Source organism: Pseudogemmobacter hezensis, from assembly GCF_013155295.1.
GTDB classification, from domain to species: domain Bacteria; phylum Pseudomonadota; class Alphaproteobacteria; order Rhodobacterales; family Rhodobacteraceae; genus Pseudogemmobacter; species Pseudogemmobacter hezensis.
Map to the genome: position 1 here is coordinate 159,228 of NZ_JABJXT010000002.1, position 230,686 is coordinate 389,913.

Consider the following 230,686-nt stretch of genomic DNA (forward strand, 5'->3'; position numbering starts at 1 on the left):
GAGATCCGGCACAGTTTCACCCATTTCGATCTGGTGCTGCGCGTCATGGTTGCCTCAGCCAGCACAAACCCGACACGCGGCGAAATCATTCCGGATGACCTGTTCCGCCCGGATGCCCTGCCGACGGTGTTCCGCAAAGCCTTCGATCTGGGCGCGGCCCATCTGATGCAGCCCTGATGCGCCCCGCCCCCTTGCGATTTCGTCGCGTTGATCCTGGTTGCGGCTGCGGTTAATCTTGCGCCCATACCGGAGGATTTTAATGGCTCAGATCTCACGCGATACCCTGGCCAGCCCCTCGCAAGCCCTGCCCTTCTGGCTTTCCCTCGGCACTTTGCCCGTCGCTTTGGCGGGTCTGGCCTGGGGCGGGTTCTGGACCCTCGCCCTGCCCGCCTATTGCTGGATCCTCTTTCCGATGCTCGACGCCGCACTCGGGCTGAACAAGGACAATGCCGACCCCCAGACCCCCGACACCGCGCTTGGGCTTTATACCCTGCTGACGCTGATCTGGTTCCCGATCCAGTTCGCCGTGCTTTGCGCCACCCTCTGGTATCTGCCGCAAAGCCAGATGAGCGGCTGGGAAAAGGCCGGCATGGTCTTTGGCATGGGGGTGATGTCGGGCACCATCGGGCTGAACTACGCGCATGAACTCTTGCACCAGAAGCCAAAGATCGAGCGCCTCGCGGGCGATCTCTTGCTGGCCTCGGTGCTGCATTCGCATTTCCGGTCCGAGCATATGCGCGTCCACCACCTTTACGTCGGCACCCCCCGCGACACCGTTACTGCCCGCTATAATGAAGGCTTTCACCGCTTTTTTCCCCGCGTGCTGATCGGCCAGCGCCGTTCGGCCTTTGCGGCGGAAAAGACCATGCTGACGCGCAAAAACCTGCCCTGGTGGCACAAAAGCAACCCCTTCTGGCGCTATTGGGCGCTGCAGAGTGCCTTCCTTGCCCTTGCGCTGCTGCTGGGCGGCTGGCAGGGGCTGGTGATCTTCCTGGCCCAGGCCCTGATCGCGCAATGGCAGCTGGAACTGGTGAATTATGTCGAGCATTACGGCCTGACCCGCCGCCACCTGGGCGAGGGCAAATACGAACACGCCCTGCCCCGCCATTCCTGGAATGCCGCGCATCGGGCGACGAACTGGCTGCTGATCAATCTGCAGCGCCATTCCGATCATCATTACAAGCCGGACCGTCGCTTCCCCCTCTTGCAGAACTACGAAGAGGATGAGGCCCCGCAGCTGCCCTATGGCTATCCGGTGATGACCAGCCTTGCGATGATCCCGCCCCTTTGGAAACGCGCGATGAACCCCCGTGTGCGGGCCTGGCGCAGGCAATTCTACCCCGACATCACCGATTGGAAGCCCTATAACAAAGCCAAAAACCCGATGCCAAAGGGCGCACCGCCACAACGGCCGTGATGGGCTTTCGCAAAGGTTGGCAAGCGGGCTGGCAAACGGTCTGGCTGCTATGCGCTTGCCAGGGCACCTGCCGGGGCGCCCCTACTGCGGGCCTGCGCCGGTAATCAGGGTGTAATCCGCGCCGCCCAGGCCTGAACTGGTGTCTGGGCCGGAGTCTGAACTGGTGTCCTGGCTGGTGATGCTGACCACCAGGGGGGCCGCTGCGGCCGCCGGGATGGCGCAATAAAGGAAGATCCCAGCCCCGGTTTCACGGCAAAGATCGATGCCGCTGGCATCGCGGACCGCAATCTCCAGCGCGGCCCCACCATGACCCAGAACCGCCACGCCCTCCCCGCTTTTTCCCGCAAGCTGCCAGTGATCAACCTGGTCCGCCGCCAGATGCGCCCCATAGGCCGCGACTGTGCCCTGAGCCGCAGCTGCGCCAGCCTGCGCCTGAGCCTGAGCCTGAGCCTGCGCGGCGACGATCAGCTCGCCGAGGTAGTCATCCTGCCCGGCAAGAGCCAAAGCCCGTGCAAACATCGCGCCCGCATCGGGGAACTGCCCGGCCTCGGCCGGGGAAAGCGGCGGAGGCATCGGATCAGGGGCCGCCAGAACTGGCATTCCGGGATCGGCCAGACTGTCCGGCCCCGTCGTCAGGGCCTCTGTTTCCTCATCGGCGGGCGCAGAGGGGGTGGCGGAAATTTTCGCCTCGCTGCGCGGCGTTAATGCCTGCCCCTGATCAACCCGCACCGATGCGGCCAGCCGCGCCGCCGCCAGCACCGTCAGCGCATCGCCATAGGCCTGCCCCTGGACGAAAAGCTGCTGGGACAGGGCCAGCCGCGCCACCGCATCACCTGCGGCGGCCTCGTTCCGGGGCGCACCACCCTGCAGATCCTGCTGCGCCTGCGCCGCGCCCGGGATCGCCAGCATCCCCGGCCAGACAGCCATCATCAGCGCCGCTTTGCCCGCGAGGGCCACAGACCGGGGCTTTGATCTGTAGCTGGTTTTGCGCATCATCCCTGCACCCGCCATGTCAGTTGACGACCAGCATATAATCACCGGCGACCGCCGAAGGATTGGCAATCACCACCCGGTAAAAGACATTTTCCGCCGGGGTAAAGCTGCAAATCACATCCGAGACCGGGCGCAGCGGGCACATGACCCCGCCTGAAAGGTCTTCAACCATCCACCACAGCTGAGACGGTGCGGCGGCATCGGCCGCTTCCCCGCTGTCCTCACCACTGTCTCCCGCGAAAACGCCGATCCCTGCGGGGCTTTGCCCGGCAAAGGGAATGGACCAGCCGTCGCGTCTTTTTGGGGGCAAGGTGCCTCTGGCCAAACTGACACTGCCGCGCAGGGCAGGCGGCGGCAGCTCTGACAGCAGATCACTGAGCGCCTCATCCTCTTCGGCCATCAAAAGCGCGCCCGATATAGCCGCGCCAGAGAACAGCAGATCGGGCGAAACCGGCGCTGATCCCGGCAGATCAGCCGGCAGATCAGCGGGCGGCGAGAAGGCGCCACTGTCTTTTTGCCACAGCGCCCCCGCCCCCTCACGCAGCCGAATGCCCTCTGCCAGCCGGGCCGCAACCGCCATGCCAAGCGCATCACCCTCTTGCGCGGCCTGGGCATATAGCCGCAGCGCCAGCGACAGCGTGCTGACAGGCCCGGGCGGGCGGGCCTCTTGCGCGGCGACAGGCACAGCCAGCACAGCAGCAATCAGCGAAAGGAAAATGGCAGGGCGCAACATCGGGAACCGGACTGTCTCAGCTGCACCAATTCTGGCCCAAAGCGCCGCCAGAGAGAAGGCGCAAAGCGGCAGGTCCGGCGAAATCGACCGGCGCCCCCTGGCACGTATCACCGGATCCATTGCGAGCCGCATTCTGCGCCCGACCATATAGCGCAGAACGACGCGAAAACCCGTTGCGTTGCAGGACGGCCCCCGGCACTTTCACCCCATGAGGACCCGCACCCGGATCACCATCGCGCAAACGCAGCGCCTGTCACTGAACCTGTCGCTTGCGACGGCGATCTCGGTGCTGAAGTCGGATGCCGAAGAGATCACCGCCTGGCTGGAAGAGCAGGCCGCCGCCAACCCACATCTGGTGGTGACGCGCCCGCAGGCGCATCCTGCCAGCTGGCTGCCGCGCTGGCAGGATGCTCTGTCACGGCAAGGCGGCGCGGCGGATGCGGTGGCGCAGACCGCCGCCCCCGGCCCCGGCCTGATCGCCCATGTCTCGGGGGCGGTGGCGGGTCTGGGGCTGGCAATCGCCGATCGTCCGCTGGCCGATGCGCTGATCGACGCGCTCGAACCCAGTGGCTGGCTGGCCCGCCCGCCCGCTGCAATCGCCCGCAGCCTGGGCGTCACCCCCGCCCGGCTGGAGCAGGTGCTGCAACGCCTGCAACAGATCGGCCCTGCGGGGCTTTTCGCCCGCGACCTGGCCGAATGCCTGCGTCTGCAGGCCATCGAGGCCGAAGAGCTGGACCCGGTCATGACGCAGGTACTGGACCATCTGGCCTTGGTCGCGCAGGGCGATCTGGCGGCGCTGGCCGCCAAAGCGGGCTGCAGCACCGAGGACATCGCCCTGCGAATCCGCCGCCTGCGCAGCTATGACCCCAAGCCCGGCAGCCAGTTCCTGCCCGGCGCCGCCCCCATAGCCGAGCCTGATCTGGTGCTGACGGTTACGCCCGAGGGGGCCAGCCTCAGCCTGAACCGCTCTTGCCTGCCCTCGGTGATGCTTTCGCCGCAGGGCGCGGGCGACGCGGCAGCGCCTGGCCGCAAAGAGGCCCGCCAGGTGATCCGCCTGCTGGAAAGCCGCAACACAACCCTTTTGCGCGTCGGCAAAGAAATTCTGCGCCGTCAGCACCAGGTGGTAAACCAGGGCGCGGGCATGCTGGCCCCGATGACAATGGCCGAGGTCGCCGCCGGGCTGGGCCTGCATCAAAGCACCGTCAGCCGGGTCGTCCAGGGCACCTCTGTCGCGGCCCCGAACGGGACGTTCTGGCTAAGGGCAATGTTTTCCCAAGCGGTGCGACCGGGCGGCCCGGCGGGCGCGGCGCTGCGCGATGCGATGGCGCAGATGATCGCCGCCGAAGATCCGGCCAGCCCCCTGGATGATGAGGCCCTGTCGCGGGCGCTGACGGGGGCCGGTGCCCCCCTTGCCCGCAGAACGGTCGCCAAATATCGCCAGGAGCTGGGCATCCCCACCGCCGCGCAGCGAAGGCGGGCGGCCAAACTGGCGAAATCCATGCGGAAAATGGCGAAAACGGTCGCTGCTGGGGATGACCCCGGCCCCGCCCTACAGTAGCACCGGATCGGCAATAAGCAGCAAAGGGCGGGTCATGGCCTATTTCCTGGGCGTCGATACCGGCGGCACCTATACCGATGCCGTCATCCTGGATGAGGCAGAGAACCGCATTCTCGGCACCGCCAAGTCTTTGACAACGCGCCATGATCTGGCCCTTGGCATCGGCGGCGCCGTTGACCGGGCGCTGGCCGCATCAGGGATCGCGGCCGATCAGATCGCGCTGGTCTCGCTTTCAACGACGCTTGCCACCAATGCGCTGGTCGAGGGCCAGGGCGGGCGCGTCGCCCTGATCTCAATGGGATTTGACGAGGATGACCTGACCCGCGCCGGCCTTGCGGACGCGCTGAAGGGCGACCCGGTGATCCGCATCGCGGGCGGCCATAACCATGCCGGGATCGAGGCCGAAAAGCCCGATCTGACGCGGCTTGAGGCCGAGGTTCGGGCGCTTGGGCCGCATGTGATGGGCTTTGCCGTCGCCGCCCGTTTCGCCACCCGCAACCCCGCGCATGAGCTGGCGGCCCGAGACCTGATCCGCAGCGTGACCGGGCGGCCCGTGACCTGCTCGCATGAGCTGTCGGCGCAGCTGAACGGGCCGAAACGGGCGCTGACGGCGGTGCTGAATGCCCGGCTGATCGGGATGATCGACCGCCTCGTCGCCGCCTGCGAGCGTCATCTGCAGCAAATCGGCATCAATGCGCCCCTGATGGTGGTGCGCGGTGACGGGGCGCTGATCTCGGCCGCTGTCGTGCGCGAACGCCCGATTGAGACGGTTCTTTCCGGCCCCGCCGCCTCGATCGTGGGGGCCCGCTGGCTGACCGGGGCTCAGGATGCGCTGGTCTCGGATATCGGCGGCACCACCACCGATGTCGCCCTGCTGCGCGGCGGCCTGCCCGAGATCGACCCCGAAGGGGCCCGCGTCGGCGGCTTTCGCACCATGGTCGAGGCGGTGGCCATGCGCACAACCGGGCTCGGCGGCGATTCAGAGGTTCATCTCTTGCAAGAGGGCATGGGCGGTCGGCTGCACCTGGGCCCGCGCCGTCTGCTGCCGATCTCGCTGCTGGCAATGACCACCCCCGCCATGGTGCATGAGGCGCTTGATCGCTGGCTGTCCGGCCCGGCCCCTGGCGAATATGACGGGCGCTTTGTCGTGCCAATGCAAGGCGTTACACAAACCGGTGGCCTTGGCCCGCGCGATCTGGCGGTGCTAGAGCGGATCAATGCGCCGATGCCGGTCGCCAAAGCCCGGACTTCCAGGCTGGAGGCAGCGGCGCTGGATCGGCTGGTTGCCAGGGGGCTGGTGATGCTGTCCGGCGTGACGCCCTCGGATGCCAGCCATGTTGCAGGCAGCCTGAGCGACTGGGACAAATCGGCCGCCGAAAAGGCGCTGCAGCTGATGGCGATGCGCAAAACCGCCGCGGGCGAGCGCTTTGCCACGGATGCCGCCGCTATGGCCCGCATGATCATCGACCAGGTGACGGCGCAGACCGTCGCCTGCCTGCTTGAGGCCGCGCTGGCCGAGGATCCGCGTTTTCAGGGAACCGACGTGACCGCGCTGGCGCGCCATCCGCTGCTGGTGGCGGGGCTGGATCAATACCAGGGCATTATGGCGTTTTCCACGCAGCTGGCGCTGCCGGTGATCGGCCTCGGCGCCTCGGCGCCCTCTTACTATGGGGCGGTCGGGCAGCGGCTGGGCTGTCAGATGATCCTGCCCGAACATGCGGGCGTCGCCAATGCGATTGGCGCGGTGGCGGGGCAGATCAGCCAGCGTGTTTCCGGGCTGGTTACCTCACCGGCCCAGGGGCGGTTTGTCGCACATTTCGCATCGGGACCAAAGGCTTATGGCGATCGTGATGCCGCCCTTGATGCGATGGAGGCCGCCCTGCGCGAAGAGGCCATCCGCCGCGCCAGCGCCAGCGGAGCAGACGACCTGCGCGTCGAGTCCAGCCGCGACATCAAAGAGGCAGGGATCGAGGGGCAGATCATTTTCGTTGAGGCCACGGTCACCGTCACAGCCTCGGGCCGTCCCCGCGTCGCCCATATCCGTTAGGTATGTGGCGACCTGGGGCTGAAAACTGCACGCCCGCCTGCGCATTCCCCCTTGACGCCCCCGCCCGGCCCGCATATCCCCCCGCCCAGTGGCTAGGTAGCTCAGCTGGTTAGAGCGTGCGACTCATAATCGCAAGGTCGAGGGTTCGAGTCCCTCCCTCGCCACCATTTAATCCAATGAGATAAATGATCTTTTGATTTCAGATAATTGCTTCGTTTCAGCTGCCCCTCTCGGCGAGCATTCTAACTAGAGCAGGCTGAAATGTGCAGGGCCTCTATCGAGAAGTGTAAGAGGCCGAGCTTTTCCTGACGTCCGCCTTGATTCCCTCACGTGCCAGAAGTGCCTTAATAACGCGCTCCGGTGTTTTGTTTGTCGGACCCAGCCTAACGCTACGTTTGGCCGCAGCGGGAAAGGGCATTTTTACAAGAGGCGAAATCACACCACCGGCTTCGCGGAAGTCCATTTTTTCCAGCTGCGACAGATAGCCCACCAAGAGCAATCGCCACTCTTTTTCTTCAACAAATGCGGGATTTTTGAACGCGAACAACTTGCGGACGGCACAGAGTTTCGCGTCCCGAGCTGACTTGGTGTTGTCGATTGACATACTGCCAAAACCGCCGAACACGCTGTAATCCAAAAAATCTGCGAAGAAGGGCTCGTGCAACGAGCGAAACAGGTCGTCCCGACGATCATGCGCTTCCCTGCCATAAATAACATTCGTGAGTTCGGGCGCTTGCTCCCCTTCCTTGGGTATCGCAGCCTCAAGCTCAGAACGATCAAAAGCAATCGCGAACCCAGCCCCATCTGCCGCGTAGCCTCGCCACTGGCTGAGTTGATCCCCGGCTTCCGAGAAACAAGCACCTAGAGCAACCGTTTCCCGCAACACCATATCGACGGCATGCCACGCGCCGCTGCGCTGGACCCGCTTTCCCTCGTTTGAAGTGTCAAAAGCATCCAGCCAACGCTGGAGTATCCACTTCCCCTCCGCCGTGTCATTGGATTGCGTGAGAGAGATCAGCCAAAGCTGCTTGTGCTTAACGATCGACAGGAAAGTGGAAGGCGAGCAATAGTGGAAAATTCGTTCAATGGAGCGGTCTTCCGACACTCTAACTCTCCGGATCAAATGATTAGCGGTATCGTAGGCCATGCGCCCGAAGCGGGGAAGCGGTGCGATGCGCCTAGAATTTGACGAAAAATCTGAGACCCTGGCATTGACCTGCGATGCTCCGAAGGTCTCCGCCAGACGGCCTGAGCAGGGCCTGTAGGACGACATCTGTCGTCCGACGGCTTTGCATCGACTAGCCGGCCACTCGCCGGGGATACAGATCGATGGCCACCGCGAGACAGGCAAAGCCCTCCTGCGTCCGGATGCAGGTGATATCGCTCACCCAGACCTTATCGGGGGCTTCGACATCGAACTGCCGGTAGAGGCCTCGCCGGTTCAATTGAACCGGTGGCGCTCACCGGCTCGATATCGACCACGATCGATGGCTTGCCGTCATAGCTGCCGGGTCGGCGTTTATAGCCAATCTGTGCCCTGAGCTGCGCGACAGCATCACGCGTGAAGGCGTCAGGGAAATTGCCCGTGCCCATCATGGCCTCCTTGCCTCAAAGTCAGCGAAGAAGGCGTCCACGAAACAGGGGGCTATTCACCTGGATCACGAATCACAAGAAAATTATGCCCATTCAGTAACTTACATACGGAAAAGATTACCCAGCCCCAGGTCATCTCGTGACGCACAAGGGGCGAGCGGAGAGCTGGTCAGGCCACGTGAAGGTGCCTGGTCTGCGCGATCAGATACCAACGATCTCATCGACAATGACGCGATCCCGGCCATTGGCCTTGGCGCGGTAGAGCAGCCTATCCGCCAACTCTAAAGCGCTTTTTGCACTTCCAGGGGTAACCTTTCTCAAGACGACACCACCGCCGCTGACGGTAAGCCATTCTGCGGTAGAAGAACTTTCATGCGGAATGCGTGCCTCGGCAATGCTATAGCATATTTTTTTCATTACCGTTTCGAGATTTTCGCACTCGGGCAGCAAGATGACAAATTCTTCGCCGCCATATCTTGCGGCGATGTCACCTGTGCGCCTGGCGAATGACTGCAGCCGGGTGGCAACGCAGCGCAACGCCTCGTCCCCGGCGCTGTGACCATAGCGGTCATTGAATTGTTTAAAATGATCGACGTCAAAGAACCCCAGCGAAAGGCCCAACCCGGCCCGGGCAGCGTGATGGATCGCGTGATCGAGTGCCTCATCAAAGCTGCGCCGATTGGCGATGCCAGTCAGGCTGTCCAGCGCTGCCAGCGCCTGCATTTCATTGCGCTGCTGTGCAAGGCGCAAATGTGTCATGACGCGCGCGCGCACAACCGCTGGCCGAATGGGTTTGCGGACGAAATCGGCGGCGCCCAGCAGCAAACCACGCTCTTCATCGGCAGCGTCGGACATTCCGGTGATGAAAATCACAGGCAGATTACGTGTCGCGTCATTTTCCCGGATTTTACGCAGAACTTCATAGCCATCCATCCCCGGCATCGAGACATCAAGCAAAACCAGTTGCACCTGTTCCCGTTCGAGTGTCGCCAGGCCCGATGCACCATCGCGCGCCAGAAGAACCCGGTGATCCGATTGCAACAGCTCTGCTAGGGCGACCCGATTCAGTCGATCATCGTCAATGACCAGAACTGTCGCGGGCCGGGGCGCGGCTATCATGTCGCGTTGTCCGACAGCATTTCGGCCAGCCTGGCAATCACGGCACGCAGCGTCTGATTTGCACGATCCAGATCCAGATCCTCAAACTGTTCCAGCGCATCGCCCAGCATCGCTTTCAGATTTTCATCGCCGATTCCGCTGGCCAGTGCGGCCAGCTGACCACGCGCAGTGAAATCCCCGGCCTGAACCAGCGGAAGTGTCGCCGTCGCGGCCTTCCATGCAGCATCCGGGGTGATGCTGACCCCGGTTGGGGCGCTTGCAGACACCGCCGTCATTTCAGCAGCAAGCTTCCTGAGCTGAGAAACGCATTCCTCCATCAGCTGATGGAACCGGGCTGAAGAGGCCTGAACCCCTCCCAGATCCCCCGCACGTGCGGCAGATTCAATACTGTCGGAGACCCGGAACAGGGCGTCAGCCTCAACGTAGCCAACGACACCTTTAACCCGATGCGCAAACTCTGCGATCCTTGCGATATCCGTTTCGGCATTCATCTCTGCAAACCGTTCAGCCATGTCACCGAAGTCACGCAGGAAACCATTGATAAATCGCAAAAGCCGCTCTTGTGAGCCGCCGAAACGACGCAGCAATTTAGGCAGATTTGCGATATATTCCTCTTGTTCTGTTGGCTCTTTCGGCTGCGTGGCTGCAGGGGAAGAAAGCGGCGTCGCGGCGAGCAGCTCGCCCAGCAGGCGATATAGCTCTTGCTCGTCGACAGGCTTTGTCAGATGCGCCGACATCCCTGCCTCCAGGCTTTCGCGCTGATCTTCGGGCCGTGCCTGGGCGGTCAGGGCAATGACCGGAAGACGGGCCCATTTTTCATGGCGGCGGATCTCGCGGATCGCCTCAAGCCCGTTCATCACGGGCATATGGACATCCATCAGAACCGCATCGAAGGCCTCGGCATGCATTCTGTCGATGGCTTCCTGCCCGTTTTCTGCAGTTGAGACGATGACGCCCGCAAGCTCGAGAAACTCTCCGGCAACCTCACGGTTGAGGGCATTGTCATCCACAACCAGCACCCTGCGATTGCCAAGCAAGCGACGAAGATCGGCGTTATCGGTGATCTTCGGCACCGGCGGCCGCTGATAGCTGTCAGCTGGCGCGACCGAAAGCACCTCCATAAAGGTGTTGAAAATCATCGAGCGGGTAACGGGCTTCAGCAAAACACCCTGCAGCCCGATACGGGTTGCCTCTGACATCACCAGCTGATGACCATATGCTGTAACCATCAGAACCGCAGGCATATTTACCAGCCGTGAATCGCCCCGGATGGTGCGGGCCAACTCCAGCCCGTCCATCCCTGGCATGCGCCAGTCGGAGAGGACGATATCGAAAGGCTCGCCGCCGAACTGGCTTTCGCGCAGCAATGACAGCGCGGCCTCACCGCCATCAACTGCGATCGAGGTCATGCCAAAGCTGTCGACGATATCCGCCAGCGCCATGCGTGCGGTTTCGTTGTCATCCACAATCAGAACCCGCCGCTCCCTCAGCCCGGCAGAGATCTGCACAAGGGTGTTTGCGGATATTTCAGAGGCCGCAGGCTCCAGTTCGACCGTAAAGCAGAAAGTGCTGCCCGCTCCGGGGCGGCTTTCGACCCAGATCGTGCCGCCCATCATCTCGACGATCTTGCGGCTGATCGCCAGCCCAAGGCCGGTGCCGCCATATTTGCGGGCGGTATCACTGTCTGCCTGGGCAAACGGGCGGAAGAGGCCATCGATTTGTTCCTGGCTAAGCCCGATGCCGGTATCCCGCACGGTGAAGAACAGCTGATGGACGCCAGGAGGCGCCTCTGGCAGGGCGCATATCGACACGACCACATCACCCGCGCCGGTGAATTTGATCGCATTGCTGACGAGGTTGGTCAGCACCTGGGACAGGCGCAGCGAGTCACCGCGCCAGTGCTGAGACATGCCCGGAGCGATGACGAAGGTCAGCTCAAGGCCCTTTTCCTCAGCCTTCAGTGCGGTGACGGTTGAGACGGAATCAAGCACATCCTCGAGGCGGAAAACAGAGTTTTCAAGCGCCATTCCCCCTGCCTCGATCTTCGAGAAGTCGAGGATATCATTTATGATTCCCAAAAGAACATTGGCAGAATCGTTGATCTTGCCCAGATAGGCACGCTGCTTTGGATCCAGCTGGGTCTGCAGCGCAAGCCGCGTCATCCCGATGACCGAGTTCATCGGGGTGCGGATCTCATGGCTCATGGTGGCGAGGAAATCGCTTTTCGCACGCTCGGCCGCCTCGGCCAGATCCTTGGCCTCACGCAGGGCAATAGCCGCTTTGTGCGCGGCGGTGACGTCCAGAATGATGCCATCCCAGACCCGGCCTCTTTCAGCCATGCGCGGCGCAGAGCGAACCTGCAGCCAGGTAATCGTGTCATCGGGGCGAACCAGTTTGAACTCACATTCAAAATTGGTGCCCGTCGCTGTTGCTTTGCGAGAGGTTTCAAGGAAACGCTCACGGTCTTCGGGATGCACGGCCAGAATAAAGAGCGAAGGATCGGCGATGATCGCCTCAGCGCTGTATCCCAACAGCTTTTCGACCCCAGCACTGATGTAAGAGAAGCGCATGTCCAGATGCGCTTTGTCTGCGCCATGCAGGCCCAGCTCGGGCGTAAGGAAATCAATCCTGTAGATGGCGCCGTTGGGCAGACTGTCAGCGATTGCGGACATCTGGGCCCGGGCCGCAACCCTTTCACTGACATCCTGCACTGTGCCGGAAAGCGCAGTGATCTTTCCGCTGGCGTCATGCAGGGCACCCCCCCGGATCTCAGCGGCAAAGCTGCTGCCATCAGCCGAAATATGTTCGACATCGACCGTATAGGGCTCGCCGGTTTCCAGGCAGCGCGCGATCGCCGCGCCCAACCTGGCATAATCGGCGTCACTCATCATTTTTTTCAGGTCATCGATTGTGACAATCGCATCGCGCGGCAGGCCGTTCATTTCAGCCATCATCGCCGAGAAGGTGAAAACCCCGCTTTCCAGGTTCAGCGTCCAGCTGCCGATCCGGGACAGATTTTCGGCCCGCTCCATCGCCTGCAGGTTGGCTGTCGCCAGGTTTTCGGCTGCACGGCTCTCGGCGAGACGGCCGCGCAAAATGATATCCGCCTGCTCAAGGCTTTGGCGCAACGTCTCAAATTCCTGAATGCGGGTTGGAGGGATGCGAACGGGCGCCCCCTCTCTTTCCGCATCATCCAGGGTTATCCTTGCGGATTGCTCTGCGAGACTGCGGATCGGCGTCAGCAAGCGGCGCGCCAGCGCAAAAGCCAGGACCAGGGCGACGGTAATCGTTCCCCCGGACGCCAGAATCATCGTGCGGATCGGGTGTTCCCAGCGGGCATCAAAGGTCGTTACCGGCTCGCCTACGACAGCAACCCAGCCGGGGGTGCTGGCGATTTTCTGATAGGAAAAGACAATCGAGCGCCCTTCAATCGTAGAGGCGCGGAAGCTGCCGCTGTCTGCGCCCTGCGCGCTCAGCCGATCCCAGTCGGGCACTTTCCTGCCCAGCGCACGCTCACTGTCGACAGAGCGGGCCAGAAGCAGCCCATTGCCATCGGTAATCGCCAGAACAGAGCTTGCGTCATCTGCCGCGTATTTGCCCAGCGAGCGGATCAGCCGGGAAGGATGATCCGCCACCGCCGCGACAAAAATCGTGTTATCGGGCCCCTCTTCAGGATAGGCATAGGCAATGCGCGGTGTGTCGCCATCAAAGCGGGGCGGCAGCAGGTTCGAGACCTGCATCTCACCCGTGCTGGCGGCCAGCATGACAAGGCTGGCAATCGCAGGCTCGCTGAAGTCCGGGCTGATGATCCCGCCCACAGCATCGCGTTTCAGAATGAACAGCTTATAGCCACGTTCATCATCGGGGTTGGCCAGGAAGGTGACGCCAGGCTGATCCGTCGTCACCTCACCATCCAGGTCGCTGCGAATGGCATGCAACAGATGGCCGGTGACATCGATCTCACTTTGGGTGGTGCTGGCCAGGATATGGGCTGTTTCCAGCAGGCGCTGCTCTGACAGGTCGCGGAACGACTGGCCCGCGTTCAGCAAGGCCATTGCGACGATGCCAAGGGTTGGCAGCAGCGCGACCATAAGAATGGCTACAATCGACATCCGCAAAGTCGGATATCTTATCCAGTGGGGCAACAACGACTTCATGACAATCCTGGTCCGGGCAGCACAGCTTCAGACTATACTGACCTTATGATACAACCCTTTCTGATATGTGAAGCCGTTAAAACAACTTCTGCGACATTCCCGGCCCCTGTCGTCGCATTTCAGGGCCGGAAATACCGGAGTCGCCACCCGAAAGAGCCCCGAAAGACCCTGGCCTGCACCTCAGGCACCGCCATCGCGCCGAGAGGTCAGCCCGGCCCTTGCCGCTTTGTCCCGGCCGCGATGACGCAGAGCAGCTCGAACAGCATGGTTGCGCCGGTCAGCGCGGTAAGCCCGCCGAGGTCAAAAGGCGGCGAGACCTCGACCACATCGGCGCCCAGGATGTTCAGACCGGCCAGGCCGCGCACCATCGCCATTGCCTCACGCGTGGTAAAGCCGCCGATCTCGGGCGTGCCGGTTCCGGGGGCCATCGAGGGGTCAATCGCGTCGATATCGAATGTAACATAGCAGGGGCTGTCGCCGATGATACGATGCACCTCGGCGATGACGCCTTGCGGGCCCAGCTCCACAGCCTCTTCGATATAGATGATGCGGATGCCCTGGTCTTTGGCCCATTGATGCTCATCGCTGGCATAGACAGAGCCGCGGATGCCGATCTGCACGATCCGCGTCGGATCCAGCACCCCCTCTTCGATGGCGCGGCGAAAGGGCGTGCCATGGGTAAAGCGATTGTCGCCGAAATAAGTGTCATTGGTGTCGGAATGGGCGTCGAATTGCACAAGACCCAGCTGTTGGGCCCTTTCCCGGCCGTGATGCGCATGGATCGCCCGCAGCACCGGCAGCGTCGTCAGGTGATCGCCGCCGACCGACAGCGGCAGCGCACCGGCGGCGCAAATCGCGGCGATCCCTGCCTCGATCTGGCGCAGCGCCTCGGGCAGGTTGATCGGCTGCACCTCAATATCGCCAAGATCCGCGACCGAGATCAGCTCATAGGGGATAACGCCCGAGACGTGATGACCGCGCCGCATCAGGCTGGACTGATTGCGCACCTCACGCGGGCCGTGGCGGGCCCCGGCGCGATTGGTGGTGCCGCCATCCCAGGGGATGCCGACCAGCGCCACATCAAGGCCTTCGGGGCTGTCGACCGCAGGCAGCCGCATAAAGGTGGTCCGCCCGGCAAAGCGCGGCACACGCGAGGCATCGACGGGTTCATGCAGAGTATTGCGCATCATGATCACCTTTGCAGACGGTCACCCGGACAGGGTGATCACCCGAAAGGCATCACAGGGCGCGGGTCATGTAAAGCGAGTTCGGGTCAAGACTATAGCTGCCAAAGGGGCCGCATTCGGTAAAGCCCGCCTTGGTGTAAAGGCCGGTCGCGGCCGCAAAGCCCTTCTCACGCCCGGTTTCCAGCGACAGCTGACGATGGCCTGCAGCCTGGGCCTCGGCGATCAGATGCGCCAGCAGGATTGTTGAAAGGCCACGGCCCCGCGCCTCACTCAGCACATGCATGGATTTGATCTCGGCAAGCTCAGGGCTGATCGCCTTCAGCGCCCCCATCGCAATCGGCTGGCCCGCCTCGCGGATCACGAAAAGCCGCACATCGGCGGCGGCCAGCGCAGAGGGGTCCATCATATAGATGCTTTCGGGCGGGGTCTCGGCATGCATCGCGGCGCTATGGCGGGCAAACAGCAGTTCGAGGTCTTTCGAAAGCGGGCTTTCTTCGGTGATGATCACGGCAGAGGACATCGGGCACCTGATTATTGACCGGATATGCCTACGCCGCCTTGCTGCGGGGTCAAGGGCTGCCCCGTTACAGGTGCCCCACAAATGGGCACCAGACGGCGGAATGCCTGTTTTTGCGGCAGACACACCAGGCCGCTGCGACCGCCGGATCGGCACCAGACAGCCCCGGCAGAAGTGGCCCATCCGCCGCCCTCACGCATAGTTTGGCGAAATCACGGCAAATCCAGGCCCATCTCGCCAAGATGTGTTGGCAATCCCCTTGTATCGCTGTTAGAATCATATCTAACGACCGGCGAACACTGACCGGCGACTTGAAACGAGCAGGCGTAATGAACACCGATACCCTCGCTATGGCGCAGCAGATCGACTTCTCGCTGCTGGCCCTCTTTGCCCGTGCGACCTTTACGGTCAAGCTGGTGATGATCCTGTTGATCGTCATGTCCTTCTGGTCATGGGCGATCATCATCCAAAAACACATCCTCTTCCGCAAATCGCGGGCCGAGGCCGCCGCTTTCGATCAGGCCTTCTGGTCGGGTGAGCCGCTGGACGAGCTCTATGAGCGTATCGGCGCAGAGCCTCAGGGCGCATCCGAGCGCGTCTTTGCCGCCGGCATGCTGGAATGGCGTCGCAGCCACAAGCAGGACGGCGCGCTGATCACCGGCGCCCAGGCCCGGATCGACCGCGTGATGGATGTAGCCATCTCCAGCGAAAGCGAAAAGCTGAACAAGGGCCTTTCCTTCCTGGCGACCACCGGCTCGACCGCGCCTTTCATCGGGCTGTTCGGCACGATCTGGGGGATCAAACACTCCTTCGAGGAAATTGCGATCTCGCAAAACACCTCGCTGGCGGTTGTGGCCCCGGGTATCGCCGAGGCGCTGCTGGCCACCGGCATCGGTCTGATCGCCGCTATTCCGGCCGTGGTGTTCTACAACAAGCTGAACGCCGACAGCGAGCATATCCAGGGCAACTGGGAAAGCTTTGCCGACGAATTCGCGACCATCCTGTCGCGCCAGCTGGATCAGTAAATCATGGGCGCGGGTGTCATTAAAAAGTCCGGGGGCGGTGGCAGGCGCGGGCGTCGTCGCGGCACGTCCGCCGCGATGAGCGAGATCAACGTCACGCCTTTCGTCGATGTCATGCTGGTGCTGCTGATCATCTTCATGGTCGCAGCCCCCCTGATGACCGTCGGCGTGCCGATCGAGCTGCCAAAGACCGCAGCCTCGGCCATGCCCGAGGAAAAAGAGGAACCGCTGGCGATCACCCTGACCGCTGATGGGCTGATCATGGTGATGAAAACCGAGATCGCCGAGAATGAGCTGATCCCCCAACTGCGGGCCATCGCCGCCGAGCGGACCTCGAAAAAGGTCTATCTGCGGGCTGACGGCAACCTGCCCTATGAGCGCGTGGCCCAGGTGATGGGCGCGCTGAATGCGGGCGGCTTCAATGATGTGGGCCTGGTCATGGACAGCCAGGGCCCGTCTTTCGGCGCTGACCGCGTCGCACCGGTCAATTAAGGCGGACCCCGGGCATGGAAGGGCGGTTCAAAACAGGCACCATCCTTTCGGGGGCAGGCCATGCTGGCCTGATCCTCTGGGTGATGATTGGCGACTGGTTCTTCTCGCCCTCGCCACCGCCTGATGAAATCACCATGACCGTCTCGACCATGACGGCGGGCGAGTTTGACGCGATGGTGGCGGCAGCCCCCCAGGCCTCGGATACGCCCTCAGACGCGCCGGACGCCATCGCCGCGCCCGACCCGGTCGAGCCAGGGCTGAATGAACCTGTCGCAGAGCCCACGCCGCAGCCCGATCCGGCGCCGCAGCCCGAGCCTGTCGCGCCGCCGCCCGAACCCGAGCCAGAGCCACAGCCGACCCCGGATCCGCAGCCTGCCCCCCAGGACACCGCCCCGCCCGAGGCTGTTTTTGCCCCGGAAGAGCAGTCGATCCCGACGATGAGCACCTCGGTGCGGCCAAAGCCGCGCCCGGCGAATATCGTCGCGCCGAACCCGACGCCTGCCAGCGAGAGTGCCGAAACAGCCGAGACGCCGCAGGAAACCGTCGCGCCCACGCCAGAGCCGACGCCCGAGCCGCCGCGCGAGGAACAGACCGCCACCGCTCCGCAGGAGACGGGCGATGTCCTGCGCACCGAAGCGACCGAGGACACCCAGGAATCGCTGGGCATGCAGACCTCGCCGCGCCCGAAACCGCGCCCCAATCGCCCTGCCCCCACGCAAACGCCGCCCGCCGAGACGCAGGATCAGCGTGACGCCCGCATCGCCGCCGAGGTCGCCGCCGAAGACCGCGCCCAGCAGGACCGCGAGAACGCCGCCCGCATCGCCCGCGAACGCGCCGAGCGTGAGGCCGAAGCCGCCGCCATCGCCGCAGCCGCAGCTGCCGCCAGCCAATCCTCGGGCCCGTCAGGCACCGGAGGCCAGGGCCAGGCCGCCAGCGGCCCGCCGCTGAATGCCAGCGAGACCGGCAATATCGCTGCAGCTATTGGCTCGAAGTGGAATGTTGGCACTATGGGCACTGGTGCCATGAGCACCCTGATCGTGGTGCGCGTCACCTTTGACCAAAGCGGCAGGCCGACCGATATGAAGCTGATCGAGTCCTCAGGCCCGAGCCAGAATGACATTGACGTGGCTTTCCGCACTGCCCGCAGTGCAATTGCCCGCGCCTATCAGGAAGGCGGTATCCCTCTGCCCGCTGACAAATATCAGACCTGGAAAGTGTTGGACTTCGTCTTCGATGCCAATGGTATGAGGCTGCGCTGATGGGCCTTGCCGCTGCCCCCTCGCAACGCCTTGGCATGCTCGCCTTTGCGGCGCTGGTGGCCTGCCCGGCCCTGGCCGATGCGCAAATGCGCCAGAACGCGGTGGATGAAAAATTCACCTGCGCCAATCTTGCGCCGAAAAATGCGGTTGATCCGGAGGCCGTCCTGCAGATTGGCCGGGCCATCGCACTTGTCCACAATACAGGCAGTCTGCCAGAGGGCTCAGAGCGGGCGCGTGTCGTGCTGCGGCTGTGCTTCAATCGTGCCCTCAGCAAGCCGGTGATTGATCTTATTGATTACTCCGGGCCAGTCGGTGAGGTCGCCGATGCGACCGAAGCCGCCGCGCGACGGGCGCTTATGCGTGCGCTGAATGCCGGAACACTGAACGGGCCGCTTGACGATCTGACACACGGACGACCGGAAAACGCCGTGATTGATCTGGTCTTCGGCCCCTCCGATGAGGCAGGGCAATGACACAGATGTCAGATGACATCGGAACCCATTTGCGTCGTGATGTGTTAACGGCGGATAGAGTAACCAGGACCCGCAAACCCGGCAACAGACCGGAAAAGACCGGAGCGAGAGGCAGATGACCTTCACCAGAAGAAGCTTTGCGACCACGATGCTGGCAGGGGCCGCGATGATCCCTGCCATGGCCCGCGCCCAGGATGGCCAGCCGCCGCGCATCAACATCACGGGTACCATCGAGGCGATGCCGATTGCCGTTCCCGCCTTTATCGATGAGGGCGGCGCGGGCGATCTGGCGCGCAATCTGGCCTCGGTGGTCTCTTCGGATCTCGACGGCACCGGGTTCTTCCGCACCATCGCCCAGAATGCCTATATCAGCCGCATCCAGGGCTTTGACGGCGCGATCAGCTATGAGGACTGGCGCACCATCAATGCCCGCGTGCTGGTGGTGGGCGCGGTCTCGGCCTCGGGTGACCGGATCACCGTCAAGTTCCGCGCCTATGACGTCTCAAACGGTCAGCAGCTTGAAGGCGCTGCGATGCAATTCGCGGGCACCCGCGCAGGCTGGCGGCGCATGGCGCATAAGGTTGCCGATGTGGTCTATTCCAAGATCACCGGCGAGGGCGGCTACTTCGACAGCCGCGTGGTCTATGTCTCTGAATCGGGGCCGAAAAATGCCCGGTTGAAGCGGCTGGCCGTGATGGATTATGACGGCGCGAATGTGCAGTATCTGACCGACAGCTCGTCCATCGTGCTGGCACCGCGCTTCTCGCCCTCAGGGGATCGGCTGCTTTACACCAGCTATGAGACCGGCTTCCCGCGCATCACCCTGATGAATATGTCGAACCTGTCGCGCCAGACGCTGGCCGAGCAGCCCGGCACCATGACCTTCGCGCCGCGGTTTTCGCCCGATGGCAGCTCGGTTGTGTTCAGCCTGGAGCGGGGCGGCAATACCGACATCTACAAGATGAACCTTTCCTCGGGGCAGACCCAGCAGCTGACCAATGCCCCCTCGATCGAGACCGCGCCCTGCTATTCGCCCGACGGCAGCCGCATCGTCTTTGAAAGCGACCGCACCGGCGGCAGCCAGATCTATATCATGGGCGCAGGCGGCGGCGAGGGACAGCGGATCTCGGGCGGTGCAGGCCGCAACAGCACCCCCGTCTGGAGCCCGCGCGGCGATCTGATCGCCTTCACCAAACAGCATCAGGGCCGGTTCCATATCGGCGTCATGCGCACCGATGGCTCGGAAGAGCGTCTGCTGACCTCCTCCTTCCTGGACGAAGGCCCGACCTGGGCCCCCAATGGCCGGGTGATCATGTTCACCCGCGAAACCGAGGGCGGCGGCGGTCAGGCCTCGCTCTGGTCGGTCGATATTACGGGCCGCAACCTGAAACAGATCCCGACCGAAGGGGCCGCCTCTGACCCGGCCTGGTCGCCACTGTTGCCATAAACCGCCACAAAGGCGCATGGGCAATCCTGCCGGATTCCCCATGCGTCTGAAACCTGCTAACCTGGGCCCTGAAACAGTGGCCCGCGCCGCGACCGATAAGGATTGTTCCCGATGAGCTTTATGCCCAAAGCCCTTCTTCTTCTGGCCTCGCTGGGCCTTGCCGCCTGTCAGAACCCCGACCGCTATGGCTCGGGTGACGGTGGTGCAGGCGGCCCGGGCGGCGCTGGCGGCTCTGGCTATATCGACACCAATGGCCTGGGCGACCCCAGCGACCCGCGCTCGATTGCCTATTTCAATCAAACGGTTGGCGACCGCGTGCTCTTCCTGGTTGACCAGTCGACCGTCTCGGATCAGGGCCGTCAGATCCTGAATGGCCAGGCCAATTGGCTGAACCAGAACCCGGGCTATGCGATCATCATCGAGGGCCATGCCGACGAGCAGGGCACCCGTGAATACAACCTCGCGCTTGGCGCACGCCGCGCGGCCTCGGTGCAGCAATACCTGCTGTCGCAGGGCGTTGCCGGCACCCGGATGCGCACCATTTCTTACGGCAAAGAGCGCCCGATTGAGGTCTGCTCGACCGAGAGCTGCTATTCCAAGAACCGCCGCGCCGTCACGGTGCTGTCGGTCGGCGCCGGGTCCTGATCATGATGCGGGCCGCGAAAGTCAGGCTGATTTTGCCGCTGCTGGCGCTTGGATTTGCCACCCCGGCAGCGGCGGAAAGCCTTGCCGATGTGCGCAATGAACTGGGCCAGCTGGCGGCAGAGTTCAACCAGCTGAAGGCAGAGCTGACCACCACCGGCGCCTCGGCGCGGGTGGGGGGTGCTGATGCGCTGGCCCGCATGGACACGCTTGAGGCCGAGCTGATGCGCCTGACCTCGCGCACCGAGGAAATCGAGCTGAAGCTGAACCGGGTCATCCAGGACGGCACCAATCGTATCGGCGATATCGAGTTCCGCCTTTGCGATGCCGATCCGGCCTGTGATCCGCTGAACATGAGCGCGACCGCCCCTCTGGGTGGCGGTGGCAGCGCAACCACCCCGCCCCCGGCCGCGCCCTCGAATACCGCGTCCAATTCCTCCGCACCCGCGCTTGCCGTCGCAGAACAGGCAGATTTTGACCGGGCCAAGGGGGTGCTCGGTCAGGGTGACTTTCATGGTGCTGCATCGCTCTTTGAGACCTATGCCCAATCCTATCCTGGCGGGCCGCTAGTCCCCGAGGCGCATTACCTGCGCGGCGAGGCCCTGCGTCAGGCGGGCCAGATCGCCCCTTCGGCGCGGGCCTATCTGACGGCCTATAACTCGGCCCCGAATGGCACGATTGCGCCGGATGCGCTTTTGAAACTGGGCGAGGCCTTTGGCCAGTTGGGCGAGCGTGATCAGGCCTGCGTCACCCTGCAGCAGGTGCCGATCAATTTTGCCACCAGCCAGGCCGCATCGCAGGCGACGATTGCGATGCAGGGGCTGGGGTGCCCCTGAGCCCGCAATATCGCTGGCTTGAAACACATGCGCAGGCCGATCGCGGCCTGCTGCAATGCTGCCTGCCGTCTGAGTTTCTCCGGCAAGCTGCCCAGCTTGCGACAGGGCCGAAAATTGGCGTGGCGGTATCGGGCGGCGGCGATTCCATCGCGCTTTTGCATCTGATCGCCCGCGCCGCCCCGCATTTCGGCCTGACCGCCGAGGCCGCCACCATCAATCACCATCTGCGCCCCGAGGCCGCTGAAGAGGCCGCTTTCGTCGCGGACGTCGCCTCTGGTCTGGGGCTGGCGCATCAGACCCTGAACTGGAACGCGCATCCCGAAACCGGGAACCTGATGCAGGCGGCGGGGCAGGCGCGTCTGGATCTGCTGGCCACCTGGGCAAAGGCGCGCGGAATTGCCACGGTCTTTCTGGGCCATACCGCCGATGACCAGGCCGAAACCTTCCTGATGGGCCTGTCGCGGGCCTCTGGCATCGACGGGCTGACCGGCATGCGCCCCAGCTTTGAGCATGCGGGCGTGCAGTTCTGGCGGCCCCTGCTGCAGACCGGGCGGGCGAGCCTGCGCGATTTTCTCACCCGGCACAGCCTGCCCTGGTGCGAGGATCCCTCAAACCAGGATGACCGCTATACCCGCGTCCGTATCCGCAAGGCCTTGCCGGATCTGGCAGCCCTGGGGATCACCCTTTCCGCATTGCGTGAGACGATCTCGAACCTCACCGATGTCCAGGACATGCTGCGCCACAGCCTTGCCGAGGGCTTTGCCCGCTTTGGCACGGAAGAGGCCGGCAGCCTTAATCTTGCGCGAGCCGATTTCGCGGCAAGCCCGGCTGAGCTGCAACGCCGCCTCTTTGTCAGCGCGGCCCGCTGGATTTCGGGCAACCGCCATCCGCCACGCGCGGAAACGGTCAGCCAATCCCTCACCGAGGCTTTGCGCGGGCGCGGCAGCACCTTTGGCGGCTGCCTGATCCGGGTCACTGCGCAAAACATTCGCATCTTCCGCGAGCCGCAGGCGGCGCAGGCGCGGCAGGCCTGGCAGCCGGGGATGATCTGGGATCACCGCTGGAAAATCAGCGGCCCCGCCCGGCCGGGGCTGGAGGTCCGCGCCCTGACCGCCGCGGGCCTTGCCCAGGTCAGGGACTGGCGCGACAGCGGGCTGCGCCGCGACGCCGTTATCGTCTCGCCAGGTCTCTGGCAGGGCGAGCGGCTGATTGCGGCGCCTCTTTTACCTCAATTTGCACATGAATGGTGCGCAGACCTTTACCCATCCTTTGGAAGTTTCATCTTATCGCATTGAACCCGGGGCTGGGATTGCTAAATTAAGCACAAACGCGGCCCCGTCTTAACAAAGGCGATGATGGGCTGCCTGTCGGGAGAAACAAGTGAACAACGCGCGCAATATTGCATTCTGGGTCGTGCTGCTCTTGCTGGTCCTCGCGCTTTTCAACGTCTTCTCGGGCGGCCAGTCGGCAATGAATTCGCGCAGCCTCAGCTGGTCGGAATTTATCCAACAGGTTGACCAGGGTCGGGTGGCCAAGGTCACGCTGGACGGCGAAAGGGTGACAATCCAGACCAAGGACAACAGCACCTTCACCACGATCAAACCCGGCAACGAAGAGGTCGCGGACCGCCTGATCGCCAAAGGGGTCGAGGTCCAGGCCACGCCGCAGCAACAGGGCTTCCTGTCGACGCTGCTTCTGTCTTTCCTGCCCTTCATCCTGCTGATCGGCGTCTGGGTGTTCTTCATGAACCGGATGCAGGGCGGCGGCAAAGGCGGCGCGATGGGCTTTGGCAAAAGCCGGGCGAAACTGCTGACCGAAAAGCAGGGCCGCGTGACCTTTGACGACGTGGCCGGCATTGATGAGGCCAAGGAAGAGCTGGAAGAGATCGTCGAATTCCTGCGCAACCCGCAGAAATTCTCGCGCCTTGGCGGCAAAATCCCGAAAGGGGCGCTGCTTGTCGGCCCGCCCGGCACCGGGAAAACCCTGCTCGCCCGCGCCATCGCAGGCGAGGCTGGCGTGCCTTTCTTCACCATCTCCGGCTCTGACTTTGTTGAGATGTTCGTAGGCGTCGGCGCAAGCCGCGTGCGCGATATGTTTGAACAAGCGAAGAAAAACGCGCCCTGCATCGTCTTCATCGACGAGATCGACGCCGTTGGCCGCGCCCGTGGCGTGGGCATGGGCGGCGGCAATGATGAGCGCGAACAGACGCTGAACCAGCTGCTGGTTGAGATGGACGGGTTTGAGGCCAATGAAGGCGTGATCATCGTCGCGGCCACCAACCGCAAGGACGTGCTGGACCCCGCGCTTTTGCGCCCGGGCCGTTTTGACCGCCAGATCACCGTCGGCAATCCTGATATCAAGGGCCGCGAAAAGATCCTTAACGTGCATGCCCGCAAGATCCCGCTGGGTGCCGATGTAGATCTGCGCACCATCGCCCGCGGCTCGCCCGGTTTCTCGGGTGCGGATCTGGCGAACCTCGTCAATGAGGCGGCGCTGACCGCTGCCCGCGTTGGCCGCCGCTTTGTCACCATGGCTGATTTCGAGCATGCCAAGGACAAGGTGATGATGGGGGCCGAGCGCCGCTCGATGGTGATGTCGCCCGAAGACAAGGAAATGACCGCCTATCATGAGGCCGGTCACGCGATCGTTGGCATCAAGCTGCCGAAATGCGACCCGGTCTATAAGGCCACGATCATGCCGCGCGGCAATGCGCTTGGCATGGTGATGAGCCTGCCGGAAATGGACCGTCATTCCTGGCACAAGGACCAGATGAAGGACCGCATCGCCATGACCATGGCGGGCAAGGCGGCCGAAATCAAGAAATGGGGCGATGAGCGCGTTTCCTCGGGGCCTTCGGGCGATATCCAGCAGGCCTCCAGCGTGGCGCGGGCTATGGTGATGCGTTGGGGCATGTCGGAAAAAATCGGCAATATCGACTATTCCGAGGCGCATGAAGGCTATCAGGGCAATACCGGCGGCTTCTCGGTCTCGGCCGAAACCAAGCGCCTGATCGAGGATGAGGTCAAATCCATCATCGACGAAGGCTATGCCCGTGCGATGCAGATCCTCAATGAAAATGAGGAAGAGTTTGAGCGTCTGGCCCAGGGCCTGATCGAATATGAGACCCTGACCGGCGAAGAAATCAACCGGGTCATCGCGGGTCGCAAACCCGATGATGAAGGCGGGGATGAGGGCAAAGATGAGGCCGCGCCCTCGGTGCTGGCGGTTCCCAAAACCACCCGCGCCCCGCGTGGCCCGCAGGCTGGCGACGCAGAGCCCAGCCCGACCTGATAACCGGACGTGCTGACAGTTACAAAACCGGGATAGGCCTTGGCGCATATCCCGGTTTTCTTTTGTGATGCCCTCACAGCTGTGCCAGGGATGATTGGAAAACAAAAGAGAGTGGTTTAAGGGTGAACCATTCTGACGGGAGGACGGGAATGTCGAACGGAATGCAGGATGAAGCAGCACAGGCCGCACGCCAGGCCGCACTGAATTACCACGAATTTCCCAAACCCGGTAAGCTTGAGATCCGGGCAACCAAGCCGCTGGCCACCGGACGCGACCTCTCGCGCGCCTATTCCCCGGGCGTGGCCGAGGCCTGCCTGGAAATCAAGGCAGACCCGGCGACTGCAGCCCGTTACACTTCTCGCGGCAATCTGGTGGCGGTGATCTCAAACGGCACCGCCGTTCTGGGGCTGGGAAATATCGGGGCGCTGGCCTCGAAACCTGTGATGGAAGGCAAGGCCGTCCTTTTCAAGAAATTCGCCAATATCGACTGTTTTGATATCGAGGTGAATGAAAACGACCCCGAAAAGCTGGCAGAGATCGTCTGCTCGCTTGAGCCGACCTTCGGCGCGATCAATCTGGAAGACATCAAAGCCCCCGATTGTTTTATCGTTGAACGAATTTGCCGCGAGCGGATGAATATCCCGGTCTTTCATGACGATCAGCACGGCACGGCCATCGTCGTCGGTGCGGCTGCGACCAATGCGATGATCGTGGCGGGCAAGAAATTCGCCGATATCAAGCTGGTCTCGACGGGTGGTGGCGCGGCTGGCATCGCCTGTCTTGAGATGCTGGTGAAGCTTGGCGTGAAGCGCGAAAATATCTGGCTTTGCGATCTGGAAGGGCTGGTCTATCAGGGCCGCGAAGCGCAGATGACGCCGCAAAAGGCGGCCTTTGCACAGGGAACCGCGCCCGCCACCCTGGCCGAGGTGATCAAAGGCGCCGATATGTTCCTCGGCCTGTCCGGCCCTGGCGTTCTGACCCCGGAAATGGTCGCCACCATGACCAAAAAGCCGATCATCTTCGCGCTGGCCAATCCAAATCCCGAGATCCTTCCCGATGCGGCCCGCGCGGTCGCCCCCGATGCGATCATTGCCACCGGGCGTTCTGATTTTCCCAATCAGGTCAATAACGTGCTGTGTTTCCCCTTCATCTTCCGGGGTGCCCTGGATGTCGGGGCAACCACCATCAATGATGAGATGGAGCTGGCCTGTATCGAGGGTATCGCCGCGCTGGCCCGCCAGACGACCTCGGCCGAAGCGGCAGCAGCCTATCAGGGCGAGCAGCTCACTTTCGGCCCCGATTACCTGATCCCGAAGCCCTTCGATCCGCGTTTGATCGGGGTTGTCGCCTCGGCTGTGGCCACGGCTGCCACCCAATCCGGCGTCGCCGCCCGCCCGCTGAGCGATCCCGAAGCCTATAAGAGCAAGCTGGACGGCTCGGTTTTCCGCTCGGCCCTGCTGATGCGCCCGGTATTTGAGGCCGCCCGCACCGCCACCCGCCGCATCGTCTTTGCCGAGGGCGAGGATGAGCGCGTGCTGCGCGCCGCCAATGCCATGCTGGAAGAAACCACCGACGTGCCGATCCTGATCGGCCGCCCCGAAGTGGTCGAGGCCCGCTGCGAACGCTACGGTCTTGGCATCCGCCCGGGCCGCGATTTCCACCTGGTGAACCCGGAAAACGACCCGCGTTACCGCGATTATTGGGGCACCTATCACGAATTGATGGCCCGCCGGGGCGTCAGCCCCGATATTGCCCGCGCGATCATGCGCACCAATACCACCGCCATCGGCGCGGTGATGGTGCATCGTGATGAGGCCGACAGCATGATCTGCGGCACCTTCGGACAATATCACTGGCATTTGAATTACATTCGCCAGATTTTGGCGCGTGACGGTCGCCATGCGGTTGCCGCGCTTTCGATGATGATCCTGGAAGATGGCCCGCTCTTCATTGCCGACACCCATGTCAACGCCGAGCCGACCCCGCAGCAGGTGATGGAAACCGCGATGGGCGCCGCCCGGCACCTGCGCCGCTTTGGTCTGACGCCGAAGGTCGCGCTCTGTTCGCAAAGCCAGTTCGGCAATATGGACAACCGTTCCGGCCGGGTGATGCGCGAGGCGCTTGAGCTGCTTGACGCGCGCGAACCCGACTTCGCCTATGAAGGCGAGATGAATGTCGACACCGCGCTTGACCAGGGGCTGCGCGACCGTCAGCTGCCGGGCGGCCGTTTTGAAGGCGCCGCCAATGTGCTGGTCTTTGCCTCGGCCGATACCGCGTCTGGCGTGCGTAACATCCTGAAAATGCGGGCTGGTGGCCTGGAAGTCGGGCCGATCCTGATGGGCATGGGCAATAAGGCGCATGTGGTGACCCCGGCAATCACCGCACGCGGGCTTTTGAATATGTCGGCCATCGCCGGCACCCCGGTCTCGCACTACAGCTAAGACTGCAAACGCGCCCGGGCGCAGAGAATCACCCCTCTGCGCCCGTGGCAGGCCTATCGCGCAGAATTTGCAAACCCGCGCGGAATTTACCGCCAGATTATCAACAGATTCATCTTTGCAAATATTTCGCAACCTGCCGCCGCGAATTCTGCAAACTATTTCACAACATGGCACAGTGTTGCCGGTAACAAAGTTGCGCCCTGCCCTGCCCTGACATAACAAATGCTTAAGTCTGGAGGAGGGCCGACGATGGGTTACCGCGAAATCTACGCGCAATGGAAAGCTGATCCCGAAGCATTCTGGATGCAGCAGGCAAAGGCCATCGACTGGGACAGGCCCCCCTCGCGCGCTTTGAATGCCGATCGCGCCCCCATTTACGAATGGTTCAGTGATGGGCTGGTAAACACCTGCTGGAATGCAGTTGACCGCCATGTCGAGGCCGGGCGCGGCGATCAGCTGGCGATCATCCACGACAGCCCCGTCACCCATCTGCGGCGCGGCATCACCTATCGTGACCTGCAAAAGCGCGTCGCCAGCCTGGCGGGCGCCTTGCGGGCCAAAGGCGTGACCAAAGGCGACCGCGTCATCATCTATATGCCGATGATCCCCGAGGCGCTGGAGGCGATGCTGGCCTGCGCCCGTCTGGGGGCGATCCATTCGGTGGTCTTTGGCGGATTTGCCGCAAATGAGCTGGCGGTCCGCATTGACGACTGTCAACCCAAGGCAATCATCGCCGCCTCCTGCGGGATCGAGCCGTCGCGCATCGTGCATTACAAACCGCTGCTGGATGCCGCCATCGACCAGGCCAGCCACAAGCCCGATTTCTGCGTGATCTTCCAGCGCGAACAAGAGGTTGCGAAGCTGACAGAGGGCCGCGATGTGGCCTGGCATGCCTTTCAGTATGGCGTTGAGCCTGCCGAATGCGTGCCCGTCGAGGGCAATCACCCCGCCTATATCCTTTACACCTCTGGCACCACCGGCGCGCCAAAGGGCGTGATCCGCGCCACCGGCGGCCATCTTGTCGCGCTGAACTGGACCATGAAAGCGATCTACGACATGGACCCGGGCGAGGTGTTCTGGGCCGCCTCGGATGTGGGCTGGGTCGTTGGCCACAGCTATATCTGCTATGCGCCGCTGATCAAAGGCTGCACCACCGTGGTCTTTGAGGGCAAGCCCGTCGGCACTCCGGATGCGGGCACTTTCTGGCGGGTGATTGCGGAAAACAAGGTAAAGACCTTCTTCACCGCCCCCACCGCACTGCGGGCCATCAAACGCGACGATCCCGGCGGCGAATTTGTTAAAGAATACAATCTGAAGCATCTGAAATACTGCTTCCTCGCCGGCGAGCGGGCCGATCCCGACACCATCGCCTGGGCCGAGCGCAATCTGAATGTGCCGGTTATCGACCACTGGTGGCAGACCGAGACCGGCTGGGCCATTGCCGCAAACCCGATGGGGATCGAGCCTCTTGCGGTCAAACATGGCTCTCCTTCGGTGCCGATGCCCGGCTATGACATTCAGGTGCTTGATGAGGGCGGCCATCCGTTGCCTGCGGGCAAGCTGGGGGCGATCACCATCAAACTGCCGCTGCCGCCCGGCAATCTGCCCGGCCTCTGGCAGGCCGAAGAGCGTTTCCGCAAAAGCTATCTGACGCAGTTCCCCGGCTATTATGAGACCGGGGATGCCGGCTATATCGACGAGGATGGCTATCTCTACATCATGGCCCGCACCGATGACGTGATCAATGTCGCGGGGCACCGCCTGTCGACCGGCGCCATGGAAGAGGTTCTGGCCTCGCATCCCGATGTCGCCGAATGCGCGGTGATCGGGGTTGCGGACGCGCTGAAGGGCCAGTCTCCGCTGGGCTTTTTGTGCCTGAATCGCGGCGCGACGCGGCCCCATGATGAGGTCGTCACCGAATGCGTCAAACTGATGCGTGAGCGGATCGGCCCGGTGGCCGACTTCAAACGCGCCCTGGTGATCGAGCGGCTGCCGAAAACACGCTCGGGCAAGATCCTGCGCGGCACAATGGTGAAGATCGCGGATGGCACAGAGTGGAAAATGCCCGCAACCATCGACGATCCGGCGATCCTCGATGAGATTGCAACGGCCCTGAAAACCATCGGCCTGGCCCGCTGATCGCACCTGCCCCCAGATCGCACCTGCTCCCAGACAGCCCCGGCGCAGTCTGGGGGCGACCTGGGGGTTACCTTCGGGGGCAACCTGGCCCCCGTTTCGATCCGTGAAATTTCCGCCCATTAAGACCAGGGCGGCAGAACAATCCCCGCCGCCCCCTCTGGACCTGGTCGCGCCGACATGCCAGCCTCAGGGCATGTGCCTCACCCCAATCGCATTTTACAAAGACCCCACCTTTGATCAGCCCCCGCTGATCCGGGCTGCACCGGGCCTTACGACATGGGGGGCAAAATGAGCCTGACCAGGCTGCCGGTTCTGCTGGTCGAGGAAACGCCCTCGCTGCTGTTCGTCTATCGCTCGGTGCTGAGTGCGGCGGGGATAGAGGCCTATCCCACCACAACCGCCGCCGAAGCGCTGCAGCTTTTGCACCAGGTGCGGCCTGGCGTGGTGGTGCTGGATCTGATGCTGCCCGACCGCGATGGCCTGGCGCTGATGTCAGAGATGCTGGCGGTCAATCCGGATCTTTGCGTGGTCGTCATGTCCGCGCAGGATTCGGTCGACCGGGCGGTGGCGGCGATGCGGGCCGGGGCGTTTGATTTCCTGCTGAAACCCTTTGAGGAGAACCGCTTCCTGGCCGCCATCCGGGCAGCCCAGGACGCGGCTCAGAACGCAGCTCAGAACACACCGGGCCCGACCGGGGCCACGCGCCCCGCCCCCCCCGGCCGTCGGGCAGCACAGCACTCAGGCAGCGCCGCCCACAGCCCACTGGCGGCCAGACGCCGCGCCGATCCCTCTGCAGGCCAGGATTCGGCAGTCAGCATCGGCTCGTCCGAGGCCATGAAAACGGTGCATCAGGTGATCGCATCCGTGGCACGATCCATCGCCACCGTGTTCATCACCGGGGAAAGCGGCACCGGAAAAGAGCTGGCCGCGATTGCGCTGCATGCCCAATCCGCGCGCGCCAGAGGCCCGTTTATCGCATTAAACTGTGGCGCGATCCCGCATGACCTGCTGGAATCAGAGGTGTTTGGCCATCTGAAGGGCAGTTTTACCGGGGCGATTGCCGACAGGCCCGGCGCGGCAGCCGCAGCCGATGGTGGCACGCTGTTTCTGGACGAGGTCTGCGAGATGGCCCCTGCCCTGCAGACCAAGCTGCTGCGTTTCCTGCAGACCTCTATGGTGCAACCGCTGGGCGCGGTTCGCCCCCATAAAGTGGATGTGCGCATCATCTGCGCCACCAACAAGGATCCGGTGCAGGCGGTTGCGCAGGGCCAGTTCCGCGAGGACCTCTATTACCGCCTGCATGTCGTGCCGCTGCATCTGCCGCCGCTGCGTGATCGCGGTCGTGATGCTGTTGAGATCGCCGAGGTCGCCCTGCGCAGGTTTGGTGCCGAAGAGGGCAAAAGCTTTGCCGGGCTCGCCCCAGAGACGCAGCGCATCCTCTCGCGCCAGCGCTGGCCCGGGAATGTGCGCCAGCTTTTGAATGTGGTGCGCAATATCGTGGTGATGAACCCGGGCGGCATGGTCACCCCCGATATGTTGCCCACTGATATTTTGCGCAGCGATCCGGGGCAGGTCTGGCCGCGCCAGGGCGGCCTGCAGGATGCGATTGCGGGTCAGGCCGATGATCCCTTTGCGGGCCAGACCCTTGCCGGGATCGAACGCCGCGCGATTGAGGCCGCGCTTGCCCGTCACCAGGGATCAGTTCCAAAGGCCGCGCATGAGCTGGCGATATCGGTCTCAACGCTCTATCGCCGGATTGAGGCCTGGCGGACGGGATCAGAGTAGGGCGGGGCCAGAGTAGGGCACCGCTGCGCGCGGATGGCGGTCAGACAAACTGCTCACGAATCAGACGTTCTTCCAGCCCGTGGCCAGGGTCGAACAGCAGCCGATAGCTGATCGCCGGGTCGGAATGGATCAGAACCGAGATCACATCGCGCACCGAATTGCGGCTGTCCGCATCGACCATAACCGGACGCTTGTCAGGGTCAAGCACATCAAACCGGACCTGCGCGCCTTTGGGCAACAGCGCCCCGCGCCAGCGCCGGGGCCGGAAGGCAGACATCGCCGTCAGCGCCAGAACCTCGGCCCCGATCGGCAGGATCGGCCCATGCGCCGAATAGTTGTAAGCGGTTGATCCGGCCGGGGTCGCCAGCAAAGCCCCGTCGCAGACCAGCTCTGCCAGCCGCTCGCGCCCGTCGACCGACACTTTCAGCCGCGCCGCCTGTGGCCCCTGGCGCAAAAGCGAGACCTCATTGACCGCAAGCGCCTGCGAGATTTTGCCGCGCACATTTTCCGCCCGCATGGAAAGCGGGTTCAGCAGCGCCTCTTCGGCCTGGGCAAGGCGCTCGGGCAGGCCATCATCGGAATAGGCATTCATCAAAAAGCCAATGGTGCCGCAATTCATCCCATAGACCGGAAGGTCGCGGCCCGACTGCGCATGCAGCGTCTGCAGCATAAAGCCATCGCCGCCAAGTGCCACGATCACCGAGGCGCGCCGCTGATCAGACTGGCCGTAACGGTTGACCAGACGGGCAAAGGCCTCCTGCGCGGCAGGGGCCTTTGAGGCGGTGAATCTGATCCTGGTCTGCATGGGTGCCCTCCGTCAGGCGGCAACCCTGACCCTGGCGGGCTGGAAACTCAAGCCCCGCCTGCAGTTCCAGGGCAACACGCAGATCAGGCCCACGCCCATCCCGGGCAAACGTCCGGCCGATCGTAGCGAATCACTGCAGCCTGACACCGCTATTTCGCAGCCATGTTTGAACCTGTCGCTTTACGGCCTTTCCCTGCACAGACACGTGATCTAAAGACCCAAATACGATCAGATGACCGCCCATGGCCCAAGGGAGATGAGTATGACCGCCCAGACCCGCGATTCCGGTTTCTTCACTGAATCACTTTCCTCGCGCGACCCCGAGCTTTTTGGCTCGGTGCGCTCTGAACTTGGCCGCCAGCGCGACGAGATCGAGCTGATTGCCTCTGAGAACATCGTCTCTCTGGCGGTGCTGGAGGCCCAGGGCTCGGTCCTGACCAACAAATATGCCGAGGGTTACCCGGGCAAGCGCTATTACGGCGGCTGCCAGTTTGTCGATATCGCCGAGACCCTGGCGATTGAACGCGCCAAGCAGCTGTTTGGCTGTAAATTCGCCAATGTGCAGCCCAATTCCGGCAGCCAGATGAACCAGGCCGTGTTCCTGGCGCTTTTGCAGCCGGGCGACACCTTCATGGGGCTTGACCTGAATTCGGGCGGCCACCTGACCCATGGCTCGCCGGTCAATATGTCCGGCAAGTGGTTCAAGGTTGTCTCTTATGGCGTGCGTCAGCAAGACCAGCGCCTCGACATGGAAGAGGTGCGGGCAAAAGCGCTGGAGCATCGGCCAAAGCTGATCCTGGCAGGTGGAACCGCCTATAGCCGTGAATGGGACTGGGCCGCCTTCCGGGCGATTGCTGATGAGATCGGTGCCTACCTCCATGTTGATATGGCGCATATCGCGGGCCTCGTGGCCGGTGGCGTGCATGCCTCGCCCCTGCCGCATGCCCATGTGGTGACCACTACGACCCACAAGAGCCTGCGTGGCCCGCGTGGGGGTATGATCCTCACAAATGATGAAGACATCGCTAAGAAAATCAATTCGGCGGTCTTCCCCGGCCTGCAGGGCGGCCCGCTGATGCATGTGATCGCGGCCAAGGCTGTCGCCTTCGGCGAAGCGCTGCGGCCAGAGTTCAAAACCTATGCAGCCCAGGTCAAGGCCAATGCGGCGGCAATGGCGGATGAGCTGATGAAGGGTGGCATCGACATCGTTTCGGGCGGCACCGATAACCATCTTTGCCTCGCCGATCTGCGCCCGAAGAAGGTGACCGGCAAGGCAGCCGAAGCCGCACTTGGCCGCGCGCATATCACCTGCAACAAAAACGGCGTGCCGTTTGATCCGGAAAAGCCGTTTGTCACCTCGGGCATCCGTCTGGGTGCGCCTGCGGGCACCACGCGCGGCTTTGGCGATGCCGAGTTCCGCCAGATCTCGCGCTGGATTGTCGAAGTCGTCGACGGGCTGGCCGCCAATGGCGAAGATGGCAATGCCGAGGTCGAAGCCAAGGTGAAAGCAGAGGTCAAAGCCCTGTGCGACCGCTTCCCGCTTTACCCCACGCTCTGAGCCAATATCTTATGTGAAATTGAAAAAGCGCCGGTGATGATCACCGGCGCTTTTTGGTTTTTCGGTCTCATTTGGCGTCGCAGATCACCTGGCGTTGCAGATCACGCGGGCCGGATGCGCCTCCTCGCGCATTTGGCCTGCGGCAGCCTCCAGACCCGACCTGCAGTTCTGACTTGCAGATTCACGCCTGCAGATTCTGGCCTGCAGCTCAGATGTGGCCGGGTGCGGTCGCCTGCAGATGGTTGGCCACAATCGGGCGGCCGGTAAAGGTGCGATCATCAACACGGACGACCACCGTTCCATCTGGGTTCTGACTGACCATGAGACCCTGAACCGAAATGCAACTGCCGATAGATATCGTGCGCAACATTATTTCCGCCTCCTCCTCAGGATATAGCCATAGTTACCCATGTATTGTCGCATTTTGAAACAGAAAAATTAACGAATTCGGAAGAAATATGGCGCAGGCTGGGCGACTGTCGCCGAATGGGCTACAGCCAGTCGCGCAGAATGGGGATCAGCGGCAAATCTGCCGGGGGCATCGGATAGTCGCGCAGCTTTGCAGGCTCTACCCAGGCGAGCGTCTGCCCCTCGCGCGGAGTGGGGATGCCCTGCCATTTGCGGCAGGCAAAAAGCGGCATCAGAAGATGGAAATCCTCATAGCTGTGGCTGGCGAAGGTCAGCGGCGCAAGGCAGCTTTGCCAGGTGTCGATGCCGATTTCCTCTTTCAGCTCGCGGATCAGGCAGGCCTCGGGGGTTTCGCCTGGCTCGACCTTGCCGCCGGGAAACTCCCACAGGCCTGCAAGGCTTTTGCCGGGGGGGCGTTGGGCAAGCAGGATGCGGCCATCGGCGTCGATCAGGGCAACAGCAGAGACAAGAAGAAGTTTCATAACGCTCTCGGTTTTGCGGGGGCCAGGGGCTTTTCCCCAGCGAACATCCTCTACCTGAACCGGCGGCGCAAAGGATGCGCACGCCGCCGGATGTTTAAGGACAGATCAGGAGCGGTAATCGGCGTTGATTGCGACATAGCGGTCGGTCAGATCGCAGGTCCAGACCGTGCGTTTGGCGCGACCCATGCCGAGGTTGACGTCGATCAACAGCTCTTGCCCCTTCATATAGGCCGCGCCCTCTTCTTCGGTGTAAGAGGGGGATTTCCAGCCTTTTTCAGCCACCAGGATGTCGCCGAAACGGATCGTCAGGCGGTCACGCTCGGCATTGGCGCCGGATTTGCCGATGGCCATGACGATACGGCCCCAGTTCGGATCCTCGCCCGCCACGGCGGTTTTCACCAGCGGCGAATTGGCGATGGCAAAGGCGGCTTTGGCGGCGTCTTGGTCGCTGGCCGCGCCTGAGACGCGCACCTCGATCAGTTTGGTCGCGCCTTCGCCGTCGCGCACCACCTGCAGGGCCAGATCCTGCATCACCTGGGCCAGCGCGGCCTCAAAGGCCTTCAGGGCCGGCCCCTTGAGGGCAAGCGCCTCGGATTGTCCGGTTGCGGCCACCAAAAGCGTGTCAGAGGTCGAGGTGTCGCTGTCGACCGTGATCGAGTTGAAGGTGCCGCCGACATGGCGCGAGACCAGCTTTTGCAAAGCGGCCTGGCTGATTTTGGCATCGGTGAAGATATAGACCAGCATGGTCGCCATATCCGGCGCGATCATGCCCGAGCCTTTGGCGATGCCCGCGATATGGATTTCGCCGCCCTCACCCTGGATGGTGGCGGTGGCACCTTTGGGGAAGGTGTCGGTGGTCATGATCGCCTGGGCCGCACCCTCGATCGCGGCCTCGGTCAGGCCAGCTGCGAGATCATCAATCACAGCAGTGATTTTCTCGAAGGGCAGCGGCTCGCCGATGACGCCGGTGGAGGATGAGAAGACGCGGCTGGCGGGGATGCCAAGCGCGGCCGCAACGCCGCCTGTGACCGCAGCCACCGCCTTATCGCCCACCTTGCCGGTGAAGGCATTGGAATTGCCCGAGTTTACGATGATTGCCGCGCCGTCACCGGGGGCAGCTTTCAGCGCCAGTTTCGCCTCGCAATCGCGCACGCAACCAGAGCGCGTGGTCGAGGTGGTGAAGGCGCCCGCAATCGCGGTACCGGGTGCAAGGCGCACCAGCATCACGTCTTTGCGGTTCTTGTATTTGATGCCTGCGCCGATGGCAGAGAACTCTGCGCCTTTGATTACCGGCAATGCGGGGAACTGCGCCGGGGCCAGCGGCGATACCGGATGCGCCACCTTATGCACCGCCGCCGCCACCCCGGTCACCGCGTCTGACACCGCATCAGAGACCCGGTCGGCCACCGGGGCCATGGCCTCACTGACCCGCTCTTTCAGTTTGCGGACCTTTTTCTTCAGGTTCTTCGCCTCGGTCTTCCAGTCAGTCTTGGCCATGTGATCCTCCGTCCGCCTGGGCAAGCTGTGCCTGCCGCATTGTTCTGTCACCCGTGTAACGCCCTGATCAGTCGATCAGAGCGCTTTTTTTCAGCAGTTCAGGATCGAGGCCCGCGCCGGGCTTTTCGACCCTGGCGCCTGCGGTAAGGGTGGCGATATGGGCCTCAACGGCCTCACGCTCGACCTCGGCTGCAAGATCCTCGCGCACCTCATCCAGGGTGGGCACGGGCAGATCGCGCGTCTCATGAACCAGGATCAGGTGCCAGCCGAACTGGCTTTGCACCGGATCAGAGACCTTGCCCGGGGTTGCGGCAACCACCGCATCCTCAAAGGGTTTCACCATCATCCCCAGCGGGAACCAGCCCAGATCGCCGCCCGCAGCACCCGAGCCGGTATCGGTCGATTCCTCTTTGGCCAGCGTTGCGAAATCAGCGCCTGCGTCCAGCTGGGCTTTGATCGCCTTGGCCTCTTCCTCGGTCTCGACCAGGATATGGGACGCGCTGTATTCCTTTTGCGGAACCGCATTCGCGTATTTGGCATCCCAGGCCTTTTGCAGCGCGGCATCGGTCACTGCGGTTTCCGCAATCTTGCGGATCACGTCACCCGACAGATAGCCGCGCGTCGAATTGGCGATCATCGCCTCATCGCGTGTCGTCAGGGTGGTGACCGACTGGGCCAGCGCCTCTTGCTGCACCAGCTGCTCAAGGATGCCGTTGAAAAGCGCGTTATCGGGCAGGGTCAGATATTGCGGCGGCAGCGTCTCGCGCATGGCAATCATCTGTCCCAGGGTGATCTCTTTGCCATTCACGGTTGCAACCACCGTGGCGGCCGTCTCGCCTTCGGCCAGGGCCGGGGCTGCAAGCGGGGCCATCAGGGCACCCGCCAACACAAATGCTGCTGCCCTCATGCGCTTTTCCAGTGCCATTCCACTTACTCCCGTAATGCCGCAGAGCCTGCGAACGTTGACTATGATCCTTCAAACCCTTACATCGCGGCAGTCCGCGTGATCCCGGGCTTTGCAGGACTTACCCCGGCTTTCTATGTAAGGCGTTAAGGCCGGGCAAGTCACAGCCTGATGACATCACGCAAGAACGTCCGCACGGAGAGATCATGCTGGGTCTGGGAACGCTCGCGAAGAAGGTCTTTGGCTCGTCCAATGACCGCAAGGTCAAGACCACCAGGTCTCTGGTCGCCAAAATTAACGCGCTTGAGCCGGAGTTTGCCGCGCTCAGCGATGAGGGCCTTGTCGCAAAGACCCGCGAATTTCAAAAGCGCGTGCAGGAAGGCGGCGAAAGCCTGGATGCCATCCTGCCCGAGGCTTTCGCAAATTGTCGTGAAGGCGCGAAACGCTCGCTGGGGCTGCGGGCCTTTGATGTGCAGCTGATGGGCGGGATCTTCCTGCACCAGGGCAATATCGCCGAGATGCGCACGGGTGAGGGCAAGACGCTTGTCGCCGCCTTCCCGGCCTATCTGAACGCGCTGACCGGAAAGGGCGTCCATGTCGTTACCGTCAACGACTATCTGGCCCGCCGCGACGCCGATACCATCGGCAAGGTGCATGCCAAGCTGGGGCTGTCGACCGGGGTCGTCTACCCCTGGCAGCCCGATGACGAGAAACGCGCTGCCTATGCCGCCGACGTCACCTATGCGACCAATAACGAGCTGGGCTTCGACTACCTTCGTGACAATATGAAGGGCTCGATCGAGGATATGATGCAGCGCGGGCATTTCTTTGCCATCGTTGACGAGGTCGACTCGATCCTGATCGACGAGGCCCGCACGCCGCTGATCATCTCTGGCCCCAGCCAGGACCGCAGCGAGCTTTACACCCAGATCAACGCGCTGATCCCGGCTCTGGTGGCCGAGGATTACACGCTGGACGAAAAGACCCGCAACATCACCTATACCGAGGCCGGCAACGACCATATCGAGGTGCTTTTGCGTGAGGCAGGCGTCCTGCCCGAGGGCCAGCATCTCTTCGCCCCGGAATCGACCACCATCGTCCACCACATCAACCAGGCGCTGCGCGCCCATAAGATGTTCCACCGCGACCAGCAGTATATCGTCCGCGATGGCGAGATCGTGCTGATCGACGAGTTCACCGGCCGGATGATGAAGGGCCGCCGCCTGTCCGAGGGTCTGCATCAGGCCATCGAGGCGAAAGAAGGCGTGCAGATCCAGCCCGAGAACGTGACGCTGGCCTCTGTCACCTTCCAGAACTACTTCCGCCTTTATGAAAAGCTGGCCGGCATGACCGGCACCGCCGCGACCGAGGCCGAGGAATTCATGCAGATCTACGGGCTTGGCGTGGTCGAAGTGCCCACCAACCGCCCCGTCGCCCGCAAGGATGACCACGATCAGGTCTACCGCACCGGGATTGAGAAGTTCAAAGGCATCGTCGCCACGATCAAAGAGGCGCATGAGCTGGGCCAGCCGATTCTGGTCGGCACCACCTCGATCGAAAAATCCGAAGAACTGTCGACGATGCTGAAGGCCGAGGGCATTGCCCATAACGTGCTGAACGCCCGCCAGCATGAGCAAGAGGCCAAGATCGTGGCCGACGCGGGTCGCCCCGGCGCGGTGACGATTGCGACCAACATGGCGGGCCGCGGCACCGATATTCAGCTTGGCGGCAATGTCGAGATGAAGGTGATCGAAGAGCTTGACGCCAATCCCGATGCCGATCCGGTGGCGCTGCGCGCCCGGATCGAGGCCGAACATGCCGAAGAAAAGGCAAAAGTGCTCGATGCGGGCGGTCTTTTTGTGCTGGGCACCGAGCGCCACGAATCGCGCCGGATCGACAACCAGCTGCGCGGTCGCTCGGGCCGTCAGGGTGACCCGGGCCGCTCGGCCTTCTTCCTGTCGCTGGAAGATGACCTGATGCGGATCTTCGGCTCGGATCGTCTGGACAAGATCCTCTCGACGCTGGGCATGAAAGAGGGCGAGGCGATTGTTCACCCCTGGGTGAATAAATCGCTGGAGAAAGCCCAGGCCAAGGTTGAGGGCCGCAACTTTGACGTCCGCAAATCGCTTTTGCGCTTTGACGACGTGATGAACGACCAGCGCAAGGCCGTGTTCAGCCAGCGTCTCGACATCCTCAAGGCCGAGCATGTCTCGGAAATCGCGCAGGATATGCGCCACCATGTCATTGACGATATGGTTGACGAATTCATGCCGCCGAAGACCTACCCGGACGCCTGGAACCTTGAAGGCCTGCGCGAGGCCGGGCGTCAGCGCCTGAACATGGACCTGCCGATCGAGGCCTGGGCCGCCGAGGAAGGCGTCGATCAGGCCGCAATGGCCGAGCGTATCATCGAACATTCCGACCGCTATATGGCGGAAAAGGCCGAAGGTTTTGGCCAGAGCACCATGATCCAGATCGAAAAGCAGGTCATGCTGCAGGCCATCGACGCCAAATGGCGCGACCACCTTCTGCGGCTGGAACATCTGCGCTCGGTGATCCATTTCCGCCAATATGCGCAGCGTGACCCGCTGAATGAGTATAAAACCGAGGCTTTCCAGCTGTTTGAAACCATGCTCGACAGCCTGCGCGTGCAGGTGACCGAACAGCTGGGCCGCGTCCGCCCGCTCTCGAAAGAAGAGCAGGAAACCATGATGGCGCAGATGCTGGCCCAGCAGGCCGCACAGGCCGGAATCGAGATGCCGCAGCCTGAAGCCTCGTCGCAGCCCGCAGAGGCGGCTCAGACCGCAGCCGCGCCGGGCTTTGACGAGAACAACCCCGAGACCTGGGGCAACCCAGGCCGCAATGACCTTTGCCCCTGCGGCTCGGGTGAAAAGTTCAAACATTGCCACGGCAAGCTGTGATCTGATCGCAAGCTGCAGACTGGTCTTTCCCGGGCCCCCTGTCCTGATACGGCAGGGGGCCCGTTCATTACCGGGACGCGGCAGCCCGCAGTTTTGCCAGGCCCCGCTTGGCAAGTCCCGCATAATCGAAACTTAAGGAATCACCCCCATCATCACTGCCAGAACAGAGGCAAAAGTGGGTGTCAGGTGCCGTGTGACGGGCTTCGATGGTTCTCTGACTGGAAACATTCCACAGTCACGCCATGCGAATGCCGCTATTCAAAGCGATACAGGCACCAGTGCAGACGATTCCTGGTTGGCGAATAATTGAAATGACGCGCAGATTATTAAGAGTTGTAGCAGTTCTGGGTGTGGCGCTTGGCGCGGGCTATCTGGTGCAAAATATGCAAAAAAACCAGACCGCCCACGGCGCATCTTCTGCCCGGCTGCAGGCCATTGGCAGCATCGAACAGGTCGCAGCCAGGACCGATCCCGGGATTCAGACCTATGGCGACAGATCGGCCGAGCTGACACTGGCCCCCTCGCCAGAGACCGCTTCAGCGCTTGCAGAGACCTCATCCACCGAACAATCCGCCCCCGACGCTTTGGCGGCTGATATACCGCTGGAAGCCGCCGGTGGCGCGTGCAGACCCGATTTGCAGGTCCGTGCCGCAGATCGCGGCATGCTTGATGTAATGCTCACCGCCAGCTGCAGCGCGGGCGCGGGTGTAACCCTCAGCCATGCCGGCCTGACATTTACTGCCAGGCTGGATGATGCCGGAAAGCTGGCCCTCTCGCTGCCCGGCTTTGACAGTGCAGGTGAGGTCCAGGCGCTGACAGCGGATGGATTTTTTGCAAATGCGGCGGCGCCCCTGGCTGACCTGAACAGCATTCGCCGCCTGGCTGTGCAATGGATCGCCGATGATGCATTCCAGCTGCGCGCCACTGAAAACACGTCGGAATTTGGCAGCGATGACGATGTCAGTGCTGCAAGCCCGCTTTCGCCCGCTGGCGGTTCGCTGTTGCATCTGGGTGATTCCAGCCTGGACGTTCCGATGCTTGCCGAGATCTACACCTGGCCACAGGACGAGGCCGTTGCCAGCCTTCCTGTCGTCGAGGCTGCCGTCACCGATACCACCTGCGGGCGGCGCATCCATGGGGAGTTGCTGCGCCTGGAAAATGGGCGCCGATCGCTGGAAAACCTGAGCTTCAACATGCCAGGATGTGATGCCACAGGCGATATTATGGTGTTGAATAATCTCGTCCCGGATAAGACACTGGTGGCAGCAAACTAAGCCGAACCAGCCCCGGTGGGAGCAGATGATAACGCGATCCGGTGCAGCGGGCTTTCTCGCTGCGCTTCTTTTCACTCTCCTGCCCATCCTGCCAGGCCCTGCCAAAGCTCAGGATATCACTCTGATCTCGCGTGAGGGCAGCATCGTGCTGCCCGGAACGCTGCAAGGGTATGATGGCGAGTTTTACCGCATCGAAACCGCCTGGGGGCTGCTGACAGTTGATGGCCAGGGGGTGATCTGCGAGGGCCCCGCCTGCCCCGATCTGACGACCCCGCGCGCCACTATCCGCGTGGTTGGCGCCCCCGATGCCGGAGAGCGGCTGCTGCCCCCCCTGTTTCGCAGCTTTGCCGCCGTGCGCGGCATGGCGTTTCGTGAGGTGACGCCGCCCGAAGGCGCCGTCTGGGCCGCACAGATTTTCAAAGAGCAGGACGATACGGTGCTGGCCGATATCGCCTTCACGCCGATGCTGCCCGATCAGGCCCGTACGGCACTGGAAAGCGGCGGGGCAGAGTTGCAGCTTTCGGCGATTCCCTCACGCACCACTGGCGCGCGGCCAATCGCGCTGGACGCCCTGGTGCCAGTGATGGCCCCGGGAAATCCGACGCCGCAGATTTCAACCGTCAACCTGGCCCGCGCCCTCTCTGGCCAGGCGAAAAACTGGCGCGATATGGGCGGGCCCGATATGCCCATCGTGCTGCATGGACTTGCGTCCGACACCGACATGTCCCGCGCCCTGTCCGAGCGGCTGGGGGCAGAGATCAAAGCAGACGTGCTGCATCCCGATATGGCCAGCCTGGCTGAGGCGGTTGCGAAAGACCCCTGGGCGCTGGCGATCACGGGCCGCGCCGAAATGGCCCCGGCCTCTGCCGCACCGCTGGTGGACAGCTGTGGCTTTCCGCTGCTGCCGCTGCCGATTGCCGTTAAGGCCGAAGATTATCCGCTGGCCCTGCCACAATTCCTGCTGCCTGCCCCACGACGCATCCCCGTTTTCGCCCGTGAGTTTCTGGAATTTACCGCCACGCCCCGCGCGGGCCATGTAGTTGCAGCCGCCGGGTTCATCGACCGCTCGGTCGAATCGGCACCGATGACCCAGGACGGGCTGCGCCTGATCAATGCCATTCTGGGGGCTGGCGACGATGTCACGCTTACCGACCTGAAACGTCTGGCAGAGGTGATGAACGGGGCAGACCGCCTTTCGCTGACGTTCCGTTTTGAGGAAAACACCTCGGTTCTGGACGCCAGCAGCCAGGAAAATCTGGCACAGTTGGCCCGGATGATCGCCTCAGAAAGCTTTCCTGCCAAGACGCTGATTTTGGCGGGTTTTTCGGATGGAAAGGGCGAGGCCAGCGCCAATAAAGCCCTTTCTGCGGAACGGGCGGGGCGTGTTGCCCAGGATCTGGCCGATCTTGCCCCCGACCTGCGCGCGGATCAGATCCCGATCACCGAGGGCTTTGGCGAAGCGCTGCCAATGGCCTGTGATGAGACGGTGATCGGCCGTCGGCTTAATCGCCGGGTCGAGTTGTGGATCGTGCCCAATTTCACGCCAGAGCCCCTCTGACCTTACAAATAGCCCAGCGAGCGAAAACTGACCTCACGCCCCTGGCCGATAACCAGGTGGTCATGCAGGGTAATCCCAAGCGCGTTGCAGGCGTCCTGGATCTGCATCGTCATCGAGATATCCGCGTCTGACGGGGTTGGGTCGCCCGACGGGTGATTGTGGACCAGGATCATCGCAGAGGCATTCAGCTCTAACCCGCGTTTGACCACCTCGCGGGGATAGACCGGCACATGGTCAACCGTGCCCTTTGCCTGTTCTTCATCGGCGATCAGCACGTTTTTGCGGTCCAGGAACAGGATGCGGAACTGCTCGGTCTCGCGATGCGCCATGACAGTGTGGCAATAGTCGAGCAGCGCATCCCATGAGGAAAGGACCGGCTGATTGATCACCCGCGCCCGCATCATCCGCTGCGCCGAGGCGCCAACGATATGCAGCTCCAGCGCGACGGCCTCCCCCACGCCTTTCACCGTCAAAAGGCGGCTAAGGGGCGCCGTCACGACCCGATTGAAATCGCCGAAGGTCTCCAGCAACAAACGGGCCAGCGGCTTTACATCCTGGCGCGGGATAGCACGAAAGAGCAGCAGTTCCAGCAGTTCATAATCCGGCATTGCGGAGGCGCCACCTTCCAGAAAACGGCTGCGCAAACGCTTGCGATGATCCTGGATGTAGCTGGGCAAACGCCCGCCCGCCCCTGTCGGAACCGTTTCAGCAAGCGCCTCATCCCCGAAAGGAAGGAAGGGCGGCAGCGGTGATTCTGCGAAGGATTGATGCTTTGCCATAAGGCCAGCATCCGGGCTGATGGTTTATAAATTCCTAACAAACGCGCCGCCTGCCAGAAATCCCCCGTAATAAAAACGGGCCGCCCCCGGCTGGAAGCGGCCCGAATTACCGATGCAAAGGCCTGATCAGCCCTTCATCCCATCCCAGAAGCCTTTGACCTTAGAGAAGAAGTTCGACCCTTCCGGGTTGTTCTCCTCTGAGAGTTTTTCGAACTCGGTCAGCAGTTCTTTCTGGCGCGATGTCAGGTTCACCGGGGTCTCGACCCGCAGCTCGATCACCATATCGCCGGTGCCGCCGCCGCGCAGAGCGGGCATGCCCTTGCCGCGCAGGCGCATTTGCTTGCCCGACTGCGCCCCTGCAGGCACTTTGACCCGGCTGCGCCCACCGTCGATCGTCGGCACCTCGACCTCGCCACCCAGCGAGGCGCGGGCCATCGAAATCGGCACCGGGAAGAACAGATGCACGCCGTCGCGCTGGAAGAGCGCGTGCTCTCTTACCTCGATAAAGATGTAGAGATCGCCCGAGGGACCGCCGCGCAGGCCCGCCTCGCCCTCACCGGCCAGCCGGATCCGGGTGCCAGTTTCGACGCCGGGCGGGATATTGACCGAGAGCTGACGATCCTTCTCGATCCGCCCCGCACCATGGCAGTTTTTGCACGGATTTTTGATGATCTGGCCAGTCCCGGAACAGGTGGGACAGGTGCGTTCAACCGTGAAAAAGCCCTGCTGCGCCCGAACCTTGCCCATGCCTGAACAGGTCGGACAGGTCTGAGGTTCAGCCCCGCCCTCGGCACCGGAACCGTGGCAGACATCACATTGCACCGAGCCCGGCACTGAGATCGTCTTATGGACGCCCTTCCAGGCCTCTTCCAGCGTCACCCGCAGGTTATAGCGCAGATCCGAGCCACGTTGCGCACGTTGCCGCCCGCCACCGCCGCCCTGACCGCGACCGCCCATGAAATCGCCAAACAGATCCTCGAACACATCCGAGAAGGCGCTGGCGAAATCGCCCTGCTGGTTAAAACCGCCGCGCTGGCCCCCGCCGCCCATGCCGCCCTCAAAGGCCGCATGGCCGAAACGGTCATAGGCTGCCTTCTTCTCGGCATCCTTCAACACGTCATAGGCCTCGTTCACCTCTTTGAACTGAGCCTCGGCATTGGGGTTGTCAGAGTTGCGGTCGGGGTGCAGCTCTTTCGCCTTCTGGCGATAGGCTTTCTTCAATTCGTCGGCACTGGCCCCACGGGATACGCCGAGAACCTCGTAGTAGTCGCGTTTTGCCATAGCAAAAGACCTCTCCTGACCGGAGAAGGGCGACCCGTCGGGCCGCCCCCATTCCCGGTCAAAACGGAATTACTTCCGCTTGTTGTCGCCCAGATCCTCGAAGTCAGCATCGACGATATTGTCATCATCGACCGGACGCGCGTCCCCCTCATCATCGCCACCGGCTTCACCAGCCTGGGCTTTGTAGATGGCTTCGCCGAGTTTCATCGCGGCTTCGGTGAGGTTCTGGATGCCCGATTTGATCTTGCCGGCATCCTCGCCTTTCAGCGCCTCTTCCAGCGGGACCATCGCAAATTCAATCGCCTCGACGGTGGAAGGATCGACCTTATCACCATGTTCTTTCAGCGATTTCTTCGTCGAATCGAGCAGGCTTTCACCCTGGTTTTTGGCCTCGACCACCTCACGCCGTGCTTTGTCGGCATCGGCATTGGCCTCGGCGTCGCGGACCATTTTCTCGATATCCTCATCCGAAAGACCGCCGGACGCCTGGATCGTGATCTTCTGCTCACGATTGGTGCCTTTGTCTTTCGCGGAAACCGAGACGATGCCGTTGGCGTCGATGTCGAACGTCACCTCGATCTGCGGCACGCCGCGCGGGGCGGGCGGGATCTGTTCCAGATTGAACATGCCGAGGATCTTGTTGTCCGCGGCCATTTCACGCTCGCCCTGGAAGACGCGGATGGTCACAGCCGACTGATTGTCCTCAGCGGTCGAGAAAACCTGCGACTTTTTGGTCGGGATCGTGGTGTTGCGGTCGATCAGACGGGTGAACACGCCGCCCAGCGTCTCGATGCCCAGCGAAAGCGGGGTCACGTCCAGCAGAACCACGTCTTTGACGTCGCCCTGCAGAACGCCAGCCTGAACAGCAGCGCCCATCGCCACGACTTCGTCGGGGTTCACGCCTTTATGCGGCTCTTTGCCGAAGAATTTGGTGACCTCTTCGATCACGCGCGGCATCCGGGTCATACCACCGACCAGAACCACCTCATCGATATCATCCTTGGACAGGCCTGCGTCTTTCAGCGCAGCCTGGCAGGGCTTCATCGACTTGACGATCAGATCGCCGACCAGGCTTTCCAGCTTGGCACGGGTCAGCTTGACCACCAGGTGGAGCGGCTGGCCAGTGTTCTTGTCCATCGAGATGAACGGCTGGTTAATGTCGGTCTGCGAGGACGAGGACAGCTCGATCTTGGCCTTTTCAGCAGCCTCTTTCAAACGCTGCAGCGCCATCTTGTCCAGCGTCAGATCAACGCCGTGCTCTTTCTTGAACTCATCGGCCAGGAACTGGACGATGCGCATGTCGAAGTCTTCACCACCCAGGAAGGTGTCACCATTGGTGGACTTCACCTCGAAGAGGCCGTCGTCGATCTCAAGGATGGTGATGTCGAAGGTACCGCCGCCGAGGTCATAAACCGCGATGGTCTTGGTCTCTTTCTTGTCGAGGCCGTAAGCCAGCGCAGCCGCGGTCGGCTCGTTGATGATGCGCAGCACTTCGAGGCCAGCGATCTTGCCGGCATCTTTGGTGGCCTGACGCTGAGCGTCGTTGAAATAGGCGGGAACAGTGATCACAGCCTGGGTGACGGTTTCACCGAGGTAGGATTCTGCGGTTTCCTTCATCTTTTGCAGGATGAACGCCGAGATTTGCGAGGGCGAATATTTCTCGCCGCGCACCTGGACCCAGGCGTCGCCATTGCCAGAATCGACAATGTCATAGGGAACCAGTTTTTTGTCTTTTTCCACTTCGACATCGCCGATACGGCGGCCGATCAGGCGCTTTACCGCGAAAACGGTGTTCGAGGCATTAGTGACAGCCTGACGCTTGGCGGCCTGGCCGACCAGGCGCTCACCCTCGGTGAAGCCGACGATCGAGGGCGTGGTGCGTGCCCCTTCCGAATTTTCGATAACGCGCGGCTGCGAGCCATCCATGATAGCAACGCAAGAGTTGGTCGTACCGAGGTCAATACCGATGACTTTGGCCATATTTGCATCCCTTTCTTCAGGCGATCTCCCCCGTGTCTTGCCCGGAAACTTCGGCACAGGAGCGGGGTTATGGAATGGATCGGATGTCCCGCCCTTCGATGGGTCACCCGTTGATGGGGCGTATATAGGCAGGGCGATTTACGCCTGCAACGGGCCTGCAACAGAGTCTGCGGCGATTTTTCACAATCCTGTGCCAGATCTGCATGCAATTTGCCGCCACAGCCCATTCACGGCCTGCCCCCGGGCAGAAAATATCCACCAGAGGCCGGCCTGTCGCGGCAGCAGGCCGGTCAGCTGCAGCAGGGATCAGCGCCGCTTGCCCCAGCTGGCCGATGCGTATTTGCGGGTGAAAAATTGCCCCATCAGCCCAATCATCAGGCAGATCAGCATCGCCCAGATCGGGTATTCGATATTGGTATAGCGCGGCTGATAGTTCAGAAAGATATGGCCCCGCCCCTGGTCAATCGTATGGTAAAGCGGGTTCCAGTCGAATTTAGAGCGCATCCAGCTGGTGGCCTGATTGGCCAGAAACATCTTGCCAGAGGCAATCATATTCGCCCGCTGATAGATTGTTGCCAGAATACCGACCAGATCCGGGTTCCATGGCTTGGCGGCATAGAAAATCAGTCCGATCGCCGCGCCAGAGGCCCAGGACAGCACGAACATGCCCAATGTTCCGACCGGGTCATAGATGGTGATCGGTCTCATCAGGGCGTGATAGGCAAAGAGGATCACCACTGCGGCGAAGGTCTGTTTGTAAAGCGCTGCAAGCGCCGCCGAAACAACCGCGATGATCGGGTTCATCGGCGCATGCATCATCATCGCCGAGGCCGGACCATCCGCGCCAGACACCGCCCCCAGGGCCTTTACATGGGTCAGGAACATGAACACCCCTGACATCACATAAAGAATAAAGTCCCCCCGAACCGCCAGCCGGCGCATGCCCAGCACGTCAAACATGACCACAAAGATCACCAGGACCAGCGCCGCCTGCACCACATTCATCACCATTGCGGTGACGGCATTGGAATGCGTGCCGCGCAACTGGCGCACCGTTGCGTGATAGATCACCTCAAGCAGCTCAAAGCCGCCCGACATACGGCTGGTTCGCTTCGCCTGCGGTCGAAACATAGAGGAAGTCCTTGCTCTTTCGTTCGATGCATCCCCGGATCGGGTATGCCCTGCGTCAACGCGCCCGCCATTCTCTGCGCTGTCTGCGCCTGTACCTGGCCCATACCCGCACCTGGCCTGTAATAGTGCCGGATCCGGGGCAGGATATAGGAATTATCGCAGCAAATCCTTGCCGATCTCTTTCGCGCCCAGGATAAAGACCCTCAACACCCATGGCAATATTCGCGGCAACCGGCCAGATCATCCCTTTTTGTCGCAGATCCGGAGTATTTTATGAATTTCGATCATCTGACATCCGTCATCCGCCGCCTTGCCCTGGAGGCCGGGGATCGGATCATGGAGATCTATAACGGCCCCGATTTCGAGGTGAAGGCCAAAGGCGATTCCAGCCCGGTGACCGAGGCTGATGAGGCCGCCGATGCGCTGATCTCGGCCGGGCTGCGCCTGGAATTTCCCGATGTGACCCTGATCACCGAGGAACAGGCCGCCAGCCATGCGCTGACCGCTTCGACCTTCCTGATCGTTGATCCGCTGGATGGCACCAAGGAATTCGTGCAGCGCCGGGGCGATTTCACCGTCAATATCGCCTATGTCGAAAACGGCGTCCCGCTGCGCGGCGTGGTCTATGCCCCGGCCAAAGGGCGGCTGTTCTACACGCTCGCCGATGGGCAAGCCGTGGAAGAGACAGGCGATTTCGACAAAGCGACGCCCGGCCCCGTCACACCGCTGCAGGTCAGCCAGACCCCCGACAATCAGGCGCTGCTGGTGGTGGCCTCAAAATCGCACCGGGATGCGGCGACGGATGCCTATATCAATCTTTACCAGGTCGCCGATTCGAAAAGCGCGGGCTCCAGCCTGAAATTCTGTCTGGTCGCCACCGGCGAGGCCGATCTCTATCCGCGCCTTGGCCGCACCATGGAATGGGACACGGCCGCAGGTGATGCCGTCCTGCGCGGTGCGGGCGGCGAGGTGCTGCATTTCGACACCCATGCCGCTTTGACCTATGGCAAGCCGGGCTGGGACAACCCCTTCTTCATCGCCCGCGCCCCGAAAGTCGTGCTGAAAAAGCCGGTCTGAGCACGCCAGGAGACCAGTCAGACCCGCCCTCTTCCATCCCGCAGGGGTCGGATGGGGCCCGTTGCACAAGGGAAACGGTCGCCGGACCTCGCGCGATCGTTTCCGGTGTCGCAACAGTATTCATCTCGACAAACGGCGCGCTTCGGGAAAGACTGGCGAAACCTGGCGCTTTTTCCCCCATCATTTCAGCAATTTTTCGCCTAAAGACATGCCAAGGCCTGAATCAGGACAAATTGTTCTGGGATGGCAGCCAATGAAGGTGCAAGAGCCGCACCGCAAAACCATACGAGTAGCGAACATGAAGCCCAAAAAGGTCACCAAGGCTGTTTTCCCCGTCGCCGGCCTCGGTACACGTTTTCTTCCGGCCACCAAGTCGATCCCGAAAGAGATCATGACGCTGGTCGACCGCCCGCTGATCCAATACGCGATTGATGAGGCGCGCTCGGCCGGGATCAAAGACTTCATCTTCGTCACCTCGCGCGGCAAATCGGCGCTGGAAGACTATTTCGACACCGCCCCCGAGCTGGAAAATGCGCTGAAAAAATCCGGCAAGGAACAGCTGCTGGAAGTGCTGAAATCCACCAATATGGATTCGGGTGCCATCGCCTATCTGCGGCAAAATCGTCCGCTGGGCCTGGGCCACGCGGTCTGGTGCGCCCGCAAGCTGATCGGCGACGAGCCTTTCGCCGTGCTTTTGCCCGATGACGTGATCGCGGCCGAACGGTCCTGCCTTGGCCAGATGGTCGAGGCCTATGAGGAAACCGGCGGCAATATGGTTGCGGCGATGGAAGTGGCCCCGGAAAAGGCCTCGTCCTATGGTGTGCTCGATATCGGTGAGGATATGGGCGCGGTCGTTCGCGCCAAGGGCATGGTTGAAAAGCCGCCTTTGGGCGAGGCGCCGTCGAACCTGGCGGTGATCGGCCGTTACATCCTGTCGCCCAAGGTGCTGCAGAACCTGAACCGCCTGAAACAGGGCGCAGGCGGAGAGATCCAGCTGACCGACGCCATTGCCGAGGAAACCGGCGCTGACGGCACCGGGGTCTATGGCTTCCGCTTCCGCGGCATGCGGTATGACTGCGGATCGAAGGCCGGCTTCCTGCAGGCCACCGTCGCCTTTGGCCTGTCGCGCCCTGATTTGCGCGATGAGTTCTCGGCCTATCTGCATGATATGATCGCGCAACTCAAAGCCGCTGAGTAAGCGGATGGGGGCGCTCTGACCATGGGGGCGGGCCGCAATTCCCGCCCTTCGGGCTATAGCATCGGCGACGCCCCGGCCAGCCGCCCCGGCCAGCGTTTTTTGCAGCCGGGCCTGCTGGGAAATCTGTGGCAGGCCTGGCGGCTGCGCAATCGGCGCCGCGCCCTGCTGGCCCGGGCGCTGCGCAAACGGCGCGAGCTGAGGCGCGTCACCAATCACACCGCCAGCATCCGCAAGGGCGCGATCCTTTGCGCCATGGTGGTTCGCAATGAGGCCAACCGCCTGCCCTGGTTCCTGGACCATCATCGTGCCCTGGGTGTTAACCATTTCCTGATCATCGACAATGACAGCACTGACAGCACGGCAGCGCTTTTGCGCGATCAGCCGGATGTCTCGCTTTGGTCCACCACTGGCTCTTACCGGAAATCGCGCTTCGGGCTGGACTGGCTGAACTGGGTGCTGATGCGGCACGGCAATGGCCATTGGTGCCTGGTGCTGGATGCCGATGAGCTGCTGGTCTACCCCTGGCATGAGACGCGGCCCCTGCCCGCGCTGACCGGATGGCTGGACAGCCAGGGCCTGGCGGCCATGCCCGCGATGATGCTGGATCTTTACCCCGAGGGCCCGCTGGGCCAGCACCCCTATACGCCCGGCTCTGATCCGCTGCAGCTTTTGCAATGGTTCGACAGCGGCAATTACAGCCTGCAGGTGCAGCCGCAGCTGCGCAATCTGTGGATCCAGGGCGGCCCCCGCGCCCGCAGCTTTTTCGCCGATGATCCGCGCCGTGCCCCCACGCTGAACAAGATCCCGCTGGTCAAATGGTCCTGGCGCTATGCCTGGCTGAACTCGACCCATTCGCTGCTGCCTGCGCGGCTGAACCACACCTATGCCCGGGATGGCGGAGAGCTGATCTCGGGCGCATTGCTGCACACCAAATTCCTGCCCGAGATCATCGAAAAATCCGCCGAGGAAAAAGAGCGCCGCCAGCATTTCGCCGATCCCACCCGCTTTGGCGATTACTATGACGGGCTGATCGCCGCGCCACAGCTGAAAACCCCAGAGTCAAAGCGCTATTCCGGCTGGCGCCAGCTTGAGGCGCTTGGCCTGCTGTCACGGGGAGGCTGGGTCTGAAATGCCGCAAAAAGCCGGTCCTCACGCCCTGTGGCAGCGGCGCCTCCTGGCAGAATGTTTACTTTCCAACGGCATTTCTCTAGGTGTTTCCAAAATTATTTCTTTGTCAGAAACAACTTCAACCCAGGCATTCAGCAGAGCCGTGCAATTTCAACCCTCAGCCCAGGATGCCGCTCAGAATTCGGCACGCCAGACAGCCCCCATCAGCAGCCAGCCCGCGCTGTCGGTCCCGGCACTGTCAGTCCCGGCACTGGCGGCCTGTGATGGCGTTTTGGGTATCCGCGGCGTCTTTGCGGCAGGGGCCACAGCATGAGCCTTGCGGGTTCCTATCGCCTGCGGTTGCGGCGCAAACGGCTGCTGGCAAAGGCGCTTTTGCATCAGCGGGATCTGCGTCCCGTCAAACTGCGGGTTGAGACGATCCGGCGCAACACTGTGCTTTTGTTCTGCACCCTCAGGAATGAGCGCGTCCGCCTGCCCTGGTTCCTGCAGTATTACCGCGATCTGGGCGTCGGGCATTTTCTGTTTGTTGACAATGACAGCGATGACGGCAGCCGCGAATATCTGGCCGGGCAGCCCGATGTCTCGCTCTGGACGACCAAGGCCAGCTACCGCTCCAGCCGGTTTGGCATGGACTGGATCACCGCGCTTTTGCGCCGCTATGGCCATGGCCACTGGTGCCTGACCGTGGATGTCGATGAGTTCCTGATCTACCCGTTTTGCGAGACGCGCCCCCTCAGGGCGCTGACCGACTGGCTGGATACCAGCGGCATTCGCGCATTTTCGGCGATGCTTCTGGATATGTATCCCAAAGGGCCGATCCAGGATCAGCCCTACCGCGAGGGGCAGAACCCCTTCGAGATCGCCGAGTGGTTCGATTCCGGCAATTACACGATCAGCCGCAACTGGGGTTATGGCAATCTGTGGATCCAGGGCGGGCCGCGCGCCCGAACCTTCTTTGCCGATGATCCGAAATCCGCCCCGGCGCTGAACAAGATCCCGCTGGTGCGCTGGCACAGATCCTATGCCTATATCAGCTCTACCCATATGCTGTTGCCGCGCGGCCTGAACCTGGCCTTTGACGAATGGGGCGGAGAAAAGGCTTCTGGCTGCCTTCTTCATGCCAAGTTCCTCGATACATTTGCGCTGAAGGCACAAGAGGAAATGGCGCGGGGCGAGCATTACGCCGACAGCCGTGAATACAAAGCCTATCTTGAGGGGCTGAAAGAGCAGCCCGATTTCTGGTGCAAATGGAGCGAGAAATACATCAACTGGCGCCAGCTGGAAATTCTGGGCCTCATGTCAAAGGGGAACTGGGCATGAGCACGGGGCAGGGCATCAGCACGGGGCAAAGCACCAATACCGGGCAAGGCACCAATGCCGGGCAGGGCAGCCTGGGGTTTGTCATGCTGTGCCACACTGCGCTGCACCGCGCAGGCCAGGTGGCGCGTTACTGGGCCGAGCGCGGCTGCCCGGTGGTGATCCATGTCGACAGCTCAACCCCGGATGCCAAATACAACCAGATGCGAGAGGCACTGGCCGATCTGGCCAATATCCGCTTTTCGCCGCGCCATATCTGCGAATGGGGCACCTGGGGGATCGTGGCCGCAACCCAGGAAGCCAGCGAGATCATGCTGCGCGACTTCCCCGGCGTGCGTCATGTCTGTCTTGCCTCAGGCTCGTGCCTGCCGCTGCGCCCGGTGGATGAGCTGCGCGAATATCTTGACGCCCGCCCGCGCACCGATTTCATCGAAAGCGTTACCACCGCCGATGTCGGCTGGACGGTGGGGGGACTGAACGCCGAACGCTTTACCCTGCGCTTCCCCTTTTCCTGGCGCACGAACCGCTGGCTTTTTGACACCTATGTCGAGCTGCAGCGCCGTCTGAAGGTAAAGCGCAAACTGCCGAAAAATCTGGTGCCGCATCTGGGCAGCCAATGGTGGTGTCTGACCCGCCAGACGCTCTCTGCGATCCTCGAAAGCCCGCAGCGAAAGGCTTTTGACGCCTATTTCCGCCGGGTCTGGATCCCGGATGAAAGCTATTTCCAGTCGCTGGCGCGGCTGTTCTCGGCCAATATCGAAAGCCGCTCGCTGACGCTGTCGAAATTCGACTATCAGGGCAAGCCGCATATCTTTTACGATGACCACCTGCAGCTTTTGCGGCGCTCGGACTGTTTTATCGCCCGCAAAATCTGGCCGCATGCGCATAAATTATACGCGACCTTCCTGCATCCCGATGCCGCCAGCCACCCGCGCGCAGAGCCCAATCCCGGCAAGATCGACCGCCTCTTCGCCAAAGCGGTTGAACGGCGTATCGCAGGCCGCGCCGGGCTTTACATGCAGTCGCGCTTTCCCAACAGCGAGCTGGCCAATGGCCGCACCGCCGCGCAATACTCGGTTTTCGAGGGTTTCGCCCAGCTGTTTGAGGATTTCGACACCTGGCTTTCCAGGGTCTCGGGCACCCGTGTCCACGGCCATATCTTCGCGCCCGAGCGGGTGGAATTTGCCGGGGGCGAGACAGTCTATAACGGCTCGCTCAGCAATTCCGCCCGGCTGCGCGACTATAATCCGCGCAGTTTCCTGACCAGCCTGATCTGGAACACCCGTGGCGAGCGGCAGTGCTTCCAGTTCGGGCCGCGCGACAATCAAACGATCATTCCCTTTATCGCCGGCGATCCGAATGCCCAGATTTCGGTTATTTCCGGCGCGTTCTCAGTGCCCCTGTTCCAGTCAAACCTGAATTTCAGCGAGATCAGGGCCGAGGCCGCCCGGCTTCAGCGCATTGAGGCCGAAATGCTGACCCTGTTGCGGGCCCCCGATGTGAAGGCCCGGGTGCGGGTGTGGAATCTCGCGGAATTCGTCGAAAATCCGATGGAGCCGCTGCAAATGATCGTTGACGAAATCAGCCCGCGCTCGCTGCGTCGCCTGACCGAGGTGCCACGGCTGACCGATCTGACCGGCTTTGGTCAGTTCCTGCAAAACCTGCGCAACCAGGGCATGAAGCCCGAGCTGATGGGCGATTTCCCCGCCGGGGGCGAGATGCCCGGCCCCGGAGGCCGCCGCCAGCGCCCCTATCTGGTCAGGTAAAGCCAGATGCCAGATGTGAAATCCGCGGCCCGGCCGCGCTTTACCTCATTCGTGATGCTGGCCGAGATGCGCACCGGCTCGAACTTCCTTGAGGCCAATCTGAACTGCTTTGACGGCATCACCTGCCATGGTGAGATGTTCAACCCGCATTTCATCGGCGGCCAGAAAAGCCATGAGATGTTCGGCTTTGATCTCGCGGCGCGAGAGAAGGATCCGCTTGGGCTGTTGCGGGCGATGCGGGCGCAAACCCCGGGCCTGTCGGGCTTTCGCTATTTCCACGATCACGACCAGCGCATCCTGCCTGTGGTCATGGATGATCCGCAATGCGCCAAGATCATCCTGACCCGCAACCCGCTGGAAAGCTATGTCAGCTGGCAGATCGCACGTGAAACCAATCAGTGGCGGCTGACCAATATCAAGAACCTGAAATCCGCCCGTATCCGCTTTGATGCAGGCGATTTCGAGACCCATCTGCAGACCAGCCAGGAGCATCAGATCCACCTGCTGCATCTGCTGCAAACCTCTGGGCAGACGGCGTTTTACCTTGATTATGAAGATATTCGGGATGTCGATGTCTTGAACGGTCTGGCCGCCTGGCTGGGCAGTGAGGCCCGTATCGAGGCGGTGGATGACCGGCTGAAAAAGCAAAATCCCGGCCCGATCGCCGCAAAGGTGACCAACCCCGAAGAGATGGAGGCGGCGCTTTCACAGCTGGACCGCTTCAACCTTGGCCGCAGCCCGAATTTTGAGCCCCGCCGCAATGCCGCCGTGCCCTCATTTCTGGCGGCAAAGACGGCGCCGCTTTTGTTCCTGCCGGTCAAAGGCGGGCCGGTTGAGGCGGTGTCGGCCTGGCTGGCCGCGCCCTGGCAAGGCACGCGTGCCGCTGACGCCGGGCTGATCGGTGATTTTGGCCGCAAATCGCTGCGGGAATGGCAAGAGGCCCATCCCGGCTATCGCAGTTTCACCGTGTTGCGCCACCCGCTTTTGCGCGCCCATCAGGCCTTTTTGACCCTGATCGTCAGCGGGCGACTGAATGAACATCGCAACGCGCTGATCCGCGCCCATGATGCGCCGCTGCCCGGCAAGGGCCGCGCCTTCGCGGACATTGATCAGCATCGCAGCGCCTTTCTGGCCTTCCTGCGCTATGCGAAGCTTTCCCTCAGCGCTCAGACCGGCCTTCGCGTCGATCCGCATTGGGCCAGCCAAAGCGCGGTCTTGCAGGGTTTTGGCAACCTTCTGTTCCCCGATCTGCTGCTGCGCGAGGATGACCTGGCCCGGGGCCTTGGCTTTCTGGCCGCAGGGTTTGGCGAGGCCCCTGCCCCTGTGTCAATCGACCCAGCCCCCGCAGCCGCCCTGGATGAAATCTGGACCCCCGAGCTGGAAGAGGCCGCCCGGGACGCCTGGGCCCGCGACTATACCGCCTTCGGCTTTGCCCCCTGGAGGGGCTGAGCCCTCAGCCCCATCCCGCCGATCCCTGCTTTGCGGCGGTTGACCGAAGGGGGCGGGGCCACTAATTCCGGGGGCAGCCCCGCAACAGCCTCTGGCCGCGCATTGCGGGCGATACTCCGCCCGAAAGCAAGCCCCCGAAAGCCCGTATAGTGACCATTCACCTGCATCAGAACGACCTGCCCGACGGGCTGACCCTTGGCCCCGTGGTCGCCATCGACACCGAGACCATGGGCCTCAATCCGCGCCGCGACCGGCTTTGCGTGGTGCAGCTTTCTGCGGGGAATGGCGATGCACATCTGGTGCAGATCGCGATTGGCCAGACGGCGGCGCCCAATCTGACGCGCCTGCTGACCGATGAGAATGTGCTGAAACTGTTCCATTTCGGGCGCTTTGACATTGCCGCGCTGAAACGCGCCTTTGGGGTGACGACGGCCCCGGTCTGGTGCACGAAAATCGCCTCGAAACTGGTGCGCACCTATACTGATCGCCATGGGCTGAAATATCTGCTGGCCGATATGGTGGGGGTTGATGTCTCAAAACAGCAGCAGACATCCGACTGGGGCGCGGCCGAACTGACAGCGGCGCAAAAGGACTATGCCGCCTCGGATGTGCTTTACCTGCACCGCCTGAAAGCCGCGCTTGAGGAAAGGCTGATCCGCGAGGATCGGCTGGCCCTGGCTGAGAAACTCTTTGCATTTCTGCCGGTTCGGGCTGAAATGGATCTGCTGGGCTGGGATGACCTGAATGACATCTTCCACCATTGATCCTGCCGCGCTGATCGCCACAGGGCGGCGCGTCATCACCCGCGAGGCCGGTGCGCTGGCGGCGCTGGCGGAAACGGTCGGCCCGCGTTTTGCCGATGCGGTGGCGCTGATCCTTCAGGCCAGCGGGCGGGTGATCGTCTCTGGCATGGGGAAATCCGGCCATATCGGCAAGAAGATCGCCGCGACCTTCGCCTCGACCGGCACGCCCGCGCAATTCGTGCATCCGGCTGAGGCCAGCCATGGCGATCTGGGCATGATCACCCAGGGCGATGTGATCGTGATGCTGTCGAATTCCGGCGAGACGCCCGAGCTGGCCGATATGCTGGCCCATGCCCGGCGCTTTGCCATTCCGCTGATCGGGATTGCCGGGCGCGAGGGATCGACCCTTTTGCGTGAGGCGACGGTCGCGCTTTTGCTGCCGACCGTACCCGAGGCCTGTGAGACCGGGATCGTGCCCAGCACCTCGACCACGATGACGCTGGCCCTGGGGGATGCGCTGGCGATTGCCCTGATGGAGCATCGCCACTTCACGCCCGAGCACTTCCGCACCTTCCATCCCGGCGGCAAGCTGGGGGCGAAACTCTTGCGGGTGCGCGATCTGATGCATGCAGATCCGCCGATGGTTGCGCCCGATACCCCGATGCCCGACGCGCTGATTGCGATGACGCGGGCGGGGTTCGGCGTGGTGGGCGTGGCCGCGCCCGATGGCCACCTGCTGGGGATCATCACCGATGGCGACCTTCGCCGCCATATGGACGGGCTTTTGTCGCATAAGGCCAGTGAGGTGATGACCGCCAATCCGCTGACCGCGACGCCGCAGATGCTGGCGGTCGAGGCGCTCGGGCTGATGAATGCCCGCAAGATCACCTCGCTGATGGTGCAGGGCGAAGGCGGGCGGGCCGAGGGGATCGTGCATATCCATGACTGTCTGCGCGCGGGTGTGGCCTGAGATGCGCCAACCCCTGCCCCATACCCGGCTCCAGATCAGGCCCCATACCCGGCCCCGCCCATATCGGAGCCACCATGCCCAGAGCTGATCGCCATTCCCGCCTTGTCGGCTGGCTGAAGGTGGCGCTGCCTCTGTCGGCGCTGGCGCTGCTTTCGACGATGTTTCTGCTGGCCGACCGGATCGATACCGATGCCGCGATCCATTACGCCCAGGTCGATGTCGAGGATCTGGCCCGCGATCCGCGCATGACCACGCCGACCTATGCCGGGACCACCTCGGACGGGGCGGCGATCACCATGACCGCCACAGCCGCCCGGCCTGCAACCGGCACCCGCAGCGCCGGGGCCAGTGATGTCACCGTGCGCCTTGATATGCCCGGCGGTGGCAGCACCGATATCCGCGCCAAAGAGGCGGTTCTGGATACTGCCGCCAGCCAGCTGCGCCTGACGGGTGGGGTCGGGATAGACACCTCCAGCGGCTATCATATCGTGACCGATGTGCTGACGGCGGCGCTGGACCGCTCTGGCGCGAAAAGCGAGGCCCCGGTCAATGCCACCGGCCCGCAGGTCACGCTGACGGCCAACAGTTTTTCCCTGCAGCGCCAGGACAAGGCCACAGGAGAACAGGACGCGCAACCCAAAGTGGAAAGCGCGGATACAAATGCCGTTACCCCCTATCTTCTGGTTTTCTCAGGCGCGGTAAAGCTGGTATATGAGCCCGGCGGCCCCCGCCGCGAAACGGATGCACCATGACCCTGAACGCGCCCATCCATAAGACACGCCCCCTGCAAAGCCGCGCCCGCGCTTTTGCATTGCTGCTGACCCTGGCAGCGGCGCCGCTGCTGGCGCCCGGCGATTTGCTGGCCCAGGGTGCGACCATTGCCTTCGGCCCGATGACCCAGGACACCTCGCTTCCGGTTGAAATCAAGGCCGATACGCTGGCGGTCAACAATGCCGATGGCTCGGCGGTGTTTTCCGGCAATGTGCTGGTGGGCCAGGGTGAGATGCGCCTTGCTGCAGCTGAGGTGCGGGTGGAATATGCCGCTGACAGCCGCGCCATCCGCAGGCTGCATGCAACAGGCGGCGTGACCATCGCCAGCGCCCGTGATGCCGCCGAAGCCTCCGAGGCGGTCTATGAGATCGACAGCGGCGTGGTGGTGATGACCGGGAATGTGCTTTTGACCCAGGGCGCCAGCGCGCTTTCCGGCCAAAAGCTGACCATCCGCATGAAATCGGGCACCGGCGTGATGGAGGGCGGCGTTTCCACCACCTTCCTGCCCGGCGCGAACTGAGCCGCGCATCATGGTCCTGGCCGATACCGTCACCCCGCCCGCAAAGCCCGCCGTTGCCACCGACGGCACCGGGCTGCAGATCCGCGGGCTGCGCAAAAGCTATAAGAAACGCCCGGTGATCCGCGATGTGACGATGGATCTGCGCCAGGGCGAGGTGGTGGCGCTTTTGGGGCCGAACGGCTCTGGCAAGACCACCTGTTTCTATTCCATCGCAGGCCTTGTCACCCCCGAGGGCGGCAAGGTTCTGATCGACGGGCGCGATGTCACGGCGCTGCCGATGTACCGCCGGGCACGGCTGGGGATCGGCTATCTGCCGCAGGAGGTCTCGATCTTTCGCGGCCTTTCGGTTGAGGACAATATCCTTGCCGTCCTGGAAATCGCCCATTCCGACCGCCGCAAGCGCCGCGAGCGTCTTGAAGAGCTGCTGTCCGAGTTTTCGATCACCCATCTGCGCCAGGCTCCGGCTCTGGCGCTGTCAGGGGGCGAGCGGCGGCGGGTTGAGATCGCCCGCTGCCTGGCGGCCGATCCGAAGTATCTGCTGCTGGACGAGCCCTTCGCCGGGGTCGATCCGATTGCCGTCAATGAGATCCGCCACCTGGTTCAGGATCTGAAGCTGCGCGGCATCGGCGTGCTGATCACCGACCACAATGTCCGTGAGACGCTCAGCATCGTTGATCGCGCCTATATCCTGCATGACGGCAAGGTTCTGATGTCGGGCACCACCGACGAAATCGTGAAGGACGAAACCGTCCGCCGCGTCTATCTGGGCGAAAATTTTCGTATGGTCTGAACCATTTGCGTAAACTCTTGCCGGTTAAGCAGTGATTCTGTTGACAGCCCGCCCGCGCTGTCACCAAATGGTCATATGAGCGCAAGCATTGCCCACCGCATGACAGGTCCGGGCGGCCATCCATGGCCCCGCCGCCTTGCGGTTTTCCCCATCCATACCCAGTTCGGAAAGATGCCCGGTTCGCAGACCCGGATGCGGTGAGCGCATGTGCACCACATCCGGCCCATGAAGCAGAGGAGACATCATGCGCTACCAGATCAGCGGAAAACAGATTGATGTGGGCGAGGCTCTGACCACCCATGTGAAATCCGAAATCGGCGAATTGATCGAGAAATACGCGCAGCGCGCCACCGACTGCGTGGTGGTATTCTCGCGCGCGGCCCACGAATCCGTCTGCGAAACCACCATCCATCTGGCCACCGGGCTGAATGTCTCGGCCAAAGGCAGTGCGACAGAGATCTACGCCGCCTTTGAAAGCTGCCGCGAGCGTCTGGACAAGCAGGTGCGCCGCTATAAACGCCGGTTGCGCAACCACAACAGCAATCGCAAGGCCCCGGTTGAATTCGGTGCCGCATCGTCCTATATCCTCGCCCCATCCGAGGATGTCGAGGATGCCGAACCAGAGACGCTTGCCCCCGTGGTGGTCGCCGAGATGGAGACGAAGATTCCTTCGATCACCGTCGGCGAGGCTGTGATGCAGATGGAACTGGCGGGGCAGAAAATGCTCGTATTCCGCAACGAAGGCCATGGGGGCGTGAATGTCGTATATCGTCGTGATGACGGCAATATCGGCTGGATCGACCCTCGCAACAGCCGCTGACGGGCAATAGCCCCGCGGCGTGACCACAGGATTTCTGCAGTCTCATGGAACTTTCCAGTCTACTTGTCCCCTCTGCTGTCCGCGTTGTCAGCCAATTCACCTCTAAGAAACGTCTCTTTCAGGAATTGGGGGAAATCGCGCAATCGGCCTGGGGCATCCCTGCCGATCCGGCAGTGGATGGGTTGCAGGAACGTGAGACTCTGGGTCCAACCGGCGTGGGGCATGGCATCGCCCTGCCCCATGCGCGGATTGAAGAACTTGACCGGATCGCCGGAATTTTTATCCGGCTGGAAAAGCCGCTGGATTATGACAGCGTCGACCGCCAGCCGGTCGATCTGATCTTTTGCCTGCTGGCCCCCAAGGATTCCGGCGTCGATCACCTGAAGGCGCTGGCCCTGGTCAGCCGCACCATGCGCGATCAAAGCGTGGTGTCGAAGCTGCGCTCGAACCCGGATCCGGCCAAGCTGCATGCGATCCTGATCGAAGCACGCAGCACGCAGGAAGTCTGAGCCCCGCCAGACGGCCGCAACGCAGGCCAAATCCCATCCAGCGCATACCGCGCGGCCCCGCCATAGGGGGCTGCGCCTGTCGGTCTGCCCCGGCCCTGTCCTGCCCCGGCCCTGTCCTGCCCCGGCCCTGTCCTGGCGCGGCCCTGTCCTGGCGCGGTGAATTTGCAGCCCCCTTCGCCTGGTGGCAGGTTTGGGCGGCGTGCTTATTGCATATAAATCGCATGCACAGTTATCGCCCGACGCAACCAGACGGCATTGTCGCCAGCTCTGGAACAATCTCTGCCCCACCCGCCTGACACGCTTTTGTGAGGAAAACACAGGAAACATCGGAAAAGGTGACGTTTTTTTACGATGTTTTGAGTGTTATGGGGTTGTAATCAGGGGCTGGTATCTTTCATTTTGGCACTCAGACACCCCTAACGCATCTGTTGCCTCAGGCGCAGACTGGCATCGCCCGCTTTGCCAGGGCTTGAAGGCCAGTGCGGCAGGGCATGATATTGACGAAAAGAGCAGGAGAGACGGGCACAGAATGATCGAGCAAAACCTCATCCTCATTCTCGTGTTGCTGCCGTTTATCGGCGCTCTTGCTGCCGCCACATTGCCCGTCAACGCCCATGGCGCGGCGGCCTGGGTCTCGGGCCTGTCACTGGCGGGCGGCCTGGTGATCCTGGTCACCCTTTATCCCCAGATATCCGAGGATGAGGTGGTCCGCAGCCTGGTGCGCTGGCTGCCGATCCTGTCGATCAACCTGAATTTCAGGATGGACGGCTTTGCCTGGATGTTCACCTTCATCGTGCTGTCAATCGGCCTGCTGGTGGTGGTTTACGCGCGGTTCTACCTGTCAAAAACCGATCCGGTGCCAAGGTTTTACAGCTTTCTGATGGCCTTCACCGGCGCGATGGTCGGGATGTTGCTGTCGGGCAATATCCTGATGCTGGTCGTGTTCTGGGAGCTGACCTCGATCATGTCCTTCCTGCTGATCGGCTACTGGCACCAGGCCCAGGCCGCACGCGATGGCGCGCGGATGTCGCTGATCGTGACGGCGGGCGGCGGGGTGGCGCTGACGGTTGGCATGCTGGTGCTGGGCCAGATCGTTGGCGGCTATGATATCGACCTCGTGCTGCGCTCGGGCGCGGTGATCCGCGAGCATCCGCTTTACCCGGTGGTGCTGGTGCTGGTGCTGATCGGCGCCTTCACCAAATCGGCGCAGTTCCCCTTCCATTTCTGGCTGCCCGGCGCGATGGCCGCGCCGACGCCCGTTTCCGCCTATCTGCACTCGGCAACCATGGTGAAGATGGGGGTGTTCCTGCTGATCCGCTTCCAGCCGGCGCTTGGCGGCACGGATCTGTGGTTCTGGCTGGTCTGCGGCATCGGCATGCTGACCTTCACCATGGGCGCGGTGATCGCGCTGTTCCGCCATGATATCAAAGGCCTGCTGGCCTATTCCACCATCAGCCATCTGGGCCTGATCACCGCCCTTGCGGGCATGGGCAGCGAGGCGGCGATCATAGCGGCGATCTTCCACATCTGCAACCACGCCGCCTTTAAGGCGTCGCTTTTCATGACCGCCGGGATCATCGACCACGAGACCGGAACCCGCGATCTGCGCAAGCTCTCGGGCCTGCGCAAGGCGCTGCCGGTTACCTTCATCCTGGCCACCATCGCCTCGGCGGCAATGGCGGGGGTGCCGCTTCTGAACGGCTTCCTCTCGAAAGAGATGTTCCTGACCGAGACCATGGCCACGCATGGCGGCGGCCTGCTGAACCGGGCGCTGCCATGGATCGCGGCTTTCGGCTCGGTCTTTTCGGTCGCCTATGCGCTGCGCTTTGTGATGGAGGTGTTTTTCGGCCCCGAGGCCCAGGATCTGCCCAGCAAACACGTGCATGAGCCAATCCACTGGATGCGGCTGCCGGTAGAGCTGCTGGTGATCCTCTGCGTCGCGGTTGGCATTATGCCCTGGCTGGCGGATCCGATCCTCAACATCGCCGGGCGGGCGGTGCTGGGGCCGGAAATGCATGATGCGCATGTGGCGCTCTGGCATGGCTTCAACATGCCTTTGATGATCAGCCTCTTTGCACTGGCGGCAGGGGCCGCGCTTTGGGTGACCTTCTCGGCCCGTATCAATGCCGGGCCAGAAGGGCCGCCGCTGCTGTACCGCATCCGCGCCCAGAAGATCTATGAATGGCTTTTGCTGCGCCTGACCTGGGTCTGGCCGCGCGGGCTGCACCGCCTCTTCGGAACCGAGCGGTTGCAGCCGCAGCTGCGCCTGGTGATCGTGCTGGGGATTATTGCGGCAGCGGTCGCCGTCTGGGGCGGGCTGAAGGCATCTGAGACCCGGCTGACCAATGATCTGAACCCCGCTTTCGCGGTGATGTGGCTGATCGGCGGCGCCTGCGCCATCGGTGCCGCTTGGCAGGCGAAATACCACCGTTTTGCGGCCATGGTGCTGCTGGGCGGCGCCGGGCTGATCACCTGCGTGACCTTTGCCTGGTTCTCGGCCCCCGACCTTGCGGTGACGCAGCTGGTGGTTGAGATCGTGACCACGGTTCTGCTGCTTCTGGGTCTGCGCTGGCTGCCAAAGCGGCGCGAGGAGATCGTGGGCGATGACCTGCTGCCCGCAAAGATCCGTCGTGGCCGTGACCTGATCATCGCCGTTATCGGCGGCGCGGGCCTTGCGGGCCTGGCATATGTTGTGATGACGCGCCCGCTGATCCCCAATATCGGCGACTGGTTCCTGCGAAACGCTTATTATGAGGGCGGCGGCACCAATACGGTCAACGTGATCCTGGTCGACTTCCGGGCCTTTGATACCTTTGGCGAGATCACCGTTCTGGCGATTGTCGGCCTGACCGTCTATGCGCTGCTGCGCCGTTTCCGCCCTGGCTCTGAAAGCATCGGCGCGCCCGAGCAGCAGCAGGGCTATGCCGCTGACCAGCTGGGTGATTTCATGCTGATCCCCTCGGTGATCATGCGCTGGATGTTCCCGGTTACCCTGGTCGTTGCCGCCTATTTCTTCTTCCGCGGCCATGATCTGCCCGGGGGGGGCTTCTCGGCCGGGGTGACGGTGGCGATTGGGCTGCTCTTGCAATATCTGGCCTCGAATGTGCGCTGGATCGAGGCAAGGATCACCATCCTGCCGATCCGCTGGATGGGGCTGGGCCTGCTGATCGCGGCCGCAACCGGCATCGGGGCCTGGCTGTTTGGCTATCCGTTCCTGACCGCGCATGCCCGCTATCTTGACCTGCCGCTGATCGGCAAAGTGCCGATGGCCACCGCCATGGCCTTTGATCTGGGGGTCTTCCTGGCCGTGGTTGGCGCGACCGTGCTCTTGCTGATCGCAATCGCCCACCAATCGCTGCGGGCGGCCCGTCTGCGGGAACTTGAAGAAGAGAAGGCTGTGGAAAAAGCCCAGAAACAGAAAGAGGCCGTGTGATGGAAATCGTCCTCTCCGCCGCAATCGGGGTTCTTGCCGCCTCGGGCATCTGGCTGGTGCTGCGTCCGCGCACCTTCCAGGTGGTAATCGGGCTTTGCCTTTTGTCCTATGCCGTCAATATCTTCATCTTCTCGATGGGACGGCTGACCATCGGGAAACCGGCGATCATGCCCAAGGGTGGCTGGGTCAATGCAGCGGAATATGCCGATCCGCTGCCGCAAGCGCTGGTGCTGACGGCGATCGTGATCAGCTTTGCGACCACGGCACTGTTTCTGGTGGTGATGATGGTCTCGAAAGGTTTGACCGGCACCGACCATGTCGACGGCTCTGAGCCCGACCGCAACAGCGAGGGCAAGTAATGCTGGCGACGGAACATCTGATTATCGCGCCGATCCTGATCCCGCTGATCGCGGGCGCATTGATGCTGCTTTACGATGAAAGCCAGCGCAAAGCGAAGCTGGGGATCTCAATCGCCTCGACCATCGCGCTTTTGTTCGTGGCGATAGAGCTTCTGAACCGCTCAAAGGGCACGCCTTTGTCGGGCGGCAATGAGATCAGCTTTTACCTTCTGGGCAATTGGGCGGTGCCTTTTGGCATCATCCTGGTGCTCGACCGCCTTTCCGCGCTGATGCTGGTGCTGGTGGCGATGCTGGCGATCCCGACCATGGTCTATGCCGGGGCGAACTGGCACAAGCAGGGTCAGCATTTCAACTCGCTGTTCCAGTTCCTGCTGATGGGGCTGAATGGCGCGTTTCTGACCGGCGACCTCTTCAACCTTTTCGTATTTTTTGAGGTGCTTCTGGCGGCCTCTTACGGGCTTTTGCTGCATGGCTCTGGCCAGGTGAAGGTGCGGGCGGGCATTCATTATATTGCGATGAACCTTGTCGGCTCGCTGTTCTTCCTGGTGGGGGTGGCGCTGATTTACGGGGTCACGGGCACGCTATCGATGGCGCAACTGTCGCAGATGGTTGGCAATATCGCCCCATCAGAGCGGCCCCTGTTCCATGCCGGGGCCGCGATTATGGGGGTGGCTTTCCTGATCAAGGCCGGGCTTTGGCCTTTGTCCTTCTGGCTGCCGATCACCTATATGGCCAGCGCCGCGCCGGTGGCCGCGATCTTTTCGGTAATGACCAAGGTCGGCGTTTACGTGATCCTAAGGCTTTCCATGCTTATCTTTGGCCTCGGCGCCGGGGAATCGGCGGGCTTTGGCGCTGATGTTCTGGTCTGGGGCGGCATGGCGACGATGCTGTTCGGCGTCTTTGGCGTGCTGGGCTCGCAGGGGCTGGGGCGGATGGCGGCGCATCTGGTCCTGATCTCTTCGGGGACCGTACTTTCGGCGATTGGCTTAGCGCTGATGGGCGGTGGCACGGTGCTGCTGTCCGGCGCGCTTTACTATATGGTTTCGTCTACCCTGGCGACGACGATGCTGTTCCTGCTGATCGAGCCGATGACACGCGAACAGGGCGGCATTGCCGCAATGCTGGCGCTGACGGCGGATGCCTATGGTCTCGATGCCGATGAGGAAGACGAAGAAGAGGGCGGCCTGGCCATTCCGGGCACGATGACCATTCTCGGCCTGTGTTTCGGGGTGTGTGTGATCGTTCTGGCCAGCCTGCCGCCGCTTTCCGGTTTCATTGGCAAAGTGGCGATGCTTTCGGGCATGCTGGGGGTTGGTGCCCTGCCCGGCTGGGTCAGCTGGCCCTTCCTGGCGGTGCTGATGCTCTCTGGCTTTGCCACGCTGCTGGGGTTGGTGCGGATCGGGATCCAGACTTTCTGGGCCTCTGATTCAAAGCCACCTAAGGTGCTGGCGATGGAATTTGCGCCGCTGATCCTGCTGGTTTCGATCATCGTCGCGATCACCCTGCGCGGCGACGCTGTGCTGCGCTATACCGATGCAACGGCACGTGCGCTGCATGATCCGCTGATCTACTCGGTCGGTGTTTCAGAGCCGCGGCGTTCGACCGTCACCCAAGAGGAGACGGGCGAATGAGCCGCATCTTCCCGCATCCGCTGCTGACCCTCGCGCTGACACTGTTGTGGCTGCTGCTGACCAGCTTCTCTCTCGGTCACCTGATCCTGGGCTTTGCGGTGGCAACCGTCGCCTCTCGTGCCCTCAGCGCGATCGAACCGGATCGGGTGCCGATCCGTGCTGTCTGGCCACTGGTCAAGCTGTTCTTCATCGTGGGCGGCGACATCATCCGCTCTAACCTTGCGGTGGCATGGCTGATCCTGACGCGCGGGCGGCATGGAAAGCGCCGTTCTGGTTTTGTCGAGATCCCGCTCAGACTGCGCGCCCCTGCGCCGCTTGCGCTGCTGGCGATCATCATCACCGCGACGCCGGGAACCGCCTGGATCGAATACGATGCGGAAACGGGCGTTCTGCTGCTGCATGTTTTCGACATGATCGAGACCGATGACTGGGTGACCCTGATCGGCACCCGTTATGAAAACCTGCTGATGGAGGCCTTTGTCGGATGAGCGCTGTCATCATGTCCTTCGCGCTGACCTACGCGCAGATCGCGCTTGCGCTGGCCGCCTGCCTGGCCGGATACCGCCTGCTTTACGGGCCGCGCGCGCAGGATCGGGTTCTGGGGCTGGATACATTTTATGCCACGGCCATGCTGCTTTTCGTGGTGACCGGGATCCGCGTCGGCTCGCCCTTCTTCTTCGAGGCCGCGATGGTGATCGGTGTCCTGGCCTTCGTCGCCACCGTGTCGCTGGCCAAGTTCCTGATCCGGGGCGAGGTGATCGAATGAGCTATCTCGACACATTGCCCCCCTGGATCGCCATTCCGGTTGCGTTTTTCCTGATCCTCGGATCGACGCTGACCCTGCTGGGCGCCTTTGGCCTCGCGCGGCTGCGTGATTTCTACGACCGCCTGCATGCGCCGACGCTGGGCACCTCCTGGGGGGCGGCGGGGATCCTGCTGGCCTCGATGATCCTGATGAGCTGGAACGAAAGCGAACCGGGCTGGAGTGGGCTGCGACCCGTGCTGCACGAGTTGGTGATCGGGATCTTCCTGATGATCACCACCCCCGTCACGCTGATGCTGCTGGGCCGCGCCGCCCTGCACCGCGACCGGATCGAGGGCACCCCCGGCATCCCCGGCGCAGTCGAGCGGGCCGATGTGCCCCACAGGCCGACGGGGGAAGAGGCGGATGGTGAAGCCGCGCCTGAGATCGATATCTCTGACGCGCCAGGCGAAAACTGATGGCAATCCCGGGATGCGGGCAGAAACCCGCGCTCCAACAGGCCCCTCATCCGGCCCCCCGAAAGACAAAAGGCAGCCAGATTGGCTGCCTTTTTGCATTCCCGATGGGGCTGTGAGGCTGGTCGGCTGGCGTAGCCTCTTATCTGGCGGCGGGGCTGGCTGCTTATGCGGCTGGCGACGGGGCGAAGAGGTTGGGCGGGCAAGACCGCATTGCTGCCTGGCTGGCGCACCCGCCGGGGCGGGTTGGCTTGCGAGGTGGCTCTGGCGTCAGGCTGTCTGGCGTCATGGCACAGGAATTCGTTTGACGAGCTGGAAGGATGGGTGCCTGGCCGTGGGTGGCAAATATGCTGCCTTTGGCCTTCGGTTCCTGTCATCTGGCTGGCTGGAATTCTGTGAGAGCTGGCTGACCTGAGAGCGTTGTCATCGGGCTGGCTTGCAGTCGTTGAGAATGGTTCTAAACCTGATTCGCGCGCCCGTCAAGAAAAAATCGAATAGATTCAAATAGTTGACTAAATCACCTGGTTTCTCACGCAAAGCAAAACACTCAGAAATGATCTGGTGCTGCCGTTGACTGTCCGTGGATACACAAAGGCCGGACACAGAGGCTGACGTGCCCCGCGCGACAATGCCGCCCGCGCTCTTAGCAAGAGCCGCCGATTCCAACGACAGCAGACTAGGCAGGATGAAAACCCCAGGCTAACCTGCCGCGGACAAAACCTGTTACACATCCGTTACATGGCGGTTATGATGCCGATACAGACGGAGACTAGGCAGGCAGCGTCTGACACCAAATCCCGGCCCTGACCGGTCAAGCGGAGATCATTACAGTGACCCTTATCAACCGCCGTTCATTCGTCCGGGGCGCCGCTGTCGCCTCGCTCGCAGCCCCCCTCGTTTCGCGCGGCGCTCTGGCGCAGGGCTCGTCGGGCACCGTCAATGTCTTTGCATGGGCCGGCTATATTTCCGACGACCTGCTGGCTGCTTTTGAAAAAGCCACCGGAATCAAGGCCGTCTACACCCCCTACGGCACCAATGACGAGCTGCTGAACCAGATGCGGGCCTCGAATGGCTCGGGCTATGACATCATCTGGCCCGCCGTCGACCGCGTTCCGAACTATGTCGAATTCGGCCTGCTGAAAGAGATCGACGATTCGAAAGTCGAGTGGGACAAGTGCCTGCCCTCGGCTGCGAAATCCTCGGAAGTGCTGGGCGCTGTGGTCAATGGCAAGCGTTACCAGGTTCCGACCGACTGGGGTACCGAGGCGCTGGCCTTCGACACCAATGACAACCCGCTGACCTATGGCACCGCGTCCTATGGTGACATCTGGAAGCCGGAATCGGCTGGCAAAGCCACCGTGCGCGGCCATTCGGGCCTGGTTGGTCTGGCGCTCTGGCTGGAATCGGAAGGCAAGCTGCCGCATCCGTTCCTCGACAGCTACAAAGACGAAGCGATCATGAAGGCCAACTTCGACGTGATCCTGGCTGAGGCGATTGCCCGCAAAGGCAATATCATCCAGTTCTGGTCGAACGAGAATGAGGCCCAGGGCGCGTTCCGCACCAATGGCGCCAAGATCGGCCAGACCTGGGACAGCTCGGCTGCGACCCTGGCCAAAGAAGGCCTGCCGGTTGGCTTCGTTGCCCCGAAAGAGGGCGCGCTGGCCTGGATGGAAGGGATCTCGATCCCGACGGGTGCTGCCAATATCGACCAGGCCTATGCTTTCCTGAACTTCATGCTGACGCCGGAAGCCGGCGGCATCTATGCCAACCACACCTCGATCAACTCGACCGCGGTCGGCGCCGAAGAGCATCTGTCGGATGCCTCGAAAGCCTTCTTCGCCGCCGCCTATCCGGGCGACGCGCTTGAAAAGCTGTGGTGGTGGCCGATCCAGGAAAACTGGTATGTCAGCCTGCGCAATGAATACCAGGACAAGTTCCTCTCGGCCTGATCGCCGGATATTCAAACCATGCTGCGGCGCGACACTCGCGCCGCAGCTTTCCTGTTGAAACAACACTGAGAGTACCCGCATGTCGCATTCGGTCGAGCTGATCGACGTTGAACAGGCTTTTGGCGATGTGAAGGCGGTTCACCACTTCTCTGCCCATATCGCAGGGGGAGAGTTCTTTTCGATCCTGGGCCCGTCCGGCTGTGGCAAGACCACGCTTTTGCGCCTGATCGCTGGCTTTACCGAGCCGACAAAGGGCCGGGTGCTGATCGGTGACAAGGATATGGCCGGGATCCCGGCTGACCGCCGCCCGACCGCGATGATCTTCCAGTCGCTGGCGCTTTTCCCGCTGATGCCGGTCTGGGAAAACATCGCCTTCGGGCTGGAGGCGCGGGGCGTGCCCAAAGCGCAGCGCCGCAAGCGGGCCGAAGAGCTGCTCGAACTGATCGCGCTGCCGGGTTACGGCGACCGCATGGTGCATGAGCTGTCCGGCGGCCAGCGCCAGCGCGTGGCGATTGCCCGCGCCCTTGCCGTGCAGCCCCAGGTGCTGCTGCTGGACGAGCCGCTCTCGGCGCTGGATCTGAAACTGCGCCAGCATATGCGGGCCGAGCTGCGGGCGCTGCAAAAGCGCACCGGCGTGACCTTTATCTATATCACGCATGACCAGTCAGAGGCGCTGGCGATGTCTGATCGCGTCGCCGTCATGAGCGCGGGCGTGTTGCAGCAGATCGCCACCCCGCAAGAGCTGTATGCGAACCCCGCCACCCCTTTCACCGCGCGTTTTGTGGGTGAAACCAATGCCATCGTCGGCACCGTGCGCGGCATCGAAGGCGGACTTGCAACCCTGACCACCGCCGAGGGTCGCTTTACCGGACGCGCGGGGCCTGGCCTGACCGACGGCGCGCGGGCCACCATTTTCATCCGGCCCGAGGCCATGGCGCTTAGCCGGATCGCGCTGCCCAACAGCCTGAATGCGATCACCACCTCGCTGGAATATGAGGGCGCCTCCGCGATGCTTTGCGCCCGGTCTGAGCATGGCCAGGAGCTGCTGGCGGCGGTGCCGAACCGTCAGCTGGCCGAGGCCCCGGGCCAGGGCGAGCAGATCTGGCTGAGCTTTGCGCCCGAAGAGGCGTTGATCCTCGCAGAAGAGGGCCAGCCCGCATGAATGAGATGATCAAACGCTTTGGCCCCGGCCTTGGCGGGTTTTTCCTGATCCTGGTTGCGGTCTGGATCATCGGCATGGTGCTGGCGCCCAATCTGATGATGCTGAATTTCTCGCTGAAGCCGATGCTCTTCCCCAATGACATCGGTGGACCGAAAGACGTCTATACCGTCGACAACTACACGGCGCTGTTTGGCGACCGCGTGCACCGGGCGATCTTTCTGAAAACCATCTGGGGCTCGGCGCTGGTGATGGTGGCGACGCTGGCGATCACCTATCCGCTGGCCTTCTGGATGGCCAAAGTGGCCAGCATGCGCGGGGCCCGCGCCATGCTGACGATCCTGATTATTCCCTTCTGGATCAATGAGGTGCTGCGTACCCTGGCCTGGTTTATCATCCTGTCGTTCAACGGCCCGCTGAATGCCTTCCTGCTGTCGACCGGCCTGATCGATCAGCCGGTGCGCTGGCAGGGTGACTTTGGCGTGCTGGCGGGGATGGTCTATGCCTATATCCTCTTCATGCTGTTCCCGATCTACAACTCGATCTCAACGCTGGAAACGGCACAGCTTGAGGCAGCGAAGAACCTGGGCGCATCGACCTGGCGCATCCATTGGCGCATCGTGATCCCGCATGCGAAGGCGGGCATCGCCACCGGCTGCGTCTTCACCTTCATGCTGGCGGCGGGGTCCTATGTGGCGCCTGCGCTTTTGGGCTCGCCCGGGTCGCGCTGGTTCACCGAGATCATCTACAACTGGTTCTTTGAGGGCGGGAACTGGAACCGGGGCGCGGCCTATGCGCTGGTGCTGCTGGTTCTTTGCATGGCCGTCGTGATGGTCACGCTGAAGATTTTCCGCGTCAATCTGGCGGATGTGGCAAAATGAGCAATATCCGCCCCATCACCCCGCTTGACCGCCTGGCCCGTGCGCTGCCGAAGGTGCTTTTCGCAGCCTATCTGGCGCTGTTCATCGCCTATCTCTTCATGCCGCTGATCATCATGTCGGCGGCGACCTTCAACGCCTCAAAATTCCCGACCGTCACCCCCTGGCTGGGCACCACGTTGGGCTGGTTCCGCGAGCTGTGGAATGACGCCGCCATGTGGAAGGCGCTTTGGCTGTCGCTGGGCATCGGTCTGGCGGTTGTGGCCTTTGCCCTGCCCGTGGGCACGGCGGCGGCGCTGTTCCTGACCAGCCTGAATGCGCGGGCGCGGGGCATTTTCTATGCCGTCATGGTCTCGCCCCTGCTGACGCCGGGCGTGGCCATCGGCATCGCCACGCTGATCCTGTGGCGGCAGGCCGGGGTTGCGGGCGGCACCTTCCTGATCGTGATGGCTCAGGCGACCTTTATCACCGCATATGTGATGCTGATGGTGGTGGCCCGGCTGCAGCGCTTTGACCGCACCCAGGAAGAGGCCGCACTTGGCCTCGGCGCATCGAAATGGATGATTTTCCGCCGCGTGCTGCTGCCGTTTCTGAAACCGGCGCTGATCGCGGCGGGCTTCATCGCCTTTTTGCAGTCGTTTGAAAACTACAACACCACGCTGTTCGTGCGCGGAACCGACACGCCGCTGACCGTCTACATCGCAACCAAGGTGCGCACCGGGCTGACGCCAGCCGTCAACGCGCTGGCGCTGATCCTGATCGCGCTGACCCTGGTGACGGCCCTGGTGTTGGAGCTGAACCGCCGCCGCAAAGAGCGGTAATCACCGCAGCGCGGCGGCTATGCGTTCAGCCAGCTGCCGCGCCACCTGATCCTTGCCCATGCGGGGCCAGGCCTCGGCCCCCTGATCCGAGATCAGCGTCACGGCGTTTTCCGCCCCCCCCATAATCCCGGTCGCGGGCGAGACATCATTGGCGACAATCCAGTCACAGCCCTTGCGCAGCCGCTTGGCACTGGCGTGTTCGACCACCTTCTCGGTCTCGGCGGCAAAGCCGACCACCAGGCGCGGGCGGCTCTCACCCTTTGAGACGCTGGCCAGAATGTCCTCATTCTCGGCAAATTCCAGCGCAGGGGCGCGGCCGGACCCGTCTTTCTTCATCTTCTGTGCGCCCTGATTGGCAACCCGCCAATCGGCCACCGCCGCCGCCATCACCGCCGCATCCGCAGGCAAAGCGGCCCGCACCGCTGCCGCCATCTCAGCCGCCGTTTCAACCTTGATCACCGTCACCCCCTGGGGCGGGGGCACCTCAGCCGGGCCGGTCACGAAGCTGACCCTTGCCCCCAGATCGCGCAAAGCCGCCGCAATCGCCGTGCCCTGCGCCCCGGACGAGCGATTGGCGATATAGCGCACCGGATCAATCGGCTCATGCGTCGGGCCAGAGGTCACCAGCACATGCCGCCCGGCAAGCGGGCCAGACACCGCGCCACCCAGGGCCGCCTCTATCGCTGCGAAAATCACTGCCGGCTCGGCCAGGCGGCCCGCGCCAAACTCGCCGCAGGCCATCTCGCCCTGATCGGGGCCCACGACCAGCACACCATCGGCCTGCAAGGTGGCAAGGTTGCGCTGCGTGGCCGGATGCGTCCACATCCGCACATTCATCGCAGGCGCGATCAGCACCCGCTTGTCCGTCGCCAAAAGCAAGGTCGAGGCCAGGTCATCCGCCCGTCCGCCCGCCATCTTCGCCAGCAGATCCGCCGTTGCCGGCACCACAACCAGGAGATCAGCCGCCCGCGACAGCTGAATATGGCCCATCTCGGCCTCATCGGTCAGGTCAAAGAGGTCCTGGTAATGCCGCTCGCCAGCCAGGGCCGACAGCGAAAGCGGCGTGACAAATTCGGCCCCCGCTTTGGTCAGAACCGGGGTCACCGCCGCGCCAGCTTTTTTCAAAAGCCGCACCAGCTCCAGCGCCTTATAGGCCGCGATCCCGCCACCGACGATCAGAAGAATACGTTTTCCGACAAGCATGCGCGGCCCTCCATTGCCGCTGAAACTTAGGGTGCGCGGCGGGGGAACTCAATTCCCCGCAGCATAAGGCCTGCACTGGTGCCCCGCGCCCCGGTTGCTATACTTGGCCCCATGCAGATGTTTCCCCCCCTGACCCTGATCACCGGCGGTGCGCGTTCCGGCAAATCCGCCTGGGCCGAGGCCCTGGCCCGCCATTCCGGCCTGCGGCGGCGCTATATCGCCACCGCCCAGGCCTTTGATGCCGAGATGGCCGAGCGGATCCGCCAGCATCAGACCGATCGCGGCCCCGATTGGGAGACGTTTGAGACCCCGTTCGACGCCGCGCCTGCGCTGGCCGCCGCGCCCGCAGACAGCGTGACGCTCTTTGACTGCGCAACGCTTTGGCTGACCAACCACCTGCTGGCCGAGAACGATCTGGCCCAGGAAACCAAGGTGCTGCTGATCGCGCTGGCCGCCGCCCAGGGGCCGGTGATTATGGTCACCAATGAGGTGGGCCAGGGCATCGTCCCCGCCGATGCCCTGTCGCGGCGCTTTCGGGACGCGCAGGGGCGGCTGAACCAGCAATTGGCAGCCCAGGCCGATCTGGTGGTGGCGGTGATGTGCGGCCTGCCGCTGGCGCTGAAGGGATCGCTGCCTCAGGGGGTCACCCGATGACCCGCTTCTGGCTGGTGCGCCACGGGCCAACCCATGCAAACAGCATGGTCGGCTGGAGCGATATTCCCGCAGATCTTTCCGATCATGCGCAGATTGCCCGGCTGAATGCGGCGCTGCCCGATGTTCCGGTGATCTCGTCTGACCTGTGCCGGGCGGTAGCGACCGCCGATTGCCTGCGCCCCCGCCCCCGCCTGCCCCATGACCCGGACCTGCGCGAGATCCATTTCGGCGAATGGGAGCTGAAAACCTGGGCCGAGGCGCAAGAAACCCACCCCGAGGCGATCCGCGCCTTTTGGGAGGCCCCCGGCCCAGCCATGGCCCCGGGCGGTGAATGCTGGGATCAGCTGACTGACAGGGTGAACGCCGCGCTTTTGCGGCTGACTGGCACGGCGGACGAGTTGATCATCGTCGCGCATTTCGGCGCGATCCTTGCGGCAGTGCAGCTGGCGGCCGGGCTAAGCGTGACCGAGGCCATGACCCATAAGATCGACAACCTCTCAGTCACCTGCATTGATTTCTCTGGCAGCCAGCCCGGAAAATTACATAAGATCAATCAGATCCCGTGACAGCCTGCCTGCGTCCGGGCTGACTTCAGGGTCACCGCAGGTTTGCACCCGGCCTGGCGCAACAGACGGGTTTGCATCGGCCCGCACCTTGCTGCATTTATAGGGCGCAACAGCCGGAGCACGTCATGGCCCTTAAAGTCGCCCTGCAGATGGACCCGATCGGTGCCGTCAATATCGACGCCGATTCCACATTTCGAATTGCCCTTGAGGCACAGCAGAGGGGGCACAGCCTTTTCTTCTACACGCCGGACCGGCTGGCCTTTGTCGAAGGGCGGGTGATTGCCCGCGGCTCTTACATCGAGCTGCGCCGCGAGAAGGGGAATCATGTCTCTTATGGCGAGGAAACCCAGGTCGATCTGGCCGATTTCGACGTGGTCTGGCTGCGTCAGGATCCGCCTTTCGACATGGGCTATATCACCACGACGCACTTGCTGGAGCTGCTTCACCCAAAAACTCTGGTGGTGAATGATCCGTTCTGGGTGCGCAATTTCCCGGAAAAGCTGCTGGTTTTGCGCTTTCCCGACCTTACGCCGCCCACTGCCATCGCCCGCGACCTGGCCACGATCCGTGAGTTCAAGGCCCGCCATGGCGATATCATTCTGAAGCCGCTTTACGGCAATGGCGGCGCCGGGGTGTTCCGCCTGGACGAAAATGACCGCAACCTCTCATCGCTTTATGAGTTGTTCACCTCGATGTCGCGCGAGCCGATGATCGTGCAGAAATTCCTGCCGGCGGTCTCAAAAGGCGACAAGCGGGTGATCCTGGTCGATGGCGAGCCGGTCGGCGCAATCAACCGCGTGCCGCAGGCGGGCGAGACCCGCTCGAATATGCATGTGGGCGGGCGGCCCGAGAAGGTCGGTCTGACCGAGCGCGATCTTGAGATTTGCCGCCGAATCGGCCCGACCCTGCGCGATCATGGGCAGATTTTCGTCGGCATCGATGTGATCGGCGACTGGCTGACCGAGATCAACGTAACCTCGCCCACCGGCATCCAGGAGCTGGAGCGGTTCGATGGCACCAATGCCGCCGCCCGCATCTGGCAGGTGATCGAGGCCAAGCGCGCGGGCTGATCCGCCTGTCGCATTAGCCCAAAGAGCCGGGGCTGACCCGATAAGAGGCAGCCTCGGCCAGATGGTTGCGATGGACCCCGTCGCAGCCCTCAAGATCGGCGATCGTGCGTGCGACCCGCAACAGGCGGTGATACCCCCGCGCCGTCAGGCCCATCCGCTCGGCCAGCAGGGCCGCAAGCGCGCGGCCCTCTTCATCGGGGGCGGCGAATTTCTCCAGCGCGTCCCCGGTCAGGTCTGCATTGGTGCGCCCCTCAATGCCCAGGCGCGCAGACTGAACCTGGCGCGCCGCACGCACCCGTGCCGCAACCCTGGCCGAGGGCTCGCTTGCCCCGGGTGTGACCAGATCGTCAAAGGGGATGGCCGAAACCTCCAGCCGCAGGTCAATCCGGTCAAGCAAAGGCCCAGAGATCCGCCCCAGATAATCGGTGCCGCATTTGGGCACCCTGGCGCAGGCCCGGGCCGGATCCGTCATATAGCCGCAGCGACAGGGGTTTGCCGCCGCGATCAGCTGAAAGCGGCAGGGATAGCGGATATGCGCATTGGCGCGAGAGACGATGATCTCTCCGCTTTCCAGCGGCTGACGCAGGGTGTCCAGCACGTCGCTGTGGAATTCGGGCATTTCATCCAGAAACAACACGCCGTTATGTGCGAGGCTCATCTCGCCGGGCTTTGCCCCTTTGCCCCCCCCGGTCATGGCCGCTTTGGATGCAGTCTGATGCGGGCTGCGAAAAGGGCGGCTGCGCGAGATGCCTCCCTGATCCAGCAGGCCCGCCACTGAATGGATCATCGAGGTTTCCAGCGCCTCGCTTGCGCTCATCGATGGCAAAAGGCCGGGCAGGCAGGCGGCCAGCAGGCTTTTCCCGGTGCCGGGCGGGCCGGTCATCAGCAGATTGTGCCGCCCGGCTGCTGCGATCTCAAGCACCCGCTTTGCCCGCTCGTGCCCGCGCACTGAACTGAGATCCGGGCCGGTGAAATTCTCAATGATCTCATTTGTTTGCGGCGGCGGCAGGATAGCCTGCCCGGTGAAATGGCGCACCACCTCGGCCAGCGATCCGGCGGCGATCACCTCGGTCGCACCGACCCATGCCGCCTCTGCCCCAGAGGCCTGGGGGCAAAGCAGCACGCAATCCTCTTCGGCGGCAGCCATAGCGGCGGGCAGCGCCCCGGCAACCGGCAAAAGGCGCCCATCAAGCGACAACTCCCCAAGCGCCAGCACCCGCGACACCTCATCCCGGGGCAGGATATTGATGGCGGCCAATAGCGCCATCGCGATCGCGAGGTCAAAATGACTGCCCTCTTTCGGCAGATCTGCGGGCGCAAGATTGATGGTGATCCGCCGATTGGGCAGCGCAATCGACATGGCATTCAGCGCCGCCCGCACCCTCTCGCGCGATTCGCTGACGGCCTTATCGGCCATTCCCACCAGGCTGAACCCGGCGGCCCCGCCCTGGATGGCGCATTGCACCTCAACCAGGCGGGCCTCAACCCCTTCAAAGGCGACGCTATAGGCAGTGGCGATCATTCCGTCTTGCCCGCCCATCATTAACCAATCCTGACCTGCAGATTGCCGCAGGATCGGTTAGCGAATGGTTAAGACGCGGGCGCAGCCGAAACGGAATTTCGTTCTGCCTTTTGGGCGTGCTTAGCCCGGGCTGCCACGATAGAGGGCCATGAATTTCGGCCAGGCCTCGGGGTCGGCTGCGGTTTTGTCGCGGCAAAACGGGTTGCAAAAGCCAAAGCGACGGCCAGCCAGTTCCAGTGCATCGGTCACCGGGCGGCCGGAATAGGGGCAGGTGCTGTTTTCAATATCGGAGGCATCCGCGATGATTTTGGCTGCCAGAGGGATGGGGCCCGGCCAGTCGCGCCGTGGCCAGTCGCGGCGGTAGAAGGGCTGATCCGGGCCATCAACCAGCCCCATCGCCCGCCACCGCCGGAAGGACGGATGCGAAAGATGCGCATTTACATAGGCCTGGGCCGCGGCGCTGACAGGCAGATTATAGCCCGCGATCCTGGCCGCGATCGGGGCAAAGAACACATCCGCCACCGAATAATCACCACAAAGCCACGGCCCATTGCCGCCACAGATCTTACGGGCATGGGCCCAGATCACCTCCAGCCGTTGCAGATCGGCCAGAACGGCGGCGGGCGGCTGGCAATCCTTATAAGAGGCGCGCAGGTTCATCGGACAGTAATCGCGCAGCGCGAAAAATCCGGCATGCATCTCTGCCGCCAGCATCCGCGCGGTAGCGCGATGGGCAGGGTTCACAGGCCAGAGGCCCGCTTCGGGGTGACGGCTTGCCAGCTCTTCGGCGATGGCCAGGCTTTCGGTAACCACGGTACCCTCAGGCGTGCGGAGCGTCGGCGCGGTGCGGGCGGGGGCATAATCGGCCAGCAGGCGCGGCAACTCTTCGGTATAGAGACGGGCGCTGTGCAGGCGGACAGGCAGGCCAAAAGCATCAAACAACAACCAGCCACGCAGCGACCAGCTGGAATAGGCGCGGTCGCCAATCACCAGATCATAAGACATTCAGACTTCCCTTTTCGTTCAGTCTGGCATGATAAAAAACATAACAGAAGCGCTGAATTGTGCGCAAAATCATCACCAAATGGAATGAATGATTCATGCGTTCTTTATCCGTTAGTGGCGGGGGAGAGGCGTCATTACAAAGACCAGGCATCCCCATGACCTGCCCCTTCCCCGCTGGGTTCATGCCAGGCATTCGATTTCGACGGTGGATGACGCATTGAAGCGGTTGATGTGAAGCAGGCAAACGCCACTGGCTTCACAGAAGCTGCGAGGCCATCTTTGCCTCGATCCCGCTTCGGGCGTGACATCCGGACCAGGGCTCCCAGGTTGAGAAGGCTCCCTTGCACCAGTGGCGCCGCCAATGCCCCAGGCGCTCTGTGGCTTTGAAAATCGCGTCGCGGTCTCTCACGGCAGGGTAATTCCCCCGTCATCGTCGTGCACTCTTGTGGACTGGTGCGCCCGCGGTGCCGCCGCTCTTAAGGATCGCGCGATGGCATCGCCTTGTGTCAAAGTCACCATCGCCGATTGCTGTCGCGATCTGCCCATCAGGTGGGATCTGGTCCAACAAGCAAGGCTGCCACCCTTGTCGCTGAAAGTGAACATCAACGCACGCGTGCCGCAGGTGGCCCTGTCCATCGCCGGTATGAGAGAGTTCCGGAAACAGTCCGGGGGACTGTTTTCCCCACAATTGGCTTTGCGATATTGACGCCTGCGCTGCCCGCGATGCTTGCACACCAACCATTCTTTGTGTCGCACATAAGCAGCTGCGCTGCCGCCACGACGTCCCCTCATGCCGAAGAACCTGATCCCGGCACTATCGCCCTATCCACCAGAGAGTTCAGCGGACACAGTCCATTCAGCGGTTCGATATCTGTACCGTGGCACGCTTTGGTCAGCGGCTCAGGGCAAAAAAGCCCGGAACGGATCCGTTAACGCAGGACATCGAGAGAATGATCGTCATCATCCCGCCGCACCAGGGCCCTCGAACCAATGGTGAAACCTGGCTCTATTGGTCGAAGTGGTAACCCGAACAGAACCTTCGTCTTCAAACAAAGCTGGACGGCGTTCCTCAGAAAACAGTCTCGAGGACTGTTTTCTGACGCTCACCGCAGCTGAACACCGGGCGGCCCGCCATTGGCCCGGAGCTTCGGCGCGACCCATACCATGCGGCTGTTCGGCCAGATCAGCAGGGAACCGTACTGCTTCAGCGCGTCATTGTAACCTTTCCAGATCTTCGCCGAACAGCGAGCAGGGTCGGGTCTGCTCATTCAAGGCCACCAATCTCATGGCTTCCCTATCTGTATCCCGTTGCAAGGTAACTTCTGCCCGACGCATGATCCAGGTCTGAGCCATGTCGCCCCCCCTGAAATATTGGCTCGCATTGCCGACCGCCGCGATCAGCTTCAAAGCTATCGAAACTGATAAGTAAGCGCCCGAACGGATGGTAACGGGCATCTTTCCCCATCGCACGAACGTATCAACGAGCGACCAACGCGAACTCGTCAGAGAAAGAACGCCGCTTCCACGATATCAATGCGCCCCATCGCGTCGACAAGTGCCAGATCAAAGCGCATATCAACCTCGATCATCGGGTCACGCCCAGCCAGATGCACATCGAACAGATAGTTTTCGGCACTTTTACCCAAACGACGCTGCTGAGCCGGGCCAAAGTACCCCGCTGCGATATCATGGCTTCTGGCGCTTTTCACCTCAACGATGACCAGATCGTCGCCCTTTGCGGCAATCAGATCAATTTCACCAGCCTGACCCCGCCAGCGCTGTTGCAAAACCCTGTAGCCGCCTGCCCGATAATGGCGGGCGACCGCCTCTTCCGCAGCCCGCCCCGACAAATGGTTTCTCAGGCCCCTCTGCTCCCTGGCGTAACGTTGAGGCGAGAAGTCTTCGTGAAGCACATCAAGAGGCATGGCAATCTTCCCATTCAATCGGGTTTGCGGCTGCGCTCCAGGGCCATCTGATAGACCTCACGTCGCGCAACATTCAGAGTTTGCGCGACAAATGCTGCTGCTTCCTTAACGCGCATCGTCAAAAGTGCCTGATCCAGCGCAAGGGCAATCGCCTCCGGTCCTGACTGCTCCGGCGGCGCGCGGTCAACGACCAGAACAATTTCTCCTTTTGGATCAGTGTCTCCAATAGCTTCCAGCAACTCATCAAAGCTGCCACGCAACACTTCTTCATGACGTTTGGTCAGCTCGCGGCAGACGGCCGCGCGGCGCGTGGGGCCGCATATCACTGCCAGCTCTGCCAGTGTCTTACGAATACGGCGTGGTGATTCGTAGAATACGGCCGTCGCGCCAACGGCAAGCAACTCAGCGAAAAACCGCTGCCTTTCGCCTGCCGCTGCAGGCGGGAAGCCAGCAAAAAGGAAGCGATCCGTCGGCAGGCCTGCCACCGCCAGCGCCGCCAGAACAGCCGAGGCCCCTGGCGCGGCCAGAACCGTCTGGCCAGCTTCGACAGCCGCCCGCGCGAGGCCGAAACCGGGGTCAGAGATCAGCGGCGTCCCGGCCTCTGACGCATAGGCGACCGAGCGCCCCTCGCGCAGCAATCCGGTGATTCTGGCCGCGACGCCTTTCTCATTGTGATCATGCACCGCAATCAGCGGCCTGCCATTCAGCGCAACGCCGTGGATCTCCATCAGGTGGCGCAGGGTGCGCGTGTCCTCAGCCGCCAGCACATCGGCACCGGCCAGGATGTCCAGCGCCCTGAGCGTAATGTCACGTGCCGCCCCGATCGGGGTGGCAACAAGATGCAAACCCGGCGCAATCCCACCGGCGGAGGCCCGCCAGCGGGAAGAATTCTCTGAATTTCCCGTCATCTCTTCGCTCTGCCTGCGTTTACTTCGACCGTAGAAACAACTAACCTGATTGCTATCACCAGGCCCGGACTTCTATTCGGTTCGGAGCGATGTCCGCGTTAAGGAGACCTGATGTTGTCCGCATTCCGTATGGCCCGCAAGTCCCTGGGTCGCTTCATTTTCGTCTTCTTTGCGCTCTTTGCTGCGGCCTGTGTGCCTTCGGGCAACGGCGGCGGTGGCACACCTGGCAAAAGCGACCGCGCAAAACCTGTGCAGGTTGCGCTGCTGGTGCCGGGCGGTTCTGGCCAGGCCAGCGATCAGATTCTGGCAGACAGCCTGACCAATGCCGCACGTCTGGCGGCGGCTGATCTTTCGGGCGTAAAGATCGATCTGCGCGTCTACCAGACCGGCGGCAGCCCCGCGCAGGCCTCAGCCATGGCGCTGCAGGCCGCAAATGAGGGCGCCGAGGTCATCCTGGGCCCGGTCTTTGCGCAAGAGGCCAATGCCGCAGGCGTCGCGCTGGCGGGCAAGGGGATCAACCTTCTCGCGTTCTCGAACAACGTCGATATCGCAGGCGGCAATGTCTTCGTCCTGGGGCCGACTTTTGACAATTCCGCCCGCCGCATGGCCTCTTACGCTGTGCGCCAGGGCAAGAACCGCATCATGATCGTGCATGAGCGCAATGCCGCGGGTGAGGCCGGGAAACGGGCGATCCAGCGCGGTATCACCGCCTCGGGTGGCACGGTTGTCGCGGTCAATTCCTATGAATTCAGCCAGCAGGGCGTGTCTTCGGCGGCCCCGGGCATCGTCTCGACCGCGCGTGAAACCGGGGCCTCGGCGCTGTTTCTGACCGCTGACACCGCAGGCGCATTGCCGCTGCTGAGCCAGCTGCTGATCGACAATGGCCTGGATCGCAACGCATCGAAATTCCTTGGCCTGACCCGCTGGGATGTACCCGCGCAGACGCTGGGTCTGCCGGGCGTGCAGGGTGGCTGGTTCACGCTGCCCGATCCGAACCTCTATGCGCAGTTCCAAAGCCGCTATCAGTCGGCCTATGGCGCGGCACCGCATCCGATTGCGGGCCTGGCCTATGACGGCGTGGCGGCAATCGGGGCGCTGGCGCGCCAGGGCAGCGATATGTCGACCGGCTCTCTGACGCAGAATGCTGGCTTTGTCGGCGTCTCGGGCATCTTCCGCCTGCGCGCCAATGGCACCAATGAGCGCGGCCTTGCCGTCGCTGAAATCCGCAACAATCAGGTGGTCGTGATTGACCCTGCTCCCCGCAGCTTCTCTGGCGCAGGGCTCTGATCCGGGGTCCCGCAAAGGGGCCGGAAAAGACCACCGCCAGGCATCAGATCAGATCGCAGATAAGGCAGCCGGTTTCGTTCCGGCTGCCATTCCGCTTTTGCTGCCCGAATCCGAGATCCTGGACGCAGGCCCGGTAATCCGGGCCATCCTCGATGAAATCGAGCGTGACGGGCTGACCGGAAAGCCTGCCCGCTCTGTCGCGGTCGCCCATCTGGCGGCGGCGAAAACCCGCGCCAATGCTGCGCTTGAGGCCGCCTTCCGCGCCCATCCCGGCGAGGCGCGGCCGCTGATCTCGGCCCAGGCCTTTCTGACCGATCAGCTGGTGACGATTGCCTTCGCCGTCGCCCAAAGGCTGCATCCGGTTTCTGTCCCGACCGAGGCCGAACGCCTCGCCATCCTGGCTGTCGGCGGCTATGGCCGCGCCGAGATGGCGCCCAGTTCCGATATCGACCTGCTGTTTCTGACCCCGGCCAGAACCACCCCATGGGCGGAATGCGTGGTCGAAAGCATGCTTTATATGCTTTGGGATCTGAAGCTGAAGGTCGGCCATGCGGTGCGCACCATCCGCGACTGTCTGCGTCTGGCACGCGAAGACATCACCATCCGCACCGCCATGCTGGAGAAGCGCTTCATCGCCGGTGACGCGGCCCTGGCCGAAGAGCTGGCCGATAAGCTCTGGAATGAGGTTTTCCGCAAAACCGGCCCCGAATTTATTGAGGCCAAACTGGCCGAACGGGCCGAGCGTCACCGCCGCCAGGGCGGGCAGCGCTATGTGCTGGAACCCAATGTCAAAGAGGGCAAGGGCGGGTTGCGCGACCTGCAGACCCTTTACTGGATCGGCAAATATCTGCACCGGGTGCCGAAAGCAGCCGGGCTGGTCAACGCGGGCCTTTTCACCCGCGAGGAATATGAGACCTTCCGCGCCGCTGAGGATTTCCTCTGGGTGGTGCGCAGCCATCTGCATTACATCACAGGCCGTGCCACCGATCAGCTGACCTTCGATCTGCAGCCCGAGGTCGCGGCCCGCATGGGCTATAAGGATGCGGGCGGGCGTCGCGCGGTTGAGATTTTCATGCAGGATTACTTCCGCCACGCCACCCGCGTCGGCGAGCTGACCCGCATCTTCCTGACCGGGCTTGAGGCGCGGCATGCGAAACGTGAGGCCTCGCTGAAGGGGCTGTTCAAGCTGACCAAACGCGTCCGCCCCGGCTACTGTCTGGTGCAGGGCCGCATTGATGTGGTCAACCCGGCCGAGTTTCTGCAAGACAAGCTGAACCTGCTTCGCGTCTTTGAGGAAGGTCTGCGCACCGGCTATCTGCTGCACCCCAATGTGATGCGGCTGGTCACCGCGAACCTCGCGCTGATCGACGATGACATGCGCGAAACGCCCGAGGCGGCGCGGATCTTCCTTGATCTGCTGCTGAAACACGGCAACCCGGAACGCAGCCTGCGGCGGATGAACGAATTGGGCGTTCTGGCGGCCTTTATCCCCGAATTTGAACCCATCGTCGCCATGATGCAGTTCAACGTTTATCACAGCTATACGGTCGATGAGCATACGATCCAGTGCATCTCGACCCTTGCGCAGATCGAGCGCGAAGAGCTGATCGAAGAGCTGCCGCTTTCCTCGGAAATCCTGAAAACCGGCGTCAACCGCCGCGTGCTTTATGTGGCGCTTTTGCTGCATGACATCGGCAAGGGGCGGCCAGAGGATCACTCGATCCTCGGTGCGCAGATTGCCCGCCGGGTCGCGCCACGGCTGGGGCTGACCGATGAGGAATGTGAGACGGTTGAATGGCTGGTGCGCTGGCATCTCTTGATGTCCGACATGGCGCAAAAACGCGACATAGGTGATCCGCGCACGGTGCGCGACTTTGCCAAGGCGGTAAAAACCCGCAAGCGGCTGGATCTGCTGACCGTGCTGACCGTCTGCGATATTCGCGGCGTCGGGCCGAACACCTGGAACAACTGGAAAGCGATGCTTCTGCGCCAGCTGCACCAGGTCACCGCCGAGGCGCTGGAGGCGGGTCTTGAAACCGTCAACCGCGAGAACCGCGCTGATGAGGCAAAGCGCGCCCTGCGCGAGGCCCTGCCCGGTTGGGACGCCAAAGACCTGCGCATCGAGACGCAGCGCCATTATCCGCAATATTGGCAGGGGCTGGAAACCTCGACCCAGGTGGTCTTTGCCGGGCTGCTGCGTGATCTTGGCGACGATGAGATCCGCATTGATCTGGAACCGGACACCTCACGCGATGCCACCCGCGCCTGTTTCGCGCTGGCCGATCATCCGGGGATCTTCTCACGCCTGGCGGGGGCGCTGGCGCTGGTGGGCGCGAATGTGGTCGATGCCCGCACCTATACCTCGAAAGACGGCTATGCCACGGCGGTGTTCTGGGTCCAGGATGCCGAGGGCCATCCCTATGAAATCTCGCGCCTGCCCCGGCTGCGGCAGATGATCGACAAGACCCTGCGCGGCCAGGTCGTCGCCCGCGACGCGCTGAAAGACCGCGACAAGGTCAAACGGCGCGAGCGTGAGTTCCGCTTCCCGACCCATATCACCATCGATAATGAAGGCTCGGATATCTACACGATCATCGAGGTTGATACCCGCGACCGCCCCGGCCTGCTGTATGACCTGACCCGGACGCTGGCGAACAACAATATCTCTATCGTCTCGGCGGTGATTGCGACCTATGGCGCCCAGGTGGTCGATACCTTCTATGTCAAAGACACTTTCGGGCTGAAACTGCACGAAAAGCGTCGCCAGGAGGCACTGGAGAAAAAGCTCCGTCAGGCGATCTCTGACGGGGCCGAGCGGGCACAGGCCCCCGGTTGAACGACTGAAGGCTGAACCAATAAGGGCTGAGGAGCAGATCCCGAAATGAAACCGATCCGGCTGGTGGCGGGGTTCCTGACCGTAGGATTCTGGACGCTGATTTCGCGCGTCGCAGGCCTTGTGCGCGATATGTTCATGTCGGCTTACCTGGGCGATGGCCCGGTGGCCCAGGCCTTTGTGGTGGCGCAGTCGCTGCCGAATATGTTCCGCCGCCTTTTCGCCGAGGGCGCGTTCAACATGGCCTTCGTGCCGATGTATTCCAAAAAGCTGGAGGGCGGCGAGGACGCGAATGGCTTCGCCCGCGACGCCTACTGGAGCCTGGCTGCCTTTCTGGCCGTTTTCTCGGCGATTGCGATTGTCATCATGCCGGCGCTGGTCTGGGCGATGGCCTCGGGCTTTCAGGGCGATCCGCGCTTTGATCTGGCGGTGACCATGGGGCGGATTGCCTTCCCCTATATCCTGTTCATCTCGCTGACGGCGCTGTTGTCGGGGGTTTTGAACTCGATGGGGCGGTTTCTGGCGACCTCGGCGGTGACGATCCTGCTGTCGGCGACGATGATCGTCGGCATGATCCTGGCGCGTCGGTTCGGCTGGGATATGGGGCGGACACTGGCATGGTCGGTCTCGGTCTCAGGCGTTTTGCAGCTGGCGTTCACCTGGTGGGCGCTGCGGCGGGTCGGGTTCACGCTGCCGTTCCAGCTGCCGAAATGGACGCCAGAGCTGAAGCGGCTGGCGATTATCGCGGCCCCGGCCGCGCTGGCGGGCGGCGTGGTGCAGGTCAATCTGATCGTGGGCCGTCAGGTGGCGAGTTACACCGATGGCGCGATCACCTGGCTTTACAACGCAGACCGGCTTTACCAGCTGCCGCTGGGTGTGGTCGGCATCGCCATCGGCGTGGTGCTGCTGCCCGAAATCTCGCGCCGTCTGCGGGCAGAGGATCCTGAGGGCGCGCAGCATTCCTTCTCGCGTGGGGCCGAGTTCGCGCTTTTGCTGACCCTTCCGGCGGCGGTGGCGCTGATCGTGATCGCACGCCCCATCATCGGCGTGATCTTTGAGCGCGGCGCCTATGACGCCCATGCCGCCCATAATACCGCGCTGGCGCTGGCGGTTTACGGGGCGGGCTTGCCTGCCTTCGTGCTGCATAAGGTGCTGCAGCCGCAGTTTTACGCCCGCCACGACACCCGCCGCCCGTTCAATTACGCGGTGATTTCCATGGTGGTGAATGCGGTGCTGGCGATTGCGCTGATGCCGCTGATCGGCTTTCTGGCGGCGGCGATTGCCACTTCGGCTGCGGGCTGGATCATGGTTGTGCAGCTGTGGCTGGGCTCGCGCCGGATGGGGGCTTCGGCGCAGATGGATGCGCGGTTCCGCCGCCGTCTGCCGCGCATCATCCTGTCATCTCTGGTGATGGGGGCGGTGCTGCTGGCGATGATGTGGGGGCTTGGCGATGCGGTCACCGAAAAGGGCAGCCGCACGCCTTTGCTGCTGGCGATGGTGCTGGTGGGGATGGGCAGCTATTTCGCCACCGCCAGCCTGACCGGCGCAATGAGCCTTGCCGATCTGAAAGCCTCGCTCCGCCGTGGCAAGCGCGGCTAAGCAAGGGCCCGGCAAATAGCGATCAGCGGGCGGCCAGCGCCCGTTGATTGAGGAAAAGCGAAAGCATCACCACCGCCACGCCCAGCAGCTGCAGCGGCGCGGGCATGATCCGCAGCAAGACCGCATCCAGCACAAGCGCGGTGACCGGGGTCAGAAGGATCAGCGGCATGACGCCGACGGCCCCCACCGCCTCGAGGCCGCGAAACCACAGAAGGAAGGGGATTCCGGTCAGAACCACCGCAAGGATGACAAAGGCCAGGATGTTCTGCCCGCTGAGAGGGCCCTGAAAATCGCCGATCAGCAGCGCGACCAGCGTCAGCTCGGCCCCGCCGATCAAAAGCTGCCAGGCGGTGAAAGAGACGACGCCAATCCCCGGGCTGCCCCAACGCCCCAAAAGCACGCCGCCCAGCGAGATCGACAGCACACAGCCCAGCATTGCCACGACGCCCAGTGCATCAATCGTCGCCCCGTCTTTCAGCACCACCATCGCCACACCCACCAGCCCCAGGCTGACGGCCAGCAGCTGCAACCCCGAGGGCCGGCGCTTCAGGATCATCCAGGCCAGAATCAGAACGAAAACCGGGCCAAGCGCCTGGAACACCGCCGCAACCCCGCCCTGCAGCCGCATCGCGCCAACGAAAAACAGCCCGAAGAACAGCCCGACATTCAGCGTGCCCAGCACGATCAGCCTGCCCCACCAGCCAGGTGCAGGCATCTGGCGCTGCAAAAGAAAAAGAAACGCCGCCCCGCCCAGTGCCCGGATCGCGCCCGCCATTTCAGGATGCGGCGGCAGCCAGTGCCCGGCCAGCAAATAGGTGAATCCCCAGAGGATGGCGCAGATGGCGGCTCCGGTCTTTGGCCCGATCATGGTTCTGTCCCAATGACTTATTTCGGTCTGAGCTATGCCAAAGGCTGCGGCATGCACAACCGGCCCGACCGCGCAGCCGAAGGGTCTTTTATGCACCGATGTGCACAGATCCGGCGTGATCCGTGACGATCCGGGGCGCGCGGCCTCAGCGGTTGCGCAGCCGCGCCATCACCCGCCCCCAGCCGCCGGGGCTGGCGATGAAAGACAGGCCAAAGCCGGTGGCGAAACCTGCGACCTCGGCGATCCATTCATAGCCGCCGCCAAACAGCACGCCAAAGACCAGCTGCACGAAAAGCAGCATCCCGATCAGCGTGAAGGCCCGGTAACCATTGCTGCCGGTGCCGATCAGCTGCACCCACAGAAGGAAGGTGAAAGCCCCGATCAGCCCATAGACCCCGGTATAGGCCCCGATCAGCGGATAATTTTCATAGGGCACCAGTTGCAGGAAGGCCAAAGCCCCCAGCCAGCTGGCCCCGAAGAACACCACCAGCACCGCCCACCAGCGGAAAACCTCGCCCACCATCTTGCCCAGTGCCAGCGTCAGCACGACGCCGAAAAGGGCGCTGGTGGTGGTGTGATGGATGAAGGGGAAGGCCACAAACCGCAGGGCCAGCTCGTCCCAGACGCGGTTGATCCAGAGGTAGTCAACCACATTGGGGGCCACCGCGTAATTCATGATCGCATGGCCGCGCCAGCCGATCGCGGTCGGGCCACCGATAAGTTCGGCCTGGGCCAGGCCCAGCACGATCTCGGCTGCGATCATCGGCAGGACCAGCGCCCAGACGATCCAGGGCAGCTGGTTGAACGGGCTGGCGTTGGGGTCGGTCTCATACATGCGGCAGGTTCCTTTACAGGCGCGGATGTTGACGCCTCTGCCGCGAAGGCTTACGCCGTGCAGGTCAGTTTTTCCAGACGGAGTGCATCATGTCCGCGCCAGTTGCCGCCAATCCGGCCTTCACGCCACGGATCTTTTCCGGCATCCAGCCCTCGGGCGGCATGACGCTGGGCAATTACCTTGGCGCGCTGAAGCGGTTCGCCGAAAAGCAGGATGAGGGGATCGAGACGATCTATTGCGTCGTCGATCTGCATGCGATCACCGTCTGGCAGGATCCCGAAAAGCTGCGTCACCAGACGCGCGAGATTACCGCCGCCTATCTGGCCTCGGGCATCGACCCGGCCCGCTCGATCATCTTCAATCAAAGCCAGGTGACTGGCCATGCCGAGCTGGCCTGGATCCTGAACTGCGTCGCCCGCATCGGCTGGATGTATCGGATGACGCAATTCAAGGACAAAACGGCGGGCAAGAACGCAGAGAACTCCAGCCTTGGCCTGCTGGCTTATCCCTCGCTGATGGCGGCCGATATCCTGCTTTACCACACCACCCAGGTTCCGGTGGGCGAGGATCAGAAGCAGCATCTCGAACTGACCCGCGACATCGCCGCCAAGTTCAACCATGACTACGGCGTCGATTTCTTCCCGATTACCGAGCCGCTGATCGAGGGCTCGGCCACCCGCGTCATGTCTTTGCGCGACGGCACGAAGAAGATGTCGAAGTCCGATCCTTCCGATGCCAGCCGCATCAACCTGACCGATGATGCCGACACGATTGCGAAGAAAATCCGCAAGGCCACCACCGACCCGAACCCGCTGCCCGAGACGCTGGAGGGCCTGAAAGACCGCCCCGAGGCGCGCAATCTGGTCAATATCTATGCCGCGCTGGAAGGCAGCACCCCCGAGGCGGTGATCCGCGAATTTGCAGGCGCGCAATTCGGCACCTTCAAGCCGCGCCTCGCCGATCTGGCGGTGGCCAAACTCTCGCCGATCACCGAGGCGATGAACCGCTATATGCAGGATCCCGCAGAGATCGACCGGATCCTGGGCGAGGGCGCGGCCCGCGCCGATGCGATTGCCAGCCCGATCCTTGCAAAGACCAAAGAGATCGTCGGGATGATCAACTCGCGCCGCTAAGCGGGGCGCAGACTGGGCGCAGGCTGGGCCGCTGCGGTTGTCATATGCCTGAATCGCTTTGCCGTTAAGCTGAGCCCAGGTTCGGGCCCAGTTCCCCAATGTGCTGAGTGAGGCCTGTCCCCCATCAGGCAGCCATTCGCGTCCCCTGCCCGTTCCGGCCCCCGTGCAGCCCCTGCGCGGGGGTCATTTTCATCGGGCGTTTCGGCTGCAACCGCCGCATCAGGCGAATCTTCCTGTGGAAAACCCGGTTTTCCACAGGTTTCCCCCCAACAAACTGCTTTACATGGCAAGAGGAACGAATCAGGATAATATCAATATCTGGTGGGGCCTGTGGATAAGTCCACATAACCTTGCCGTCCCCACAGCTTCTGGTGGTTACCCACAGACCAGAAGCGTCATGATGAGGCCGGGCATGTCACTTTCCGAAGATTATCTGCTCTCGGATGAGATCCATCCCATCGACATCGTCGAGACCCTGGCCGCCAGCAACGCATGGGAGTTTGACCGCGTCACCGATGACCAGATCGCCATGGCGGTTGAGGGGCAGTGGCGCACCTATTCGCTGACCCTGGCCTGGTCTGACCAGGATGAGACACTGCGCCTGATCTGCACCTTCGAGATGGAGCCCCCCGAGGCCCGCATGGCCCAGCTTTATGAGCTGATCAACCGCTGCAATGACATGGTCTGGACCGGCGGTTTCACCTGGTGGGATGAGCAGCGGCTGATGGTCTGGCGCTATGGGCTGTGCCTTGCGGGCGGCCAGGTGGCCGGGCCGGAACAGATCGACCGGCTGATCTCCTCGGCGGTGCTGGCGGCGGAACGCTTTTACCCGGCCTTCCAGCTGACGCTTTGGGGCGATCGCACCCCCGAGGATGCGATGAAAGTCGCCATTGCAGAGGCCTACGGTCGCGCCTAACCTCTTGCCCAGACTGGGCCTTTGACCTTTTGGCCCAAAGGGGCGGAAAGACGGGGCGCGATGTCGGCAAATCTTAAAATTGACAATGGAATTTTGCTGCTGGGCTGCGGCAAGATGGGCTCGGCTTTGCTGAAAGGCTGGCTGGACAGCGGCGTGCCCGCCAGCAACGTCTGGGTGATCGAGCCGCATCCCTCTGACTGGCTGCTGGCCAGCGGCGTGCATCTGAACCAGGGCGTGCCTGAACAGGCCGAAATCGCCATTCTCGCGGTCAAGCCGCAGATGATGGGCGCGGCGTTACCAGGGCTGAAGGCGCTTGGAAATGGCGCGACCTTGTTCATCTCAATCGCCGCTGGCACCACGATTGCGACGCTGGAACAGGTGCTTGGTGCGCAAACCCCCATCGTGCGGGTAATGCCGAACACCCCCGCGATGGTCGGGCGCGGGATCTCAGGTCTGGTTGGCAATGCCCATGCAACCGCAAAGCAGCTGGACCAGGCACGCCTTCTGATGCAGGCGGTGGGCCAGGTGGTTCAGCTGGAAAATGAGGCGCAGATCGACGCGGTCACCGCCGTTTCCGGCTCTGGCCCGGCCTATGTCTTTCACCTGATCGAGGCGCTGGCAGCGGCGGGCGAGGCCGAAGGCCTTCCCGCTGAGACCGCGATGCAACTGGCCAGGGCCACCGTCACCGGCTCGGGCGAACTTGCGCATCGCTCAGATGACAGCGCGGCGCAGTTGCGGATCAATGTCACATCGCCCGGCGGCACCACCGCTGCGGCGCTTGCGGTGCTGATGGATCCCGAAACCGGCTTTCCCGCGCTGATGCGACGGGCGGTAAAGGCGGCTGCGGATCGCGGCAGAGAACTTGGGAAATGAGCGGAAAAATGACAGACCAGATCAGCTATGACGATTTCGCAAAGGTGGATATTCGCGTCGGCCGCATCATCGAGGCCGAACCCTTCCCCGAGGCCCGCAAACCCGCGTTTAAGCTGCGCATCGACTTCGGGCCGGATATCGGCGTGAAACGCTCATCGGCGCAGATCACCAAACATTACACGATTGAGGGGCTGATCGGCCGCCAGGTGATGGCGGTGGTGAATTTCCCGCCCCGCCAGATCGGCCCGGTGAAATCCGAGGTGCTGGTGCTGGGCGTGCCCGATGCCGATGGCGAGGTCGTGCTGCTGGTCCCCGGCCAGGACGTGCCCCTGGCCGGGAGGATGTTCTGATGAAACTGCTGATCACCCGTGACCTGCCGCCCCGCGTCATCGACGCCGCCCGCGCCCGCTTTGACGTGACGCTGCGCGATCTGCCGCAGAACCCGGACGATACCGAGCTGGAGGCGATGCTGCGCGATTACGATCTGGTGCTGTGCTCAATCGGCGACCGTTTCACGGCCGAGGTTTTTGCGGCCGTGCCTGCCCCCCGCGCAAAGCTGCTGGCGAATTTCGGCGCGGGCTATAACCATATCGACGTGGCGGCGGCAAAAGCGGCTGGCATTCCGGTGACCAATACCCCCGGCGCGGTGACGGAATCGACCGCCGATCTGGGCGTCGCGCTTTTGCTGATGGCCGCGCGGCGGCTGGGCGAGGGCGAGCGGGTCGTCCGCGACGGGCGCTGGCATGGCTGGAAGCCAACGCAGATGCTGGGCACCCATGTTTCCGGCAAGCGCGTCGGCATCATCGGCATGGGCCGGATCGGCAAGGCGGTGGCGCGGCGGCTGCATTACGGCTTTGGCATGGTGGTGGTGTTCCACAACCGCTCTGCCCTGGCAGATCCTGGCCTGCCCGCAACCCAGGTCGATTTCGCCACTGCAATGGCGGCGGATTTCGTGGTGGTTTGCGTGCCCGGCAGCGCCGAAACCCATCACATGATCAACGCAGAAGCGCTGGCCCATATGGCGCCGCATGGGATCTTTGTGAATATCGCCCGCGGCGATGTGGTCGATGAGGCAGCGCTGATCGCCGCCCTGCAGGCCGGGAAGATCCGCGCCGCTGGCCTGGATGTCTATGAGTTTGAGCCTGCGGTTCCCGAGGCTCTGAAGGCGATGGAAAATGTCGTCCTGCTGCCGCATCTGGGCACCGCCTGTATCGAGGCCCGCGAAGAAATGGGCTTTCTGGCGCTGGAAAACCTGATCGCCTTTGCCGATGGCAAGCCTTTGGTGACCCCCGTCTGAGCCGCTCCGATCTGGTCGGGCAGGTCACAAAACCACTTGTCTCTATAGTGGCTAGAGGAATTAAAACCTGATTCGATGAAGAAAAGCCCCGGATGCGTGATCCGCTCCGGGGCCAGAGGATCGGATATGACAGAGCAAACCAGGCGCCATGAATGGCAGGTGACGGGCATGGATTGCGCCGCCTGCACCGTGAAAGTCACCAAGGCAGTCGAGCGCCTGCCCGGCGTCAGCGATGTGAAAGTCGCCCTGATGAGCGAGCGGCTCTCGCTTAATCTCGCGCCTGGTGCCGCGCCTGAAGAGGTTGAGGCCGTGGTGCGCCGCCTGGGCTATGACATCGGGCAGAAAAGCGGGCCCGCGCCTGAGCATGCGGCAAAGCCGGACAACGATCACCACGACCACGACCACGACCACGACCACGAAGCGCCCGGCCATGTTCATTCCCATGACAACCCGGCAGATCGCGGCAAAGCCTGGTATCTGACGGGCAAGGGGCGGCTGGTGATCCTGACCGGGATCCTGCTGGCCATGGCCTGGATATTCGAGCTGCTGACCTCGGTCGAATATGGCTATTGGGCCTTTCTTGGCGCCTGTGTGATCGGCGTCGCCCCGGTGGCAAAACGCGCTTTCGAGGCGCTGCGCATGGGCCAGCCCTTCACCATCGAAAGCCTGATGACCATCGCGGCCATCGGTGCGCTGTTCATCGGCGCGGCGGAAGAGGCGGCACTGGTGGTCTTCCTTTTCGCGGTGGGCGAGGTGCTGGAAGGCGTCGCCGCCAATAAGGCCCGCGACGGGATCAGGGCGCTGGCAAACCTGGTGCCCAAAACGGCGATCATCGAGGAAAACGGCCAAAGCCGCGAAATCCCGGCCGAGACGCTGACCATCGGCCAGACCGTCCTCGTGCGCCCGGGCGACCGGGTGCCGGCCGATGGCACCATCCTCTCAGGCACCAGCGGCATTGATGAAAGCCCGGTGACCGGCGAAAGCGTGCCCGTCACCAAAGGCCCGGGCGATGCGGTCTTCGCAGGCGCGATCAATGCCGAGGCGGTCCTGCGCGTCACCGTCACCCGCGAGGCCGCTGACAATACGATCAGCCGCATCATCCGCCTCGTCGAAGAGGCCGAGGAATCCCGCGCCCCGACAGAACGTTTCATCGACCGTTTCTCGCGCATCTACATGCCTGCAATCGTTGGGATCTCCCTGCTGGTGATCCTGATCCCGCCGCTCGCGGCGGGGGCAGACTGGGGAACCTGGATCTATCGTGGGCTTGCGCTTTTGCTGATCGGCTGCCCCTGTGCGCTGGTGATCTCGGTCCCGGCCTCTATCGCCTCGGCCCTGTCTGCGGGGGCGAAAAAGGGCCTGCTGCTGAAAGGTGGCGCGGTGATCGAGGCTACCGCGAATATCCGCAACATCGCCTTTGACAAGACCGGCACCCTGACCTGGGGGCGGCCCGAAGTGACCGATCTGGTGGCGGCAGCGGGCGTCCCCGAGGCCGATCTGCTGGCGGTTGCGGGCGCGGTCGAGACCGGGTCGTCGCACCCGCTGGCCCGTGCGGTTCTGGCGCGGGTTGCGGCAGCGGGCGTCACCGCCCATCCGGCGCGAGAGGCAAAGGCGATCATCGGCAAAGGTGTCGAGGCGCTGGTCACCACGCCCGCAGGCGAAGTCCGGGCCTGGGTCTCCTCGCCCAGCCATGCGGCAGAGGCGGGCGGCCTGCCAGCCGAGGCCCTGGCCCGCGCCAATACGCTTGAGGCCGAGGGCAAGACCGTGGTCGCGGTCTTCACCGAAGGCCAGCCGCTGGGCCTGATCGCCATGCGCGACGAGCCGCGCGAGGATGCCGCCCTGGCGATCCGCCAGCTGGGCAGCCTCGGGATCGGCGCGACCATCCTGACCGGGGACAACCCGCGCACGGCGGCGGCCATCGCAGCCGGGCTGGGGATGGAGTTCCGCGCCCAGATGATGCCCGCAGACAAGCTGAACGCGATCCGCCAGCTGCGCGAGGCCGGCGGCGTGATGATGATCGGCGACGGCATCAATGACGCGCCGGCGCTGAAACAGGCCGATGTCGGCGTGGCGATGGGCTCGGGCACCGATGTGGCGCTGGAAACGGCGGATGCGGCGATCCTGCGCGACCGGGTGGCCGATGTGCCCGCGCTGATCCGGCTGTCCAGGGCCACGATGGACAACATCCGGCAAAACATCACGCTGGCACTTGGGCTGAAGGCGGTATTCCTGGTGACCTCGGTGCTGGGGATCACCGGGCTGTGGATTGCGATCCTCGCCGATACCGGCGCGACGGTGCTGGTGACGCTGAACGCGCTCAGGCTGCTGCGCTTCGATCCGTCGCGCAACGAAGCCTGAGCCTCAGCGCCCAAAGGGTAACCGGGCGCAACGCGGGGGGTCCGGGGGGTCTTAACCCCCCGGCGCTGCCAGAGGGTCCGACGTCAGCCCAGGCGCTGGCAATCCGGTGACCGAGCCCCCCGCCAGCCAGATCCGCCCCAGCCGCGCCGTCCCTTCCGCGAAATGCGGGGCCATGGCGCGGGGCTCAGGCGCCTCGATATGGCTGCCGATCCAGGCCAAAAGCGCCATCCGCCGCAGCATGACGAAAGTGTCGATCTCGCGCTCTTCCTCATCTGACAGTGGCGCGACCCCGCGATACCCCTCGGTCCAGGCCGCCCGCAGGGCAGGCACCTGCGGGTGATCTTCCATAAAACTGATCGCGGCGGCGAAATCGTAAAGATACCAGCCAAGGCCGGAATCGTCGAAATCGATCAGCACCGTCCGCCCCTCGCTGATCAGCAGATTGGCCAGCCGCATATCACCATGGATCAGCCCATAACGCGCGCGCCCCTTGCCCCAAAGGGCCAGACGCTGGCGCAGCAGGGCCTCGACCGCCTCCAGCACCACGCAGATCTCTGGAGTCACATTGGGCGCATCCCGCCAGTCGCCCCAGGTCGCGCCCGCGCCAAAGACCGCATCTTCATCCCAGACCAGCCGCTCAAGATCCTCGCCCGCCGCCCAGCCCTGGGCATGCAGATGGGTGCGGGCCGCAATCGCGCCCAAGGTATGAAAGGGCGCGACCAGATCCTCATCCTCATCAGGCTGCCGCCCGGGCGCGAATTCAAACAGCACCATATGGCGCGGGCCCAGCCCCGGCACCGATCCCTCTTGCACCAGTTCGCCATTCACCCCGGCAATCGGCGCGGGCGTGTCGATCCCGGCCTCACGCGCCAGGGCCTGCGACCAGGCAAGCTCCTGCCCGATCCCACGGCGCGAGTGATAGCCGGGCCGATGCACCCGCAAAACGGCACGAAACGCTCCGGCGCGGATCAGCCAGGTCAGGTTCTCGGCAATGTTCAGAAGACGCGCCTCCGCCCCCGCAGGCAAAGGCCAAAGCGGCAGCGATGCCTCAACCAGCTGCCCGACCAGCCGCAGCTCTTCTTCCAGCGAGCCCGCCCTCAGGTCAGTATCCGGATTGGTCCCCAAGACTGTGCCCGCCATCCGCCTGCCCCATATGCCGCGCCCGGCCTGCAGTCAGGCGGGCAGTTTCCAGGGCTATCGGTGTCGCGCCAGTGCCGCCGTGATTCAAGCGCAAATCCGCCCTCTGACAGGCCATTCGCGTCAAAGCGCATCGCCCGCCGCCGGGCCGCAGCCAGGCAGCTGCCCCAGCCTGCACATCGCCTCATGCTGGCTGAGAAAGACCTCGCCGCTCAGCTCTGACAGGAAATCACTGCATTTCAGACGGTCCATCACCGGGCCCTTCACCTCAGAGAGGTGAAAGCGGATCCCGGCATCCATCAGGCGGCGGTTGATATCGCCCAGGCTTTCCAGCGCGCTGATGTCGATCTCATTCACCGCCGGGCACATCAGCACGATATGCTTCAGCCCCGGCGAACAGGCCGCCAGCGCCTCGATCCGGTCCTCAAGAAAGCCGGTATTGGCAAACCACAGGCTTTCATCGACCCGCAAAGACAGCACCACCGGGTTGGTGATCACCTGATGGCGGGTGACATTGCGGTAATGCTCGGTCCCGGGGACCTGGCCCACCACCGCCGAGTGCGGATGGCTGGCCCGCCATAAGACCAAAAGGATCGACAGGCCGACCCCGGCCATGATCCCCGCTTCGACACCAAAGCCCAGGGTGACCAGGATCGTCGCCGCCATTGCCGCGAAATCAGGGCGCGAATAGCGCCAGACCCGGGCCAGCGCCGGCAGATCCACCAGCGAAAGCACCGCGATGATAATGGTCGCCGCCAGCACCGCCTGGGGCAGCGCCGCCAGCATCGGGGCCAGAAACAGCGCCGCCAGCGCGATGGCCAGCGCGGTAAAAGCCCCCGCGGCAGGCGTCTGCGCCCCGGCATCGAAATTCACCACCGAGCGGGCAAAGCCCCCGGTCACCGGATAGGCCCCGCTCAGCCCCGCCGCGATATTGGCGGCGCCAAGGCCGATCAGCTCCTGGTCGGGGCCGATCCGCTCGCGTCGTTTGGCAGCCAGCGTCCGCGCAACCGAGACCGATTCCACAAAGCCCACCACCGCGATCAGAAAGGCCGCCGGGGCCAGGGCTGTAACCAGCGCCAGGCTAAGCCCCGGCAGCGCCAGCCCCGGCAGGCCCGCGGGCACCTGGCCAACCAGCGCCACACCCTTGCCGCCCAGATCCAGCGTCAGCGACAGGCCGATCGTGACGAAAATCGCCAGAACGGGCGCGGCGCGGGCGATGATCCCCGCCATCAGCCCGCCTGCCCCCGCCCGCATCAGCCAGCCCTTCAGACGGCTGCGGGCCAGCCATAAAAACACCAGCACGCCGAGGCCGATCATCATCGTTACCGCATTAAGCGGACCTGCCCCGCTCAGCCGGGTGACGACGGCAGGCAGCGTGCTGCCCCCGCCCCCGACGCCCAGGATATGCCCCAGCTGCCCGGCGGCAATCAGCAGGCCGGATGCGGTGATAAACCCCGAGATCACCGGATGGCTGAGGAAATTCGCCACGAATCCCAGCCGCAGCACCCCCATCGCGACCAGCATCGCCCCCGACATCAGCGCCAGCACCGCAGCCGCCGTCACCGCATCAGCCAGCCCCTGCGCCACCACAGGCGCCACCGCCGATGCCGTCATCAAAGAGATCACCGCCACCGACCCCACCGCCAGCACCCGGCTGCTGCCAAACAGCGCATAGGCGATCAGCGGCAGGATTGAGGCGTAAAGCCCCGCCTCGGGCGGCATCCCGGCCAGCATCGCATAGGCCAGTCCCTGCGGGATCAGCATGATCGCCACGATCAGCGCCGCCAGCAGATCCGCCCCCAGCGTCGCCCGCGTATAGCTGCGCCCCCAGTCGAAGATCGGCATCCAGCGGCGCAGGTTCCGCATTGCTCAGCGCTTTTTCAGCTGACGCGCCGCCAGCATGCCCGCCAGCAGCGTCGCCACAAACAAAAGCGGCTCGGGCCGCAGCAGCCCCAGCGCGGGGATCGCGCCGCCCGGGCAAAAACCAGCAATCCCCCAGCCGATCCCCAAAAGGGCCGAGCCGCCAACCAGCCGCCGATCAATCGCCGCCCGGGCGGGCAGGTGAAAGCCCTGGTCGAAAGCCGGGCGCAGGCGGCGCAGCACAAAACGGTAGCCGATCAGCGTCACCGCCAGTGCGCCCCCCATCACGAAGGCCAAAGACGGATCCCAGCTGCCTGCGATGTCAAAGAAATTCAGAACCTTGGCCGGGTTCGCCATGCCCGCCAGCACGATACCGCTGCCAAAGATCATCCCGATCAGCAAAGCTGCAAGCAAAGGCATCTCAGATCCCCCCAATCAGGTGGCGGATCACCCAGACCGTCAGCGTCGCCGTCGCCATAAAGGTCAGCGTGGCCACCAGCGAGCGTGGCGACAGCCGCGCATTGCCGCAGATCCCATGGCCAGAGGTGCAGCCGCCGCCCCAGGTCACCCCCATGCCGACCAGAAATCCGCTGACCGCCACCGCCGCCCATGAAACCGGGCTGTCAAAACCCACCTCAAGGCCAAAGGCCCTGGTCAAAAACAGCGGCGCCAGCACCGCGCCTGCCAGAAAGGCCAGCCGCCAGCCGCGTCCCCCGCCAGCCGCCGCGCCCGGCAACATGCCCGACAGAATCCCGGTCACACCCATGATCCTTCCATGCAGCGCCATCAGCAGAACCGCCGCCAGCCCGATCAATGCGCCTCCGGCGAGGCTGCTCCAGGGGGTGAATTCCGTCATCTTCGTTGCCTTTGCAGTTACGGCTGACCGGATGGCCAGGTTAGTCCCAGGTGGTTTTGAACAGGTTCAGAGGTATTTTCAGATAATGTGAGCCATTTGCCTCGGGCGCGGGCAGCCGTCCGGCATTGGTGTTCACCTGCAGCGCATGCAGGATCAGCCGGGGCATCGGCAGTGTGGCGTCACGGGCCTCGCGGGCAGCGACAAACCCGGCCTCGGTCAGGTATTTTGCGATATGGATGTTTTCCGCCCGCTGGCTGGCGACAGTGGATTCCCAGGCAGCCTCCCGCCCGCCCTGGCAATAATCATGGCCCGTAAAAATCCGCGTTTCATCGGGCAGCGCCAGGATCGCCTGGATCGAGGCCCAAAGCGCCGTCGCGCTGCCGCCCGGGAAATCGGCCCGCGCGGTGCCGCTGTCGGGCATGAAAAGCGTGTCATGCACAAAGGCCGCATCCCCGATCACATAGGTGACCGAGGCCAGCGTATGCCCTGGCGAATGCATCACCCGCGCCGGGATCGAGCCGACCTGAAAACCATCGCCATCGGCATAAAGCCGATCCCATTGCGAGCCATCTGCCGCCAGATCATCGCGGTTGTAAAAGCCGTTCCACAGCTTCTGCACCCCGGTGATCATCGCACCGATCGCCGTTGGTGCCCCGGTCTTTTGCCGCAGATAATCTGCCGCCGAAAAGTGATCGGCATGCGGATGGGTGTCCAGGATCTGCGTCAGGCGATAGCCCTTCTGCGCGATGAAACCCAGCAGGCGATCCGCCTCAAACGTCGCCACCGCGCCGGATTTCTCGTCGTAATCCAGCACCGGATCGATGATCACACAGTCCTTCGTCGCCGGATCAGCCACGACATATTGCACCGATCCGGTGCGTTTTTCATAAAAACCCGTTACCTCGGGATGCTTGCTCATATCTGCCCTATCTGGCCCGAACCGGGGCCGGGCAAACCGGGCCCGGGCCCCCAATTCCCGCTGAAATTCCAACACACACCAACCAGGATCGGAATAATTTTCCCCACGCACAACGACAAATGGCACATCATTCCGCCAGCATTGATCATGCCGGGACACTGTCACGCAATCACGGCTGGCGCCCAAAGGTCAAGAGCCGATCCCGGCGCCCAAAGCCCGCATAACATGCGCGGATGTCGCATGGCGCCAAATGAGAACAGGCCGCCCCTGACAGGCGGCCTGTAAATCTTACCCGAATCCGGGGAAAGCCCGGGCTTACTCGGCTGCGGGCGGCGGCGGCGCGTCATCTTTGCGGCCATCCTTGCCGGGGCCAGGCTTCTTTTTGTCGCCCTTTTTATCCCCTTTGCGGTCGTGATGATCTTTCTTGCCCTTATGCGGGCCATTGCGATCCTCACGAACCGGGGTCGCGGCCAGCTTGTCGGTCAGCGGGGAAATCGCCTGCACACAGGCCTCAATCGCGGTGTCACCGCAATTCACGCTGATCGTGCGCCCACCACCGAAGTCGAGACGGATCATCGGGCCGCGCGCGCCCCCCGGCATTGCGCCATGCATCCCCCCGTGCACCCCCCCGGGCATGCCACCGCGGGCGGGCGGGTGCCCGGCCGGGCTGTCTGGACGGGCATCCTCAGCCGCCTCGGGCGCGGCCTGCGCGAACAATGGGACCGGCATCAGCCCAAGGGCTGCTACAAACAAAGCGGGGATCAGTTTTTGCGTCACCATGGGCCTACCTCTTTACATGGATCATACCGGGTTCAACGCCGCCCCCCGGCATTTCCGTCGCCGCCCTGCCTGGCCCCGGAAAATGCGGGCAGGGGAAGATGCGGGCGGCCAGGCCACGACTCGCGGGCCTTAACCGCAGCCTGGCGCAGCATGGCTTGACGCAAAGCCGCGGATCGGGCCATTGCAGATCATGGTCGAGGAAATCACAGAGCAGCCCGAGGAAAAGACGCCAGTGGTCCGCAAACCACGGAAAAAGCCGGCTGCAAAGTCGCAGGCGAAATCTCTGGCGCGCCCCGCAGGGTTTCTGGCGCGGCTGCGGGGCTGGGTGCTGCGGCTGGTGCTGGGGGTGGTCGGGTTTTTCTTCCTGCTGATCCTGCTGTTCAGCTTTGTGCCGCCCCCGATCAATATCTATCAGATCCAGGAAAGCTGGCGGCTGGGCGGCATAAAGCGCGACTGGGTCTCCTGGGATGAGATCGCCCCGGTGATGGGGCGCTCGGCTGTGGCGGCAGAGGATGCGAATTTCTGCAACCACTGGGGCTTTGACATGGCGGCGATCCGGGCGGCGATTGATTCCGGCTCTGGGCGCGGGGCCTCGACCATCTCGCAGCAGGTGGCCAAGAACGTGTTCCTCTGGCATGACCGCTCATGGTTTCGCAAAGCCGCCGAGGCCGCGCTGACCCCCGCAATCGAGCTGGTCTGGTCGAAAGAGCGCATCCTTGAGGTCTATCTGAACGTCGCCGAATTTGATGAGGGCGTCTTTGGCGTCCAGGCCGCCGCGCAGCATTATTTCGGCGTCGATGCCCGCAATCTGACGGCGCTGCAGGCGGCCAGGCTGGCGGCGGTGCTGCCCGATCCAAAGGGGCGCTCGGCCTCGAAGCCAACCGATTTTGTGCGCAAGCGGACCCGGGCGATCATCTCAGGGGCCGAGACCATCCAGGCCGATGGCCGCGCCGGCTGTTTTCAGTAAAACCGGCTTTCGCTGCATGGTTTCGCCTGTTTTCCCGCCCCTTCGGTGCATCGGGATTGAACCCGAGACCCTCAGCCGCTAGGACAGTGAGAGTTTCCGGGCAGCAAAATCAGATGAACCGTCTTTATCACGTTACCCTTTCGCCCTTTTGCCGCAAGGTTCGGCTGACGCTTGCCGAGAAGAAGATCGAGGTCGAGCTGGTCGAAGAACGCTATTGGGAGCAGAGCCAGGACTTTATGCGCCGCAATCCGGCGGGCAAAGTGCCGATCCTGCGCCTGAATGGCAAATTGCTCAGCGAAAGCCAGGCGATCTGTGAATACCTGGACGAGACCGTGCCAGCCCCCTCGCTGATCCCGCGCGATCCCGAGGCACGTTATGAGACCCGCCGCCTTTGCGCATGGTTTGATGACAAGTTCCATCACGAGGTCACCTCGAAACTGCTTTATGAGCGGGTGAACAAAAAGCTGGCGAAAGAGGGCTACCCGGATTCGCGCAATGTGAAATTCGGGGCCAGCCGGATCAAATATCACCTGGATTACATGGCCTGGCTGCTGGAGCGCCGCAGCTGGCTGGCGGGCGATGTGATGACCCTGGCCGACCTGACTGCTGTGGCGCATCTCTCCAGCCTGGATTACATCTCGGATGTGGACTGGAACCGGCATGAGGTCGTAAAAGACTGGTATGCCAAGATAAAATCGCGTCCCGCCTTCCGCACCACATTGCTGCGCGACCAGGTTCCGGGCTTTCCGCCGCCGCAGCAATATACCGATCTCGACTTCTGATCGTCTGATCGGGGCCTGTCCCTCCCCCGCCCGCCCTGCTCTGCCGGGCTGGCTGTTCCGCCCCGCTCGGGGTATCTTTGCGCGATGAAACGCACCGATCCCACGCCTCTGAAAGACCGTCTGCGCCAGCGGGCGCTGGAAGAGGGTTTCTCGAAGATGGGGATCTGTGCGCCCGATGCCGTGCCCGGCACGGCGGCGCGATTGCGGGCCTTCCTTGAGGCGGGCCATCACGGCAGCATGGGCTGGATGGCCGAGCGTGAGCACTGGCGCGGCGATCCTTCGGCGCTTTGGCCAGAGGCGCGTTCGGTGATCATGCTGGCCGAGCTTTACACGCCTGAGACAGACCCCCGCCTGGTGCTGGACCAAAAAGACCGCGCGGCGATCTCTGTCTATGCCCAGGGCAAGGACTACCACGATCTGGTCAAGCGGCGGCTGAAACGGCTGGGGCGCTGGCTGCTGGATCAGGGGCCTGGCGAAGAGATCAAGGTCTTTGTCGATACCGCCCCGGTGATGGAAAAGCCGCTGGCCCAGGCGGCAGGGCTTGGCTGGCAGGGCAAACACACCAATCTGTTAAGCCGTGATCTGGGGAACTGGTTCTTTCTGGGCTCGATCTTCACCACGCTGGATCTGCCAAAGGATGCGGCAGAGGTCTCGCATTGCGGATCGTGCCGGGCCTGTCTGACCGCCTGCCCGACCGATGCCTTCCCCGCGCCCTATCAGCTGGATGCGCGGCGCTGCATCTCTTACCTGACCATCGAGCACAAAGGCCCCGTCGATGAGGCGCTGCGCCCCCGGATGGGCAATCGCATCTATGGCTGCGATGATTGCCTGGCGGCCTGCCCCTGGAACAAATTCGCCGCCGCCGCCCAGGAGATCGGCTATCAGCCGCGCATCGGGGCGCCCCAGCTGGCAGAGCTGGCAGCGCTTGACGATGCGGGCTTTCGCGCCCGTTTCGCAGGCAGCCCGATCAAGCGCATCGGCCGCGACCGATTTGTCCGTAACGTGCTTTATGCCATCGGAAATTCTGGCCAGCCTGATCTGGTGCCTGCGGCCCGCGCGCTGTGTGACGACGCCGATCCGGTCGTCGCTGACGCGGCCCGCTGGGCAATGGCGCAACTGCAGCCCCAGGCCTGAACCCGCAGGCCAATCCTGGCTGAGACTATCAATTCCCCGATTGCAGGCTTGGGCCAGCACCGATTCTGTGTCAGGCTGGCCCCATAGCACCGCAAACGTGAGGAGGGTCGACATGACCAAACATCTCGCCGACAAACGTGCAGCCGCCACCGGGGCGCGGGTTCAGGCCTTTTTGCGCATCGCCCGCAGCGGACGCGAAACCTTCCATAAACCGCGCGAGGCTGCAGGGCCCGGCAGATTGCAGCAGTTCCTGCGCATCGCACGCGGGCACCGGGTCTGAGCATAACCGGGCCTGAGCAGATCCAGGCCTCAGCATCACCAGCCGCCCCGTGCATATCCCATCGGCCGGGCCTTTCCTGTGCCGGGCACCATCCCAGGAGACACCATGAGCGTTGACGTCAAATACCGCACCACCGCCAAAGCCACCGGCGGCGGGCGCAATGGCCTGTCAGGGCTGGAAAATGGCCAGCTGACTGTCACCATGGCCAGCCCGAAAGAGCTGGGCGGCTCGGGCCTGGGGCACAACCCGGAAGAGCTGTTCGCAACCGGCTATGCCGCCTGTTATCTGGGCGCGATGCGCTTTGCCGCCTCATCCGAAAAGCTGGGACAGGTGCCAGAGGATGCCAGCGTCCGGGCCGAGGTCGGGATCGGCCCGCGCTCTGACGGGGGCTTTGGTCTGGCCGTCAAACTGATCGTCAGCCTGCCCGGCCTGGAGCGCAGCGTCGCAGAAAAGATCGCCGAGCGCGGCCATTTCATCTGCCCCTACTCGAACGCCACCCGCGGCAATATCCAGGTCGAGACCGAACTGACCACCTGAACCAGGCCAATCTTGACCCCAGGGCCACAAAGCCCTATGTGGGCGGCAGGGTTCCGGTCCCTGCCGCCTGCTGGCTTTGTGCCGTGGTGAAACCGGAAAGCGAAACTCCGCCGTTCCTTATCAGGCCGGGTTCGATGGCAATGCAGGCCCCATTGAAAAGATCCCGGCGCTCTGAAAGGACGCAAGGAAAATGGGTCATAGTCCCAGACAAATTCCCTCGACTGACCAGGCGAAAGACCAGGCCCGTATGCTGCGGGCAGAGCTGGCACGCCAGGGGCATGAGGTCAGCCATTCCGCCGCACTCGAACTGGTGGCAAAGGCGCATGGTTTTCACGACTGGAATACGCTGCATGCCCGCGCGGGCAATCGGCAGCCACCACCGGCCATGCCCGGAGACACCGTCGCCGGGCGCTATCTGGGCCAGGAATTTCTGGCAGAGGTGGTGGCAATCCGACTGCTGTCAGAGGGGCGATATGAGGTCGAGCTGCAGCTGGATCAGCCGGTCGATGTGGTGACATTCGACAGTTTCTCGAACTATCGCAGCCGGATCCGCAAAGAGATCGACGCGAAGGGGCGCTCTTTTGACAAAACCTCAGACGGGGTGCCGCATCTCTTGCTGTCGCATCCCGGCTGAGGGCGTCATAATTTCGCCAAAGCTGCGGGACAGAAGACCGAAATGTATCCTGTCCCGCTCTCTTTGCTGATCGCGCTCGCGGGTGTTGCCTGGTTCATCGCAACCAGCTTCATCGCCTGGCATCAGTTTCGCACCGACAAATGGCGCGCGCTTGAGGGGCTTCGCCGCATCCCCGAGCGCGACCTTCTGTTCATTGCGATGATCGGCGACTGGCCGGGGGCCAGGCTCGCGCAGCGCAGGTTCCGCCACAAGACCCGCAAAGAGCCATTCCGCAGCCAGCTGAACACCTGCGCCTGGCCCGCCGGCGCAATCCTGGTCACGCTGGTGCTGCTGGCAGCATCCATCGGCGACAGGCAGGTGATGGTCAGCGGCGATCTGGGCAGGGTCGTCGCCCTGTTGGCCGGGCATGACGCATCCCCGCCGCCGCCATTGCCCCGCCGCTTCGGCCCCGGCTCATAACCGGGCGATGGGCTGGCAAGGCCGTCAGGCGCGAACCAGCCTGGCATAGCCGGCCACGACCCTGCGCGTCAGCGCCCCGATCTCAAAGCGATAGGGCCCGATTTCGGAAACCGGCGTGATCTCTGCCGCCGTTCCGGTCAGGAAGCACTGCTCAAACCCCTCCATCTCGGCGGGGTCGATATGGCGCTCATGAACCCGGATCCCTTCGGCCTGCAGCATCTCAATCACCGTCTGGCGGGTGATCCCGTTCAGGATCGCATCGGGCAGCGGCGTATGCACCTCATCCCCTTTGACGAAGAAGACATTCGCGGAACTGGCCTCGGCGATATGGCCGCGCCAGTCCAGCAAAAGCGCATCGCTGTAGCCCTTCGCCTGGGCCGCCTGTTTGGACATGGTGCAGATCATGTAAAGCCCGGCAGCCTTGGCGGCGGTGGGAATGGTTTCAGGCGAGGGGCGCTTCCAGCTGGCGATATCAAGGCGCGCCCCCTGATCCTGTGCAGCGCCGTAATAGGCCCCCCATTCCCAGCCCGCCACCGCCAGACGGATCGGGTTTGACTGCGACGAGACGCCCATTTCCTCGCCCGCGCCGCGAAAGGCCACGGCACGCAGATAGGCATCGCTCCAGCCATTGGCCGCCAGAACAGCGTATTTCGCGGCCTCGATTTCCGCCACGCTAAAGGGCAGCGCCATATCCAGAAGCTGGGCCGAGCGGATCAGACGCGCAGAATGCTCGACCCCTTTGAAGATGCGGCCATTATAGGCCCGCTCGCCCTCAAACACCGAAGAGCCGTAATGCAGCGCATGGCTGAGGATATGCACATTCGCGTCACGCCAGGGGACCAGCGCCCCATCCATCCAGATGAACCCGTCCCGATCGTCAAACCTGGTCATTTTCAGCCTCATTTTTCCAATAATTGCGCATCAATGCGAATCTATTTCGTAAAGTTGCGCATATTTGGCGAATCGCTATGCTTTTGCACTTGGAAAGTCAACAATGCTGACGTAAATTCCATAAAACGACAGGAGGCCGGATATGTCGCAGACTCCAGGCTCTGGCGCAGGCCAGGCGGGGCTTTTGAACAGTGGCGCGGGCGGTGCCGGGGGCGGTGAGAACCTGCTTTTCCTGACCGATGAGCAGCTGCGCAAAGGCATCGAGGCGATGTTCTTCGCCTATCGTGGCTTTACCGCCGACCCCGACCGCATCCTTGAGACCATGGATTACGGCCGCGCCCATCACCGGGCGCTGCATTTCATCCAGCGCTCGCCCGGAACAACGGTGTCCAATCTGCTGGGGATCCTGGGCGTCACCAAGCAAAGCCTGAACCGCGTCTTGCGCAGCCTGATCGACGACGGCCATGTGCGCAGCGAAAAAGGGCGGCGTGACGGGCGCGAGCGGCATCTTTTCCTGACCCCCAGCGGCGAGGCGATGGAAAAGCAGCTGTCCGACGCGCAGCGGGCGCGGATGCGGGCGGCTTATCGGGCGGCGGGGCCTGCGGCGGTGCAAGGCTTTCGCCAGGTGCTTGAAGCAATGATGGACCCGGGCCTGCGGGACTATTACAACCGCATGAGAGATGGCGGCTGAACGGCGCCACATAAGAGGTGGTGCATGACGGCAGCAGAACAGCAGGCGGCAACTCAGGCGATCGCGCAGCCGGACATCCATCTTCTGGTCGTCGATGATGACGAGCGTATCCGCACGCTTTTGCAGAAATTTCTCGTGCGCAGCGGCTATATGGTGACGGTTGCGCGTGATGCGGCCCAGGCGCGGCGGCTGCTGGCGGGGCTGGAATTCGACATGCTCATCCTGGATGTGATGATGCCCGATGAAGACGGGATCACCCTGACCCGCGATCTGCGGCGGCGCAGCCAGGTGCCGATCCTGCTTTTGACCGCCCGTGGTGAAACGGCCAACCGGATCGAAGGGCTTGAGGCAGGCGCCGACGACTATCTCGCCAAACCTTTCGAGCCCAAAGAGCTGCTTTTGCGCGTTGCCGCGATCATGCGCCGGGTGCCTCAGATCAGCGAGGCCGATCAGCCGCCAAAGGTGCTGCATATGGGCGCGGTGCGCTATGATATGGACCGGGGCGAGCTGTGGCGCGGGCCGGAACTGGTGCGGCTGACCTCGACCGAGGCGGCGCTGATGCGGCTGTTTGCGGCCAGCGCGGGCGAGGCGATCTCGCGTGAGCGGCTGGTGCTGGATCTGGGCCGCGAGGAAGAGGCGCAGGAACGCGCCGTCGATGTGCAGATCACCCGGCTGCGCCGCAAGATCGAGGATGACCCCAAAGCGCCCCGCTACCTGCAAACGGTGCGCGGCGAAGGCTATATGCTGGCGCCCGACTAAGGCTCCTAGCTGATCCCCAAAGGGCCGGGCGATGTGCGCTGGCTCACGCGCACTTGTGCAGAACTTGCGCAGATTGGCGGGCCGGGGGTCGTATCCGGCCCTGAAGGGGGCTATAATCTGCCCGCGCCGACCGATAGGGTCCGCCCCCATATGACCGAGCTGAGCAGGATAAGCCCGATGAGCCAGAAACCCGTTGCGGAAATGAGTTTTGAAGAGGCAATGGCCGCACTGGAACAGGTGGTCAGCCAGCTGGAACGCGGCGAAGTGGCGCTGGAACAGTCGATCAGCCTTTATGAACACGGGGCCGAGCTGAAGAAGCACTGCGCCCGGAAACTGGCCGATGCCGAAGCTCGGGTCGAGTTGATCCGCGCCCAGGAGGGCAAGGCCGTTGGCACCGCTCCGGCCGAAGGGCTGTGAGTTTCCCCGACCAGCTGAAGGCCGCCGCATCCGGGGTTGAGGCCTTCATCGCCGCCACCCTGGACCGCCGGGCCGAGCTGCCTGTCGTGCAGGCGATGCGCTATGCGATGCGCGGCGGCAAGGGTCTGCGCGGCTATCTGGCGCTGGAATCGGCGCGCCTGCACGGGATCCCGACCGCCGCGGCGCTGCCTGCCGCAGCCTCGGTCGAGGCGCTGCATGCCTATAGCCTGATCCATGACGATCTGCCTGCGATGGATGATGACGATCTGCGCCGCGGCCAGCCGACCATCCATGTGAAATGGGATGAGGCGACGGCGATCCTTGCGGGCGACGCGCTGCAGACGCTGGCGTTTGAACTGCTTGCAGACCCGGCGCTTGGCGCGGCCGATCGGCGCATAGCCCTGGTCGCCAGCCTGGCAAAAGCCTCTGGGGCCGAGGGAATGGTTCTGGGTCAGGCGCTTGATATAGCAGCGGAGACCGCGCCGCAGCCGCTGGATCTGGCGGGTATCACCCGGCTGCAGGCGGGCAAGACCGGGGCGCTGATCTGCCATGCAGCAACCATCGGCCCGCATCTGGCGGGGGCCGATCCGGCCCCGCTTCTGGCCTATGCCCAGGCGCTTGGGCTGGCATTCCAGATCCATGACGACATTCTTGATGTAACGGGTGATGCCGACACCACCGGCAAGCGCACGGGCAAGGATGCCGGGCGCGGCAAGGCGACTTTCGTCTCGCTTTTGGGGCTGGAAGGCGCGCAAACCCGCGCAAAAGAGCTGATTTCCAGCGCCGAGGCCGCCCTTACTCCCTATGGCGCGGCGGCAGAAAACCTTGTCGCTGCCGCCCGTTTCACTATATCGAGACAGGCCTGAGCCCATCAGCCCAGGGCCCCTCGCAGGAGCGTTTTTCATGGTCGCCATCCCACCGGACAGCAATTCCGCCAGCCCTGTTCTGGACCGGGTGCACTTCCCGTCAGACATGAAAGCGCTGACCGACCATGAGCTGCGTCAGCTGGCCGATGAGGTGCGCGCTGAGACGGTGGCAGCGGTCTCGGTGACAGGCGGGCATCTGGGCGCAGGGCTTGGCGTGGTCGAGCTGACGGTGGCGCTGCATGCGGTCTTTGATACACCAAAGGACAAGCTGATCTGGGACGTCGGGCATCAATGCTATCCGCATAAGATCCTGACCGGGCGACGCGACCGGATCCGCACCCTTCGGATGGAGGGCGGGCTTTCCGGCTTCACCAAACGCTCAGAAAGCCCCTATGATCCCTTCGGGGCGGCGCATAGCTCTACCTCGATTTCGGCGGCGCTTGGCTTTGCGATGGCCGCCGATCTGGGTGGTGACGCGGGCGATGCGATCGCGGTGATCGGCGACGGCTCTATGTCGGCGGGCATGGCCTTTGAGGCGATGAACAATGCGGGCGCGCTGAAAAAGCGGCTCTTCGTGGTGCTTAATGACAATGAAATGTCGATTGCGCCCCCGGTCGGCGCGCTGTCGGCCTATCTCAGCAAGCTTTACGCCGAAGCCCCGATGCAGGACCTGAAAGAGGTGGCGAAGGGCTTTGTCTCGCTGCTGCCAGGCCCCCTGCAAGAGGGAGCGAAACGCGCCAAGGAAATGCTGAAGGGGATGGCCGTCGGCGGCACCCTGTTCGAGGCGCTTGGCTTCACCTATGTCGGGCCGATTGATGGTCATGACCTGGACCAGCTGCTGCCGGTGCTGCGGACGCTGAAGGCGCGGGCGCATGGCCCGGTTTTGCTGCATGTGCTGACGAAAAAGGGCAAGGGCTACGGCCCAGCCGAGAATTCTCCGGATCGCGGCCACGCGCGGGCAAAGTTCGATCTGGTGACGGGCGAGCAGAAGAAAGCACCCTCAAACGCGCCCTCCTACACAAAGGTTTTCGCCGAAAGCCTGATCCAGGAGGCCGAGCGCGACGAGAAAATCGTAGGCGTAACGGCCGCGATGCCTGATGGCACCGGGCTTGATCTCTTTGGCGCCCGCTTTCCGCGCCGCCTGTTCGATGTCGGCATCGCCGAGCAACATGCCGTGACCTTTGCGGCGGGTCTCGCCGCAGGGGGAATGAAGCCCTTCTGCGCGATCTATTCGACCTTCCTGCAGCGCGGCTATGACCAGGTGGTGCATGATGTGGCGATCCAGCGCCTGCCGGTCCGCTTTGCGATAGACCGCGCGGGCCTTGTGGGGGCCGATGGTGCGACCCATGCCGGATCTTTCGACGTGGCGTTCATGGCCAATCTGCCGGGCATGGTGGTGATGGCCGCCGCCGATGAGGCCGAACTGCGCCATATGGTGGCAACCGCTGCCGCTTTCGACGAAAGCCCCATCGCCTTCCGCTATCCGCGCGGCGAGGGCATGGGCGTTGAGATGCCACTGCGCGGTGAGGTCCTGGAAATCGGGCGCGGCAGAGTGCTGCGTGAGGGCAATAGCGTGGCGCTTTTGTCCTTTGGAACCCGGCTCTGCGAAGTGCTGAAGGCGGCTGAAAACCTGGCGGCGCGCGGCCTTGCCCCGACAGTCGTCGATGCCCGTTTTGCCAAGCCGCTGGATCATGAGCTGATCTTGCGCCTGGCCCGTGAACATGAGGCACTGATTACCGTTGAGGAAGGTGCCACGGGTGGTTTTGGCAGCCATGTGGCGCAGCTTTTGTCGGATGCGGCGGTATTTGATCGCGGGCTGAAGTTCCGCTCGATGGTGCTGCCGGATATCTTCATCGACCAGGCCAGCCCAGAAGCGATGTATCGGATTGCAGGTATGGATGCCGCGCAGATCGAGGCAAAGGTGCTGCAGGTTCTGGGTGTGGCAACGGCTGCAAACCGGGCCTGACTCCGTTTCCTTACAAGGAAACGGGAAAATTCCTTCAAAGGAATTTGTCCGAAATCTTTAAAGATTTCGGATCACAGACCCAGCCTGTCCAGCAGCCTGTCAAAGGGTGCCCAGTCAGAAATTTCAAGCCGCACCACCAATGTCAGAACCTTTGTTCTGAAGGCCGAGGGCAACCGGGCTGCGTCTTTTTCTGTTGTGACCAATTGCGCGTTCAGCAACGCAGCCTCAGCCTCAAGACGCGCAATCAAAGCGGGTGAAAGTGTCTGGTGATCATCCAGCGCTTCGCTGCGCACCAGTTCGGCCCCTTCTGCCCGCAATGTGGCGAAAAATTTTTCCGGGTTTCCTATGCCCGCAAAAGCCAGCACGCGCTGACCATGCCAGTCCATTCCCATTTGCAATGGCACCAGTCTGCCCTGCAGCGCAGGCAGCCCTGCAACTGCATCCGACCAGTTCGCCTGAAATTTCGCCTGCGCGGCCACATCGCCGATCGAGAGGATTGCATCTGCCCGTGCCAGACCCGCCGCGACCGGCTCGCGCAGGGGGCCGGCAGGCAGGCAAAGACCGTTGCCAAATCCCTGCGCGGCATCAACCACCACCAGCGACAGGTCTTTGACCACGCCCGGGTTCTGATGACCGTCATCTAGCAAAATCACGCTGGCACCGGCCTCGGCTGCAGCCCGCACCCCCGCCGCGCGATCCTTCGCCACCCAGACGGGCGCGAAGGGGGCAAGCAGCAGCGGCTCGTCGCCCACTTCATCGGCGCGATGCCGCATCTCGTCGACACGCAGCGGGCCGGGCGCCGTTCCACCATAGCCGCGCGTGACCACCTGCACCTGGTGCCCTCTTGCGCCCAGATGCGCGATCAGCGCCATCACGGTTGGCGTTTTGCCAACGCCGCCTGCGTTCAGATTGCCCACGCAGATCACTGGCACCGGGGCGCGGTATCCCCCCGTCTGCCGCACCCGCCTTGCCGTCGCCGCCGCATATAGCGCCCCCAGGGGTTGCAAAAGGCGTGCCTTCAGCCCGGGCTGTGCGGGCGGGTTGTTCCAGAAATCAGGTGCCCGCATCAGCCGCGCCTTTCCGTGCGGGCAAGGCCCGGGGCGCGGCGCAGCGTGGCCAGAATGCCCTCGGTTACCTCAGCCCCATCAGAGACCACCCCCCAGGCCGCCTGCGCCAGCCGCGCCGTGCGATCGGGCGCCAGCAAATCGCCAAGCGCCTCGCTCAGATCCCGGACCGAGGCCACCGCCCGCGCCGCCCTTGCCGCACCTAGACGGCCGATCTGCGGCGCAAAGCCGCCCGGGCGCGGCCCATGCAAAATCGCCGAGCCAAGCGCCGCAGGCTCCAGCGGGCTGGTCAAAAGCCCGATGCCCGACAGCCCTCCGCCCAGATAGCTGACCGGGGCCAGCCGATACCACAGCCCCAGCTCTGCCGGGTCGTTGACGACGAAAATACTGGTCTCGGCCTCGGGTTCTTCCTCACTGGCCCGCGAGGCAATATCCCAGCCCTCAGCGGCAAGATCTTCGGCCAGAGACACCGCTCGCGCCGGATCTTCGGGCAGGATGATCAACAGCAGGCGATGCGCCAGTTGCAGCCCGTGCTGATGCGCCGCCAGCACAGCCTTTTCCTCAGAGCGCGGGATCCGCGCCCCGAACCAGACCGGGCGCGTCACCATCAGCTTTGCGAGATACTCGCGCTCTGCCTCGAGGCAGGGCAGCGCGAGCGAGCTTTCCTCCATCCGGCCCGTGGCCTCGACGCGGGCGGCGGGCAGGCCCGCCTTGCGCCAGGCCCTTCCGGCCGCAGCATCAATCGCAAACACCATCGAAAAGGCCGAAATCGCCCGCCGCATCGCCCCCGGGATCCAGCTTTCATGGCCGCGCAGGAACCAGGGATCCCCCGCATCCGCCATGACCAACAGCAGCTGCCGCTCGCCGCATTCATGCAGCAGGGCGGGGCGGATCTCGCCCTCGGACATCACCACGGCATCCGGGCGCCAATGGTCAAGAAATTCGCGCACCGCCTGACTGTTTTCATCCGGGGTCTCGTCTTGCAGCACGCCGCGCGGCAGCACCACGCCAGGCCCGCCAGCCGTCAGGACACCCGTCATCAGAACGGATGCGCCATCTTCGGCCAGCAGGCGCTGCGCCAGCTCATTCATCCCCGAAAGCGAGGCAGGCCCCGTCACATGCAGCCAGACCAGCCCGCCCTGCGGCCGCGCCTGACGCTGGTTCTGGCTGCGGCTGCGGCGATTTGCGGCGGGCCACCAGCCCCTCGAAGGCGCCGCAGCCAAGGCGTTCAGCCCAGCTCTGCCGTGGCCGAAGCCGCCAGCTCTTCATCGCGCAGCCGGTGGATATGGGCGATAAAATAACGGGTATGCGCATCATCAACGGTGCGCTGCGCCTCGGCCTTCCAGGCGCGATAGGCGCTTTCATAATCGGGGAACATTCCGACAATATGGATGTTTTCCGCGTCGCGGAACTGCGTCGAATCCGGTGAAACCAGCTCGCCGCCGAAAACCAGGTGAAGTCGCTGCGCCATGATCATCCCCTCCGGCATTGCCGGTCTGCAATGGGCCCGGGACCAGGCCCGGAATGGCGCAATTCTACCCTGCCAGCCCGCCCGGGGAAAGAGCGGCCCGCGCCCTGATGCCGTCACTGCGCCAGAATGACGGAATAACTTACCTTGATGTCGACACATTGAATAACCACAATGCGCGCATTGCCCGCGATGGGCTCTTTTCCAGGAGTGAACTTTATGGATCTGTCACAAATCTCAGGCAGTAACGCCGTCCTGGTGGCGATTGCCGTTTTTATCATCATCTGCATCTTCCTCGGCGTGCGCATCGTGCCGCAATCGGAAAAGCATGTCGTTGAGCGCTTTGGCCGCCTGAAATCGGTGCTGGGGCCGGGCATCAACTTTGTCGTGCCCTTCCTGGACCGCGTTGCCCATCGCGTCTCGGTGCTGGAACGTCAGCTGCCCTCGGCCAGCCAGGACGCCATCACCGCCGACAACGTGCTGGTCAAGGTTGAGACCTCGGTCTTTTACCGCGTGACCGAGCCGGAAAAGACCGTCTACCGCATCCGCGACATCGACGGCGCCATCGCCACCACCGTCGCCGGGATCGTGCGTTCGGAAATCGGCAAGCTGGAACTGGATCAGGTGCAGTCGAACCGCTCTTCGCTGATCGAGCGCGTCAAAGAGCAGGTCGCGGCCATGGTCGATGACTGGGGCGTCGAAGTGACCCGCGCCGAGATCCTGGACGTGAACCTGGATGACGCGACCCGCTCGGCCATGCTGCAGCAGCTGAACGCCGAACGCGCACGCCGCGCCCAGGTCACCGAGGCCGAGGGCAAAAAGCGCGCCGTCGAACTGCAGGCCGATGCAGAGCTGTATCAGGCAGAGCAACAGGCCAAAGCCAAGCGCGTCACCGCCGAGGCAGAGGCCTTTGCAACCGCCGTCATCTCAGCCGCGATTGCCGATAATGGCCTGGCCGCCGCGCAATATCAGGTGGCGCTGAAACAGGTCGCGGCGCTGGAATCGGTGGCCAAAGGCAATGGCAAGCAAACGATCCTGGTGCCCGCCCAGGCGCTGGAGGCATTCGGCAACGCATTCAACATGCTGAAAGGGAAGTGATGGATCAGATCTGGACTGTCTGGTGGAGCTGGGTCGTCCTTGGCCTGGTGCTGGGTGTGGTTGAGGTCCTGGTGCCCGGCTATATCTTTGTCGGCTTTGCGGTGGGCGCTGTGCTGACCGGGGCGCTGACGGGTCTGGGCATCCTTTCTGGCCTGCCGCTGATGCTGGCGGTCTTTGCCGTTCTGTCGCTGATCTCCTGGCTGGTGATCCGCAAACTGCTGGGCACCCGCGAGGGCCAGGTCAAGATCTGGGACCGCGACATCAACGACAATCCGTGACGGCGAATCCGCCCGAAAAAACTGGCGGAGAGACGGGCCGCGCCCCGATCTCTGCCTTTACCGGCGCAAAAGCCGCGCTCTTTCTGTCTGACGGCAGCGGGGCGCGGCTTTTGACATTGCAGCGTGACGTGCATCCAGGCCTGCCCTGGCCCGGCCACTGGGATCTGCCCGGCGGCGGACGTGAGGGCGACGAGACAGCCGAAGCCTGCCTTTTGCGCGAATTGCATGAGGAATTTGGCCTCAGCCTGTCGCCCGCGCGGCTGGAGCACCGCTTTGTCTTTCCGGCCATGAACCCCGGGCCCGCCATGAGCGCGCTTCCGGCGGTATTCTTCGCGGGGTGGATCACCGAGGCTGAGATCGCGCAGATCCGCTTTGGCGATGAAGGCCAGGGCTGGCAGATGATGGCGCTGGCCGATTATCTGGCGCATCCGCTGGCGATCCCGGCACTTTGCACCCGGCTGCGCCATGTTGCGCCATGCCTCGGGATCAGCCTTTGATCAGGGATGAAGCCGCGCCATCAACTCTGCATGCAGCGCCGGCGGGGCCGCGACAATACCGTCAGCCCGGGCATCCTGGCGGTTGAATACCAGGGCCGCGCCGTGGCGGTCGCTGATCACACATCCGGCCGCAGCCGCAATCAGACTGCCCGCCGCCGCGTCCCATTCCCAGGTTGGCCGCAGGCTTAGCATCGCGTCGGCCCGGCCTTCTGCCGCAAGGCACAGACGATAGGCCAGCGAAGAGCGGAACACCCGTTTCACATCGGGCAGGCCGCCCGGCCATTGCGCCGGATCAAGATTGGCGCGATTGGTCATCAGGCTGGCCCCGGACAGCGAGGCACGGCTGCTGGCGGAAATCGGCAGCCCGTTGCACAGAGCAGGCCCGCCAAGGGCGGCGGTATAGGTCAGATCTCGGGCGGGCAGATGCACCACCCCCGCCACCACCCGGCCACGCCGCACCACCGCCAGCGACAGCGCGAACTCTTTCTCTCCGGCCAGATAGGCGCGGGTGCCGTCAATCGGATCGACGATGAAGACATCCTCATGCGAAAGCCGCGCCAGATCATCCGGGGTTTCCTCGGACAGCCAGCCATAGCCGGGCCGGGCCGCCATCAGCGTCTCGCGCAGCGCCCGGTCAACCGCCAGATCAGCCTCGGACACCGGGCCTGCATCGCCGGGCTTTTCCCAGGCCTCAGGCGCGCGCCGCCAATATAGAAGCGCAATCGGCCCGGCAGCGCGGGCCGCCCGTTCCAGCAGGGCCAGGTCTTCGGCATCTGCCGCAGCAGCGCCGACCGGGGCGCGATCAGGCCCCGGCAATGGTCATTCCGTCGATCAGGATCGAGGGCACCCGGATCGCCAGATGCGGCCTTGCATCATTGGCCTGCACGATCCGCCCCAGCATGTCACGCAGATTGCCCGCGATGGTGCATTCATGCACCGGATGCGAAAGCTGGCCATTCTCGACCCACCAGCCCGAGGCGCCGCGCGAATAATCCCCGGTGGTCGGATTGATGGTCGAGCCGATCAGCGAGGTAACCAGCAGCCCGGTGCCCATCTGCGCGATCAGATCGTCACGGCTGGCCGCGCCCGGCGTCAGCTGCAGATTGGTGGTGCCGGGAGAGGGCGGCGCCGAGGGGCCGCGCATCGCATTGGCGGTCGGCGTCATCTTCAGCCGCCGCGCCGTGGCCAGATCGAGAACCCAGGTGGTCAGCACCCCGTCCTCGACGAAGTTTTTCGCCCGCACCGCCAGCCCCTCGGCGTCAAAGGGGCGCGAGGACGAGGCGCGGATGCGCAAAGGATCCTCGGTCAGCGACAGGCCCTGGGGCAGCACCGCTTTGCCCAGCAGATCACGCGCCCAGGAGGCCCCGCGCGCCACCGCCTCACCATTGATCGCGCCCAGCAGGTGCCCGATCAGCGATGCAGCGATGCGCTCATCATAAAGCACCGGATAGGTGCCGGTCGGTGGTTTGACCGCGCCAAGCCGCGACAATGCCCGCTCGGATGCCAGCCGGCCGATACCTTCATCATCGGGAAGATCGGCCGCGAATACACGGGATTCGCCTGCATAATCACGCTCCATCGCGGTGCCCGCGCCGCAAAAGGACACGATGCTGCGGCTGGACCCGGTGCGGCCATACCCGCCGATAAAGCCATTTGATTGCGCCAGGGCGAGCTCGCGGCGCGAAAATGTCGCCGAGGCCTCGGCCTGGGTGATGCCGGAAACCGACAGCGCCGAAGCCTCAAGCCGCCGGGCCGCCGCCTCAAGCGCGGCGGCATCCGGATCTGCACCGGGATCTGCCAGCTCCAGCCCCGCAGCATCGCGGCTGGCGGACAGCTGATCAGGCGTCGCCAGACCGATCGAGGGATCCTCGGGGGCCTCACGCGCCATGGCGACCGCCCGCTCGGCCAGGGCCTCAATCGTCAGGCGCGAGGTGTCCGAGGCCGAAACACAGGCCTGGCGCTGGCCGATCAGCACGCGCAGGCCAATATCGGTGCCCTCGGCGCGTTCGGCCTGTTCCAGCTGCCCCTGACGGATATCAACCGACAGCGCAGTGCCACGCACCGCCAGCGCATCCGCCTGATCCGCCCCCGCCTTCAGCGCGGCACGCAACAGATCCTGGGCCAGTTCGGCAAGCTGGGGTGCAGACATCGACAATCCTCCGGTAGGGCGGAACAGAGGTAGTCGTCAGACCGCCCCAGTGCAAGCCATGGCGCAGGGCGATGGCCCCGGGAATAAGGGCGCGGCCGGGCCCTCAGTAAACCCCTCAGTAAACCTTGATCCCGTTCAGATACACGCTTTTGTCCCGGAATTCGATTTCCGAGATCAGGCTGTCGGGGGTTGTCCCCGCCTTCGCAACCGCCATCAGCATCGCCCGAACCCCGGTCAGATCCGCATCCTCGATGTCGCCCCTTTTGTGCATCAGGTCGATCAGCGCATAGATCCCATTGGCCTGGAAGCTGAGCTTACCCGAGGGCGCGGGCACGCCCTGGAACCGCGCAAGATCTGTAAAGTCAAAGCTCAGACCACCCTGCCCCTTTGCATCGGCCCCAAAGCCTGCTAGGGCCAGCTCATTGATTTTGAAGCTGAAGTTATCAAAAGGCAGCTCTGTCGCGCTTGGCTCATAGCCTTTGGCAAGCGCCTCGGGCCGCAACCCGTATTTTCCGGCCAGATCAATGGCCATGGTCAGCGGGTCACGCGGCAGATCGCGCAGTTCCTCATCAGCCTCCCAGACCTCATCGGGCAGCACGATATTGCGCAGGATATAGGCCACCGACCAATCCTGCGGGCCACGCCAGCCATTCAGCCCAAGGTTCAGCGAGAACCGATATTCATCGACGCTCATTTCCATGCTGCCATCATGATCGATGGCAACGCCCTCCAGCTGGCTGAAATCACCAGTGGTCTTCAGGGAAATGCCGGCAAGCTGAAAGCCAAGACCTGTGGCCGCCGCATCGAGGCCCGCATGTGCCCCGGCCTGTGCCACCGCAAAGCTGACCCTGGCCTCTTCGCCATCTGCATCCTCGATCCGCGCAGCCACCGTCGCCCCGTCAAAGCTGGCGCTTGCCGTCATGCGCAGCCCTGCATCCAGAACCGCCGCGATATCGCCAAGGCCGACGACGCCCCCGGCCGACCCATCCTGCAACGCCTGCACCGCCGGAGAGGTCAGCGGAATCGCGCCCGATGCCGCCAGTTTTGACGGGCCGATATTCAGCGAGACCTCACCCTGCCCATCGGGGGCGCCTGTCAGCTGCACCACGCCATTCAGCGTCGCAAATGACAAAGCGGCATCCAGCATCGGGGATTCGGCGCCTAAATCCTGCACATAGCGCAGATCGAAACCGCCCAGGGTGGCGGATATTGCAAGCTCACCCTCGGTTTTGGGCAAGGGCGGCACAATACGGTCAAGCGTCAGCGTGATATCCGGCGAGGCCGCCTGAAACTCAGCCTTCTCGCCCAGGCCCCGCACGATCAGCGTCAGCTCTGGTGCATCAACGCGGAAAAACACCACCTCAGGCAGGGCGTTATCAGCCGCGCCTGCCCTGGGCGGGGCCTCAAACATCAGCGGGAAGCTGTCGGGCAGGATCACGCCGACCGACCCATCAGCCTGGTTGATCAGCCGCACTTTCTCCAGCTGCAGCACCCCGGCTTCGCCGCCCATATCAAGCCGCAGATCCGAGAGAACCAGCTGATTCCCCTCGCGCGTTTCGGTGGCAGAAAGGGTGCCCCCCGCAACCGCGACACCATCCTGCCAGGCCGCCCATAAGTCCTGTGCCATCACGCCCTGGGCATGGCCGGTAATCGGTGACAGCACCGACGCAAGAGCCACAGAACCTGCGAAAACGGTGGAACGGAGCGAGCTGGACATATGATTTCGCCTGAACGATAGCACACCAACCCGATTTGAGACCCGCGACACTGGCCGGGCCAGTATTTCCAGACGCCGCGACTGGCAGCTTAACTGAACTCTTCGCCGTTCTCAAAGAGGTGTCAGGTAAGAAATACCCTATACTGCGGCTTTAGCTGTGCCAAATGGCCAGAGCCTGCGGTTCGGGGCGGGGGCCGGGTGCACCCCAATCTTGCACGCCGTTTTGACGCTCCCGTTTTGACGCCCCCGTCCTGACGCCACCGCCTTGACGCCCCTGTCTTGCCAGGATCGAAAGAAAGCATAGCAAAAGCTGCATAGCAGGGCCTTTCGTGCGAAATGCTGCGAAACATCATATTGGCCACGGCCCGCCTCTCTGGCCACGGTTGACATATAGGGCACCTGATTCGATTGAGATTTCCTGAACGCCGCATGAGCAAATGCAAACCAGGCCACCGCAAAACAGGAGCGACAGTATGATTGTCACTGAGGATCAGGGTGCGTTGCGCATCATCCGTCTTGCGCGGGCCGACAAAGCCAATGCCCTGACCGCTGAAATGCTTGCCGCGATTGCAACGGCGGCGGAAACAGCGGCCGCCAGCGGCATTCAGGTGCTGGTTCTGACCGGCGAGGGGCGGGTTTTTTCCGCCGGGGCCGATCTGGATGCGGTCGCCAATGGCCTGGGCCAGGACCCGGTGTGGGAGCGGGCCTCGAGCGCGATCGCAGATTTTCCCGGCCTGACAATCGCTGCGCTGAACGGCACGCTGGCGGGCGGCGCCTTTGGGATCGCGCTGGCCTGCGACATCAGGATCGCCCCGCCCAGCGCGAATTTCTTCTATCCGGTGATGCGGCTGGGGCACTTGCCGCAGCCCTCGGATCCGGGGCGGCTGTCGGCGCTGATCGGGCCGTCCCGGGCCAGAATGATCCTGATGGCGGGCGCCCGCATCAATGCCGAAGAGGCGCTGACCTGGGGGCTGATCGACCGCATCACCACCCCCGGCACCCTGGTTGAAACCGCGCTGGAACTGGCCGAACATGCGCTTGGGGCCAGGGCGGGCCATGTCGCTGCGATCAAGGCGATGACCAGGTGAGCGGCGACAAAGTGAGCCGACCGGACGCGCTGGTGATCGGGGCCGGCCCCGCCGGGCTGATGGCCGCGGAACAGCTGGCCCGCGCCGGGCGCAAAGTCCTGATATGTGAGGCAAAACCCAGCCCCGCCCGCAAATTCCTGATGGCAGGAAAATCGGGGCTGAACCTGACCAAAGACGAGCCCCTTGCCCGCTTTCAGGCGCAATACAGCCCACCCGACTGGCTGGCCCCGATGCTGGCGGCCTTTGGCCCGACCGAGGTGATGCAGTTCAGCCGTGATCTGGGCCAGGAGGTTTTCACCGGTTCTTCGGGGCGGGTGTTTCCGGTGGCCATGAAGGGCTCGCCTTTGGTGCGGGCATGGCTGCTGCGGCTGGCGGAGCTGGGGGTTGAGATCCGCACCCGCTGGCGGCTGAGCGGCCTGGGCGGCGGCGTTTTCCGCTTTGATACGCCGGATGGCCCGCAGCAGATGCAGCCTGCGGTTTGCGTGCTGGCGCTTGGCGGGGCCAGCTGGCAGCGGCTTGGCTCTGACGGGGCCTGGGTGCCGTGGCTGCAGGCCGAAAGGGTGCAGATCGCGCCCTGGCAACCTGCGAATATGGGCGTCACCCTGACCTGGTCGCGGCATATGGAAAAGCATTTCGGCCAGCCGCTGAAAGGGATCACGCTGACGGCGGCAGATCTGCAAAGCCGGGGCGAGATCGTCATATCCGCCAAAGGGTTAGAGGGCGGCGGCATCTATCCGCTGGCCCCTGCGCTGCGGAGAGGCGCCCTCCTGCAGATCGACCTGCTGCCGGGGCTGAGCGCGCCAGAGGTGACGCAGCGGCTGGCCCGGATGCGCAGCTCTGAGACGGTGGTGAACCGCCTGCGCAAGCTGGGCCTTTCGCCTGCAGCGGTGGCGCTGGTGATGGAATGGGGCCGCGCCGATCCGCTGGCCGCCCCTAAGGCGCTGAACGTGCCCTATAGCGGCCTGCGCCCGCTGGATGAGGCGATCTCGGTCGCGGGCGGGGTGATGCGGGCGGCGCTGACGGACGAGCTGGAACTGAAGGCCATGCCCGGCACCTATCTGTGCGGCGAGATGCTGGACTGGGAGGCCCCGACCGGCGGCTATCTTTTGACCGGCTGCTTTGCCAGCGGACATTGGGTGGGCCTTGCGGCGGCCAGATACCGGGGCACGCAGTAGCCGCCAAAAGAAAAGGGGGCGGAAACGCCCCCTTTGCCACCGCTTATCGGCTTAGCCCGCCGGGCAGGTTCGGCAGATCCAGCGCGCCAAATCCGTAGTGTTTCAGCCAGCGCAGGTCGCTTTCAAAGAAGGCCCGCAGGTCGGGGATGCCGTATTTCAGCATCGCAATCCGGTCGATCCCCATGCCGAAGGCAAAGCCCTGCCATTTGTCGGGATCAATCCCGCCAGCCGCCAGCACCTTGGGGTGCATCATGCCAGAGCCGAGGATCTCCATCCATTTGTCGCCCTCGCCGATGCGCAGCTGGCCGCCGACATTGGAGTAGCGGATATCGACCTCGGCCGAAGGCTCGGTGAAGGGGAAGTGGCTGGCACGGAACCGCAGCTCGACCTTATCGACCTCAAAGAAGGCGCGGCAGAACTCTTCCAGCACCCATTTCAGATTGGCCATCGAGATATTGCGGTCAATCGCCATCCCCTCGACCTGGTGGAACATCGGCGTATGGGTCTGGTCCATATCCATGCGGTAAACGCGGCCCGGCGCGATCACCCGGATCGGTGCGCCCTGATCCAGCGCCGCGCGGATCTGCACGGGGCTGGTATGGGTGCGCAGCACATGCGGCGGGCGGTTGTCCCCCTCGGCGCGGTGCATGAAGAAGGTGTCATGTTCCTGGCGGGCGGGATGTTCGGGCGGAATGTTCAGCGCGTCGAAATTGTGCCAGTCATCCTCGACCTGCGGGCCCTCGGCGACGGAAAAGCCCATATCGGCGAAGATCGCGGTCAGCTCGTCCATTACCTGGGAAATCGGATGGATCGTGCCCTGACGGCGCGGGCGGCCCGGCAGCGTCACGTCAAGCCATTCGGATTTCAGCCGCTCGTCCAGCGCGGCATCGGCCAGCGCGGTTTTGCGGGCGCGAAGGGCGGTGTCGATCTCGGTTTTCAGCTCATTGAGATGGGCGCCTGCGGCCTTGCGCTCTTCAGGGTCCATCTTGCCGAGCGTCGCCATCATGGCGGAAATCTCGCCCTTTTTGCCAAGCGCGGCGAGACGCACCTCTTCCAGCGCGGCCTCGTCAGCGGCACCGGCCACGGCTCCGATATATTTGCCACGGATTTCGGTCAGATCCATCGGAGCCCCCGGGGTAAGAAACAGCTGAATTGCCCTGCAGGGACTAGCCGGAAGACCTCTGGGATGCAAGATCAGTCCCTGGGGCCGCCACGGCTGCCCGGCGATGACATCGGGCGGCGGCCCTGCCCCGCCCCTGCCTTCCGGGTGCCTGCCTTCCGGGCGCTTGCCTTCCGGGCGCTTTCCCAGCATGTTTCCCATGATTTTCTTATGTTTTACGGATCATTCCGAATGACCAGGCCGTTTTCACCGGACGAAGCGCTTTCCGCACGAATTGAGATTGTCCCCAATGCTTTGCTGGTGCCCTATAATGATCCGACCCCCAGGCGGGGCAAAGTTCATCTCGGCGGAGTTTATCGCAGTGACCTGAGTTTTGTCGAAAACTCGCTGTGTTTTATCTCTGAGACCCGGCAGGTAAATCGGCCGCAACCCGGCATACGGGGCGATGATGCCGCGGAACTGGCCGGAACCTGGCTCTTTGGCGGCAAACACGACAGGCGGTTCGGGCATTTTCTGGTTGAAACGCTCAGCCGTCTCTGGGCGCTGGAGTATTGCCAGGGGCCGATTGCCGGGATTGCCTTTCTGCCGCCAAAGATCGTGCCGGCAAAGCGGGCCAGTCTGCAGCTGCAATCCTCGGCCCCGCTGTTTGATCTGGTTGGCGAATTGCCCCCTCGCCGGGCTTTCACCGAAAAGACCCGGTTTGAGCGTCTGATCGTGCCCCCCCAGGGATGTGGAGCCGGGATGATGGCCCCGGGCAGCCCCGAATTCCGCGCCTTCATCAACAGGCGTTTCGCGCCCGGGATCCAACCCAAAGGGGCAAAGAAGCTTTATGTCTCACGCACAAAGATGACCGGCACGCCGGGGCATCTGCTGTTTGAGCGGCTGATCGAAGACGCGGCCCGGGAAGAGGGCTATGACATCTTTCATCCGCAAGAGCATGGTCTGGCAGAGCAGATCGCCAGCTACCGGGCGGCGGATTACATTCTCGGGGTTGAGGGCTCTGCCTTTCACATGATCGCCTTTTCCGCCCGGCCTTCGGCGAATATCGCGATGATCCGCCGCAGGATGAGCGATGCCGCCGATGGGTTCATCGATCAGATCGCCCGCATCACCGGCGCGAATTGCGTTGATGTGAATTGCCTGACCGAGAATTTCTTCATCCCCGACACGCTGCCTATGGCCAATGGCACCCCTGATCTGGGCGCAATCTATGCGCTTTTGCAGCGCGAGGTGTTTTTCGCCAAACACCACAGCAGCCCTGATCTGACGCCAGAGGTGATCGAGGCTGAGAAAGCGGCGCTGGCCGCCGCTATGACCAAAGAATAGCCCCGGTATCTGCCCAGCCGGGCCGCCGAAAAGCGGATAAGGGGATTACGCCGGGGCACCCCGGCAGATCCTGCGCGGGACAAAACGCACCTGCAGAACTGAAAAACCCCGCCATTGGCGGGGCTTTTCTTTAATCCGGGCGAATGCCTCAGGCAGCCAGAGCAGCGCGGGCCTTGTCAGCGATCGCGTTGAACGCCTCCGGCTCATGCACGGCGAGATCTGCGAGGACTTTGCGGTCCACTTCGATCCCGGCTTTGGCCAGACCGTCGATCAGGCGCGAATAGGTGAAGGCCGGGTCGAACAGACGGACCGCAGCATTGATCCGCTGGATCCAGAGGGCGCGGAACTGCCGCTTGCGGACCTTACGGTCGCGGGTCGCGTATTGCTGCGCCTTGTCAACGGCTTGCGTTGCGGTGCGGAAATTGGTCGAGCGGGCGGCGTAGTAGCCCTTGGCAGCCTTGATCACCTTGCGGTGACGGGCGTGGGTCACTTTACCGGATGTAACGCGGGACATATGTCTCTCTCCTTACCGGTTATAGGGCATGTATTTTTTGACGATCTTCGCATCCGAATCGTCCAGGATCATGGTCCCGGTCGCCTGACGGATGAAGGTCGTCGAACGTTTGATCATGCCGTGGCGCTTACCGGCCACACCGGCCTTCACACGCCCCGAGGCGGTGAAGGAGAACCGCTTTTTCGCAGCGGATTTCGTCTTCATTTTGGGCATTTTACACTCCAGTGCTTTCGCGCGTGATGCGGCATGCCACCTTCGCCGATCTCGCGGTTCTTATAGAAGCCGTTCCTATAGGGGGTTCAGGCCACAGCGGCAAGGCCTAATCGGGCGGCGCCCCGGCGTTCGGGGCAGATTCAGGGCAGATAACGCCAGATCACCGCGCCCATGACGCCCGGAATCTCTGACACTTCATACCCGCCCGGCTTTTGCGTGAATGCGGTGATCACCAGGGCTGTGGCGATCACCACCATCAATGTTCCGATTCGGCCGGCCCGGCCATCGACCCAGGCCGCGAGCATCGCCGGAATGGTCAGAACGCCTATGACGACACCAGCCGTCAGCAGAATATCCGCGTCCATACCAACCCCACCGAATACCTCACTACAGGCAGAGGTTAGCCGGGGTCAGACTTTGAAATCAACCGTTCATCGCAGGGCGCAACCCTGAGGATATTGGTCGAGCCGGGCACATTGAACGGCACGCCCGCCGTGACCACGATCTGATCGGTTTCGTCGGCGAACCCAGCCGAGCGCGCCGCGCGGATCGCGGAAAGCACCGCGCCCTTGAACCGCTCTTGCTCGGGCACCAGGGCGCAATGCACGCCCCAGGTCAGCGCAAGGCGGCGCGCGGTTTCAACCAGCGGAGTCAGCGCGATAATCGGCACATGTGGACGCTCACGCGCCACAAGGCCCACCGTCTGGCCGGATTGGGTGAAGCAGGCGATCGCCTTGATGTCAGTCGCCTCGGCAATCTCACGGGCGGCGGCGACGATACCATCGGCCACCGTCTCACGCTTGACCACGCGGCTGGCGTCGATGATCGAGATATAGGTCGCGTCAGCCTCGACCGAGCGGGCGACATTGTCCATCGTGGTGACCGCCTCAACCGGGAAACGGCCGGCAGCCGATTCGGCCGACAGCATCACCGCATCCGCGCCCTCATAGATCGCGGTGGCGACATCCGAGACCTCGGCGCGGGTCGGCATCGGGTTTTCGATCATCGATTCCAGCATCTGGGTGGCGACGATCACCGGCTTCGCGGCGGCGCGGGCCTTGCGCACCAGACGTTTCTGGATCGGCGGCACCGAATGGACCGGCAGCTCAACCCCCAGATCGCCACGGGCAACCATGATACCATCCGAGACCGCGAGGATCTCTTCATAGGCCTTCACCGCGGCAGGCTTTTCGATCTTCGACAGGATCGCGGCGCGGCCTTTGGCCAGAGCGCGGGCCTCATGCACATCCTCGGCGCGTTGCACGAAGGACAGCGCCAGCCAGTCGACGCCCAGCTCGCAGACGAATTCCAGATCCTTGCGATCCTTGTCCGACAAAGCCGCCAGCGGCAGCACCACGTCAGGCACGTTCACGCCCTTGCGGTTCGAGATAACGCCGCCGATCTCAACCACGCAATCGGCAAAATCCTTGCCGCATTCCAGCACTTTCAGCCGGATCTTGCCGTCATTGACCAAAAGCGTGGCGCCAGGTTCCAGGGCTGCGAAAATCTCAGGGTGCGGCAGCTGCACGCGGGTCGCGTCACCCAGGGCCTTATCCAGATCAAGGCGGAATTTCGCGCCATCGGCCAGGTCATGCCCTCCATCTGCGGCAAAGGCGCCGACGCGCAGCTTTGGCCCCTGCAGGTCAGCCAGGATGCCGATCGGGCGGCCAAGGTCGCTTTCGACCTGGCGGATGATGGTATGACGCTCGCGGATGTCGTCATGGGTGCCATGGCTCATATTCAGGCGGAACACATCGGCCCCGGCGGTGAAGAGCTGGCAGATCATGTCATAGGTGCTGGAAGCAGGCCCCAGCGTTGCGACAACCTTGACGTTACGGTGACGGCGCATGCCATCCTCCTGTCTCGAATTTCGTGTTACAATGTGGGCCATCCGCGTTATGGCGCAGAATGTTAGCGCCCGCAACAGAACGATTTGTAACGATGCCGTCTTTCGCATTGCGGATGCTTGGCCGGGGGGCCTGAATAGGATACCCCGATGAAAGAACAGGCGATTACAGCGGGGCTGCGGCAAAAATGGCGGCAGAGACAGCACAGGACGCATATCATATTGAAGGCGAGGGCCGCCCCGGCCGCTGGCTGGTCACCTGCGATCACGCCACGAACCGGGTGCCCGACTGGGTGAATGGCGGCGATCTGGGCCTGCCGCCCGCCGATATGGCCCGCCATATCGCCTTTGACCCCGGCGCGCTTGGGCTGGCGCGGGCGCTGGCGCAAGACCTGGACAGCCCGGTGATTTCCACGGATTTCTCGCGGCTGGTGATCGACCCGAACCGGGGCGAGGATGATCCGACGCTGGTGATGCGGCTTTATGACGGCTCGGTCATTCCGGCCAACCGCCGGATTGACGCCGCCGGGATCGAGGCACGGCTGAACCGGCTTTACCGCCCCTATCACGCGGCCCTGGCGCGGCTGGCAGCGCAGCGGCAGGATGTTGCGATCCTGGCGATCCATTCCTTCACCCCATGTCTGCGCGGGCGTCCGCCCCGGCCCTGGCATGTCGGCGTCCTGCATTCGCATCTCGACAGCCGCCTGTCGCGCCCGCTGCTGGCGGGGCTGAACTGTGAGGCCGATCTTTGCATCGGCGACAATGAGCCCTATTCCGGCCATCTGCCCGGCGATTCCATCGACCGCCATGCCCTTGCGCAGGGACGGCACAATACATTGATAGAGCTGCGCAATGATCTGATCACCGATGCCGCCAGCCAGCAGGCCTGGGCCAAGCGCCTTGCGCCGATCCTGGAGGCCGCCCTTGAATCCGCCCGCTCCTGAAACCGCCCGCTCCTGACGCCACCCTTTCCTGAGGCCCGCCATGTCTGACACCCCTGCCCTGCCCGTCCTCCCCGACCAGACCCGGACCGAGCTGGAGGCCGCAACCTTTCGCGCCCTGATGCACCATCTGCTGCAGGCGCGGCCCGATGTGCAGAATATCGACCTGATGAACCTGGCCGGATTTTGCCGCAACTGCCTGAGCCGCTGGTATCAGGAGGCCGCAGGGGCCCAGGGCATCGAACTGTCGAAAGACCAGGCCCGAGAGATCGTCTATGGCATGCCCTATGCGGACTGGGTGGCCTCGAATCAGACAGAGGCCGGGGCCGACAAGCAGGCCGCCTTCCGCGAGGCCTTTGCCCGCAACGTCACCGACAAGGCCTGAGCAAGGCCTGAGGCGGCCAGCAAAGGCGCGGAAACAATCCCGGATTGCGGCCAGTATTTCGGGTAATTGCAGCAACATTTAATCAACCTTTAGCTGATTTTCTTGACTCCAATTCGCGCAAGGATCATCGCTGCTGAATATATTGGCATTATTCAGTCGGTGGGGGCTGCCGCGATGGAATTTCTGTTTCTTCTTCCTGTCTTACTGGTCGCAGGCGTCTTCGTCGCCCTTGATGATGATGACAAGGATGATGAGGGCGATTCGCCCGATAACCCCCATGTGATCCGCGGCACCGATGATGTTGACCGCCTTGAGGGCACCGGCGAAAGCGATGCGATCTATGGCGGCGGCGGCAATGATGCGCTGATCGGCCGGGGCGGCGATGACCTGCTTTATGGCGGCGAAGGTGCAGACGCGCTTTATGGCAATATGGGCAATGACACCCTGATCGGCGGCGAGGGCAACGACACCTTGCAGGGCAATCAGGGCGACGACACCCTCTATGGCGGCGCGGGTGATGATTACGGCCAGATCGTCGCAGGCGAAGGCAATGACCATTTCTACGGCGGCGATGGCAATGATGTGCTGAACGGCCGCGATGCGGATGGCGACACCTTTGCGCGGGGCGGCGCCGGGCGTGACGTCATGCATACCGGCACCGGCGATGACACGCTTTATGGCGATGCCGGCAATGACGCGCTGCGCTCGCTGGGCGGATCCGACACCTTCTATGGCGGCGTCGGCAATGACTATATCCGCTCGACCGATCTGGACCCTGACCATGTCGGCAATGACCTGCTGTTCGGCGGCGATGGCAATGACCGGCTGACCGCCGATGGCGGCGACACGCTGACCGGCGGCGAAGGTCAGGACATTTTTGAGCTGGATCACCGCGGCCTTGGCGAAGGCGTGATGACCGTCACCGATTACAGCCCCTCCCAGGACGAGCTGCATATCCATGTGCTGGAAGGCCCGGAACTTCCCGAAGTCAGCCTTCGCGCCTCGGGCACCGGAACCATCGTAACCGTGAACGGCATCGACGAGGTTTTCCTGGAAAACATCGCCCCCGATGCCGTCAACAGCGACGATTTCTTCGTGACGCGCCACGTCACCCCGGCCCCCGTCCCGGCCCCTGTTTCCGATCAGAGCCCGCTTATCCGCATCTGACGGGACAGCCAGAACAGCCAGTTAAGGCACAGCCAGTTGAAAAAGGGCCGCTCCAACACCGGAGCGGCCCTTTTGTCGTTCAGGAGTTTACTCCCAGCGCGGTTCAGACCGCCGCTTTGTTCATCTCATCAAGATAGATCTCACGCATCCGCGCTGCCACCTTGCCCGGCTTGCCGGTGCCGATAGAAGCGCCGTCCAGTTCGACCACCGGCATCACAAAGGCCGAGGCCGAGGTGATGAAAGCCTCATCCGCTGCCTGCGCCTCTTCGACGGTGAACAGGCGTTCCTCGATCTCGAACTGCGCCTCTTTGGCAAAACGCAGCACCGCCGCGCGGGTGATCCCGTGCAGGATATCCGAGGACAGCGGGCGGGTGATGATCTTATTGCCCTTCACAATATAGGCGTTGTTCGAGGTGCCCTCGGTCACATGGCCATCTTCGGTGAACCAGGCATCATCGACGCCCGCTTTCTTGGCCATCATCTTGCCCATCGACGGATAGAGAAGCTGCACCGTCTTGATGTCGCGCCGCCCCCAGCGGATGTCCGGGATAGAGATCACCCGCAGCCCGATCTTCGCCTGCGGATTGTCGGCAAGCCCCGCCTTGGCCTGGGTGAACAGCACCACGGTCGGTGCGACGCCCGGGCCCCAGGCGAAATCCCGGTCGCCCGGATTGCCGCGCGTGACCTGCAGATAGACCATGCCCTCGGTGACATTGTTCAGCGCGACCAGCTCACGATGCACGGCCAGCCATTCATCCGCGCTGAGCGGATTGTCCATCTCCAGCTCATCCAGCGAGCGCTGCAGCCGCGCGACATGGCCGCCAAAGTCGATCAGCTTGCCATTCAGAACCGAAGTTACCTCATAAACGCCATCCGCCATCAGAAAACCGCGGTCGAAAATGGAAACCGTGGCCTCGGTTTCGGGCAGATACTGGCCATTCACATAGACGGTACGGGTCATGCTGTTATCCCCAGAGTGCGCGTGTCGGCGGATGAAGCTGCGAAAGATCATAGTGCAGCGGATGAGGGCGGTCTTCTGCCAGCAAGAGCGGCCCGTCAAGATCAACATGCGCCGCACCCTGCGCCAGCATGACCGCAGGGGCCATGCCAAGGCTGGTGCCGACCATACAGCCCACCATGATGCCAAAGCCCTGCTTTACAGCCGCATCGCGCAGGGCCAGCGCCTCGGTCAGGCCGCCGGTCTTGTCCAGCTTGATATTGATCACGTCATAGCGGCCCTGCAATTCGTGCAGACCGGCGCGGTCATGGCAGCTTTCATCGGCGCAAACCGGCAGCGGCCGGGCCATATCGGCCAGCGCCTGATCCTGGCCTGCGGGCAGGGGCTGCTCGACCAGCACCACCCCCATATTGACCAGACGCGGCGCCAGATCGCGGTAGACATCCGCCGTCCAGCCCTCATTGGCGTCGATGATCAGCCGGGCGTTGGGGGCACCACGGCGCACCGCCTCAAGTCGGGGCATGTCATCGGGGGTGCCGAGTTTGATCTTCAGCACCGGGCGGTTCTGGGCGGCCCGCGCCGCCGCCTCCATCTGATCGGGCGCGGCCAGTGAAAGGGTGAAGGCGGTGGTGACGGGGGCGGGCTCTGGCAGCCCGGCCAGCGTCCAGGCGCGCGTATTGGCGGCTTTCGCCTCAAGATCCCACAGGGCGCAGTCAACGGCATTTCGCGCAGCCCCCGGCGGCAGCGCGTCCTGCAGGTCTTTGCGGGTGATCGCCTCTGGCAGGGCCCGGATCTGCGCCAGGACCGAGTCGATACTTTCCCCGTAACGCGCATAGGGCACGCATTCGCCGCTGCCGGTAACACCGCCACGGGTGATGCGAACCGTTACAACCTGCGCCTCGGTCTTTGAGCCACGGCTGATGGTGAAAACCTGTGCGAGACGAAACCGCTCGGTCGTGACTGTGATCATTTGACCCTCTGCCCGTTCTGACCTGTCGTTCTGGACCATCATTCCCGGCCCTCATTCCTGGCCCTCAGCGCCCTGTCTCGCCTGGGCGCGGTAAGGGCAAGTAAATTCCACGCTGCTTTGCGGCAGGATGATTCTGCAGGCGCAAATTCTTCTTGCAGGCCACAAGGTAACAATCTACCAATTTTTGCAATCAAATCAGAATATGATTACCAAAGGATCACGCGATGAGCTTTCGCCTTCAGCCCGCTGCGCCTGCCCGGCCCAATCGCTGCCAGCTTTTCGGCCCCGGCTCGCGCCCGGCGCTGTTTGAGAAGATGGCCGCCTCGGCGGCAGATGTGATCAATCTCGATCTGGAGGATTCCGTCGCCCCCCAGGACAAGGATCAGGCGCGGCAGAATATCATCCAGGCCGTGAACAGCATCGACTGGGGGAAAAAGACCCTGTCGGTGCGGATCAATGGCCTCGACACCCCCTGGTGGTATCGGGATGTGGTCGATTTGCTGGAACAGGCCGGGGATCGCCTTGACCAGATCATGATCCCCAAGGTCGGCTGCGCTGCCGATGTCTATGCGGTCGATGCGCTGGTGACCGCGATCGAGCGGGCAAAGGGCCGGCAAAAACCGATCAGCTTTGAAGTCATCATCGAAACGGCTGCCGGAATTGCCCATGTCGGGGAAATCGCCGCCTCCAGCCCGCGCCTGCAGGCGATGAGCCTTGGCGCGGCCGATTTCGCAGCCTCGATGGGGATGCAGACGACGGGCATCGGTGGCACGCAAGAGAATTACTACATGCACCGCCAGGGCGAGAAATACTGGTCTGACCCCTGGCACTGGGCCCAGGCCGCAATCGTCGCCGCCTGCCGCACCCATGGCGTGCTGCCGGTCGATGGGCCCTTTGGCGACTTTTCAGATGATGAGGGCTTTCGCGCCCAGGCGCTGCGCTCGGCCACGCTGGGCATGGTCGGCAAATGGGCCATTCACCCGAAACAGGTGGCGCTGGCCAATGAGGTCTTCACCCCCTCTGAGGCCGCGGTGGCTGAAGCCCGCGAAATCCTTGCCGCGATGGAGGCCGCAAAAGCCGCAGGCCAGGGCGCTGCAACCTATAAGGGCCGGCTGGTCGACATTGCATCAATGCGCCAGGCCGAAGTCATCACGCGCCAGGCTGAAATCATTTCGCAAAACTAGCGGGAATCCGTTGACACATTGCTTTTACATTGTGCAACATCTTTCCAACGGCGCTCAACCACAGGGCAATGCCAAAAGAACACCCGAGCCGCGACCACAGGGAGAGGAGGCCCTGCGCGGCAATCCGGGAGGACGCACGCCTCATAGTTCAGGACAGTGGTCCAGGGCTATGGGGCGTTGCCATTTCTGACCCTTTGCAGTCCATCCCTCACCGCCCCCGAAGCCGATGGCGCTGCCCGCGCACGCAGGGATGGTGCCCGCTCTGCGCCTGGCCTTTGTGCTGAGAGTTGCACTTCGCCGCCTTCCTCGCCATATAGGGGGTGATCAAAATAAGGGTCCTGCGCATGATCTATCTCGATTTCGAAAAGCCCCTGGCCGAGATCGAAGGCAAAGCTGAGGAATTGCGGGCACTTGCCCGCAAGGATTCCGCTATGGATGTCACGCGTGAGGCCGAGGCGCTGGACCGCAAGGCCGAAACCGCGCTGCGCGATCTTTATAAGAATCTGAGTGCCTGGCAGAAATGTCAGGTCGCGCGCCACCCGGATCGGCCGCATTGCCAGGCTTATATTGACGCGCTTTTTACAGAATATACGCCGCTGGCCGGGGATCGCGCCTTCGCCGACGACCATGCCGTCATGGGCGGGATCGCCCGCTTCAATGACCGCCCGGTGATGGTGATCGGCCATGAAAAGGGTCACGATACCAAGACCCGGATCGAGCATAACTTCGGCATGGCCCGCCCCGAAGGCTATCGCAAAGCGATTCGCCTGATGGATCTGGCAGACCGTTTTGGCCTGCCGGTGATCACCCTGGTCGACACCCCCGGCGCCTATCCCGGCAAAGGGGCAGAAGAGCGCGGCCAGTCTGAGGCGATTGCCCGCTCGACCGAGAAATGCCTGTCGCTTGGCGTGCCGCTGATCTCTGTGATCATCGGCGAGGGTGGCTCGGGCGGGGCGGTGGCATTTGCAACCGCCAACCGCGTCGCCATGCTGGAGCATTCGGTCTATTCGGTGATCTCGCCCGAAGGCTGCGCCTCGATCCTGTGGAAAGACGCCGAGAAAATGCGTGAGGCCGCCGAGGCGCTGCGCCTGACGGCACAGGACCTGCAAAAGCTGGGCATTGCTGATCGCATCATCAAAGAGCCGGTCGGCGGGGCGCAACGCGCCCCCTCGGAGGCGATTGATGCTGTGGGTAAAGCCATTGAGGCGATGCTGGCCGAGATCGGCGATAAAAAGCCCGCGGCGCTGCGCAAAGATCGCCGGCAGAAGTTTCTTGATATGGGAACGAAAGGCCTGGCTGCCTGATACCGCAGTCTGCGGCTGACAGCCCGGTTCTTAAAATTACCCGTTTTTAGCGGCAATATTGCCTCAGGCTGCTATTTAGCATGCCCGATTTTTTGCCCGCCCTCTGGATTTTGCCATAAATAGCGCAAAGAAAACGCGCAGTCGGTGGGTATTAGGGGCCCACTGATTGTAAGGATTGTATCATGGCCATTACCAATCTCATCGTGAATGGTGACTTCAACCTCGGCAGCTCCGGCTGGTCCGGGGTCGATATGGAAACCGCCTATACCGAGAATTCATATCTGGGGAACGGGTCGTCCAATCGCGTCGCTGAGATGGATGGCGGATCAGGCCAGATCACCGTGATGTACCAGGTGGTTCAGATCACCGCTCCTGGTACCTACCCGCTGGAATTCCGCACCGCGCTGCGCAATGGACAGCCGCTTTCAAATGGCGAAGGCTTTCGCATCGACATCTATGATGAGACAATCGGTCTTCCGATTTTCTCGCAGCATATCTATCCGCAGGATCAGTCCTGGGCGTCCTTCCGGATACCGATCACCTTTGAAACTGCCGGGCCCTATAAGGTCAGCTTTACCGAGCTGGGGGTGAACAACAGCTATGGCGCTATCATTGATGATATTGCGCTGCTGGTCTGCTTCACCGCCGGAACGCTGATTGCGACCCCCGAGGGTGAGCGTCCGGTCGAACAGCTGCAGGCAGGCGACCTGGTTCTGACCAGTGATGGACGCGCATTGCCGCTGAAGTGGATTGGCGCCCGCACCATCACGGCTGCGCAGCAGCTGCATGACGGCAGCCTCTGCCCGGTGGTTTTTGAGCCCGGTTCGCTGGGCGATGGCATGCCAAAGCGCCGCCTTGCGGTCTCGCCGCAGCACCGCATGCTGGTCTCGGGCTGGAAGGCCGAGCTGTGGTTCGGCGAATCCGAGATTCTGGTTCCGGCGATCTCGCTGGTGAACAATGGCTCGATCCGCCAGGCAAGCGCCGCCGAGGATGTGACCTATGTGCATTTCCTGCTGGAAGAGCACGAGATCGTGCTGGCCGAAGGCGCTCCGAGTGAAAGCTTTCACCCCGGCGACCACTCTTTGCAGGGGCTGGAAAGCGACGCCCGCAATGAGGTTCTGCGCCTCTTCCCGCAATTGCATGACGCGCCGCCGATGGCTGCACGCCCGGTGGTGCGGCGCAAACTGGCATCGCTGCTGGCCGACTGACAGGCTTACGGGCTGGCTTACGGTTCTGGCTTACTGGGCTGGGGTTTCAGCCTGACCTGACAAAAAGCAACGCCGCGGGGATCTTCCTGCGGCGTTAGTCTTTGATCGGCCTGCTATGCACTTTCGTCCCGGCTGCCCGAAAATCCGGCCTCAACCATCAGCCTGTCGGACGCAGTCTCGACCTCGGCCTCAAGCTTTTTCATAAACGCTGACAAAGACAGACCGGGGGCTATCGTGGGCAAAAACTCGACCACAGCGACACCCGGCCTGCGCAGGATACCGCGCTTTGGCCAGAACAGGCCGATATTGGTTGCGGTGGGCACGCAGGGCTGACCCAGCTGCTGATAAAGCAGGCCTGTCCCAACCTTATAGGGCATCGAAACCCCTGGCGCGACGCGGGTGCCCTGCGGGTAGATCACCAGCTGCCCCGGCTCGGCGCGGCCCTTTTCGACATCGGCCTTCATTTTGGCCAGTGCGGCGCCCCGCTTGCCCCGATCCACAGGAATGCAGCCGATCCGCAGCGCATACTGGCCCAGAAACGGGGTCCAGATCAGCTCGCGTTTCATGACGAACCTGGGGCGCGGGACAGAAGCGAAGATGACCAGAATATCAAAGAAACTCTGATGCTTGGCGGCGATGATCACTTCACCCACCGGGGCTGTGCCGCGAACCTCTGTGCGAATACCGCACAAAATCCGGGCCGTAAGGATCACCCATCTTGCGTAGAGGTGGCAGACCCAAAGCGCCGCCCGCCGTGACGCCATTGCAAAGGGAAAAAACAGCACCGCAAACACCGCCATCACCACATACATCTGGATGATGAAGATCAGCGACAGCACCCAGCGAATGGCGATCATCGGAACTCTCTCAGTTTGCGAAGGGCGGCGTAGCGGGTCGAGAAGAAGGCAACCAGCCCCACCAGCGGCGGCAGCACGAAGGGCAAAAGCCAGCCCCAGCCGGTAAAACCAAGCCCGGTCAGGAAGGCCCCGGCCGCATCGGCACGCGGCAGGATCAAAACGCCGATCAACCCGAAAACCGCACCAATACAGGCCCCGGAAAACGCCCGCAGCGTAAAGCGGCGCACGAAAGCGCGGGCGATATACTGATCACGCGCCCCCACCAGCCGCAGCACCCGCACCACCTGGGCATTGGCCTCCAGCGAGGCGCTGGCCGCCAGCGTCACCATCGCCGCCATCGCCGTTCCGATCAGGATGATCGACAACAGGCCCAGCATCCGCAGCTTGCTGGCAGCCTCGGCCAGCGGGCGCCGCCAGCGGGCATGATCATCCAGCACCGCGCCCGGCGCCTCGGCCCGCAGGCGCTGACGCAGCCCATCGGTGTCATAGCCCGGATCCGCCTCTGTCACCTCGATCAGGCCGGGCAGGGGCAGCTCTTCCACGGGAAGCTCAGGGCCGAACCAGGGCTCCAGCAAAGCGCGGTTTTCGGCATCCGTCAGGGCGCGGGCCGATTCGACGCCCGGCGTCGCCGCCAGCAGGGCCAGAATCGCGGCGGTCTGCGCCTCCATCTGGCCGGGCGGCGCGGAAAGGCGGATGGTCGAGGTCCGCGCCAGCGCATCCGACCAGCGGGTCGCCAGCCGCCCCGAGGCCAGCGACAGCGCCATGGCAAAGACGCAAAGAAAGGTCATCGCGGCGGCGGTGAAAGTGGTCAGCCATGCGGTATGCCCCGAGGGCGGCACCACCCGGTCAGAGCGCGAATCGGGCGACATCAGCGCAAGGGCGCGGGTGATCGGTTTTGGCAGCCTCACAGGTCGGCCCCCGCCAGCTGGATCCGCCGTTTCGAGATGCGCAGCACCCGGGTCGGGATCTGGTTTTTGGCCTGGCGAATCAGGTTCAGGTCATGGGTGGCGATCAGAATCGTTTTGCCCATCCGGTTCAGCTCGACCAGCAGCGTCAGCAGCCTCAGCGACATCTCCCAGTCGACATTGCCGGTGGGCTCATCGGCGATAATCACATCGGGCCCCATGATGATCGCCCGCGCCAGCGCGGCCCGCTGCCTTTCCCCGCCCGAAAGGGACGGTGGCAAAGCATCGGCCAGATGCGACAGGCCCACCCATTTCAGCAGCTCATTCAGGTCATCCGCCGAGGTTTTCTTGCCCGAAACGATCAGCGGCAGCTGCATATTGGTCGCCAGCGGCAGGTGATCAAGGAATTGCACATCCTGATGCACCACGCCGATCCGACGCCGGACCGCCGCCACATCATCGCGGCCCAGGGTTTTCACCTCACGGTCAAAGATCGTCACATGGCCGGCGGTGGGCAAAAGCTCTGCATAGGCCATTTTCAGGAATGTCGTCTTGCCCGAGCCCGAAGGCCCGGTCAGGAAATGGAACGAGCCCGGTGCCAGCCGCAGCGTCACATCTGACAAGAGCTCTCCGCCGCCATAATTATAGGCTGCACTTTCGAAGGCAATCACCGCCCGATCCCCCTGCACCCAGAACCCTGCGCCGAAGCCCCTGGCCCAACTCTTGCCCGTATTTATATACAAACCATGACCTGATTCGCACAGGTCGCGGTGATTGCACAAGACCAGGCGACATAGTCTTGGACGAATGCCGGATTATTGCTAGAAGAGAAAAGGACTTAGCTTCGGGCGGGGATTTTCATGTTACTGGCCTGTCCAAATTGTGACGCCAGATACGATGTACCGGACAACGCGATTCCTGAAAACGGACGCGATGTTCAGTGCTCGAACTGTGGTCATGCCTGGTTCCAGCTGCCCTTTGATGCAGCCCAGTCGGAGGAGGATCTGCAGCCGACCGCCCCCGACCAGGAGGCCCCGGCTGCAGCCTGGACCACGCCGGATTCTGCCCCGGAACCTGCTGATTTTGACGAAAACGAGGTTGCAGCGGCGGATCAGGCCGCACCGCCGCCAGGCGAAGCAGCTGCCTTGCCCCCCTCTGACGACGTTGAGGCAGCCGTTGAGATCGCAGAGGCTGCCGTCGTGCTGCCGCCCGTTTCACCGCCGCCCGAGACAGCACAAGACGCCCCTGGGCCCGCCCCGGAAGCCAGCGTGATCGGGCTGGTGCCACAGCCACCTTCGCGCGCAGACAGTGTCGAATCGCCCCCGCTTACCGGGGCCAGCGCCCTGAAGGCCGCGCTGAGTGCTGGCCGCAAAGAGGCCGATCCGGCCCCGATCGCAGCGCCGCCGCCGCAACCCGTCCGCCGTGAGCTGGACGACGAGGTTCTCGCAATTTTGCGCGATGAGGCCGAGCGCGAGGCCGAGGCCCGTCGCAGCGAGGCCCAACGCAATACGAATCGCCGGGCCGAGGCGGAAACCGGGTTGCAATCCCAGCCCGAGCTGTCGGTGCCCGCGCCCACCCCGGAGATGACCGCGCAGCAAAAGCGGCTGGCGATGCTGCGCGGCGAGGATCTCGATGATGATGATCCGCCGCCCGAGCAGGGGCGCCCCATGGCGCGGCGCGACCTTTTGCCCGATGTCGAGGAAATCAACTCGACCCTGCAGCCCGACGAGGCCCGTTTCGACCCTGATGCAGAAGTCGAATCGCTGCCCGATCTGACCAGGGGCAGCTTCAGAACCGGATTCTGTCTTTCTGTCCTGGCGCTTATTCTTGCGGCGCTGGCCTATGTGTTTTCGACCGAGATCACAGCCTGGTTCCCGGCGCTGGAAAGCACGCTGCAGAAATATGTCCTGTTCGTCGACAATCTGCGCAACTGGCTGAATTCCCTGATGGACAGCGCCACCCACGCCCTGAGTGACAGCGGCCAGCAGTGATCTGAGCCCGTCGTGGGCTCTGCCCGGGGCATCGTGGTTTAAGGCATCAGGATTTCAAAAGGGGCGCATCCGGCATCGGATGCGCCCCTTTTATATTGTCTTTCAGCGCGGCGCCGGCGGCCGTCTGATCGCTCAGAACAGCTCGAGCAGGCGCCGCAGATAATCCAGTTCCGCATCAGGGCGCGCCGCCTCGCCCGAGCGGCGGCGGATTTCATCCAGCAGCTCCTGGGCGCGCTGATCCGGCGTGTTTTGCACCATATTGCGGTCAGAGCCGATACGGGCCGAAGATCCAGGCTCGCGCCCCAGCGGATCGACGGCATTCGGGTCTACGCGGCGGGCCTCACGCGGGTCCTGGTTGCCGCCCTCGGCGCCGGGTTCGCGCTCGATATCGGCAAGCGCCTCGCCCAGATCGCGCATGCCCTGGCGCATCCGCTCCATCGCTTCGGCCTGCTTGTCCAGCGCCCCGGCCAGATCACCCTGACGCAGCGCCTCCTCGGCCTCGCGCATGGCCTGCTCGGCCTCGCCCAGCCGCTCGCGGCCCTCTTCGCCCTTCTCTGAACCGTCACCCGGCATTTTGCCGTTCTGCATCTCGTTCAGACGGTCGCGCAATTCGCGCTGGCGGTCGGCCAGCTCACCCGGATCGGTGCCCCCGCCCTGACCATTTCGCCCACGCTGCATGTCACGATAGGCGTCGTCGGAAAGGCCCTGCTGATCCTTCAGCGTCTCGCCCAGATCACGCATGGTGCCCTGGCCCTGCCCCTGGCCTTCGCCCTGACCACCAGGACCATTCTGGACCTCAAGGTTCTCCATCAGCTGGCGCAACTCTTCCATCAGCTGCATGGCTTCGGCAGTTTTGCCTTCTTTCATCAGCCGCTCGATCTCATCAAGCAGCTTTTGCAGCTGGTCATCGGTGATGGTGCGGCCACCACCCTGGCCCCCCTGCCCGTCCTGGCCATCCTTGCCGTCCTGATTGCCGTTGGCCTGATCCTGGGCCCGCAGCTCTTTGAGATACTCGCGCATCGCCTGCTGCATCTCTTTCATCAGATCGTTGATTTCCTCGGGCGAGGCCCCGTTGCGCATCGCCTCTTCCAGGCGATCCTGCGCCCGCTGCAGCCGTTCAAAGGCGTTGTTCAGATCGCCCTCTTCAAACATGAAGGCGATTTCCCACAGCTCTTTGGCCACCTCATCGCGCTGCGTATCGGTCAGAGGCTGTGCCATCGCATCGGCACCGCGCACCAGAACCCGCAGCCGCTTGGCCGCGTTTTGCGAGCGGGCCAGCTCTTCAGGGCGATTGCCGATTGCCTTCAGCAGTTGCAGCACACGCGGCAGGTTTTCGCGGTTCCACAGAATGTCGCGCCGCATCTCAACCACGGCATTGGCCATCGGATCGAAGAACCGCTTGCCCGGCAGCGTGACCTGCAGCGGCTGGGCCTGACCCTCATTCCCGGCCGCATCGCTGACCGAGAACACCATGCTGACCGGCATATTCGAGAAAAGATGCTCTGACAGATCATCAACCAGCGTCTGCGTGACCTCACGCCGATCCCCTTTCACGGGCATCGGCAGATCCAGCGTCACCGGATCCGACGTCTCGGGCGCGATTTCCAACCCATAGCGGCGGATCACCTTATCCGCATCAAGGCTGATCGTAACCCGCCCTGCCGTGACACCGTAATCATCGCTGGCTTTGAACTTTTGCCTGAAGCGGCCATCGGCTTCGCGGCCCATCTCGCCTGTCAGCTCGACCGAGGGGGCATTGTCGGGGGTGGCGATGACCTGCCACTCACGCCCGGTGCCGCCTGTACCCCCGATCGACAGGCGGCCAGACTGGCTGACCACCAGCTCTGTCAGACCGCGCAGCCCCTCTGGCACCGCCGCCGTCACCTCGCCTGCGGGCGCGGGGGGGGCAACCTGGGCGATGGTCTGTTCAATCGCAGGGCCATCCTGATCGCCATAGACGCGGATCTGGATCCTGGATCCGACCGGCACCTCAAATTCAGGGGCGGTGATATCGTTCAGATAAAGCACCGGCTTTCCGGTATAGGCAGGCGGGCGGGCCCAGCCTTCCCAGGTGGGGCCAGAGGGGATCGCCTGGGCCGGGCCGGGGCCGATGGCCACAACCTCTGCCGCGCGCCAGAACGATCCGAACAGCGCCGCCATCACCGCAGCCGTCAGCGCCACATAACGCAGCGACAGCCGATCCCGCGAGGCCAGTTGCAAATCAGGAGGAACCGCGCGGGCCGCACGGGCCTTTTCGGCCATCCGCGCCAGGTGCACGCGCCAGACCGCGACCGATTGCGCATCATCGGCCCCAATCGCCTGGGCATCGCGCAGCGTTGCAATCGGGCGGCCGGGCAGCGAGGCATCCAGCCGGATCAGCGCCTCGTCCGAGGTGGGCCGGCGAAATTTCCGCCAGCCCCAGACCAAAGCGATCAGCGCCGCCAGTGCCACCAGACCAAGCCCGATCTGCAGTTGCAGCAGCGATCCGAAATCATGCAGGCCAAAGGCCACCGCCGAGAAAGCCAGCAACAGGATCGACCACAGCGGCCAGAAGGCGCGGGCAAGCCGCTCGGCCCAAAGCCCGATCAGCGTCAAACGGCGCGGCCATTCGATGGATTTCAGCGCCTCTGCGCTGGTTTGATCGGACCCGCCCTGCCCTTTGGCAGATCTGTCAGCGCCTGGCGCAGCCATCCACTCTCCCTTCCCCGGCGTGCTTCCGGGGGGTTACTGATCCTTCATCCACGCAGGCACCTTATCGCGTGCGAGGATTTCGTCAAAGGTAGGGCGTTCCCGAATGACCGAGAATTGATGCTCATGCACCAGCACTTCGGGGATCAGGGGGCGGGTATTGTATTCGCTGGCCATCACCGCGCCATAAGCCCCGGCCGAACGGAAGGCGACCAGATCGCCCGCCGCCAGCAGGGGCAGATCGCGGCCCTTGGCAAAGGTGTCCCCGGTCTCACAAACCGGGCCAACCACGTCATAGGGCTGGGTCGGGTCGCCAGGGGCGCCTTCGATCACCGGGATGATGTCATGCCAGGCGTCATACATCGAGGGGCGCACAAGGTCATTCATCGCCGCATCCAGGATCAGGAAATCGCGGCCCTCGCCGTTTTTCACATAGATCACGCCAGAGACCAGAATGCCGGAATTACCGGAAATCAGGCGACCCGGCTCGATCTCGATCTCGCAGCCCAGATGGCCCAGTTTGCGCTGCACCATCTGGCCGTATTCCACCGGCAAGGGCGGCGCCTCATTCGAGCGCGTATAGGGAATGCCAAGCCCACCGCCCAGATCAAGGCGGGTGATCTCATGCCCGTCGGCACGCAGCACCTCGGTCAGCTCGGCCACCTTGTCAAAGGCGGCCTCAAAGGGGGCAAGCTCGGTCAGCTGACTGCCGATATGCACGTCGATGCCCACGACTTTCAGACCGGGCAGACGGGCGGCCTCGGCATAGACCTCACGCGCGCGGGCGATGGGGATGCCGAATTTGTTCTCAGATTTCCCGGTGGCGATTTTCGCATGGGTTTTGGCGTCAACATCGGGGTTCACCCGCACGGTGATCGGGGCAACCTTGCCAAGCGCGGTTGCGACCTCAGAGATCGCCCGCATCTCGGGTTCCGATTCAACGTTGAACTGGCGGATGCCGCCTTCCAGGGCTGTGCGGATCTCATCGCGGGTTTTACCGACGCCGGAAAAGACGATCCGCTCGCCCGGGACGCCTGCGGCTTTGGCGCGCAGATACTCGCCAACCGAGACCACATCCATCCCCGCGCCCAGGTCGCCCAGCACCTTCAGCACCGCGACATTGGACAGCGATTTGATCGCAAAGCAAACCAGATGCGGCAGGGGCGAAAACGCCTCTGAGAACAGGCGGAAATGCCGGGTCAGCGTGGCGGTCGAATAGACGTAAAAGGGCGTGCCGACCTGGGCCGCGATCTCGGGGATCGCCACGTCTTCGGCGTGAAGAATGCCACCTTTGTAAAGGAAATGATCCATGGCCCGCGCCCTTTCGCCCCGATTTCACCCCTTGCTATAGCAAAGCTGCGCCCGGCTGCAATTGCGCCCGGGCGGCAAGGGGATCAGAAGCCGGTGCTAAGACGGATCGGGCCGACCCGCGTGCCCAGAAAACCACCATTGGGCGAGGCCCCAACGGTAACCCCCGCGATATTCCCGGCAACCGAAGGCGTGACATGGCCGCCCTTGCTGACATGCAGCCCCAGCGTCGGATCATAAACGACCTGGTTTTGCGGCTGGCGCGGCGCACAGGCGGCACAAAGACCGCAGATCAGCATTGTGAAGGTCCAGCGGGCGGGGCGCATCATCATCAGAAACTGTGACTGGTGCCAATGCGAAGGCTGCCCGAGAAAGAGGTGGTTTCCTCGGGATGCTTCGGCTCGCCGCCGACACCGCAGGCGGCCAGCAAAGCGGTCAGGGTGAGGGCGGCGATAATGCGCATGGAGGCTCCTGATACGGGGCGCGGTTATGGGGCGCGGCCTTGATGGGGCAGCCTGGCTCAGGCCAGCGCAGCTTTCCAGCGGGCGATCTGCTCACGCACCCGGACAGGCGCGGTTCCGCCGTAGGAAAGGCGTGAATTGACCGAGTTTTCCACGCCAAGCACGGTGAAAACCTCATCCGTGATGCCAGGATGCACCGATTGCATCTGCGCGAGTGTCAGATCCGGCAGGTCGATCCCGGCCTTCTCGGCCATGCCGACCAGGGTGCCGGTCACGTGATGCGCCTCGCGGAAGGGCAGATTCAGGCGGCGCACCAGCCAGTCGGCCAGATCGGTCGCGGTGGAAAAGCCGCTGGCCGCCGCCGCGGTCAGGCTGTCGCGGTTCGCCGCCATGTCAGAGACCATGCCCGTCATCGCGGCCAGCCCCAGCATCAGATTGTCGGCAGCGTCAAAAACCTGCTCTTTGTCTTCCTGCATGTCCTTGGAATAGGTCAGGGCAAGGCCTTTCATGATGGTGAACAGCGCCACCGTCGCCCCCAGAATCCGGCCCAGTTTCGCGCGCAAAAGCTCTGCCGCGTCGGGGTTTTTCTTTTGCGGCATGATCGAGGATCCGGTGGTCCAGCGATCTGAAAGCCGCACAAAGCGGAACTGCGCCGAGGACCAGATCACCAGCTCTTCGGCAAAGCGCGACAGATGCATGGCGGTGATCGAAGAGGCCGACAGAAACTCCAGCGCGAAATCACGGTCAGAAACCGAATCGAGGCTGTTCGCGGTGGGGCGGTCAAAGCCAAGCGCCTCGGCCGTTGCATGGCGATCAATCGGGAAGCTGGTCCCCGCCAGCGCTGCCGCGCCCAGCGGGCATTCATTCATGCGCTTGCGCGCATCCTCAAACCGCGAGCGGTCGCGGGCGAACATCTCGACATAGGCCATCATGTGATGGCCCCAGGTCACCGGCTGCGCGGTCTGCAGATGGGTGAAGCCGGGCATCACCCAGTCAGCCCCCTGTTCCGCCTGGGCGACAAAGGCCCGCATCAAAGCGGTCAGGCCAGAGATTGCCGCATCACACTGGTCGCGCACCCAAAGACGGAAATCGACCGCCACCTGATCATTGCGCGAACGCCCGGTGTGCAGACGCTTGCCGGCCTCGCCGACGATCTCGGTCAGGCGCGATTCGACATTGAGGTGGATATCCTCCAGCTCGACCCGGAAGGGGAAATTCCCGGCCTCGATTTCTGACAAGACGGTGAGCAGGCCTTCCCGGATCACCTTTGCATCGTTATCGGTAAGGATGCCCTGCGCCGCCAGCATCGCGGCATGGGCACGCGAGCCAGCAATGTCCTGGGCGTAAAGCCGTTTGTCGAAACCGATCGAGGCGTTGATCGCCTGCATGATCGCATCCGGCCCTTCGGCGAAACGCCCGCCCCACATCTGGTTTGCGGCTTTGGACTGGTCAGATGCGCTCATTTGGCTCGGGCCCCGGGTCAGAGAAGGAAGATCGAAATGCGGATGTTTGTGGCTGCTCTTTATACCGCGCTGGCGCTTGGTGCAAATGCGGCCATGGCCGAAGATGTGGCCAGCCTGCGCACGGGCGATATGAAAAAGCTCGCATTGCATGAGGCGCCGGTCGGGATCGCCCCGGTCGAACTGCTGACCATGGAGGACGCCCCCGCATCGCTGACGGATTATCGCGGCAAATGGGTGGTCCTGAATTTCTGGGCCACCTGGTGCGCGCCGTGCCGGGCCGAGATGCCGTCACTTGCGCGGCTGCAGGCGGATATGCCCGGGCTGGTGGTGCTGCCGGTTGCGACAGGCCGCAATGAGCCCGCCGCGATCCGCCGCTTTTATGATGAGGCCGGCCTGAGCAATCTGCCGACCTTGCGCGACCCCAAATCAGCGCTGTCGCGGCAAATGGGGGTGATGGGCCTGCCGGTCACCGTGATCCTGAACCCCGAGGGGGAAGAGGTTGCCCGGTTGATCGGTGATGCCGAATGGGACAGCGACAGCGCGAAAGCGGTGCTTTCGGCGCTGACGGCCAACCACTAGCGCAATCCGTTTTGTTGCAACAAAACGGGCCGATTTCCTCCAGGAAATCGATTGCGCTACAGATCGAATGTCGCAAATACAGGAACGTGATCAGAGGGTTGCGTCCATCCGCGCGCGTCACGCAAAATCCGCGAGCCTTGGGCCGCGCCTGAGATGTCAGGCGTCGCCCAGATATGGTCAAGCCTCCGACCCTTATCGGCACCATCCCAGTCTGCGGCGCGATAGCTCCACCAGGAATAGAGTTTGCCCTCGGGAATATCCTGGCGCGTCACATCGACCCATTTTCCGGCGTCCTGCGCTGCCGCCAGATGCTCGACCTCAATCGGCGTATGGCTGACGATTTTCAGCAGCTTTTTGTGATCCCAGACATCATCTTCGCGCGGGGCGATATTCAGATCCCCGACCAGGATCGCACGCTCTGGGCGATCCGCATGGAACACATCGCGCATCTCGGTCAGGAAATCCAGCTTCTGACCGAATTTCACATTCTGCTCACGGTCGGGGATGTCACCTCCTGCCGGAACATAGAAATTGTGGATCGTCACACCGTTTTCCAGTCTGGCCGCCACGTGCCGCGCATGGCCCAGCGTCGCATAGTCGCGGTCGCCAGCATCCTCCAGCGGCAGTTTCGACAGGATCGCCACACCGTTATAGCCCTTCTGGCCACGCGCCACGAGATGCCGATAGCCAAGCGCATCAAAGACCTCTCTCGGGAACTTGTCGATCGGGGTTTTGATTTCCTGCAGGCACAGGACATCCGGCGCGTCATCAGACAGCAGCTTTGCCACCAGCCCCTCGCGCAGACGCACAGAGTTGATGTTCCAGGTGGCAAGGGTAAAGCTCATAACTCTCTCCTGTCGGCTGACTTGCGGCGCGACACTATGCGCAGCCAGGCACAAAAGATAGCCCAGAGCCGGACAAAGGCAGTTCCCGCAAATCCTGATCCGAAAGACAGATCCGTGCGATAAAAAAAGGCCGGGCAAAAGCCCGGCCAGTCCAACAGGGAGGATGCCGTGCCATAACCCCGACACGGCAAGGGGAACTCATGCGCCTGAAACTGCGACAACTGCGCCAGGCCCTGATCGCCAGTATTCATCGCAAAACATTAATCCACGATGAATCAAGCGACATTATGACAGGAAATTGCGTCATTTGCAGGTCTGGTTTGCTGACCACAGTTCAGGAGGCCAGCCGATAGCCGCCGCTTTCGGTGATCAAAAGCCGCGCATTTGAGGGATCTGGCTCAATTTTCTGGCGCAGGCGATAGATATGGGTTTCCAGCGTATGGGTGGTAACCCCCGCATTATATCCCCAGACCTCATGCAAAAGCACATCCCGCGCCACAACCCCGGATTGCGCCCGATAGAGGAACTTCAGGATATTGGTTTCTTTCTCGGTCAGGCGAATCTTTTTATCCTTTTCATCGACCAGCAATTTCTGGGCCGGACGGAACGAATAAGGGCCAAGCTGGAATACCGCGTCCTCTGATTGCTCATGCGTGCGCAATTGCGCCCGGATGCGGGCCAAAAGAACCGGGAATTTAAACGGCTTTGTCACATAATCATTGGCACCGGAATCAAGGCCAAGGATGGTGTCTGCATCGGTATCATGCCCGGTCAGCATCATGATCGGGCATTTCACGCCCGCTTTGCGCATCCGGCGGCACAGCTCACGGCCATCGGTATCGGGCAGGCCGACATCCAGGATCACCAGGTCATAGATTGCCGCTTTGGCCTTCTCCATCCCCTCGGCGCCATTGCGGGCCTCAAAGACGTCGAAATCCTCGGTCATCACCAATTGCTCTGACAATGCCTCACGCAGATCATCATCGTCGTCCACCAAAAGAATTTTGCGAAGCTGGGCCATGATACGGTCCTTCCATTGCTCTTGCGTCAAGAGATGCGGCGCCATCACATCTGCCGCAAGATTTGCGACACATCCCTCACGGCCTCGTGTCGCAGGCGCGGGAAATGTTTCAATCCTGCAATCCTTTCGCTATCTCATAAGGCAGGAGATCTGCCATGACCGCATCAGACAAGACGCCATCCCCGCGCCCTGGCGCCGCCCTAGGCCCCGATATCACCGAGCGCCTTTCGCGCGCACGCGGCGATTTGCGGATGGGGGTGCCGGTGCTGCTGGCAGGCGAGGGCGAGGCCGCGCTTGCCATCGCCATTGAGGCGCTGGAGCCCGCCCGCCTCAATGCCCTGCGCGGCTTGGGCACGCCCGAACTTGCCCTGACCGCCTGGCGGGCTGAGACGCTGAAGGCCTTCGCCTGTGACGGTGATATAGCCCGCATCGCCGTGCCCGACAGCGCCGATACCGCCTGGCTGAAGGCGATTGCCGACCCGCAGGATGATCTGCGGGTGCCGATGAAGGGGCCGGTGCGCGGGCTTTACGGTGGCTCTGGCACGCTGCATCGGGCAGCCGTCCTGCTGGCGAAATCGGCGCATCTGCTGCCCGCCGCGCTGCTGGTGCGGGTTGAAAACCCGCTGCTGCTGGCCGCCGATCACGGGCTGACCTTCCTGCGCGTCGATGAGGCAATCCCGGCGCTTTCGCGGCTGGCGCCCTTTGACGATGTGGTCTCGGCGCGGCTGCCGATGGCGCTGGCCGGGGCCGGCCGGCTGCATGTTTTCCGCCCCGATGATGGCAGCGATGAGCATTACGCGATTGAGGTCGGCCAGCCCGCCCGAGAGCGCCCCGTGCTGGCGCGGCTGCATTCGGCCTGCTTTACCGGCGATGTTCTGGGCTCGCTGAAATGCGATTGCGGGCCGCAGCTGCATGCCGCGCTGTCGCATATGGGCGAAGAGGGGGCGGGCGTGCTTCTCTACCTGAACCAGGAAGGGCGCGGCATTGGCCTGGCCAACAAAATGCGGGCCTATTCGCTGCAGGATCAGGGGTTTGACACCGTCGACGCCAATCACCGCCTGGGGTTTGAGGATGATGAGCGTGACTTCCGCATCGGCGCCGAGCTGCTGCGCGGCCTCGGTTTCCGCGAGGTGCGGCTTTTGACCAACAACCCGCGCAAGGTGGCGATGCTGAACAGCTGCGGTCTGAAAGTGGTCGAGCGGGTGCCGCTGAAAGTCGGCAAGACCCGCGAGAACGCCGCCTATCTGGCCACCAAGGCCGCGAAATCGGGGCATCTGCTGTGATCCACCCCGGCCAAAGCGCGAATGACCTTGTCCTGACCCGCCAGGGCCTCCTGTTCCGGGGCCGCCGCTTTGCCTGCACCATCGGCCGCAGCGGCATCACCCGCACCAAACGCGAGGGCGATGGCGCAACGCCCGCCGGGCTGCACCATATCGTCGGCGGCTTTTACCGCCCCGACCGCCTCTCCCGCGCCCGCGTTCCCGCCTGGGCCGAGCCGCTGATCCCCGGCGATCTGTGGTCTGATGACAGCCGCGACGCCGCCTATAACAGCCATGTCCGCGCCCCCTATGCTTTTTCGCATGAGGTGCTGCGCCGCAGCGATCCGCAATATGATCTGGTGCTGGTCACCGACTGGAACTGGCCCGATGCGAAACCGGGCCTGGGCTCGGCGATATTTCTGCACAGCTGGCGGCGGGCGCATTGGCCGACGGCGGGCTGCATCGCCTTTGATCAGGCCGATCTTTTGTGGATCGCCAACCGCATCCTGCCGGGAACGCGGCTGATCGTGCCCTGACCGCCTGCGGCCTCAGGTCCTGGCCACCACATTGCGCGCCCCGAAAATGGCCGAGCCGACCCGGATATGCGTCGCCCCATGCGCGACGGCCAGCTCAAAATCAGAGCTCATGCCCATCGAAAGCCCCTCAACCCCGTTCCGCGCCGCAATCTGGGCCAGCATTTTGAAATGCGGCACCGGATCCTGCTCGTCGGGGGGAATGCACATCAGCCCCACCACTGGCAGGAACATCGCGCGGCAGGCAGCGATGAAATCATCGGCCTGTTGCGGCAGGATCCCGGCCTTTTGCGGCTCTTCGCCGGTGTTGATCTGGATGAAAATATCGGGGCTGGCGCCGCGGGCATTGGCCAGATTTGCCAGCCGCTCGGCCAGTGAGGGGCGGTCGACCGAGTGGATCGCGTCGAAGAGATCAACCGCCACCTTGGTCTTGTTGCTTTGCAAAGGGCCGATCATATGCAGCTTTACGCCCGCGTATTTCGCCCGCCAGGTCGGCCATTTGAAGGCGGCCTCCTGGACGTAATTCTCGCCGAAAACGCGCTGCCCCTGGTCCAGAACGGCCTCTACCCGGGGCGAGGGCTGGATCTTTGACACCGCGATCAGGGTGACCGAGCCCTCGGCCCGGCCTGCGGCTTTCTCGGCGGCGCGCAGCCTTGCGGTGATCTCTGCCAATGCCATAGCGATGCCTCCTGCAGGTCGGGGTTATCCCTGGCGGGACCAGCCCACGAATACACCGAGCGGCCGGCAGGGGCCAGCAGGCATCAGCCGCAGCCGGATGGCCAGAATAGAAAAGAGCGGGCAATGCCCGCTCTTTCCGTAGACTATGATCTGTTAAGATCAGAAGTCGAAGCGAACGCCGAGGTCTGCGGTGGTGCCGTAGTTGCCTTGGTCGATGCCGAAGCCACGCTGGACCGAACCCGAGATACGAGCGCCTTCGCCGAGCGAGTAGTCAGCGCCGATACCGTAAGCGGTTTTGTAGTCGACGGTGTCATGATCCCAGTCCGACACGTAGGCTTTGAGCGTGGTCGCGCCGAAGGTGTAGTTACCATAGAGGGTAACCTGGGTGCCATTGTCGAGACCAGCAGAGGTTTTGCCGTTGTCGTAGTAGTTCAGGCCAACAACGCCATCGCCGAAGTTGTATGCAGCGCCGATGAAGCCAAGGTCATTGTCCTTGATGCCCGAACCGTCCTGGGTGATGCCAGCAGCGATCGAGATCTGACCGTTGGTCCAGTCACCAGCGAAGCCGACTTCTTCTTCCCTCGTGCTGTAGGCACCTTTGGTGCCTTGCGACGGGTCGATGTACGAGAAGTACAGGTTGATGTCCGAGACGCTGTAGGTCGCAGCAACGCCGGTGTAGTCATCTTGTTGACGGCTGTGAGCGCCTTGCGAGCGGTACGCCCAGAACGAACCTTGCTGGTCGCCGAACGAGGTGTCGTCGAAGCCCATTTCCGAATCGTAGGTCAGGCCAACCGAGTCAAGCGCGGTGTCAACGTTACCAACCTGAACGTTGAAGCCTTCGTAGCCGACCGAGAACATTGCTTTGTTGCCAGCGGTGCCGGCTTCGCCGTCATTCTGGAAACGCAGACGTGCGCCAAAGGTCACGCCGACATCGGTTTCGGTCGAAGCGTTGATGGTGATGCGCAGACGGCTTGCGATCTGGGTGTTTTCAACTGCGTCAGCAGCTGCACCGGTCAGGCCTTCGGTGATGCCACGATCTTCAAAGTACTGCAGACCGAAACGGCCGTAGCCCGAGATGGTCACGTCAGCAGCTGCGGCCGAAGCGCCGGCAACCAGTGCGGTGGTAGCGATAAGAAGCTTTTTCATCGTTTTCCCTCGATTGACTTCCAAGGATGTTGCCCAACTCAGGGGAATCCGAACTGGGTATGTCAGTGTATTTCTGCCTCTCAGGTTGTGATTGCAATCATCATGGCGGGAAGTGCGGGTTAACGGTTGCGCATTGGTGCAGCAAAGTCACAGTCCCCCCCGCCCCGAAATTGAAACGGGCGGTTCAGGAACGCGCGCCCGCGCGATATGGCGCGGGGCCGCCACTCAGCGCCCGGTATCAGCCAAAAAGCCTTGTTCCACCCCGGTCGCTAAGCTAGACAACCGTTTATGTTGAACGGGAGTTTCCGATGACTCTGGCTAAATCCGTGCGTCTTGCTCTTTGCAGCGGCCTGATTGTTACCCTGGCCGCATGTGGCGGCAGCAAGGACGCTGCAGATGAAACTGGCCGCCGTCAGGCGAAGCCAGAGCAGCGCATCACCAATGCCGAAGATCGTCGCGCCGCGGCGAATGGCTCGATCTTCAATCTGTTCGGCAACAGCATCGACCCCAGCACCACGGTCGAGGTGAACAAGTATATATGGCAGGCCTCGCTTGAGGTGCTGAACTTCCTGCCGATTGAAACTGTCGATCCCTTCACCGGGGTGATTGTTACCGGATATGGCCATCCGCCGGGCGGCGGCCGCGCCTATCGCGCCACGATCTATGTGCAGGATCCCGCGCTTGAGGCCCGCAGCCTGAAAATCGCCATGCAGGGCCAGGGGGGCAGCGCGGTCGCGCCTGAAACCATCCGCGCGGTCGAGGATGCGATTCTCACCCGCGCAAGGCAGCTGCGGATCCGCGACAGCAAGCTCTGAACCAGTCAGGCCTTCTGCCGAAATTCAGATTGTAAGATCAAAGGGCGGCGCAGCTGCCCTTTTTCTTTGTGCTTTTGCATGGCCTTCCTGCATCCTGGGCGCAGCGCCCGGTCCGGGATACCCGTATCAGCGGCTGGCGCGGGCGGCGATTCGCAGGAAAACCCGCTCGACCAGCGCCAGCCCCGGCACTTTCAGCGTCGAGCGCAGGGTCATATCGGCCTCGACAAGGTCTGCGATCACCGGCTCCAGCGTGTGCATGCCCCAGCGACGCAGCTGCGCCTGCATCCGGTCACGGCGCGGGCCAAAGACGCGGGCCTTTTGCAGCCCCGCCCCCGCGCCACCAGAATCGCTGGCCGCAATATATAGAGTGCGGAAATAGCGCAAAGCCTGGATACAGAGGGTAACAGGCGCTACCCCCTGGCCGCCCAGACGCAGCATCAGAATGCCCACCTGGCGGCTTTGCCCCTCGGCCACGGCATTCAGCAGCTCGTCGACCTCGGCATCGACGGTTGCAGGGGCCAGCGCCGCCACCTCGGCTGCGGTCAGGGGCGCGGGATCGTGCCACTTGTAAAGCGCGATTTTCTCAAGCGTCTGGCGGAAGTCGCCCGGATCAAGAGCCCGCGACAGCGCGGTCAGATCGTTCATCACCTCGGGCGGGATCTGCGAAAGGCCTGCGCGGGCCAGCTCTGCCTCGATCTCTTCGCGGGTGGGCGGGTCGTCATAAAGGCCGATGGAAACCGTATTGGGCAGCTTTTCAAACAAAGATTTCAGCGCCGATTTGCTTTTCAGCTCGCCCGCGGTGGCGACGATCACCGCATCGCCCGGTTTCCAGTCTTTCAGCGCAGCGGCGAAAGTGTCAGCCAGGCCGTCGGTTGCCTCATCCACGAAAGCGACGCGCTGGCCCGGAAAGAACCCGCTGGCCCGAACCGCGTCCTGCAATGCCGCCGCATCCTTGCGCAGCTCCGCCCCGGTCATGCGGGCCAGCCGCATCTCGGCCTCGCCCTCGGGGCCGATCAGCGACAGAATCGCCGCCTGACGTTTCAGCGCAACCCGCATCGCATCGGCACCGAAGATCAACAACCCCGCCCGCGAGGGGTCGGGCTTTGCCAGATAGCGATTGGCCTCGGCGCCGCGCAGCAGCATCAGTCTGCCGGGGTGGCGGGCTGCCCGGTCCGCCGCTGGATCGCCGCCATTTCGGCCACCAGCCGCACCACGGTCTGATCGGCCAGGATCCGCATCAGGCGCACCTGCGCATCCTCTTCGGCGGCCAGCATCGCCACGGTAGAGCCCGTCGCATTGAAGGCGGTGAAACTTTGCACCCGGCCGTTGGCCAGCACCGTGCCGCTAAGCGTATCCGAGATGCGGAAGGTCACCACGCCGTCGATATTATAGCGCGTGGTGCGGTTGTCAGAGGTGATGCCGACGCCCGTGGTATCCGTGGTGATCGCATAATCAAGGTCATAGAGGTGCCGCTCGGGGCGGCCCAGACGTTCCTCGATTCGCTGCACGAAGGCGAAGGCCTCTTTGGTATCCGGGTCGGCTGCCCGCACCTGGCTCAAAAGTGCCTCGGCCGGGCCGCCCTTTTGGTAAGCGGGGGTAAAGCCGCAGGCGGCCAGTGCCAGCGGCATCAGCAGGAAAGAACGGCGATCGGTTCCCACGTGTTCAGCCCCCTGCCCCGGTTACGCGACGATATTGATGATACGGCCCGGCACCACGATGATCTTTTTCACCGCATTGCCGCCCAGGAATTTCACCACATCATCATGGGCCAGCGCCAGCTTTTCAATCTCGGACGAGGCCAGATCTTTCGGCACGCTGATTTCCGCCCGCCGCTTGCCGTTGATCTGGATCGGCAGCGAGATCACGTCATCGACCAGCAGCGCCGGGTCGGCTTTGGGCCAGGATGCCTGGGCGCAAAGGCCTTCGCCGCCCTGGGCTGCCCAGATTTCCTCGGCCAGATGCGGGGTCATCGGCTGCATCAGCTGCGCCAGCACCCGCATCGCATCACGCGCCACCCCCGCCGAGGCATCGGCCTTTGCGATGGCATTGGTCAGCCCGTAAAGCACCGCAATCGCCTTGTTGAAGGCAAAGCCCTCAATGGCTTTGGTCACATCCACGGTGGCGCGGGCCACCGCTTTTTGCAGCTCCAGATCGGTGGTCCCGGCGTGATCTGCAGGCATCGAGGCGATACGCGCCGACAGCGTCCAGACCCGGGTCAGGTGCTTGTTGGTGGCATCGGCGCCAGAGGCCGTCCATTCGATATCCCGCTCGGGCGGGCTGTCTGACATGACAAACCAACGCGCCGTATCCGCGCCGTAAGAGGCGATGATATTCATCGGGTCGACAACGTTTTTCTTCGATTTCGACATCTTGGCCGAGGGGATCACCTCAACTGCGGTGCCATCTGCCAGGGTCACGCCGCTGTCCTGGCGGATCACATCCTCGGGCAGGTGATAGACCGGGCGGCCTTTGTCGTCGGTGGTCTTGTAAATCTCATGCGTGACCATGCCTTGCGTGAACAGCGCGTCAAAAGGTTCGCGCGACTTGGCGGGCAGGTGGCCGGTCACATTCATCGCGCGGGCAAAGTAGCGCGAGTACAAGAGGTGCAGGATCGCGTGCTCGATGCCGCCGATATACTGGTCGACATTCATCCAGTATTCCGCATCCGCCGCCACGGTGGGCGTGGTGGCACGCGGGCTGGTGAAGCGGGTGAAATACCAGGACGAATCGACGAAAGTATCCATCGTATCGGTTTCGCGCTTCGCCGCCTGACCGCATTTCGGGCAGGGCACGTCGCGCCAGGTCGGGTGACGATCCAGCGGATTGCCCGGCTTGTCGAAGCTGACATCATAGGGCAGCTCGACCGGCAGGTTCTCTTTCTTCTCGGGCACCACGCCGCAGGTCGGGCAATGGACGACCGGGATCGGGCAGCCCCAATAGCGCTGACGCGACAGGCCCCAGTCGCGCAGGCGGAACTTGGTCACACCCTCGCCAAAGCCCTTTTCCTCGGCCAGCGCAATCGCATCAAGGATCCCCTGTTCGCCCGTCTTGACGTCTTCGCCCGCGACATTGCGGATATAGGTGACGCGCTCGGATTTCATCGGAACGTATGGCTCGGTCAGCGGCGCCTCCGCGGTGCCTTCGGCGACGAAAACCGGGATGATCGGCAGGCTGTATTTGGTGGCAAACTCGAAATCGCGCTGGTCATGGCCTGGGCAGCCGAAGATCGCGCCGGTGCCGTAATCCATCAGGATGAAATTCGCGATCCAGACCGGCAGCTCGATGGACGGGTCCAGCGGGTGGCGCACGCGCACGCCGGTATCAAAGCCGATCTTCTCGGCGGTTTCGATCTCTTCGGCAGTGGTGCCACCTTTGCGGCATTCAGCGGCGAAGGCTGCGATAGCCTCGTTCTTCTCGGCCAGGGCTTTCGCCAGCGGGTGATCCACCGAGATCCCGGCAAAGCTTGCGCCGCCCAGCGTATCGGGGCGGGTCGTATAGACCTCAATCTTCTCAAAGCCCTCGGGCGCATTCACGGTTTCAAACGCGAATTGCAGGCCCTGCGATTTGCCGATCCAGTTCGCCTGCATCAGGCGAACCTTCTCGGGCCATTTCTCCAGCCCGTCGAGCGAGGTCAGCAGATCATCCGCCATGGCCGAAATCTTAAAGAACCACTGCGTCAGTTCCTTACGCTCGACCAGCGCACCCGAGCGCCAGCCGCGCCCGTTCTCGACCTGCTCATTCGCCAGAACGGTCATATCGACCGGATCCCAGTTCACCACGGCGGCCTTGCGGTAGACCAGCCCCGCCTCAAGCATATCGAGGAACATCGCCTGTTGCTGGCCGTAGTATTCGGGGTCGCAGGTGGCGAACTCGCGGCTCCAGTCGATGGAAAGGCCCAGCGGCTTCATCTGGTCCTTCATCACGGCGATATTGCCGTAGGTCCAGTCTTTCGGGTGGCCGCCCCGTTCCATCGCGGCGTTTTCAGCGGGCATGCCGAAAGCGTCCCAGCCCATCGGGTGCAGCACGGAAAACCCGCAGGAGGATTTATACCGCGCGACCACATCGCCCATGGTGTAGTTGCGCACATGGCCCATATGGATGCGCCCCGAGGGATAGGGGAACATCTCAAGCACGTAATATTTCGGCTTTGCAGGGTCGGCTTTGGCGGTGAAAACCCCGGCCTCATCCCAGGCGGTTTGCCATTTCTGTTCGATCTGAGCCGGTTCGTAGCGCGACATTGCGAAAGCCTCTGTATCTGACGCTTCGGGATTACCCCTCCCTGCGGCAGAGGTAAAGGATCACAGCATCAGCAGCATATCCCGATGTGCGATTCCCGCATCCTGGTATTCGGGGCCATAGGCCTGAAAACCAAGTGCCTGATAGAAACCAAGCGCGTGGATCTGGGCGCCAAGCTTCGCACGCATCACCCCGGGGCGCGCGCGCAAAACCGCAATCGCCTCGCGCATCAGGGCCTGGCCGATGCCCTGGCCCCGCGCCTCGGCCAGCACGCAGACGCGGCCGATCTTGCCCGTATCGCCCTCGATCAGGATCCGCGCCGTGCCCAGCGGCTGCGGGCCGACTGCCAGCAGATGCAGCGCCACATCGTCCAGCCCGTCGATCTCTTCGGCTTCGGAAACGGCCTGCTCCTCAATGAACACACGGCGGCGCAGCGCATGGCAGCTGGCCAGATCCTCGGTCAGCGCAACCCGGATCACGCGAAATAGTCCCGCAGGATCCGGGCATAGATCGCCTTCAGCTGGTGGATCTGCGCGATCTCGACCCGCTCATCGACCTGGTGCATGGTTTTGCCGACAAGGCCGAACTCGACCACCGGGCAGTGATCCTTCACGAACCGCGCATCCGAAGTGCCGCCCGAGGTGGAATATTCCGGGCTGACCCCGGTCTCGGCCAGCACCGATTTGCGGATCAGCGCCGAGAATTCACCCGGCGGCGTCAGGAAACTTTCGCCCGAGCTTTTGATGCGGGCAGTGATCTTCACCCCGGTCTCGGCCTCGACCGCCTTCGCCTGATCGGTCAGCCAGGTGGCAAGGCTGTCGCCGGTGTGCAGGTCGTTATAGCGGATATTGACGGTGGCCTGGCCCCGGGCCGGGATCACATTGGTCGCGGGGTTGCCGCAATCAATCGTGGTAATCGCCAGCGTCGAGGCGTCAAAATGGTCCGATCCCTGATCCAGCGGCTCGGCTTCCAGCCGCGCCATCAGTTTGACCAGCGCCGACATCGGGTTTTTGGCGCGATGCGGATAGGCGGAGTGGCCCTGAACGCCCTCAGCCGTGAACCAGGCGGTCAGGCTGCCGCGACGGCCGATCTTCATCATCTGGCCCATGGTGTCAGGGCAGGTCGGCTCACCCACCAGGCAATGGGTCATGCGCTCACCATTCGCCGCCATCCAGTCCAGCAGCGCGACGGTGCCGTCTTCGGCCACGTCCTCTTCATCGCCGGTGATCGCCAGCACGATGGCCCCATCGGGCGGCGTGTCGCGGACCAGATCAATCGCGGCGGCAACAAAGGCCGCAACGCCCGATTTCATATCGGTCGCGCCGCGCCCATACATCCAGCCGTCAACCACCTCGGCCCCGAAAGGGTCATGCGTCCAGGCGGCCAGATCGCCGACCGGCACCACATCGGTATGGCCGTTGAACCCGAAAGAGCGGTTCGCGCCGCGCGTGCCCCAGCGGGCAAAGAGATTGGCGATACCGCCGCGATCAACGCGGGTGCAGGTGAACCCCGCCTCGGTCAACCGCGCCTCCAGCAGGGTCAGCGCGCCGCCCTCAGCCGGGGTGACCGAGTTGCAGCGAATCAGCTCTGCGGTCAGGGCGACCGGATCAACCGGGGTGAAATCGGACATGGGGCTGCTCCTGCAATGTTCAGAAACAGCCTTAATCGTCCCGGCGGATGCGGGCAAGCAAAGCTCAGTCCACCTTGCCCGCATTGCGCGTTGCAACCGCCTCGACAGGCGAAAGCACAATCGCCGTCGCATTCCTGACCGTCAGCACAACGCCCGGCAACAGCCCCACCCGCGTCCGCGCCTCAGCCCGGAAGGCAGCGTCGACATTGGCAATCCCGCCCAGCAGCTGCAAAAGCGCAGGTGAGGTGCCCAGATTGTTGTGCCCCGCCCCCTGGTTATAGGCGGCGGTGTCGTAATAGGTCACCTGCAGATCGGCGATCGGCGTCAGATCGCTGAGATTTCCCAGCCGGTCAGGCGCGCCCGCCAGTTTCGACGACAGATTCAGGATGGAATCGCGCGTGCTGCCGAAGATCAGGAAAGGCTGCGGCAGCTTCCCCATCGCATGGGCCTGGGCGCGGAACAGATCCACGTCGAGATCGGGCGAGATCAGGATGACACCCGCCATCCGGTCCATCACCTTGCGATCCCCCCGGATCGAGGCCTGGCGCAAAGTCTCCATCGTCAGGGCTGCGCCCATCGAATGTGCAACAATGATAATACGCTCGGCTCCGGCATCGGCGACCTCGCGCAGCAGCTCTTCCAGGCCATCGCGCCCGAACAGCGCCGAATCACGGTCATAGACATAGCCAAGCGCCGAGCCGCGTGAGGGCCAGGCATAATGCACCGCCACGCCGGGCACTTTCAGATCGTAATGCATCTGGGCCACGCGATAGATGCTTTCGGCCATGGTGTTGTTGAAACCATGCACATAGACCACGACATCGCGGCTGCCTTTGCGGCCCAGATTTTTGCCCAGGTCCTTGCGGAAATCTTTGTCAGAGGCGAATTGCTGATCTGCCAGCGTCAGAAAATCCCGTGCAGGATCAGCACGTTTTACCGATTTCGGCCAGGTGACCTCGCCGATTTTATGCTCCTTCGGCAGCAAGATATCATAGCGCATGAAGGTGGCATGTTCCGAGCGCTGAAAGCCGAATTCGCCATCCACCTCACGCCGCGATGTGCCGACATAGATCGGCACCCTGATCGTGACATCTTCGGCGATGGCGATCTTTTCAGGTGTCAGCTCTTCGAGCATGACAAAATTCCCGCGCGGCGAGCACGAGGCGAATACAACCAGCACCATAAGGGCGATAAAAACTCTCATGGCATTTTCCTGACCGCGACTGCGCAAACGGTCAAGCCCCTATGCAATCACCAGATATTTCATCCCTGTCAGAAACGGTTGTCCCCGCCTGGCCCGCCCCCTCTGCCCGGTTATGGGCAGGGGGCAGTCCGGGGGCGCAATCCGCTCAGAGCACGTAGCGCGAGATATCGGCAGAGCGCGCCAGCTGGCCCACGTTTTTCTCGACGAATGCCTCATCGACCACCACGGCCTCGCCCGCGCGATCGGGGGCGGCGAATGACAGCTCTTCGAACACCCGCTCCATCACGGTATAAAGGCGGCGGGCCCCGATATTCTCGACCGAGCGGTTGACCCCGGCCGCCAGCCGGGCAATCGCCGCGATCCCGTCTTCGGTAAAGCTGACCGTCACCTCTTCGGTCGCCATCAGCCCGGTATATTGCCGGGTCAGCGCATTGTCGGTCTCGGTCAGGATGCGAACGAAATCGCCCTCGCTCAGCGCCTCCAGCTCGACGCGGATCGGCAGACGGCCCTGCAGTTCGGGCAGCAGATCCGAGGGTTTCGCCACATGGAACGCGCCTGAGGCGATGAAAAGGATATGGTCGGTTTTGACCGGGCCATATTTGGTGGAAACCGTTGTGCCCTCGATCAGCGGCAAGAGATCGCGCTGCACGCCCTCGCGTGAGACATCGGCGCCCCGGGCCTCGGATTTGGCGCAGATCTTGTCGATCTCATCGAGGAAAACGATGCCGCTGGACTGCACCACCTCAAGCGCGCGCAGCTTGACGGCCTCGTCATCCAAGAGCTTATCCGCCTCCTGGCCCAGAAGCAGGTCATAGCTGTCGGCCACGGTGACACGCTTTTTTGTGCTGCGCTGAAAGGCCTTGCCGAACATCTCCTGCAGGCCCTGCAGCTGCATCTCCATCCCCTGGCCACCGCCGGCCATCATCGGGAAAGCGGGGGCGGCATCCTGGACCTCGATCTCGATCATCGTATCGTCCAGCTCGCCCGCGCGCAGTTTCTTGCGAAACATCTCACGGGTCTGCTCGCGGCTGTCGGCGCCGGCAATGGCGTCGATCACCCGCTCTTCGGCGGCGCGGCGGGCCTTCTCGCGCACCTCGTCACGCATCTGGGCGCGGGTATCGACCACCGCCACATCCATCAGATCGCGGATGATGCTTTCGACATCGCGGCCAACGTAACCCACCTCGGTGAATTTGGTGGCCTCGACCTTCAGGAAGGGCGCTTTCGCCAGTTTCGCCAGGCGGCGCGAGATCTCGGTCTTGCCCACCCCGGTCGGCCCGATCATCAGGATATTCTTGGGGTAAACCTCGTCGATCAGATCGGCGGGCAGGCGATTTCTGCGCCAGCGGTTGCGCAGCGCCACCGCCACGGCCCGTTTGGCATCAGCCTGGCCGATGATGAAGCGATCCAGTTCCGAGACAATCTCGCGCGGGGTCAGGTCAGTCATGCGTTCAGGCCTTGTTGTAAGGGGGAAGCCGGTCCTTGCCGGGGAAATCGGGCAGGCGGCGCATCAGCCAGCCGCGCAACTGCACCCACCAGGTGCCGATCGCGGTGATCAATGCGCCAAGGATCAGCAGCGCAACCGGCCAGGAGGTGAAATCGTCGCTGCCCGTCAGCGTGATGATCACAATCGCCATATAGGCCGTGGCGGCCGAGACGAAAGAGCGACGGTCGATCACCAGCGCAAGGATCGTGATCACCATCAGCGCCAGCACCAGCATCGCCATACCGCCCGCGCTGTGCAGCGAAACCGCCACCGTATTGACCAGCGCGAATGCCGCCAGCAGATGCAGCCAGAAGGCCGTCGCCGCATGGCGGCACAGGCGATGCGGGTCGCGCATGTCAAACCACATGCCCGCAAGGAAAGCCGTCACGCCAAAGCCCAGCGTCGCCAGGGCAAAGACCGGGTTGCGGCTCAGATCGAAGAAACTGTTCATCAGATCGTCGTCGGCGCTGCGCATCAGCTGGAACACCGCCTCGGGGGTGGCGGTCAGCGTGTAAAGCGTGACCAGCGCAAAGCCGCCCAGCACAAACATCGAGAAAGGCAGCCGGAACTGGCGATACCACAGCGCCATGGCCAGCGTCGCCACCAGGGGCGGCGCAGCATAGATCAGACGCGAGGGCTCTTGCGGTTCTGCCATCAAAAGCGTCGCCACCCCCAGGCAGATCGCGCCGCCAAAGACCAGCGTCAGCACCATCGAGGGCAGGTTCATCCGCCGCTTCAGCGTGAAATACAGCGCCAGCACCCAGGCCAGCACCGCCGCCACCGCCAGAATGACCACCCCCGCTGTATCATTGCCCCAGGCAAAGGCGAAGACACCGACCAGCATCAGAAGGCCCGTCATCAGGATCACCAGGCCGATGCTGACGAAAACCTCAGCGAAACCGCTGAAAAACTCAAACGGCTCATCTTCGGCGCTCATCGCCTGGCGTTTCGCCGCCTGCGCATGGAACAGCGCGATCAGCGAGGCCGCCTGGGCCTCATTCAGGATCCCCGCCTGAACCCCGGCGCGGATGCCCCCATCAACATCGACGACACCGCCGGGGGATTCAGGATCTGCGGCTGTGCTCATTTGCGGATCGCCTCGACGGTCAGGTTGCCATTGGTATAGACGCAGATCGAGGCGGCAATCGCCATCGCCTTGCGGGCGACATCTTCGGCGGGCAGATCGGTTTCCAGCAGGCCACGCGCTGCAGCCAGGGCGAAATTCCCGCCTGATCCGATTGCGGCCACGTCATGTTCAGGCTCCAGCACATCGCCCGCGCCGGTCAGCACATAAAGCTGATCGCCATCGGTGACGATCAGCATCGCCTCAAGATTGCGCAGATATTTGTCCATCCGCCAGTCTTTCGCCAGATCGACACAGGCCCGCGCCAGCTGACCGGGCTGGGCCTCAAGCTTTTTCTCCAGCCGTTCAAGCAGAGTGAAGGCATCGGCGGTGGATCCCGCAAAGCCCACCACCACATCATGGCCGCCCGGGGAAAGCCTGCGCACCTTGCGCGCCGAGCCCTTGATCACCGTCTGCCCCAGGCTGACCTGGCCATCCCCCGCCACCACAACCTCACCGCCGCGCCGGACCGCGAGGATCGTGGTTCCGTGCCAGCCGGGGAATTTGTCTTCTGCCATGGATGGACCTTCCTGGATATTGCGCTGTTTTATATGGACCCGGCCCCTTGCGAGCACAAGTCAGGCATGGTCTGCGGGGCTGGACTTTGCCCGCCCGCCCCGGCATGGTCTGCGGCGTTTGCTTTCCCGGAACCAAAACAGGGCGCATCAGAGGATGTCCAGCCGGAACACCCCCAATCTGACGGCGCTGTTTCCGGTGCTGATCGGAACCCGCGCCCGCAATGGCCGGGGGTTGCCGCGTCTGATGGCCTTCCTGGCCTGAGCGCCCGGCAACCCTTTCCCCTGACAAGCTGAGTTTCTGACCGTTCAACACGGGCTGCGCCCTCGCATGCCCCCTGTTTTGGGATTGCCATGACAACCTGGACCGACCTGGCCCGCGCCACCAATGCGGCGGGCGACGAAATCCTTTTGCGCCAGCGCGATACGCTTTTCGAGATCCGCTATAACGGCATCGAGCTGATGTCGAACCTGAACCACCAGTCCGAGGCCGTTCTGGCCGAGCGCCCCCTGCGCCTTTTGGGCCGCAGACCGCGAGAGGTGCTGATTGCGGGCCTTGGCATGGGCTTTACGCTGCGCGCCGCGCTGGATCTTCTGGCCCCGAACGCCCGCGTCACCCTGTGCGAGCTGGTGCCAGAGATCGTCGCCTGGAACCATGGTCGCCTGTCGCATCTGGCGGGCCACCCGCTGACCGATCCCCGCGTCAGCGTCGAGATTGCGGATGTGACCGCAGTTCTGGCCCGAAATCCGGGGCGCTTTGACGCGATCCTGATGGATACCGACAATGGCCCCGACATCCTGGTGCGCGAGACGAATAGCGCAATCTATGGCGATACCGGTCTCAGCCGCAGCCGCGATGCGCTGGCCTTGGGCGGTATAGCCGCCTTCTGGTCGGCCAGTGTCGCCCCCGATTTCGAGGCGCGGCTGACGCGGCAGGGCTGGCCCTGGCGGCGAGACGACATAGCCCTGGTGCCAGGCCGGGTCGATGCGATGCATCACATCTATTTCGCCAGCGATGATGCTGCGGCGCTTGGCCTGAAAAAGGCCGCCTGACGCAGGCCAGACAGGAAAATGAAAACGGCCCCCATAGCGGGGGCCGTTTTTGATCCAGGATCTGCGATCAAGCCTGCAGGCTCAGATCGCCGCTTTGATCCAGTTTTCCAGGGCCGCTTTGGGGGCGGCGCCGACCTTATTCGAGACGACCTCGCCGCCTTTGAACAGGAACAGCGCCGGGATGCCGCGCACGCCCAGGGCGGCCGGGGCCTCGGGGTTCTCGTCGACATTGACCTTTACGATCTTGACCTTACCCTCATATTCGGCGGCCAGCTCTTCCAGAGCCGGGCCGATCATCCGGCACGGGCCGCACCATTCGGCCCAGAAATCCACGACAACCGGCAGATCCGACTGGCGGACCTCGGCGTCGAAAGTGGCATCGGTAACAGCGACAGTTGCAGCGCCCATGGCGTCTCTCCTGCGAATTGAGTTGAACAATAGCTAGGTTTGCCCAGGCTGAACGTCAAGAAGCGTGGCCATCATGAGGCCTGCGCCCGCTGCAAAGCCGCCTGAACCCTGGCGGGATCGACCTGCATCAGCTTTGGCGCCCGCGTCCACAGGATCGCGCAATCGACGGCGCGGCCCGGGTAGATCTGCGCCAGAATATGGGCATAGGCCCCCAGCTGGCGCAGATAGGGCTCGGGGATGGTGTCGGCCTCATGGGGCACCAGGGCGTTCGACTTGAAATCAACCACGGTGATGCGCGAGGGCGTGATGACCAGGCGATCGACCGAACCCGCCAGCCAGCCGCCATTCCAGAGGCCCTGAATTTCCGCCTCGGCCAGGCTGTCGCGGCTGCCCTCGCGGGTGAAAAGCCAGGCCAGCGCGGGATCGGTCAGGATCGCGCCCGCCTCTTGCAAAAGCGCCTCGCCCGCGCCCAGCCGCGCTGCCAGCTCCGGCCACTGGTCCTTTGGCGCATCGGCCAGATGCTGCAGCAATAGGTGCAGTTTCGTGCCGCGTTCCAGCGGGTCATCCTCATCGAAATCGACGACCACATGAAGGGCACCGCCTGTCACAACCGCCTCGCCGCCCCCCAGCCCCGAGGGCGACCACAGCCGCCGGGGCGGCACCGCAGCAGGCAATGTGGGCAGCAGCAGAGCATCCGCCCCCACCTGCTGCCCGCCCGCCTGCTGCCCGCCAGATTGCGGCGCATCACCGGGTCGGTCAGCTGGTCTGTCGTCGGGCCAGTCGCCAAAGCCCAGCCGGATGCGGCCATCGGCATCGGCCAGGGTCGAAGGTCCGGCCTCTGCAGGTTCTGCTGCCGTTTGTTTTTCCAAAGCCCCACTCTTCAGGGCCTCATTCTTCAGAACTTCAGCCCCGGCCAGCACGGTGCCATACCAGGAGCCAGGCCCCGCCTCGCCCGCCGCCGCCACGATCAGCCAGTGTTTCGCCCGCGTCAGCGCCACGTATAACAGCCGCAGGTTCTCAGCCTCGCGGGCGGCGGCGCGCTGTGCCTTGACCTCGGCCACCGCACCCGCATCGCCGGATTTGCGCCCCGACCAGGTGACCAGCCCCGGCCCGATCGCCAGGATCTGATCCTTGTCGGACAGCCTGCGGTCGGCGGTGTCGGGCAGGATCACAATCGGCGCCTCAAGCCCCTTTGAACCATGCACCGTCATCACCCGGATCAGCCGCCCCTCGCCCTCGGCCTGGCGTTTGACCTCAACCTCGCCGGCCTCCATCCAGACGAGGAACCCGGTCAGCGAGGGCACCTCGCCGCGCTCATAGGCCAGGGCCTGCTGGCTCAGTTCGTCAATCGCGTCAGCCGCCTCTTCGCCCATCCGGCCCAAAAGCCGCGCCCGGCCCTGATGGCGGGTCAGAATGCGGTCCAGCAGATCATAGGGCCGCATATATTCGGCCAGCTTGCGCAGATCATCCAGCACCGCCAGCGTTTCGGGCTCGTCGCGGTGGCGCAACTCTTCCCACAGATAGCCCTTGCGGCCATGGGCCAGCGCGTAAAGCCGCGCCTCAGACCAGCCAAAGAGCGGCGAGCGCAGGGCGGTGGCCAGCGCCAGGTCATCCTCTGGCGTGTTCAGGAACGACAAAAGCGCCAGCAGATCGCGGACTGCCAGCTCTCCGGTCAGGGTCAGGCGGTCGGGGCCGGCAATCGGCAGGCCCGCCGCCTTGCAGGCGCGGATCACCGCGTTGAAGATAGGGCCGCGCCTTTGCACCAGCACCAGAAAATCCCCGGCATGAACCGGGCGAAAGCCGCCCTTCGCGCGGTGATCGGGGATCTGGCGGCCCTCACGGATCATCAGGCCGATCTCATCGGCGATCTGGCGGGCCAGCACCTCGGTCGCATCGGCCTCGCCGATCTGATCGACCGGATCGAACCATTCGCCCGGCTCTGGCTCTTCGGGTTTGGGCACCACGGGCCAGATCTCAACCCGCCCGGGCAGCGCCTGATGGAAGGGGCGGTGGCGGAACGCGCCGCCAAGCGCGGCCTCCATCTCGCCGGGGAAACTCTGGTCCACCAGATCCAGCACCGCCTGCGATGAGCGGAACGAGTATTCCAGCGCCTGCTCGGTCAGGGGCACGCCCGATGCCGCGAAGCCAGCCGCAAAGCGCGATTTCACCGCGTCAAACCCGGCCACATCCGCGCCCTGGAAGGAATAGATCGACTGCTTCTTGTCACCAACCACGAAGAGCGAGCGCTCGGTATCCCGCGCCCCCTCGCCCGCCATGAACTCCTCGGTCAGGGCGGCGATGATCTTCCATTGCGCGGGGCTGGTGTCCTGGGCCTCATCGACCAGCACATGGTCGATAGAGCCATCAAGGCGGTAAAGCACCCAGGGCGCAACCGCCGGATCGGTCAGCAACTGGGTGGCGCGGGTGATGAAATCATCGAAATCCAGCCAGCCATGCGCGGCCTTCGCGCCCTCATAGCGGCGCAGGAATTCGGCGGCAAAGCGGTGCAGGGCCATGGATTTGCTGAAAGATGCCAGCCCAAGGCGCAGGGGCCGCCCGGCCTCAACCCGGCTCATCAAAGAGTTCAGGCCGTCGATATGCGCGCCAAGCGCCAGGCGGGTATCTTTGGTGGGGAAGGTGTCGATCTTCGCCCCGAAGGGCAGCTTCGCAGTCGCCCCGAAGAGGAACACCGCCTCAAGCACCGGCAGAGCGTTCCAATCCAGCGCTTTGATGCCCGAAAGCGCTGCCCCCGCCTTCTGGTCGGTCACTTTGGATGAGGCCTGCAGGACCGGCACCACCGCCGCCAGCATCGCCTGATCGCCGGGGCCGAAAACCTCATCCAGCAGCCCCGCCTCATCAAGGCCCGCAGGCAGGCCAAAAGCCTCACGCAAGACCGCCTGATCGGGGACCGCCAGCAGTTCGGCCCGCATGCCGGTGATCCGGGCCAGCAGGCTGTCCACCCGCTCGCCAACTTCGGGCAGGATCGCCTCGAAAAGGGCCCGCGCCTCATCCCCGGCCATATCCTCCAGGATCTGGTTGCGCAGCAATTCGGCCGAGCGGTCATCAAGTTCCGAGAAGGACGGGCTGACGCCCGCCTCAAGCGGGAAGCGGCGCAAAAGCCCGGCGCAGAACGAGTGGATGGTCTGGATGCGGATGCCGCCCGGCGTTTCAATGGCGCGGGCAAACAGCTGGCGGGCGCGGCGCAGGGCGGCCTCGCTGGTCAGCTGCGTATCCGTCGCGGCCTCGCCCAGATCTGCCAGATTGCGGCGCAGATCGGTGTCAGGCGCCATCGCCCATTCGCCCAGACGGCGGAACAGGCGGTTTTGCATCTCGGCGGCGGCAGCCTTGGTATAGGTCAGGCAGAGGATGTTCTGCGGATCGGTGCCGCGCAGCAAAAGCCGCGCCACGCGGTCGGTCAGCACCTTGGTCTTGCCCGATCCGGCATTGGCCACCAGCCAGACATTGACCGAAGGATCCGCCGCGCCGATCTGCGCCTGTGAGGCGGGGTGCAGGGTGCTCATGTCAGATCCTCGGGCCAGGGCTGGGCGGTCAGATCCCATTCGCCAAAACGCGCCAGATCGTCGTAATCGCTGCGATCACGCATGCCCAGCATCGCCTGGCGGGCGGTATAGCCGCGACCGGGTTCCTCCCAGGCGCGGATCAGGCGGCGGAACTCTTCGAGGATCCGCGCCAGATCGCCCGGCCCCAGCGTATCCGAGACGGTTTTCAGATCCGCCGCCAGTCGGATATAGGCGATTTCGACCTCATCATGGGGGCCAACCTCGGGGAAAGCGCCCAGGCTGGCCATCACCGCCGCCAGATGCAGCTGTTTGGCAAAAGCCGCCTGCTGCTTTTCCGTAGGCGGCGCGCCGGTCTTGTAATCAACGATGCGCAGCCGTCCCTCGGGCGTGACATCGATGCGGTCAGGCTTGCCGATCAGGGTGAAATCGGGGTCCTGCAGGACGGCGGCATATTTCTTTTCCAGGGAAACCGTATGCCCGCCCTCGGCCAGCAGGCTTTCGACGAAAGGCTGCGCCAGATCGGCCATCCGCGCCCGCCAGATCGCCCGCATCGCAGGCCAGGCGACATCCTGTTCCAGCACCTGATCGGTGATCCGCATCAGCGCCTCAGCGGCGGCCTGGGGATCTGGGGGCAGCCCTTCGCGCAACAGCGCCTCTGGCACCTTGTGCAAAACCTCACCGCGCAGCCGCGCATCGGCCATCGGGCGCACCGGCATCAGGGGGCGCAGCCGCAACAGATGCCGCGCATAGATCGCATAGGGGTCACGGATCAGCTTTTCGATCTCGGTCAGCGACAGCGATTTCGGCCGCGCCTCAACTGGCGGGCGGGGCGAGGGTCGCCGCGCCGCCACCGAGGCAATCGGCGCCTCGACCGCCACCGCGCCCTGCAGCCAGGCCGCGCCACGCCCGCGCATCGCGGCCAGCGCCTGCCGCCCGCCCGAGCCGGGCAGCCCGTCCATCAGATTGGTCAGCCTGTTCAGCCAGCGCGAGGGCACGGTCTCAGCCTCGGCATTGCGATGCGCATGGCTAAGCGCCACCTCAGGCGCGGCAATCGCCATCTGCCAGTCATGGGCGGAAAGGCCGATGCGGCGCTCGGGCAGCAAGAGGCCCAGATCCATGCGCATTTTGCGGTTCAGCCAGGGGTCGGGGTCGGGCTGGGCGGGCCAGACGCCCTCGGTCAGGCCGGCAAGGATCACCATATCCGCGCCCTGGACGCGGGCCTCCTGGGCGCCAAGGATCACGATCCGCTCATCCGCCGGGATCAGGCTGCGCACCTGGGCGCGGTTGATCACCCCATCGGCCAGCGCCGCATAATCGCCCAGGCCCAGCGACAGCGCGGCAGGGGCCTCTTTCGCCAGATCATCCATGACCCGCAGCGCGGCCTCACCCGCCTCGGCCAGCCAGAGCTTGCCCGTATCTGTGGGCGCGGGATCGGTGGGCGCCGTATCGGTGGGCGCCGTATCGGTTGCGGCGGGATCAGCCGCGCCCGCCGAAAACACCTCGGCGATTGCGCGGTGACGGGCGATCAGGTCAGGCAGGGGGCCGGGCGTCACCGCCTCTGACAAAGCCAGCGCCGCGCCCAGCCACTGTGCCCAGGCGGGCGCAAAGGGGTCGCGGTTTTTCTCAGCCCAGGCTTGCAGGAAATCGAGATCCGGGAAGGCGGGGCCGTTGCGCCGCAGTTCCAGCTCCAGCTCATGGGTCAGCCGCAGATGCGGACCGCGCCTTGCGTTTGAATGGCACAGCGGGTGCTTCAGGATCGTCAGCACCTCATCGGCCATCAGCCGCTTGCCCATGGCCCGCGCCACCAGCCGCAGCATCCGCCCCGAGGGGCTGTGGATCAGCGGCGAGCCCGCAGAATCGTCGGGCACCAGCCGCCAGCGATCCAGCGCCGCCGTCACCCGCCGCGTCAGATCGCGGTCAGGCGTCAGCAGCGCCGCCGTCCTGCCCCGCGCCACCGCATCGCGCAGGCAAAGCGCAATCGCCTGGGCCTCGGCGCGGGGGTTGGGGGCCTCGATCAGGGTCATGCCCGCAGTGGCCGCGACCAGATCGCCAAGGCGCGGCCCCTCGGATATCCACTGATCGGTCACGGGGGCGGGGCGCATTGCCAGGGATATCAGACGGTTGCGGGCCGGATCGGGGCTGTCTGCCGCATCCCATTGCAAAACTTCATCCGGGTGCAGATCCAGCATCCGCATCAGGCGGTGATAGCGGTATTGCGGGTGATCCTCCTGGCTGATGCCGTCATCCAGGCTGGCCCAGACCGGCGCGGGCTGGTCAAAGTCATAGCCCGGCACCAGGATCGCGCCCTGCGGCAGCTGCGCCACCGCCTGCATCAGAAGGGCCGAGGTGCCGCGCGATCCGGTCGAGCCTGCCACGATCACCGGATCCTGTGGCGGCACCGCCTGCCAGGCGGCGATCTGCGTCAGCACCGCCAGCCGCAGCCGCGCCTCACCGTCTGGGGCGACACCCCCGACAAAGAACTGCCCGATCAGCGAGACAAAGCGCCGCGTCCTGGCCCAATGTGCCGCGTGGCCCTCGATATCCAGGGTGTCCAGGCTGGCCGGGTCCACCGTCTCGGCCCGCATCTCATCCATCAGATTGGCGAGGCTGTCGGCCAGATCATAAAGCGCGTGACGGGGGGCAAGATCAGGCTCGGCCTGCAAGAGGCGGTCGATCAGCACCGCCAGCTCCAGCCTGCGGCCCAGCGGCGAGACGGCCTCGACCGCGCCCGTCAGCAAAGGGTCGTTGCCAGGTTCCGAGACCAGCCGCATCCGCGGCAAAAACCCCGCGCCGCGGGCGATAAAGGCCTCACGCAGGCGGCGGCGCATCCGCTGGCTGTTCAGGTAAACCGTCACCCGCGCCATGGCCTCAGGCGGCTGGCCCGCGAAACGGTCGATCAGCCCCTGGGCCAGCCGGGCCGGGAAATCGGCGCCGGGGGGCAGGCCGAAAAGGCGGGGGCCTGGCTCTGGGAATACCGATTGGCAGACTGTCATTTCGCGGCGGCCAGCATCGCCTCGGCCTCGGCAAGGCCCTCAGGGCTGCCGACATCGCACCAGCCGCCCGGCCAGACCAGGCCATAGGCGCGGTCGTTGCGGATCATCTCATCCCAGACGAGGTTCAGGGAAAACGCGCCCGTCGGCTGGCGAAACAGCCAGTCGGTGCGCAGGATCTGCGCGCCCAGATAGACCATGCCATTTGGCATCATATCGCGCCCGGTCTCGCTGTCTTTGGGCATGCGCATGATGCGGCCATCGCGGCCAAGGGTGAAATCCGACCCGCCCTTGCGCCCCGGCAGCCCCGCACGCGGGGCCAGCAGCAAAAGCGCCCCCATCTTCAGCGGATCCCAGTTGCGGGCCAGCGCCTTCAGCGGGTTCCCCCCCGTCCAGACCGCATCGGGGTTCAGCGTCATCACCGCCCCATGGCCAAGCGCCGGCAGCGCCTGGCGCAGCCCGCCCCCGGTCTCCAGCAGCTCTTTTTCATGGCTGATCCTGACCGGGCGGCCCATCAGATGGCTGACGATCTGCTCTGACAGGTAATGCGTGTTCACCACCACGGGGCGGCAGCGGGCGGCCCGGCCAAAGGCCAGCGCCCGGTCCAGCATGGGCACACCGCCGACCCGGATCAGCGGCTTTGGCCTCACCTGGGTCAGATGGCGCATCCTGGTGCCAAGGCCTGCGGCAAATACCATCAGCGGGAAACGGTCGGCCATGCCCTGATCCTTTCGATGATCTCTGTGTCCGGCTCTGGCAGGATCGCCAGCACCTGCCCGCGCAGCGCCGCCAGCGCCGGATGCGAGAGGTTGCGCATCAGCTGCCCCCAGACGCGCGGCAAAAAGGCAAGGTAGCGGTCCTTGCCCGCCACCATCGAAAGCCGCGCGAAAATCCCGATAATCCGCAATGCCCTGAGCGCCCCCAGCGTCGCATAAGCCACGCCGATCCGGGCCGGGTCCTGGCCGCTTTGGGCGGCGAAATACGCCAGAACCTGCGCTTCGGTCGCGGGGGTCACATCGCGGCGGGCATCTTGCAGCAAAGAGACCAGGTCATATTCCGGCTGCCCCATCTGGCCCAGCTGGAAATCCAGCAGCCCCACGCGGGCAACGCCTTCCCGCTCGGGCAGCCAGAGCAGATTTTCGGCGTGATAATCGCGCAGGATCAGCACACGCGGCCCATCGGCATGGGCACGGATCGCATCCTCCAGCGCCTGCAGCATCGGGGCCGCATCGGGCAGCGCCCCCGTCGCCGCATGGGCGTAAAACTCTGCCGCCAGCCCGGCCGAGGCGGCCCAGTCTGCCGCGCCAAGGTCCGGCAGCCCGCCGGGAGCAGGCGCGGCCTGCAGGCGCAAAAGCACATCCGCCGCCGCCTGATAAAGCGCAGGCTCAGCACCGGGATCAGCCTCAAGCAGGCGGGCGAAAATCCCGTCGCCCAGATCCTCGATCAGCATCAGGCCCTGGGCCTCATCCAATGCCAGCGTGCGCGGCGGCGACAGGCCAAGCCCCGCCAGATGCGCCCCGATCCGGTGAAACGCGCCCACATCATCGCCGCAACCGGGCGGCGCATCCATCAAAACCGCCCGCTGATCGCCAAGCGCAACCCGCTCATAGGACCGGGCCGAGGCATCCCCGGCCAGCCAGTGCCGGGACGCCCCCGTCCAGCCCGCCTGCGCCAGAAAATCCGGGATCAGCGCCTCTCTCATCGCACGCCCTCGGACGGCTGCGCGAGGCAGGTGATGAATTCCGCAGGCGCAGTCAGATGCAGCAGCCGCCCCTCGCCCTGATAGGACAGGGTGACACGGATCGCGTCTTCGGGCGTATAGGGGCCAAGGCGGTCGGGCCATTCGATCAGCAAAATATCATGGCCAATCGCCGCGCTTAACCCCAGCTCTTCGATCTCGCTGGCATCGCTGAGGCGGTAGAGATCGGCATGCCAGACCTCTGCAACCTCGGTCTCATAGGTCTGGACCAGGGTGAAGGTCGGCGATGGCACGTCGATTTCCGCCCCCGCCATCGCGCGGATCGCGGCGCGGGCCAGATGCGATTTGCCCGCACCCACCGGGCCAGACAGCAAGACCGTCATGCCCGGGCGCAAACAAAGGCCGAAACGCGCCCCGAAAAGACGCGCCTCTTCCTCATCATGCAGATGATATTCCTGTTCCATATGGCTTTGTCACCCGCGCCGGGGCCGGGTGCAAGCACTCAGCCGATGCGACCGCGCCGCCCGCCGGTCTGGCCGCGATCCAGCAGGATATGGTCCAGGATCACGCAGGCCATCATCGCCTCGCCCACGGGCACGGCGCGAATGCCGACGCAGGGGTCGTGGCGGCCCTTGGTCACCAGATCCAGCTCTTGCCCGAACTGGTTCACGGTGCGGCGCGGCGTCAGGATCGAAGAGGTCGGCTTGACCGCGAAACGGCACACCACCGGCTGCCCGGTCGAGATGCCGCCCAAAATCCCGCCCGCATGATTCGAGCTGAACTGAACCCCATCCGGCCCCATCCGCATTTCGTCGGCGTTCTCAACCCCGGTCAGCGCGGCCGAGGCCATGCCTTCGCCGATCTCAACCCCTTTAACCGCGTTGATCGACATCATCGCCGCCGCCAGATCGGCATCAAGCTTACCGTAAAGGGGCGCCCCGATCCCGGCGGGCACGCCCTCGGCCAGCACCTCGATCACCGCGCCGATGGAATTATGCGTCTTGCGCAGCTCATCCAGGTAATCCGCCCATTCCCGCGCCGCGACGACATCGGGGCAAAAGAACGGGTTCTCGCGGATCTGGGCCATGTCAAAGCGCAGACGGTCGGCCTTTTTCTCGCCCATCTGCAGCATATAGCCGGTGATCTTCACCTCGGGCGCCAGCACATCCAGCACCGCCCGCGCAACGCCCCCCGCCGCCACCCGCGCCGCCGTCTCACGCGCCGAGGAACGCCCGCCGCCGCGATAATCGCGCACGCCATATTTCATGTGGTAGGTGATGTCGGCATGGCCGGGGCGGAAAGCCTGGGCGATCTCGCCGTAATCCTTGCTGCGCTGATCGGTGTTCTCAATCATCAGCTGAATGGGGGTGCCGGTGGTCACGCCCTCAAACACGCCCGAAAGGATCTTCACCTCATCGGCCTCACGCCGCTGGGTGGTGAACTTAGAGGTGCCGGGCTTGCGCTGATCCAGCCAGGGCTGGATATCGGCCTCGGACAGGCGGATGCCGGGCGGGCAGCCATCCACGGTGCAGCCAAGCGCCGGACCATGGCTTTCGCCCCAGGTGGTGACGCGGAAGAGATGGCCGAAAGTGTTCAGGCTCATGAAAGGCTCCGGGCTTGGGGCACAGCGTGATATCTGCGCAATCATCGGGGCTGGCATAGCCCCCCGCCTTGCCCCGCATCAACACTTATCAACAAAAAAGTGATCAGCGGGGTTGAAACAGCGCCCAAAGCCCCCATTTGCCACGGGCGGGCCGGGCCCCTCTGGCGGCAGGACAAACTTTCCGGGACTTTGACCACGGAAAACCTGACGTGATGTCGGACCGCATCGGGAAAACGCGCCCGATGGATTGCCCGGCATTTCCCGCATGTCTGACACATGCAGATCGGTCACTCCCTCCGGCGCCAGTCATAAGGGCAAAGGCGGATGGAGATCCTGCTTACACTGTTTCTGGGCAAGCCGCTCTGGCTCTGGCTCACATTTATATCAATCGTTCTGGTGCTCCTGGTGCTGGATCTCGGCCTGTTCAACAAGGGCGACCAGGAGATCGGCGTCGCCAAAAGCCTGAAACTCTCGGCTTTCTACGTCACACTTGGGCTGCTGTTCTCGCTCTTCGTCTGGTGGCAGATCAGCGCCGAGGCGGCAGGCCTCTATCTCACCGCCTTCGTGGTCGAGAAATCGCTGGCGATGGACAATGTTTTCGTCATCGCGATGATCTTCGGCTTCTTCGCCATCCCCCGCAAATACCAGCACCGCGCCCTGTTCTGGGGCGTCCTGGGCGTGATCGTGCTGCGCGGTCTGATGATCGGCTTTGGCGCTGCGCTCGTGAACAACTACCACTGGGTGCTTTATATCTTCGCCGCCTTCCTGATCTTCACCGGCATCAAAATGCTCTTCGCCAAAGAAGATGACGCGCCAGACATCGCCAACAACCCGGTGCTGAAATTCCTCAAACGCCGCCTGCGCGTCACCGAAGAACTGCACGGCCATGATTTCACCGTGCGCAAACCAGACCCCAAAACCGGCAAGCTGAAACTCTATGCCACGCCGCTTTTGCTGGCGCTGATCATGGTAGAAATCGCCGATGTGGTCTTTGCGGTCGATTCCGTGCCTGCGGTCTTTGCGATCACCTCTGACCCCTATATCGTCTTCACCTCGAACATCTTCGCCATTCTCGGCCTGCGCGCGCTTTACTTCGCGCTTGCCGCGATCCTGCACCGTTTCGCCTATCTGAAATACGCGCTGGCGATCCTGCTGATCTTCATCGGCTCGAAAGTGTTCATCGCCGACCTTCTCAACCTTGAGAAATTCCCGGCCTCGGTCTCGCTGGGCGTCACCTTCCTGATCCTTGCAAGCGGCGTCATCGTCTCCCTGTGGAAAACCCGCGGCCAGCCCGCCCATGAAACCCTGCCGGGCGAGCCGGGCGACGAACACCCCGCCCGCCACCAACCAAACCACTGACCAAACCACGGAACCAATTCGAAAGGGGGCGCCACCGCCCCCTTTCATCTGTCCTGAAATATCCCGGGGGAGAGGCGCTTTGCGCCTCGGGGGCAGAGCCCCAAACCACCACGGCACCTCACCACATCCCCCCACTTGCGCCCCAAAACCAATCCCCTATGCTCACCCCCACCTCGGGGTGCCCTGATCAGGGCTGAGATGCGCTACGCGGACCCGTCGAACCTGAACCGGCTCATACCGGCGGAGGGAAGGTGCATCGGAGAAATCCGGGCCCCGGGCCTTCCGTCGCAACTGGAGGACCCAAATGAGACCCTTCCTTGCGGCGTGTTTCCTGACCCTGCCCAGCCTTGCTCTGCCGGGCCTGGCGGTTGCAGAAACACCTGTCCTGACCGTCATGACCTATGACAGCTTCACCTCGGAATGGGGCCCCGGCCCCGCCATCGAGAAAGCCTTCGAGGAACATTGCGGCTGCGATCTGCGCTTTATCACCGGCGGCGACGGGGCCGCACTTCTGGCGCGGCTGCAGCTGGAAGGGGCCTCAAGCGAGGCCGATATCGTGCTGGGCCTCGACACCAATCTGACCGCCCAGGCCCAGGCCAGCGGGCTGTTCGCCCCCCATGGCGCCGACCCGGCCACGGCGCTGCCGATCCCCTATCAGGATCCGCTGTTTTTGCCCTATGACTGGGGCTGGTTCGCCTTCGTCTATGACAAGACCCGCACCGCGATGCCGCCCGAAGATTTCCGCGCGCTTGGCGACAGCGATCTGAAGATCGTAATCCAGGATCCGCGCTCATCCACCCCGGGCCTTGGGCTGCTGATGTGGGTTAAGGCCGCCTATGGCGATCAGGCCCCTGACATCTGGGCAGGCCTTTCAGACAATATCCTGACCGTGACGCCGGGCTGGTCCGAAGCCTACGGTCTTTTCCTGGAAGGTGAGGCCGATATGGTCCTCTCTTACTCGACCTCACCCGCCTATCACCGCCTGGCCGAGCAGGACGACAGCAAGGACTGGGTCGAATTTGCCGAGGGCCATTACCTGCAGATCGAGGTCGCGGGCCTGCTCGCGTCCTCAAAACAACCCGAACTGGCGCGTGAATTCCTGACCTTCACCCAATCCCCCGCCTTCCAGTCGGTCATCCCGGAAACAAACTGGATGTATCCGGCCGCCAGCCAGACCCTGCCCGAAGGCTTTGAAACCCATCGCCCGGCAAAATCGCTGCTTCTTGGCGCCGATGAGGCGCTGGAGGCGCGGGCGACCGCGCTGACCGAATGGCAAGCCGCCCTCGGTCGCTAGGCGCAGGCGCGATCAGCGCCGGGTTGCTGGCGCTGATCCTTGGGCCGATTGCGGCGGTCGCCTTCCATGCCGGGGGGCTGTCGCTGGGTGCCGCCGATCTGGCGGCGCTGCGCTTCACGCTTTTGCAGGCCAGCCTCTCGGCGCTGATCTCGGCCGCGCTGGCGGTTCCGGTGGCGAAGGCGCTGGCAAGGCGACGCTTTCCCGGGCGCGGGCTTTTGATCACGCTGATGGGGGCGCCTTTCCTGCTGCCGGTGATCGTCGCGGTCATGGGGCTGATCACCGTTTTTGGTCAGGCGGGCTGGATCAACAGCCTCGGCCAAAGCCTGGGCCTGCCCCGGATCAGCATCTACGGCTTGCACGGCGTGCTGATCGCCCATGTGTTTCTGAACCTGCCACTGGCGGTGCGGATGATCCTGCAGGGCTGGCTTTCGATCCCGGCCGAGCGGTTTCGTCTGGGCCAAAGCCTTGGCTTCACCCCACGCGACATCGCCCGCCATATCGAGCGCCCGATGCTTGCGCAGCTGCTGCCCGGCGTGCTGGCCAGCATTTTTGCGATCTGCCTGACCTCTTTTGCGGTGGCGCTGACCCTGGGCGGCGGCCCTGCCGCGACCACGCTGGAACTGGCGATCTATCAGGCGATCCGCTTTGAATTTGACCTGGCCCATGCGGCGGGGCTGGCGCTTTTGCAAACGGGGCTTGGGGCGGTGGCGGCGCTGCTGGCCTGGCAGCTGGCGGGCATGCGGGCGGGGCCGGGGGCGGGGCTTGACCGCCCTTCTGCGCTGATGCCCCCAACCGGGTGGCGACGCATCGCCGATGGCTTCTGGCTGATCTTTGCGGCGGCGTTTCTCTTGCTGCCGCTGACCGCCATGGCGCTGAAAGGCCTGCCAGGGCTGACGGCGCTGCCGGCCTCGGTCTGGCCTGCGGCGCTGCGCTCGGTAACGGTCGCGCTGATCTCGGCGTTTCTGACCGTGACGCTGGGGATGATCCTTGTGGGGGCGGTTGCGCGGGGCGGGGCGCGCTGGATCGAGTTTTCAGCGGTTTTGCCGCTGGCGGCCTCGGGGATGGTGCTGGGGATCGGGCTTTTCCTGCTGGTGCGGCCCTGGATCGGCCCGGCGCAGCTGGCCCTGCCTGTTACGCTGCTGGTCAATGTGCTGATGGCGCTGCCTTTTGTTTACCGGCTGCTGATTACCCCCGCCCGCAATCTTGAGGCCGATTATGGCCGGCTGGCGGCATCGCTGGGGCTGGTGGGATTTGCCAGGATCCGGCTTTTGACATGGCCGCGCATGGCGGCGCCGATCGGTTTTTCGGCGGGGCTGAGTGCGGCGCTCTCGATGGGGGATCTGGGGGTGATCGCGCTTTTTGCCGCCCCCGATCAGGTGACGCTGCCCCTGCTGGTGCAGCATCTGCTGGGCGCTTACCGGATCCAGGCGGCGGCGGGTGCGGCGCTGGTTCTGGTTGCGCTGAGTTTCGCGCTGTTTTGGCTGCTTGATGCAGGGGGACGTTATGTTCAGGCTCGATAATCTGGTGCTGGCGCAAAAGGATTTCCGCCTGACCGCCGACTGGAGCATCCGCCCCGGCGCGAAAGTGGCGGTGATCGGGCCTTCGGGGGCGGGGAAAAGCTCGCTGCTGGCGGCGATTGCCGGGTTTTACCAGCCCGTCTCGGGGCGGGTCTGGCTGGATCAGCGGGATCTGACGGCGCTACCGCCCGGCGAACGCCCGCTTTCGGTGCTGTTCCAGGACCAGAACCTCTTTCCGCATCTGACGCTGGCGCAGAATCTGGGCCTGGGGATCCGGCCCGATCTGCGGCTGAGCGCCGAAGATCATCGCCGCATCGACGCGGCGCTGGAGCGGGTGCAGTTGCAGGGCCTGGGCAAGCGCAAACCTGCTGAGATCTCGGGCGGTCAGGCCAGCCGGGCGGCGCTGGCCCGGGTTTTGCTGCGCGCACGCCCCCTTTTGTTGCTGGATGAGCCCTTTGCCGCCCTTGGGCCCGCGCTGAAATCCGGGATGCTGGATCTTTTGGCCGAGGTGGCGGCCGAAAGCCATGCGACGGTGCTGATGGTAACACATGATCCGGGCGACGCCCTGCAATTCGCGGATGAGACGGTGCTGGTTGCGGATGGGGTCGCGCATCCCCCGGCGGCAACGGCGGCGCTGTTTTCCAGCCCGCCTGAGGCGCTGGCCGCCTATCTGGGGCGCTGACTGGCGCGCTGACTGGGGCGCTGACTGGGGCGCTGAGCTTTTCGGCAAGTCGCTGGACCCAAAGGAAAAGCCCCGCCAGAGGGGCGGGGCTTTGATCCGGTTCTTTTCTGCACCGCGCCTGATCGGGCGATGCGGTCTGGCCTGACAGGGTCAGAGATTGACCGTCTTGCCCTTGACCTTTGCCCAGAGCTTTTTGTTGGTCAGATAGAGCAGTGAGGACAGAAGGATCAGGAACACCACGGCCACAAAGCCTGCCTGTTTGCGATCCATCATCTTCGGCTCTGCCGACCACATCAGGAAGGCCGAGACATCCATGGCGATCGCATCGACCGTCGCCGGGCTGCCATCCTCGAAGCTGACCACATCATCAGAGAGCGGCGGGGCCATTGCGATCCAGCTGCCCGGAACGGTCGAGGCGCCGTGATCGTCTTTGCAGGTGTCGGGGATCGCCCCGGCGCCAAAGGCGGTGTTGTAATAGTAACCGTCAATGCCCTCGGGGGCACATTCGGGGTTCTCATGATAGCCGGTCAGGATGGCATGGATATATTCCGGGCCACCGATGCCGCGCACCAGCTGATTGATCCCGGTGCCTTCCGGCCCGTGGAAACCTGCGCGGGCCTTCGCCATCAGCGAAAGATCCGGGCCGGTGCCATCGCCCGCGCGGGCGGGGAAGTTGTCGGTCCATTCGCGCGGACGGGCCTCGACGCCAAGCGCCTCAACCTCATCAAGGCCAGCCGCATAGGCGCGAACCTGGTCGGCGGGCAGATGCGGGCCGCCCTCATCCGCGAGGGTGCGGATGGGGACGAATTTCAGGCCGTGACAGGCCGAGCAGACCTCGGTGTAGACCTGCAGGCCGCGTTGCAGCTGCAGCTGGTCATATTTGCCGAAAGGGCCCTCGAACGAGAAGGTCACGTCTTCGATATGCGTCTCGGCCCCGGCTGCCAGGCTGGCACCAGACAGTGCCAGCGAGGTAGCGGCAGAGAGAATGATCTTGCGGAACATTTTGCGTCAGATCCTTTTACTCGGCCGCGTGGGGGTAATGGGCCTTGAAGTCTTCCTCGATGGTGGCCGGCTGCGGCAGCGGCTTTTCGATGATGCCAAGCAGCGGCAGGATCACGAGGAAATAGGCGAACCAATAGGTCGCGCCGATCAGGGCGATGGTGGAATAGGGGGCCTCGGCGGGCATCGCGCCGGCCCACATCAGGACGACGAAGTCGATTGCCAGCAGCGCGAACCACCATTTGAACATCGGGCGGTATTTGCCCGAGCGCACCGAAGAGGTGTCCAGCCAGGGAACAATCGCCATGACAGCGATTGCGCCGAACATCGCCAGCACGCCGAAGAACTTGGCGTCAACGATGCCGAAGGACAGGAACTCGACCAGCTGCACCACCCAGACGGTGTTATCGAAGGCGCGCAGGATCGCGTAGAAGGGCAGGAAGTACCATTCCGGCACGATATGCGCGGGGGTCGAAAGGGCGTTTGCCTCGATATAGTTGTCGGGGTGGCCCAGATAGTTCGGCATAAAGCCCACGATGGCAAAGAACACCACCAGGATCACCGCCAGCGCGAAGAGGTCCTTGATGACGTAATAGGGCCAGAAGGGCACCGTGTCTTTCGCGGCGTTTTCCTTGCTGTCGCGGCGGACCTCAACACCCGAGGGGTTGTTGTTGCCGGTGTGGTGGAAGGCCCAGATGTGAAGGATCACGAGGCCTGCAATCACGAAGGGCAGCAGGTAATGCAGCGAGAAGAAGCGGTTCAGCGTCGGATTGTCGACCGCCGGGCCGCCCAGGAGCAGCGTCTGGATCGGCTCGCCGATGCCCGGGATCGCGCCGAAGAGGCCGGTGATCACGGTTGCGCCCCAGAAGGACATCTGACCCCAGGGCAGAACATAGCCCATGAAGGCGGTGCCCATCATCAGCAGATAGATCAGCATGCCGATGATCCAGGTGATCTCACGCGGGGCTTTGTAGCTGCCGTAGTAGAGACCGCGGAAGATATGCAGATAGACGGCGAAGAAGAACAAAGACGCGCCGTTTGCGTGCAGATAGCGGATCATATGGCCGCCATTCACGTTGCGCATGATGTGTTCAACGCTGGCGAAGGCCAGGCTGGCATGCGGCGTGTAATGCATCGCCAGGATGATGCCGGTGACGATCTGAAGCGCCAGGCAGAATGCCAGGACAATGCCCCAGATCCACATCCAGTTCAGGTTCTTCGGTGTCGGGATCATCAAAGTGTCATAGACCAGCGCCACGACGGGCAGCCGCTTGTGCAGCCACTTTTCGGGGGCGGTCTTCGGTTCGTAATGGTCGTGCGGAATACCGGCCATGTTGCGTTCCTCAGCCCAGCAGGATCGTGGTTTCGTCGGTGAATTGTGCGATCGGCACCTCAAGGTTCCGGGGCGCCGGACCTTTGCGGATACGGCCTGCCGTATCATAGTGCGACCCGTGGCAGGGGCAGAACCAACCGCCAAAGTCACCGGCACCATTGCCCAGCGGCACGCAGCCCAGGTGGGTGCAAACGCCCATCATCACCAGCCACTCGCCGGCTTCATCCAGCGTGCGGTTCTGGTCGGATGCGTCAGCGCCGGGCTTGTTGTGATTCTCGGCGTTTTTGTCGATCAGGACACTGTCATCGCCGGGAACGGCGCGGGCGGCCTCGATCTCGGCGGCGGTGCGGCGGCGGATAAAGACCGGCTTGCCGCGCCATTTCACCGTCAGCTGCGAGCCAACTGCCACATTCGTCACATCGACATAAATGGATGCAAGCGCACGGGTATCGGCCGAGGGGTTCATCTGATTGACGAGCGGCAGAACCGCCGCCCCGGTGGCGACAACGCCCGCTCCTGCGGTGGCATAATACAGGAAATCGCGGCGGCTGCCTGCGTGATCATCTGCTTGGGACACGAGTTCCTCTCCCTGGCATGGCCGCGTCTGCGACCAGAATTTTGTGCGGGGGCAGACGGAATTCCCCCTGCCCTGACGGGCGCGGTTGTAAACAAGCCGTGATAGATCGTCCAGCCAACATTCCGACGCAGTGGTCTATAAAATCAAGGGGAAAGGCATCTGATGCGGCTTTGCCGCAGGCCAGCCCCCCGGTTTTCACCCCAGAGCCCCCATTCTGTGCCCCGTTCCATGCCCGGGAAAGACAGCCGGACGCAGCTGGATAACTGTTGCGAAAGGCCAGACAAACGGGCTGAGCCCCTCCCCGCCCCCCCTCAGAGCACGGCCCGCGTAAAGCACGAACCGGCACCAGAGCCAGGGCCGGGCGATTCGCCTCATGCGGCCACCGGAGAAAATGGAAAAGCCGCAGAGGTTTCCCGCTGCGGCCCAAATCCGTCTGCTGAAAGTAGCTATCAGCCCTGGCGGGCTTTGTAGCGCTTTTGCGTCTTGTTGATCACATAGACGCGGCCTTTGCGGCGCACGACCTGGCAATCGCGGTGACGCGTCTTCAGCGAGCGGAGCGAATTGGCAACCTTCATGGCTGACTCCTGTCCTTCGCGGCGCATCACGCGCCTGATTAAACCCGTGCCCAGGGTTTAACCCCAAAAGCGATGAAATGGTGGGCGGTACTGGGATCGAACCAGTGGCCACTACGATGTCAACGTAGTGCTCTACCGCTGAGCTAACCGCCCACTCTTGCCTCTGCGTCTGTCCCGTCTCCCTTGCGAAGCAAAAGAAACACGGCTGACCGCGTCGGCGTGCTGGGGTCTATACTCAACCATCCCACCGCCCGCAAGGGGTTTCGGAACGAAGAATTATGCAGTTATATCGCAATACACCGCCAGGACGGGAAAATTATCGGGGGAATATGCCCCAAACCCTGACCAGCCAGCCTTTCGCCCCCATCATGCGCCGAGGTCCGTTTGCCTGGAATCATCTCTCATCCGTCGTTTGAGCTGCATCTGCCTGCGCCGCAGACCAGCCCTTACGTGTTTTCCTCGCCGCACTCGGGGCGCGAATACCTGCCCACCTTCCTGAGCCAGACCCGGCTGGACGCGCATATGATCCGCTCATCCGAGGATGCGTTTATCGACCAACTCTTTGATTGCGCACCAAAAATGGGCGCACCCTTGCTGCTGGCACGTGCACCGCGGGCCTATATCGACCTCAATCGCGGCCCTGATGAGCTGGATCCGGCGGTGATCGAGGGGGCCGAGCGCCCGGCCCATAATCCGCGAATCTCTTCGGGGCTGGGGGTGATTCCCCGCGTGGTCTCAGGCGGCAGGGCGATTTACACCGGCAAGATCAGCCGCGCCGAGGCGGAGGGGCGCCTGCGCGATTGCTGGCACCCCTGGCACGACCGCCTGCGCGGGCTGATCAACGACACCCACAGCCAGTTTGGCGAGGCGATTCTGATCGACTGCCATTCGATGCCCCATGAAGCGATAGAGCTGCAGGCGAACAAAGGCATGCCCGCGCCGCAAATCGTGCTGGGCGACCGCTTTGGGGCAGCAGCCTCCCGTGCGGTGGTTGACAGGGTTGCGGCCGCCTTTGAGACGGCGGGCCTGCGCGTCAGCCGCAATATGCCCTTTGCCGGGGCCTATATCACCCAGGCCTATGGCCGCCCGTCGCGGCAGGTCCACGCGGTTCAGATCGAGATCGACCGCAGGCTCTACATGGATGAAGCCCGGATCGAGCCCCACGCCGATTTTCCAGGATTTCGAAATCTGATCAATGGCGTAATCGCCGAGATCATCGGAACGAACAGCGCATCCGGCATGCCGTTGGACACTGACAGCCCACTTGCGGCGGAATGAACCCACCCGGAAATAAGGAAAGGCAGAGCGCCTGAACGCCCTGCCTTTTCAAAATGCGATCAGCTGCGCCTGTCAGATCAGCAGATCGGATTCGGATTTGCCACCAGCCAGCGCTGCAGCAAACCAACGCGGCTTGCGGCCACGGCCCGACCAGGTCTCAGCGGGATTTGCCGGATTGGCATATTTCGCCTCGACTGCGGCCCGCTTGCGCGGTGCGGCGGTTCCGGTCAGCTCTGCCAGTGAAGCAAAGCCCAGTTCGCGTGCGGCTTCGTCCAGCTTGGACAGAGCCTCTTTCTTGCGACGATCCTCAAAGGTTGCAATCGCCCGTGCAACACGGGTTTGCAACGATTTCAGCTCTTTGAGATCAAGCGTATTAAGGTCGAGTTCCATTGAATGCTCCTGCGTATCAACGCGGCCTGCTTAAAGCATATTCCAATTCACGCAAAGCAGGCATTTATTTTGGGCTACGTTTCGCCAGGATTCTTTGCAAAGTTCTGCGATGCATGTTCAGTCTGCGGGCCGTTTCGGAAACATTCCGGTCGCACATTTCGTAAACGCGCTGAATATGTTCCCAGCGAACGCGATCCGCCGACATCGGATTTTCGGGCGGCGCAGGCAGAGCCTCGCCATTTGCCAGCAGCGCATTGGTAACATCATCGGCATCAGCAGGCTTTGACAGGTAATCAATCGCGCCGATTTTTACCGCCGCCACCGCAGTCGCAATCGCGCCATAACCCGTCAGCACCACGATCCGGCAATCGGGGCGCTTTTCGCGCAATGTTTCAACGACATCGAGGCCATTCCCGTCCTCAAGCCGCAGATCGACCACCGCATAGGCGGGCGGGCGGGTCTGCGCGATCAGCTTGCCAATCGCCACGCTTTCCGCCGTTTCAGTAACAAAGCCGCGCTTTTCCATCGCCTTTGCCAGGCGCTTTACAAAGGGCTCGTCATCATCGACCAAAAGCAGCGTGCGATCTGGCCCCGGTTCGGCGTTCAGCTCAGCGGACATCTTCATACTCCTGAGTAACACGCCCCGGATCGGGGCCCGAATGATCTGCGGTAAAGACCTGCGTCCGGCCTCAGCCCGTCACATCCATCATGCAGCTTACCCCTTTTGCGATCTGCGCAGGAGTCGCCTCGCGGCGATAGAAATCGGCAAATCCGGTTTCCGGCAGCATCAGATAGGTAAAGGTCGAATGGTCGACGAGATAATAGTCGTCATTCGCCTTTTGTGATTTGTAATAAACCCGATAGGCCTTTGCCGCCGCCGCAATCTGCTCGGCCGAGCCGGTCAGACCAAGGGCTGTTTCACTGAAAGCCTCTGCATAATCGCCGACCACCTTTTCGGTATCGCGTTCGGGATCAATGGTAATAAAGACCAGATCCACATCACGGCCCTGTTCTTTCAGCAAATCCACCGCCTCGGCATTTCTCGACATGTCAAACGGGCAAACATCGGGGCAGAATGTATAGCCGAAATAGACCAGGGTCGGACGGGTGATTGCTTCCTTCTCGGTAACAGTCGCGCCATTCTTGTCCAGCAGGGAAAACGGGCCGCCAATATCTGCGCCGCCGACATTGCCCTCGCGGCATTGTGCCAGCGGATCGCCCTGATCCTGGCGCGCGAACCAGATATACCCCGCGCTGCCGCCGATCAGAGCCGCCAATGCGGCCGCCGCTGCAATTGCGTAAATCCTGCTCATCGCTTTCTCCACATTCGCGCAATCGGGCACCGGCAGAGCGGGTAACTGATCGACTGTAATGATCGGGCCTCTGGCCCATTGATCCCTTTGAAATCGGGTCGTAACAAGAATTACCACACGAGAAAAGGCGTATCCGCAATGCGACAAATCGCGGGCTTTGGCCTGTTGGCGGGCAGCTCGGCCCATGATCGGGTCTGGCTGCGAACCCTGATCCTGATCCGCTGGCTGGCGATCTGTGGCCAGCTGGCAGCGATCACACTGGTCTCAGAGGGCTTTGGCTTCGATCTGCCGCTGGGCCTTTGCTTTCTCGCCGTCGGCGCCTCGGTCATCGTCAATCTGGTGGTGACGGTGGTTTTCCCCGGCAACCGCCGCCTGTCGGAAACCGGGGCGCTGCTGTCCTTGCTGTTTGACACCGCGCAGCTGGGGTTTCTGGTCTATGTGACCGGCGGGCTGACCAATCCCTTTGCGCTTTTGTTCATCGCGCCGGTCACCATCTCGGCCTCGGTGCTGTCGGTCGGGCCGACGCTGATCCTGGGCGCGGTCTCTATCGCGGCGGTCAGCCTCCTGGCGCAGTTCAATCATCCGATCACCATGCAAAGCGGCGCGGCGCTTGAGATCCCGCAGCTGTTCAACTTTGGTTTCTGGGCCGCGATTGTGGTCGGCATCCTGTTTCTTGGCATCTATGCCCGCCGGATCGCCCGCGAAAGCCGGGCCCTGTCAGACGCGCTGCTGGCAACGCAGATGGCGCTCGCGCGCGAGCAGAAGCTGACCGATCTGGGCGGCGTGGTCGCCGCCGCCGCGCATGAGCTGGGCACGCCGCTTGCCACCATCAAACTGGTCTCGGCCGAGCTGATGGACGAGCTTTCCGACCAGCCAGAACTTTTGGCCGATGCCCGCCTGATCCGCGAACAGGCCGACCGCTGCCGTGACATCCTGCGCGGCATGGGCCGGGCCGGGAATGATGATCTGCAGCTGCGCCAGACGCCGCTTTCCGCGCTGCTGCGCGAGGCTGCAGAGCCGCATCTGAACCGCGGCAAAGAGCTGATCTTCGAACAGGCCCCCGGCAATGACGCCGCAGCCGGCAAAGGCCGCGAGCCCCTGGTGCGCCGCCGCCCCGAGATCATCCACGGGCTGCGCAACCTGATCCAGAATGCGGTCGATTTCGCCCAAAGCCGGGTCTGGATCCGCTATAGCTGGAACGAGCGCGAGATCCTGCTCAGCATCGTCGATGACGGCCCGGGCTATCCCCCCAATATCATCAACCGCATCGGCGACCCCTTCGTGCGCGAACGGCGCAGCGATCAGGATCTGACCCATCGCCCCGAATATGAGGGCATGGGCCTGGGCCTTTTCATCGCCAAAACCCTGCTGGAACGCACCGGGGCCAGCCTGACCTTCACCAATGCCCATGATCCGTTTCAGCCCGGCACAGATCGCAACGGGCGTTCCGGCGCATTGGTAGAGCTGCGCTGGAAAAGCGCCGATCTGCTGGCCCCCAGCACGCAGCCGGGTGCCGCTAATGCGCCAATCCCGATCTGAGCGGCGGCAGCTCGGTTGCCGCCCCCGATTGCCGCCCCCGATTACCGCCCATGACAGAGACAATGGCGCGAAATCAGCGCTGATCGCAGTTAACCCCGCATTAACCGCTCGCACCGTAGAGTTTTCATCATGATGTGATGGTGCGGACAGATATGGAAGCTGACTGGATCCTGTCAATCGGGCTGGTGCTGACGGCGGCGCTGATCGCCATGGCCTGCCTTCTCTTCATGGCCGCGATGCAATCGCGTGCGCCGGCTGCGGCTTCGGTCTTTGGCAGCCGCCTGGCTGAGACGGTGTTCATCTTCGATGGCGAGGCGCTGGTCGATGCGACCCCGCCCGCCCGGGCGCTGATTGCCAATGGTGTCGAATCGGGGGGGCCGTGGTTTCGCGCCCTCTCCCGGCTGGAACCGATGTTCCCAGGCCTTCACACCAGGCTGGAAGGGCTGCAGCGTGAGGGGCGTTTTGTTCTGTGTTCACGCGAGGATGTCAGCCCGCCGCTGGTGCTGCGGGCCGAATATATCGGTGGCCTGACGCGGCTGACCCTGGTTGATGGCGACGGAGAGGCCGCCAGCCCCGGCTCTGACGGCCTGGCCGAGCTGGCCCTGAAAGATGAGCTGGCGCATCTGCATGACACGCTTGCGCGCGCGCCGCTGCCCGTCTGGCGCGAAACCGCCGAGGGCGAGGTGATCTGGGCCAATGGCCCCTATCTCGCCGCCGCCGCCGAACAGCTGGAGCCGGGGAAAGAGCTGACCTGGCCGCTGCCGATCATTTTCCCCCAGGTCGCTGCGCAGGCCGACAACAGCGCGATATCGCAGCCGCATTCTGCCAAAGACGCCCTTTCACGACCCAGGCCCGCCCCGGCTGCAACCCGCGCCTCGCTTACGCTTGGTGAGACAACCTGCTGGTATGACATCCAAAGCCGCCCATTGGCCGGGCGTGGCCCTGGCAGCGGGCGGCTGTGTTATGCGCTGCCCGCAGATGGCCTGGTCGCCGCCGAAAACAGCCTGCATGAGTTTACGCAGACCCTGGCAAAGACCTTTGCGCAGCTGCCGATCGGCCTGGCTATTTTCGACAAGACGCGGGTTTTACAGATGTTCAACCCCGCGCTTCTGGACCTGACCGGCCTGCCGATCGAGTTTCTGATCGCCCGCCCCAGCCTGCCCGCCATGCTGGATACCTTGCGCGAAACCTCGATGCTGCCAGAGCCGAAGGACTATCGCTCCTGGCGCCGCCAGATGGCCGAGATGGAAAAAGCCGCCGCCGAGGGCCTTTTTGAGGAAACCTGGGCGCTGCCATCGGGCCATACCTGGCGCGTCACCGGGCGCCCCCATCCAAATGGGGCGCTGGCCTTCATGGTTGAGGATATTTCAACCGAAATGACGCGCACCCGCCGCTACCGCGCCGATCTGGAACTGGGTCAGGCGGTGATTGACGGCTTGCCCGATGCGGTTGTGGTCTTTGCCCAGGATGGCTCGGTCGCGCTGGCGAATGCTGCGGCCACCCGGCTTTGGGGCCAGAACCCACTTGCCGGAAGCGATGGCAGCCCGGGCGGCAAAGCCATTCACCGCTGGCGCGAAAAGACCGCGCCGACGCTGTTATGGGGCGATCTGGAGCAGTTTATCGGCCTGTTTGGCACCCGTGAGGCCTGGGATGGCGAATTGCGGATGCTGGATGGAAGGTTGCTCAGCTGCCGCGTGGCCCCGATGCCGCATGGCGCAACGCTGGTCACCTTCCGAACAGCCGAGCCTCCGGCGTTAAGTGACGGCTCAGAAGAGGGCGGCCGCGCTATGCTGATCGCCTGACAATCCTGTGCGGCCCGGGCTTAGCCCCGGCGCAGCCAGACATAAAACGCGCCCGCGCCCCCGTGGCGCAGATGGGCCTCGAGCACTTCCTGCACGACGGCGCTTAGTGGGGGCAGCCGCAGCCAATGCGGCACCTGATGACGCAGGGCGCCGGTGGGGCGGGGAACCGGCTCATAGATCTGCTTGCCCTTGCCGGTAATCACCAGCACCAGCCGCTTGCCCGAGGCCTGAGAATGCATCAGAAAACCGATCAACGCCGGATGCGCCCCCGCCAGTGTCATACCATGCAGGTCAATACGGGCCTCAGGTGCCAGCTTGCCCCGCAGCATCTTGCGATGCAGCCCCGCATCCAGCCGCAGGGGCGCGGGCGAGCCATTGGTCAGGCTGGCAGGCAAAGAGATACTGGCGGAAGGTGCGGCGCGTTCGCCAAGGCGAAAGGGCTTTGAGGCGGGCAGCGGCCAGTCGGTGCCAGTTTTACCAAATGCAGCCCCCGGCGCAGCCGTCGGGCCGGGCAGACCCTCTTGCGGGATATGCGCCTCACGTTCGATGTCCTCGGCAATATCAGAGCCGCGCATCGGGCGCAGCGTTCGTGCGACCGCCTGCCAAAGCTCGCGCTCTTCGGGCCTCAGCTGTCTGCGCCGCGCCATCTTAATTCCCGCCCGTCAGTGCCCAGGCGCGGTCGATAGGCAAAAGTTGCACCATTCGCCCGCCATCGCGCACAATCCCGGCGGCATCACCTGCCGCACCGCCATAGCCAAAGAAGATATCCGCCCGCTGCGCCCCTTTGATCGCACCGCCGGTATCCTGCGCCACCATCAGCCGCTGCAGGGGCGCACGCCCCGCTTTCTCAATCCAGACCGGCGCGCCCAGCGGCACGAAGGCCGGATCAACCGCCAGCGAGCGCATCGGCGTGATCGATTTTCCCATCGCGCCAATTGGCCCTTTTTCAGCAGGCAAATCCCTTATCCTGCGAAAGAAAATATATGAGGGATTGTGGTTCAGCAGCTCATTCCCCAGGCCCGGGTTGCGGCGCACAAAACTCTGGATGGTCTGCGCGGAAACCTGATGCGCCGCATAAATTCCGCGCCGCACCATTTCCTGCCCGACAGAGCGATAGGCATGCCCGTTTCGCCCCGCATAGCCCAGGCGGATCACCGAGCCATCGGTCATCTTCACCCGGCCAGAGCCCTGAATATGCAGGAAAAACACCTCGACCGGGTCGTCGATCCAGGCGATCTCCAGCCCTCTGCCCGCCAATGCCCCTGCCTCAATCTGCTCGCGGCTGTAATAGACGCTGCCATCGGTCAGTTCAGGCGGACGGCGATAAAGCGGCCAGGCATAGGTGGGGGTGCGCACCGCAGAGCCGTTCAGTTCCGGTTCATAATAGCCGGTGAACAGCGCGGGCGGCTTGCCGATAATCACCGGACGGAACAGCAGCTCAAAGAATGCCCGCGCCGAGGCATCGTCCTTTGGCACATCACCGGCCAGCTTGCAGACCGGCCGCCACCAGGGGGCATCCAGCTGGGCGCAGGTGACCAGAAAGGCCTCAAGCGCCTCAAGCTGGCCGCCTTCGCGCCAGCCATTCAGCGCCTCGAAGTCGACCATCTCGGCATGCGCATCCTCTGCGCCCGTCACCGCCGCCATCCCGACCAGAAGTGCGAAAAGCAGCCGCCGCAACATGGCATCCCTCAGTCGCCGGTGGCGACCAGCTGCCAGTTTGGATCATCCGCGCCCATCTTGCGGGCAAAGACCCAGACATCGCGCTGCCGTTTGACGCTTTTCGCATCGCCCTCAATGATCGTGCCGCTTTTGTCACGCACCACCGAAGTCAGCTCGCCGACAAAGCGCACTGTCAGCTCGGCAAAGCCGGTCACCTTGTCGAAAGTGGCATCCTGCAGCACCATTTCCTTCAGGCCGATGAAATTCGCCTCGACGGTCAGGCCGCGCGCCTCACGGGCTTTGATCACCTCATCAAAGCTGGCTTCGACCTCATCGCCAAGGAAGGCGCGCACCGGATCCAGCTCGCCGCGCTCGAATGCCATCAGGATCATCTCATAGGCCTGGCGGGCCCCGCTGAGGAAGGGTGTCAGCACGAAAGACGGCTCTGCCGCTTTCATCGCGATCAGGGCCTTTGCCGCTTCACTGTCAGCCGCCACATGGTCGGTGATGTCCTGATCGGCACCACCTTCGATCACCTGGAACTCTTGCCGGGCAGCCGGACGCCCCTCTTCGGGCGGCAGGGCCGGCGGTTTCTCAAACCCGTCCCGCGTCCCCAGCACCGAGCGGAGCTTGAGGATCAGGAAAATTGCGACCCCGGCAAGCACCAGGAGCTGAATCAACGCATTGTTCATCGGCTATCCCATGACATGTCGCCCCCATCCTTTCGGTGAGCCTGCACGGGCAATCAATGGCCCGGGCTGGTCACGAGAGGCTTGGGAAGGCGCGATTGTTCTCTTATGTAGGTTTTACCCGCCCGCAAGTAAACCTTGCCGCACCGAAGCAGTCGCATGAGGACAAAAAATGCCGCGAATTTTGCTCTTTCTGGCCTGGCCACTGGCTGAGATCGGTCTTTTCGTGATTATCGGCGGGGAAATCGGCCTCTGGCCGACACTGGCCTGGGTTGTATTAACGGCACTTGTCGGAATTGTGATCCTGCGGTTTGAAGCCGCGCGAGGGGCGGGACTGATCCGCAGTGGGCTGAGCGGCACTGCGATCTCGCAGGGCGGCGCAATCGGCGATCCGATCAGGGGGCTGATGCGGGCGCTGGCCGGGGTGCTGCTGGTGCTGCCGGGCTTTCTGACCGACGCCCTGGGCATTTTGCTGCTGCTGCCGCCGGTCCAGGCCCTGATGCGCAACCTGGTGACCGCCAAACTCGGCACCCTCAACGCACGCGGCTTTGCCGCCGGGCAGTCGCCCTTTGGCGCCCCCCGCGCGGGCAGCACGAACGACGGCCGCGACGACAGCACAATCGATGGCGAATGGATTGAGCTGCCGCCAGAGGCAAACCGCAACCGCCCCTCACGCTGGACGGAGCCCGAGTAACAGCCAAACGGAAAACCCGTCACAGATCCGGCCAGAGACATTGAGCGCCGCCCCCGCCTCTGCTAGGGGAGGGCGGTATCATTGACGGGCGCGGCCTCTGCCACATCGGCAGCGTAACAGGTGCCGCCCCTTTTCAGGAGGATTTCCATGGCGGAAGAAACACCGGCCGCAGGCGCAAACGGCACCGCAGCACCCCAGGTGCGGATGCAGGTTCTGGCGCAATATATCCGCGACCTCAGCTTTGAGAATGTCGTGGTGCAAAAAGGCCTCGCCGGGGTCGAAGTCCAGCCCGACGTCCAGGTCGCGGTCAGCCTTGACGCCCGCAAGCGCCCCGCAGATCATCAGTTCGAAGTGATCACCAAATTCAAGGTCACCTCGAAGAACAAGAACAATGACGAGACGCTGTTCCTGCTGGAACTGGAATATGCCGGCACTTTCCATATCGAGGGCGTGCCCGAAGATCAGATGCACCCCTTCCTGCTGATCGAATGCCCGCGTCTGCTGTTCCCCTTCGTGCGGCGCATCATCTCTGACATCACCCGCGACGGTGGCTTCCCGCCGCTGAACATCGACAACGTCGACTTCCTCGCGCTTTATCGCCAGGAAATCGCCCGCCGTCAGGCCCAGCCCGCAAACTGAGGCTTTCGCGGATCAGGGTTTCCGCAAACCGAGACATAAAAGGGCGCCCGGCACAGATGATGCGGGCGCCCTTTTTCTTTGATCTGGCAGATTTCTGTGGTCTGCATAGCAGGTTCAGACCCGGTGATAAGGCCCGCCCGCAAGGATGGTCGCGGCGCGGTAAAGCTGCTCGGCCAGCATCACCCGCACCAGCATATGCGGCCAGACCATCTGCCCAAAACTCAGCGAATGATCGGCCCGCGCCCGCAGATCCGGGTGGATACCATCGGCGCCACCGATCACAAAAGCCAGATCCTGCCGCCCCGCATCGCGCCATTTCGCCAAAAGCGCCGCGAAATCGGGCGAGGACATCTGGCGCCCACGCTCATCCATCGTGCAGATCAGCGCCCCTGTGGGAATGGCCCGTGACAAAAGCGCAGCCTCGGCCTCCATGCCGCCGCCCTTTTTATCCTCGACCTCAAGCGCGCTGGCGGGGCCAAGCGCCAGCGCCCGCCCCTGTTTGCCAAAGCGATCCAGATAATCGTCGATCAGGGTGCGCTCGGGCGAGGCCCGCAGCCGCCCGACCACGCAAAGATGCACGCGCACAGCCTGACCCCGCGCTTACAGGGTGCGGGCTGCGCCGACCTGGCCGCTGGGCAGCCACATTTTTTCCAGCTGATAGAATTCACGAACCTCGGGACGGAACACGTGAACGATCACGTCTCCGGTGTCGATCAGCACCCAGTCGCCGGTCTCTTTGCCTTCCATCCGCGAGATGATGCGGAAGGCGTCTTTGAGACGCTCGGACAGTTTTTCGGCAATCGCAGCCACCTGGCGCGACGAACGGCCAGAGCAGATCACCATATAGTCAGCAACATCCGAGCGGCCGCGCAGATCAATCAGCACGACATCTTCGGCCTTGTCATCCTCAACCGAGGCCATGACAGCGTCACGCACGGCATCCGAGCTGAATTCCGTTTGCGCCGGACGTCCGGCACGCGGGGCGACCGGCAGGCCGGTCACAGGGTCAGTATGGGACAGGGAAGTGTCCTCCAAATCAGCGCGCAAGCCCCGCGCCGGGCGTTTCCACATCAGAATAGCACCCAAAGCGGGCAATCTCAACGCCAGGGCGAGCCAAAGCCGGAAAATCTCCCTGATTGCAGCGTGAATTTGACAGATTTTCAGGGCTTCATCACAGAGTTCACGATTGCAGAGCGTCCGAATGGCATCCCCGGAACACAACGAAAAGCTCGCCCTCGCCCTCGAACTGGGTGAAAGGCTCGGCATCAGCCGCGCACAGATGCTTCCGCCTTTCTTGCGCATTTGTAACCGGATCGGCCTGCCGGTCAGACCTTTACACTATATGCCGACATGGCTTCTGCTGTCATTCTTGGCAGCCACATTGGGTTTTCTGTTTTTCGGCCTTTGGTGGGCCCTCAGCCTCTTTGATCTCGAAGGTCATCGCAAACTCGGCTGGGTTTACAGGGTTGGCCCGGCAAGCACTGCAGCCCTTGGCGCATTTCTGGGCGGCGCACTGACGGTTTTCATCCGGATACAAAGCCTTAGCCGTGATCTGCCACGCTGGCGCGATCTTTGACCTCACCCCGGCCCCGGGCCCTCAACCCGGACCATTTCTCCGCAGCCCAGCTCTGCACCGGCATGATGCGGCAATCCTTGATTACGCCGGGATTCGGGCGTAAATAAGCGGCTATGAACGGGTTCATCTATTTCAACATCACCGACCACGCACGCCTTCCGGCGCGTTTTTTCGGCGCGACCCGCAACATTCTCGCACGTCTTTGACGCGGCGGGCCGGATTTCCCGACCCTGACGCCGCGCGAGTTTGTGACACCGAATCTCCGAAAAGCTATCCCAAAAGGTGAGAGCCATGACTGCTCCTAATCCTGCCGCACCCAGAACCCTCTATGACAAGATCTGGGATGATCACGTCGTAGACACCTCTGATGACGGCACCTGCCTGCTTTATATCGACCGCCACCTGGTGCATGAGGTCACCAGCCCGCAGGCCTTTGAGGGGCTGCGTATGAGCGGCCGCAAGGTTCGTGCGCCGGAAAAAACCATCGCCGTGCCCGACCACAACGTGCCGACGACCGAGGGCCGCGAGACCCATATCGACAACGAAGAATCCCGCATTCAGGTGAATGCGCTGGACAAAAACGCCCGCGAATTCGGCGTGGTCTATTACCCGGTGACCGATGTGCGCCAGGGGATCGTCCATATCGTCGGCCCGGAACAGGGCTGGACGCTGCCGGGCATGACAGTGGTCTGCGGTGACAGCCATACCGCGACGCATGGCGCCTTTGGCAGCCTTGCACATGGGATCGGCACCTCTGAGGTCGAGCATGTTCTGGCGACGCAGACGCTGATCCAGAAGAAATCGAAGAATATGAAGGTCGAGATCACCGGCAAGCTGCTGCCGGGCGTGACCGCGAAAGACATCACCCTTGCGGTGATCGGCGAGGCCGGAACCGCAGGCGGCACCGGCTATGTCATTGAATATTGCGGCGAAGCGATCCGCGATCTGTCAATGGAAGGCCGGATGACGGTCTGCAACATGGCCATCGAGGGTGGCGCCCGCGCTGGCCTGATCGCGCCCGATGAAAAGACCTTCGCCTATTGCATGGGCCGCCCCCATGCGCCCAAAGGCGCCAAATGGGAGGCCGCGGTCGCCTATTGGAAGACCCTTTTCACCGACGAGGGCGCGCATTTCGACAAGGTCATCACCATCAAGGGCGAGGATATCGCCCCGGTCGTGACCTGGGGCACCAGCCCCGAGGATGTGCTGCCGATCTCTGCCACCGTGCCTTTCGCCACTGACTTCCAGGGCGGCAAGGTCGAGGCGGCACAGCGCTCGATCGACTATATGGGCCTGACGCCTGGCATGAAGCTGACCGATGTGAAGGTTGACGCGGTGTTCATCGGGTCCTGCACCAATGGCCGGATTGAAGACCTGCGCGCTGCAGCCGCGATCCTGAAGGGCAAAAAGCTGGCCCCGGGCGTGCGCGGCATGGTCGTGCCGGGCTCTGGCCTTGTGCGACTGCAGGCCGAGGAAGAGGGCCTGGCACAGATCTTCACCGATGCGGGCTTTGAATGGCGTCTGGCCGGGTGCTCGATGTGCCTGGGCATGAACCCCGACCAGCTGGCCCCGGGCGAGCGCTGCGCCGCCACCTCGAACCGCAATTTCGAGGGCCGGATGGGCCGTGGCGGGCGCACGCATCTGATGTCGCCCGTAATGGCGGCGGCGGCGGCAATTACCGGACACCTGACCGATATTCGTGATATCATGGCCGAAACCGTCTGAATTCACAAAGTCGAAAGGATTACGAGTCATGAAGGGTTCTACCGCCAGCATCGTTGCAGGTGCGCTTGCATTCATCGCGGGCCTTATCGCGCTTATCTTCCCGCTGCCCGCCTCGCTGGCGGTCACGGTTTTCGTGGGCGTGGCCTTTCTGGTCGCGGGCGCCCTGGGCCTGTTCGCAGCTTTCAGCGACAGCGAGATGCCCTCGCGCGGCTGGGTGATGCTTTTTGCGCTGATGCAGCTGATCCTGGGCGTCTGGCTGCTGGCCAATCCGCTGGCAGGCCTGATCTCGCTGACCATCATGGCGGGCGCTTTGTTCTTCGCCACCGGCGTTTTGCGTCTGGTCTGGGCCTTCCGGCTTGGGGTCAGTGCTGGGCAAAGCTTCTGGGTCCTGATCCTCTCGGCGCTTTTGTCGATCGGCCTTGGTCTTTACGTGCTGTTCTTCCTGCCCGCTGCCAGCGCGATCCTGCTTGGAACCCTGCTTGCCATCGAACTGATTTCCGTCGGCGTCGCCCTGATTGCGATGGGCGTCGCGCTGAAAAAACTCCAATAGGCAATCCCAATGGATAAATTCACCACCATCACCGGGATCGCGGCACCAATGCCGCTGGTCAATATCGACACCGATATGATCATCCCAAAGCAGTTTCTGAAGACGATCAAGCGTTCGGGCCTCGGCGTGAACCTGTTCGACGAGATGCGCTATACGCCCGATGGCAAGGAAATCCCCGATTTCGTGCTGAACCAGCCCGCCTGGCGCGAAAGCCAGATCATCGTCGCGGGTGACAACTTTGGCTGTGGCTCTTCACGCGAACATGCCCCCTGGGCGCTGCTGGATTTCGGCATCCGCTCTGTGATCTCGACCTCTTTTGCGGATATTTTCTACAATAACTGCTTCAAGAACGGCATCCTGCCGATCGTGCTGCCGCAAGAGGCGGTCGATCATCTGATGGATGACGCGCGCAAAGGGGCCAATGCCCGGATCACCGTCGATCTGGAGAACCAGACCGTGACGGCCGCAGATGGCACCGCCTTCGCCTTTGAGGTGGATGCGTTCAAAAAGCACTGCCTTCTCAACGGCCTGGACGATATTGGCCTGACGATGGAAAAGGTCTCGGCAATCGACGCCTTTGAAAAGCAGAACGCTGCTGCCCGCCCATGGGCCTGACCGGGATATAGCCGGGGCGTTACGCCCTGCGAAAGCGACCCTGCGGCGCGGCATCATGGATGCCGCGCTTTTTCATGCGCGCCGTCTGGCCTGACGTAATTTTTCTGCCGAATTAACGGATGATTTCCGCTTTTGCTCCATTCTTGCAACATCTCTGCCCTGTTTAGGTCACAGGAGTGCGCTTTGATGCGGATGATCGTTGCTTCACCGGGCGAAAGAAGGCAAATTTTGGGCAAAATTGAGGCGATCCGCCGCAATGTCGGTGGGATCATGGGAAACAGGAAGCGGCGTCGTATCGCTTCCGTCCATGTTGAGGATGTGAAGGCAGTGGTCTCACGCATGACCGGCGCATTGGTGCGCGCATTTCTGGTGATGATTCTCATCGCCACGCCCTCGGTTATTTTGCCGGGGACGGGCCCTGACACCCAACAGATGGTGGCGCTGATTGCGCTGTTTGGCGGCGTGCTGACCTTTGCCGAATATAACGCCGTCTATCCCAGCCTGATCGAGTTTCGGGATGCGCCGCCCTTTAACCGTGTGCGCTTTCTGGCCCTTTTCCTGACTGTTCTCATCCTGTCGGTCATTGAGGCCGCCAGCATCGCCCCCACCTCAATCTCTCGCCTGTTTGAGGCTATCGGCCTTTTGATCGGGCAATCTCTCGACTTTCCCTATTCGCCCGTCCGCCTGGCAACCCTGATGATGGCCGAGGGGGCAACCCCCTCAGAGCTGACAGCCGTGCGTACTGCCGCCGGAACCGCCTATATCATCTCACTGATATCACTGGCGTTTTTCGTTGTTATCTTCAAGCTGAAGGGCTGGCCGTCGCGCCATAAGGATTTCAACGTCTGGGTCAATCTGCCAACATTCGAGCCGACTGCCGGCGGCGATGTTGTTGACCGGCTGGAAAGAGACGCGCGCCTTAACCTTTCCTTAGGCTTTTTGCTGCCATTCCTGATCCCGGCGGTGGTTAATCTGGTATCCAGCGGGTTCAGCCCGGTCACACTGACCTCGCCGCAGACACTGATCTGGACGATGGCAGCATGGGCATTCATTCCGGCCTCACTTCTGATGCGCGGTGTGGCGATGGGCCGGATTGCCGCGATGATCCGCCAAAGGCGCGTTGCAAATCTGCCGCCAGGCACGCCCGGGATCGTCGCCGCCGCCTGATCACGCCCCCCCGTGCGGCGGGCTTAAGCCTGCTGATCTGGATCAGCGCGGGCTTTCTGACGCTGATCGCGCCCGTGGCAAGCGCCGAAGAGGGCAGCCTCAAACTGGTTTTATGGAATATCGGGCTGGAGCGGAAAGGCCCTGGCCTGCTCTTGCGGGATATCGCCAGCGGCAAGGATGAGCAGACCGAGGCCGCGCTGCGCGTTCTGGCCAGCCTTGATGCCGATGCAATCGTGCTGGCGGGCTTTGATTATGATCACGGGCTGATCGCCGCCAATCGCTTTGCCGACCGCCTGGCCGCAGCGGGGCCGGAATATCCCCATCTTTTCGCCCTGCGGCCCAATCGCGGCATGGCCACGGGGCTGGATCTGGATGGGGATGGTCGTCTGGGCGGGCCCGGCGATGCGCAGGGTTTTGGCTATTTCTCTGGCCAGTCGGGCATGCTGATCCTGTCCAAACTACCCATAAACCGAGGGGCTGTCCGCGATTTCAGCGCATTTCTCTGGGCCGACTTGCCTGGGGCGCTATGGCCCTCCACCCTGCCCCCCGCCGCGCGCCAACAGCTGCGCCTGTCCACGACCGGCCATTGGCAGGTGCCGCTGATCCTGCCTGATGGCGGGCGGCTGGATCTGCTGGCATGGCATGGTGCGCCGCCGGTTTTCGGGGCCGAAGGCGGGGTGAACGCACGCCGAAACCACGATGAAACCGCGTTCTGGATCGCCCTGCTTGAGGGGCGCCTGCCCGCCCCCGCCCCCGAGACCCCCTATGTGGTCATGGGTATCACAAACCTTGACCCCGAAGATGGAGACGGGCGCAAAGAAGCCATTCGCAGCCTGATTTCCCATCCAAAGCTGCAAGATCCTGCGCCCCGCAGCAGCTGGCAGCCGCCGGATGAGGCGGGCCATAGGGGGGATACAGCGCTTGATACCGCGTTTTACAAGCAAACCGGGGGCTTACGGGTCGGCGTCATTTTGCCCGATGCGGGTCTGACGGTGATTGGTGCGGGTGTTTACCGCCCTGCCCCAACGGATCCGGCAGCGGCAGATGCGGCCGCCGCCTCGCGCAGTTTTCCGGTCTGGGTCAGGCTGCGCCTGCCTTCGCCTTCCCCGTAACACGCATCACCAGCACATAAAGCGCGGGCACCATGAAAAGCGCAATCGCGGTCGAGGCGACCATCCCCCCCAACACCCCGATGCCGATGGCATGCTGCGCCGCAGCCCCCGCCCCGCTTGCCAGCGCCAACGGCAAAACCCCAAGCGCGAAGGCGAAGGATGTCATCAGAATAGGCCGCAGCCGCGCCTCGGCCGCCGCGCGGGTGGCGGCGATCAGCGCCATCCCCTGCTTTCGTCGCGCCTCGGCAAATTCCACGATCAGGATCGCGTTTCGCGCCGCAAGGCCGATGGTCGTCAGAAGGCCAACCTTGAAATAGACGTCATTCGACTGCCCAAAGCCCCAGGCCGCCAGCAACGCCCCAAGGATCCCGACCGGAACCGCCAGCATCACCGAGAACGGCACCGACCAGCTTTCATAAAGCGCCGCCAGCGCCAGGAACACCACCAGCGCCGACATGGCAAAAAGCAGCGGCGCCTGGTTTCCGGCCAGTTTTTCCTGATAGGACAGGCCGGTCCATGCAATCGCGTAGCCGCCCGGCATCTCGGCGACGATTTCCTCTAACGCCTCCATCGCGGCCCCGGTCGAGACATCCGCCCCCGGATTGGCCGAGATCGAGATCGCCCGCGTGCCGCCATAGCGGTTCAGCGTCGGCGAATTCTCTGACCAGCTTTGCGTCATGAAACTGGCGAAGGGCACCATCTCGCCATCGCGGTTGCGAGCGTGCCAGGCGTTCACATCCTCGGGCTGCATGCGGTATTCGGCGCGGCCCTGGACGATCACCGGGCGCAGCTCTGTGCCCAGCTCAAAATCATTCACCTCGCGGCCAGAAAAGATCACCGACAGCATCGAATTGACCTCAGACACCGTCAGCCCCATGGCCCTTGCGCGGCTTTGGTCGACATCAAGGCGCAGGGCCGGGCGGCGCGAGGGCTCATGCCCGCGGAACCCGGTTGCCACGCCGCGTTCCTGGGCAAGCATTGCCAGCTGCATCGCCACCTCTTCCAGCGCCGCCTGGCCATGCCCGGCCTGGTCGATCAGATAGAAGGAAATCCCGGCAGAGCTGCCGACACCCTGGATCGCAGGCGGTTGATTTACTGTGATATTTCCGGCGCGATGGCCGTTGAACTGTGCGTTCGCAATCCTCTCAAGCCGGGCGGCAGAAAGGCCGGGGCGTTCAGCAAAGGGTTTCAGCCGCACGAACAGCATCGCGGTATTCGGCCCACCACCACCCCAGACAAAGCCAAGCGCGGTCATCGCGGTGTCAACCGTCGCCCCTTCTTCCCCGGTCAGCCAGGCCGCAACCTCTTCGGTCACCGCCCGGGTCTGCGCCAGCGTCGCCCCCTCGGCCAGGCGCAGCTGCACCGTCATCATCCCCTGATCCTCTTGCGGCACGAAGGACGAGGGCAGCTGACGAAACAGCTGGAAAGAGCCCCAGCTGATCGCCACCAGGATCGCCAGAACGACAAAGGGCACCCGCATCGCCTGGGCCGAAATCGCGCCATAGCCCGTCGTCGCCCGATCCATCCCGCGATTGAAGACCCGCGCAAACCAGTTGCCGCCACTGTGATCGCGCGGCTTCAGGATCGCAGCGCACATGGCAGGCGACAGGATCAGCGCCACCGCCAGCGACAGCACCATGGCCGAGATGATGGTGACCGAGAACTGACGGTAAATCACCCCGGTCGACCCGGTCATGAAGGCCATCGGCAGGAACACCGAGGACAGCACCAGCACGATGCCGACCAGCGCCGACGAAATCTGCCCCATCGAGCGCCGCGTCGCGGTGACCGTGTCGAGGCCCGGCTCTTCCTCAAGCTGGCGCTCGACATTTTCGACGACAACGATCGCGTCATCGACCAAAAGGCCGATGGCCAGCACCATGGCAAACATGGTCAGCGTGTTGATCGAATAGCCCAGCAGCGACAGCACCCCGAATGTGCCCAAAAGCACCACCGGAATGGCGATCACCGGGATGATCGTCGCCCGCCAGCTTTGCAAAAACACCAGAATCACGATGAAAACCAGCGCCACTGCCTCGGCCAGCGTTTTCCAGACCGTCTGGATCGATTCCTCGATAAAGGGAGAGGTATCAAAGGGATAGGCCACCTCGACCCCTTCGGGGAAGGCCGGGGCCAGGGCGGCTAGCGTTTCGCGCACCCGTTTCGCCGTTTCGACCGCATTCGCGCCTGTGGCCAGCGTGACCGAGAACCCCGCCGCATTGGCCCCGTTGAACAGCGCCGAGCGGCCATAGCTGGTCTGCCCGATCTCTATCTGCGCCACATCGCCCAAAAGCACCTCGGCGCCGCCCGCCTCGACCCGCAGGCGGATCTGCGCGAACTGATCGACCGAGGAAAGCTGCGTCTGCGAGGACAGCGCGACCGTCAGCTGCTGGCCCGGCACCGCCGGATCGGCCCCCAGCGAGCCGACCGAGACGGTTGAATTCTGATCGGCAATCGCCGCCGTCACATCGGCCGCGGTGATCTGGAACTCGGCCATTTTCATCGGGTCCAGCCAGACCCGCATCGCATAGCCCGCCGAGAAACTGTCAACCGCGCCAACGCCGTCGATGCGCAAGACCGCATCTTCCACCAGCTGCGTGGTCAGATCGCCCAGCTGCAGCGTCGAATAACGGTTGTCGGGCGAGACCAGCGCCCCCACCATCAAAGAGCTTTCGCCCGCCCGCTCGACCTCGGTGCCGCGTTCGCGCACCACCAGCGGCAGGCCCGATTCCGCCAGCGAGACCTTGTTCTGCACCTGGATCTGCGCTGATTCCGCGGTGACATTGTCGCCAAAAACCAGTTCAACCCGGCTGCGCCCGGTGGCCGAAGAGCTGGAGGTCATGAACAACAGCCCATCCAGCCCGGTCATCGCATCCTCGATCACCGAAGTGACCGAGTTCTCTGTCGCCTCGGCCGAGGCGCCGGGGTAATTCGCGGTGACGCTGATGCGGATCGGGGCGATGTCGGGATATTGTTCTACCGGCAGCGACCAGACCGACCAGCCGCCAAACAGCATGGTAACGATGGCCAGAACCCAGGCGAAAACCGGGCGGGTGATGAAAAACTGCGCCATGTTTTAATTGCCCGCGCTGCCAGTGGCGGCCTCGGGCAGATCGCGCACCACGCCTTCATCGTCGATCGTCACCAGCACCGGGGCAAGCGCCCGCCCCTCACGCAAAGTGCTGATCCCATCCAGCAAAAGCCAGTCGCCCGGCTGCAGCCCGGCCTGCACCACCCAGGACGAACCAGAGGTGCCAACCTCAGTCAGAAAGCGCTTTTCGGCCTTGCCATCAACGACAACCCAGCCCGACAGCCGGCCATCCCGCTCGCGCTGCGTGGCCCGTTGCGGCACCAGGATCGCCTGCTGCTGACCCAGCTCCATCTCGGCACGCACGAACATGCCAGGCGCGATCACCCCGCCGGGATTGGCCATCTCAAAGCGCAAAACCCGCGTGCCCGTCGAAGAGGACACCGTGGCCGAGGCCGAGAGCAGCCGCGTCTCACCGCTGACCCGCCTGCCGCCGTCCAGCACGATCTGCAGCTCTGGCGGCTGCAGCACGATCTCGCCGCGCTCGGCCCGCGCCTCGATGGCAAGGCGGCTTTGATAGGGTTCTGACAGGTCGATCAGCACCGGATCGACCTGCACAATTTCAGCCAGTGGCTGGGCCTGGCCCTGGGTCACCAGATCCCCGACCGAGACCTGCGCCACCCCCACAATCCCGGTGATCGGGGCGCGGATCGTGGTCCAGTCCAGCTGGGCGCGGGCCAGCTCGGCCCCGGATTGCGCATCGGCAAGGCTGGCGCGGGCCTTCAGAAGATCGGTTTCCGCCAGATCCAGCGCCGCCTGGCTGGTCGCGCTGCCCCGCAGGGCGCTGACGCGGCCATAGGCGGTCTCAGCCGATTTCAGATCAGCCTCTGCCCGGGCAACCGCCGCCTCGGCCGAGGCAAGGGCTGTGCGCCAGGTCAGCGGATCAATGGTGAAAAGCGGCGTGCCCGCCTCTACCCTGGTGCCGGGCGCGTAAAGGATCGCGGTGATCTCGCCGCCAACGCGGGGGCGCAGCTGGGTCGCGGCCAGGGCAACCGCGCGCCCGGTCAGGGTCTGGCGCACCGGAACCGTGCTTTCCTCGACCACGATATATCCGGCGGTCACGCCCTGATCGGGGGCCGTCTGCGCCTCTGCCCGCGCGGTCACGCAAAGGCCAAAAGCGGCCAGGGCCAACGCGATATTAAGGGGGCGGCGTCGGAATATGGTCAGCATGGGTTGAATTTCGCCTCTGCTCTGCCCGTTCGGGTGTTTTTCTCTTTGGGCTCTGCCCCATACTGACACGTAAAAGCGACAGTTTTCCGGCGCAGATTGCCAGGTTTTTTGCATATTGGCGCAGAACACGCCTTTTGCGCCAGGATATTGCCCTCAATCTTCCCTGCATTGCCCCATCCTGCCAGCAGAACTTTGTCGCAAAGTGGTAAATCCACTGTGAAGGCTGGTGGAAAGGCGGCCCGGTGACGGTCCGCCCCGCGCCGCCACGCCCCTGCACGGGCAGTCCAGATCGGGCCATTTCATAGGGTCAGATAGCGTTGCATCTGGATTTATTTCCCGCCAGTGCCGATAAGCGCGATATGACCAGATCCTTGCAAAACCCCCAGCCAGCAACCGCCAGCGCCACTGATGACGCGCTTGGCGCCCTTCTGACCCTGCCAAAGCCCGAGGTCGCCGATGCGATCATCGAACGGGCGCTGGCCGCCCATTGGGGCCTTACCGGCCGGATGGAGCCTCTGGCGGGTGAGCGTGATCTGAACTTCTGCCTGACCACGGATCAGGGCGGAAAATACCTCGTCAAGCTGACCCATCCGGCCGAAAGCCTCGGGATGACCGAGTTTCAGACCGAAGCGCTGGTGCATGTCGCAGATACGGATCCGACGATCCCGGTGCCACTGGTGATCCGGCCCGCCGATGGGGCGCTTTGGGCGGCGCTGCCAGAGGGGCGGCTGCGGGTCTACTCCTGGCTTTCGGGCGTGCCGATGCATCTGACGCCGCGATCTGACGCGCAGGCGGTGGCCTCGGGGGATGCGCTGGCGCGGCTGACGAAGGCGCTGGCGGGATACAGCCATCCGGCGGCAGATCATGTGCTTTTGTGGGATATCCGGCAGACGCCGCGCCTGATGCCGCTGCTGCCCTCGATCCAGGATCCGGAACTGCGCGAAGAGGCCACGGCTTTTGTCGCCCGCTTTGCCGCCGATATCGCGCCGCGCCTGAAGGATCTGCCCTGGCAGATTTGCCATGCCGACCTGAACCCGCATAACCTGCTGGTCGACCAGGGTCAGCCCGATCAGATCACCGGCCTGCTGGATTTCGGCGATATGGTCTGGACCCCGCGCATCTGTGACATGGCCGTCGCCGCCGCCTATCAGATCGACCCGGCCCGCCCGCTGGAGAGGCTGTCGCTGTTTGTGCGCGCCTATTGCGCCGTGCAACCGCTGAACGCTTCAGAGCTGGATCTTCTGTTCGATCTGATCACCGCGCGGATGGTGACCACGCTGTCGATCACCTCCTGGCGGGCCGCGCGTTACCCGGAAAACGCGCCCTATATTCTGCGCAATGCGCCTGCCGCCCGGGCCGGGCTGGCCGCATTCCGCGCGATTGGCGCAGATGCCGCCGCCCGCGCCTTCCATCTTGCAGCGAAAGGGGCCTGAGATGACCCGTGGAACCATGGTCAACGCCTTTGACCGCGCCACCGCGCAGCTGTCGCCAGCCGATGACGCGCTGGTCTCACGCCGCGAGGCGGCACTTGGGCCCGCTTATCGGCTGTTTTACGAGACCCCGGTGCATCTGGTGCGCGGCGAGGGCGTCTGGCTTTATGACGCTGACGGCAACCCTTGGCTTGATTGCTACAACAACGTGGCCTCGGTCGGTCATTGCCACCCCCGCGTGGTCGAGGCCATGGCGAAACAGGCATCGACGCTGGCGACCCATACCCGCTATCTGCACGAAGGCATCCTGGACTATGCCGAGCGCCTGCTGGGCTATTTCCCGCCCGCGCTTTCGCATGTGATGTTCACCTGCACCGGGTCTGAGGCCAATGATCTGGCCTACCGCATCGCCCGCGCGGCGACGGGGGGCACGGGGGTGATCGTGACATCAAACGCCTATCACGGCGTGACGCTGGCCACGGCTGAGATGTCGATGTCGATCGGCCCGGCAGTCGCACCCGGGGCAAACGTGTTCCCGGTGCCCGCACCGACCCTGGCCAATTACCCCGGCGGCGTGGCGGCGGGCTTCTCCCAGGCCATCCGCGACGCCTGCGCGAAAATGCGCGAACAGGGCATCCGCCCGGCCATGCTGATCGTCGACACGATCTTTTCCTCAGACGGGCTGATCACCGGGCCAGAGGGCTTTCTGAAAGACGCAGCCGATGCGATCCGGGCCGAGGGCGGGCTTTTCCTCGCCGATGAGGTGCAGCCGGGTTTCGCCCGCACCGGGGCCGCGATGTGGGGCTTCCAGCGCCATGGCGTGGTGCCGGATATGGTCTCAATGGGGAAACCGATGGGCAATGGCTATCCCGTCGCAGCGCTGGTGATGCGCCCCGAGGTTATCGCCGACTTCGGTGCTAAGGCGCGGTATTTCAACACCTATGGCGGCAATGCGGTGGCGGCAGCGGTAGCAGGCGCGGTGCTTTCCGTGATCGAGGATGAGAGGCTTTTGGACAATGCCCGCGCATCGGGGGCCGCGCTTCTGGCGGGCCTTGATGATCTGGCCACGAAGCATCCCGCCCTGGGCGAGCGGCGTGGGGCCGGGCTGTTTGTCGCGGTCGATATTCTGGAAGACGGTCAGCCCTCGGCCGAAGCGGCAGCGCGGGTCGTCAATCGCCTGCGCGATGCGCGGGTGTTGATCTCGGCCTCAGGCGCCAAAGGCGATGCGCTGAAGATACGCCCGCCGCTGCCCTTCGGGGCAGATCACGCCGAACGCTTTATCGAGACGCTGGACAAGGTGCTCGCTCAGTAACCAAAACCCCCGCCAGGATCGCTGGCGGGGGTTTTTCATTCTCTGCCGTCAGGCCTTTTTGCGCCTGGACAGCATCAGCACGGCGGCAATCACCACAGTGCCGACGATGATGATAAAGGCCGCCGAGGCAATCGCCGGGCTGATATTCTCGCGCAAAGTCGAGAACATCTGCCGCGCCAGCGTCCGCTGGTTCGGCCCGGCGACGAACAGCGTCAGCACCACCTCATCCAGCGAGGTCGCAAAGGCCAGCGCCCCCCCCGACAGCACCCCCGGCATCGCCAGGGGCAGCGTCACCAGCGAGAACACCTTCCAGGGCGGGGCCCCAAGGCTTTCGGCGGCGCGTTCCACCCGGCGGTCGATCCCCGTCAGCGCACCCGAGACCGAGATCACCACGAAGGGCATCGCCACCACCGTATGCGCGATGATCACCGACCAATAGGTCGAGTTGAAGCCCAGCCGCACGAACAGCGCCTGCATGCCGACGCCCAGCACCACCGCCGGCACCACCATCGGCAGCAAAAACAGCGTGCGGATCTGCGACTTCATCCCCAGATCCTGCGAGCGCAGCCCAAGCGCCGCCAGCGTGCCCAGCACCGTCGCCAGCGCCGTTGTCGCCAGCGCGATGATCAGGCTGTTGACGATGGCCCGGCTCCAGACCGAGTTGATGACCAGTTCCTCAAACCAGCGGGTCGAGAAGGCCGGGATCGGATAGGTCAGAAACGCGCTTGAGGTAAAAGCCAGCGGCAGGATCACCAGCAAGGGCGACAGCAGGAAGACGACGATCAGCGTCGCATAGATCGCTTTTGCATATTTCATCATGCTTACCTCGCCTGGATCGGGTCGCGCGACAGGCGGTTATAAACCGCATAAAGCGCAAGCGTCAGCACCAGCAGGATCAGACCGATAGCGGCGGCCATGCTCCAGTTGGCGGACCTGGTGGCATATTCGGCGATCACCGAGGAAATCATCTGATCCCCCGCCCCGCCCAGCAGCGCGGGCGTGATGTAATAGCCGATCGAGGTCATGAAGACGAGAAGCGCGCCGGAAATCACGCCCCGCAGCGACAGGGGCAGCAAGACCCGCAGGAAGGCGCGGATCGGGTGTGCGCCCAAAGAGGCCGCCGCGCTCATCAGGTTGCCGGGCACGGTGATCAGGACTGAGTAGATCGGCAGCACCATGAAGGGCAGCAGCACATGCGTCATCGCCAGCACCACGCCGAAACGGTTGTAGATCAGCGCCAGCGGGCCAGAGGTAATGCCAAGCCCGGTCAGAACCTGGTTGATGATGCCATTGTCCTGCAGGATGATCATCCAGGCCGCGGTGCGCACCAGCAGCGAGGTCCACAGGGGCAAGAGAACCGCCCCCAGCAGCACCGCCCGCTTCCACCCCGTCACCGAGGCCGCGATCATCGCATAGGGCAGCCCGATCACCAGGCAGCACAGCATGACCAGCGCCGAGGTCCAGAGCGTGCGCATCAGAATGGTGAAATTGGCCGAAGTTCCCTCTTTCATTGCGACGACCGAACCGGCGCTGTCGCGCTCCATATCCACGGCGGCCAGCAGGAAACTGTCGGTATAGGGCGAGGCATTGTCCTGGATCGCCTTCCAGAAGGCCGGGTCGGCCCAGCGTTTATCAACCTCGGCCAGATCGACATCGGGGTTTTCGCGCACCGCCGTGACGGTTTTCCCCATCAGCGAGCGGAACCCGGATTTCGAGGAATTCAGGCGGCGCGTCACATCGCCCACCGCCTGATCGTCGGTTGCGCCAACAATATCAGCGCGGAAGGCAGCCTGGATCTCAGCCGAGGGCGCACCCTCACCATCCCAGTCACCGATCAGGTCAGCCGTGCGCGGCAGAACCCGCGAGACCGCCGGGTCAGAGACCGATTGCGTGATGACGGTGATCAGCGGCCAGACGAAAAACAGACCGAGGAAAAACAAAAGCGGCGCGATCAGGATCAGCGCCCTCAGACGGGGTGATCCTTTCATGGTGCGATCACCCAGCCATCCTGGGCGCGGAAGCCGAGGCTGACCTTCGCGCCATTCTCCCATTCCGAGACCTTGCGGTTGATCCGCGCGATGATGCGGCCAGCGGCTGTCTCGATCACCACGCGCAGATGGTCGCCCTGGTAAACGGTGTCGGTGACCTCACCCGCCAGGGTGTTCACGCCTGCGGGGGCCTCGCCCTGCGGGTAGATGTCGATCCGCTCGGGGCGCAGCGACAGAAGGCCCTTATCGCCCGTGCTGAACCCGGGCAGGCCGTGGCTTTGGAAGCTGGCGCCACCGGGCAGCGTCAGGGTCAGGGTCTCGCCGGAAATGGCGGAAACCGTGCCTTCCAGCAGATTGGTCTCGCCGATGAACTCGGCCACGAAACGGTTGGCGGGATGGTCGTAGACCTCACGCGGGCTGGCGCATTGCTGGATCTGGCCGTGATTGAAAACGGCAATCCGGTCGGACATGGTCAGCGCCTCGTCCTGGTCATGGGTGACGAAGATGATCGTCAGGCCAAGGCGGTGATGCAGGTCGCGGATGTCCAGCTGCATCTGCTCGCGCAGCTGTTTGTCGAGCGCGCCAAGCGGCTCATCCATCAGGACGACGCGCGGCTCGAACACCAGTGCACGGGCAAGCGCCACACGCTGCTGCTGGCCGCCCGAAAGCTGGCCCGGCAGGCGGTCGGCCAGATGGCCAAGCTGCACCATATCCAGCGCCTTCTGCACCCGCTCGGCGGTTTCGGCCCTGGCGGTGCCGCGCATATCCAGCGGGAAAGCGACGTTTTTGGCGATGCTCATATGCGGGAAAAGCGCGTAATTCTGGAAGACGACGCCCATATCGCGCTTATAGGTCGGCAGATCGTTGATCTTCTGCCCATCCAGCACAATCGCGCCGGCGCTGACGGTTTCGAACCCCGCCAGCATCATCAGAAGCGTGGTTTTACCAGAGCCCGACGGGCCCAGCAGACTGACAAACTCGCCGCGCGCGATGTCGAGATCGAGATCCTCGACCACCCGGACCGTGCCGTAATCCTTGGTGACCTTTTGAAAGCGGATGAAGTTTTCGGACACTGGACCCCCTGAAATCTTTCTGCGCCGGGGTGTCCGCGTCGGTATGATCTCAGAAATCCCCGGGCCAGTCTTATTCTTATTGTTTGTCGCCAAAAGCAACAGACCGGCCGGGGTGATCCCGGCCGGTCTGGTCGTGTTATTGCGCGACCCAGGCGTTGAAACGCTCGGTCAGCTCTTCGGAATTGTCGACCCAGTAATCCACATCGAGATTCACCGAGACCGCCAGGTTGTCGGCATAGGTCGGCAGATCGACGGCGAATTCAGCCGGAACCATTTCAGCCGCCGCTTTGACCGGCAGACCATAGGCGATGTGCTCGGGCAGTTTCGACAGATTTTCCGGCGCATTCGAGAAGGCGATGAAGTCCTGGCCCGCGTCTTTGTTTTCAGCCCCTGCCAGGATCACCCAGCTGTCGACCGCATAGATCGACTGGTTCCAGACCAGTTTCAGATTGGTGCCCTCAGTGCGGTTAAGCCCGGTGATGCGGCCGTTATAGACCGAGGACATCACCACATCGCCGGTTTGCAGCATCGAAAGCGGTTGGGCGCCAGCTTCCCACCAGACAAGGTTCGGGCGCAGTTCATCGAGTTTCGCGAAGGCGCGGTCCACGCCTTCGGGCGTTGCCAGCACGTCATAAACCTCAGCGCCCGAAACACCATCGGCCATCAGCGCCGCTTCCAGCGCATATTTTGCCGATTTGCGCAGGCCACGCTTGCCGGGGAATTTCTCGACGTTCCAGAAATCTTCCCAGCCCTGCGGCTGTGCGTCGGTCAGCTTGTTGCCGTCATAGGCGATGGCGACCGACCACACGATATGGCCCGCGCCGCAATCGGTCGCGCCGCCGTCGATATAGCTGTCTTTGCCGCCCAGCTTTTCCCAGTCGAGTTTCTCATAGATGCCATCGGCGCAGCCAAGCGCCAGCTCTTCGGCCTCGACCTGGACCACATCCCAGTTCGGGGTGCCCGCTTTGACCTTGGCCTGCAGCACGCCATAGCCGCCCTCCCAGGCCTCATCGAGCACCGGCTTGCCGGTCAGCTCGGCGAAGGGTTTGAAGAACAGCTCGCGCTGCGCATCCTGGAAATTGCCGCCGAAAGAGACGATGGTCAGGTCACGCGCACTTGCTGCAGTGCCCGCCAGCGTCAGCGCCGCGCCAACCGCCATTGCACGGGCAAGCCTGGGGCCGAATGCGGAAATCTTATGTGTTTTTTGCATGATTTTCTCCCTGTTGATCAAATTTTGCGCTGCCAGGCGGGGAAAGGCAAGCCCCCGCCTGGGCAGCCTGAGCTCAGTTCTGTTCGAGGCGGAATGCCGCCGCGCGGCGGTGCCCTTCGAGGCCTTCGGATGCGCTTTGACGGATCGCAGGCTCGGCCACCTGACGGATCGCGTCATCTTCCAGCCATTGATGGGTGCAGATCTTCACATAGGCCCCAACCCAAAGCCCGCCGGTATAGCGGCCCGCCGCCATGGTCGGCAGCGTGTGGTTGGTGCCGATGCATTTGTCGGAATAGACCACCGAGGCATTTTCCCCAATGAACAGCGAGCCGTAAGAGGTCAGCTTCAGCGCGAAACCCTTCGGGTCTTTGGTGTGAACCTGGAGGTGTTCCGCCGCGATCAGGTCGGAAACCTCGATCATGGTCGCATCATCGGGGACGAGGATGATCTCACCATAGTCACGCCAGGCCTCGGCCGCGACGGGGGCGGTGGGCAGGTCTTTCAGCTGACGCTCGACCTCAAGCAGCACCGCCTCGGCCAGGGCTTTGTCGGTGGTGATCAGGCCAACGCGGGTGCGGATGTCATGCTCGGCCTGGGCCAGCAGATCGGTGGCGATCATGCGCGGATTGCCGGTTTCATCGGCCAGCGTATAGATCTCGGACGGGCCTGCCAGCTGGTCGATGCCGACCGGGCCAAAGACCTGGCGTTTGGCCTCATTCACGAAAGCATTGCCCGGGCCGACGATCTTGTCAGCCTTGGGGATCGAACCCGTGCCATGCGCCATGGCCGCAATCGCCTGGGCGCCACCAACGCGGAAGATGCGATCCGCACCCGACATATGGCAGCCCGCAATCATCGCCTCATGCGCGTTTGGCGGCAGGCAGGCGATGATTTCCTTCACGCCCGCCACCTTCGCCGGAACGATGGTCATCACCGGCGCCGACAGCAGCGGATAGCGCCCGCCCGGCACATAGCAGCCGACGCGGTCAATCGGGATCACCCGATGGCCAAGGTGAACGCCCGGCAGCGTCTCAATTTCCAGCGGCAGGATGGTGCCCAGCTGCGCCTTCGCAAAGGCCGTCACGTTGTCGATGGCGAACTGCGTGTCGGCGCGGGTCTGCGGATCAAGGGCTGCAACGGCGGCTTCGCGGGCCTCACGGCTGACCTCAAGCACCTCAAGGTCGGATTTGTCGAATTTCAGCGAGTATTCCTTCACCGCCTCATCGCCACGCGCGGCGACATTGGCGATGATTTCCTTCACCAGGACCTCAACCGGGGAATTGTCCGAGATCACATCCCGGGCCGGCGCCTTCACACGAGAGATACGGGATTCAACATTTTCAGGCAGCCTGGTCATTTCGTCTGGTCCATTGGTTGAGACAGGGGATCCGGTCAGGGAATGAGCAATTCTTCCGGCTTTCCCACGATTCCGGCAATTGCCGCATGAGGGCGTGGTGCATATACTCACCGAAATCAGCCCTGACAGAGGCCCCTATGCCCCAGATTGGTCGCCACCTGCGCGAGTTGCGCCGCCGCCGTCAGCTTAGCTCACGCGAGCTGGCCTTGCGCGCCGGGATCTCGCATTCCACCGTCTCGCTGATCGAGCGTGACCGGATGAGCCCCTCTGTCGATACCCTGGGCGCAGTTGTCGATGCGCTTGGCACGACGCTGGTCGAGTTCTTTTCGGGCCTGCGCAGCAGCTATAATTACAGCCCCGTCTATCGCCCCGATGATTTCGTAGAGATCGGGAATCCTGATGAAATCTCCTATCGGGTGATTGGCTTCAACCAGCCCGCCCGCAAGATGCAGGTGCTGATGGAGACCTATCAGCCGCTGGCCGATACCGGCGATATCTTCTCGCATGACGCGCAAGAGGCAGGGCTGGTGCTGGAAGGCCGGATCGAGCTGACCGTCGGCCAGCAAAGCTGGACGCTTGGCCCGGGCGACGGCTATTATTTCGACAGCAACCTGCCGCATCGCTTCCGAAATCTGGATGAGGGGGTGGCCAGAATAATCAGCGCCATCACCCCGCCCAGTTACTGAACACCCACCGCAAAGAACAACGGCCCGGGAAACACCCCGGGCCGCCGCAAAATCGGGAAATTGTTTCAGACCGCGGCCCGCGCCGCCTGGCGCTTTGCCACCCGCGCCCGGATCGCCTCGACATCGGTGACCGGAGTGGCGGCGAAAAGCTGACGCGTATAGGGGTGGGTCGGATTGGCAAAGACCGCCTCACGCGTGCCCTGCTCGACCGCCTCACCCTGGCTGATCACCATCACATCGTCGGCGATATAGCGCACCACGGAAAGGTCATGGCTGACGAAAACATAGGTCAGCCCGAACTCTTCCTGCAGATCGGCCAGCAGGTTCAGCACCTGCGCCTGGACCGACAGATCCAGCGCCGAAACCGGCTCGTCCAGCACCAGCAGCGAGGGGTTCAGCATCAGCGCCCGCGCAATCGCAATCCGCTGCCGCTGCCCGCCCGAGAACATATGCGGGTAGCGGTTGTAATGCTCTGGCCCAAGACCGACCTTGACCAGCATCGCCTCGGCCAGCGAGCGGCGCTCTTCGGCGCTGATTTCGGGCTTGTTGATCAAAAGCGGCTCGGTCAGCACCGATCCGATTTTCTGGCGCGGGTTAAGGCTGCCATAGGGGTTCTGGAACACCATCTGCACGCGCGAGCGCATCTCGGGCCCGGGCCGCTTTTGCGAGATATCAACCTTCTCGCTGCCGATCAGCAGATCGCCCCCCGAGGGCGCGTCGATCAGCGCGATGATCCGCGCCAGCGTCGATTTACCAGAGCCGCTTTCGCCGACAATCGCCAGCGTCTTGCCCTTTTCCACCGAAAAGTTGATGCCCTTCACGGCGCGAACGGTCTTTGCGCCCCCGAACAGCCCGCCGCTGACGTGATAGTCCTGGGTGATATTGCGGCCTTCAAGAACGACGGTCATTGTGCGCCCTCCGCGAAGAAATCAGAGACGGTCGGCAGACGGTCGCCGGTGGCATTTTCCGGCAAGGCCGCCAAAAGCGCCCTAGTATAGGGGTGCTGCGGAGCCTCGAACAGGCTGAGCACGTCAGCCTCTTCCATCTTGCGGCCCTTATATTGCACCACCACCCGGTCTGCCGTTTCCGCGACCACGCCCATGTCATGGGTGATCATGATCAGCGCCATGCCATATTCTTCCTGCAGGCTCATCAGCAGATCGAGGATCTGCTTCTGGATCGTCACATCCAGCGCGGTGGTCGGCTCATCCGCGATCAGAAGGCGCGGTTTCGAGGCAATCGCCATGGCGATCATCACCCGCTGACACTGCCCCCCCGACATCTGATGCGGATAGGCGCCCAGCTTTTCCTCGGGCGAGGGGATGCCGACCTGTTTGAACAGCTCCAGCGCGCGGGCGCGGGCGTCGCGGCGCGACAGCCCCAGGTTCAGCCGCAGCACCTCTTCGATCTGGAAGCCCACCGTGAAAGACGGGTTCAGCGAGGCGATCGGCTCCTGGAAGATCATGGTGATCTCGCGGCCGATCAGCTGGCGGCGCTCTGCCTTGGTCATTTTCAGCAGGTCGTGGCCGTCATAGCTCATTTCGTCGGCGGTGATGGTGGCGGTGTCGGGCAAAAGCCCCATCACCGCCAGCATCGAAACCGATTTGCCAGAGCCGCTTTCGCCGACAATCGCCAGCACCTCACCGCGGTCGACTTCGGTGTCGATGCCGTCAACGGCGGTGAAAGACCCGGTCGAAGTGGCGAAACGGACCGTCAGATTGCGAATTTTCAGGATCGCCATGGGTCAGCTCCGCTTCAGTTTCGGATCAAGCGCATCGCGCAGACCATCGCCCATCAGGTTGATCGCCAGCACCGAGATCAGGATCGCCAGACCCGGGAAGGTGACGATCCACCAATGCGAGGTGATGAACTCACGCGCCTCGGCCAGCATGGTGCCCCATTCGGCAGCGGGCGGCTGCGCCCCCATGCCAAGGAAGCCAAGCGCCGCCGCGTCCAGCACCGCCGAGGAAAACGACAGCGTCGCCTGCACGATCAGCGGGCCAAGGCAGTTGGGAAGGATGGTTTTGAACATCAGCCGCAGATTGCCCGCGCCAGACACCCGCGCTGCCGCGACGTAATCGCGCCGCAGCTCTGACATCACTGCCGCCCGGGTCAGACGCGCGAAATGCGGCTGATAGACGATGGCAATGGCGATCATCGCATTGATCAGCCCCGGCCCCAGCACCGCCACCAGCACCAGCGCCAGCAGCAAAGACGGGAAGGCCAGGATCACATCCATCACCCGCATGATCACGGTATCGACCCAGCCACCAAAGAAACCGGCCACCAGCCCGATCACGATGCCACCAACCAGCGCGATCGAGACCACGACCACCCCGATGAACATCGAATATTGCGAGCCCTTGATCAGCCTGGACAGCATATCGCGGCCAATCGCATCGGTGCCCAGAAGGAAGCTGGGATTGCCGCCTTCGGCCCAGGCGGGGGGCAGTTTCGCCATGCCCTCATAGGGCAGGATCGGGTTATGCGGCACGATGAAATCGGCGAAAATCGCCATGAATACCAGCAGGACAAAGACCACCAGCCCGACAACCGCGCCACGGTTGCGCGAGAAGTAGAACCAGAATTCGGCCAGCATCCGGCGGCGGATCTGCGCGTCGGTGAGTTTGACGGTTGTGTCGCTCATTTGTTGCGGATCCTCGGATTGATGAGGCCATAGGTCAGGTCAACCAGCAGGTTGACCAGCATGACGATCCCGGCAACCAGCAAAAGCCCCGATTGCACCGAAGGATAGTCACGCCGCGAGATGGAATCGATCATCCATTTGCCGATGCCCGGCCAGGAGAAGATCGTCTCGGTCAGAATCGCGCCCGCCAGCAAAACGCCGATCTGCAACCCGATGGTGGTCACCACCGGGATCATCGCATTCCTGAGCGCATGCACGCCGATGACGCGCCGCGCGGGCATGCCCTTGGCGCGGGCGGTGCGGACGTAATCCTCGCCCAGAACCTCCAGCATGGCCGAGCGGGTCTGGCGCGCAATCACCGCCAGCGGGATCGTCGCCAGCACGACCGAAGGCAGGATCAGGTGGTGCACGGCGGAAAGAAACGCGCCCTTTTGCCCCGAAAGCAGGCTGTCGATCAGCATGAAGCCGGTGACATTGGGGAAGTAATACATCAGCGAGATGCGGCCAGAGACCGGCGTCCAGCCCAGGTTGCCTGAGAAGACGATGATCAGCAGCAGGCCCCACCAGAAGATCGGCATCGAAAAGCCCACCAGCGCCGCCGACATCGACAGCTGATCAAACCACGAGCCGCGCTTGATCGCCGCCAGCACGCCAATCGGCACGCCAACCAGGGCGGCGATCACGATGGCCACGAAACCCAGCTCAATCGTGGCGGGGAACAGGGTCAGAAATTCCGAGAGAACGGGCTTTTTCGTGACCAGCGAATTGCCGAAATCGCCCTGGAACAACCGCCCGACGAAATCGAAATACTGCAGCACGATATTCTTATCAAAGCCCAGCTGGGCCGAGATCTCGGCATGACGTTCAGGCGTCACGCCGCGCTCGCCGGCCATCAGCAGGACCGGATCGCCCTTCAGCAGGCGCGGGAACGCAAAGGCAACGATGGTGATCCCCAGAAAGGTGGGCACCAGATAGAGCAGTCTGGAGAAAATGAACCGGAGCATAAGCATCCCCCTTAAAGAGACGCGCGGGGAAGACCATAGCCAGCCCCGCGCATCCATGTCGTTAAACCAGTGGATTACTCAGCGATATCAACGGTATCGAAGACGTAATCACCCAGCGGGCTTTGCACGAAGCCGCTGACTTTGTTGCTCATCGGCACATATTGGGTCGAGTGTGCGATGGTGAACCAGGGCGCCTGATCCTTGAAGATGACCTGGGCCTCTTCGTAAAGTTTGGTGCGCTCTGCCGGGTCGGAAGAGACCTTGGCTTTGGCCAGCAGGGCCGAGAACTCTTCATTGCACCAGAAGGCGCGGTTTGCACCGCCCGGGCCCGCCGAAGCGCAGCTCAGCAGCACCGAGAGGAAGTTGTCGGGGTCGCCGTTGTCGCCCGTCCAGCCCAGGATAACCGCGCCAGGACGGCCCGGCTCCATCGACTTGTCGAGATATTCGCCCCATTCGTAGGAAACGATCTCGGCCTTGACGCCAACCTTGGCCAGATCCGCCTGCATCATCTCGGCGGTGCGGCGGGCGTTGGGCATATAGGGGCGCTGCACCGGCATTGCCCAGATCTGCATCGAAAGACCGGCTACGCCTGCTTCTTCCAGCAGTTTCTTCGAGGCTTCGGGATCATAGGGGTCGTCCTGGATCGCCTCATTGTAGGACCACATGGTCGGCGGGATCGGGTTCTTGGCGGGCTCTGCATGGCCCTCGAACACGTTGGCGACAATGGCTTCTTTGTTGATCGCCATGTTCAGCGCCTTGCGGACCTTCGGATTGTCGAAGGGCGCCAGCGTGGTGTTATAGGCCAGGTAGCCGACGTTCAGACCGGCCTGCTCGTCCATTTTCAGGTTCGGATCGGCAGAGATGCCAGCCAGGTCAGCCGGGGCCGGGAACGGCATCAGGTGGCATTCGCCCGCCTTCAGCTTTTGCAGACGCACGGCTGCATCGGGGGTGATCGCAAAGACCAGATCGTCGATCAGCGGCGCATCGCCCCAGTAATCAGCGTTCTTCTGATAACGGATCACGGCGTCTTTCTGATAGGCCACAAACTTGAACGGGCCAGTGCCGATCGGCGCATTGTTGAAGTCTTCGCGGGTGCCTGCAGCGTCCAGCGTGTCAGCATATTCTTTCGACACGATCGACATGAAGGGCATGGCGAGGTTGGCGATGAACGGCGCCTCGGGCGAGTTCAGCGTCACTTTGACGGTGTAATCATCGACCTTCTCGACCGACTTCACCAGTTTCGGCATGTCCATCGAGGTGTAATATTCATAGGTCACGCCCGGGATATACTGGTGCCAGGGGTGATCGGCGCTGCCCTGACGCTCGAACGAGAATACAACGTCATCGGCGTTGAAATCGCGGGTCGGGGTGAATTTGTCATTCGAATGGAACTTCACACCCTTGCGCAGGTGGAATGTATATTCGGTGCCGTCTTCCGAGATGTCCCAGCTTTCAGCAAGGCCCGGCTCGGCCTCGGTGGTGCCTTTTTTGAATTCGGCCAGACGGTTATAGATCGGGTGTGCGCCCGCATCGAAAGTGGTGCCAGCAGTATAGGGGGCCGGATCAAAGCCCTCGGGCGAGGCCTCAGAGCAATAGATGAAGGTTTTCGCCATTGCCGGCGCCGCGGCGGAAAGCGCCAGGGCCGAGGCCGCGAGAAGGCTGCGGGAGAGAAGCTTCATGAGATATCCTTTCACTCACTGTTGCTTGGTCTGTTGTTCCGGATTCGTGCCGTTGACCCGAATTGTATTCCGTTTGAATACAGGGGCAAGATGTCGATTTTTCACTTCACTTTGCCGCATGCAGACGCATTTTCCGATCATAATGCCTGATCAGCCGCCAAAGCGGCCGCAGATTACTCTGGTTCAGCCAAAGGGGTTATCCAGACTTGCGGCGGGTGGGCAGAACCAGTGCGGGCCGTCAGCACCCATCCAGACGATATCCTCCAGCCGGATGCCACATTCGCCATAGACGCAAAGCATTGGCTCGATGGAAAAGCACATGCCGGGGGCCAGCGGTGTCTGATTGCCGCGCAGGATGAAGGGCTCTTCATGGATGTCCATGCCCAGCCCATGCCCGGTGCGATGCGGCAGGCCCGGCACCGCGTAATCGGGGCCAAATCCGGCGGCAACCAGGCTGTCACGTGCGGCGCGGTCGACAGCCTCGCAGGGCGCACCGATCTGCGCCGCTTTGAAAGCCGCGGCATGGGCCGCCTGCTCATGCCCCCAAAGCTGACGCTGCCGCGCCGTCGGGGTGCCGAACACATAGGTCCGGGTGATGTCAGAGCAATAGCCGTGCAATGTGGCGCCCAGATCGATCAGCACCATATCGCCCAGGGCCAGGATCTGCGGGTCCGGCACGCCATGGGGGTAGGCCGTGGCCTCGCCAAACTGCGCGGCGGCGAAAAGCGGCTTCATGCCCTGCGCCTTATGCGCGGCGGCGATAAAGGCGCAGACCTCTGTGGTTGAGACCCCGGCTGAGAGGTTTTGCCAGACCGCCTTTTGCACCTGCCAGCTGGCGCTCATCGCGGTCTGGATGATGGCGATCTCGGCGGCGGATTTCACCTGACGCAGCGCGGCGATCAGGGGTTTCGCCGGAACGATCCGGCCCGCCATCGCCTGCTGCAAAGGCTGCGCGAACAGCCAGGGCGTCGCCTGATCCAGCGCCAGAACCGCGCCTTCGCCCGCGATCTGCGCCACCTCGGCGGCGATCAGCGCATAGGGATCCTCATCCTCCTGCCAGGTGGCAATCCGGCCCGGAACCCGCAGCAAAGAGCGCAGTTTCGGCTCTTCAAAGGTGGGGCTGATATGGACAGGCTGGCCGCTGGCCGGGATCAGCGCCCCGTGAATGCGCTCTGACAGGCCAAGGCTGTGGCCCAGGAAATAGGTCAGCGAGGAAGAGGCATCCAGCCAGACCGCACCGATCCCCGCGCCCGCCATCAGCTTTTGCAGACCCGCGACGCGGGCCTCATATTCAGCCCCCGCAATCGCCGGAACCGACACCGGACGAAACTGCGCCAATGCCTGATCAAAGCCCATAACGCTCACCCCTGCACAAAATTTCATCGCTATTTGCCCCGATCACCCGCCATCGGCAAGAGGGCCATCTGTCGCAATTTACAATTGCACCCGGGCCGACAGGCTTAGACCCCGACCAGCACCTGACGCAGCGCGCTCAGGCCCCGCTGCATCAGCGCGGCTGCGGTTTCTGCATCCGCCGCCTCGGTGTAAAGCCGGAACTCGGGCGCGTTCCCTGAGGGGCGCAGATGGACCACCCCGCCCCCCCGAAGATTGATCCGCAAGCCATCGGTCAGATCGACCGTTTCCTCTGCGACGCCTAAATCCGCCAGAAACTCCGCCCGTGCGGCCGGGCTGGCAGTCAGCCGCGCCAGAAATGGCTGCGACAGGGCCGGGCTGATCTCTTGCAGGCGATCTGACAGGGTGACGACCGGCGGCTCGGCGGCGACCAGCTGCGAGATCGGCCTGCCCTTCGCCGCCTGCAGCACCATCAGCAGGGGCAGCATGAAATCGCGGGTGGGCAGGGCGCTGATCTGCGCCTGGGGCCCCTGTGCATCAAAGCCCAGCAGAAAGCCGCCATTGGCCTCATAACCGACGACGCGGCCGCCCGCCTCTTCCATTGCCGCAATCACAAAGGGCGAGCCGATCCGCGTGCGGATCACCTGCCGAAAGCCCTTTTGCATGACGCCCGAATTCGACGAGACAGGGGTCACCACCGTCTCTGCCCCAAGGGCCTGCGCCGCGATCTGGCCCAGAATGTCGCCAGCCACGATGCGCCCCGCCTCATCCGCCAGCAGCGGGCGGTCTGAATCGCCATCGGTCGAGATCAGCGCGTCAAGGCGGTGCTCTTGCACCCAGGCGCTGATCTGGCGCGCCACTTGCGGGTCGACGGCCTCGGTATCGACGGGGATGAAGGTTTCGGAATGGCCCAGTTCCAGCACTTCCGCGCCGAGACCAGAGAGGACAGCCAGCATCGCTTTACGCCCAACGGCGGAATGGCTGTAAACCCCGATCCGCCGCCCGGAAAGCACTCCAGCGCCCAGGGCCGATACATAACGATGGATATAGGCCGCATTCCCCATCGCCTCGGGGCGGAGCTGCCCAGCCGGCGCATGCGGCCGGAACGGACGACCCAGGTGCGCAAGGATCGCCGCCTCATCCGCCTTGGTGATCTCGCCCGTCGGGGTGTAGAATTTCAGTCCGTTGCGGTCGGCGGGGATATGGCTGCCGGTCACCATCACCGCAGCCCCGCCCCCCTGACGCGAGATCAGCGCCAGCGCCGGGGTCGGAAGCGCACCGCATAACACCACATCTACGCCATCGGCCTGCGCGGCAGCCGCCACCCAGCCCATGATCTGTGGCGAAGAGGGACGCAGATCGCAGCCCAGATACAGGGCGGTTCCGACCGGGCAGGCCGCGATGAAGGCGCGGGTGTAATCGGCGATCAGGGCCTCGGTCAGCTGGCTTACCAGGCCCCGCAAGCCGCTGGTGCCAAATTTCGGAGCTGCTTCTGTCAGAGCCACGCCGACCTCCTGTTATGCCCGCGCTAAAGGCATAATCTGCGGGCAGAGGGCTGGCAACCTGGGCAGACGGCAACCTGCGCCCTGCCGCAGGTCTGCGGCGCGCAGCGGGCGTGCAAGGGCGCGCGTAATGGGGGCCTGCGGTCTTTGCCCTGCAGCGCAGGTGATTCGCAAAGCCCTTCCCCGCCGCCGCCTCACCCCTGCAAACAGAGAAAACAACCTATGATTGCATTCACTGATCGCCTGATTTATGATCACATGCGCAGGAACAGTGGTCTGATCAGACGACATCCGTGCGAAAATATGTGGTAGAGCGCTTCGAACAGCGCCGTGATTAATAAACTGATAACATTTTACTCTATAGCTATTTGTTAAAATATTTCCGGATTTCCTGCTTCTTATTATCTGCCCTCTCAGCCAGTTAACGCCATCAGAGCATTTGCCAGTGATCTTCTCGCGGGCCCCGCGCGCCCATGGATGCAGCTATGCATGCTGCCTCTTCGGGTCGCAGCTGCGCTGCAATTTAAACGTGTACTCATGCGATGACCGTTTCGTGGCCCATGCCTTGAAATCAGATCCGTCAGGTCATGAAACACGATTTAGAATCCTTCATTCTCTCGGACGACAAGGGCGGCACGGCTGCCCCTTTCGCCAGATCCCGGCAGGCCCGCAGCCTTTACCTGACCTTTGGCAAGCGGCTGTTCGATTTGATATGTGTCGCCCTGGCACTTCCGCTTTTGCTGCCTTTGATTGCGATACTTGCTGTTCTGGTCATGCGTGACGGGGGGGCACCCTTTTTCGGCCATGTCAGAATCGGACGAAACGGGCGCGAGTTTCGCTGCTGGAAGCTGCGCTCGATGATCCCCAGCGCAGAGGCGGTGCTGCGCCTGCATCTGCGCGACAATCCCGGTGCCCGCCGCGAATGGGAGCTGAACTTCAAACTGGAAAATGACCCCAGGATCACCCGTTTTGGCAGGTTTCTGCGAAAATCCAGCCTGGATGAGCTGCCGCAGATCTGGAACATCCTGAAAGGTGAGATGAGCCTTGTCGGCCCGCGCCCGGTGACCCGCAAAGAACTGCCGCTTTATGGCGAGGCAATGGGCAATTACAAAGCCATGCTGCCCGGGCTGACCGGGCTGTGGCAGGTCAGTGGCCGCAATGATCTGAGCTATGCCGAGCGGGTGGCCCTTGATCTTAAATATCAGGCCAGCTGCAGCCTCTTTGCCGATATACGCATCATTTTCCTGACCATTGGCGCAGTGCTGTCCAGGACGGGGCGCTAAGGACGGGCGCTGAGAGCGGGAGCTGAAACGGGGCACCGAAAGAACGGCCGAACCACAGCCAAATCCACCAATAGCACCGCCCGGACAACAGTTTACACCGTGCCAATCCATCACGGATCAGAGATCTTGTTCGCCGAAGTCTCGACATAGCGCCCGCCAGGGGTGACTATGCGGGGCAAACGGAAAAGAATGGATCATGGCCGCAACCTCATCTGCCGCACCATCAGCGCCCCCGCCCCGCAAGGATCTGATCCATGGACAAGAGGCCCGTCACGGTTTTCGACGGCCGCTGATCACCGATATTTCGGCAGCACGCTGGCTGTTGCTGGCGATCCTGGCGGCCTCGGTTTACTTTTTCTACGGCTTTGCCGTGCCCGTGCTGGCTGCAACCGTTATCGCGGTGGCCAGCTGGCCGCTGCGCGAGCGCTCGCTGCCGAAACTGGGGCGGACGCTGACCGCCTCGCTGCTGGTTCTGGTGTTGGTCTGTTTTCTGGTTCTGCCAATCCTGGCGGCGCTGTTCTACGCCTTCCATGAACTGCGCGAATGGATCTCCTGGGGGTTCCGTATCAACACCACCGGCACCCCGCCGCCGCACTGGCTGATCGAGCTGCCGCAGATCGGCCCCTGGATCGAGCAGAAATGGCACGCAACGCTGGGCCATCCTGGCGGCCTGGGCGAGTTGGTACAGCTGATTTCGGGTGAGAATATCGGCTCGATCTATCGCGGCGTGCTTTCGGCCGGATCCAGCGCCTTCCACCTGTTCCTGAACCTGATCTTCATGCTGATCGCGCTGTTCGTGTTCTACCGCGACGGCGACCGGGTGGTGGAACAGATCGACCGCGTCGGCCAGCGGATCCTGCCCGAGCGCTGGACCCGCCTGTCACGCATTGCGCCCGCCACCATCTCGGCCACGGTAACCGGCATGACGCTGATTGCGATCGGCGAGGGTGTCGTGCTCGGCATCGCCTATTACTTTGCGGGCCTGCCCTCTCCGGTCACCTTCGCCGTCATCACCGCCGTCATGGCGCTGATCCCGGGCGGTGCGCCTTTGTCCTTCACGCTGGCCTCATTGTATCTGGCGGTGTCTGGCTCGCCCTGGGCGGGCCTGGCACTGTTCGTCTGGGGCACGGTCGAGCTGTTCATCGTCGACAAGACCATCCGCCCGATGCTGGTTGGCGGCCCGGTGCGGCTGCCCTTCCTGCCGACGTTTTTCGGGCTGATTGGCGGTGTGAAAACCATGGGCATTGTCGGGCTGTTTGTCGGCCCGGTGCTGATGGCGCTCTTGATGTCGATCTGGCGCGAATGGCAGCGTGAAATCCGCGAGGATGAAGAGCGCCGGCAACAGCCAGACCGCGCATTGCCGCCGCCGGAATCAACCGCAGACGGATAGGCGCGGGATTTCTGCCCGTTTCATGGGCAGAGCATGCCCGGATTTGCATCATCTGCGCGAAGCGATTGCATTTAGCCCTTGCCCGGCCCGGATTCCCCCGAAACTCTGGGGCTCTGGGCCGGGGGTTTAGGCGCTTCCTGGTCAGCAGCAGGCCCGTTGCAAGCAGGAATTACCGATGTCGATCAAGGCTGCCATCCACCACCTGACCCATTACATCTATGATCAGCCGGTGCTGCTGGGCCCCCAGGTGATCCGGCTGCGCCCCGCCCCGCACAGCCGCACAAGGGTGATCAGTCACACGCTGAAGGTCAGCCCCGGCGGCCATTTCGTAAACCACCAGCAAGACCCCTATGGCAACTGGCTGTCCCGTTTCGTCTTTCCCGAACCCGTGCGAGAGCTGAAGATAGAGGTCGATCTGGTCGCCGATATGACCGTCTACAACCCCTTCGACTTCTTCGTCGAGGAAAGCGCCGAGACCTTCCCCTTCACCTATCCCGAAGACCTGATCCAGGATCTGTCGATCTACCGCCAGGTCGAACCCCAGGGTGAGGCATTCGACGCGCTGCTGGCCTCGGTCAGCCGCGCGCCCACACGCACCGTTGATTTCATCGTTGGCCTGAATGCGCGGATCTCGAATGAAATCAACTATCTGATCCGGATGGAGCCGGGCGTCCAGACGCCTGCGCAGACGCTGCAGCTGGCCTCAGGCTCGTGCCGTGACAGCTCCTGGCTGCTGGTCAATCTGCTGCGGCATCTGGGGTTCGCGGCGCGCTTTGTCTCGGGCTATCTGATCCAGCTGAAACCGGATCTGAAGGCGCTGGATGGCCCTTCGGGGACCGAGGTCGATTTCACCGACCTCCATGCCTGGTGTGAGGTTTACCTGCCCGGCGCGGGCTGGATCGGGCTGGACCCGACCTCGGGGCTTTTGGCCGGCGAAAGCCATATCCCGCTGTCCGCGACGCCACATTACCGCAATGCCGCGCCGATTTCCGGCGGTTTCACCGGCCAGGCCAATGTCAGCTTTGATTTCGACATGCGCGTGACCCGGATCGCCGAGCATCCGCGCATCACCAAACCCTTTTCCGATGCGGCCTGGGATGAGCTGAACGCCCTCGGCGCCCGCGTCGATCAGGCGCTGGAGGCCGGGGATGTGCGCCTGACCATGGGCGGCGAGCCGACTTTTGTGTCCATCGACGATTTTGAAAGCCCGGAATGGAATTCCGAAGCCGTCGGCCCGCAAAAACGGGCGCTGGCCGATCAGCTGGTGCGCCGTTTGCGTGACCGTTTCGCGCCGGGCGGTTTCCTGCATTACGGCCAGGGCAAATGGTATCCGGGCGAGACGCTGCCGCGCTGGACCTTCTCGCTTTACTGGCGGCGCGACGGGCATCCGGTCTGGCAAAACGCCGATCTTATCGCACCCGAAGGCGTCGATCAGGGTGCTACAGCGGATCAGGCGGCGGCGCTGCTCTCTGAGATCGCGGTGCAGCTTGACCTGCCGCAATCCCACATCCTGCCCGCCTATGAAGACCCCGCCGAATGGCTGGTGAAAGAGGCGCAGCTTCCCGAAAATGTCACGCCTGAGAACCCGAAGCTGAAAGACCCCGAGGCGCGGCACCGCATTGCGCAGGTCTTCTCGCGCGGGCTGACCGAGCCTGTCGGCTATGTGCTGCCGGTCCAGCCCTGGCAGGGCCGCGCCAGCGGGCAGAAATGGGTGTCGGAACTCTGGTCGCTGCGCCGGGGCAAAGTGTTTCTGACGCCGGGCGACAGCCCGGTCGGATACCGCCTGCCGCTGGGCAGCCTGCCGCATCTTTCAGCAGCACAATACCCCTATCTGAACCCCGCCGACCCGACCGAGCCGCGCCCCCCGCTGCCCCTGCCCGAAAAGCGCCCCGCGCCCGAACAGGCCCGCGCCACCTTCACCGCCGCGACCGAGGGGCAGCAGATCACCGAACAGATCGCAGGCTCTGACCTTGGCGGCGCAGTGCGCACCGCGCTTTCGGTCGAGCCGCGCAATGGGCGGCTTTCGGTCTTTATGCCCCCGGTGGTACGGCTGGAGGATTACCTTGATCTGCTGTCCGCCACCGAGGCCGCAGCGGCAAAGCTGGGCGTGAAGGTGCATATTGAGGGCTATCAGCCCCCGCATGACCCCAGGATGAACGTGATCCGCGTCGCACCTGACCCCGGCGTGATCGAGGTGAATATCCATCCCGCGACATCGTGGGAGGACTGCGTCGCCATTACCAATGGCGTCTATGAAGACGCCCGCCAAAGCCGTCTTTGCGCTGAAAAATTCATGATCGACGGCAAACATACCGGAACGGGGGGCGGCAATCATGTGGTGGTGGGCGGTGCGACCACGCTCGACAGCCCCTTCCTGCGCCGGCCTGATCTTTTGCGCTCGCTGATCCTGCACTGGAACCGGCATCCGTCTCTGTCCTACCTGTTCTCTGGCCTGTTCATCGGCCCGACCAGCCAGGCCCCCCGGATCGACGAGGCCCGCCATGACGCGCTTTATGAGATGGAAATCGCGCTGTCGCAGATCCCCGCGCCGCCGGAATTGGGGGGCGAAGGCGAGGCCCCGCTGCCCTGGCTGACCGACCGTCTTTTGCGCAACATGCTGACCGATGTCACCGGCAACACCCACCGCGCCGAGATCTGCATCGACAAGCTATATTCCCCCGACGGCCCAACCGGGCGCCTCGGCCTGGTCGAATTCCGCGGGTTCGAGATGCCGCCCGATGCGCGGATGTCGCTGGCACAACAACTGCTGATCCGGGCGCTTATCGCACGCTTCTGGAAGGCCCCCGCCTCTGGCCCGCTGACCCGCTGGGGCACGGCGCTTCATGACCGTTTCATGCTGCCGCATTTCGTCTGGGAGGATTTCCGCGACGTGCTGGCCGACCTGCGGAGCCACGGGTTCGACCTGAAGGAAGAATGGTTCAAAGCGCAGGCAGAGTTCCGCTTCCCCTTCTGCGGCGAGGCCGAATATGAGGGCAATCACATCGAAATCCGCCAGGCGCTGGAGCCCTGGCATGTGCTGGGCGAGACCGGGGCCATCGGCGGCACGGCGCGTTACACCGACAGCTCGACCGAGCGGCTGCAGGTTAAACTGACCACCGCCGACCCCTCGCGCTATATCGTCACCTGCAACGGGCGCGAACTGCCGATGACGGCCATCGGCGGGGGTGCGGCAGTGGCGGGGGTGCGTTTCAAAGCCTGGGAGCCCGCGCTGGCGATCCATCCGCGTCTGAAATCCCAGGCCCCGCTGGCCTTTGACCTTTATGACCGCTGGTCGGGCCGCAGTCTGGGCGGCTGCACCTATCATGTCGCCCATCCCGGCGGGCGCAATTACGACACCTTCCCGGTGAACGGAAATGAGGCCGAGGCGCGGCGCCTCGCGCGGTTCCAGCCGTCAGGCGGGGTGGGCAATGCCGGGGGCGCGCCCTGGCAGCCGGCATCTGAAACGTGGCACCCGGAATTCCCGCTGACCCTTGACCTGAGACGCCCCATCGGCATCTAGTCGGCCCATGAATGGTGATCCGTCTTGCCCGGCCGAACCCGAACCCCGCCACGATTTCGGTCTGGCGGAGTACCGCGCCCTGCCCGGCATCCCGGATGAGCTGATCGGGAAGGACGGGATCGGGAAGAACGGGCAGGTTCGCCCGCTCTGGCAGCCGCTGCTGGACCATCTGGGCGCAATGAGCAGCACAGATCTGAACCGCGCCATCGACCGCGCCGACCTCTATCTGCGCGATTCCGGGGTGATTTACCGCCAATATGGCACGACCGGCAGCCAGGACAGCACGGCAGATTCCGGCTCGGATTCGGTCGAACGACCCTGGCCGCTCAGCCATCTGCCGGTGCTGATTGATGAGTCCGACTGGACGCGACTTTCCGCAGCGCTGATCCAGCGGGCCGATGTGCTTGAGGCGCTGATGGCCGATCTTTACGGCCCGAACCGCATGGTGGCCGAGGGGCATCTGCCCGCCAGCCTGCTGGCGGAAAACCCGCAATGGCTGCGCCCGATGGTCGGGATCACGCCCCGCCTGGGCCATTATCTGCATTTCGTCGCCTTTGAGATCGGGCGCGGCCCGGATGGGCAATGGTGGGTGCTGGCCGACCGGACTGAGGCTCCCTCGGGCGCGGGCTATGCGCTGGAAACCCGCGTCGCCACCACCCGCGCCTTTGGCCCCCAGCTTTTGGGCCAAAACCTTTTCGGCCAGCAGGTGCACAGGCTGGCCGGCTTCTTCCGCGATTTCCGCGATCATCTGCTGGCGATGCGCCATGACCCCGGCGCGCTGGTGGCGATCCTGACCCCCGGCCCCTGGAATGAAACCTGGTATGAGCAGGCCTGGCTGGCCAGATATCTGGGGATCAGCCTTGTCCAGGGCGAGGATCTGACGGTCGAGAATGGCCGCATCATGCTGCGCACTGTATCGGGGCTGCAGCCGATAGATGTGCTTTGGCGCAGGCTGGATGGCAGTTTCGCCGACCCGTTAGAGCTGGACCCGGATTCGCGTCTTGGCACGCCCGGCCTTGTCTCTGTGCTGCGCCAGGGCGGGCTTAGCATGGTGAACCCGCCCGGATCTGGCGTGCTGGAAACGCGGGCGATGATGGCCTTTCTGCCGCGCCTTGCGCCCCTTCTGACCGGGGAAAAGCTGGCCTTGCCGAATATCGCCACCTGGTGGTGCGGCGGCGAGGCCGAACGCGCCGCCGTGATGGCCGCGCCTGAGCAGATGATCCTGTCGCCCGCGCTTGGCACCGGGCTGCCCTATGACCGCCAGGACAGCCCGCTGGCCGCCGCCAGCCTGTCGCCCGCCGCGCTGCGCGAAAAACTGCTGCGCGAAAGCGGCACGCTGGTTGCGCAAGAGGCGGTGACGCTTTCGACCACGCCCGCGCTGGTCGGGGGCAAGATCACGCCGCGCCCGATGTCGCTGCGGGTCTATCTGGCGCGAACCGCCCAGGGCTGGAAGGTGATGCAGGGCGGTTTCGCCCGCATCGGCGCCTCAAACGACCCGGCTGCGCTGGCGATGCAACGGGGCGGGGCCGCGGCTGATGTCTGGATCATCTCGCCCGGCAATGTCAGCGGCGAGACGCTGATGAACCCGCGCCCGGGCGACAATACCGCCCGCAGTGACGAGCTGCCCGCGCGGGCGGCGGACAACCTGTTCTGGCTGGGCCGCTATGTCGAGCGCACCGAGGCCATGGTGCGGCTTTTGCGCGCCCGCCACGGCCGGATCTCGGAAAGCGGTGACAGCTCGCTGCCGCTGCTGGCCGAGGTCAATGCGCTGCTGGCCCGCACCGGGATCGACCCGGACGCGCCCGTTCCGGAAGAACTGCTGGCCAATATCGGCCGCGCCGTCTCCAGCGCGGCGCAGCTGCGGGACCGTTTCTCAGCCGATGGCTGGGCGGCGCTGAAGGATCTGGACAAATCGGCCCGGCGCATGGCGGGCCAGGTCTGGGAGGGCAGCGATGCCGCCCAGGCGCTTTCTGCGCTGCTGCGCAAGCTGGCCGGATTCTCGGGGCTGGTGCATGAGAATATGTATCGCCTGGTTGGCTGGCGGTTCCTGACGCTGGGGCGGATGCAGGAACGGGCGCTTTCAATGGCGGGCTGGCTGGCGGCGCTGGCCGATCCGGACGCAGATCCCGGCGGCATCGAGATGTGCATCGAGCTGGGCGATTCCGTGATGACCTATCGCCGCCGCTTTGCCATGAGCGGCGGGCGCGGCCCGGTGATCGACCTGCTGGCGCTGGATCCGCAGAACCCGCGCTCGATCCGGCATCAGGTGGATGGCATGATGGAAATGGCCCGCACCCTGCCCGGTGCCAGCCAGGATGGCCGCCTTGCCGCGCCCGCCCGGGCGATTTTGCGGCTGCAGACCGACCTGGCCACCCTGACGCCAGAGGCGCTGGACAGCGCGATGCTGATCAGCCTGCAAGCGCGGCTGGGCGAGGTCTCTGATCTGGTCTCGGAAAGGTATTTCCGGTGACCATCTACAATCTGCGCATGGACATCAGCTATGAATTCGCGCGTCCCAGCGGGGCCGGGCGGCAGCATTTCCGTATTCTGCCCGCCAGCCTGCCGGGGCGGCAGCGGGTGCTCGGCTCGACTGTCACGCTGCAGCCAGAACCGGGCGAGCTGGGCCATTTCACCGACTTCTTCGGCACCGCGGTGGTCGAGGCGGCGATCCCCGCCGGGCTGACCCGGCTGGATCTGAGCCTTGAGGCCCAGGTCGAGCGGCTGGCCCCCATCGCCACCCCCGACCTTTCCGCCAATCCAGGCCAGCTGGCGGCAGAGCTGGCCGCGATCCGCATGATCGGGCCCGGCTCGCCCCTGCATTTCCTGCAGCCCTCACGCCGTATTCCCCAGGTGGAGGCGATCAGCCGCTTTGCCGCGGGGGCGCTGCAGCCGCACCCCGGCACAAGCACCCGCGCCCTGATCGAGCGACTGGGCCTGATGCTGCATGATTACATGGGCTTTGAGGCAGGCGTGACCGATGCCGCCACCCCTCCGGCCCAGGCCTTTGCCGCAAAGCGCGGCGTCTGCCAGGACTTTGCGCAGATCATGGTCGGCGGGCTGCGCAGCCTGGGCGTGCCTGCGGCCTATGTGGCGGGCTATCTGCGCACCCAGCCACCGCCCGGCCAGCCGCGCCTTGTCGGGGCCGATGCGATGCATGCCTGGGTCCGCGCCTGGGGCGGCGAGTTCGCAGGCTGGATCGATTACGACCCCACCAATGCCTGTTTCCCCGGCGCAGATCACATCGATGTCGGCATGGGCCGCGACTATGGCGATGTGGCCCCGGTCACCGGCATGCTGCGCCTTGATGGTCTGCAAGAGGGGCGGCACAGCGTCGATATCACCGAGGCCGAATGACTGAGGCCGAATGATCGTCTGCAAAAGGGAGCCTGAGGCTATGAGCACAGATAAGATGCCGGTTAAGATGCCAGTCGCCGTGATCACCGGCGCAGGGTCAGGGATTGGGCGCGGCGTGGCGCTGGCTTTGCTGGCGGCGGGCTATCGCTGTGCGCTTCTGGGGCGGCGCGCGGCGGCACTGGCGGAAACGATCGCCCTGTCGGCACATCCACAAAACGCCCTGGCCCTGCCCGCCGATCTCAGCCAGGCCGAGGCCGTCAGCGCCGCTTTCGCAAAGCTGATCGCCCATTTCGGGCGGATTGATTTCCTCTTCAACAATGCCGGCACCTTTGGCGGCCAGGCCCCGATTGCCGAAACCAGCACCGAAACCTGGGACAGCGTGATCGCCATCAACCTGAACGGCGCCTTCTATTGCGCACGCGAGGCCTGGCGGCAAATGCTGGCGCAGGATCCGCCGGGCGGGCGGATATTGAACAACGGCTCGATCTCGGCGCATGTGCCGCGCCCGCATACGGTGGCCTATGCCGCCTCAAAACATGCGATCACCGGGCTGACGAAGGCGCTGGCGCTGGAAGGACGCAGCCTTGGCATCGCGGTTGGCCAGATCGACATCGGCAATGCCGCGACCGATATGACCGCCGATATGCCCAGGGGCATGCTGCAGGCCGATGGCAGCACCCGGGCAGAGCCGGTGATGGACCTGCGCCACGTTGCCGATGCCGTGGTGATGATCGCCAACCAGCCCATTGCGGTGAACACGCTCTTCGTTACCATCATGGCAACCGCCATGCCCTATATCGGGCGCGGCTAGGACGCTTTGGCAGGGTGGTTTCTTACCGATCTGCACAGAGACTGTGCCCTGAAAGCCTTTGCCGATCATCGGTTTTGCGTAAGAATGGACCTAGGGATCAACAGAAGGAATCCTTCAAATGTCCAGTCTCGACGTCGCCGTTCTTGTCGGCAGCCTGCGCCAGGGGGCCTATACCCACAGCATCGGCAAGGCCCTGCAATCCATCGCCCCCAGTGGCATGACCACCGAGATCATCCCGATTGGCGATCTGCCTTTCTACAATCCCGATCTGGATGAAGGCACACCGCCCGCGCCCTGGACCCGTTTTCGCCAGGCGATTGCCGCTAAACAGGCGGTGATCTTTGTCACCCAGGAATACAATCGCTCGGTGCCTGCGGTGCTGAAAAACGCGCTGGATGTCGGCTCGCGCCCCTATGGCTCCAGCGTCTGGGGCGGCAAGCCCGCTGCGATCATCTCGGCCTCGCCGGGCAATATCTCTGGCTTTGGCGCCAACCACCATCTGCGCCAGTCGCTGGTGTTCCTGGATATGCCGACGCTGCAACAGCCCGAGGTCTATCTGGCCCAGGTGAACACACTGATCGATGATGCGGGCAATCTGAAACCCGATACCGCAAAGTTCCTCGGGGGCGTGCTGGAGAAATTCGCAGCCTTCGCGGCCAAAAATATCTGAGTAATTTCAGATCCAAAAGACCCCGCCATGGTCACATGGCGGGGAAGTGGCGCCCCAGGCGGACCGGGGCGCTGGCGTTCTTAATCTGTCAGCAAAGCGCTTAGTTCGGACGGGCGCCTTCGCCCATCTCGGCGCGGATCTGCTGGCGCAGCATGTCAATCGGGATCATCTTCCCGTCACGCTGATAGTGCCAATATGTCCAGCCATTGCACGAAGGGGCCTGTTCAAACGCCGCCCCGACCTGGTGGATCGAGCCCTTCACATCATTGCCAACCAGCGTGCCATCAGCGCGCACCCGCGCCTTGAAACGGCTGCCGATCGAGTAAAGCTCTTCGCCCGGGCGCAGCATGCCACGCTCGACCACCTGGCCAA

General features: G+C 63.3%; 208 protein-coding genes, 2 tRNA genes, 1 pseudogene and 1 riboswitch (1 of these 212 running past the window's edge). Of the genes and pseudogenes, 110 read left to right on the plus strand and 101 right to left on the minus strand.

All coding sequences use genetic code 11. The annotated features are described in order from the left end of the window. Positions 1-259 precede the first annotated feature (259 nt). The gene (locus HOY34_RS02780; protein ID WP_172359803.1) at positions 260-1,417 is read left to right on the plus strand and encodes an alkane 1-monooxygenase; all 1,158 of its coding nucleotides are present in this window, start codon (positions 260-262) and stop codon (positions 1,415-1,417) included. Between the two features lie 81 nt (positions 1,418-1,498). On the opposite strand, the gene HOY34_RS02785 is transcribed toward HOY34_RS02780, so the two are convergent. Beyond that, positions 1,499-2,413: a hypothetical protein gene (locus HOY34_RS02785; protein WP_172359804.1), complete on the minus strand. Its 915-nt coding sequence runs from the start codon at positions 2,411-2,413 to the stop codon at positions 1,499-1,501. 16 nt (positions 2,414-2,429) lie between these two features. Continuing rightward, entirely contained in the window at positions 2,430-3,143 is a 714-nt protein-coding gene (locus HOY34_RS02790; RefSeq protein ID WP_216654618.1) for a hypothetical protein, read from the minus strand. Positions 3,144-3,351: 208 nt separating this feature from the next. On the opposite strand from HOY34_RS02790, the gene HOY34_RS02795 reads away from it, so the two are divergent. From HOY34_RS02795 to HOY34_RS02805, 3 genes are all read left to right on the plus strand, one after another. Then, positions 3,352-4,701, plus strand: coding sequence for an RNA polymerase factor sigma-54 (locus HOY34_RS02795; protein ID WP_172359806.1), 1,350 nt, complete (start codon positions 3,352-3,354; stop codon positions 4,699-4,701). Positions 4,702-4,735: 34 nt separating this feature from the next. Further along, positions 4,736-6,748 (plus strand): hydantoinase/oxoprolinase family protein, encoded by a 2,013-nt coding sequence (locus tag HOY34_RS02800; RefSeq protein WP_172359807.1) that lies wholly within the window; start codon positions 4,736-4,738, stop codon positions 6,746-6,748. A 90-nt stretch (positions 6,749-6,838) separates the two neighbouring features. Continuing rightward, positions 6,839-6,915: transfer RNA gene (locus HOY34_RS02805), tRNA-Met, on the plus strand. Positions 6,916-7,022: 107 nt separating this feature from the next. Here the strand turns inward: HOY34_RS02805 and HOY34_RS02810 are convergent. The 6 genes and pseudogenes from HOY34_RS02810 to HOY34_RS02835 form a co-directional block, all read right to left on the minus strand. Continuing rightward, on the minus strand, positions 7,023-7,853 hold the full coding sequence (locus tag HOY34_RS02810; protein ID WP_172359808.1) for a DUF2971 domain-containing protein: 831 nt from the start codon (positions 7,851-7,853) through the stop codon (positions 7,023-7,025). A 128-nt stretch (positions 7,854-7,981) separates the two neighbouring features. Beyond that, positions 7,982-8,299: pseudogene (locus HOY34_RS02815) on the minus strand (DDE-type integrase/transposase/recombinase); the annotation flags it as partial. A gap of 243 nt (positions 8,300-8,542) precedes the next feature. Continuing rightward, on the minus strand, positions 8,543-9,460 hold the full coding sequence (locus HOY34_RS02820) for a GGDEF domain-containing response regulator (protein ID WP_172359809.1): 918 nt from the start codon (positions 9,458-9,460) through the stop codon (positions 8,543-8,545). Beyond that, entirely contained in the window at positions 9,457-13,572 is a 4,116-nt protein-coding gene (locus HOY34_RS02825; protein ID WP_172359810.1) for a response regulator, read from the minus strand. Before HOY34_RS02825 ends, HOY34_RS02820 begins: the two co-directional genes overlap by 4 nt. 251 nt (positions 13,573-13,823) lie before the next feature. Next, positions 13,824-14,804: an agmatinase gene (gene speB, locus HOY34_RS02830; RefSeq protein ID WP_172360013.1), complete on the minus strand. Its 981-nt coding sequence runs from the start codon at positions 14,802-14,804 to the stop codon at positions 13,824-13,826. 52 nt (positions 14,805-14,856) lie between these two features. Then, positions 14,857-15,324 (minus strand): GNAT family N-acetyltransferase, encoded by a 468-nt coding sequence (locus tag HOY34_RS02835; RefSeq protein ID WP_172359811.1) that lies wholly within the window; start codon positions 15,322-15,324, stop codon positions 14,857-14,859. A gap of 326 nt (positions 15,325-15,650) precedes the next feature. Here HOY34_RS02835 and tolQ point away from each other — a divergent pair, with 326 nt between their 5' ends. The 12 genes from tolQ (at position 15,651) to HOY34_RS02895 (ending at position 31,148) form a co-directional block, all read left to right on the plus strand. Beyond that, complete coding sequence (tolQ, locus tag HOY34_RS02840) at positions 15,651-16,346, plus strand: protein TolQ (protein WP_172359812.1); 696 nt, start codon at positions 15,651-15,653, stop codon at positions 16,344-16,346. Positions 16,347-16,349: 3 nt separating this feature from the next. Continuing rightward, positions 16,350-16,835: a protein TolR gene (gene tolR, locus HOY34_RS02845; RefSeq protein ID WP_172359813.1), complete on the plus strand. Its 486-nt coding sequence runs from the start codon at positions 16,350-16,352 to the stop codon at positions 16,833-16,835. A gap of 14 nt (positions 16,836-16,849) precedes the next feature. Beyond that, positions 16,850-18,094: a cell envelope integrity protein TolA gene (gene tolA, locus HOY34_RS02850; RefSeq protein ID WP_172359814.1), complete on the plus strand. Its 1,245-nt coding sequence runs from the start codon at positions 16,850-16,852 to the stop codon at positions 18,092-18,094. Continuing rightward, entirely contained in the window at positions 18,094-18,567 is a 474-nt protein-coding gene (locus HOY34_RS02855) for a hypothetical protein (protein WP_172359815.1), read from the plus strand. The genes tolA and HOY34_RS02855 overlap by 1 nt, the downstream gene beginning before the upstream one ends. A 115-nt stretch (positions 18,568-18,682) precedes the next feature. Continuing rightward, positions 18,683-20,014 carry a Tol-Pal system beta propeller repeat protein TolB gene (tolB, locus tag HOY34_RS02860; RefSeq protein ID WP_172359816.1) on the plus strand — a complete coding sequence of 444 codons (1,332 nt, stop codon included), beginning with the start codon at positions 18,683-18,685 and terminating at the stop codon, positions 20,012-20,014. A 111-nt stretch (positions 20,015-20,125) separates the two neighbouring features. Next, positions 20,126-20,659: a peptidoglycan-associated lipoprotein Pal gene (gene pal, locus HOY34_RS02865; protein WP_172359817.1), complete on the plus strand. Its 534-nt coding sequence runs from the start codon at positions 20,126-20,128 to the stop codon at positions 20,657-20,659. A 2-nt stretch (positions 20,660-20,661) separates the two neighbouring features. Then, positions 20,662-21,492: a tol-pal system protein YbgF gene (gene ybgF / locus HOY34_RS02870; RefSeq protein WP_172359818.1), complete on the plus strand. Its 831-nt coding sequence runs from the start codon at positions 20,662-20,664 to the stop codon at positions 21,490-21,492. After that, positions 21,483-22,787 carry a tRNA lysidine(34) synthetase TilS gene (gene tilS / locus HOY34_RS02875; RefSeq protein ID WP_172359819.1) on the plus strand — a complete coding sequence of 435 codons (1,305 nt, stop codon included), beginning with the start codon at positions 21,483-21,485 and terminating at the stop codon, positions 22,785-22,787. Before ybgF ends, tilS begins: the two co-directional genes overlap by 10 nt. Positions 22,788-22,872: 85 nt before the next feature. Continuing rightward, positions 22,873-24,783, plus strand: coding sequence for an ATP-dependent zinc metalloprotease FtsH (gene ftsH, locus HOY34_RS02880; protein ID WP_172359820.1), 1,911 nt, complete (start codon positions 22,873-22,875; stop codon positions 24,781-24,783). A 149-nt stretch (positions 24,784-24,932) separates the two neighbouring features. After that, positions 24,933-27,224 carry an NADP-dependent malic enzyme gene (locus tag HOY34_RS02885; protein WP_172359821.1) on the plus strand — a complete coding sequence of 764 codons (2,292 nt, stop codon included), beginning with the start codon at positions 24,933-24,935 and terminating at the stop codon, positions 27,222-27,224. A gap of 249 nt (positions 27,225-27,473) precedes the next feature. Beyond that, positions 27,474-29,363, plus strand: a complete 1,890-nt coding sequence (locus HOY34_RS02890) for a propionyl-CoA synthetase (RefSeq protein ID WP_172359822.1) — start codon at positions 27,474-27,476, stop codon at positions 29,361-29,363. 288 nt (positions 29,364-29,651) lie between these two features. Then, the gene (locus HOY34_RS02895; RefSeq protein ID WP_253944153.1) at positions 29,652-31,148 is read left to right on the plus strand and encodes a sigma-54-dependent transcriptional regulator; all 1,497 of its coding nucleotides are present in this window, start codon (positions 29,652-29,654) and stop codon (positions 31,146-31,148) included. Between the two features lie 40 nt (positions 31,149-31,188). Here the strand turns inward: HOY34_RS02895 and HOY34_RS02900 are convergent, their stop codons facing one another. After that, positions 31,189-31,953, minus strand: coding sequence for an NAD kinase (locus HOY34_RS02900; protein ID WP_172359824.1), 765 nt, complete (start codon positions 31,951-31,953; stop codon positions 31,189-31,191). A 262-nt stretch (positions 31,954-32,215) separates the two neighbouring features. On the opposite strand from HOY34_RS02900, the gene glyA reads away from it, so the two are divergent. Beyond that, on the plus strand, positions 32,216-33,511 hold the full coding sequence (gene glyA / locus HOY34_RS02905; RefSeq protein ID WP_172359825.1) for a serine hydroxymethyltransferase: 1,296 nt from the start codon (positions 32,216-32,218) through the stop codon (positions 33,509-33,511). 208 nt (positions 33,512-33,719) lie between these two features. On the opposite strand, the gene HOY34_RS02910 is transcribed toward glyA, so the two are convergent. The 4 genes from HOY34_RS02910 to HOY34_RS02925 form a co-directional block, all read right to left on the minus strand. Then, a complete protein-coding gene (locus tag HOY34_RS02910) occupies positions 33,720-33,881 on the minus strand; it encodes an RlpA-like double-psi beta-barrel domain-containing protein (protein ID WP_172359826.1) in 162 nt (53 codons plus the stop codon). A gap of 121 nt (positions 33,882-34,002) precedes the next feature. After that, positions 34,003-34,401 (minus strand): (deoxy)nucleoside triphosphate pyrophosphohydrolase, encoded by a 399-nt coding sequence (locus HOY34_RS02915; RefSeq protein WP_172359827.1) that lies wholly within the window; start codon positions 34,399-34,401, stop codon positions 34,003-34,005. 105 nt (positions 34,402-34,506) lie between these two features. Beyond that, positions 34,507-35,898: a bifunctional glutamate N-acetyltransferase/amino-acid acetyltransferase ArgJ gene (gene argJ, locus HOY34_RS02920; protein WP_172359828.1), complete on the minus strand. Its 1,392-nt coding sequence runs from the start codon at positions 35,896-35,898 to the stop codon at positions 34,507-34,509. A 67-nt stretch (positions 35,899-35,965) separates the two neighbouring features. After that, entirely contained in the window at positions 35,966-36,805 is an 840-nt protein-coding gene (locus HOY34_RS02925; RefSeq protein WP_172359829.1) for a peptidylprolyl isomerase, read from the minus strand. Between the two features lie 203 nt (positions 36,806-37,008). Between HOY34_RS02925 and secA the strand changes: the two genes are divergently transcribed. The 3 genes from secA to HOY34_RS02940 all read left to right on the plus strand — a co-directional run bounded on the left by secA (position 37,009) and on the right by HOY34_RS02940 (position 42,555). After that, positions 37,009-39,723, plus strand: coding sequence for a preprotein translocase subunit SecA (gene secA / locus HOY34_RS02930; RefSeq protein WP_172359830.1), 2,715 nt, complete (start codon positions 37,009-37,011; stop codon positions 39,721-39,723). Positions 39,724-40,034: 311 nt separating this feature from the next. Continuing rightward, positions 40,035-40,997: a hypothetical protein gene (locus HOY34_RS02935; RefSeq protein ID WP_172359831.1), complete on the plus strand. Its 963-nt coding sequence runs from the start codon at positions 40,035-40,037 to the stop codon at positions 40,995-40,997. A gap of 25 nt (positions 40,998-41,022) precedes the next feature. Then, a complete protein-coding gene (locus HOY34_RS02940) occupies positions 41,023-42,555 on the plus strand; it encodes a phosphate ABC transporter substrate-binding/OmpA family protein (protein WP_172359832.1) in 1,533 nt (510 codons plus the stop codon). Positions 42,556-42,557: 2 nt separating this feature from the next. Here HOY34_RS02940 and radC read toward each other — a convergent pair whose 3' ends face one another. The 4 genes from radC to HOY34_RS02960 all read right to left on the minus strand — a co-directional run bounded on the left by radC (position 42,558) and on the right by HOY34_RS02960 (position 47,726). Continuing rightward, entirely contained in the window at positions 42,558-43,334 is a 777-nt protein-coding gene (radC, locus tag HOY34_RS02945) for a RadC family protein (protein WP_172359833.1), read from the minus strand. 126 nt (positions 43,335-43,460) lie between these two features. Then, positions 43,461-44,615: a molecular chaperone DnaJ gene (gene dnaJ, locus HOY34_RS02950; RefSeq protein ID WP_172359834.1), complete on the minus strand. Its 1,155-nt coding sequence runs from the start codon at positions 44,613-44,615 to the stop codon at positions 43,461-43,463. Between the two features lie 69 nt (positions 44,616-44,684). Beyond that, positions 44,685-46,595, minus strand: a complete 1,911-nt coding sequence (gene dnaK, locus HOY34_RS02955; RefSeq protein ID WP_172359835.1) for a molecular chaperone DnaK — start codon at positions 46,593-46,595, stop codon at positions 44,685-44,687. A 306-nt stretch (positions 46,596-46,901) separates the two neighbouring features. Next, complete coding sequence (locus HOY34_RS02960) at positions 46,902-47,726, minus strand: ABC transporter permease (RefSeq protein WP_172359836.1); 825 nt, start codon at positions 47,724-47,726, stop codon at positions 46,902-46,904. A 273-nt stretch (positions 47,727-47,999) separates the two neighbouring features. Between HOY34_RS02960 and cysQ the strand changes: the two genes are divergently transcribed. The 23 genes from cysQ (at position 48,000) to HOY34_RS03075 (ending at position 72,232) form a co-directional block, all read left to right on the plus strand. Next, complete coding sequence (gene cysQ, locus HOY34_RS02965; protein ID WP_172359837.1) at positions 48,000-48,803, plus strand: 3'(2'),5'-bisphosphate nucleotidase CysQ; 804 nt, start codon at positions 48,000-48,002, stop codon at positions 48,801-48,803. 298 nt (positions 48,804-49,101) lie between these two features. Further along, entirely contained in the window at positions 49,102-50,001 is a 900-nt protein-coding gene (locus HOY34_RS02970) for a UTP--glucose-1-phosphate uridylyltransferase (protein ID WP_172359838.1), read from the plus strand. 21 nt (positions 50,002-50,022) lie between these two features. Continuing rightward, complete coding sequence (locus HOY34_RS02975) at positions 50,023-51,129, plus strand: glycosyltransferase family 2 protein (RefSeq protein WP_172359839.1); 1,107 nt, start codon at positions 50,023-50,025, stop codon at positions 51,127-51,129. A gap of 309 nt (positions 51,130-51,438) precedes the next feature. After that, the gene (locus tag HOY34_RS02980) at positions 51,439-52,449 is read left to right on the plus strand and encodes a glycosyltransferase family 2 protein (protein WP_172359840.1); all 1,011 of its coding nucleotides are present in this window, start codon (positions 51,439-51,441) and stop codon (positions 52,447-52,449) included. Between the two features lie 83 nt (positions 52,450-52,532). After that, positions 52,533-54,212, plus strand: coding sequence for a DUF5927 domain-containing protein (locus HOY34_RS02985; protein WP_172360014.1), 1,680 nt, complete (start codon positions 52,533-52,535; stop codon positions 54,210-54,212). Positions 54,213-54,218: 6 nt separating this feature from the next. Continuing rightward, complete coding sequence (locus HOY34_RS02990; RefSeq protein WP_172359841.1) at positions 54,219-55,661, plus strand: sulfotransferase family protein; 1,443 nt, start codon at positions 54,219-54,221, stop codon at positions 55,659-55,661. A gap of 149 nt (positions 55,662-55,810) precedes the next feature. Next, complete coding sequence (locus HOY34_RS02995; RefSeq protein WP_172359842.1) at positions 55,811-56,425, plus strand: ribonuclease D; 615 nt, start codon at positions 55,811-55,813, stop codon at positions 56,423-56,425. After that, positions 56,406-57,374, plus strand: a complete 969-nt coding sequence (locus HOY34_RS03000; RefSeq protein WP_172359843.1) for a KpsF/GutQ family sugar-phosphate isomerase — start codon at positions 56,406-56,408, stop codon at positions 57,372-57,374. Before HOY34_RS02995 ends, HOY34_RS03000 begins: the two co-directional genes overlap by 20 nt. A gap of 74 nt (positions 57,375-57,448) precedes the next feature. Beyond that, on the plus strand, positions 57,449-58,126 hold the full coding sequence (gene lptC, locus HOY34_RS03005; RefSeq protein WP_172359844.1) for an LPS export ABC transporter periplasmic protein LptC: 678 nt from the start codon (positions 57,449-57,451) through the stop codon (positions 58,124-58,126). Then, positions 58,123-58,665: an LptA/OstA family protein gene (locus HOY34_RS03010; RefSeq protein ID WP_172359845.1), complete on the plus strand. Its 543-nt coding sequence runs from the start codon at positions 58,123-58,125 to the stop codon at positions 58,663-58,665. The genes lptC and HOY34_RS03010 overlap by 4 nt, the downstream gene beginning before the upstream one ends. A 10-nt stretch (positions 58,666-58,675) precedes the next feature. Then, positions 58,676-59,455 (plus strand): LPS export ABC transporter ATP-binding protein, encoded by a 780-nt coding sequence (gene lptB / locus HOY34_RS03015; RefSeq protein ID WP_172359846.1) that lies wholly within the window; start codon positions 58,676-58,678, stop codon positions 59,453-59,455. Positions 59,456-59,699: 244 nt separating this feature from the next. Next, the gene (gene hpf / locus HOY34_RS03020) at positions 59,700-60,275 is read left to right on the plus strand and encodes a ribosome hibernation-promoting factor, HPF/YfiA family (protein WP_172359847.1); all 576 of its coding nucleotides are present in this window, start codon (positions 59,700-59,702) and stop codon (positions 60,273-60,275) included. A gap of 44 nt (positions 60,276-60,319) precedes the next feature. Continuing rightward, positions 60,320-60,784, plus strand: coding sequence for a PTS sugar transporter subunit IIA (locus HOY34_RS03025; RefSeq protein WP_172359848.1), 465 nt, complete (start codon positions 60,320-60,322; stop codon positions 60,782-60,784). 529 nt (positions 60,785-61,313) lie between these two features. Beyond that, complete coding sequence (locus tag HOY34_RS03030) at positions 61,314-64,217, plus strand: monovalent cation/H+ antiporter subunit A (protein ID WP_172359849.1); 2,904 nt, start codon at positions 61,314-61,316, stop codon at positions 64,215-64,217. Continuing rightward, positions 64,217-64,576, plus strand: coding sequence for a Na+/H+ antiporter subunit C (locus tag HOY34_RS03035; RefSeq protein WP_172359850.1), 360 nt, complete (start codon positions 64,217-64,219; stop codon positions 64,574-64,576). Before HOY34_RS03030 ends, HOY34_RS03035 begins: the two co-directional genes overlap by 1 nt. Then, the gene (locus tag HOY34_RS03040; RefSeq protein ID WP_253944154.1) at positions 64,576-66,207 is read left to right on the plus strand and encodes a monovalent cation/H+ antiporter subunit D; all 1,632 of its coding nucleotides are present in this window, start codon (positions 64,576-64,578) and stop codon (positions 66,205-66,207) included. The genes HOY34_RS03035 and HOY34_RS03040 overlap by 1 nt, the downstream gene beginning before the upstream one ends. Then, the gene (locus HOY34_RS03045; protein ID WP_172359851.1) at positions 66,204-66,695 is read left to right on the plus strand and encodes a Na+/H+ antiporter subunit E; all 492 of its coding nucleotides are present in this window, start codon (positions 66,204-66,206) and stop codon (positions 66,693-66,695) included. The genes HOY34_RS03040 and HOY34_RS03045 overlap by 4 nt, the downstream gene beginning before the upstream one ends. Beyond that, positions 66,692-66,973: a K+/H+ antiporter subunit F gene (locus tag HOY34_RS03050; protein WP_172359852.1), complete on the plus strand. Its 282-nt coding sequence runs from the start codon at positions 66,692-66,694 to the stop codon at positions 66,971-66,973. Before HOY34_RS03045 ends, HOY34_RS03050 begins: the two co-directional genes overlap by 4 nt. Then, complete coding sequence (gene mnhG / locus HOY34_RS03055) at positions 66,970-67,428, plus strand: monovalent cation/H(+) antiporter subunit G (protein WP_172359853.1); 459 nt, start codon at positions 66,970-66,972, stop codon at positions 67,426-67,428. Before HOY34_RS03050 ends, mnhG begins: the two co-directional genes overlap by 4 nt. 827 nt (positions 67,429-68,255) lie before the next feature. Beyond that, positions 68,256-69,374: an extracellular solute-binding protein gene (locus HOY34_RS03060; RefSeq protein WP_172359854.1), complete on the plus strand. Its 1,119-nt coding sequence runs from the start codon at positions 68,256-68,258 to the stop codon at positions 69,372-69,374. Positions 69,375-69,453: 79 nt separating this feature from the next. Then, positions 69,454-70,536 carry an ABC transporter ATP-binding protein gene (locus tag HOY34_RS03065; RefSeq protein WP_172359855.1) on the plus strand — a complete coding sequence of 361 codons (1,083 nt, stop codon included), beginning with the start codon at positions 69,454-69,456 and terminating at the stop codon, positions 70,534-70,536. After that, entirely contained in the window at positions 70,533-71,414 is an 882-nt protein-coding gene (locus HOY34_RS03070) for an ABC transporter permease (protein ID WP_172359856.1), read from the plus strand. Before HOY34_RS03065 ends, HOY34_RS03070 begins: the two co-directional genes overlap by 4 nt. Beyond that, positions 71,411-72,232, plus strand: a complete 822-nt coding sequence (locus HOY34_RS03075) for an ABC transporter permease (protein ID WP_172359857.1) — start codon at positions 71,411-71,413, stop codon at positions 72,230-72,232. Before HOY34_RS03070 ends, HOY34_RS03075 begins: the two co-directional genes overlap by 4 nt. Here the strand turns inward: HOY34_RS03075 and coaBC are convergent, their stop codons facing one another. Then, complete coding sequence (coaBC, locus tag HOY34_RS03080; RefSeq protein ID WP_172359858.1) at positions 72,233-73,435, minus strand: bifunctional phosphopantothenoylcysteine decarboxylase/phosphopantothenate--cysteine ligase CoaBC; 1,203 nt, start codon at positions 73,433-73,435, stop codon at positions 72,233-72,235. A 117-nt stretch (positions 73,436-73,552) separates the two neighbouring features. Between coaBC and cobU the strand changes: the two genes are divergently transcribed. The 3 genes from cobU to gshB all read left to right on the plus strand — a co-directional run bounded on the left by cobU (position 73,553) and on the right by gshB (position 75,725). Next, positions 73,553-74,089: a bifunctional adenosylcobinamide kinase/adenosylcobinamide-phosphate guanylyltransferase gene (gene cobU / locus HOY34_RS03085; protein WP_172359859.1), complete on the plus strand. Its 537-nt coding sequence runs from the start codon at positions 73,553-73,555 to the stop codon at positions 74,087-74,089. Then, entirely contained in the window at positions 74,086-74,655 is a 570-nt protein-coding gene (locus HOY34_RS03090; RefSeq protein WP_172359860.1) for a histidine phosphatase family protein, read from the plus strand. Before cobU ends, HOY34_RS03090 begins: the two co-directional genes overlap by 4 nt. 125 nt (positions 74,656-74,780) lie before the next feature. After that, positions 74,781-75,725: a glutathione synthase gene (gene gshB / locus HOY34_RS03095; protein WP_172359861.1), complete on the plus strand. Its 945-nt coding sequence runs from the start codon at positions 74,781-74,783 to the stop codon at positions 75,723-75,725. A 13-nt stretch (positions 75,726-75,738) separates the two neighbouring features. On the opposite strand, the gene HOY34_RS03100 is transcribed toward gshB, so the two are convergent. The 5 genes from HOY34_RS03100 to rsmI all read right to left on the minus strand — a co-directional run bounded on the left by HOY34_RS03100 (position 75,739) and on the right by rsmI (position 81,085). Beyond that, positions 75,739-77,247: a YifB family Mg chelatase-like AAA ATPase gene (locus HOY34_RS03100; protein ID WP_172360016.1), complete on the minus strand. Its 1,509-nt coding sequence runs from the start codon at positions 77,245-77,247 to the stop codon at positions 75,739-75,741. Between the two features lie 120 nt (positions 77,248-77,367). Further along, on the minus strand, positions 77,368-78,252 hold the full coding sequence (locus HOY34_RS03105) for a glutathione S-transferase (RefSeq protein ID WP_172359862.1): 885 nt from the start codon (positions 78,250-78,252) through the stop codon (positions 77,368-77,370). A gap of 1,212 nt (positions 78,253-79,464) precedes the next feature. Next, positions 79,465-79,707: a hypothetical protein gene (locus HOY34_RS03110; protein ID WP_172359863.1), complete on the minus strand. Its 243-nt coding sequence runs from the start codon at positions 79,705-79,707 to the stop codon at positions 79,465-79,467. A gap of 47 nt (positions 79,708-79,754) precedes the next feature. Next, on the minus strand, positions 79,755-80,177 hold the full coding sequence (locus HOY34_RS03115; RefSeq protein WP_172359864.1) for a YraN family protein: 423 nt from the start codon (positions 80,175-80,177) through the stop codon (positions 79,755-79,757). 14 nt (positions 80,178-80,191) lie between these two features. Continuing rightward, positions 80,192-81,085, minus strand: coding sequence for a 16S rRNA (cytidine(1402)-2'-O)-methyltransferase (gene rsmI / locus HOY34_RS03120; RefSeq protein WP_172359865.1), 894 nt, complete (start codon positions 81,083-81,085; stop codon positions 80,192-80,194). A gap of 111 nt (positions 81,086-81,196) precedes the next feature. On the opposite strand from rsmI, the gene HOY34_RS03125 reads away from it, so the two are divergent. Genes HOY34_RS03125 through murJ form a run of 3 tightly spaced genes read left to right on the plus strand, consistent with a single transcriptional unit; the run spans position 81,197 to position 86,804 of the window. Then, positions 81,197-82,372 (plus strand): penicillin-binding protein activator, encoded by a 1,176-nt coding sequence (locus HOY34_RS03125; protein WP_172359866.1) that lies wholly within the window; start codon positions 81,197-81,199, stop codon positions 82,370-82,372. Between the two features lie 52 nt (positions 82,373-82,424). Next, entirely contained in the window at positions 82,425-85,208 is a 2,784-nt protein-coding gene (locus HOY34_RS03130; protein WP_366926908.1) for a [protein-PII] uridylyltransferase, read from the plus strand. A gap of 45 nt (positions 85,209-85,253) precedes the next feature. Next, complete coding sequence (murJ, locus tag HOY34_RS03135) at positions 85,254-86,804, plus strand: murein biosynthesis integral membrane protein MurJ (RefSeq protein WP_172359868.1); 1,551 nt, start codon at positions 85,254-85,256, stop codon at positions 86,802-86,804. Between the two features lie 22 nt (positions 86,805-86,826). Here the strand turns inward: murJ and HOY34_RS03140 are convergent, their stop codons facing one another. Together HOY34_RS03140 and HOY34_RS03145 are read right to left on the minus strand one after the other, a co-directional pair. After that, on the minus strand, positions 86,827-87,672 hold the full coding sequence (locus tag HOY34_RS03140) for an EamA family transporter (RefSeq protein ID WP_172359869.1): 846 nt from the start codon (positions 87,670-87,672) through the stop codon (positions 86,827-86,829). A gap of 145 nt (positions 87,673-87,817) precedes the next feature. Further along, positions 87,818-88,507, minus strand: coding sequence for a rhomboid family intramembrane serine protease (locus HOY34_RS03145; RefSeq protein ID WP_172359870.1), 690 nt, complete (start codon positions 88,505-88,507; stop codon positions 87,818-87,820). Between the two features lie 89 nt (positions 88,508-88,596). On the opposite strand from HOY34_RS03145, the gene trpS reads away from it, so the two are divergent. From trpS to HOY34_RS03175, 6 genes are all read left to right on the plus strand, one after another. Then, positions 88,597-89,640 carry a tryptophan--tRNA ligase gene (trpS, locus tag HOY34_RS03150; RefSeq protein ID WP_172359871.1) on the plus strand — a complete coding sequence of 348 codons (1,044 nt, stop codon included), beginning with the start codon at positions 88,597-88,599 and terminating at the stop codon, positions 89,638-89,640. A 412-nt stretch (positions 89,641-90,052) separates the two neighbouring features. Then, positions 90,053-90,556 (plus strand): type III secretion system chaperone family protein, encoded by a 504-nt coding sequence (locus tag HOY34_RS03155; RefSeq protein ID WP_172359872.1) that lies wholly within the window; start codon positions 90,053-90,055, stop codon positions 90,554-90,556. Positions 90,557-90,616: 60 nt separating this feature from the next. Then, a complete protein-coding gene (gene proC / locus HOY34_RS03160; RefSeq protein ID WP_172359873.1) occupies positions 90,617-91,429 on the plus strand; it encodes a pyrroline-5-carboxylate reductase in 813 nt (270 codons plus the stop codon). Between the two features lie 8 nt (positions 91,430-91,437). Continuing rightward, the gene (locus HOY34_RS03165) at positions 91,438-91,779 is read left to right on the plus strand and encodes a tRNA-binding protein (protein WP_172359874.1); all 342 of its coding nucleotides are present in this window, start codon (positions 91,438-91,440) and stop codon (positions 91,777-91,779) included. Next, entirely contained in the window at positions 91,779-92,726 is a 948-nt protein-coding gene (locus HOY34_RS03170) for a 2-hydroxyacid dehydrogenase (RefSeq protein ID WP_172359875.1), read from the plus strand. The genes HOY34_RS03165 and HOY34_RS03170 overlap by 1 nt, the downstream gene beginning before the upstream one ends. Before the next feature lie 126 nt (positions 92,727-92,852). After that, positions 92,853-95,081, plus strand: coding sequence for a heavy metal translocating P-type ATPase (locus tag HOY34_RS03175; protein WP_172359876.1), 2,229 nt, complete (start codon positions 92,853-92,855; stop codon positions 95,079-95,081). Between the two features lie 51 nt (positions 95,082-95,132). On the opposite strand, the gene HOY34_RS03180 is transcribed toward HOY34_RS03175, so the two are convergent. From HOY34_RS03180 to HOY34_RS03205, 6 genes are all read right to left on the minus strand, one after another. After that, positions 95,133-96,221 carry a phosphotransferase enzyme family protein gene (locus HOY34_RS03180; protein WP_172359877.1) on the minus strand — a complete coding sequence of 363 codons (1,089 nt, stop codon included), beginning with the start codon at positions 96,219-96,221 and terminating at the stop codon, positions 95,133-95,135. A 120-nt stretch (positions 96,222-96,341) separates the two neighbouring features. Beyond that, positions 96,342-98,084 (minus strand): SulP family inorganic anion transporter, encoded by a 1,743-nt coding sequence (locus tag HOY34_RS03185; protein ID WP_172359878.1) that lies wholly within the window; start codon positions 98,082-98,084, stop codon positions 96,342-96,344. A 3-nt stretch (positions 98,085-98,087) separates the two neighbouring features. Next, positions 98,088-98,498: a DUF6691 family protein gene (locus tag HOY34_RS03190; protein WP_172359879.1), complete on the minus strand. Its 411-nt coding sequence runs from the start codon at positions 98,496-98,498 to the stop codon at positions 98,088-98,090. A gap of 1 nt (position 98,499) precedes the next feature. Then, positions 98,500-98,934, minus strand: coding sequence for a YeeE/YedE family protein (locus HOY34_RS03195; protein ID WP_172359880.1), 435 nt, complete (start codon positions 98,932-98,934; stop codon positions 98,500-98,502). A 40-nt stretch (positions 98,935-98,974) separates the two neighbouring features. Then, entirely contained in the window at positions 98,975-99,853 is an 879-nt protein-coding gene (locus tag HOY34_RS03200; protein WP_172359881.1) for an MBL fold metallo-hydrolase, read from the minus strand. A gap of 315 nt (positions 99,854-100,168) precedes the next feature. After that, positions 100,169-100,633: a hypothetical protein gene (locus HOY34_RS03205; RefSeq protein ID WP_172359882.1), complete on the minus strand. Its 465-nt coding sequence runs from the start codon at positions 100,631-100,633 to the stop codon at positions 100,169-100,171. Positions 100,634-100,823: 190 nt separating this feature from the next. Between HOY34_RS03205 and mtgA the strand changes: the two genes are divergently transcribed. From mtgA to HOY34_RS03240, 7 genes are all read left to right on the plus strand, one after another. After that, positions 100,824-101,600 carry a monofunctional biosynthetic peptidoglycan transglycosylase gene (gene mtgA, locus HOY34_RS03210; protein ID WP_172360017.1) on the plus strand — a complete coding sequence of 259 codons (777 nt, stop codon included), beginning with the start codon at positions 100,824-100,826 and terminating at the stop codon, positions 101,598-101,600. A gap of 113 nt (positions 101,601-101,713) precedes the next feature. Continuing rightward, the gene (gene fzlA / locus HOY34_RS03215; RefSeq protein WP_172359883.1) at positions 101,714-102,382 is read left to right on the plus strand and encodes an FtsZ-binding protein FzlA; all 669 of its coding nucleotides are present in this window, start codon (positions 101,714-101,716) and stop codon (positions 102,380-102,382) included. Between the two features lie 84 nt (positions 102,383-102,466). Continuing rightward, positions 102,467-103,516, plus strand: a complete 1,050-nt coding sequence (queG, locus tag HOY34_RS03220) for a tRNA epoxyqueuosine(34) reductase QueG (protein WP_172359884.1) — start codon at positions 102,467-102,469, stop codon at positions 103,514-103,516. A gap of 112 nt (positions 103,517-103,628) precedes the next feature. Beyond that, positions 103,629-103,796, plus strand: coding sequence for a hypothetical protein (locus tag HOY34_RS03225; RefSeq protein ID WP_172359885.1), 168 nt, complete (start codon positions 103,629-103,631; stop codon positions 103,794-103,796). Between the two features lie 105 nt (positions 103,797-103,901). Beyond that, positions 103,902-104,333, plus strand: a complete 432-nt coding sequence (locus tag HOY34_RS03230; protein ID WP_172359886.1) for an organic hydroperoxide resistance protein — start codon at positions 103,902-103,904, stop codon at positions 104,331-104,333. Positions 104,334-104,523: 190 nt separating this feature from the next. Next, a complete protein-coding gene (locus tag HOY34_RS03235; protein ID WP_172359887.1) occupies positions 104,524-104,967 on the plus strand; it encodes a glyoxalase superfamily protein in 444 nt (147 codons plus the stop codon). Positions 104,968-105,009: 42 nt separating this feature from the next. Then, positions 105,010-105,426, plus strand: a complete 417-nt coding sequence (locus tag HOY34_RS03240; RefSeq protein WP_172359888.1) for a DUF1294 domain-containing protein — start codon at positions 105,010-105,012, stop codon at positions 105,424-105,426. A gap of 24 nt (positions 105,427-105,450) precedes the next feature. On the opposite strand, the gene HOY34_RS03245 is transcribed toward HOY34_RS03240, so the two are convergent. Next, complete coding sequence (locus HOY34_RS03245; RefSeq protein WP_172359889.1) at positions 105,451-106,317, minus strand: branched-chain amino acid aminotransferase; 867 nt, start codon at positions 106,315-106,317, stop codon at positions 105,451-105,453. A 184-nt stretch (positions 106,318-106,501) separates the two neighbouring features. On the opposite strand from HOY34_RS03245, the gene HOY34_RS03250 reads away from it, so the two are divergent. From HOY34_RS03250 to dxs, 5 genes are all read left to right on the plus strand, one after another. Further along, positions 106,502-107,008 carry a MarR family winged helix-turn-helix transcriptional regulator gene (locus HOY34_RS03250; protein ID WP_253944185.1) on the plus strand — a complete coding sequence of 169 codons (507 nt, stop codon included), beginning with the start codon at positions 106,502-106,504 and terminating at the stop codon, positions 107,006-107,008. Between the two features lie 24 nt (positions 107,009-107,032). Continuing rightward, positions 107,033-107,767: a response regulator gene (locus HOY34_RS03255; RefSeq protein WP_216654619.1), complete on the plus strand. Its 735-nt coding sequence runs from the start codon at positions 107,033-107,035 to the stop codon at positions 107,765-107,767. Positions 107,768-107,944: 177 nt separating this feature from the next. Further along, positions 107,945-108,184, plus strand: coding sequence for an exodeoxyribonuclease VII small subunit (locus HOY34_RS03260; RefSeq protein WP_172359891.1), 240 nt, complete (start codon positions 107,945-107,947; stop codon positions 108,182-108,184). Continuing rightward, complete coding sequence (locus HOY34_RS03265; protein ID WP_436644942.1) at positions 108,181-109,050, plus strand: polyprenyl synthetase family protein; 870 nt, start codon at positions 108,181-108,183, stop codon at positions 109,048-109,050. Before HOY34_RS03260 ends, HOY34_RS03265 begins: the two co-directional genes overlap by 4 nt. A gap of 37 nt (positions 109,051-109,087) precedes the next feature. Further along, positions 109,088-111,016, plus strand: coding sequence for a 1-deoxy-D-xylulose-5-phosphate synthase (gene dxs / locus HOY34_RS03270; protein ID WP_172359892.1), 1,929 nt, complete (start codon positions 109,088-109,090; stop codon positions 111,014-111,016). A gap of 71 nt (positions 111,017-111,087) precedes the next feature. Here the strand turns inward: dxs and lpxK are convergent, their stop codons facing one another. From lpxK to HOY34_RS03285, 3 genes are read right to left on the minus strand one after another with little or no spacing between them, the layout of a single operon-like run. Then, positions 111,088-112,083, minus strand: coding sequence for a tetraacyldisaccharide 4'-kinase (gene lpxK, locus HOY34_RS03275; RefSeq protein WP_172359893.1), 996 nt, complete (start codon positions 112,081-112,083; stop codon positions 111,088-111,090). Then, on the minus strand, positions 112,083-113,303 hold the full coding sequence (locus HOY34_RS03280) for a 3-deoxy-D-manno-octulosonic acid transferase (protein ID WP_172359894.1): 1,221 nt from the start codon (positions 113,301-113,303) through the stop codon (positions 112,083-112,085). Before HOY34_RS03280 ends, lpxK begins: the two co-directional genes overlap by 1 nt. Before the next feature lie 5 nt (positions 113,304-113,308). Continuing rightward, positions 113,309-113,551 (minus strand): DUF4170 domain-containing protein, encoded by a 243-nt coding sequence (locus HOY34_RS03285; protein ID WP_172359895.1) that lies wholly within the window; start codon positions 113,549-113,551, stop codon positions 113,309-113,311. 216 nt (positions 113,552-113,767) lie between these two features. On the opposite strand from HOY34_RS03285, the gene HOY34_RS03290 reads away from it, so the two are divergent. From HOY34_RS03290 to HOY34_RS03300, 3 genes are read left to right on the plus strand one after another with little or no spacing between them, the layout of a single operon-like run. Further along, positions 113,768-114,646, plus strand: a complete 879-nt coding sequence (locus tag HOY34_RS03290; RefSeq protein ID WP_172359896.1) for an SPFH domain-containing protein — start codon at positions 113,768-113,770, stop codon at positions 114,644-114,646. After that, positions 114,646-114,924: an NfeD family protein gene (locus HOY34_RS03295; RefSeq protein ID WP_172359897.1), complete on the plus strand. Its 279-nt coding sequence runs from the start codon at positions 114,646-114,648 to the stop codon at positions 114,922-114,924. Before HOY34_RS03290 ends, HOY34_RS03295 begins: the two co-directional genes overlap by 1 nt. Beyond that, on the plus strand, positions 114,921-115,421 hold the full coding sequence (locus HOY34_RS03300) for an NUDIX hydrolase (protein WP_366926901.1): 501 nt from the start codon (positions 114,921-114,923) through the stop codon (positions 115,419-115,421). The genes HOY34_RS03295 and HOY34_RS03300 overlap by 4 nt, the downstream gene beginning before the upstream one ends. Here the strand turns inward: HOY34_RS03300 and HOY34_RS03305 are convergent, their stop codons facing one another. From HOY34_RS03305 to HOY34_RS03315, 3 genes are all read right to left on the minus strand, one after another. Continuing rightward, positions 115,422-116,237 (minus strand): 3'(2'),5'-bisphosphate nucleotidase CysQ, encoded by an 816-nt coding sequence (locus HOY34_RS03305; RefSeq protein WP_172359898.1) that lies wholly within the window; start codon positions 116,235-116,237, stop codon positions 115,422-115,424. Next, entirely contained in the window at positions 116,224-117,570 is a 1,347-nt protein-coding gene (locus HOY34_RS03310; RefSeq protein ID WP_172359899.1) for a TldD/PmbA family protein, read from the minus strand. Before HOY34_RS03310 ends, HOY34_RS03305 begins: the two co-directional genes overlap by 14 nt. Positions 117,571-117,685: 115 nt before the next feature. Then, on the minus strand, positions 117,686-119,287 hold the full coding sequence (locus HOY34_RS03315) for a DUF2125 domain-containing protein (RefSeq protein WP_172359900.1): 1,602 nt from the start codon (positions 119,285-119,287) through the stop codon (positions 117,686-117,688). A 473-nt stretch (positions 119,288-119,760) separates the two neighbouring features. Between HOY34_RS03315 and HOY34_RS03320 the strand changes: the two genes are divergently transcribed. After that, positions 119,761-120,375, plus strand: coding sequence for an enoyl-CoA hydratase/isomerase family protein (locus HOY34_RS03320; RefSeq protein WP_172359901.1), 615 nt, complete (start codon positions 119,761-119,763; stop codon positions 120,373-120,375). After that, positions 120,372-121,550, plus strand: a complete 1,179-nt coding sequence (locus HOY34_RS03325; protein WP_366926902.1) for a TIGR03862 family flavoprotein — start codon at positions 120,372-120,374, stop codon at positions 121,548-121,550. Before HOY34_RS03320 ends, HOY34_RS03325 begins: the two co-directional genes overlap by 4 nt. Positions 121,551-121,593: 43 nt before the next feature. Here HOY34_RS03325 and pheS read toward each other — a convergent pair whose 3' ends face one another. Further along, on the minus strand, positions 121,594-122,673 hold the full coding sequence (pheS, locus tag HOY34_RS03330) for a phenylalanine--tRNA ligase subunit alpha (protein WP_436644943.1): 1,080 nt from the start codon (positions 122,671-122,673) through the stop codon (positions 121,594-121,596). Positions 122,674-122,901: 228 nt separating this feature from the next. Between pheS and HOY34_RS03335 the strand changes: the two genes are divergently transcribed. Continuing rightward, positions 122,902-123,996 (plus strand): glycosyltransferase family 61 protein, encoded by a 1,095-nt coding sequence (locus HOY34_RS03335; protein ID WP_172359902.1) that lies wholly within the window; start codon positions 122,902-122,904, stop codon positions 123,994-123,996. Positions 123,997-124,144: 148 nt separating this feature from the next. Here the strand turns inward: HOY34_RS03335 and rplT are convergent, their stop codons facing one another. The 4 genes from rplT to pyk form a co-directional block, all read right to left on the minus strand. Continuing rightward, positions 124,145-124,510, minus strand: a complete 366-nt coding sequence (gene rplT, locus HOY34_RS03340; RefSeq protein ID WP_172359903.1) for a 50S ribosomal protein L20 — start codon at positions 124,508-124,510, stop codon at positions 124,145-124,147. Positions 124,511-124,522: 12 nt separating this feature from the next. Further along, a complete protein-coding gene (gene rpmI / locus HOY34_RS03345; RefSeq protein ID WP_092899823.1) occupies positions 124,523-124,723 on the minus strand; it encodes a 50S ribosomal protein L35 in 201 nt (66 codons plus the stop codon). 140 nt (positions 124,724-124,863) lie between these two features. Continuing rightward, positions 124,864-125,088: a hypothetical protein gene (locus HOY34_RS03350; protein WP_172359904.1), complete on the minus strand. Its 225-nt coding sequence runs from the start codon at positions 125,086-125,088 to the stop codon at positions 124,864-124,866. Positions 125,089-125,123: 35 nt separating this feature from the next. Next, a complete protein-coding gene (gene pyk / locus HOY34_RS03355) occupies positions 125,124-126,572 on the minus strand; it encodes a pyruvate kinase (RefSeq protein ID WP_172359905.1) in 1,449 nt (482 codons plus the stop codon). A 185-nt stretch (positions 126,573-126,757) separates the two neighbouring features. Here pyk and HOY34_RS03360 point away from each other — a divergent pair, with 185 nt between their 5' ends. The 3 genes from HOY34_RS03360 (at position 126,758) to HOY34_RS22275 (ending at position 129,062) form a co-directional block, all read left to right on the plus strand. Continuing rightward, positions 126,758-127,513 (plus strand): N-formylglutamate amidohydrolase, encoded by a 756-nt coding sequence (locus HOY34_RS03360; protein WP_172359906.1) that lies wholly within the window; start codon positions 126,758-126,760, stop codon positions 127,511-127,513. Positions 127,514-127,553: 40 nt separating this feature from the next. Continuing rightward, on the plus strand, positions 127,554-127,895 hold the full coding sequence (locus tag HOY34_RS03365; RefSeq protein WP_172359907.1) for a DUF1244 domain-containing protein: 342 nt from the start codon (positions 127,554-127,556) through the stop codon (positions 127,893-127,895). A gap of 174 nt (positions 127,896-128,069) precedes the next feature. Further along, complete coding sequence (locus HOY34_RS22275) at positions 128,070-129,062, plus strand: calcium-binding protein (protein ID WP_172359908.1); 993 nt, start codon at positions 128,070-128,072, stop codon at positions 129,060-129,062. Positions 129,063-129,165: 103 nt separating this feature from the next. On the opposite strand, the gene HOY34_RS03375 is transcribed toward HOY34_RS22275, so the two are convergent. Then, positions 129,166-130,023 carry a D-amino-acid transaminase gene (locus HOY34_RS03375; RefSeq protein ID WP_172359909.1) on the minus strand — a complete coding sequence of 286 codons (858 nt, stop codon included), beginning with the start codon at positions 130,021-130,023 and terminating at the stop codon, positions 129,166-129,168. Positions 130,024-130,027: 4 nt separating this feature from the next. Further along, positions 130,028-130,990, minus strand: coding sequence for an N-acetyl-D-Glu racemase DgcA (dgcA, locus tag HOY34_RS03380; protein ID WP_172359910.1), 963 nt, complete (start codon positions 130,988-130,990; stop codon positions 130,028-130,030). 224 nt (positions 130,991-131,214) lie between these two features. Here dgcA and HOY34_RS03385 point away from each other — a divergent pair, with 224 nt between their 5' ends. The 3 genes from HOY34_RS03385 (at position 131,215) to HOY34_RS03395 (ending at position 134,686) form a co-directional block, all read left to right on the plus strand. Continuing rightward, positions 131,215-132,174, plus strand: coding sequence for an L-malyl-CoA/beta-methylmalyl-CoA lyase (locus HOY34_RS03385; RefSeq protein ID WP_172359911.1), 960 nt, complete (start codon positions 131,215-131,217; stop codon positions 132,172-132,174). Between the two features lie 344 nt (positions 132,175-132,518). Beyond that, positions 132,519-133,478, plus strand: a complete 960-nt coding sequence (locus tag HOY34_RS03390) for an acetyl-CoA carboxylase carboxyltransferase subunit alpha (protein WP_172359912.1) — start codon at positions 132,519-132,521, stop codon at positions 133,476-133,478. A 182-nt stretch (positions 133,479-133,660) separates the two neighbouring features. Next, positions 133,661-134,686 carry a Hint domain-containing protein gene (locus HOY34_RS03395; protein WP_172359913.1) on the plus strand — a complete coding sequence of 342 codons (1,026 nt, stop codon included), beginning with the start codon at positions 133,661-133,663 and terminating at the stop codon, positions 134,684-134,686. 113 nt (positions 134,687-134,799) lie between these two features. On the opposite strand, the gene HOY34_RS03400 is transcribed toward HOY34_RS03395, so the two are convergent. The 3 genes from HOY34_RS03400 to HOY34_RS03410 are packed head-to-tail and all read right to left on the minus strand — an operon-like array spanning position 134,800 to position 137,119. Continuing rightward, positions 134,800-135,543: a lysophospholipid acyltransferase family protein gene (locus tag HOY34_RS03400; protein WP_172359914.1), complete on the minus strand. Its 744-nt coding sequence runs from the start codon at positions 135,541-135,543 to the stop codon at positions 134,800-134,802. After that, entirely contained in the window at positions 135,540-136,412 is an 873-nt protein-coding gene (locus HOY34_RS03405) for a cell division protein FtsX (RefSeq protein WP_172360023.1), read from the minus strand. The genes HOY34_RS03400 and HOY34_RS03405 overlap by 4 nt, the downstream gene beginning before the upstream one ends. 35 nt (positions 136,413-136,447) lie before the next feature. Further along, the gene (locus HOY34_RS03410; RefSeq protein WP_172359915.1) at positions 136,448-137,119 is read right to left on the minus strand and encodes a cell division ATP-binding protein FtsE; all 672 of its coding nucleotides are present in this window, start codon (positions 137,117-137,119) and stop codon (positions 136,448-136,450) included. Positions 137,120-137,308: 189 nt separating this feature from the next. On the opposite strand from HOY34_RS03410, the gene HOY34_RS03415 reads away from it, so the two are divergent. After that, the gene (locus tag HOY34_RS03415; RefSeq protein ID WP_172359916.1) at positions 137,309-138,439 is read left to right on the plus strand and encodes a zinc-ribbon domain-containing protein; all 1,131 of its coding nucleotides are present in this window, start codon (positions 137,309-137,311) and stop codon (positions 138,437-138,439) included. Positions 138,440-138,571: 132 nt separating this feature from the next. Here HOY34_RS03415 and HOY34_RS03420 read toward each other — a convergent pair whose 3' ends face one another. From HOY34_RS03420 to argH, 5 genes are all read right to left on the minus strand, one after another. Beyond that, complete coding sequence (locus tag HOY34_RS03420) at positions 138,572-141,130, minus strand: DUF4175 domain-containing protein (RefSeq protein WP_172359917.1); 2,559 nt, start codon at positions 141,128-141,130, stop codon at positions 138,572-138,574. 33 nt (positions 141,131-141,163) lie between these two features. After that, positions 141,164-142,438 (minus strand): diaminopimelate decarboxylase, encoded by a 1,275-nt coding sequence (gene lysA / locus HOY34_RS03425; RefSeq protein ID WP_172359918.1) that lies wholly within the window; start codon positions 142,436-142,438, stop codon positions 141,164-141,166. Between the two features lie 83 nt (positions 142,439-142,521). Beyond that, positions 142,522-142,767: a hypothetical protein gene (locus HOY34_RS03430; RefSeq protein ID WP_172359919.1), complete on the minus strand. Its 246-nt coding sequence runs from the start codon at positions 142,765-142,767 to the stop codon at positions 142,522-142,524. Beyond that, positions 142,767-142,898 carry an argininosuccinate lyase gene (locus tag HOY34_RS03435; protein WP_172359920.1) on the minus strand — a complete coding sequence of 44 codons (132 nt, stop codon included), beginning with the start codon at positions 142,896-142,898 and terminating at the stop codon, positions 142,767-142,769. The genes HOY34_RS03430 and HOY34_RS03435 overlap by 1 nt, the downstream gene beginning before the upstream one ends. A gap of 57 nt (positions 142,899-142,955) precedes the next feature. Continuing rightward, positions 142,956-144,359 carry an argininosuccinate lyase gene (gene argH / locus HOY34_RS03440; RefSeq protein ID WP_172359921.1) on the minus strand — a complete coding sequence of 468 codons (1,404 nt, stop codon included), beginning with the start codon at positions 144,357-144,359 and terminating at the stop codon, positions 142,956-142,958. A gap of 36 nt (positions 144,360-144,395) precedes the next feature. Between argH and HOY34_RS03445 the strand changes: the two genes are divergently transcribed. Next, a complete protein-coding gene (locus HOY34_RS03445; RefSeq protein ID WP_172359922.1) occupies positions 144,396-144,938 on the plus strand; it encodes a TlpA family protein disulfide reductase in 543 nt (180 codons plus the stop codon). A gap of 56 nt (positions 144,939-144,994) precedes the next feature. Here the strand turns inward: HOY34_RS03445 and HOY34_RS03450 are convergent, their stop codons facing one another. Together HOY34_RS03450 and HOY34_RS03455 are read right to left on the minus strand one after the other, a co-directional pair. Beyond that, on the minus strand, positions 144,995-145,783 hold the full coding sequence (locus HOY34_RS03450) for an exodeoxyribonuclease III (RefSeq protein WP_172359923.1): 789 nt from the start codon (positions 145,781-145,783) through the stop codon (positions 144,995-144,997). Positions 145,784-146,117: 334 nt separating this feature from the next. Then, positions 146,118-146,804 carry a response regulator transcription factor gene (locus tag HOY34_RS03455; protein ID WP_172359924.1) on the minus strand — a complete coding sequence of 229 codons (687 nt, stop codon included), beginning with the start codon at positions 146,802-146,804 and terminating at the stop codon, positions 146,118-146,120. Between the two features lie 155 nt (positions 146,805-146,959). Here HOY34_RS03455 and ribA point away from each other — a divergent pair, with 155 nt between their 5' ends. Together ribA and HOY34_RS03465 are read left to right on the plus strand one after the other, a co-directional pair. After that, complete coding sequence (gene ribA / locus HOY34_RS03460) at positions 146,960-148,087, plus strand: GTP cyclohydrolase II (protein ID WP_172359925.1); 1,128 nt, start codon at positions 146,960-146,962, stop codon at positions 148,085-148,087. Further along, positions 148,084-148,599, plus strand: coding sequence for a L,D-transpeptidase family protein (locus HOY34_RS03465; RefSeq protein WP_366926903.1), 516 nt, complete (start codon positions 148,084-148,086; stop codon positions 148,597-148,599). The genes ribA and HOY34_RS03465 overlap by 4 nt, the downstream gene beginning before the upstream one ends. Positions 148,600-148,611: 12 nt before the next feature. Here the strand turns inward: HOY34_RS03465 and HOY34_RS03470 are convergent, their stop codons facing one another. Together HOY34_RS03470 and HOY34_RS03475 are read right to left on the minus strand one after the other, a co-directional pair. Then, positions 148,612-149,274, minus strand: coding sequence for a YggS family pyridoxal phosphate-dependent enzyme (locus HOY34_RS03470; RefSeq protein ID WP_172359926.1), 663 nt, complete (start codon positions 149,272-149,274; stop codon positions 148,612-148,614). Between the two features lie 159 nt (positions 149,275-149,433). Next, positions 149,434-150,420 (minus strand): porin, encoded by a 987-nt coding sequence (locus HOY34_RS03475; RefSeq protein ID WP_172359927.1) that lies wholly within the window; start codon positions 150,418-150,420, stop codon positions 149,434-149,436. A 308-nt stretch (positions 150,421-150,728) separates the two neighbouring features. Here HOY34_RS03475 and HOY34_RS03480 point away from each other — a divergent pair, with 308 nt between their 5' ends. Then, positions 150,729-151,235 carry a DUF3576 domain-containing protein gene (locus HOY34_RS03480; RefSeq protein WP_172359928.1) on the plus strand — a complete coding sequence of 169 codons (507 nt, stop codon included), beginning with the start codon at positions 150,729-150,731 and terminating at the stop codon, positions 151,233-151,235. A gap of 126 nt (positions 151,236-151,361) precedes the next feature. On the opposite strand, the gene holA is transcribed toward HOY34_RS03480, so the two are convergent. From holA to hslV, 9 genes are all read right to left on the minus strand, one after another. After that, complete coding sequence (holA, locus tag HOY34_RS03485; RefSeq protein ID WP_172359929.1) at positions 151,362-152,378, minus strand: DNA polymerase III subunit delta; 1,017 nt, start codon at positions 152,376-152,378, stop codon at positions 151,362-151,364. Further along, positions 152,378-152,893: an LPS assembly lipoprotein LptE gene (gene lptE, locus HOY34_RS03490; protein WP_366926904.1), complete on the minus strand. Its 516-nt coding sequence runs from the start codon at positions 152,891-152,893 to the stop codon at positions 152,378-152,380. The genes holA and lptE overlap by 1 nt, the downstream gene beginning before the upstream one ends. Positions 152,894-152,914: 21 nt before the next feature. After that, positions 152,915-155,473, minus strand: coding sequence for a leucine--tRNA ligase (gene leuS, locus HOY34_RS03495; protein WP_172359930.1), 2,559 nt, complete (start codon positions 155,471-155,473; stop codon positions 152,915-152,917). Positions 155,474-155,533: 60 nt separating this feature from the next. Beyond that, positions 155,534-155,947, minus strand: coding sequence for a GNAT family N-acetyltransferase (locus tag HOY34_RS03500; protein WP_172360026.1), 414 nt, complete (start codon positions 155,945-155,947; stop codon positions 155,534-155,536). Then, on the minus strand, positions 155,947-157,101 hold the full coding sequence (gene dapE / locus HOY34_RS03505) for a succinyl-diaminopimelate desuccinylase (protein WP_253944155.1): 1,155 nt from the start codon (positions 157,099-157,101) through the stop codon (positions 155,947-155,949). Before dapE ends, HOY34_RS03500 begins: the two co-directional genes overlap by 1 nt. 64 nt (positions 157,102-157,165) lie before the next feature. Then, the gene (locus tag HOY34_RS03510; RefSeq protein ID WP_172359932.1) at positions 157,166-158,305 is read right to left on the minus strand and encodes an alpha/beta hydrolase; all 1,140 of its coding nucleotides are present in this window, start codon (positions 158,303-158,305) and stop codon (positions 157,166-157,168) included. Positions 158,306-158,450: 145 nt separating this feature from the next. Next, positions 158,451-159,752, minus strand: coding sequence for an ATP-dependent protease ATPase subunit HslU (gene hslU / locus HOY34_RS03515; protein ID WP_172359933.1), 1,302 nt, complete (start codon positions 159,750-159,752; stop codon positions 158,451-158,453). A gap of 4 nt (positions 159,753-159,756) precedes the next feature. Continuing rightward, complete coding sequence (locus HOY34_RS03520) at positions 159,757-160,878, minus strand: hypothetical protein (RefSeq protein WP_253944156.1); 1,122 nt, start codon at positions 160,876-160,878, stop codon at positions 159,757-159,759. Then, positions 160,875-161,432: an ATP-dependent protease subunit HslV gene (gene hslV / locus HOY34_RS03525; protein WP_172359934.1), complete on the minus strand. Its 558-nt coding sequence runs from the start codon at positions 161,430-161,432 to the stop codon at positions 160,875-160,877. Before hslV ends, HOY34_RS03520 begins: the two co-directional genes overlap by 4 nt. A 351-nt stretch (positions 161,433-161,783) precedes the next feature. Here hslV and HOY34_RS03530 point away from each other — a divergent pair, with 351 nt between their 5' ends. Beyond that, positions 161,784-162,482: a spermine/spermidine synthase domain-containing protein gene (locus tag HOY34_RS03530; protein ID WP_172359935.1), complete on the plus strand. Its 699-nt coding sequence runs from the start codon at positions 161,784-161,786 to the stop codon at positions 162,480-162,482. 81 nt (positions 162,483-162,563) lie between these two features. On the opposite strand, the gene trxA is transcribed toward HOY34_RS03530, so the two are convergent. From trxA to aroC, 7 genes are all read right to left on the minus strand, one after another. Next, a complete protein-coding gene (gene trxA, locus HOY34_RS03535; RefSeq protein ID WP_172359936.1) occupies positions 162,564-162,890 on the minus strand; it encodes a thioredoxin in 327 nt (108 codons plus the stop codon). Between the two features lie 71 nt (positions 162,891-162,961). Beyond that, positions 162,962-166,411 (minus strand): double-strand break repair helicase AddA, encoded by a 3,450-nt coding sequence (addA, locus tag HOY34_RS03540; protein WP_172359937.1) that lies wholly within the window; start codon positions 166,409-166,411, stop codon positions 162,962-162,964. Then, a complete protein-coding gene (gene addB / locus HOY34_RS03545) occupies positions 166,408-169,404 on the minus strand; it encodes a double-strand break repair protein AddB (RefSeq protein ID WP_172359938.1) in 2,997 nt (998 codons plus the stop codon). Before addB ends, addA begins: the two co-directional genes overlap by 4 nt. Next, entirely contained in the window at positions 169,401-170,120 is a 720-nt protein-coding gene (locus HOY34_RS03550; protein ID WP_172359939.1) for a nucleotidyltransferase family protein, read from the minus strand. The genes addB and HOY34_RS03550 overlap by 4 nt, the downstream gene beginning before the upstream one ends. After that, complete coding sequence (locus HOY34_RS03555) at positions 170,099-171,103, minus strand: aminoglycoside phosphotransferase family protein (RefSeq protein WP_172359940.1); 1,005 nt, start codon at positions 171,101-171,103, stop codon at positions 170,099-170,101. The genes HOY34_RS03550 and HOY34_RS03555 overlap by 22 nt, the downstream gene beginning before the upstream one ends. Then, positions 171,100-171,564: a tRNA (adenosine(37)-N6)-threonylcarbamoyltransferase complex ATPase subunit type 1 TsaE gene (gene tsaE, locus HOY34_RS03560; RefSeq protein ID WP_172359941.1), complete on the minus strand. Its 465-nt coding sequence runs from the start codon at positions 171,562-171,564 to the stop codon at positions 171,100-171,102. The genes HOY34_RS03555 and tsaE overlap by 4 nt, the downstream gene beginning before the upstream one ends. Before the next feature lie 38 nt (positions 171,565-171,602). Further along, a complete protein-coding gene (aroC, locus tag HOY34_RS03565) occupies positions 171,603-172,703 on the minus strand; it encodes a chorismate synthase (RefSeq protein WP_172359942.1) in 1,101 nt (366 codons plus the stop codon). Between the two features lie 324 nt (positions 172,704-173,027). Between aroC and HOY34_RS03570 the strand changes: the two genes are divergently transcribed. From HOY34_RS03570 to HOY34_RS03585, 4 genes are all read left to right on the plus strand, one after another. Continuing rightward, positions 173,028-174,062, plus strand: coding sequence for a TerC family protein (locus HOY34_RS03570; RefSeq protein ID WP_172359943.1), 1,035 nt, complete (start codon positions 173,028-173,030; stop codon positions 174,060-174,062). Between the two features lie 164 nt (positions 174,063-174,226). After that, positions 174,227-174,328, plus strand: a riboswitch (TPP riboswitch). A gap of 38 nt (positions 174,329-174,366) precedes the next feature. After that, a complete protein-coding gene (gene thiB, locus HOY34_RS03575) occupies positions 174,367-175,356 on the plus strand; it encodes a thiamine ABC transporter substrate binding subunit (protein ID WP_172359944.1) in 990 nt (329 codons plus the stop codon). After that, complete coding sequence (locus HOY34_RS03580) at positions 175,332-176,876, plus strand: thiamine/thiamine pyrophosphate ABC transporter permease ThiP (RefSeq protein ID WP_172359945.1); 1,545 nt, start codon at positions 175,332-175,334, stop codon at positions 176,874-176,876. Before thiB ends, HOY34_RS03580 begins: the two co-directional genes overlap by 25 nt. Beyond that, positions 176,860-177,555, plus strand: coding sequence for a thiamine ABC transporter ATP-binding protein (locus HOY34_RS03585; protein ID WP_172359946.1), 696 nt, complete (start codon positions 176,860-176,862; stop codon positions 177,553-177,555). The genes HOY34_RS03580 and HOY34_RS03585 overlap by 17 nt, the downstream gene beginning before the upstream one ends. A gap of 150 nt (positions 177,556-177,705) precedes the next feature. Here the strand turns inward: HOY34_RS03585 and HOY34_RS03590 are convergent, their stop codons facing one another. From HOY34_RS03590 to HOY34_RS03610, 5 genes are all read right to left on the minus strand, one after another. Next, positions 177,706-178,557: a cytochrome c1 gene (locus tag HOY34_RS03590; protein WP_172359947.1), complete on the minus strand. Its 852-nt coding sequence runs from the start codon at positions 178,555-178,557 to the stop codon at positions 177,706-177,708. 16 nt (positions 178,558-178,573) lie between these two features. Beyond that, entirely contained in the window at positions 178,574-179,887 is a 1,314-nt protein-coding gene (gene petB / locus HOY34_RS03595; RefSeq protein ID WP_172359948.1) for a cytochrome b, read from the minus strand. 10 nt (positions 179,888-179,897) lie between these two features. Continuing rightward, a complete protein-coding gene (petA, locus tag HOY34_RS03600) occupies positions 179,898-180,464 on the minus strand; it encodes a ubiquinol-cytochrome c reductase iron-sulfur subunit (protein ID WP_172359949.1) in 567 nt (188 codons plus the stop codon). A gap of 449 nt (positions 180,465-180,913) precedes the next feature. Further along, positions 180,914-181,039 carry a type B 50S ribosomal protein L36 gene (gene ykgO, locus HOY34_RS03605; protein ID WP_023666132.1) on the minus strand — a complete coding sequence of 42 codons (126 nt, stop codon included), beginning with the start codon at positions 181,037-181,039 and terminating at the stop codon, positions 180,914-180,916. A 78-nt stretch (positions 181,040-181,117) separates the two neighbouring features. Beyond that, a tRNA-Val gene (locus tag HOY34_RS03610) sits at positions 181,118-181,192 on the minus strand. Positions 181,193-181,435: 243 nt separating this feature from the next. On the opposite strand from HOY34_RS03610, the gene HOY34_RS03615 reads away from it, so the two are divergent. Further along, on the plus strand, positions 181,436-182,317 hold the full coding sequence (locus HOY34_RS03615) for an N-formylglutamate amidohydrolase (RefSeq protein ID WP_172360030.1): 882 nt from the start codon (positions 181,436-181,438) through the stop codon (positions 182,315-182,317). A gap of 72 nt (positions 182,318-182,389) precedes the next feature. On the opposite strand, the gene HOY34_RS03620 is transcribed toward HOY34_RS03615, so the two are convergent. The 3 genes from HOY34_RS03620 to HOY34_RS03630 form a co-directional block, all read right to left on the minus strand. Beyond that, entirely contained in the window at positions 182,390-182,707 is a 318-nt protein-coding gene (locus tag HOY34_RS03620; RefSeq protein WP_172359950.1) for an H-NS histone family protein, read from the minus strand. Positions 182,708-182,771: 64 nt separating this feature from the next. After that, positions 182,772-183,326 carry an ActR/PrrA/RegA family redox response regulator transcription factor gene (locus tag HOY34_RS03625; RefSeq protein ID WP_172359951.1) on the minus strand — a complete coding sequence of 185 codons (555 nt, stop codon included), beginning with the start codon at positions 183,324-183,326 and terminating at the stop codon, positions 182,772-182,774. Positions 183,327-183,396: 70 nt separating this feature from the next. Then, positions 183,397-184,020: an SCO family protein gene (locus tag HOY34_RS03630; RefSeq protein ID WP_172359952.1), complete on the minus strand. Its 624-nt coding sequence runs from the start codon at positions 184,018-184,020 to the stop codon at positions 183,397-183,399. Positions 184,021-184,158: 138 nt separating this feature from the next. On the opposite strand from HOY34_RS03630, the gene regB reads away from it, so the two are divergent. Both regB and HOY34_RS03640 read left to right on the plus strand, forming a co-directional pair. Continuing rightward, a complete protein-coding gene (gene regB, locus HOY34_RS03635) occupies positions 184,159-185,559 on the plus strand; it encodes a sensor histidine kinase RegB (RefSeq protein WP_172359953.1) in 1,401 nt (466 codons plus the stop codon). A gap of 152 nt (positions 185,560-185,711) precedes the next feature. Beyond that, entirely contained in the window at positions 185,712-187,361 is a 1,650-nt protein-coding gene (locus tag HOY34_RS03640) for a PAS-domain containing protein (RefSeq protein ID WP_172359954.1), read from the plus strand. Between the two features lie 20 nt (positions 187,362-187,381). On the opposite strand, the gene HOY34_RS03645 is transcribed toward HOY34_RS03640, so the two are convergent. The 3 genes from HOY34_RS03645 to HOY34_RS03655 are packed head-to-tail and all read right to left on the minus strand — an operon-like array spanning position 187,382 to position 189,712. Then, on the minus strand, positions 187,382-188,008 hold the full coding sequence (locus HOY34_RS03645) for a Smr/MutS family protein (RefSeq protein ID WP_172359955.1): 627 nt from the start codon (positions 188,006-188,008) through the stop codon (positions 187,382-187,384). 1 nt (position 188,009) lies between these two features. Beyond that, positions 188,010-189,041 (minus strand): murein transglycosylase A, encoded by a 1,032-nt coding sequence (gene mltA, locus HOY34_RS03650; protein ID WP_172359956.1) that lies wholly within the window; start codon positions 189,039-189,041, stop codon positions 188,010-188,012. A gap of 8 nt (positions 189,042-189,049) precedes the next feature. Next, positions 189,050-189,712, minus strand: a complete 663-nt coding sequence (locus tag HOY34_RS03655) for a Tim44/TimA family putative adaptor protein (RefSeq protein ID WP_172359957.1) — start codon at positions 189,710-189,712, stop codon at positions 189,050-189,052. 169 nt (positions 189,713-189,881) lie between these two features. Here HOY34_RS03655 and HOY34_RS03660 point away from each other — a divergent pair, with 169 nt between their 5' ends. Together HOY34_RS03660 and secB are read left to right on the plus strand one after the other, a co-directional pair. After that, the gene (locus tag HOY34_RS03660; protein WP_172359958.1) at positions 189,882-190,403 is read left to right on the plus strand and encodes an FxsA family protein; all 522 of its coding nucleotides are present in this window, start codon (positions 189,882-189,884) and stop codon (positions 190,401-190,403) included. Between the two features lie 147 nt (positions 190,404-190,550). Beyond that, a complete protein-coding gene (secB, locus tag HOY34_RS03665) occupies positions 190,551-191,042 on the plus strand; it encodes a protein-export chaperone SecB (RefSeq protein ID WP_172359959.1) in 492 nt (163 codons plus the stop codon). Positions 191,043-191,156: 114 nt separating this feature from the next. Here the strand turns inward: secB and rlmH are convergent, their stop codons facing one another. Both rlmH and rsfS read right to left on the minus strand, forming a co-directional pair. Continuing rightward, on the minus strand, positions 191,157-191,627 hold the full coding sequence (gene rlmH, locus HOY34_RS03670) for a 23S rRNA (pseudouridine(1915)-N(3))-methyltransferase RlmH (RefSeq protein WP_172359960.1): 471 nt from the start codon (positions 191,625-191,627) through the stop codon (positions 191,157-191,159). A gap of 15 nt (positions 191,628-191,642) precedes the next feature. Beyond that, positions 191,643-191,978 (minus strand): ribosome silencing factor, encoded by a 336-nt coding sequence (rsfS, locus tag HOY34_RS03675; protein ID WP_495553235.1) that lies wholly within the window; start codon positions 191,976-191,978, stop codon positions 191,643-191,645. A gap of 265 nt (positions 191,979-192,243) precedes the next feature. Here rsfS and HOY34_RS03680 point away from each other — a divergent pair, with 265 nt between their 5' ends. From HOY34_RS03680 to HOY34_RS03705, 6 genes are all read left to right on the plus strand, one after another. Then, positions 192,244-192,618, plus strand: a complete 375-nt coding sequence (locus tag HOY34_RS03680; RefSeq protein WP_172359962.1) for a DUF6404 family protein — start codon at positions 192,244-192,246, stop codon at positions 192,616-192,618. Between the two features lie 291 nt (positions 192,619-192,909). Continuing rightward, positions 192,910-194,343, plus strand: a complete 1,434-nt coding sequence (leuC, locus tag HOY34_RS03685; protein ID WP_172359963.1) for a 3-isopropylmalate dehydratase large subunit — start codon at positions 192,910-192,912, stop codon at positions 194,341-194,343. Positions 194,344-194,371: 28 nt separating this feature from the next. Beyond that, positions 194,372-194,893: an HdeD family acid-resistance protein gene (locus HOY34_RS03690; protein WP_172359964.1), complete on the plus strand. Its 522-nt coding sequence runs from the start codon at positions 194,372-194,374 to the stop codon at positions 194,891-194,893. 9 nt (positions 194,894-194,902) lie between these two features. Further along, entirely contained in the window at positions 194,903-195,508 is a 606-nt protein-coding gene (leuD, locus tag HOY34_RS03695) for a 3-isopropylmalate dehydratase small subunit (RefSeq protein WP_172359965.1), read from the plus strand. 339 nt (positions 195,509-195,847) lie between these two features. Next, positions 195,848-196,675, plus strand: a complete 828-nt coding sequence (locus HOY34_RS21985) for a hypothetical protein (RefSeq protein ID WP_172360032.1) — start codon at positions 195,848-195,850, stop codon at positions 196,673-196,675. Positions 196,676-196,749: 74 nt separating this feature from the next. Beyond that, entirely contained in the window at positions 196,750-197,787 is a 1,038-nt protein-coding gene (locus HOY34_RS03705) for an endonuclease/exonuclease/phosphatase family protein (RefSeq protein WP_366926911.1), read from the plus strand. Here the strand turns inward: HOY34_RS03705 and HOY34_RS03710 are convergent. Beyond that, complete coding sequence (locus HOY34_RS03710) at positions 197,756-200,860, minus strand: multidrug efflux RND transporter permease subunit (protein ID WP_172359966.1); 3,105 nt, start codon at positions 200,858-200,860, stop codon at positions 197,756-197,758. The two genes, HOY34_RS03705 and HOY34_RS03710, sit on opposite strands and share 32 nt — an antisense overlap. Before the next feature lie 3 nt (positions 200,861-200,863). Continuing rightward, positions 200,864-202,045 (minus strand): efflux RND transporter periplasmic adaptor subunit, encoded by a 1,182-nt coding sequence (locus HOY34_RS03715; RefSeq protein ID WP_172359967.1) that lies wholly within the window; start codon positions 202,043-202,045, stop codon positions 200,864-200,866. Between the two features lie 359 nt (positions 202,046-202,404). On the opposite strand from HOY34_RS03715, the gene HOY34_RS03720 reads away from it, so the two are divergent. Next, positions 202,405-203,478, plus strand: a complete 1,074-nt coding sequence (locus tag HOY34_RS03720; protein ID WP_172359968.1) for a phosphotransferase — start codon at positions 202,405-202,407, stop codon at positions 203,476-203,478. Position 203,479: 1 nt separating this feature from the next. Further along, on the plus strand, positions 203,480-204,787 hold the full coding sequence (locus HOY34_RS03725) for an aspartate aminotransferase family protein (protein ID WP_172359969.1): 1,308 nt from the start codon (positions 203,480-203,482) through the stop codon (positions 204,785-204,787). A 48-nt stretch (positions 204,788-204,835) separates the two neighbouring features. Here HOY34_RS03725 and HOY34_RS03730 read toward each other — a convergent pair whose 3' ends face one another. From HOY34_RS03730 to hisD, 5 genes are all read right to left on the minus strand, one after another. Further along, entirely contained in the window at positions 204,836-205,606 is a 771-nt protein-coding gene (locus HOY34_RS03730; RefSeq protein WP_172359970.1) for an ABC transporter permease, read from the minus strand. A gap of 2 nt (positions 205,607-205,608) precedes the next feature. Then, positions 205,609-206,775 carry an ABC transporter permease gene (locus HOY34_RS03735; RefSeq protein ID WP_172359971.1) on the minus strand — a complete coding sequence of 389 codons (1,167 nt, stop codon included), beginning with the start codon at positions 206,773-206,775 and terminating at the stop codon, positions 205,609-205,611. Then, on the minus strand, positions 206,772-207,848 hold the full coding sequence (locus HOY34_RS03740) for an ABC transporter ATP-binding protein (RefSeq protein ID WP_172359972.1): 1,077 nt from the start codon (positions 207,846-207,848) through the stop codon (positions 206,772-206,774). Before HOY34_RS03740 ends, HOY34_RS03735 begins: the two co-directional genes overlap by 4 nt. Before the next feature lie 136 nt (positions 207,849-207,984). Beyond that, positions 207,985-209,058 carry an ABC transporter substrate-binding protein gene (locus tag HOY34_RS03745; protein ID WP_216654623.1) on the minus strand — a complete coding sequence of 358 codons (1,074 nt, stop codon included), beginning with the start codon at positions 209,056-209,058 and terminating at the stop codon, positions 207,985-207,987. A 73-nt stretch (positions 209,059-209,131) separates the two neighbouring features. Next, positions 209,132-210,415 carry a histidinol dehydrogenase gene (gene hisD / locus HOY34_RS03750; protein ID WP_172359973.1) on the minus strand — a complete coding sequence of 428 codons (1,284 nt, stop codon included), beginning with the start codon at positions 210,413-210,415 and terminating at the stop codon, positions 209,132-209,134. Between the two features lie 137 nt (positions 210,416-210,552). Here hisD and HOY34_RS03755 point away from each other — a divergent pair, with 137 nt between their 5' ends. Beyond that, positions 210,553-211,101, plus strand: coding sequence for a cupin domain-containing protein (locus HOY34_RS03755; protein ID WP_172359974.1), 549 nt, complete (start codon positions 210,553-210,555; stop codon positions 211,099-211,101). 65 nt (positions 211,102-211,166) lie between these two features. Here the strand turns inward: HOY34_RS03755 and HOY34_RS03760 are convergent, their stop codons facing one another. From HOY34_RS03760 to HOY34_RS03790, 7 genes are all read right to left on the minus strand, one after another. Beyond that, on the minus strand, positions 211,167-212,009 hold the full coding sequence (locus tag HOY34_RS03760; RefSeq protein ID WP_172359975.1) for an ATP-binding cassette domain-containing protein: 843 nt from the start codon (positions 212,007-212,009) through the stop codon (positions 211,167-211,169). Continuing rightward, the gene (locus HOY34_RS03765; protein ID WP_172359976.1) at positions 212,006-212,842 is read right to left on the minus strand and encodes an ABC transporter ATP-binding protein; all 837 of its coding nucleotides are present in this window, start codon (positions 212,840-212,842) and stop codon (positions 212,006-212,008) included. The genes HOY34_RS03760 and HOY34_RS03765 overlap by 4 nt, the downstream gene beginning before the upstream one ends. 3 nt (positions 212,843-212,845) lie before the next feature. After that, on the minus strand, positions 212,846-213,748 hold the full coding sequence (locus HOY34_RS03770) for an ABC transporter permease subunit (protein ID WP_172359977.1): 903 nt from the start codon (positions 213,746-213,748) through the stop codon (positions 212,846-212,848). Further along, positions 213,745-214,752, minus strand: coding sequence for an ABC transporter permease subunit (locus tag HOY34_RS03775; RefSeq protein WP_172359978.1), 1,008 nt, complete (start codon positions 214,750-214,752; stop codon positions 213,745-213,747). Before HOY34_RS03775 ends, HOY34_RS03770 begins: the two co-directional genes overlap by 4 nt. A gap of 74 nt (positions 214,753-214,826) precedes the next feature. Then, the gene (locus HOY34_RS03780; protein WP_172359979.1) at positions 214,827-216,431 is read right to left on the minus strand and encodes an ABC transporter substrate-binding protein; all 1,605 of its coding nucleotides are present in this window, start codon (positions 216,429-216,431) and stop codon (positions 214,827-214,829) included. A gap of 183 nt (positions 216,432-216,614) precedes the next feature. Continuing rightward, complete coding sequence (locus tag HOY34_RS03785; RefSeq protein WP_216654624.1) at positions 216,615-217,787, minus strand: M24 family metallopeptidase; 1,173 nt, start codon at positions 217,785-217,787, stop codon at positions 216,615-216,617. Positions 217,788-217,891: 104 nt separating this feature from the next. Continuing rightward, positions 217,892-219,289 (minus strand): phosphomannomutase, encoded by a 1,398-nt coding sequence (locus tag HOY34_RS03790; RefSeq protein WP_366926905.1) that lies wholly within the window; start codon positions 219,287-219,289, stop codon positions 217,892-217,894. 584 nt (positions 219,290-219,873) lie between these two features. Between HOY34_RS03790 and HOY34_RS03795 the strand changes: the two genes are divergently transcribed. The 7 genes from HOY34_RS03795 to HOY34_RS03825 all read left to right on the plus strand — a co-directional run bounded on the left by HOY34_RS03795 (position 219,874) and on the right by HOY34_RS03825 (position 230,314). Beyond that, positions 219,874-220,569, plus strand: a complete 696-nt coding sequence (locus tag HOY34_RS03795) for a sugar transferase (protein WP_172359981.1) — start codon at positions 219,874-219,876, stop codon at positions 220,567-220,569. A gap of 196 nt (positions 220,570-220,765) precedes the next feature. Then, on the plus strand, positions 220,766-221,959 hold the full coding sequence (locus HOY34_RS03800; RefSeq protein ID WP_172359982.1) for an AI-2E family transporter: 1,194 nt from the start codon (positions 220,766-220,768) through the stop codon (positions 221,957-221,959). A gap of 175 nt (positions 221,960-222,134) precedes the next feature. Beyond that, positions 222,135-225,479, plus strand: a complete 3,345-nt coding sequence (locus HOY34_RS03805; RefSeq protein ID WP_172359983.1) for a transglutaminase family protein — start codon at positions 222,135-222,137, stop codon at positions 225,477-225,479. Positions 225,480-225,486: 7 nt separating this feature from the next. Then, positions 225,487-227,949, plus strand: a complete 2,463-nt coding sequence (locus HOY34_RS03810) for a circularly permuted type 2 ATP-grasp protein (protein WP_172359984.1) — start codon at positions 225,487-225,489, stop codon at positions 227,947-227,949. Beyond that, entirely contained in the window at positions 227,946-228,833 is an 888-nt protein-coding gene (locus HOY34_RS03815) for a transglutaminase family protein (RefSeq protein ID WP_366926906.1), read from the plus strand. The genes HOY34_RS03810 and HOY34_RS03815 overlap by 4 nt, the downstream gene beginning before the upstream one ends. A 40-nt stretch (positions 228,834-228,873) precedes the next feature. Further along, the gene (locus tag HOY34_RS03820) at positions 228,874-229,644 is read left to right on the plus strand and encodes an SDR family oxidoreductase (RefSeq protein WP_253944160.1); all 771 of its coding nucleotides are present in this window, start codon (positions 228,874-228,876) and stop codon (positions 229,642-229,644) included. A gap of 118 nt (positions 229,645-229,762) precedes the next feature. Next, positions 229,763-230,314: an NADPH-dependent FMN reductase gene (locus HOY34_RS03825; RefSeq protein WP_172359985.1), complete on the plus strand. Its 552-nt coding sequence runs from the start codon at positions 229,763-229,765 to the stop codon at positions 230,312-230,314. A gap of 100 nt (positions 230,315-230,414) precedes the next feature. On the opposite strand, the gene HOY34_RS03830 is transcribed toward HOY34_RS03825, so the two are convergent. After that, positions 230,415-230,686: the 3' end of a site-specific DNA-methyltransferase gene (locus HOY34_RS03830; protein WP_172359986.1), read on the minus strand. The gene runs 847 nt beyond the window's last position; only the last 272 of its 1,119 coding nucleotides appear in the window; the start codon falls outside the window, past its right edge; the stop codon is at positions 230,415-230,417.

Coding starts and splice junctions, on each gene's coding strand:
- HOY34_RS02780 (WP_172359803.1), top strand. CDS start 260: ATGGCTCAGATCTCACGCGATACCCTGGCCAGCCCCTCGCAAGCCCTG.
- HOY34_RS02785 (WP_172359804.1), bottom strand. CDS start 2,413: ATGATGCGCAAAACCAGCTACAGATCAAAGCCCCGGTCTGTGGCCCTC.
- HOY34_RS02790 (WP_216654618.1), bottom strand. CDS start 3,143: ATGTTGCGCCCTGCCATTTTCCTTTCGCTGATTGCTGCTGTGCTGGCT.
- HOY34_RS02795 (WP_172359806.1), top strand. CDS start 3,352: ATGAGGACCCGCACCCGGATCACCATCGCGCAAACGCAGCGCCTGTCA.
- HOY34_RS02800 (WP_172359807.1), top strand. CDS start 4,736: ATGGCCTATTTCCTGGGCGTCGATACCGGCGGCACCTATACCGATGCC.
- HOY34_RS02820 (WP_172359809.1), bottom strand. CDS start 9,460: ATGATAGCCGCGCCCCGGCCCGCGACAGTTCTGGTCATTGACGATGAT.
- HOY34_RS02825 (WP_172359810.1), bottom strand. CDS start 13,572: ATGTCGATTGTAGCCATTCTTATGGTCGCGCTGCTGCCAACCCTTGGC.
- speB (WP_172360013.1), bottom strand. CDS start 14,804: ATGCGCAATACTCTGCATGAACCCGTCGATGCCTCGCGTGTGCCGCGC.
- HOY34_RS02835 (WP_172359811.1), bottom strand. CDS start 15,324: ATGTCCTCTGCCGTGATCATCACCGAAGAAAGCCCGCTTTCGAAAGAC.
- tolQ (WP_172359812.1), top strand. CDS start 15,651: ATGAACACCGATACCCTCGCTATGGCGCAGCAGATCGACTTCTCGCTG.
- tolR (WP_172359813.1), top strand. CDS start 16,350: ATGGGCGCGGGTGTCATTAAAAAGTCCGGGGGCGGTGGCAGGCGCGGG.
- tolA (WP_172359814.1), top strand. CDS start 16,850: ATGGAAGGGCGGTTCAAAACAGGCACCATCCTTTCGGGGGCAGGCCAT.
- HOY34_RS02855 (WP_172359815.1), top strand. CDS start 18,094: ATGGGCCTTGCCGCTGCCCCCTCGCAACGCCTTGGCATGCTCGCCTTT.
- tolB (WP_172359816.1), top strand. CDS start 18,683: ATGACCTTCACCAGAAGAAGCTTTGCGACCACGATGCTGGCAGGGGCC.
- pal (WP_172359817.1), top strand. CDS start 20,126: ATGAGCTTTATGCCCAAAGCCCTTCTTCTTCTGGCCTCGCTGGGCCTT.
- ybgF (WP_172359818.1), top strand. CDS start 20,662: ATGATGCGGGCCGCGAAAGTCAGGCTGATTTTGCCGCTGCTGGCGCTT.
- HOY34_RS02885 (WP_172359821.1), top strand. CDS start 24,933: ATGTCGAACGGAATGCAGGATGAAGCAGCACAGGCCGCACGCCAGGCC.
- HOY34_RS02890 (WP_172359822.1), top strand. CDS start 27,474: ATGGGTTACCGCGAAATCTACGCGCAATGGAAAGCTGATCCCGAAGCA.
- HOY34_RS02895 (WP_253944153.1), top strand. CDS start 29,652: ATGAGCCTGACCAGGCTGCCGGTTCTGCTGGTCGAGGAAACGCCCTCG.
- HOY34_RS02900 (WP_172359824.1), bottom strand. CDS start 31,953: ATGCAGACCAGGATCAGATTCACCGCCTCAAAGGCCCCTGCCGCGCAG.
- glyA (WP_172359825.1), top strand. CDS start 32,216: ATGACCGCCCAGACCCGCGATTCCGGTTTCTTCACTGAATCACTTTCC.
- HOY34_RS02910 (WP_172359826.1), bottom strand. CDS start 33,881: ATGTTGCGCACGATATCTATCGGCAGTTGCATTTCGGTTCAGGGTCTC.
- HOY34_RS02915 (WP_172359827.1), bottom strand. CDS start 34,401: ATGAAACTTCTTCTTGTCTCTGCTGTTGCCCTGATCGACGCCGATGGC.
- argJ (WP_172359828.1), bottom strand. CDS start 35,898: ATGGCCAAGACTGACTGGAAGACCGAGGCGAAGAACCTGAAGAAAAAG.
- HOY34_RS02925 (WP_172359829.1), bottom strand. CDS start 36,805: ATGAGGGCAGCAGCATTTGTGTTGGCGGGTGCCCTGATGGCCCCGCTT.
- secA (WP_172359830.1), top strand. CDS start 37,009: ATGCTGGGTCTGGGAACGCTCGCGAAGAAGGTCTTTGGCTCGTCCAAT.
- HOY34_RS02935 (WP_172359831.1), top strand. CDS start 40,035: ATGACGCGCAGATTATTAAGAGTTGTAGCAGTTCTGGGTGTGGCGCTT.
- HOY34_RS02940 (WP_172359832.1), top strand. CDS start 41,023: ATGATAACGCGATCCGGTGCAGCGGGCTTTCTCGCTGCGCTTCTTTTC.
- radC (WP_172359833.1), bottom strand. CDS start 43,334: ATGGCAAAGCATCAATCCTTCGCAGAATCACCGCTGCCGCCCTTCCTT.
- dnaJ (WP_172359834.1), bottom strand. CDS start 44,615: ATGGCAAAACGCGACTACTACGAGGTTCTCGGCGTATCCCGTGGGGCC.
- dnaK (WP_172359835.1), bottom strand. CDS start 46,595: ATGGCCAAAGTCATCGGTATTGACCTCGGTACGACCAACTCTTGCGTT.
- HOY34_RS02960 (WP_172359836.1), bottom strand. CDS start 47,726: ATGTTTCGACCGCAGGCGAAGCGAACCAGCCGTATGTCGGGCGGCTTT.
- cysQ (WP_172359837.1), top strand. CDS start 48,000: ATGAATTTCGATCATCTGACATCCGTCATCCGCCGCCTTGCCCTGGAG.
- HOY34_RS02970 (WP_172359838.1), top strand. CDS start 49,102: ATGAAGCCCAAAAAGGTCACCAAGGCTGTTTTCCCCGTCGCCGGCCTC.
- HOY34_RS02975 (WP_172359839.1), top strand. CDS start 50,023: ATGGGGGCGGGCCGCAATTCCCGCCCTTCGGGCTATAGCATCGGCGAC.
- HOY34_RS02980 (WP_172359840.1), top strand. CDS start 51,439: ATGAGCCTTGCGGGTTCCTATCGCCTGCGGTTGCGGCGCAAACGGCTG.
- HOY34_RS02985 (WP_172360014.1), top strand. CDS start 52,533: ATGCTGTGCCACACTGCGCTGCACCGCGCAGGCCAGGTGGCGCGTTAC.
- HOY34_RS02990 (WP_172359841.1), top strand. CDS start 54,219: ATGCCAGATGTGAAATCCGCGGCCCGGCCGCGCTTTACCTCATTCGTG.
- HOY34_RS03000 (WP_172359843.1), top strand. CDS start 56,406: ATGACATCTTCCACCATTGATCCTGCCGCGCTGATCGCCACAGGGCGG.
- lptC (WP_172359844.1), top strand. CDS start 57,449: ATGCCCAGAGCTGATCGCCATTCCCGCCTTGTCGGCTGGCTGAAGGTG.
- HOY34_RS03010 (WP_172359845.1), top strand. CDS start 58,123: ATGACCCTGAACGCGCCCATCCATAAGACACGCCCCCTGCAAAGCCGC.
- lptB (WP_172359846.1), top strand. CDS start 58,676: ATGGTCCTGGCCGATACCGTCACCCCGCCCGCAAAGCCCGCCGTTGCC.
- hpf (WP_172359847.1), top strand. CDS start 59,700: ATGCGCTACCAGATCAGCGGAAAACAGATTGATGTGGGCGAGGCTCTG.
- HOY34_RS03025 (WP_172359848.1), top strand. CDS start 60,320: ATGGAACTTTCCAGTCTACTTGTCCCCTCTGCTGTCCGCGTTGTCAGC.
- HOY34_RS03030 (WP_172359849.1), top strand. CDS start 61,314: ATGATCGAGCAAAACCTCATCCTCATTCTCGTGTTGCTGCCGTTTATC.
- HOY34_RS03035 (WP_172359850.1), top strand. CDS start 64,217: ATGGAAATCGTCCTCTCCGCCGCAATCGGGGTTCTTGCCGCCTCGGGC.
- HOY34_RS03040 (WP_253944154.1), top strand. CDS start 64,576: ATGCTGGCGACGGAACATCTGATTATCGCGCCGATCCTGATCCCGCTG.
- HOY34_RS03045 (WP_172359851.1), top strand. CDS start 66,204: ATGAGCCGCATCTTCCCGCATCCGCTGCTGACCCTCGCGCTGACACTG.
- HOY34_RS03050 (WP_172359852.1), top strand. CDS start 66,692: ATGAGCGCTGTCATCATGTCCTTCGCGCTGACCTACGCGCAGATCGCG.
- mnhG (WP_172359853.1), top strand. CDS start 66,970: ATGAGCTATCTCGACACATTGCCCCCCTGGATCGCCATTCCGGTTGCG.
- HOY34_RS03065 (WP_172359855.1), top strand. CDS start 69,454: ATGTCGCATTCGGTCGAGCTGATCGACGTTGAACAGGCTTTTGGCGAT.
- HOY34_RS03070 (WP_172359856.1), top strand. CDS start 70,533: ATGAATGAGATGATCAAACGCTTTGGCCCCGGCCTTGGCGGGTTTTTC.
- HOY34_RS03075 (WP_172359857.1), top strand. CDS start 71,411: ATGAGCAATATCCGCCCCATCACCCCGCTTGACCGCCTGGCCCGTGCG.
- coaBC (WP_172359858.1), bottom strand. CDS start 73,435: ATGCTTGTCGGAAAACGTATTCTTCTGATCGTCGGTGGCGGGATCGCG.
- cobU (WP_172359859.1), top strand. CDS start 73,553: ATGTTTCCCCCCCTGACCCTGATCACCGGCGGTGCGCGTTCCGGCAAA.
- HOY34_RS03090 (WP_172359860.1), top strand. CDS start 74,086: ATGACCCGCTTCTGGCTGGTGCGCCACGGGCCAACCCATGCAAACAGC.
- gshB (WP_172359861.1), top strand. CDS start 74,781: ATGGCCCTTAAAGTCGCCCTGCAGATGGACCCGATCGGTGCCGTCAAT.
- HOY34_RS03100 (WP_172360016.1), bottom strand. CDS start 77,247: ATGATCGCCACTGCCTATAGCGTCGCCTTTGAAGGGGTTGAGGCCCGC.
- HOY34_RS03105 (WP_172359862.1), bottom strand. CDS start 78,252: ATGTCTTATGATCTGGTGATTGGCGACCGCGCCTATTCCAGCTGGTCG.
- HOY34_RS03110 (WP_172359863.1), bottom strand. CDS start 79,707: ATGCCCGTTACCATCCGTTCGGGCGCTTACTTATCAGTTTCGATAGCT.
- HOY34_RS03115 (WP_172359864.1), bottom strand. CDS start 80,177: ATGCCTCTTGATGTGCTTCACGAAGACTTCTCGCCTCAACGTTACGCC.
- rsmI (WP_172359865.1), bottom strand. CDS start 81,085: ATGACGGGAAATTCAGAGAATTCTTCCCGCTGGCGGGCCTCCGCCGGT.
- HOY34_RS03125 (WP_172359866.1), top strand. CDS start 81,197: ATGTTGTCCGCATTCCGTATGGCCCGCAAGTCCCTGGGTCGCTTCATT.
- murJ (WP_172359868.1), top strand. CDS start 85,254: ATGAAACCGATCCGGCTGGTGGCGGGGTTCCTGACCGTAGGATTCTGG.
- HOY34_RS03140 (WP_172359869.1), bottom strand. CDS start 87,672: ATGATCGGGCCAAAGACCGGAGCCGCCATCTGCGCCATCCTCTGGGGA.
- HOY34_RS03145 (WP_172359870.1), bottom strand. CDS start 88,507: ATGTATGAGACCGACCCCAACGCCAGCCCGTTCAACCAGCTGCCCTGG.
- trpS (WP_172359871.1), top strand. CDS start 88,597: ATGTCCGCGCCAGTTGCCGCCAATCCGGCCTTCACGCCACGGATCTTT.
- HOY34_RS03155 (WP_172359872.1), top strand. CDS start 90,053: ATGTCACTTTCCGAAGATTATCTGCTCTCGGATGAGATCCATCCCATC.
- proC (WP_172359873.1), top strand. CDS start 90,617: ATGTCGGCAAATCTTAAAATTGACAATGGAATTTTGCTGCTGGGCTGC.
- HOY34_RS03165 (WP_172359874.1), top strand. CDS start 91,438: ATGACAGACCAGATCAGCTATGACGATTTCGCAAAGGTGGATATTCGC.
- HOY34_RS03170 (WP_172359875.1), top strand. CDS start 91,779: ATGAAACTGCTGATCACCCGTGACCTGCCGCCCCGCGTCATCGACGCC.
- HOY34_RS03175 (WP_172359876.1), top strand. CDS start 92,853: ATGACAGAGCAAACCAGGCGCCATGAATGGCAGGTGACGGGCATGGAT.
- HOY34_RS03180 (WP_172359877.1), bottom strand. CDS start 96,221: ATGGCGGGCACAGTCTTGGGGACCAATCCGGATACTGACCTGAGGGCG.
- HOY34_RS03185 (WP_172359878.1), bottom strand. CDS start 98,084: ATGCGGAACCTGCGCCGCTGGATGCCGATCTTCGACTGGGGGCGCAGC.
- HOY34_RS03190 (WP_172359879.1), bottom strand. CDS start 98,498: ATGCCTTTGCTTGCAGCTTTGCTGATCGGGATGATCTTTGGCAGCGGT.
- HOY34_RS03195 (WP_172359880.1), bottom strand. CDS start 98,934: ATGACGGAATTCACCCCCTGGAGCAGCCTCGCCGGAGGCGCATTGATC.
- HOY34_RS03200 (WP_172359881.1), bottom strand. CDS start 99,853: ATGAGCAAGCATCCCGAGGTAACGGGTTTTTATGAAAAACGCACCGGA.
- HOY34_RS03205 (WP_172359882.1), bottom strand. CDS start 100,633: ATGGTGACGCAAAAACTGATCCCCGCTTTGTTTGTAGCAGCCCTTGGG.
- mtgA (WP_172360017.1), top strand. CDS start 100,824: ATGGTCGAGGAAATCACAGAGCAGCCCGAGGAAAAGACGCCAGTGGTC.
- fzlA (WP_172359883.1), top strand. CDS start 101,714: ATGAACCGTCTTTATCACGTTACCCTTTCGCCCTTTTGCCGCAAGGTT.
- queG (WP_172359884.1), top strand. CDS start 102,467: ATGAAACGCACCGATCCCACGCCTCTGAAAGACCGTCTGCGCCAGCGG.
- HOY34_RS03225 (WP_172359885.1), top strand. CDS start 103,629: ATGACCAAACATCTCGCCGACAAACGTGCAGCCGCCACCGGGGCGCGG.
- HOY34_RS03230 (WP_172359886.1), top strand. CDS start 103,902: ATGAGCGTTGACGTCAAATACCGCACCACCGCCAAAGCCACCGGCGGC.
- HOY34_RS03235 (WP_172359887.1), top strand. CDS start 104,524: ATGGGTCATAGTCCCAGACAAATTCCCTCGACTGACCAGGCGAAAGAC.
- HOY34_RS03240 (WP_172359888.1), top strand. CDS start 105,010: ATGTATCCTGTCCCGCTCTCTTTGCTGATCGCGCTCGCGGGTGTTGCC.
- HOY34_RS03245 (WP_172359889.1), bottom strand. CDS start 106,317: ATGACCAGGTTTGACGATCGGGACGGGTTCATCTGGATGGATGGGGCG.
- HOY34_RS03255 (WP_216654619.1), top strand. CDS start 107,033: ATGACGGCAGCAGAACAGCAGGCGGCAACTCAGGCGATCGCGCAGCCG.
- HOY34_RS03260 (WP_172359891.1), top strand. CDS start 107,945: ATGAGCCAGAAACCCGTTGCGGAAATGAGTTTTGAAGAGGCAATGGCC.
- dxs (WP_172359892.1), top strand. CDS start 109,088: ATGGTCGCCATCCCACCGGACAGCAATTCCGCCAGCCCTGTTCTGGAC.
- lpxK (WP_172359893.1), bottom strand. CDS start 112,083: ATGCGGGCACCTGATTTCTGGAACAACCCGCCCGCACAGCCCGGGCTG.
- HOY34_RS03285 (WP_172359895.1), bottom strand. CDS start 113,551: ATGGCGCAGCGACTTCACCTGGTTTTCGGCGGCGAGCTGGTTTCACCG.
- HOY34_RS03290 (WP_172359896.1), top strand. CDS start 113,768: ATGGATCTGTCACAAATCTCAGGCAGTAACGCCGTCCTGGTGGCGATT.
- HOY34_RS03295 (WP_172359897.1), top strand. CDS start 114,646: ATGGATCAGATCTGGACTGTCTGGTGGAGCTGGGTCGTCCTTGGCCTG.
- HOY34_RS03310 (WP_172359899.1), bottom strand. CDS start 117,570: ATGTCTGCACCCCAGCTTGCCGAACTGGCCCAGGATCTGTTGCGTGCC.
- HOY34_RS03315 (WP_172359900.1), bottom strand. CDS start 119,287: ATGTCCAGCTCGCTCCGTTCCACCGTTTTCGCAGGTTCTGTGGCTCTT.
- HOY34_RS03320 (WP_172359901.1), top strand. CDS start 119,761: ATGATTGTCACTGAGGATCAGGGTGCGTTGCGCATCATCCGTCTTGCG.
- pheS (WP_436644943.1), bottom strand. CDS start 122,673: ATGGATCTGACCGAAATCCGTGGCAAATATATCGGAGCCGTGGCCGGT.
- HOY34_RS03335 (WP_172359902.1), top strand. CDS start 122,902: ATGACCAGGCCGTTTTCACCGGACGAAGCGCTTTCCGCACGAATTGAG.
- rplT (WP_172359903.1), bottom strand. CDS start 124,510: ATGTCCCGCGTTACATCCGGTAAAGTGACCCACGCCCGTCACCGCAAG.
- rpmI (WP_092899823.1), bottom strand. CDS start 124,723: ATGCCCAAAATGAAGACGAAATCCGCTGCGAAAAAGCGGTTCTCCTTC.
- HOY34_RS03350 (WP_172359904.1), bottom strand. CDS start 125,088: ATGGACGCGGATATTCTGCTGACGGCTGGTGTCGTCATAGGCGTTCTG.
- pyk (WP_172359905.1), bottom strand. CDS start 126,572: ATGCGCCGTCACCGTAACGTCAAGGTTGTCGCAACGCTGGGGCCTGCT.
- HOY34_RS03360 (WP_172359906.1), top strand. CDS start 126,758: ATGGCGGCAGAGACAGCACAGGACGCATATCATATTGAAGGCGAGGGC.
- HOY34_RS03365 (WP_172359907.1), top strand. CDS start 127,554: ATGTCTGACACCCCTGCCCTGCCCGTCCTCCCCGACCAGACCCGGACC.
- HOY34_RS22275 (WP_172359908.1), top strand. CDS start 128,070: ATGGAATTTCTGTTTCTTCTTCCTGTCTTACTGGTCGCAGGCGTCTTC.
- HOY34_RS03375 (WP_172359909.1), bottom strand. CDS start 130,023: ATGACCCGTACCGTCTATGTGAATGGCCAGTATCTGCCCGAAACCGAG.
- dgcA (WP_172359910.1), bottom strand. CDS start 130,990: ATGATCACAGTCACGACCGAGCGGTTTCGTCTCGCACAGGTTTTCACC.
- HOY34_RS03385 (WP_172359911.1), top strand. CDS start 131,215: ATGAGCTTTCGCCTTCAGCCCGCTGCGCCTGCCCGGCCCAATCGCTGC.
- HOY34_RS03390 (WP_172359912.1), top strand. CDS start 132,519: ATGATCTATCTCGATTTCGAAAAGCCCCTGGCCGAGATCGAAGGCAAA.
- HOY34_RS03395 (WP_172359913.1), top strand. CDS start 133,661: ATGGCCATTACCAATCTCATCGTGAATGGTGACTTCAACCTCGGCAGC.
- HOY34_RS03400 (WP_172359914.1), bottom strand. CDS start 135,543: ATGATCGCCATTCGCTGGGTGCTGTCGCTGATCTTCATCATCCAGATG.
- HOY34_RS03405 (WP_172360023.1), bottom strand. CDS start 136,412: ATGTCGCCCGATTCGCGCTCTGACCGGGTGGTGCCGCCCTCGGGGCAT.
- HOY34_RS03415 (WP_172359916.1), top strand. CDS start 137,309: ATGTTACTGGCCTGTCCAAATTGTGACGCCAGATACGATGTACCGGAC.
- HOY34_RS03420 (WP_172359917.1), bottom strand. CDS start 141,130: ATGGCTGCGCCAGGCGCTGACAGATCTGCCAAAGGGCAGGGCGGGTCC.
- lysA (WP_172359918.1), bottom strand. CDS start 142,438: ATGGATCATTTCCTTTACAAAGGTGGCATTCTTCACGCCGAAGACGTG.
- HOY34_RS03430 (WP_172359919.1), bottom strand. CDS start 142,767: ATGATGATGCGCCCCGCCCGCTGGACCTTCACAATGCTGATCTGCGGT.
- HOY34_RS03435 (WP_172359920.1), bottom strand. CDS start 142,898: ATGCGCATTATCGCCGCCCTCACCCTGACCGCTTTGCTGGCCGCCTGC.
- argH (WP_172359921.1), bottom strand. CDS start 144,359: ATGAGCGCATCTGACCAGTCCAAAGCCGCAAACCAGATGTGGGGCGGG.
- HOY34_RS03445 (WP_172359922.1), top strand. CDS start 144,396: ATGCGGATGTTTGTGGCTGCTCTTTATACCGCGCTGGCGCTTGGTGCA.
- HOY34_RS03450 (WP_172359923.1), bottom strand. CDS start 145,783: ATGAGCTTTACCCTTGCCACCTGGAACATCAACTCTGTGCGTCTGCGC.
- HOY34_RS03455 (WP_172359924.1), bottom strand. CDS start 146,804: ATGGCCCAGCTTCGCAAAATTCTTTTGGTGGACGACGATGATGATCTG.
- ribA (WP_172359925.1), top strand. CDS start 146,960: ATGACCGCATCAGACAAGACGCCATCCCCGCGCCCTGGCGCCGCCCTA.
- HOY34_RS03470 (WP_172359926.1), bottom strand. CDS start 149,274: ATGGCATTGGCAGAGATCACCGCAAGGCTGCGCGCCGCCGAGAAAGCC.
- HOY34_RS03475 (WP_172359927.1), bottom strand. CDS start 150,420: ATGAAAAAGCTTCTTATCGCTACCACCGCACTGGTTGCCGGCGCTTCG.
- HOY34_RS03480 (WP_172359928.1), top strand. CDS start 150,729: ATGACTCTGGCTAAATCCGTGCGTCTTGCTCTTTGCAGCGGCCTGATT.
- holA (WP_172359929.1), bottom strand. CDS start 152,378: ATGCTGCTGCGCGGCGCCGAGGCCAATCGCTATCTGGCAAAGCCCGAC.
- leuS (WP_172359930.1), bottom strand. CDS start 155,473: ATGTCGCGCTACGAACCGGCTCAGATCGAACAGAAATGGCAAACCGCC.
- dapE (WP_253944155.1), bottom strand. CDS start 157,101: ATGTCCGATTTCACCCCGGTTGATCCGGTCGCCCTGACCGCAGAGCTG.
- HOY34_RS03510 (WP_172359932.1), bottom strand. CDS start 158,305: ATGAGAGTTTTTATCGCCCTTATGGTGCTGGTTGTATTCGCCTCGTGC.
- hslU (WP_172359933.1), bottom strand. CDS start 159,752: ATGACTGACCTGACCCCGCGCGAGATTGTCTCGGAACTGGATCGCTTC.
- HOY34_RS03520 (WP_253944156.1), bottom strand. CDS start 160,878: ATGAGCACAGCCGCAGATCCTGAATCCCCCGGCGGTGTCGTCGATGTT.
- hslV (WP_172359934.1), bottom strand. CDS start 161,432: ATGGCAGAAGACAAATTCCCCGGCTGGCACGGAACCACGATCCTCGCG.
- HOY34_RS03530 (WP_172359935.1), top strand. CDS start 161,784: ATGACAACCTGGACCGACCTGGCCCGCGCCACCAATGCGGCGGGCGAC.
- trxA (WP_172359936.1), bottom strand. CDS start 162,890: ATGGGCGCTGCAACTGTCGCTGTTACCGATGCCACTTTCGACGCCGAG.
- addA (WP_172359937.1), bottom strand. CDS start 166,411: ATGAGCACCCTGCACCCCGCCTCACAGGCGCAGATCGGCGCGGCGGAT.
- addB (WP_172359938.1), bottom strand. CDS start 169,404: ATGACAGTCTGCCAATCGGTATTCCCAGAGCCAGGCCCCCGCCTTTTC.
- HOY34_RS03550 (WP_172359939.1), bottom strand. CDS start 170,120: ATGGCCGACCGTTTCCCGCTGATGGTATTTGCCGCAGGCCTTGGCACC.
- HOY34_RS03555 (WP_172359940.1), bottom strand. CDS start 171,103: ATGAGAGAGGCGCTGATCCCGGATTTTCTGGCGCAGGCGGGCTGGACG.
- tsaE (WP_172359941.1), bottom strand. CDS start 171,564: ATGGAACAGGAATATCATCTGCATGATGAGGAAGAGGCGCGTCTTTTC.
- aroC (WP_172359942.1), bottom strand. CDS start 172,703: ATGAGCCTGAACACTTTCGGCCATCTCTTCCGCGTCACCACCTGGGGC.
- HOY34_RS03570 (WP_172359943.1), top strand. CDS start 173,028: ATGGAGATCCTGCTTACACTGTTTCTGGGCAAGCCGCTCTGGCTCTGG.
- thiB (WP_172359944.1), top strand. CDS start 174,367: ATGAGACCCTTCCTTGCGGCGTGTTTCCTGACCCTGCCCAGCCTTGCT.
- HOY34_RS03580 (WP_172359945.1), top strand. CDS start 175,332: ATGGCAAGCCGCCCTCGGTCGCTAGGCGCAGGCGCGATCAGCGCCGGG.
- HOY34_RS03585 (WP_172359946.1), top strand. CDS start 176,860: ATGTTCAGGCTCGATAATCTGGTGCTGGCGCAAAAGGATTTCCGCCTG.
- HOY34_RS03590 (WP_172359947.1), bottom strand. CDS start 178,557: ATGTTCCGCAAGATCATTCTCTCTGCCGCTACCTCGCTGGCACTGTCT.
- petB (WP_172359948.1), bottom strand. CDS start 179,887: ATGGCCGGTATTCCGCACGACCATTACGAACCGAAGACCGCCCCCGAA.
- ykgO (WP_023666132.1), bottom strand. CDS start 181,039: ATGAAGGTTGCCAATTCGCTCCGCTCGCTGAAGACGCGTCACCGCGAT.
- HOY34_RS03620 (WP_172359950.1), bottom strand. CDS start 182,707: ATGGAACTCGACCTTAATACGCTTGATCTCAAAGAGCTGAAATCGTTG.
- HOY34_RS03625 (WP_172359951.1), bottom strand. CDS start 183,326: ATGTCCGCTGAGCTGAACGCCGAACCGGGGCCAGATCGCACGCTGCTT.
- HOY34_RS03630 (WP_172359952.1), bottom strand. CDS start 184,020: ATGAGCAGGATTTACGCAATTGCAGCGGCGGCCGCATTGGCGGCTCTG.
- regB (WP_172359953.1), top strand. CDS start 184,159: ATGCGACAAATCGCGGGCTTTGGCCTGTTGGCGGGCAGCTCGGCCCAT.
- HOY34_RS03640 (WP_172359954.1), top strand. CDS start 185,712: ATGGAAGCTGACTGGATCCTGTCAATCGGGCTGGTGCTGACGGCGGCG.
- HOY34_RS03645 (WP_172359955.1), bottom strand. CDS start 188,008: ATGGCGCGGCGCAGACAGCTGAGGCCCGAAGAGCGCGAGCTTTGGCAG.
- mltA (WP_172359956.1), bottom strand. CDS start 189,041: ATGTTGCGGCGGCTGCTTTTCGCACTTCTGGTCGGGATGGCGGCGGTG.
- HOY34_RS03655 (WP_172359957.1), bottom strand. CDS start 189,712: ATGAACAATGCGTTGATTCAGCTCCTGGTGCTTGCCGGGGTCGCAATT.
- HOY34_RS03660 (WP_172359958.1), top strand. CDS start 189,882: ATGCCGCGAATTTTGCTCTTTCTGGCCTGGCCACTGGCTGAGATCGGT.
- secB (WP_172359959.1), top strand. CDS start 190,551: ATGGCGGAAGAAACACCGGCCGCAGGCGCAAACGGCACCGCAGCACCC.
- HOY34_RS03680 (WP_172359962.1), top strand. CDS start 192,244: ATGGCATCCCCGGAACACAACGAAAAGCTCGCCCTCGCCCTCGAACTG.
- leuC (WP_172359963.1), top strand. CDS start 192,910: ATGACTGCTCCTAATCCTGCCGCACCCAGAACCCTCTATGACAAGATC.
- HOY34_RS03690 (WP_172359964.1), top strand. CDS start 194,372: ATGAAGGGTTCTACCGCCAGCATCGTTGCAGGTGCGCTTGCATTCATC.
- leuD (WP_172359965.1), top strand. CDS start 194,903: ATGGATAAATTCACCACCATCACCGGGATCGCGGCACCAATGCCGCTG.
- HOY34_RS21985 (WP_172360032.1), top strand. CDS start 195,848: ATGACCGGCGCATTGGTGCGCGCATTTCTGGTGATGATTCTCATCGCC.
- HOY34_RS03710 (WP_172359966.1), bottom strand. CDS start 200,860: ATGGCGCAGTTTTTCATCACCCGCCCGGTTTTCGCCTGGGTTCTGGCC.
- HOY34_RS03715 (WP_172359967.1), bottom strand. CDS start 202,045: ATGCTGACCATATTCCGACGCCGCCCCCTTAATATCGCGTTGGCCCTG.
- HOY34_RS03720 (WP_172359968.1), top strand. CDS start 202,405: ATGACCAGATCCTTGCAAAACCCCCAGCCAGCAACCGCCAGCGCCACT.
- HOY34_RS03725 (WP_172359969.1), top strand. CDS start 203,480: ATGACCCGTGGAACCATGGTCAACGCCTTTGACCGCGCCACCGCGCAG.
- HOY34_RS03730 (WP_172359970.1), bottom strand. CDS start 205,606: ATGATGAAATATGCAAAAGCGATCTATGCGACGCTGATCGTCGTCTTC.
- HOY34_RS03735 (WP_172359971.1), bottom strand. CDS start 206,775: ATGAAAGGATCACCCCGTCTGAGGGCGCTGATCCTGATCGCGCCGCTT.
- HOY34_RS03745 (WP_216654623.1), bottom strand. CDS start 209,058: ATGCAAAAAACACATAAGATTTCCGCATTCGGCCCCAGGCTTGCCCGT.
- hisD (WP_172359973.1), bottom strand. CDS start 210,415: ATGACCAGGCTGCCTGAAAATGTTGAATCCCGTATCTCTCGTGTGAAG.
- HOY34_RS03755 (WP_172359974.1), top strand. CDS start 210,553: ATGCCCCAGATTGGTCGCCACCTGCGCGAGTTGCGCCGCCGCCGTCAG.
- HOY34_RS03760 (WP_172359975.1), bottom strand. CDS start 212,009: ATGACCGTCGTTCTTGAAGGCCGCAATATCACCCAGGACTATCACGTC.
- HOY34_RS03765 (WP_172359976.1), bottom strand. CDS start 212,842: ATGGCGATCCTGAAAATTCGCAATCTGACGGTCCGTTTCGCCACTTCG.
- HOY34_RS03770 (WP_172359977.1), bottom strand. CDS start 213,748: ATGAGCGACACAACCGTCAAACTCACCGACGCGCAGATCCGCCGCCGG.
- HOY34_RS03775 (WP_172359978.1), bottom strand. CDS start 214,752: ATGCTCCGGTTCATTTTCTCCAGACTGCTCTATCTGGTGCCCACCTTT.
- HOY34_RS03780 (WP_172359979.1), bottom strand. CDS start 216,431: ATGAAGCTTCTCTCCCGCAGCCTTCTCGCGGCCTCGGCCCTGGCGCTT.
- HOY34_RS03785 (WP_216654624.1), bottom strand. CDS start 217,787: ATGGGCTTTGATCAGGCATTGGCGCAGTTTCGTCCGGTGTCGGTTCCG.
- HOY34_RS03795 (WP_172359981.1), top strand. CDS start 219,874: ATGAAACACGATTTAGAATCCTTCATTCTCTCGGACGACAAGGGCGGC.
- HOY34_RS03800 (WP_172359982.1), top strand. CDS start 220,766: ATGGCCGCAACCTCATCTGCCGCACCATCAGCGCCCCCGCCCCGCAAG.
- HOY34_RS03805 (WP_172359983.1), top strand. CDS start 222,135: ATGTCGATCAAGGCTGCCATCCACCACCTGACCCATTACATCTATGAT.
- HOY34_RS03810 (WP_172359984.1), top strand. CDS start 225,487: ATGAATGGTGATCCGTCTTGCCCGGCCGAACCCGAACCCCGCCACGAT.
- HOY34_RS03820 (WP_253944160.1), top strand. CDS start 228,874: ATGAGCACAGATAAGATGCCGGTTAAGATGCCAGTCGCCGTGATCACC.
- HOY34_RS03825 (WP_172359985.1), top strand. CDS start 229,763: ATGTCCAGTCTCGACGTCGCCGTTCTTGTCGGCAGCCTGCGCCAGGGG.